Origin of the sequence: Magnetospirillum fulvum (assembly GCF_900108475.1) — a bacterium.
Lineage (GTDB): Bacteria > Pseudomonadota > Alphaproteobacteria > Rhodospirillales > Magnetospirillaceae > Phaeospirillum > Phaeospirillum fulvum_A.
In genome coordinates, this window is record NZ_FNWO01000004.1 from 1 (window position 1) to 228792 (window position 228792).

A 228792-nucleotide genomic window follows, 5' to 3' on the forward strand; every position below is an offset into this window, starting at 1 on the left:
CTGCACCGGTGTCGAAATGTTCCGCAAGCTGCTCGATCAGGGTGAGGCTGGCGACAACATCGGCGCTCTGCTGCGTGGCACCAAGCGTGAAGACGTCGAGCGTGGCCAGGTTCTGGCGGCGCCGGGCTCGATCACGCCCCACACCAAGTTCGAAGCCGAAGCCTACATCCTGACCAAGGAAGAAGGCGGACGTCACACCCCGTTCTTCACCAATTATCGTCCGCAGTTCTACTTCCGCACCACCGACGTCACCGGCGTCGTGTCGCTGCCGGAAGGCACCGAAATGGTGATGCCGGGCGACAACGTGAAGATGAGTGTCGTGCTGATCGCTCCGATCGCGATGGATCAGGGCCTGCGTTTCGCTATCCGTGAAGGCGGTCGTACCGTCGGCGCCGGCGTGGTGGCCAAGGTCCTCGAGTAGTCTCGACGGTCCTATAATACGCGACGATGCGCCCGGAGCTTACCGCTCCGGGCGTTTTCGTTGGTGGGAACCCGGCGGACGTGTCCGCCCCCACCGATCCAAAGGCGATAGCCCGCCCTCATGCGCCATGCCATCTTGCCTCGCGCTCGCAGGGTGTCTAATATTCCCAGCCTAACGATCGAGGGGACAGCGATGGCCAAGGTGGTAAGCGGACTCGCGCAGGGGACCAAGCTTGTGGCGAAAGGAACTCGCCTTGTGGCGCTGTTCCTGATCAAGCTGTCGAGCCTCCTGGTGCGAATGACCGGGCGCTTCGGATTGGCCTTTGCCCATTCCTCCAACGAGACCAAGACCACGACCCTGACCGCGTTGCTCTGTGCCGTCGGCGGCATCGTGCTGTCGCCGTTCGTCGAGATCACCGTGATGGGCAGCAGCGTTTCCAGCGTGCTGATCCTGGCCCTGTTGGGGCTGGTGATCGGCGCACTGATCGGCTACAGCGCCGTCAAGAAGGTCCGGGACGGGGTCAAGTCCGGATCGTAAGGACTTTTCCGGCCCCGGCCCGGTTCGGGCGGGGATCGGCTGATCGATCGTCCGGGGGGAATCGGTCGCGCCGCTTGCCGGTTACGGAACTGGAGCGGCATACTCTCTTCGGATCTTGACACCATAGGTTTCGAGGGACGGATATGACGGAGAACGGTGGGCGAGAGCTGCAAAGCGTCGAGCCGGTTGCGACGACGGTTCCGGCGGAGCGGGCGTTGAGCCTGACCCAGACCGATTCGCTTGATCTGAGCGGCCTGTCGGATGAACAGGTCTCGTTGATCAAACGGCAACATGCCGACGGGATGGTTTCGATCCAGGTCAAGGCGGCCGAGATGAAGTTGGACGTGTCGGCGCTTGATGCGGCGCTGACCTCGTTCACCGACCAGACCGCCAAAGCGAGTCAGGCCGGGGCGCACGCCACCATCCAGCACTCGCAGACCAGCGCGATCGGCAAGACCGAAGTGGTGATCGGCAATACCGAGCGCGCCGCCGCCGGGCGTTTCGCCGGGTTTTCCGAGGCGGTGCAGAAGTACATTTTGTGGATCGTCGGGGCCGTCGCGGTTCTGGTGATCCTGGGCAGTACGGTGATGGGCCGCTAGCCGATGTTCAGACGCGACATCATTCTTCGGCAACCCCAGGACGCGGTCCGTGAATTGGCGCGGTTTCGCGCCGGTCTCGACCGTTCCGGGCTGCCGGACGTGACCGCCGCTCTGCTCGCCGAGCAGGTCGAAAGCACCTTGCTGCAATTTCAATCCCAGATGTCGATCCCCCACGTCAAAAAGATCGTTGCCGATCGCGTGCTGGAGGGGGACGGGTATCGGGTGTCGATCGAGATCAGGCTTGGTCGTGAAAGTCTTTTGGCGAAAGTGATGCGCCTGTTTCGGGGGGGGTAATGGGACTGGCCCGTCGCCATATCCAGGAAGCCCAGGAGTTCTCTCGCGAGGTCGGGGGCCTTGATGCCGAGGTCAAGGCCTACTTTTTCTCGCTCGATCGCGAGCAGCTTGACCTCCTGTTGAAGGAATACGGCAAGAAGTACAGTCCGCAGGCGGCCAGCTATGCCCGCCAGGCGATTCCGAAGTGGCGGGCGGGTTCGACCAAGATGTCGGGCACCGTGATGAAGCGGCTGTTCGACCTGTTGCCGCCGTTGATGCCGCTTCATATGAAGTTCGATCTGGCCGAGCGGGTCTGGCTCCATTTCGGCCCGGCGTCCCGCCACGAATATGTGATCGGCCCCAATGCCGATGTCGCCGAGTTGATCGCCTTGGTGTGCGGCAAGCTCGACGAGGTGGTGATCCCCTACGAACTGGAAGAGGCGGTGCCGCACCGCTTCCACTGGCTGTCGGCGGGTGACGTCAAGGTCAAGGAAAAGCTGCTGAACCATTCCCGTCAGGTTCAGAAGACGCTGGCGGCGGAAAAGCTGTCGCTGGAAATCCCGGTGTTGCAGCGTCAGGTCCGCGATCACGCCGACATCACCCGGCTGGCCCGCATCGAGCTGAAAATCCACAAACACAGCGTCATCGTCTCGGTCGAAAAGGCGATGAACCGCAAGGTGATGGAAAAGGCCCCGGACGCGATCATCAGCCCCGATAGCCAGCGCAATTGGCTGCGCCTGCTGATTGGCACCGTGCTGGTCTCCTTCATTCTGTCCCGTCAGGTGGTATGGTCCACCCTGTTCGAAATCGTTGCGCGGCTGGAGTTTCTTCTGCCGTTCTGACCGTCCCGCCTTTGTCCCTCCGGACCGGCCGCCGGGGCAATGGGACGGCGGCGAATTGTCTCGCTCTGGCGGCGGGCCGACTTGTCTGAGGGAGTCCGCCACGGCATAATCGCCGCCGGCTGAAACATTGGTTCGGGGGTCATTGTATGTCTGAGGCAACGGGGCGGGAATTGCAGAGCGTCGAGCCGGTCGTGGCGAATGTCCCGGCCGAGCGGGCGATCAATCTCGCACAGAGTGACGTGCTTAATCTGAGCGGGCTGAACGACAGCCAGATCGCCGAGATCAAACGGCAACATGCCGACGGCATGGTTTCGGTTCAGGTCAAGGCCGCCGAGATGAAGTTGGACGTCACCGCGCTGGATGCGGCGCTGACCTCGTTCACCGACCAGACCGCCAAGGCGAGTCAGGCCGGAGCCCATGCCACCATCCAGCATTCGCAGACCAGTTCGATCGGCAAGACCGAAGTGGTGATCGGCAACACCGACCGCGCCGCCGCCGGAAAGATCAATTCCGGCTCGAACGCCCATCTTCGCACCCTGCTGGTCGTCGCCGTCGTCGCGATCGCCGTCGTGGTGCTGGCCGGGCTGTTCCGCGGCCATCCGTGACGTCTTGACTTGGGCGGCGTTGGACCAAACGGTCCCGCCGCCGTCTCGAAAGTCCCGGCGTGCGCCCGCCCGCGCGCCCTTTGCCGCCCTTTCCCGGGATTTGCGTCGGTTTTGGACGTCGTTTTCGGGGATCGCGGCTTTCTCCGGCGCGATCTTCAATGATACACTGCGCCACGTTTCAGTCCGGGGGAGCCTATGCCTTATACCGCCGATATCAGTCGTTCGACGCCGACCTGTTTTCTGTTCGTGATCGATCAGTCGGGGTCAATGGACGAGATTCTGGATTCGGGCGAATCCAAGGCTGAGTTCGTCGCCAATGTTTTGAACAAGACGCTCTATCAGTTGGTGATTCGCAGCACCCGCGCCGATGGTGTCCGCAATTACTTCGATGTCGGCGTCATCGCCTATGGCGGGGCCGGGGTCGGCTCGGGCTTTCGCGGCGCGCTCAGCAGCGGCATCATCCACCCGCTGTCGGAGATCGAGGCCAACGTGCTGCGGGTCGATGAGAAGCACAAGAAGGTCAGCGACGGCGCCGGTGGTCTGGTCGAGGTCTCGGTCAAGTTCCCGGTCTGGTTCGAAGCGGTCAACGAAGGCGGCACCCCGATGTGCGAGGCGATGCACAAGGTCGCCGAAGTGCTGGTCGAATGGTGCGATGCCCATCCCGGCAGCTATCCGCCCACCATCATCCATGTCACCGACGGGCAATCGACCGATGGCGACCCGTCGCGGATCGCCGACGGCTTGAAGCAGATCGCCACCCAGGACGGCACCTGCCTGCTGTTCAACCTGCATATCGACCGCACCGGCGGATCGGCGGTGTTGTTCCCGGCGACCGAGCGCGGCTTGCCGGATTCCTATTCGAAGATGCTGTACCGGATGTCGAGCGTGTTTCCGCCGCATCTGGTCGCGGCGGCGCAGGCCAAGGGCCATGAGGTCGAAGAGGATTCCCGCTTCTTCGGCTACAAGGCCAATATCGAGGAGATCGTCGACTTCTTCGAGATCGGCACCCAGGCGGCCAATCTGCGGTAGGGCGAAGAGGAGGGCAGGCCATGCGCCCGCTGTTCGAAGCCCAGGTGCCCAAGCTGGAGGCGGCTCCGCACGAGATCGAGGATGCCGCCTGCTCCTGGCCGCAGCGTGGGCTGTACGCGGTCAGCGATGGGGCCAGCGAATCCTATCATTCCGCCTCGTGGGCGCGGGTGCTGGTGCGGCGCTTTATCGCCCATCCCGCGCTGGGGGCGGAGTGGCTGGCCGAGGCGATCACCGAGTACAATACCGGCTTCGACCGCGCGGCGATGTCGTGGAGCGCCCAGGCGGCGTTCGATCGTGGCTCGTTCGCGACTCTCTTGGGCCTGTCGGTGTCGCGGCCCGAAGAACGGGTGCGGCTGCTGGCGGTGGGAGACTCGCTGGCGGTGCTGGTGTCGGGCGGGCATCTGGTCGCCTCGTTTCCCTATGAGCGGCCCGAGCAATTCGACGCCCGGCCGATGCTGCTCTCGACCGTGTCCGAGCGCAACGAGGCGCTGCTGCGTCCGGCCAATCTTCAGGCGATGACCGCCGAATGGGGCCTGAAAGGGATCGTCAATCCCCGTATCATGCTGATGACCGATGCTTTGGGAGCCTGGTTGCTGGCCGAGGCCGACGCGCGGATCGAAGAATTGCTGACCCTGCCCTCGGCCGCCGCCTTCTCGCGGCTGGTGATCGAGGAACGCGCCGCCGGGCGGATGCGCCGCGACGATTGCACCCTCGTGGTGCTGGGGTAGCGCCGATGGCCTACCCGTCGCCCGATCAGTACAACGACGCGCTCCAGGCCCCGCACCTTGCCTTTGACGATCCGGTGTTGCGGGCGGGCAAGGTCGTCCTGAACGATAAGGGGCTGCCCCAGGCCTATGGCGGCGGCTTTGCCGTCACCTACGCCGTTTCCCACGCGCGGCGCAAATATGCCGTCCGCTGTTTCCACAAGGAAGCCCGCGACCTGCAAGACCGCTATGCCCGGATCGGCGAGGCGCTGTCGGGCGGCGGCGGCGGTGGGCATTTCGTCGGCTTCGATTATCAGCCGAATGGGGTGCGGGTGATGGGCAAGGCCTATCCCCTGGTCAAGATGGATTGGGTCAACGGCATTCCGCTCGGGATTTGGCTGGAGCGCAACCACCGCCGTAAATCGGCGCTGACCCCGCTGATCGCCCGCCTGCGCGAGTTGGAACGCCACTTGCGGACGCGCGGGCTGGCCCATGGCGATCTTCAGAACGGCAATATCCTGGTCCAGGATGGCGGGCTGAAGCTGATTGATTACGACGGGATGTTCGCCCCTGGCCTCGCCGTCGGCGACGGGAACGAGGTCGGCCACCGCCACTTCCAGCACCCCACCCGCAAGGGCGAGCATTTCGGTCCCGAGATGGACCGCTTTTCCTTCATCGTGCTCGATCTCAGCCTGCGCGCCCTGGTCAAGGAACCCGGCCTGTTCCGCCGCCACGCCAACGGCGAGAACATCCTGTTTTCCGCCGCCGATTATCTCGACCCCGCCCAGTCCAAGGTGTTTTCCGATCTGCGCGCGATCCGCTCGCTGGCCAAGGATGTCGAGAAATTCGCCGCTTTGTGCACCGGGCCGCTGGCCGAGATTCCGACGCTCGAGGATTTCGTCGGCGTCCCTCCGCCCCCGCCGCCCAGGCCGCAGCCGGTGGTGCCGAAGAAAAGCCCCAACCAGATGCTGCTCGAAGACTTGCAGCGGACCCCGGGCGAGGCCCTGCCGCCCGATCTGCTGCTCGCCGATGGCGAGCCGCAGGGGCCGATCTATCAGCCGCCGGGAACGGTGGTCGGAGCCGCGCCGCAATGGCTGGTCGTCGCCGGTGTCGCCGCTCAATTGCTGTGGCTGGGGGCGAAGATGGGCGGGCAGGCCGCCATCGACGTCGCCGCTCGCCAGATCGAAACCCTGGCCCACGACCACCTTCCCGATACGCCGCCGACTCCCGCCGCTTTGGCCGGAAAGGCGCTGTCCTCGCTGAAACAGGCGGCGGGACGCTGGTTCGGGTCGAAGCGAGGTTAGGGGATTTGGGGCCTATTGGGGGCTTGACCCCCAAGCCCCGCTGTCGCGGCTGGGCTACCGCCCAGACCCGTTCGGAGGCGCAGCCTCCAAACCTCCCGTTTCAATAATAGGGAGAGTTCGGGAGGAAGCATAAAAATGGATGCGGGGAAGGCACGCCTCCCCGCCCCGTGACGGCATGCACTAAGGCGAGGCCGAGATATCTGCGAACTTCTTGCCGGTTTTGATTTCAGCTATCCGACCTGGGTTCACATCATAGTCCGCTGCAATGCGGTTGAGAAAATCACCCTCACGGATGCGTTTCTTAATATTCGGCACATCTGTCGGACGGATTTTATAGCTCGGCTTGCGTTTGCTCGACATATAAAGATCTCCTTATGTCGATAGCGAAACCGTCTTGAACAAGGAGTTCAATCCGTGTAGCGTGAAAGCACGAACGCGGGGGTAGATCTCCTTGCAGTCCGCGCCAGTTTCAGCGAACACGCGGACTGTGCCCCGTAAACGCCCCGGTGTTGGCTCACCGGGGCGTAAACGTGTTGTTGGACACTCACTGATATGGATTCCACGTTCCGTGGTAGGAGTCGAGTCCAATTTCACTATATATTGATGAAATCCTCGTAATCCTCTCTATCTCGGCTGCTTGAAGTGGGCGTGAGGCGCTTCGGCCTCTCTGTCCGACACGCCGCTGTTCCCTACCGCCCAGACCCGTTCGGAGGCGCAGCCTCCAAGCCTCCTTTTTCTTATGAATCAATAGAATAGAGGGTTCGGGAGGCTTGCCTCCCGATGCGGGGATTGGGGGCGCAAAGCCCCCAAGGGACGCCGAATAGCTTTGTTCCTCTTGTCGCCGACGGGCAAAGGCGGTCACACTCAAATCCGCCTTTGTCAGAGCGGAGACGACGCGATGAAAGCCGTGGCCTACACCCGTTCCCTGCCGATAAGCGATCCCGCCAGTCTGGTCGATGTCGATTTGCCCGATCCCCCGGCTCCGACCGGACGGGATCTGCTGGTCCGGGTCGAGGCGGTTTCGGTCAATCCGGTCGATACCAAGATTCGCCAGCGGGTCGATCCCCAGGGCCAGCCCAAGGTGCTGGGGTGGGATGCGGTCGGGACTGTGATTGCCGTCGGTCCCGAGGCCCGGCTGTTCGCCCCCGGTGATGCGGTCTATTACGCGGGCGCGATCGACCGTCCCGGCAGCAATGCCGAATTGCAGTTGGTTGACGAGCGGATCGTCGGCCACAAGCCCGCCAGCCTGACGATTGAGGCGGCGGCGGCGCTGCCGCTGACGGCGATCACCGCCTATGAATTGATGTTCGAGCGGATCGGGATCGTGCCGGGAGCGAGCGGAACCTTGCTCGTCGTCGGCGCGGCGGGCGGCGTCGGCTCGATTGCGGTGCAACTGGCCCGGGCCTTGACCGGGCTGACCGTGATCGGCACCACCTCGCGTCCGGAAACCCGCGATTGGGTGCTGTCGCTGGGGGCGCACCACGTTATCGACCATTCCGGCGATCTGGCGGCGCAGGCGAAGGCGATCGCTCCGGCCGGGATCGATTATGTGTTGAGCCTGACCGCGACGACCCAGCATTTCGATGCCCTGGTCGAGGCGATGGCGCCCCAGGCCCGGCTCGGCCTGATCGACGATCCCGACCAGCCGCTCGACATCACCAAGTTGAAGCGGAAAAGCATCTCGCTGCATTGGGAGTTCATGTACACCCGCTCGCTGTTCGGCACCCCCGACATCGCCGAGCAGCACCTTATCCTCGACGAGGTGACGGCGCTGGTCGATGCCGGGCGGCTGCGCAGTACTCTCTCCCAGGTGATCGGGCCGATCGACGCGGCCCATCTGCGCCGGGCCCACGAAATTCTGGAAAGCGGCCGGGCGTTGGGCAAGCTGGTGCTGTCGGGGTTTATACCAAATCCCCGTGAGTGAAACTCATGGGGATTTGGGTCTAGGCCCAAGGGGCCGCGCGGCTTATGCCGCGGAAGGCAAGGGTTTCTTCGATCCCCGCCCGCCGTTTGAGGGCCTCGGTGATCGGTTCCGATCACCGAGGCATGGTATTAGCCCAGCGTGATGAAGCCCGGGGTGGCGAGGCGGTCGAGCAGCCCCTGAAGGATATAGGCGGCGGCCATCTTATCGACGACTTCGGCGCGGCGCTTACGCGACGAATCCGCTTCAAGCAGGGTGCGGGTGACGGCGGCGGTCGAAAGCCGCTCGTCCCAGAAGGCGATCGGCAGGTCGTGCCGCTTCAGCAGATTGGAAGCGAAGGCGCGGGTGGACTGGCACCGCGCCCCCTCGGCCCCGTCCATCTCGACCGGTAGGCCGAGCACCAGTCCGCCGACATCGTGGCGGGCGATCACCGCCAGCAGCGCGTCGGCATCGGCGGTGAATTTAGTCCGGCGCAGGGTGTCGAACGGGGTGGCGACGGTGCGGCTGATATCCGACAGCGCCAGCCCGATCGTCTTGGTGCCGAGATCGAGACCGAGCAGACGCTGATCGCGGCCGAGTTGGGCCAGCAGGTCCGGGGGGGCGACGATGCTCATCGGCGGCTCACAGACCGTAGGCTTCGGCCATCGCCGGGTCGCGGGCGGCGACGGCGCGGGCGAGGTCGGCGATCACCTTGGCCTGTTTCCAGGTGGCGTCGTCCTGCATCTTGCCGTCGATCATCACCGCGCCGGTACCGTCGGGCATCGCCGCCAGGATCTTGAGGGCGAAGCGGACTTCGGCCGGGTCGGGGCTGAACACCGCCTTGGCGATCTCGATCTGCTTGGGGTGGAGGCTCCAGCCGCCGACGCAGCCGAGCAGGAAGGCGTTGCGGAACTGCGCTTCGCAGGCGGCATCGTCGGAAAAGTCGCCGAACGGGCCATAGAACGCCTTGATCCCCGCCGATTGACAGGCATCGACCATCTTGGCGACGGTGTAATGCCAGGGGTCTTGCTGGAACAAGGTGCGGTGGGGGCGGTCGGGGGCGGCATCTTCCAGCACGCCATAGAAGGGGTGGCCGCCGCCGACCCGGGTGGTCTTCATCCCGCGCGACGCCGCGAGGTCGGCCGGCCCCAGGCTCATCCCATGCATCCGCGGGCTGGCCTGGGCAATCGCGGCGACGTTGTCGACGCCCAGCGCGGTTTCCAGGATCGCGTGGATCAGGATCGGGCGGCGCACCTGATGCTTTGCCTCTAGCTGGGCCAGCAACTGGTCGAGATAATGAATGTCCCACGGTCCTTCGACCTTGGGCAGCATCACCACATCGACCTTGTCGCCCGCCGCCGCGACAATCTCGGTGAGGTCGTCAAGGAACCAGGGGGAATTGAGGCAATTGACCCGCGTCCACAACCCGGTGGTGGGATTGTCCCAGGCCCGCGCCACCTCGATGAACCCGGCCCGCGCCGCGTCCTTGGCCTCGGCCGGGATCGCGTCTTCGAGATTGCCGAGCAGCACATCGACCTGACGGCCGATCTCGGCGGCCTTGGCCCGCATCTTCTCGATGTGGGGCGGGAAGAAATGGATCATCCGCTCCAGCCGGACCGGCAGGTCGCGATACGGCATCGGAGCGCCGATGGCCAGCGGCTCGAAGAACTTGCGCGGGGGCTTGCTGCTCATGACGGGCATCCTGCGATCAGGGGGGAAGCTCCGTCAGATGTACCCTTGGGGGGAAGGACTGACAAGTCCCTCCCGCTCCGGGCGATTGGGGCGGACGTTCCGCTTGCCCCGGACCACGTCCAGGGGGAGGGGAACGCCGCGTGCCGTGCCGTTACGTCTTAGCCCGAAATGTCGAGCACCTGACCGACGCTGCCCTTGCCGGTCTGGCTCTGGGTCTGGGACAAGGGGGCAACCTGCTGCGCCTGGGCCTGCTGGGCCTGCTGAAGCTGCTGGGCCGGACTTTGGGTCAGAACCTGAGCCGTGGTCTCCTGCTGCTTGGCCGCAGCATAGGGGCCTTCGAGGGCGGCCTGGGCGCGGGGGAGATAGACGGCGGTATTCTTGCTGCCGACGGGGGAGATATCCATGGCCTTGTGCCTTTCTGGCGAGGTATTTCAACCTTCACTATAGCACGAGTGCCCCGCCGGGTCACGGTTTGTTTGCGGGCCGCCTTTTGGTGGCGGTCAGGCCGCCGGAGCGGCCCCGATCCGGGCGGCGAAGAGCGCGGTGCCGTCGCTGTCCCGCTTGCCCTGGAAATGGAGCCGAACCGGCGCGGTGGGGGAGGGCGGCAGGTCGTCGCGCTCCAACGCCACACTATCGCCCAGGCGGCTTTCGCCCAGGAAGTTGATCTCGTACTCGCTCACGCGATAGGCGGAATGGTCGTCGAGCGGCAGGCTGTCCAGAATCCACTGGGCATAGCAGACATTGTTGACGTGGCCGTTGACGTCGAGATCGCTGATCCGGGCCGGGATCGTCGCCGTGACAGTGAGGTCGGGCCGCATCGCGATCTTTTCCGGGGTCGTCGCCAAGGTGCCGTCGCCCCGGCAGATCGTGTCGCTTTCGGTCAAAGACAGCTTCATCGGCCGCCGCGTGGTCTGGTCCAGCGTCAGCCAACTGGCGGTGCCTTCGCCCAGCTTGCGCTCGCCGCAGAAGATTTCGTAATCGCGCTGGGCCAGCGGGCCGGTGATCGGACGGACCCAGGTGCGGATATCGACGATGTCGCCCCAGCCCGGCCAATCGCTCATCGCCAGCCGCTGCCGGGTCAGCACCCAGATCGTGTTGCGGCTGAGCATGTCGTCAAAGCCGTGGCCGAGATGGTTGGCGTGGGTCCAGGCGGTGTCTTGCAGGATTTTCAGCAGGCCGACCAGCCCCAGCCGCTTGCGGTGGTTGAGGACGATCGAATTGATGTCATAGCGCTGCGTCCAGATCGTCTGCTTCATCGGCTCCCGCTCCCTCGTGCCGCATCTGGCGGCCAGACCAGCGTAAACGCGAAGTGGCGGCGGCTCCAGAGCCTTGGGGCGAATTACCGCCTTCGTCGAGGGGGCGGACCAAGCGGGTTATACGGCCAGATCCAGCGGCAGGTCGGAAATGTCTTTCAGCCGTTTCCCTCCGACCATCACCGCCAGCATCTCTGCCGCATCCTCCATCCTCAGGGCCATCAATGTGGCCTGCAACTCGTGCAGGGCGAAGTGATAGACGCAATCGATGTCACCGGTTCCCAGAGCGATCGAGGCAAGACGGCTGGGCATCGGTTCGGCGGTGACGACCATGATGTGGGGAAGATGGCCCTTGCGGTTTCGCATGAGGTTCAAGGCCTCGGAGCGGGCGTTTTGAGCGCGGTCGCTCCGAATCGTCCATTTGCATGAAATGCTGGCGTGAAGAAGCGGCAGTCCGCCATTTATTTTGCGAAGGCTGGCCAGTGTGCACACGCTGCCATCGACCAGATGGGCCTGGGTATTAATCACCGTGTCGCCCTCGGTTTCGCGCGAGACGACGATATCCGGGGTGATGGTGTAGTCGCTGCCCAGCGCGGCGGCCAATTCGCTGTCGGCCTTCGCAGCCCGGTCAAGGGCGACAAGGTGGGCATATTGTTCGTAACGGGCAATTTCCAGGCGGTTGCGGCCGGTGACCTGATGGACGTCCCACAAGCCGGGGCGCAGATGCCCGAGTTTCAAGAAGGTTTCGCGAACGAAGTCGGCGCAGACGCCTTCAAACTGGTTGCCCGATGTCTGGCCCGCGATCCGTTCGCCGATGGTCTCGGCCTTGAGCCGGTCGGCGATTCCTCTGGCAATCGCGACGCTGGCCTTGCTGTCCTTGTCGGCGTTGCTGGGAACGCCAGAGGTATTGATCGTCAGTGTCGCTTTCAGGAGAGCGGCGTGGAATGCCCTGCGGGCCTCCGCGAACTCGGCCGAACTGCTCATCAGGCCACCTTATAGATACGTTTGGCGGACAGTGCCGCGAAGATTTGCCGGGCCACGGCGGTTGCCACCGGCGGCGGGAAGGCGTTTCCGATCTGACGATAGGCCGCCGTCTTGCGTCCCGAGAATTGCCATTCGTCGGGGAAGCCCTGGATCCGGGCGGTCATCCGTGGTGTCAGGCGCGGCATCCCGACAAAGTCGCGGGCGGGTGCCTCGTCCCACAGCCCCATGCCATCGACACCCAGGGTAGCCCAGGCTCGTTTGGCGCGGGTTGGGCCAAGGTCCGGTCCGCCATGCTTCTTCGAGCCGCCGACCAGCGTCGGAGCAATCGCATTGGCCTGCTCGCGCCAGCGGTCGGCCCCAAGCCAGCCGTTGACCTTCATCAGGTCGTGCAGCACTTCGCCGACGGTGGGCGGTTCGGTCGCCAGCGGTTCGGGCCAGGAGAACCCGGCGGCAATCTCTTTGCGGATGCCGACGAACACGACGCGCGGCCGCAATTGCGGCACACCATAATCAGACGCGTTGAGCAATCGCCAGCCGGGCACATAGCCCAGCTTCTTCAGCTGTTTTTCGACCTTGTTTCGATAGTCGTCAAAGATGGCGTCGAGCAGGCCGCGCACGTTTTCCAGCATGACTGCCTGGGGGCGGCATTCTTCGACCAGACGGATTGCCGTGGGGAACAGGTCGCGCTCATCTTGTCCGCCAAGCTGCTTTCCGGCCTTGGAGAAGGGCGGGCACGGCACGCCGCCGGCCAAAAGGTCGATGCCTTGATAAGGACGGCCATCGAAGGGGCGCAAATCGCCCTCGATGACGTTCCAGGCCGGGCGGTTTTGCCGCAACGTCGCGCACGCTGCCGGTTCCAGTTCGATCAGGGCGGCATGGTCGAAGCCCGCCATTTCCAGACCGAGCGCTTGGCCTCCGGCTCCAGCACACATTTCCAATGAGGCGAATTGGTTCATGGCTTGTTCTTTTTTGTATTGCGGTGCGCGAGGGTTTGAGACGCAAGAGCCTCGCGACGGGCGAATTTCAGCAAGGATATAGAGAACCAACCACCTCGCCCGACACCGAGCAGGGTATCGTATGGGGCGACAGTCGTGCATCCACAATCTGCACAAGCTCCAGAGCCTTGGGGCGATGGCAGGCCCGCAAAAGGTAAAGGCCAGTCAACCCGTTGGATTGACTGGCCTTTATTGGTCGGAGTGAGAGGATTCGAACCTCCGGCCCCTGCCTCCCGAAGACAGTGCTCTACCAGGCTGAGCTACACTCCGTCGCCTGCGAGGCGCTCCTTATAGCGTCATCATCGTCGGCTGGCAAAGGGTATTTCGCACTTTTTTACGAAGAGGGCGAAGTCCCCCTTCGGGCCGGGTTTGACTTCGCGCCGCCCGGGGTGTTAGCCATCGCTTATGGCACCACCCCCTCTTCTCAGCTTGCGCGACGTGCGCCTGACCTTCGGCGGCAAACCGCTGTTCGAAGGAGTCACCGCCTGGATCGGCCGTGGCGACAAGACCTGTCTGGTCGGTCGCAATGGCTCGGGCAAATCCACCCTGCTCAAAGTGCTGGCCGGCGAGATTTTGCCGGATTCGGGCGAACGCTTCGTCCAGCCGGGAACCCGGATCGCGGTGCTGCCGCAAGACCCGGTGATCGGAGAAGCCACCGTCGCCGCCTATGTCGCCGCCGGGCTGCCCGCCGACGAGCGCGACCAGATGTTCCGGGTCGAGACCGTGCTGGACGCGCTGCAAATCGGCGGCGGGCGTGAGTCGGCCATCCTGTCCGGCGGCGAGGCCCGCCGTGCCGCGCTGGCCCGCGCCCTGGTGTCCGAGCCCGACGTGCTGCTGCTCGACGAGCCGACCAACCATCTCGATCTGCCGACCATTCTCTGGTTGGAGCAATGGCTGGCGGCCTATGGCGGGGCGATGGTGGCGATCAGCCACGACCGCCGCTTCCTCGAAACCGTATCGAAGCAGACTCTGTGGCTGGAACGCGGCGTGGTGCGCCGGGCCGAGGTCGGCTTTGCCCGCTTCACCGACTGGCAGGAAGAGGTGCTGGCCGCCGAGGAAGCCTCGTTGGCGCGGATGGACAACCGCCTGCGTCAGGAATTGCACTGGATGGCGCGCGGCGTCACCGCCCGGCGCAAGCGCAATATGGGCCGTCTGCGCGCGGTTCATGCCCTGCGGGCCGAGCGGAGCGAGCGGACATCGGCCTTTCTTGCCGCCGGGCGTCAGGCCCAATTGGCCGCCGAATCCGGCGAGGTCTCGGGACGGCTGGTGATCGAGGCCGAGGGGCTGACCAAGCGCTTTGGCGAGCGGGTGATCTGCGAGAATTTCGCCACCCGCATCCTGCGCGGCGACCGGGTCGGGCTGATCGGCCCCAACGGCGCGGGCAAGAGTACCCTGCTCAAGATGCTGACCGGACAATTGGCTCCCGATGCCGGCACGGTGCGGCTGGGCACCAATCTCGAAATCGCCGCCTTTGACCAGCACCGCACCATCCTCGATCCCGAGCGCAGTGTCTGGGACACCCTGACCGACGGGCGCGGCGACGAAGTGTGGGTGCGCGGTCAGCCCCGCCACGTCGTCGGCTATATGAAGGACTTCCTGTTCACCGAGGCCCAGGCCCGCACCCCGGTCCGGGCGCTGTCGGGCGGCGAGCGCAACCGGCTGCTGCTGGCCAAGCTGCTGGCCAAGCCCTCGAACCTGCTGATCCTCGACGAACCGACCAACGATCTCGACATCGACACCCTCGATCTGCTCGAAGAGGTCTTAGCCGAGTATGACGGCACCCTGCTGCTGGTCAGCCACGACCGCGACTTCCTCGACCGGCTGGTGACCAGCGTGATTGCCGTCGAGGGCCAAGGCGACGTCACCGAATATGATGGCGGCTTCACCGATTATCTGCGCCAGCGTCCGCCTCGGCCCGAAGCTCTCGCCAAGGCGGCGAAGGCCGCCGCCGCTCCGGCTCCGGCCAAGCCCGCCCCGCCCCGGACCCGGATGTCGTACAACGAGACCCGCGAGTTGGAGCGTCTGCCCGGCAAGATCGCCGATCTGGAGATCGAGATCGCTCGGCTGGAATCCGAAGTCTCCGATCCCGGTCTGTACGCCCGCGATGCCGCCCGCTTCAACGCGGCGGTGGCCCGGGCCGAGGCTGCCCGTGCCGAGTTGGCCACGGCCGAGGATCGTTGGCTGGAGTTGGAAGCAAAACGCGAGGAGGCCTCGGCGAAGTGACCGCGCCGCGGATGTCTCCGGCGGATTGGGCGGGTGCCCTCGCGGTGGCGATATTGTGGGGCGGTAATGTGATCGCGGTCAAGGTGGCGGTCGAGACCCTGCCGCCCTTTCTGCTGATGGGGATTCGCTTTTCCATCGTCGCCTTGCTGCTGGCCCCGTTCTTCCGGCCGCGCCGTGCCCAGGTGCCGGGTCTGCTTGCCCTCGCGATGGTGCTGGGCGTCGGCCATTTCGGTCTGATGTTCCTGGCCATCAGCGGGATGGACGCCGCCACCGCCGCCGTCGCCGTCCAGATGACGATTCCGTTCAGCGCGTTGCTGGCCTGGCTGGTCTATCGCGAGGCGCTGGGCTGGGCGCGCACCCTGGGGGTCGGGCTGGCCTTTGCCGGAATCCTCCTGCTGGCCGGGGAACCCCACGCCACCGGGCTGTGGCCGCTGGCGGTGATGGCGGTCAGCACCCTGTGCTGGGCAGTTTCCAATGTGATGATTAAACGGGTCGGCCTGATTGATCCGCTGACGATCAATGGCTGGGTCGCTCTGTTCGCGGCTCCGGTTCTGTTCGTCTGTTCGGCTTTGTTCGAACAGGGACAAGCCGAGGCAATCGCGGCGACCGGCCTCGTCGGCTGGGCCGGATTGGCCTATACCGTGATCGGTGCCTCGCTGGTCGCCTATACCTTGTGGTATTGGCTGGTGCGCCGCCATTCCCTGAACCGGATCGTGCCGTTCACCCTGCTCGGACCGGCGGTCGGCATTACCGGCGGCGTGCTGCTGCTGGGCGAGCCGCTGACGTGGCAAAAGCTGGTGGGCGGGCTGCTGACCGTCGGCGGGGTCGCGGCGGTGCAGATGTGGTCGGGAAAACGCAAAACAGGGGCCGAGTCATGATTTTACGACCCTCGCCCAATCACGAACCGCGCCGCAGCGCCATCGTCGATATGCTGGTGCTGCATTATACCGGGATGCTGGACGGTCCCGGCGCGCTGGAGCGGCTGTGCGATCCCGCCACCAAGGTCAGCGCCCATTACGTGATCGAGGAAGACGGACGCGTCTTCGCCCTGGTTGACGAATCCCGCCGCGCCTGGCACGCCGGGGCCGGATCGTGGCGGGGCGAGACCGACATCAATTCCCGCTCGATCGGAATCGAACTGGTCAATCCCGGCCACGAATTCGGCTATCGTCCGTTTCCCTATCCCCAGATCGACGCGCTGATCGAGTTGACGCGTGGCATCCTGGTCCGCCACCCGATCCCGCCCCGCAATGTCGTTGCCCATGCCGACATCGCGCCGACCCGCAAGGAAGATCCCGGCGAACTGTTTCCCTGGCAGAGTCTGGCTGAAATCCACGGGATCGGTTTATGGCCGTGCGGCGAGCCGGTCGAGCCGCCGCCTGTGCCGGTGATTCTGGCCGGACTGGCCCATTACGGTTACGACGTCGCCGATCCCACCGCTGCCCTGGTCGCGTTCCAGCGCCACTTCCGCCCCTGGTCGCTGACCGGCGAAGCCGATCCCGAAACCTGCGGACGGCTGCGGGCGCTGCTGCGGGTGATGCGGTAAGAGGCGGGATTACCCCGCCCTTTGCAGGCGGAAGGTAAAGGTTTCGCCCTCTTCACGGGAGTCGAGCAGGAGGTGGCCGGTCTGGCGGCACAGCGACTCGAAATCGCGAACGGTGCCGGGATCGGTGGCGATGACGGTGAGGGTCGCGCCGGGGGGAAGCGTGTCGAGTTTCTTCTTGGCGCGCAGCACCGGCAGCGGGCAGGACAGGCCGCGCACGTCCAGCACGGTATCGGTCATTCTCGACACTCCCTCGCTTTGCCGCGATCGCTGCGGTCATAAGGCGACTTAGTCTACGGGCTTGGTGTCCAAAGGACAATACGAAGGACAGACCGGGGCTGGGCTTGACAGCGCGGCGGAACCGGGCTGGGATGCCGGTCTGCCCGAGGAGGAGCCTTGATGACCGTCCGTGCCGTGCTTGATGCGAAAACCATGGGGGGGACGGAGGTCGTCACCATCGCGCCCGACGCCTTGGTGATCGAGGCCGCTCAATTGCTGGCCCGCCATCGGATCGGCGCGGTGCCGGTGATCGAAGCGGGGCGGCTGGTCGGTATTTTGTCCGAACGCGATATCGTCCGCGCTCTGGCCCGCTCGGCGGCGGCGCTGGGGACGGCGCGGGTGCGCGGGTTGATGACGGCGGACGTGTTCGTCGCCCGCGAGACGGATTCGCTGGACGACGTGCTGGAGCTGATGAGCACCAAGCGAATCCGCCATCTTCCCGTCATTGGCAGCGACGGTGCGGTGATCGGAATCGTCACGCTGGGCGATGTCGCCTGGGCGCGCGAGGCAGCCTTGGAAGGGTAGGGCGTCGGTCGTGAAAAAGTCCTTCGGCCTTTGGCCTCAGTGTACTTTTCCCCGGTTCAAAAAGAATCCCCGTGCTCAATCAAGCTTTCCGCGCGGGGATGGATTTGGTTCCCTCCGAGGCCGATGGGCGACGCCCACGGCTTCGGAGGCTGGTGAAACAGACAACACGAAAAATGGGCGCTGGGCCGCCCCTAGCCCATTTTTCTCCTTTTAATCTAACGGGAAAAAGTACACCTCGCGACAGCGAGGGACTTTTTCACGGGAGACTAGGGCGGGTCAGCGATCCGGCGGCATCGGGATCGGCAGGGAATCGAGACGGCCGAGCAAACGGGATTTCAGCCGGTTGCCGGGCGGCAGCCCCTCGGCGCAATGTGCGGCTTCGCGGGCACATTCGGTGCTGTGGTCGCAGGTCCGGTCGATCGGACAGTAGGCGATGTCGCCGAGGATGACCAAGGCATCAACCACGACGCCGCACTTAAGGCAGTTGGTGGTTGCCGCGAACTTCTGCTGGCACGTTGATGGCAGATCCAATACTGACATGGGTGCCATGATACGGACAGTTTCGTCGAATAACAACCCCACTAAAAGTACGGAATCCCGAGAATAATCCCCTTCTGTTCGGGGTTATTCCTCGGTCCGGCCGCGAAAACCGGTAGCGACAACATAGGTTTCGGCCGAACCGGCCCGGCTGGCCGAGGGCTTGGCATGGCGGACGGTGGTGAAGTTCTTTTTCAACTGGTCGAGCAGCGTTCTCTCGGTGCCGCCCTGGAAGACCTTGGCGACAAAGGCACCGCCCGGAGAGAGAACCTCCATCGCGAAATGCAGCGCGACCTCGACCAAGGCGATGATGCGAAGATGGTCGGTCGAGGGATGGCCGGTGGTCGGGGCCGCCATGTCCGACAACACCACGTCGGCGGGGCCGCCCAGCGCGTCTTTCAGCCGGTCGGGGGCGTCGTCGGCGAGAAAGTCGCCCTGAAGCACGGTCGCCCCGGCGATCGGATCCCATTCCAGGATATCCATCCCGACGACGGTGCCGCCCTTGGGCTGACCGGCCTTGACCCGCTGGACAGCGACCTGGGTCCAGCCGCCAGGAGCGGCGCCGAGATCGACGACGCGCAGACCGGGGCGGAGCAGGTGAAAGCGGTCGTCGAGCTGAATGATCTTGAAGGCGGCGCGCGAACGATAGCCCAGCCGCTTCGCTTCGTAGACATAGGGGTCGTTGAGCTGGCGTTGCAGCCACAAGGTCGAGGACAGCTTGCGCCGCTTCGCCGTCTTGACCGTCACGGTCATCTGGCGCGAACCGCCGCCGGGTCCGGCCCCGGTGCTCTTGCCGCTGCCGCCGCTTTTGCTTTTGCCTTTGGTGCCGGCCATTACGTCCTCTTTCTTTGGCTTCCATGCGCATCTTCGCGCATCATGCCGAGCAATACGCCTTCACGGACGCCGCGATCGGCCACCTTCAACCGTCCCAGCGGCCACAGCCGACAGACGGCGTCAAGGATGGCGCAACCCGCGACCACCAGATCGGCCCGTTCCGGCCCGATGCAGGGGTGGGCGGCGCGATCGTCCGAACTCATCTCCGCCAGCATCCGGGATACGGCGGCGATATCGGCGAAATTCAGATTCAATCCGTCGATCTGGGCGCGGTCATAGCGCTCCAGCCCGAGATGGAGCGCCCCCAGCGTCGTTACGGTGCCCGACGTGCCCAGCATCTGGGCTGGCTCGTGGATCATCCGGGTGGCGATGCCGTGTTCGTGCTCGAAGGGCGCGAAGGATTCGGCTAGCCGGGCCACCACCGCTTCGTACCCGGCGGCGGTGGACATCTCGGCCCCGCTCTGTTCGGCCAGGGTCACCACCCCGGTCGGGACCGAGCGGACGCCCTTGACCGATTGGCCGTCGGAATCCGTCCGCACCCAGACCAGTTCGGTCGAACCGCCGCCGATATCGAACACCAGCGCCCACGGCACCTGGGGGTCGAGCAGCGACGCGCAACCCGCCAGCGCCAGCCCGGCCTCTTCCTGCGCCGAAATGATATCGGGGGCAAGGCCGGTGCGTTCGGCGATCCGGGCGGTGAATTCGGCTCCGTTGACGGCGCGGCGGCAGGCCTCGGTGGCGACCAGCCGGGCGCGGCCGGCGCGGTTGCGCCGCATCTTGTCGGCGCAGGCGTCGAGCGCGTCGAGGGTGCGGGCCATCGCCGCCTCGGACAGGCGGCCGGTGCGGCCCAGCCCTTCGCCCAGACGGGTCACGCGCGAGAAGGCGTCGATCACCCTGAAGCCGTGCCCGGTGGGACGGGCAACGAGCATGCGGCAGTTATTGGTGCCGAGATCAAGGGCGGCGTAGACGGCGTCGCTGGGCATGGTGCCTGGGAACTGGTCCGGCCAACGCGGCGGGACGGGAATTAAGGGGCAGCAATGTTAGCCCGGAAGGCGCGGCAAAAGAAAGCCCCGCGCAACCGAACGCTCGGATTGCGCGGGTTTTCTCTCAGTTCGGCGAGACGGGCCGCTTTAACAGCCGCCGAAGCCGAAGGTGGTTTCGGTGCCGTCGTCCCAGCCATCCCACAGATAATCGGCCTCGATTCCGTCGGCGATCAGGCGGAAGGCGTACTTGGCCTGGTCGAGATAGGCGTCGCAATAGGCGCCGATCTTGTCCATGCCGCCATTGGCCTCGAACGCTTCGGCCGGACAGGGCGAACCGCAGAAGTGACGCACCGGGCAGACCGCGCATTCGGCGATGTCCTCGACCTTGCGGCCGGTGACCAGCTTGAATGGCGGGGTTTCCAGCACGTCCTCGATCTTGTCGATGAACAGGTTGCCACCGGCGAAATCGGGCAGGCCGATGAACTCGCTGCACGGGTACAACGTGCCGTCGGGGGCCAGGGCGAAGAAGCTGCGCCCGCCGCCGCAGGGCGAGATGTCGCACATCAGACGCCGCGCCGTCGGCGCCAGGATCGAGATCAGGATGTTGGCGAAGTTCGCCACCACCAGCTTGCGCCCGGTCGCGCGGAACAATTCGTGGGTGCGGTCGAGCGCGGCGAGGTAAGCCTTGGAAACCACCGCGTCCTCGACCCAGGACTCACGGCCGCCCGGCTGGGTACAGCGGACGAAGTTCAGCATGCAGGCCGGGACTTCGCGTTCGTGGAGGAATTCGACCATCGGCACCAGCTGGTCGATATTCTCGCGGTTCATCGTGCAGATGACGTTGAACCCGGCATAGCCCTTCAGCCGGTCGATCGCGGTCAGGGTCGAGGCGAACACGCTGTCGCCGTTCCAGCGCTTGCGCGAGCGGTCGGCCACCGCTTCGACCGGGGCGTCGAGCGACAGGCCGATGCCGCAGCCATGGCCGGTCAGGAAGGCGATCGCCTCTTCGTCGAGCAAGGTGGCGTTGGTCTGCACCCCAAAGCGGAAACGGTCGCCGTATTGGGCAATCGCCTCGAACATCGCGTCGCGGTTCAGCATCGGCTCGGCGCCGTGGAAGATGATCTGCGGCTTGCGGTCGGGCGGCATGATCGACGAGAAATAAGCGTGCAGCCGCTCCATCGCGTCCAGCAGCGTCTCGCGGCTCATATGCTCGCCGTTCTTGCGCATGTCGCGCGGAATGTAGCAATAGGCGCAATCGAGGTTGCAGCGTTCGGTCGGATTGAAATAGACCGCCGACGGCTTCAGATTGAAGCGCAGCAACTCCATTTCCTCGGCGAACGAGGCCCGCTTGTCCTGCCACTGCCGCACCAGCGCGCCGTCCTCGATGACGCGGGCGGCTTCGTCGGTCCGCACCAGCGACCAGAAGGCGGTGTCGGCGTCGATCAAGGCGGTGTAGTCGGAATGGCCGATGTCGAACCATTCCAGCCCATCGGGAAGACGGCCCCCGACGGGGGCCGCTCCCTTCGCGTCAGCGAGCAAGCTCAACGCTTCACCTGCTTGTCCATCAGCACGTAATGGGACAGGCCGGTGCCTTCGGCGTCGCAGCTCTTGCGGCTGGCGATCACCGCCGGACGGGTGGTTTTGGTTTCGGTTCTGCTCATGGTCGTTCGGACTCCACGGTTGCCGGGGCGGCGGCGCGGGCACGATGGTGCCTTTGCCGAAACCCTTTTCCATCGGATTCCGCCCCGAGACTCGGATGAGGCCCAACAGGTCTTCTGGCTCTCGGATCGACCACGCGACCACACCTTCCCGGCGGTTGGCCGCCAGTGGCCGGGCGTTTTCCGCCCCAGTGGTCCGTGTCCCCGATTACAGCGGCGGGACCGCTACGGATTTGCACCGTATTCCGGGATGCTGGACAGAGCCGCTTTACGCCAAGGCGGGGAGGTCCGTCAAGCATCGGCTTTGCGGGCAAGGGGCAAGGGGCCACCTCGCCCCTTGCCCTGGACCGGGGTTCCGAGGCACAGTCCCGCTTTCTTTCATCCCTCGACCTGACAGGAACTCATTATGGCCCGGCGTTTCGCGGTCTTCATCGTCGATTGGTGCTGGCGTCACGCCATCGCGGTGGTGGGGATTGCTCTGGTCGCGACGGTGGGATTGGGGCTTTACGCCGCCACCCATCTGTCGCTCGACACCGACGAATCCAAGCTGATTTCCTCGGACCTTCCCTTCCGCCACGCCGAGCAGGCGATTGATGCGGCCTTTCCCCATACGCTTGACCGGCTGGTCGTCGTGCTCGACGCCCCCAGCCCCGAACTGGCCGAAGAGGGGGTCGAGCGGCTGCGTGCCGCCCTGGCCGCCGTCGGCGGGCCGATCCGCTCGGTCGAACGCCCCAGCGAGGAACTGTATTTCCGCCGCCACGGCCTGTTGTTCCTGTCGCCCGCCGATTTGACCACCCTGTCCGACCGGCTGGTCGCGGCCCAGCCGCTGCTGGGGACGGTGGCGCACGATCCGTCGCTGCGCGGCCTGTTGTCGGCGGTGGGGATGATCGTCGATGGCATCTCCCACGGTCAGGCCGGAGCCGCCGATATCGAGCCGCTGGTCGCCCGCATCGACCATGTCGCCGCCGCCCTGGCCGAGGGCCGCTCGGCCGAAGCGGCCGACTGGCAGGGGATGGTTGCCGCCGGGCCGATGCGCGATACGCCCCGCCGCTTCCTGCTGGCCCAGGCGCGGGTCGATCATGGCGAACTGGAAGCCGGGGCCGAGGCCGACCGCGCCATCCGTGCCGCCGCCTCGTCGCTGGGGCTGGTGCCCGAGCATGGCTACCGGGTCCGGCTGACCGGTTCGGTCGCGCTGTCCGATGCCAATTTCGCCACCGTCACCGAGGGAGTCGAGATCACCGCGCCGCTCTCGCTGCTGGCGGTGCTGGGCCTGCTGTTCCTGGCGGTCCGCTCGCTCCGCGTCGTCGTCGCGATCATGATCAGTCTGGTGATCGGGCTGGTCGCCACCGCCGCCTTTGCCGCGCTGACCGTCGGCAGTCTTAACCCGATCTCGGTTGCCTTCGCGGTGATGTTCGTCGGCATCGCCGTCGATTTCGCGATCCAGTTCGTCACCTCCTATCGCAACGAGCGCCATCGGTTGGGCGACTCGGCTCCGGCGGCGCTGGCTTCGGCCGGGGCGATGGCCGGGCCGCTGTCGCTGGCGGCCTTGGCCACGGCGGTCGGCTTCCTGTCGTTCCTGCCCACCGCTTATACCGGGGTGTCGCAATTGGGGCTGATCGCGGGCGGCGGGATGGTGATCGCGCTGGTCGTCGATTTCACCGTGCTGCCCGCGCTGCTGGCGCTGTTGAAGCCGCCGCCCGAGCCCGAACCGGTGGGGCTGCGTCTGGCCGGTCCCGACCGCTTCCTGGCCCGCCATGCCCGCCCGGTGGTGTGGGGGGCGGGGCTGGTCGCCCTGGCCGGTCTGGCCCTGTTGCCGTTCCTGCCGCTCGATTTCGATCCGCTCCATCTGCAAGACCCCAAGGCCGAAGCGGTTTCGACCTTTCACGAAATGGCGCGCGATCCCGAGGCCGGGGTCTATGCGGTCGAGGCGCTGGCTCCGTCGCGGGCCGAGGCCCGCGAGCTGGCCAAGCGGCTGGATGCCCTGCCCGGCGTGCGGCGGACGATGACGATCGACAGCTTCATTCCCGACGATCTCGACGAGACCCTGCCGATCGTCGCCGATCTGGCCCAGGTGCTGGGGCCGACCCTGAACGTCGCCGCCCCGCTGCCGCCGCCTTCGCCCGAACAGACCGCCGCCGCCCTGACCGGACTGGCCGGGCGGCTGGAAGCCGAATTGCCCGGGCACGAGCCGTCGCGGCTGCTGGCCAGCCATCTTCGCGCCATCGCCGCCGCCGGGCCGGACCGGGTCGGCCAGTTGGAAACCGCGCTGGCCTCGGGGCTGTCCGGACTGATTTCGAGCCTGCGCCAAAGCCTCGATTTCACCGCTCCGCTGACGGTCGAGACCCTGCCTGCCGCCCTGTTGCGCGACTGGATCGCCGCCGATGGCCGTGTCCGCGTCAAGGTGCTGCCGCGCGAGAATATGGAGGATGCCCGCGCCCGCGCCCGCTTTGTCGATGCCGTCGCCGCGGTCACGCCCGATGCCGCCGGGGCGCCGATCTCGATGGAGATGTCCGGCCGGGTGGTGGTCCACGCCTTTGCCCTGGCCGCGATCGGGGCGCTGCTGGCAATCGGGTTGATGCTGGGGCTGATGCTGCGCCGGGTGCTCGACAGCGCCCTGGTGCTGGCTCCGCTGCTGCTGGGGGCGCTGGCGACGGTGATCGCCGCCTGGGCTGGCGGTCTGGCGATCAATTTCGCCAACATCATCGCCTTGCCCCTGTTGCTGGGGATCGGAGTCGCCTTTAACATCTACTTCGTGGTCAATTGGCGCAACGGCGTGACCACCCCGCTCCAGCACCCGACGACGCGGGCGGTTCTGTTCAGCGCCCTGACCACCGGCTCCGCGTTCGGCAGTCTGGCGGTGTCGCCGCATCTTGGCACCGCGTCGATGGGGTTGCTGCTGTTCGTTTCGCTTGGTTTGTCGGTGGCGGCGACCTTCGTGGTGCTGCCGGCTCTGTTTCACCTTCTGGGAAGACCCAACCATGACTAAAAGGCTGATCGTGACCGCCGATGATTTCGGCCGGTCGGTTCCGGTCAACGAAGCGGTCGAAGACGCGCACGTCAACGGCATCCTGACCTCGGCCAGCCTGATGATGACCGAGGCCGCCGTCGATGACGCGGTGGCACGGGCGCGTCGCTTGCCCGAACTGGGCGTGGGGCTGCACGTCACCCTGGTCGATGGCATTCCGGCGCTGCCGCCCGCCCAGGTGTCGGCCCTGATCGGTCCCGACGGCCGCTTTGGTCGCGATCTGGTTCGGCTGGGGGCGCGGATCTATCTCGACCGCTCCGTTCAGGATCAGGTTCGCGCCGAGATGCGGGCGCAGTTCGAATTGTACGCCGCGACCGGCCTGCCGCTGGCTCATGTCGATTTCCATCACCATTACCACCAGCATCCGACCGTGTTCGATCTGGTACTCGAACTTGCGGTCGAATATGGCGCGACCGGGATCCGGGTGCCGTGGGAGCCGCCGCTGCGCTCGTTCGCGGCGCGGGGCGACCGGCTGGGGGTGCGGCTGTGGAACGGCCTGTTCCACTGGCGGCGCTGCGCCCGGATGCGGGCCAAGGCCCGCGCCGCCGGTCTGACCGTCAACGACCGTTCGTTCGGGGTCAATGACAGCGGCGCGATGGATTACGCCAAGGTGGCGTCGTTTCTCGACCACCTGCCCGACGGTCTGTCGGAGATCTACAGCCATCCCGCCACCCGTCATTGGGAGGTGCGGCCGATGCCGCCGCATTACCATGTCGCCGAGGAATACCGTGCCCTGGTCGAACCGGCCAACGTGACCCGGGTCAAGGATCGCGGCATTCAGCTGGTCAATTTCTCCCAGGCGGCGGAACAGGCATGAACGCAGGGATTCTGCGGCTGTGCCTCATTGCCGTCGTTCTGGGGATTGCCTGGTGGCTGCGGGACGGATTTGGCGATGTCGGTGGCGCGCTTGACCGCGCCGGATGGAGCGGGGTGGCGATCCTGACCGCCTATCACCTGCTGCCGATGGCGTTGTGCGGGCTCAGTTGGGCGACGTTGCAGCCGCAGGAACCGGTGCGCCCGGCCTGGGTGTTCGTGATGGGGCGATGGATTCGCGACGGCGTCGGCGAGTTGGCGGGCTTTTTGCCGCTTTCGGGCGAAGTGGCCGGTATCCGCCACCTGACCCGCTTTGGCATCCGCCCGGCGGTGGCGGGGGCGACGGTGGTCGCCGACATCACCGCCGAGGCGATGGCCCAGTTCCTGTTCAGCCTGATCGGCGTCGGAATGTGGGCGTGGCTGTACCCTGAATCCGAGGTGACCCGCTGGGGCGTGATCGCTTTGGCGGTGTCGGTGCCGGTGCTGATCGCCTTCGTGATCGTTCAGCGCTCGTGGTTCATGCATTTCCTCGAATCCCTGCCGTCGCGGCTGATGCCGAAAAGCTGGGACGCCCCCGACGTCGAACAGGGGATCGTCGCCTCGATCAACGACATCTACCGGCGGCGGTCGCGGATGGTGCGGTCGGTGGCGTGGCATCTGGTCGCCTGGATCGCCGGAGCCGCCGAAGCCTGGGTGGCGCTGTATCTTCTGGGCTATCCGCTCGATTTCGCCCAGGTCCTGGCGATGGAAAGCATCATTTTTGCGATCCGCAGCGTTGCCTTTGTCATTCCCGGCGCGATCGGCATCCAGGAAGGCGGCTATATGCTGTTCGGGGCGATGCTGGGCCTGCCGACCGAGGTCGCGCTGGCTCTGTCGCTGTTGAAGCGAGGCCGCGAGCTGATCTTGGGGCTGTCGGCGCTGCTGGCGTGGCATTTCATCGAGGGGGCGACCGCCCGTCGGCGGTGACAAGTGCCTGCCGACATGCTTCACTGTCTCCTCCACCGCGGCGGGAATGGGGGCAGGGGGCATGTCGGAGGGGCAACGCGATTCCGGGCCGGTGGTGCAAACCGAGGATTATTTTGCCGGATTGGCGGAATACCAGCATGCGCTGAGCGGCCATATGGATTGGCTGCGCGGCTGGTACAGCGAAGTGCTCAACTGGGAATCCGGTTCCCGCGCTCCCCTGCCGATCTGTCCGTTCGAGGCGTGGTTCGACCAAGCGGGTGATGCGATTCTGGGCGGCTTTCCCGGCTTTGTCGCCCTGGGGGGGCTGCACCGCGAAATACACGACCGCGCCGACCGGATCACCGCCCGCGCCGAGTCGGGTCAGACCGTCACCACCTCGGATTACGAGGCGATGATGGCGCTGGTGCTGGCGTTTGGCACCGCCGCCCAGACGCTGGAGCGCGACGTCTGGCGCACGCTGGCCACGGTCGATCCGCTGACCGGTCTCGGCAATCGCCAGACGATGATGACGCAATTGATCGGCGAGCGCGACCGGGTGATCCGGTTGGGCCAGCCCTGTTGTATCGGTCTGGCCGATATCGACCTGTTCAAGCGGATCAACGACACCTTTGGTCACGCCACCGGTGACCGGGTGCTGCGCGAGGTCGCGGAGTGCCTGCGCAACGCGGTGCGTCCCTACGACATTCTTTATCGTTATGGCGGCGAGGAATTCCTCGTCTGCCTGCCTGCCGCGACATTGGAGGCGGGGGCGCTGGTGCTGGACCGGATGCGTGTGGCGATCGCAGCGCTTCAGATCGCCGATTCCCACGGGACGCCGATCCCGGTCACGGTGACGTTCGGGCTGGCCCCGTTGTCGGGCGATGTCTCGGTCGAGGAATCGTTCGAATACGCCGATATCGCCCTTTATAAGGGCAAGCTGGCCGGGCGCAATCGGGTGGTGATCCACATTCCGGAAACCGAGGGCTGATCCGTCGGTCTCGGTCGGGGAGAGACCCGCCCCCTCTCCAACGGAGAACGGGGCGGGGGAAAGATCAGACCTCGTCGTAGCCGACGCTGCGGTTCGGGGCGGGCTCGGCGGCGGGTGCAACCGGGCGGGCTCGGCCGGACAGGGCCACCGCCTTTTCCAGGTCGTTTTCGGTGCACATGCCAAGCGTCACCGGATTGCGCGGCTTGATGTTGGTGGCGTTCCAGTGGGTCTTGTCGCGAACCGCCAGAATCGTCTGCTTGGTGGTGCCGATCAGCTTCGAGATCGTCGCGTCGGACAATTCCGGGTGATGCTTGATGATCCAGGCGATCGCGTCGGGGCGATCCTGGCGCTTCGACACCGGGGTATAGCGGGCTCCCTTCGGCTTCGAACGCGGCTGCGGAATGTCGGTGACGGTCAGCTTGAGGCGGCCGTCGGGGTTGATTTCGCAGCGTTCGATTTCGCTGCGGGTGACCTGACCGTTGGCGACGGGATCGAGACCGACGATGCCGGCAGCAACCTCGCCATCGGCGATGGCCTGGACCTCAAGCGGATGAAGGCCGCAGAAATCGGCGATCTGCTCGAAGGTGAGGGCGGTGTTCTCGACGAGCCATACGGCGGTCGCCTTGGGCATCAGCGGCAGGGCCATGAATCCTCCTGAATGTCGACTGGTCCCGTTCGACCGGCTGTTTCACAGCCAGCTTCGGCGGGAAGGCATCCCTTCGCCCCGTTGGGCAAAACGGATCGTTCCCGCATGGATCGTTCAAATTCCGGCCGCGCGGGTACACCCGCAATACCGACCGGCGACGATCCGTGGAAATCACATCCTCTTATATGGGTGTTCTCAGCCCGGGTCAAACCGTCAACACGATCTTTCCGATATGTGTGTTGGCCTCCATCAGCCGATGCGCCCCGGCGGCGTCGGCCAAAGGGAAGGTGGCGTGGATCGGCGGCGCGATCCGGCCCTGGTCGAGCAGCGGCCACACCGTCCGGCGCAACGCCTCGGCCATCGCCGCCTTGCGGTCGTTCGATTGCGGCCGGAGCGTCGATCCGGTCAGGGTCAGACGCTTCAACATCACCGGCATCAAATTGACCTCGACGGTCGAGCCTTGCAGGAAGGCGATCGACACCAGCCGCCCGTCCGGTGCCAGCGCCTTGATGTTGCGGGCGACATAGCTGCCGCCGACCATGTCGAGAATCACATCGACGCCGCGTCCGCCGGTCGAACTCTTGATCACCTCGACGAAATCCTCGGTTTGGTAGTCGATGGCGCGGTCGGCTCCCAATTCGGCGCAGGCACGGGCCTTGTCCGGGCCGCCCGCGGTGGCGAACACGGTGGCGCCCAGCGCCTTGGCCAACTGAATCGCGGTGGTGCCGATCCCGCCGGCGCCGCCATGGACCAGCAGGCTCTCGCCGGCGACGAGGCGGCCGCGCTCGAACACATTGTGCCAGACGGTGAACAGCGTTTCGGGCAGGGCGCTCGCGCGGATGAAGTCAAAGCCCTCGGGCAGTCTCAGGCACAGCCGGGCATCGACGGCGCAATATTCGGCATAGCCGCCGCCGGGGACCAGGGCGCAGACCGCGCTGCCGATCGCAGGCTCGGTGACGCCGTCGCCCAAAGCGGCGACGGTGCCCGCGACTTCGAGGCCGGGCAGGTCCGACGCGCCGGGCGGGGGCGGATAAACGCCCTGGCGCTGGAGGACGTCGGGGCGGTTGATCCCGGCGGCGGCGACCCGGATCACCACTTCGCCCGGTCCGGGGATCGGCGTCGGCCGGGTGGCCAGCGTCAACACCTCGGGGGCTCCGGGGCGGGCGATCTCGATACAGGCCATGGTGTCGGGGGTCATCGTCGGTCCCTTTGCTGTTGTGGCGGCGACCAATCTGGTATGGTCAGGCCAGCATGGCAAGAGAGGATGAGCGGCGGATGGACCAAGACGAGCTTGACCCCCGCGCTCCCGCCCCGACCGCGCCAAGGCCGCTTGACCCGCTGTCGGTCGAGGAACTGACCGCCTATATCGCCCGGCTTGAGGCCGAAATCCTGCGTGCCCGGCAGGCGATCGCCGCCAAGGAAAAGGTCCGCGCCGGGGCCGAGGCTTTGTTCAGAAAATAATCTGGGGATCGTCCGGGGGCGGGCGCAGTCGGACGGTGAAGCACGAGCCTTCGCCCTGACGGCTATCGACGCTGACGGTGCCGCCATGCATCTCGACGATCTGACGGACCATGTGCAGCCCGATCCCCGAACCAGAGACGCCGCGGGCATTCGACGCGCGGTGAAAGCGTTCGAAGATGCCCGACAAATCGTCCTCGGGGATGCCGATGCCGTGATCGGCGACGGCGATAACGATCTCGCCCGCGTCGTGCTGGTGGGCCGAGACGAGGATGTCGGTCCCTTCGGGTGAATATTTGACCGCGTTGCCGATCAGATTGTTGAGTGCCAGGGCGATCAGGCCGGGATCGCCCCAGACCGACAGATTCGACTCGCCCTCGGTGCGGAAGCGGTGGGAGGGGGCGGCGATGCGGTGCTGGGTCAGGGTGACCTCGATCAGCGCCATCGGGTCGAACGATTGCTCGTGGATCACCATCGTGCCGCTGTCGAGCTGTTCGTCGGCGAGGCAGGTGTCGATCAGGCCGAGCAGGCGCTGGACCCCGCCCCGGATCGTCGCCAGCCGGGGCAGGCTGCCGGGATCGGCCTTGGCCGCCCGCATCTCCAGCATCTGGGCGGCGGAATCGATGATCGCCAGCGGGGTGCGGAACTCGTGCGAGACCATCGACAGGAACTGGCGCAACTGGCGCTTGGCTTCGCTTTCGCGGGCCAGCGCGGTTTCGGCCCGCTGCTTCGAGCGGCCCAGCGCCTCGACCATGTCCTCAAGCTGCCGGGTCCGCTCGACCACCCGCTGTTCCAGACTGGCATTGAGCGAGGACAATTCGGTGTTGAGCCGGGCGATGGTGGCGATGTCGCGCCACGCCCGCAACGCGCCGACCAGGGCGGTATAGAGCTTCTGCGCGGTCAGCTCGGTCTTGCTTTTGTAATCGTTGATGTCATAGCCGACGACGACGTCGCGCTCGGGGGCGTCGCCGGGCTGGCCGGTGCGCAGGATGATCCGGATCTGGCCGTTTTTCATCTCGTCGCGGATGCGGCGGACCAGGCGCAGACCGGCGTCGGGCGTCTCCATCACCACGTCGAGCAGCATGACCGGAATATCGGGCGATTGGTCGAGCTGGGCCGCCGCTTCGGCGGCCGAGGCGGCGGCAACGCAACGGAAGCGCCGTCCCTCGAATTCCATGTCGCGCAGGATGATCTGGGTCATCTCCAACACCTGGGAATCGTCATCGACGACCAGGATCGTCCACGGCTCGGAAACAGCGGAGACGGCGGCGCGGGATTTGAGGCGAAGGCGGCGGGGCGGGATTTCCATCGGCATCAGGCGGGGACGATTGCGGCGGCGAAGGCATAGCCGATGCCGTGAACGGATTCGATCGGCAGCGGCAGGCCGACCGCCTCGGCCCCCTTGGCGCGCAGGCGGCGGACCATCGAATCGACCGAGCGGTCGGCCGGATCCCAGCCACGTTTGCCCAGCGCGCGGAAGATTTCGTCGCGCGACACCGGCTCGCCGGGCCGCGACACCAGCAGCGAGATGAACACCCGTTCGTTGCCGGTCAGCTTCACCGCCCGTCCCTCGGGCGAGATCAGGGTCCAGGACAATTGGTCGAAGGTCCAGTCGATCGCGTTGGCGGCGGCGGGGAAGGAGGCGGGGGCGGGGCTGGACTTGCTCCGCTCGGTCTGCGTGGTCAGCTTCAGGCGGCGGGCGAGGCTGCGGACCTGCGCCTCCAATTCGCGCAATTCGATCGGCTTGACCAGATAGACGTCGGCCCCGATCTCCAGCCCGACCACCCGATCGACGTTCAACCCGCGCGCCGTCAGCATGATGATGCCGACGTCGGACTTGGCCCGCAATCGTCCGGCAATCGAAAACCCGCCTTCGCCCGGCAGGTTGATGTCGAGGATCAGGATATCGACCGGACCCCGTTCCAGCACAGAGTCGAGCGCGACGCCGTCGGCACAGCCTTCGACGTCGTGACCGCAGGCGCTGAGATATTCGACCAAATCCCCCAGAAGGTGAGATTCGTCTTCCACGATCGCGATGCGGGCCATGAGGTTTCGCTTCCCGTTTTTTGGCGTTGTCCCGAGGCCAGCCTTATTTCGTCACATCATAGCAATCAAAATCGGTATGTGACGAGTGGCTATCGGGAAAGTCGTATTGCGCCGAAAGCATAGGCCCCTCTGCGCTGCCCCTGGACAGATGGCGGCGGTGGAGTCACGCTGATTTCGGCCAATCAGCTTCGGAGGCCGCCGATGGACCGCCTTGACCTTTGCCTGTCCGTCTCTGCCCCCGATCGACTGGGCGAGCGCGAATGGATGATCGCCAACGGATTGGCCGGGTACGCGTCGGGGCGGCTTGACGGTACCGTCTCTCGCCGCCACGACGGGCTTCTCGTTGCGGCCTTGCCGGTCTCGGGGCGGACGATCCTGCTCGACCGGGTCGAGGAAACCGTGATCCCCGCCGATGGCGCGCCGCCCTTCGCCCTGTTCGATGCCCTGGTCGAGGTGCGGTTGGAGCGGGGGCTGCCGGTGTGGCGCTTTGCCCGCGATGGACTCGAACTGGAACGCCGGGTGGTGATGCCGTGGCGGCAGAACACGACGTTGCTGTCCCATCGTCTGCTTGCAGGCGGGGCGGACATCGGCCTCGATATCCGGCCCTGGATGCATTTTCGCGGCAATGACGGTCCCGCCGACCAGCCCTTATACCCGTCGGTGCTGTCCTGGCAGCAGGGCGGCCGGATCGAGGTGACCCAGGGGACGTTCCCGCCGCTGCGTCTGGCGGTGCGAGCGGCGGCGTGCTCGCTGATCCTGGGCGACGAGCGGACCGAGAGCGCGTTCTATCCGATCGAGGCCGAGCGCGATTACACCGCGCACGGGCCGGTCTGGAGTCCGGGGCGCTTCGCGCTGCGACTGGGGGCGGAGGGGGCGGAGCTGATCGCCTCGGCCGAACCGTGGGGGGCGGCGCTGGCCCAGAATGCCGACGCGGCGTGGGCGGCAGAGACGGGGCGGCGTGACCGGCTGATCGCCCATGCCGTCCCCGCCGTTCGCGATCCGGTCGGGCGGCAATTGGTGGTGGCCGCCGATGCGTTTCTGTTCGAGCCGCGCGGCCGCTTTGACCTTGCCGCCCGCTCGCTGGCCCAGGGCAACGAGGTCCGTAGCGTCATCGCCGGGTATCCCTGGTTCAACGATTGGGGCCGCGACACGATGATCGCGCTGGAAGGGCTGACCCTGGTGACCGGCCGCCCCGACGAGGCGCGGCGCATCCTGCTGACCTTTGCCGCCTACGAGCGCGACGGGCTGATTCCCAACAACATCCCCGATGGCGGCACCGAGGGGGTCTATCACGCCGCCGATGCCAGTTTGTGGTTCTTTCATGCCCTCGACCGCTATCTGGTCGCGACCGGCGACGACGAGACGCTGGACCTGATCCTGCCGGTGGTGCGCCGGAGTCTCGATGCTCACCGCGCCGGAACCCGGTTCGGCATCGGCGTTGATCCCGCCGACGGCTTGCTGCGCCAAGGTGCCGAAGGCTACATGCTGACCTGGATGGATTCGGCGACGCCGCGTAGGGGCAAGGCGGTCGAGATCAACGCGCTGTGGTACAACGCGCTGACGGTGATGGCGGGGTGGCTTGACACGGTCGGTGACGGGGACGGAGCCGCCCAGGCGCAAGTCGAGGCGGCGCGGCTGCGCGAGTCCTTCAACCGCCGTTTCTGGAATCCCCACACCGGCTTTCTGTTCGATCTGATCGATGGCGAGGCGGGCGACGATCCGGCCTGCCGCTGCAACCAGCTTCTGGCGCTGTCGCTGCCCCATCCGGTGCTGGAGCCCGCGCATTGGGCCGCAGTGCTCGACGTGGTCGAACGCCGCTTGCTGACTCCGTTCGGGCTGCGCTCGCTCGATCCCGCCGCCCCGGATTACCGCCCGTCTTATGCCGGAGACCTTCACGCCCGCGATTTTGCCTATCATCGCGGCACGGTGTGGGCGTGGTTGATCGGCCCGTTCGTCGATGCCTGGCTGAAAGTCCATCCCGGCGACCGCGCCGGGGCGCGGCGGGTGCTGTCCGGTCTGGCCGGTCATCTGGATGATTTTTGTGTCGGCACCATCGCCGAAGTGTTCGACGGCGATTCGCCGCACCGGCCGCGCGGCTGTACCGCCCAGGCCTGGAGCGTTGCGGAGACTCTGCGCGCCTGGGCCAACAGCGCTCCTTAAGTGCGATGCGGCCTTGATCTCGGTGACGGGCTCTCATAACCTATGGTATAGTCCAATGGGCATGGGCGGCGGGGGCGGGTCCGTGTGGCTTCGCCCCCCGACCGGGAAACAGTGCGGAGGGATCGTTCGGTGAGCGCCAAGGCATCGCCAACTGGGCCGGTCGCTCCGCCCGGATTGCGGGGACAATCGGGGCTACGGCGTCTGGGCATGATGCGGCTGCTCGACACCTGCCCGCTGGGCATCGTGATCTGCGACCGCGACAACCGCATCCTTTATGCCAATCAGGCGATCGGGACGCTGGTCGGGCTCGACCGGGTGACGCTGACCGGGGGCATGCTGCGCAACCTGTTCAAGCGCGTCGATCTCCATGACCGGTTGTTCAGCGCTGCTTTGCGGCTCGACCCGGTGCGCGACTGCCTTGCCGAGATGCGCAGTCTGCACCGCCCGATCCTGTGGGCCGAGATCACCATCGAATCGACAACCTTCAACGATACCGACGCCGAACTGGTGTGGGTAAAGGACGTGACCGCCCAGCGGATGGCCGAAGACGGGCTGGAGCGGGTGTTTAACGCGGTGCCCCAGCCCTTCTTCCTGATCAATGGCGAAAGCGGCAACATCATTCGCGCCAGCCGCCGCGCCAACGAATTGTTCACGGTCGGCCGCTCGAGCGAGGGGCTGGGGATGGACAGCATCGTCGGCGCCAAGGAGTGGAAGTCCTTCCTGCGCCATTTGGGCGAGGGCGGGTATGTCGAGCAGTTCGAACTCGACCTCAGCACCGCCTATGGCGAAGTCCTGCCCGCCGCCTTGTCCGGCCAGACGGTGACCTGGGAAGAGGAGCGCTGCGTGCTGGTCGGCATCTCCGACCTGACGGAACGGCGCAAGGCCGACGAGACGCTCCGTCGCTTCTTCGACGCCGCGCCGCTGGCGATGATCCTGGCCCGCCTGCCGGGCGGCGAGATGATCCGCGCCAACCGCCGGGCTTCGGAATTGTTTGAATCCGGCAGCACCGGGGCGGTGACGCTGGAAGGTTTCATGGGGGCGGAGGCCAGCGCCGCCTTTATCGACAATCTGTGCAATGGCGGCTTCGTCGAGGGATATGTGACGATGCTCGACACCGGCTATGGCGAGCGCTTCTGGGCGCTGGTGTCGGGGCAGGTGCTGGAGATCGACGACCAGCGCTGCGTGCTGATCGGGGTGGTCGATATCACCGACCGCAAGCGCGCCGAGGCGAATCTGCTCGCCGCCAAGGACGTCGCCGAAAAGGCCACCCAGGCCAAGTCGATGTTCCTTGCCGTGATGAGCCACGAAATCCGCACCCCGATGAACGGCATCCAGGGCATGCTGGAGATGCTGTCTTTGACCGCGCTCAACGAGGATCAGGCCGACATGGTCAAGATCGTCCGCGAATCGTCATCGACCCTGCTGACGATCATCAACGATATCCTTGATTTTTCGAAGATCGAGTCCGGCCAGATGACCCTGGAGCGGGTCGAGGTCGATATCCGCGATCTGGTCGAAAGCGCGGTCGAGATCGTCGCCCCTCGGGCCAAGGAGACCGGGATCGAACTGGCGTGGTGTGCCGCTCCCGGCGTTCCCTTGCTGTGGATCGGCGATCCGGTGCGGCTGCGCCAGATATTGCTCAATTTGCTGGGTAATGCCGTCAAATTCACCTCGCAAGGTGCGGTGGTAATCCGCATCTCGGCCGATGGGTGCGGCGGCGGCGGCGACCGAAGAGTCGCCCGCTTCGAGGTCACCGATACCGGGATCGGCCTCACCGACGAGCAGATGACGCGGCTGTTTCAGCCGTTCAGTCAGGCCGACGCCTCGACCACCCGCCAGTTCGGCGGGACCGGCCTGGGGCTGTCGATCTGCCACCGTCTGGTCAATCTGATGGGCGGGGCGATCGGGGTGACCAGTGTCCATGGCAAGGGCTCGACGTTCTGGTTCGACCTGCCGCTCGATCAGTGCGCCCTTCCCGCCCCGCCGCCGCAAAGCCTGCGCGGGCAGCGGATTCTGGTGCTGGACGATCTGGCCGAAAGCCGCGAGCATATCGCGGGTATTTTGACCAGTCACGGGGCCGAGGTGGTCGCCGCCGCCGATGGCGACGCCGCGTTGGCCGCGATCGAGGCGGGGCCGGTCGCGCTGGCGATCATTGATGCGCCGCTGCTGACACCCGCGCTGGTCGGACGGGTGGGCGGAAGCCGTGTGCTGGTTGCCGCGCTGACCGAGCCGCCCAGCGGCGACGAGTGGGACGGTCTGACCCTGATCAAGCCCGCGCGCGAATTCGTTATGCTGCGTCAGGTCCGCCGGGTGCTCAATCTCGAAAATCCGGTCGAACCCGAAACCGCGCCGCCGCCGACCCAGGCGACCCCGCAATTGACCCGCGACGAGGCGCTGGCCTGTGGCCGCCTGATCCTGGTCGCCGAGGACAATCCAACCAACCGTCTGGTGATCGGTCGCCAGTTGACCCGTCTCGGCCATGCCTTCGAGATGGCCGAGGACGGCGAGGCCGCCTGGGAGGCGCTGGCCGCCACCCGGTTCGGTCTGCTGCTGTCCGATTGCTCGATGCCGCGCCTCGACGGCTACGATCTGACCCGGCGTATTCGCGCCGCCGAGACCGGAACGGCGGCTCACCTTCCGATTATCGCCCTGACCGCCAACGCGATGGAGGAAGACGCGATGCGCTGCCGCGAGGCCGGGATGGACGATTATCTGTCCAAGCCGGTGTCGCTCGACCGGCTGGCCGCGCTGCTCGAATCCTATCTGCCTGCGGTGGGGACGGTCGCAGAAGAAGAACCTGCCGCCGCTCCTCCCGTGCCCGAGGCCGAGACGGCGGCGGCGGAGGAGGATACCCCCGCTCCGGTCAATCTCGCCGGTCTGACCGAGATTCTGGGCGATGCCGATGCCGAAGTGTTCGCCGAGATTCTGGCCTTCTTCGTCGAAGCTTTCGGCGAATTGAACGAACGGCTCGATCAGGCGGTCGCCGGGCGCGACCGGGCCGCCTTGCGTGCCACCGCCCACGCCGCCAAGGGGGCCGCGCGCAACGCCGCGTGTCCCCGTCTGGGCGATATCCTTGCCGAAATTGAGATGCGGGCGGACAAGGAAAAATGGCCCGCCCTTGGCGCGCGGGTGACGGCGGCCGGGGCGGCGTTCGCCGAGGTGCAACGCTTTGTCGCCGCCGGAAATTTCACGTCTAGTCCTCGAGGGGGCCAATGATTACTGACGCCGAAATCCTGGCCCGCTTCAAGGGGAAGCAGTTCCTGGTGGTCGATGACGAGAAGTTCCTGCGCTCGATCGTCACCCGTCTGATCCTGCCGTTCGATGCGATCGAGGCGGGCGACGGCAGCTATGGTCTGTTCCAACTGGCGGCAAATCCCGAGATCGGTCTGGTTCTGTGCGACTTCAACATGCCGCGAATGGACGGGCTGACCTTCCTGAAGGAAATCCGCCGGGGGGCGGCCAAGGTTCCCAACGACATGCCGGTGCTGATGCTGACCGGTCATTCCGACGTGGCACTGGTCCAGGCCGCCCTGTCGCTCGATGTCGATGGCTTTATCGTCAAGCCGGTTTCGATCGTGACGCTGGCGACCCGGCTCAAGCATCTGGCCGGGAAACGCAGTCCGGTGAAAAAGCCCTCTTATTACGAGGGGATCGACCTGTCGCGCGTCTGCTCGACCCTGCTAAGCCCCTCCGCGACCGAGGGGGAGTGCCCCGGACGTCGGGTCAAGCTGGCCGACGCCCAGCCGAAGGATGTGCTGGCCGCCGATTTCACCGCCAAAACCGGCGAGGTGCTGGTCGGAAAGGACATCCCGCTCACCGAGCGGCTGATCGCCCGTTTGATCGAACTCGAATCGATCGGCATCGCCCCGGCGGAGATTTGTCTGGTCTAGAGCCTTTTCCAAATGAGGGCCGGCACGGACCGGTTCCGATCCGTGCCGCTTGGTAATAAGACAGCCGGGATCAGAACGGGAAGACGATGTCGAAGATCTCCTGGCCCCAGCGCGGCTGGGTGATGTCGCTGACCATGCCGCGGCCGCCGTAATAGACCCGGGCCTCGGCAATTTTTTCCGAGGAGATGCTGTTCGACGAACTGATGTCCTCGGGCCGGATGATCCCCTGGATCGACAATTCGCGCATTTCGTAATTGACCCGGAATTCCTGGCGTCCCGAGATCACCAGATTGCCGTTGGGCAGCACCTGGGTAATCACCGCCGCCATCGTGACGTTGATCGTTTCCGAGCGTTCGGTCTTGCCGTTGTTGAGGGCGACCGAGGTGGCCCCCAGGTCGGCGAGGCTGGCGAGGTTGGCCCCGCTGGGCAGCAGCTTGGCCAGACTGGTCTCGAACCCGGCCAGATTGTTCAACTGGGCGCTTTCCGAACTGGTGCGGTTGTTGTTGAGCACGCTGCTAAGCGAGGCGTTGTCGGCGATCGTGACCGCGACGGTGAGGATGTCGCCGACATCCTTGGCCCGCTGATCCTTGAAGAAGGCCCGCGCGCCTGGCCGCCACAGTGAGTTGGCGTTCTGGGGCGGCGCGACCGGCTGGGGCATCGGCATGCTGATCGGCTGATAGCCTTGCTTCTGGGTCGGGTTCTCGATCCGCGAGATTTCCGGCCCCGAGCCGACTTCGGACATCCGGGTCAGGGTGTTGCAGGCCGACATGCTGCCGATCGTCGCCAGGCTGAGGCCGAGGCGGGCCAGACGGGATAGGGTGATGTGGCGGGTCATGATCAATTACCTCCGCGACGGTCGTCGGATCAATAGGCCTGGGCGCGCTGGCCCGCCGTGATCACCGATACCTGCCCCGGTCCTTCGACCCGGGCGTCCACGATCTGCTTGCTTTGACTGTTGGTCACCCGGATCACGTCGCCGACGCTGCCGTCCTCGGAGGCGCGGCCTTGCGCGCTCAGCACCATGAAGGGGGTGCGGACGATGATGGTGACGGCGCTGTTTCTGGCAACGGAGATGGGCTTTTGGATTTCGGCGGTGCGGATCGGGGCACCGGCGCGCAAGGGATAGCGCGGCTCTTGCCCGATCACCTGGCGCAGATTGGTGACGATGTCGCGGCGGACCGTTTCCTCGCGGACATCGACCCATTCGATGTCGTTTTCCGAGATCACCTCGCCGCGCCCCATCGCATGGGCCAGCACCGGAATCCGGGTCGAGGCGAACACCGACCCGTTGATCTTGAAGCGGGAGGCGTTGGCGGCCCCGGCCGGAACCTCGACCACCGCCGAGAAGCGGTTCATCCGCGGGTCGTAATTGAGGTCGCGGATACCGATCGTCTGGTCGGCATTGGCCGGGACGAGAATTTTAAGCGAGCCGCGATTGGCCAGTTCGACCGTGGCGCCTTTGGGCGCGCCCTCAAGGGCCAGCGCCTCGCGCAGTTCGGTTTCGACGGCGCGGATGTCGATGGCGCGCCCGGCGCGTTCGACGGTGGAGCGGTCGAACGGGGTGGCGGGACGCCAGTCGAGGGCGTAGGCATTGGCGACGGCGGCCAGCCAGCGGGCTTCGAGGGTGATGTGCTTGCCCGGCTCGGGAGCCCGTGCCAGCGGAACCTCGGCCTTGTCCCCGGCATTCTCCCACAGATCGCCGAGGCGGATCACGTCGCCTTCCAGGGTCACCGAGGGGCGAAGCTGGGGCGGCAGCGCCGGTACGGCCGGTTCGGCGGCGGCGGCAGGCAGGCCGCAAACGAGGGCGGCGAACAGGGCCAGAGCGGCGAGACGGCGGACGGGGCGAAGGCTGGTCATGACGGGCCTCGCTTATTTCATCTGGTTGATGGTGCTCAGCATCTCGTCGGATGCCTGAATCACCTTGGAGTTCATTTCATAGGCGCGCTGGGCACTGATCAGGTTGGTGACCTCGGAGACGACGTTGACGTTCGAGGTCTCCAGATAGCCCTGAAGCACGCTGCCAAAGCCCGGCTTGCCCGGGGTCTGGACGATCGGCTGGCCCGAGGCGGGGGTTTCCATGAACAGATTGTCGCCGCGCGCTTCCAGACCGGCATCGTTGGCGAAATTGGCCAGGGTCAACTGGCCCTTGACCGTGCTGGAGACCTGGCCGTCCTGCTTGATGATGACCTGACCGGTCGAATCGACGGTGACGCTGACCGCGTCCGAGGGGACGGTGATCTGCGGCTGGACGGTATAGCCCTCGTGGGTGACGATGATGCCGTCGGGGGAAAGCTGGAACGAACCGTCGCGGGTATAGGCGGTTTCGCCCGACGGCAGCTTGATCTGGAAATAGCCCTTACCCTGAATGGCGAGGTCGAGACTGTTGTCGGTGCTCTGGACGCTGCCCTGCTCGGTGATGCGATAGACGGCGGTGGTCTTGACGCCGAGGCCAAGCTGGACGCCGGTCGGCACGATCGTACCGGTATCCGACGATTGCGAGCCGACCCGGCGCAGGTTCTGGTACAGCAGGTCCGAGAATTCCGGCCGCCGTCGGGTATAGGCGGTCGTGTTCATGTTGGCGATGTTGTTCGAGATTACTTCGACGTTGGTTTGCTGGGCCAGCATTCCGGTGGCGGCGATGTTCAGAGAGCGCATGGTGGAAACCCTTCCCCTCAGTTCGGTCCGGTCAAGCCGACTTGGCGTTTGACAGGGTCGAGATCGCCTTCAACTGGCGCTCGTGTTCGTTGTCCAACATCTTCTGCACACCCTGATAGTCGCGCAGGATCTGAGTCATTTTGGTCATCTCGACCACCGGCTGGACGTTGGATTCCTCCATCATCCCCTGGACGATCACCGGGCGTTCGACCGTCTCGGGAGTCTGGGTGGTGTCGTAGAGCGAATCGCCGACGTTGCGCATGTCCTGGTCGTTGGCGAACTTGACCACCTTCAGCTTGGTCACCCGGCCGTTCTCGGTGGAGATGGTGCCGTCGCTGGCGACTTCGATCCGGGTTTCGTTGGGGGCGAAGATGATCGGCTGGTCGCGCTCGTCCATCACCGCGAAGCCTTGCGAATTGACCAGCATGCCGGTCTGGTCGAGGCGGAAATGGCCGTTGCGGCCATAGCGCATCCCGGCTTCGGTCTCGATCTCGAAGAAACCGTCGCCGTGCAGCGCGAAATCAAGCGGATTGTCGGTCTTGGTCAGCGGTCCTTCGCGGGTGTCGCGCAGCACCGAGACGTCCTGGACGAACGACAACTTGCCGCCCAAAGCCCGCTCGCTCGACCGGGTCGGGATCAGATATTCGCGGAACATCATTTCCTCGCCCTTGAAGGCGGGGGTATTGGCGTTCGCCATGTTGTTGGCGACGACGTCGAGCTGACGCCACAGGGCGGCTTGGCGGGACAGGGCAATGTACGATGTGTTCTGCATGGTCTGATACCCGGTGGCGGAACGCTACGTCGCCTTCCATGCAGAAGCCATGCCAGACGTGAAATTGGGCGGAAAGGGCTGAAATCGCCGGAAAAAAGCCGGGATCGGGGCAGGGCTTGCCGGGCAGTTATTGCCGGGCACCGCCTCGGTTGCTATCGTGGCGGACCCCGCGACTTTGCGCGGGGTCCGCAACCTTATCTTAACCGCCGCGGGGCTAGCCTTTCGCCACGAACACGCGAAGGCCGTTTCCCGCCAGCCCCGTCCTGCCGACGTCGGAAGAGAGCGATGACCGAAGATCTGGAAGAAGATTTCGACGACAATGACGGTGCCGATGGCGGTGCGGACTCATCCCAGGGCAAAGGCGGGATGAAAAAGATCCTGCTGATCGTCCTGCCGCTGCTGCTGCTGATCGGCGGCGGGGCTGGTGTGTATTTCTCGGGGCTGCTCGACGGATTGCTGGGCGGCCACAAGGAAGAGCCGGTGGCCGAATCCTCGGCGCCGCCGCCACCGGTCGCCAAGGCGGTACAGGCCGCCGCCTTCATGGATCTGCCCGAGATGCTGGTCAATCTCCAGACCTCGGGGCGCAAGCAGGCGTTCTTGAAGCTGCGGGTCGCGCTCGAGCTTGAATCCGTCGCCGACCAGCCCCGGGTCGAACAGATGATGCCGCGTATCGTCGATTATTTTCAGGTCTATTTGCGAGAATTGCGGATCGAAGACCTTCAGGGCGCGTCGGGGATGAACCTGCTGCGCGAGGAATTGCTGACCCGGGTCAATGCCGCGGTCAAGCCGGTCAAGGTCAGCGACGTCCTGTTCAAGGAAATGCTGGTCCAGTGATCGGCGGCCGGTCTTTCCGGCGGGAAACGGGTCCACGAGCGGTCGGCGGGATATTCCTCACATGACAAATCAGGATGAAGGCGGCCAGGGCCGCAGCGCCGAAGAAGAAGAGGCCCTGATGAAGGAATGGGCCGCCATGGCCGAGGAGGAGGCGGCGGGCGGTGCCGCTCCTGCTGCGGCCGATGCTGCGGCCGAGGGCGGCGGCGGCGACGCGATGGCCGACGAGTGGGAGGCGATGCTGGGAGCCGGCGGCGGCGAGGGCGAGGGCGAGGCCACCGCTGCGGTGGCCCGCGACGGCACCCGGGTGCTGAACCAGGACGAAATCGACTCGCTGCTGGGCTTTGACGAGGATGGCGCCGGGGGCGGCGACAAGTCGGGTATCCAGGCGATCCTCAACAGCGCCCTGGTGTCCTATGAACGCCTGCCGATGCTCGAAGTCGTCTTCGACCGGCTGGTGCGCATGATGTCGACCTCGATGCGTAACTTCACCTCGGACAACGTCGAAGTCTCGCTCGACAACATCTTGTCGCTGCGCTTCGGCGATTACCTCAACTCGATCCCGCTCCCGGCGATGCTGGCGGTGTTCAAGGCCGAGGAATGGGACAATTTCGGCCTGCTGACCGTCGATTCCTCGCTGATCTACTCGATCGTCGATGTGTTGCTGGGCGGACGGCGCGGCACCGCCGCGATGCGAATCGAAGGTCGCCCCTACACCACGATCGAACGCAATCTGGTCGAGCGGATGGTTCATGTCGTGCTGTCCGACCTGTCGGCGGCGTTCGACCCGCTATCGCCGGTGACGTTCCGCTTCGACCGGCTGGAGACCAATCCGCGCTTCGCCACCATCTCGCGTCCCAGCAATGCCGCGATCGTCGCCAAGCTGCGGATCGACATGGAGGATCGCGGTGGGCGGCTTGAATTGCTGCTGCCCTACGCCACCCTCGAACCGGTGCGCGAGTTGCTGCTCCAGATGTTCATGGGCGAAAAGTTCGGCCGCGATTCGATCTGGGAAACCCACTTGGCCGAAGAATTGTGGATGACCGAGGTCGAGTTGGAGGCGGTGCTGGACCAGCAGGTGATGAATTTGCGCGACGTCCTGGCCTGGAAGCCCGGCTCGAAGCACATGCTGAACGCTACCCCGGATTCGCAGGTCGAAATGCGCTGCGGTCAGGTCGGGATGTTCCGGGGACGGATGGGACGCAAGGGGCAGCACATCGCGATCCGGGTCGATGAAACCAGCCGGCGTGACAAGGGGTAATCGGTCGTGGACTGGAAAGTGCTTCTCGATATTGTCGTTTCGGTGCTGATGGTGGCCACCATCGCCTATGCCACCCGACTCAATTCGCGGCTGGCGGCCTTACGCAAAAACCGCGACGATCTGGCCCGAACCATCATCGGCTTTAACGAAGCCACCTTGCGCGCGGAATCCTCAATCCCCAAATTGCGCAAAGCGGCCGATGAAGCGGGGCACTCGCTTCAGGAGCGGGTGGAGAAGGCCCAGTCCTTGCGCGACGATCTCGCCTTTATGATTGAGCGGGCCGATACGATGGCCAACCGGCTGGAAAACGCCGTCCGGTCGGCCCGGGCCGAGGGTACGACGCGAAGCGGGGCCAGCGGAGCCGAAGCGGCTGCCGCGTCCCGCGCTCCGGCCTCCGGCCCGGCGATGGCCTCCGGGCGCCCGGCGGCGCCGGGTCGGTCGGCGCAACAGGCTGCGGTAGCCCAGGCCTCTGCCACGGCGGAATACGGGCTTGACGATGAACGGTCGGAAGCCGAGCGTGAATTGTTGCGCGCGCTTCAGGCGATGAGGTGAAAACAGCGTCATGGCACTGAAAGCCAATTCAAAGGGGATGCCGCGCGGGGCCGGGCCCGGTGTCGATGCGGGCGGGGGACGTGCTCCGATCGTGCGGGTTCTGCCCGTCCTGATCTTCTTTGGCGTCCTGATGCTGTCGGTACGGGTCACCGACCTGTTCATGGGCCTGACCGGCCTGGGATTAGGCGCGGTGTCGGTCGCCGAGTTGCAGGCGCAGCAGCCGCCCCGGCCCGCCGCGCCCGCCGCCGCGACTCCGGCTTCGGCTCCGGCCGCAACCCCCGCTCCCGCGCCCGCCGCTGGAGGCGATGCCGCGGCCGAGGGGCGGACCCAGACCGAGATGGATGTGCTGGAAAAGTTGCGGGAACGCCGGGCGGTGATCGATTCTCGCGAGCGCGACGTCGAGCGGCGCGAGGAAATGCTGCGCGCCGCCGAAAGTCAGATCGACCGCAAGGTCGCCGAAATGAAGACCCTTCAGAGCACGATCGAGGGGCTTTTGCGCCAATATAATGACCAGGAAGACAACAAGATGCGGTCTCTGGTCAAAATATATGAGAATATGAAGCCGAAGGAAGCCGCCAAGATCTTCGAGCAGCTCGATATGAGCATCCTGCTTGAAGTGGTCGAGCGGATGAAGGAGCAGAAGGTCGCTCCGATCATGGCCGAGATGGACCCGATGAAGGCAAAAGGTGTGACCTCCGAACTGGCGCAACGTCGCCAGATGCCAGCGCCGAAGGGGGCTTCGGGGGGGTAAGTGGATGCGGATAGCGCAAAAATGGCTTGCGCAGGTGTATGGGCCTATCTTAACTAAGTATATTCGCTAGTGTCCCGGTTGCTCGGTTTCTGGCGAGTGTGTCTCGAAGGAGCGGATGGATGGCTGTCGATAAGAATATGAACGTCCTCATCGTGGACGATTACAAGACGATGTTGCGGATCATTCGGAACCTGCTCAAGCAGCTTGGTTTCAACAACGTCGATGAAGCCACCGATGGCGCGATGGCGCTCCAGATGCTCCGGGTCGGGACTTATGGTCTGGTCATTTCCGACTGGAACATGGAGCCGATGACCGGATTGCAGCTTCTGCGTGAAGTTCGCGCCGATCCCAAGCTGAAGCCGGTTCCTTTCATCATGGTCACCGCCGAATCCAAGTCGGAAAACGTGATCGCCGCCAAGGAAGCCGGTGTCTCCAACTACATCGTCAAGCCGTTCAACGCGGAAACGCTGAAGAACAAGATGACCAGCGTTCTGGGTGATTTCTGACGATAGCAGGAGGTCGCGTCATGTCAGGCAAGGGCGTCGACCGCGACCTTGAGTTGCGTCTAGAGGTGATCCGCCGCGAACACGGCGACACCGTCCATATCGACCAGATCGGCGAGGTTGTTCGCTCTCTGCTCGATTCGATCGCTGGCGACATCAGCGCTGGCGACCTCCGCCTCTATCGCGAGGTTGAGTCGCTGGCCCAGTACATCCACGCCGCGCGCGAGGAAATCGCAGCACTTCGCCCCGGCGACATCAAGCACCGCTTCATCGCGTCGGCCACCGACGAACTCGACGCCATCGTGGGCGCGACCGAGGCCGCCACCAACGAAATCATGGATGCCGCCGAAAGTCTGGAAACGGTGACGGCTTCGCTCGATTCCGAGGCGGCCGAGAAACTGGCCGACATCACCACCCGGATCTACGAGGCCTGTACCTTCCAGGACATCACCGGCCAGCGGATCACCAAGGTCGTCAAGGCCTTGAAGGATATCGAGGACCGGGTCGAGGGGCTGGTGAAGATGTTCGGTGCCGAATACGAAAAAGAAGGCGTCGCCAAGGACAAGTCCGAGACGCCGCCCAGCGATCAGGATCTCCTCAACGGCCCGCAGCTTCCCGCCGCTGCCGCCAATCAGGCCGATATCGACGCGCTGCTGGCCAGTTTCGACTAGCCTCTCATGGCGGATTCGCCCCGATCGAACCAGACCCTGCGGTCATTCCGGATGCGGTGGGGGGTGTTGGCGCTTCTGATCGCGTGCGCGGCGGTATCGCCCGCTTTTGCCCAGGGCGCGTCCACTCCCCGCGCCGCCGCCCATGACGGCTATGGCCGGATGGTGTTCGATTGGGACGGTCCGGTCGGCTTCACCGCCGAGCAGGTCGATGGCCGATTGGTGGTCCGCTTCGACAAGCCGATCGCGGGCGATCCCAAGGCGGTGGTCAAACCGCTGTCGCGCTATCTGAAGGGGGCGACGCTCAGCCCCGATCGCACCACCGCGACCTTTCCCCTGACCGGTCCGGTCCAGATCAAGACGCTGCGCAGCGGCAATGCGGTGGTGATCGACCTGAGCGAGGACAAGTCGCCGCCGCCGACCCCGGTTGCGCCTGCTCCCACCGCCGCTCCTCCCCCCGCCCGGCCGCTGGCCGCGACCGCGACGGTCGCGCCGCCCGCGCCTGTTGCCCCGGCTCCGGCTCCGGCCGCAAGTCCCTCCGTTCCCGCCACCGAACTGATGGTGCGCGGCGGCGAACATACCGGCTTTAACCGGCTGGTGTTCGACTGGCCCAAGACGGTTGGCTATACGGTCGAGGAAGCGGGCGACAAGGTGACGGTTGCCTTCGACCGTCCGGCCAACCTCAATGTCACCTCGCTCCGGGCCGCGCTGCCACCCGATGTCGGCTTTCTCGAAACCCGTCCGGCGGGGAAGGGAACTGCGGTGGTGCTGTCGTTGCCGCCGGGAATGCGGGTCCGCCATTTCGCCAGCGGTCCCCGCGTCGCGCTCGATCTGGTCCGTCCCGCCGGGACGCCGCCGCCGCCCCGCGTCAATGGCGCTCCGCCGCCGCCGCTGGCTCCCGCGCCGGGCAGCGCCGACCAGCCTCCGGCGCTAAAGCCGCTCGTTCCCGCCGCCGCCCCGCCGCCGCCGTCGGCTCCGCAGGCACCGCCGCCGCTGGCCAACCTCGACGAAACGATCGCGCCGCAACCGCCCGCTCCGGCGGGCAAGATGGTCAGTCTCGGTTTCTCGTTCGACAAGCCGACCGGGGCCGCCGTGTTCCGCCGTGGCGGGTGGTTGTGGGCGGTGTTCGACCTCAAGGCCGAGATTGATACCAAGCTGCTGAAGCGCACCGGCGGTGACGTCGTCTTGCATGTCGAGCAGATTCAAGGGGTGAAGGGAACGGCGGTGCGGATGCTGACCCTGCCGGGCTTCAACCCCTCGGTCCGCAAGGAAGGGCAATTGTGGGTGCTCGACATCCACGAACAGCCGCTGCTGCCTAAGCTTGCCGCCGCCGTGTCGGCGCAGATGGATTTCCAGGATCGCGGCCGCCTGACCATCGCCGCCGCCGATGGGTCGCAGCCGCTGCTGCTGCGCGATCCCGAGGTCGGCGACACCATCCAGGTGGTGACGGTGCCGACGATCGGGCTGGGCGTCCGCGCCGGGCGCGATTATCCCGGCGTCGAATTGCTGCCCACCGCCCAGGGTGTCGCCGCAGTGGGCCATGCCGACGGGGTCCGGCTCGACCCGATGAAGGCCCAGGTCGAGGTGGCGATGCCGGGCGGGCTGTATCTGACCCCGCCGCCGCCGTCCGAACCCGAACCCACCGGGGCCGAGAGTCCGGTCGTCGATGCCGATGCCCCCCAGGTGACCGGCCCGCTCGACATCACCAAATGGATGCGGGGCGGCAATGACAGTTTCGTCGCCGACCGGCGCAAGCTGTTGCGGCGGATGACGATGCTGCGGCCCAACGACCGCAATCTGCAACGGTTGGAAATCGCCCGTCATTACCTCGCCAACGGCTTCGCGCCCGAGGCGTTGGGCGAACTGCGCCTGCTTGCCGCCGCCGATCCGGCGATGGTCGAGACTCCGGCGTTTCGGGCGGCGCGCGGTGCGGCCAATTTCCTGGCTCGTCACGATGCCGAGGCGATTGCCGATCTGTCGATCCCCGCCTTGAAGGACGATCCCCGCGTCCAGTTGTTCCTGGCGGCGGCGAATGCCCGCTCTCAGCCCGACCCGGCCCGTCAGGCCCTGACGCTGCGGCTTGCCCCCGAGGAGATCAAGGGCTGGCCGCGCACGCTGCGGATGGAATTGGGCGAGGTCGCCGCCCGCACCGTGGCCGGGGCGGGCGACGGGCGAGGCGCCAACCGGATCATTGATGCGATGATGGGGCCGGGCCTGCAACGCCGCGATATCGGGCGGCTGTCTTATCTGGGCGGTCTGGCCTCGGTCGCCGGGAAGCAATACGAGCAGGCGATCACCCGCTTCCGCGATGCCGAGGCCAGCGACAGCCGCCCCGACCGCGCCTATGCCACCCGCGACCGGGTCGAGCTGATGCTGAAGCTGGGCAAGATCACCCCGCTTGAGGCGATCGCCGAACTGGAAAAGATGCGCTTCGCCTGGCGCGGCGAGGATTTCGAGTTCCAGTTGATGAAGCGGATCAGCCAGTTGCAGGTCGAGGCCAAGCGCTATGGCGAGGGGCTGCGCAGCATGCATCTGCTCGCCTCGAACTATCCCGACCATCCCGACATCCCCAAGGTGATGGAGATGATGAGCGAGGCGTTCGCCCGTCTGTTCCTCGACGGCGAGGCCGACAAGCTGCCCCCGGTCACCGCGATCGGCCTTTACGACGAGTTCCAGGAACTGACCCCCTCGGGGGCTAAGGGCGACGAGATGATCCGCCGTCTGGCCGACCGGCTCGCCTCGGTCGATCTGCTGGAGCGGGCGGGCGACCTGCTGCGCCATCAGGTCGAGTTCCGCCTGTCCGGGCTGGACAAGGTCCGGGTGGGGACACGGCTGGCCTTCCTCAACCTGTCCGACCGCAAGCCCGGTCTGGCGCTTGAGGCGCTCGACCTCAGCGAAGGCCCCGACATCCCGACCGATCTGGCCTCGCAGCGGCGCTATCTGCGGGTTCAGTCCCTGGACGATCTCGGCCGCTCCGCCGAGGCGCTGGCCCTCATCATCAACGATCAGAGCGAAGAGGCCCGCCGTCTGCGCGGCGAGATCAATTGGCGCCTGAAGAAATGGCCCGAGGCCGTCGCGGCGATGGAAAGCACGATCGAGAAGCCGCTGGGGAACCGTCCGCTCGACCCCAAGATGGCGCGCCGGGTGCTCGATACCGCGACCGCGATGACGCTGGGCCATGACGAGCGCGGGCTGGCCCGGTTGCGCCGCACCTTCGGCGATCTGATGGCCAAGACCGACCTGCGCGAGGCGTTCGACCTGCTGACCAGCGAGCCAGAACGCGGCATTGCCGATTATCGTCGGATCGGCGACAAGGTGAAGCAGGTCGAGGAATTCCAGACCTTCATGGGCGATTGGAAGAACCGGGTGAAGGCCGAGGGCCTGTCCTCGATGAATTAGTCGGTCGTGAAAAAGTCCTTCGGCCTTTGGCCTCAGTGTACTTTTCCCCGGTTCAAAAAGAATCCCCGTGCTCAATCAAGCTTCCCGCGCGGGGATGGATTTGGTTCCCTCCGAGGCCGATGGGCGACGCCCACGGCTTCGGAGGCTGGTGAAACAGACAACACGAAAAATGGGCGCTGGGCCGCCCCTAGCCCATTTTTCTCCTTTTAATCCAACGGGAAAAAGTACACCTCGCGACAGCGAGGGACTTTTTCACGGGAGACGAATTAGAGAGGAGGGGGGAACCGATGTTCCGATATGCTGGACTCATCGCCTTGGGCTTGCTGCTGTCCGGCTGCGGCCCTGCCTTGCCGCCGCCCGAAGCGGTCCGGCTCGCCCCGGTGCCCGGTGTTTCGCCGCCGCTTGCGGCGCGGGTGATGATTTTCGCCGGTCAGGGCGACCTCGACCGCAAATTGACGGTGCAGGCCACCCGGTTGCAGACCGAGGAGGGAACGGTCAAGGACGGAACCGCGCTGGCCCAGGCGGCGCGGGCGGTGCTGTCGAAGGCGTTTGCGCGGGTCGAACTCAACGATGCCTCGCTCCGGCCCCAGATCGTCGTTCGTCTGTATGGCCAGGGCCTGTGGTCGAAGCCGAATTCCCGCCTTCAGGTTGGCTGTGGCATCGACGCCTTTACCGCCGATGGCTTTCCGATCGGCAATTTCGGCGGCCGCTACGACATCAATACCGGCGATTACGAAAGCACCCTGGCACCAAGCTACGCCCAGTGCCTGAAGGTGCCGGTCGAGCAATTGCTGGCCTCTCCGGCGCTGGCCCGGCTGGCTGCCGCCGGATTTCGCGATCCGCCCGCCGTCGCGGTCGAGCGCTGGATGCAGAGCCTGGGGCCGATTCCCGCGACGCGGCCCTGAGCGCCGCGATGGCCGCCCGGACCCGGATCCTGGTCGTCGATGATAACGAGGTCAACCGGACCGTCGCCGCCGATCTGCTCGACCGCAGCGGGTACAGCGTCGTCACCGCCGAGGACGGGCTGGCGGCGCTCGCCGCCGTCCGCGCCGCTTGCTTCGACCTGATCCTGCTCGACATGCGGATGCCGGGGATGGACGGGATCGAAACCGCCGCCGCGATCCATGCCGCGCTCGGATCGCCGCCGCCGATGCTGCTGCTCACCGCGACCCTGATCCCCGAGGACGAACCGCGTTGGCGCCGGGCCGGACTCCGGGGCTGTCTGGTCAAGCCGTTCCGGGTCGAGCAGATCGCCCCGTTCCTGACCGTCGCTCCGCCGTCCGGATTGTCCGGTCTGGTGGCGCGATCCGACCTCGACCTCGATCTGACCCTTCTCGGGCGCGAGCGGATGATCGCTCTGGCTGACCTGTTCCGCCGGTCGTCCGGGGCTGATCTCGACCGGTTGCTCGCCCTGGCCGCCGCAGGCAAGACGAGCGAGGTGGCCGCGACGGCGCATCGGATGGCCGGAGCCGCCGCCAGTCTCCATCTTCATCCACTGTCGGCGCTGTGCCGCGAAATCGAGAGTACGGCGCGGAGGCAGGATGCTGCCGTTCTGGCCGCTCTGGTCGAACGGGTGCCTGCGCTGTGGGAGGTCTCGCTTGCCACGTTGGTCGAGGCTTTGGAGGCGGCCGAGCCAGGTGGCGGTCCCCCCGATCCGGCATGAAAAAGGCGGTGAAGCATATCGGCTTCACCGCCTTTTTTTTGGAAAAACAGCCTGGGATCAGCGCGCCCGGGCGTGGGCGAGAACGCGGGCGGTGGCCCGGTCGTCCTTAAGCTGCTCGGCGATCAGGAAAGCCAGCTCCAGCGCCTGGGTGGCGTTGAGGCGGGGGTCGCAGTGGGTGTGATAACGGTCGCCCAACCGCGCCTCGGTAATCGCGGTCATGCCGCCGACGCATTCGGTGACATCCTGGCCGGTCATCTCGAAATGGACGCCGCCCGCGTGCGAGCCTTCGGATTTGTGGACGGCGAAGAAGGCGCGGACCTCGGCCAGAATCGAATCGAACAGCCGGGTCTTGAAGCCGGTCGCCGCCTTGACCGTGTTGGCGTGCATCGGGTCGCACGACCACACCACCTTGCGGCCTTCGCGCTGGACGGCGCGGATCAAGGCGGGCAGCTTGGCTTCGACCTGGGCCGCACCCATCCGGACGATCAGGGTCAGACGGCCCGGTTCGTTGGCGGGGTCAAGCCGCTCGATCAGGGCGAGCAGATCGTCGGGAGCGATGCCGGGGCCGATCTTGAAGCCGATCGGGTTGCGCACGCCGCGCAGGAACTCGACATGGGCGGCGTCAAGCTGGCGGGTCCGCTCGCCGATCCACAGCATGTGAGCCGAACAATCGTACCATTCGCCCGAGGTCGAATCGATCCGGGTCAGCGCCTCTTCATAGGGCAGCAGCAGCGCTTCGTGCGAGGTGAAGAAGTCGGTCTCGCGAATCTGCGGAGCCGAGTCCGAGGTCAGCCCACAGGCTTCCATGAACGCGAGCGTCTCACCCAGGCGGGCGCACAAATCCTGATACCGCGCCGCCTGCAAGGTTCCGGCGACGCAATCCAAGGTCCATTGATGCACCGTGTGCAGGTCGGCATAGCCGCCCTGGGCAAAGGCGCGCAGCAGGTTCAGCGTCGCGGCCGACTGGTTGTAGGCCCGCACCATCCGCTGCGGATCGGGAATCCGCGATTCGGGCGTGAAGTCGATGCCGTTGATGTTGTCGCCGCGATAGCTGGGCAGGGTGATTCCGTCGATCGTCTCGGTGTCGGCCGAACGCGGCTTGGCGAACTGCCCGGCCATCCGCCCCACCTTGACCACCGGCATCGCCGCGCCATAGGTCAGCACCACCGCCATCTGCAACAGCACCCGGAAGGTGTCGCGGATGGTGTTGGCGCGGAACTCGACAAAGCTTTCGGCGCAATCGCCGCCCTGGAGCAGAAAACCCCGCCCTTCGGCGACCTGGGCCAGCGTCGCTTTCAGCCGCCGCGCCTCACCGGCAAACACCAGCGGCGGATAATCGGCCAGCGTCCGTTCGACCTCGGCCAGAGCGGCCGCGTCGGGATAGGTGGGAACCTGATGGATCGGCTTTGCCCGCCAACTGCCGGGCGACCAACGTTCGGCCATGGAAGCTTTGTCTCCTGGTTTTCGCGACCGCGAAACGGAAAGCGTTCTCTATACGACGTGAGGGACAACTTTTCCAGTCTGCCGTCTTCTGTTCCGGTCAACGCGGGGGAGAGTCTGTCTCCGCCCGGCGCTCGCCCACCCGGTCCCCCGCGCAGGTGACGCCCATCGTGAAGACGGTTTCGTCGCCGATCTCGCAGCGATCGTCGAGGCGGAAGCCGGGAATCTCCCGCTCGGCCATCGGAATCGCCATATAGGGTTGGCTGCCGCGAAATACCAGACAGGGATAGGCGGCGGTCTCGGTCGCGATGTCGAGGCGGCGGGTCCAATGCATGAAACCGTGCGACCACCAGGTGTGGTCGTTGACGAACCAGGCGTAGGTGTCGGCGGGCATCAGCCGGGCCAGATGCGGCGAATAGCGCCCCTGGGCGTTGAGATCGCCCCGCAGCAGGGCATAGGGCAGCGACGAGGCGGTGTCGTAATCGATCTTGGCACAGGCGGCAAAGCGGCTGGTGTCGAAGGATTGCGCCGCGCGGGTCCAGCGCGCCAACTCGGCGGTCTGGGTGCGCAGCGCCGGGATGGTCAGCGCCACCAGCGCCAGACCCAGCGCCGCCCAGCCGCGCCGGTGCCACAGCGGCCGCGCCGTCTCGGCCGAGATCAGGAACAGCAGCCCCAGCGCCGGGCCGGTCAGCATCAGCGCGGGCAGCATGTAATGCGCCGCCGATTGCTTGGCGACGATCAGTACGGTGAAAAGCTGGGCCAGCACCAGTCCGGCCAGCAGGCGGGAGCGGGGATCGAAGCGGCGGCGGCGCAGCGCGGCGATCAGCGCCGCCAGCGAGGCGACGAACACGGCGGTAAAGATCAGCTTCGAGCCGAACAGGGCGACGATGGCGCGGGGATAGCGGGCGGGGTCGATCACGGTGGCGGCACCGCCGCCATAGGCTCCGCTATGCAGCACCATCTTGCTGACCCAGCCGATCCAGATGTCGGCCGAAGGCCAGGCGGGCAGGGTAAACAGCAGGAAGGCGGCGGGGACGGCCAGCGCCAGCAGAACCAGACGGCGGCGGTCGAGCAGGAACAGCGGCACCAGCCCCAGGGTCAGCGCCTGAAGCTTGCAGGCGATCGCGAACCCGATCGCCAACCCCAGCCACAGCGCCTGACGGTCGCGCCTCGGCTCGGGTCGCAGCAGGGGCAGGGTGGCGATCAGCACCAGAGCGGCGGCGATGATCAGGAACGCCTCGGGCTTGGGGTGCAGGGCGAATTTGGGCACGATCATCGACAGGAACGGCGCGCTTTGGGCCAGCAGCCCGGCCGAAAGCGATCCGGTAGCGCGGCGAAAGGCCAACCCCAGCCCGGCCAGGGCCAGCCCGACCAGCGGATAGAGAAAAGTGGTGATCGTCAGCAGATGGCCTTCGGGGTCGGCCAGAACCGCGGCCACCACCGCCAGGGCCGGATCGGTCGGATGCATCAGCCGCAGCACCAGGGCGACGAACACCTGGATCGGGGTGCCGGGATGGCTGACATCGGTGGGCGCCAGCCCCTCGACCAGCCGCAGCCCGTTCAGCAGGTAATAATAATCGGGGTCGAGGTTGAATTGCTGCCACAGCGGCAGGCTGACCGTCCGCATCGCAAACAGCACGGCGACGAACAGAATCGGCAGGATCAGCAGCACCAGCGTATCGCGGGAGAACCGGCGGGGGATCATCGGCGGGGCTCCGTCCGGGGGGTCAGGATGGCGTAAAGATTGGCGCTCCATACCTCGGGCGGCGTCAGCACAGCCCAGGCCAGGACTCGGTTCACCACGGCGTCGGTAAAGCGGCGGCGGCGCGACCCTTGCCGCTGGGGCCGGATTACGGCGGAAAACCCAGCCGAATCGGCTAATTGGCGCAAGGATTGGGCCGAGAAGGGAGTGCGGTGGGTCAGATCGCCGAACTGATAGCTCAATCCCCACGGGCTGGCGGCGTTGGGCACCTTCAGCACGATCTTTCCGGCGGTGGTGAGACGGGGGCGGATCGTCTCCAGCAGGGTCCGGGCCTCGTCGGGGCTGAAATGCTCCAGCACGTCGAGCAGGACCACCCGGTCGAACGGTCCTTCGGCCGACCCGTTCAGCAGCGCCAGCGCGTCGCCATGGCGAAAATCGGCGCGGACCGCGGCAGGCACGATGTCGGCCAGGGCGGGGTCGTGGTCGATGCCGATCCGGCGCGCGACGCCCTTGGCCTCGAGGTAACCGAGAAACTCCCCGGTGCCGCAGCCGATTTCGAGGAACGACATGTCCGCCGCGCATTGGGCCGGATGCCAGATGTCGGCATCGAAGCGGCGGATCAACTTGGCGTCGATATTCGGCGTCCGATAGCCCTTGTAGCTCGCGTAAGTGTCGTAGAACCCCGGTGCGCGCTCGTCCACCCTGTCCGTCCCCCTCTCCAGCCATGGTCCCGGCCTCTCGGGTGTAGCGGAGAGCGCGGCGGAGGGCAAGGCCGGGCGGGGGTGCGGGGGGACAAGTCCCGAAAGTAACTTGATCCGCCGCCTGCTACCCCTGTTGCTCGATCCGGGCGCGGGTGAAGTCGGCGATCTTGATGTCTTCGCGGGTGGTGTGGTTGGAGAACCAATGGACCAGGAAGCCGATCAGATCGTTCTGCCGGATCAGGTCGATCGACATCGACAGAATGAAGCGGCTCAGTTCCTCAAGCAGGGCGGTGTGAATTTTCCGGTGTTCCTCGATCCCCGGAAAAGACAGGTCGATCATGATGCTTTCTTCACTGTAGAAGTGAAAGTCGGCATATTTGTAAAGTTCGGTCAGCCTGCGGCCGATCTTTTCGATCGGGGCGTCGGCGGTCAGCTCCGCCTCGATCTGGATGATCAGATCGAGAAAGATGCGGTGCTCGAAATCGATTCTCTGATGCCCGGTTTCATAAGCCGGTTTCCATTCCGCGCGAAACATTGCTCCGCTCCCTGACCGGTCTTTCCTCGATCTGGGAAGTTTGGTCCGAATCGGCGTGTCTGACCAGGGGTCACGTCGCCTTTGACGCGGACTCGCGGACATAAACCGCCAGTCGAATATCTTCGCCTGCGGTATGGAAGGAAAACCACTCGATCAGGAACCCGACGATATCTTTTTTCCGCAGGGTCTCGATCGAGAGCGGCCCGGTAAAGCTGCGCAATTCCCCCAGCAGCAATTCGTGATTGCGCCGGTGGGCGTCGAGGTCAGGGAAGGCGACATCAATCATGATGCTTTCTTCGCTGAAAAAATGAAAGTCGGTGTATTTGTACAATTCGACAATGCGTCGTTCGATCTGATCTGGCGGAGCGTTTTCAGAAAGATCGGTTTCGATCTGAAGAATCAGATCCAGGAAAATGCGGTGCTCGAAATCGATCCGGGGGTGCCCGGTTTCATACGCCGATTTCCACACTGAACGAAACATGGTCCGCCTCTACCCCTTGGGTCTTGGGCGTACTGTGATCGCAATCGCCGTGACTGACTACCCCTGCCCTATGGGTAGGGCAACGAAACAGGGGAAGCGGTTGCCCGCTTCCCCTGCATCAATCGTCAGACTTTGTCTTGAACCGGGAGGCTAGCCGCGATGGCCGCCACCGGCACGAGCCGCAGCGGGCTTGCCGCTGTTGCCGTGACCGCTACCGCTGCCGGTGCGGGCGGCGGGACGGCCCTGGCCCTGGCTGGGGCGACGGCCCGGAGCCTGCTGGGGACGGCCGCGTCCGCCACCACCCGCGCCGCGCTGGGCGATGTGGGCGGCGTGGTAGGCGTGGGCCTCATCGACCGGCACCGACTGGCGGATCGTCTTTTCGATCGCGCGCAGATAGGCGACTTCGTCGGCGTCGCACAGCGACACGGCGATGCCGCTGGCTCCGGCGCGGGCGGTGCGGCCGATGCGGTGGACATAGCTTTCCGGTTCGTTCGGAAGCTCGTAATTCAGCACATGGGTGATGCCATCGACATCAATGCCGCGCGCGGCGATGTCGGTGGCGACCAGCGCCTTGATCTTGCCGTCGCGGAAGTCGGCCAGGGCCTTCTGACGGGCTCCCTGCGACTTGTTGCCATGGATCGCGTCGGCGCTGATCCCGGCCTTGTCCAGCATTTCGGCGACGCGGTTGGCGCCGTGCTTGGTGCGGGTGAAGACCAGGGCGCGACCGACATCGTTGCCGGCCAGGATCTCGGTGAGCAGGGTGCGCTTGTTCTCGCGATCGACGAACATCACCTTCTGGTCGATCTTGTCGGCGGTCGAGGAGACCGGGGCGACTTCGACCCGGATCGGGCGGTGCAGCACGCTTTCGGCCAGACCGACGATGCTGTCGGGCATGGTGGCCGAGAACAAGACGGTCTGGCGCGATTTCGGCATCGCGGCGACGATCTTGCGGATCGGCTGGATGAAGCCCATGTCGAGCATCCGGTCGGCTTCGTCGAGCACCAGGGCTTCGACCGAATCGAGGCGGATGGCGTCCTGGCTCATCAGATCGAGCAGGCGGCCGGGGGTGGCGACCAGGATATCGACGCCGCCCGCCATCGTCTTGATCTGCGGGATCATGCCGACGCCGCCGAACACCAAAGCGTGGCGCAGCCGATACTGGCTGCCATAGGTGCGGAAGCTTTGTCCAACCTGAACCGCCAGTTCGCGGGTGGGGGTCAGCACCAGCACCCGGGTGCTCTTCGGCATCGCGCGCTTCTTGAACTGCTCAAGGCGCTGCAACAGCGGAAGGGCAAAGGATGCGGTCTTGCCGGTGCCGGTCTGGGCCAGACCCAGAACGTCGTGCCCGGCCAGCAGGTGGGGGATCGACTGTTCCTGGATCGGGGTGGGCGTGGTGTATCCCTCGGTCGCCAGAGCCTTAAGCAGGGGTTCGGCGAGACCGAGATCGGAAAAAAGGGTCATGAACTCTCTTTCTTTGCAGACGAACCGTCGGCTTCGCCCAGGAGCCTGAACGGCCCGGCGAAAGACGGCGAGATAGGCCACGCAGAACAGCGAGGCCCGATCGGGGCACCTTCCGGACGCGCGACCGGACGGTCATCATGGCAAGGGAAAAATGGCTCGGGACGATTGGGTTGACCGGATCAGGCCATAACCGTAGCGCGCTGTCGCGAGCGGACTGAACGCGGATCGTCCAGGCAGCCCGCACCGTGCGCCATTCCCGGTCCGATGTCAATAAAAGCCTGACAATCGACGGCGCGGCCGCCGACATGCGGTTTTCCCAACCCAGGCTCGCGGTCGGGCCGAATGCTCCGGGCTTGGAAAAGCGCGGCGGGCCGCGTTAGATGGATGGCAGAGAAAGGCCCCCCGCAATGACCCATCCCCCCGAACCGGTTTTCCCCGCCGCCGCCGGTGCGTCGCCGCCGCGCGGCATTCGTTTGGGCAGCCCGGACTACCGCCGGGTCACCATCGCTTTGTTTCTGGCCGGGTTCGCCACCTTTTCGCTGCTGTATTGCGTCCAGCCGATGCTGCCCGAGTTTGCCGCCGAGTTCGGGGTCAGTCCGGCGCACAGTTCGCTGGCGCTGTCGCTCTCGACCAGTCTGCTGGCGCTGGCGATCCTGTGCGCCGCCGCCTTGTCCGAGGGGTTGGGCGCGCGGCGCGGGCTGATGTTCGGCTCGCTGGTGGTGGCGTCGGCCCTCAACATCGCCGTCGCCCTGGTGCAGGACTGGACCGTGTTGCTGGTGCTGCGCGCCCTCGAAGGGCTGGCGCTGGGGGGCGTTCCGGCGGTGGCGATGGCTTATCTTGCCGAAGAGATCGAATCGCGCGGGCTGGGGCGGGCGATGGGACTCTATATCGCCGGGACGGCGTTAGGCGGGATGCTGGGCCGCGTCATCACCGGCCATCTGGTCGAAGCGTTTTCCTGGCGGATCGCCCTGGGCGGGATCGGGCTGACCGGTCTGGCCGCCGCGATCGGCTTTTTGGTGCTGCTGCCGCGCTCGCGCAATTTCTCGCCCCATCCCGGCTTCGACCTGCGCTACCACCTGTCGGCCTGGATCGGCCATCTGGCCGTGCCGTCGATGCGCTGGCTGTTCGCGATGAGCTTCCTGTCGATGGGCTGTTTCGTCGCGGTGTTCAATTACATCGGCTTCCGCCTCACCGCGCCGCCTTACGAGATGGGGCAGGGCACGCTGGGGATGATCTTCTTTGTTTATATCTTCGGGATTTTCAGTTCCTCGGCCGCCGGAGGGCTGACCGAGCGCTTTGGCCGCCGCGCCGTGTTGCCCGCCGGGGTGCTGATCACCGTTGCCGGAATCGCCCTCACCCTGCCCGAGGGATTGGTGACGATGGTTGCCGGTCTGATCTTGCTGACAATCGGGTTCTTCCTGACCCATGCCGTCGCCAGCGGCTGGGTCGGTCGTATCGCGGTGGGGGCCAAGGGGCACGCCTCGTCGCTCTATCTGCTGGCCTATTATGTCGGCTCCAGCGTCGTCGGCTCGGCGGGTGGCTGGTTCTGGGCCGCTGGCGGGTGGAGCTGGGTGGCGCTGTTCCTGCTGGTCCTGCACGGGCTGGCCCTGGTGGCGGCGTTGCGGCTGCGGGTGCTGTCGCGGGGTTAAAGCAATGTGCGTTTGATCCGGCGCACATTGCTTAGGCGAGCATTGAGCGAGCGGCCAAGAAAACCGGAGGTTTTCGCCCGGCGAGGGGCATGCAATTTTTAAAACACAATCGGTTCGAACGGGGTGCGGTCGGGGCGTCCGGGGGCGAAACGCCACACCGGGTCGGCCTCGGCTCCGGGGGCGGGCAGGGCGATCAGCGAACTCGACACGGTGCCGAACCCGTCGGGGCGGGCAAAGCACATCGCGGCTTCGTCACCGCTCTCGCTCAACACTCTTGTCCAACCCTCCCAATCGCCCGTGTCCGGGTCGGGCGTCGGTGCGGCGCGGAAGCGGTCAAGATGGGCGGCGATGCGCGGGCTGGCCGGGTCGTCGAGATCGCGTTCGGTCAGCATATGCAGACCGGGCGGAATCCGATGCGACACCACCCGGCTTCCATCGTTGCGCAGCCAGAATGCGGTGCAATTGTCGGCGATCACCAGATTGAACGGCCGGTACGATCCGGCGGCGAGCCCGGACAGCGCCTGCGCCGCCTGATCGGCGTCGGCATGGTCGAGCGCTTCGAGCACCAGTTCCCCGCGTGAGCGTTTCGAGGCCAACGGCCCCAGCGTTCCGGCGCGGTTCAGAACCGCCGCCATCACCCCGAAATCGTTGATCCCCAGCCACGAGCCCTCGGCCAGGATATCCTGCCCGGCGATGGTTTCGGGGCGGTCGTCCCACCACCGTCCCGGCCCGCGCCAGGGGCGATCTTGCATCTCATCGCGGTTCGCGGCGGCGATCAAAGGCCACGTCTGACCGGGGCGATGGAGCAAGACCAAGGTACACATGCGAAAAATCCGTTTCTGGAGAGGCGATAGACGATTATAACACGCCCGCCGGGGGCGTTGCCGGATGGGCTTGGCATCGCGCGTGTTCCGGTCTTCGAACGACAGATTTCAGGGAGCCGCCGTCCGTCATGACCACTTTCGATGACCGTGAGAAAGCCTTCGAGGCCAAGTATCGCCTGGACCAGGACATGGACTTCAAGACCCAGATGCGGCGCGACAAGCTGGTCGGGCTGTGGGCGGCGGGCCTGATGGGGCTGACCGACGATGCGGCGAAGGCCTATGCTCTGTCGGTGATCGAGGCCGCGATCGACACCCCCGAGCAGGATATTGCCGACAAGATCGCCAACGATCTCGCCGCCCGCAGCGTCGCGGTTTCCGCCGCCGAGGTTCGCACCCAGGTGGCGTTGCTGCAAGACAAGGCCCGCGCCGAACTGAATGAAGAGCTGTCGCGTTAATCCGATCCGAACCGGGGGGGCCGCTTAGGGAAACTCGATTTCCTCGAGCGGCACGTCCTCGGAATAAAAGCAAAATCCGTTGCGGCCGGTGTTTTTGACCCGGTACATCGCGATGTCGGCCGCCTTGCAGACGTCTTCCATATTGGTTCCGTCAAGGGGGTAGACGGCGATGCCGATCGACGCCCCCACCTGACAGCAATGACCCTGATGGACGATCGGGGGCGCCAGCACGTCGAGAATTTTGCGCGCCACCATCGCAGCCTCGCCGGGGCGGGCGATTTCCTCGACCACGATGACGAATTCGTCGCCGCCGATCCGCGCCACGGTGTCCGAACTGCGAATGCACAGCGACAGACGTTCGGCCACTTCGCACAGCACGGCATCGCCCGCTTCGTGGCCCAGATTGTCGTTGATCGGCTTGAAGCGGTCGAGATCGACATACAGCACCGCGATCTGCCCGCCATTGCGGCGCATCCGGGCCAGGGCGTGATTGATCCGGTCCTTGAGCAGGTTGCGGTTGGGCAGCCCGGTCAGGGTGTCGTGGTGGGCCAGCCGGTTGATCCGGTCCTCGTTTTCCTTGCGCTCCGAAATGTCGCGGACGATGCCGGTGAACAGCCGTCCCTTGCCGTGGCGCAGTTCGCTCAATGACAATTCCAGCGGAAACAGGCTGCCGTCGGCGCGGCGGCCCAGCGCCTCGGCGGTGCGGCCGTTCGGGGCCAGCGGCAGACCGGTGGGCCGCGTCCCCGCCGCGCCGATCGCCCGCTCGTCGATCTCGGACTCGGGGTCGATCAGCAGGTGACCGAGCGGGCGGCCGATCAGATTGGCCGTGGTGGCGCGGAAGATGCTGGCGAAGGCGGGGTTGGCGGCTTCGATCACGCCCTGGTCGTCAACGGTGACGATACCCTCGGCGACCGAATGCAGCACGCCCTGCAAGCGCTCCTCGCGCTCGCGCAACGCCTCGGCCGAGCGGACGAAGCGCGAGATGTCGCGCGCCTCGATCAGAAAGCCCTCGGCTTCGTCGGGCAGGTGGCGGACCCGCATTTCCGCTTCGAACAGGCCGGTACCGGCCCGCTTCATCCGCAGCGGCAGGAAATCCTCCTCGGCCAGCAGCGCCCAGCCCGAGCCTTCGATCAGCTCGCGGTAATCGTCTTCGAGGAAATCGACAAAGGGCGCGTCGGTTGCCGCGTCGGCCGAGTCTAGCCCCAGCATCCCAACCCCAGCGCGGTTGAGAAACCTGACCCTGCCGCCCCGGATGATGCAGACCAGCACCGAAACAAGATCGAGCAGATCGGTCTGGGCGCGGGGCGACGGACAGGGGGGGGCGGGGGTGGGACGCAAAGGCTTCACCAGGATAACCGGGAAGAGGAACGGCCGGGCCGATCCCGCCGTAACGGGCAGAGGAGAGGCGTTAGGTCCGCGCCGGGCCTGGTGGCGCATCGGAACTGGTCGGGGAGACAAGATTCGAACTTGCGGCCCTGGCGTCCCAAACGCCATGCTCTACCAGGCTGAGCTACTCCCCGATCCAGTGTGGTTCTAAGGCGTTTGGCCGCCGATGGCAAGGGCTCCGCCATGGGATCGCGGTGGAAGGAGACGGAACGTCACGATGCGGACACTCGATCCCGAGGCACTGAGACGGGCCGAGGCGGCGCTCGCCGCGTTGGAGCACAGATATATAGAGTGGGCCGAAGCCGATTGTGCCCGGCTTGAAGCCGCTTGGACCGCCTGGGCGGCCGACCCGGAGCGCGAGGCGGCGGGGCTGCGGCCCGTCTTCTCGGTCGCTCACGACATGAAGGGGCAGGCGGCGACGTTCGGCTATCCGCTGGTTGGCTCCTTGGCCAACCGCCTGTGCCGCGCGATCGATTCCGCCGGGGCGGACCAACCCGACCCGAAACGCCAAGCCCGGCTGGCCGCGCTGGTCGCGGCGATCGGCCAAGCGATCCGCGAGCGGCTGTCGGGTGATGGCGGCGCGGCGGGAGCGGCGCTGCTGGCCGGGCTCGACGATCCGGACTGACGGCGACGCGCTCAAGGGTTCGGATCGAGCTTCTTGCCGTCCAGTCGTTCCGTCTCGCGCTCGCGCTCGCGCCGGACCGCTTGCTTCTCGGCCTTGGGCAGACCGAACGCGATCCGGTTGGCGTCGGCCTTGGCCTCCTTCTCGGCGCGGGCCTTGGCCTTGCGCGCCCGGTTCAGATTGACGATCTCGCCCATGGCGTTCCTCTGTCCGAGTCCCGATGACGGCGATCTTACACTTTTTTTGGATCGGGATCAGATTCAGGCTTGCGCCCGGCCGATCCCATGGGTATACACACCCACCTCGCGCGGGTGTAGCTCAGTTGGTCAGAGCGCCGGCCTGTCACGCCGGAGGTCGCGGGTTCGAGCCCCGTCACTCGCGCCATTTACTTTCTATCTCGGTCACATGCCGGACCGCCTCTCCCTCCGGGGAACAGGCGGTCCGGCTTGTCCCGTTTTGGGGCCGGGCGATCCGGCCTCGCTGCCCCTGAAGGGGACAGAGATCAGGGCCTTGTCGCGCCCGCCCCTTGCCCGTCAAATGGGCATCTGCCTCCCCCGTTTTGCTCAAACCGACATCATTTAGCCTCTGCCTGTTTTGCGGGCATAGGCTAATCATCTGATAAAGATAGGTAATTTCCACAGGGGGGAATGGCGCGGGGATTGCTTGCCCGGCGGCAACGCCGACGCGGCGGGTGGATCATGGAACGAGGAAGATGATGGAGACGGCGAAAACGGGTGTCGATGTCTTGTTTGTCCTGCTGGGGGCAGTGATGGTTTTGGCGATGCATGCGGGCTTCGCCTTTTTGGAAGTGGGGACGGTACGACGGAAGAATCAGGTCAACGCCCTGGTGAAGATTCTGTCCGATTTCGCGGTTTCGACCTTGGCCTATTTCTTTGTCGGCTATGCGGTGGCTTATGGCACCACCTTCATGGTCGGGGCCGAGACTCTGGTGGGCAAAAGCGGGGGAGCCTTTGCCGCCCAGGGGTTCGATCTGGTCAAGTTCTTCTTCCTCGCCACTTTCGCCGCGGCGATTCCGGCGATCGTCTCGGGCGGCATCGCCGAGCGGGCCAAGTTCAACACCCAATTGATCGCGACCGCGATTCTGGTCGGGCTGGTCTATCCCTTGTTCGAGGGGATGGTGTGGGGAACCCGCTTCGGCTTTCAGGATCTGATGCAGGGCCTGTTCGGCGCTCCGTTCCACGATTTCGCCGGGTCGGTGGTGGTCCATGCCGTCGGTGGCTGGATCGGTCTGGCGGCGGTGCTGCTGCTGGGGGCGCGTCTGGGCCGCTATCGCCCCGATGGGCGGCTGGTCGCGGTGCCGCCGTCGAACATCCCCTTCCTTGCCTTGGGAGCGTGGATTTTGTCGGTCGGCTGGTTCGGCTTCAATGTGATGAGCGCCCAGACCATCGCCCAGATTTCCGGGTTGGTGGCGCTGAACTCGCTGCTGGCGATGGTCGGTGGCATTCTGGCCGCGCTGCTGGTCGGCCGCAACGATCCCGGCTTCGTCCATAACGGCGCGCTGGCCGGTTTGGTCGCCGTCTGCGCCGGGTCCGACGTGATGCATCCGGTGGGCGCGCTGATCACCGGAGCCATTGCCGGAGCGGGCTTCGTCTGGCTGTTCACCCTCTGTCAGGTCAAGTGGAAGATCGACGACGTCCTCGGCGTCTGGGCGCTGCACGGAATGTGCGGGGCGATGGGCGGCATCGCCTGCGGCGTGTTCGGGTCCGAGATGCTGGGCGGCATGGGTGGGGTCAGCCTGCTGGCGCAGATCGTCGGCACCGTTACCGGGATTTCCGTCGGTCTGCTCGGCGGTCTGGCCGTCTATGGCGGGCTGAAAGCGGCGTTCGGCATCCGACTCGATCCCGAGCAGGAATTCTCTGGGGCCGATCTCGCCATCCACCAGATCGGGGCCTATCCCGAGGAAGCGATGTCGGTTCACGACGACGCCCTGGCGATGTCGGTTCATGCCGGCAATGCCGGGCGGCGGTAGGTTTTTCTCGGCGGCCAGGGGCGCATCGTCGCCTCTGGCGTTTCCCGTGCGGGGCTGCCGCCCCACGCCCTGCCTGGAGGCGTGGCCTCCAGACCTCCCCTTTGTCAGAGCCTGGACGCACTGGGGCGGTCAGGGATGGATTTCCCTCTCGTCAACTCTTCTTTTGGATGTTAGTGAGTAGGACGGGCTAAGGGGGAGACTTATTCGATGGTAAGGGGAATGGCGGTTCTGATCGTCGTGGCATTGACGGCGGGGTGTAGCAGTAAGTACCGCGTTGATTCATATGAAGGGCCGCAAGGGAAGTTGCCAACATCGGCATCGTTTTACGTTTCTATGCCGCAAGATGGGTCATATGGATCGGAATACTATTCCGGCTCGGGCTTGATGACTGCCAACGAGGCTGTGACGGCTTTGTCCCATCATGTCGCTAAGGTGCGGCGAGCCAATGTGGTGGAGGATACCGAAGTTGCCTTGGCCAAGGCGAAAAGCAACGACTGTCGGTATCTGTTCGAGCCACGTATCCTGCATTGGGAAGAGCGAGCAACCGAATGGTCAGGAAAGCCGGACCGTATTACTCTTAAGATGACGGTGTACGAGATCCCCGAGGGTACTGTGGTGGCGAGCACGGTGACACGGGCCAGCAGCAAATGGGCGACGTTCGGTGGGGATCATCCCCAGGACTTGTTGCCGGTGCCGATGGCCAACTTCGTTGATGGCTTGTTCCGTGCCGGTGATCCGAAAACGCCGGTGATCAGCGACTGATACCTTCCGAAGCAGGTCCAGGAGCCGCTGGCTCCTGGCGGGTGCGGGCAGAGCCCGCCGCTTTGTTTCGCTATTGCGGCAAGCCTGCGGCGTGGCGGATCATCTCGGCGACCAGATCGGGCCGTTCCTCATGGGCGAGGTGGCCTAAGCCCTCGAACGTCACGACTTCGGAGCCGGGAACCAGGGCGTTGACCTTCTTTGCCATCGTGGGTGGGATGGTGTGGTCGTTCGAGCCGGTGGCGAGGATCAGATGCGGCCGCAGGTGGGGCAGGTCGCGCCGCAGCGGCTTTAGATCCCAATTGGCCATCATCGCGATCGCGGCGCCGACATGGCCGGGCGACATGCCGAGGCGGCGATAGAGTTCGATGGTTTCCGGCTTCAGGACCGAACCGGTGCCCTTCATCAGATCATCGACCATCGAGGTATAGCGGGCGCGCAGCGCGAACAGATAAGGCGGATGGGGCAGGGCGGCCATCATCTTGGCTAGCGGCGAGAAAATCCGTGCCGGGAGCCCGTCGAGCGGCAACAGGGCACCGCCCAGGCTGATCAGGGTCTTGGGCGCGATCAGCCCGTCCAGACACATCCGGGCCAGGATCGCCGCCCCGGCCGAATGGCCGACCACCAGGGACGGCACGATTCCCAGCGCCCGCAGCAAAGCGTGATGCGACCGCGCCATCCCGGGCAGCGACATGTGCGAGGGCGCCGGTCGGGTGGTGAAGCCATGACCGGGCATGTCGGCGGCGATGACGGTGAAATTTTCGGCCAGCAGCGGGAACAGACCGGCCCAGGAATGGGTGGTGGCCCCGGTGCCGTGGATCAGGAACAGCACCGGGCCGTTTCCGGCTTGCTGGACATGCCAGACCATGCCGCCCGCGGGGACGAACCGGCTGTCCTGGCGGTTGGGCCAATCCCGCCCGTCCGTATCCCAGATCAGCCGGCTTCGCATGCTTATCCCCTTATTCTGCCCTCGGCGGCGACCGAATCGGCGGCGGTGGCCTTCACCGCCTTCGACATCGCGTTGGCGTCGGCATAGGGGAGCAGCAGGTATTTCGCTCCCATTTCCGCCGCCAGCTTCTGCGCCATCGGCTGCGGCCGCCGGGCCGTGTCGATCAGCATCGCCGAGAAGCCGGAAACCCGCAAGGCCTGAGCCGAGGCAATCGCATCGGCTTCGGCCATCGGGCGGCCCGGCGTGCCGTCGCGGGCGATGTTGCCCTGGCCATCGGTGAGGAACACCAACACCGGAGTCTGCCCCTTGTCGCGGCAAGCGGTGGCCACCATCCAGGCGGTGTCGATCGCCGAGGCAAGCGGGGTGCCGCCGCCGCCGGGCAGCCCGGCCAGCGAGCGCTTGGCCCGGACCAGCGAGCGGGTCGGCGGCAGCAGAACCTCGGCGGCCTTGCCCCGGAAGGCGATCAGGGCGACGTTGTCGCGGCGGACATAGCAATCGGCGAGCAGCAGTTCGACCGCTCCCTTGGCTTCGGCCAGACGCTGCAACGCCGACGATCCCGAGGCATCGACGATGAAGATGGTGGTGGTTTCGGACCGCTGCTTGAAGTGGGTGCAGCGGAAATCGCTGCGCCGGACTTCGACCAGGGTGGCGGTACGGCCTTCCTTGGCCGCTTCCTGACGGCGGAGCGGCTGCCAGGGCGCGGCGGCGCGCAGGGTCTCGATCAGATTGAGCCGGGTGTTGGGGGTGGGCTCGCCCGCCCGCACCGCCGAGGGACGGCCGCGCCGACCCTTTTTCTTCGCGGCTCCGGCCCGGCTGCCGCCCGAGGATTGGGCGCGCGACCGCACGTCCTTGCCCTCGCGCAATTGCGCCAGCAGCTTGTCGGGAATCGCCGCCTGCGCGACGGCGATCATCATGTCTTCGAGTTCCTGCGGGTCGAGGGTGTCGCTGTCGTCCTCGTCCTGCGGTTCCTCCGGCTGGTCGGGGTCCGACGGTTCTTCCGGCGGCGGCGGCTCTTCGGGCGGCGGCTCGTCTTCCTGCGGCTCTCCGCTCGGAATGATCGTGGCGCGCGGCGCAAACACCAACGAGGCGGCGGTGGCGGCGTCTTCCTGGGTTACCGCGTCATGTCCGGCCAGGGCGGCGGCGGCACGGGCGACCTTGACCGCCAGCAGCGAGGCGCGGACCGAGGCGATGCCGAGCGCGACCGAGGCCGAACACAGCGCCACCATGATATCGTCGGGGAAGGTAACCGACTCCAGCCGGGCACGGGCCTCGGCAACCTGAGACGGCGGGATCACCGGGGCGGACAGATCGCTTTCGACGACGTTGTCGAGATTGAGCAAAAAGGCCAGCCGTTCGATCAGCACCGTCGGCGGGCGTTCGTCGTCGGCCAGACCCTCGTCGAGGGCGACGACGCCGATCCGGGCAATCGAGCGCAGGCCGAGGCCGTCACGCTCCAACTGGACCTCGCCGCGATCGAGCACGCCGCCGATCCGGCCGGCGGTTCCGGCCGACAGCCGTTCCGCCATCGCCAGCACGACGATGCCGCCATCGGCTTCGACCAGCACGCCGCGTTCGGCGATCGGCTTGCCCATCCGCAGCGTCGAGGCGAGATCGAGCCCGCCCAGCAGGCGGCTGTCGGTGATATGGGTCGGGATGCGCCGCATCGGCGCGTCCTCGGGCAGATACTCCCTCAGCAGGCCAAGCCAGCGATCGCGGGCCGGTCCGGCCAGCGACCGCACGGAAGCGCCGCGGATCCCGACCGGATCGACCGCAAGCAGGGCGGCGGCCAGCGCCGCCGAGGCCCAGGGCGAGGACGCCCCGGGACCCGCGTCGGGCTCACTCATTTGCCGAACACCTCTTCCATCGCGCGTTCGATGCGGACGGTCGAGCCAGCGTCGTCGAGGACGTTGCGGCGCAGACGGTGACGCAGCGACGAGGGCGCGACCCGGCGCAGATGATCCGACAGCACTTCGTCGGCTCCGTCCAGGGCGGCAACGGCGCGGGCGGTCCGCAGCAGGGTCAGCTCGCCGCGCAGACCGTCGGTGCCGAGGATCATGCACAGCTTCGACGCCTGTTCCAGCACCGCGTCCGACACGCTGATGTTGGGCAGGCGGTCGCGGGCGGCGACGATCAGCGCGCCGATCTTGGCATCTTCCTCGGCCCACTGGGCGACGAACGCCTCGGGGTCGCGGTCGAAGGCATCGCGGCGACGGACCACTTCGATCCGGGCGGCCAGATCGGTGGGGGTGCGGATTTCGACCGACAGACCGAACCGGTCGAGCAGCTGCGGGCGCAACTCGCCTTCTTCCGGGTTGCCCGAGCCGACCAGAACGAAGCGGGCGGGGTGGCGGATCGAGATGCCTTCGCGTTCGACGACGTTCTCGCCCGAAGCGGCGACGTCGAGCAGCACGTCGATCAGGTGATCCTCAAGCAGGTTCACTTCGTCGATATAAAGGAAGCCGCGATTGGCGCGGGCGAGCAGGCCGGGCTCGAACGCCTTGACGCCCTGGGTCAGGGCGCGTTCGAGATCGAGCGCGCCGACGACGCGGTCTTCGGTCGCGCCGAGCGGCAGATCAACCACCGGCACCGGCACATACGAGACTTCGGGCTTTTGCCCATTGACGCCGTGATGGCCGTTGCAGCCATCGACGCACTTCTTATCGTCCGTGGCGGGGTCGCTGCTGTACCGACAGCCCGTTACCACCGCCATCTTCGGCAACAGCGTCGCCAGGGCGCGCACGGCGGTGGACTTACCGGTGCCGCGATCCCCCAGAACCAGAACACCGCCGATGGTCGGGGATACCGCCGCCACCAGCAGGGCCTGCTTCATCTCGTCCTGACCGACGATCGCCGAAAAAGGAAAAACAACGCGCATGGTCATACCGCTCCGAACTGGATGATGTGTCGCGCAACGGCACCGATCGGGTCTCCCCCCCGTCCCGTCCGGCAAGGGCGGGCATGATCCCGGGCATCAGCCACGGGACGGCCGTTTCGTCGAAGAAGGTCTAGGTGAAAAATCCGCCTGCTCCCCCCGAAGTGCGAGGCGCGGATGATATTTCATAAGGACCAGCCGCCGCAATTGGTTCCTGGACTCTTTGACACGTCATCTCGGTCGGTTGGTGTATGGCCCCTCAGTCGCCGGGCGCTCAGTCCCCTCGCTTGGCTCTCGCTCGCATGGGCTCGCGGGCGCTGTTCGCGCCAGTCGCTTGCGCTCCGATGTTTGACACGTCTTCTCGGTCGGTTATGGTTCCGTTCCGGTCATTCCAACCACCGCTGCCAACCCGACCCGACCCAAGGAGCCGCAGGCCATGACGTCCCACCCCGATTCTTCCGGTCCCGCGCGCATCGGGCCGAATTCGATCATCCGCATGGCCGAGGCGCTGCGGGAGCAGCAGGGCGAGGCCCGGACCGCCGAACTGTTCGCCGCTGCCGGGTTGTCGGATTATCTGACTGTTCCGCCCGCGACGATGGTCGAGGAAACCGAGGTGATCCGCCTGCATCACGCGGTCCGCGCCGGGATCGGGCTCGACGCCGCCGCCCGCGCCTCGTGGGATGCCGGGCTGCGCACCGGCGATTATCTGCTCGCCAACCGGATTCCGCGCCCGGCCCAGCGGGTGTTGAAGGTGTTGCCCGCCGGTCTGGCCGCCAAGACGCTGCTTCAGGCGATCGGCAAGCATGCCTGGACCTTCGCGGGCAGCGGGCGTTTTTCCTACGAAGCCGGGCATCCGGTGCGGATCACCATCGCCGATTGTCCCACCGCGCGCGGCACGACGGCCGACCGTCCGCTGTGTGACTTCTACAGCGCGACCTTTGAGCGTATTTTCTCAACCCTGGTCAACCCTGCCGCCAAGGTTACCGAAATCGCCTGCTCGGCGGCCGGTGCTCCCGCCTGTGTTTTCGATATTCGCTGGAAGTAGGGTGGGTGCGTGACCCTTTTAGAAGGGTATAGGCGTTTAGAACGTGTCGCATTGTCTTCCCTTTTGCCCAACCTCTTGCAATAATCGGGTTCGTCCTCCGGCTCGACCTTAGAGTCCGGAGGGTCTTCCCATTCCGGGCTAACAAAGCCGCTTCGCCGTTTTCGCGGCGGACGTAGTCGCCCATCGGGGATGTGCCAGATGTACAGTGTTGAAACGTGCGGCGTCAGCGAAGGCGACCGCTTCGTCAAATCGATCAATCCGCGCGGCCGGGCCTGGAAGGTGGTCGCGATCCGGATCACCGTCGACGGCATTCCCCATGCCCGCCTCGCCTCATGCGACAATCGCAGCAGCGAACAGACGATCTCGACTCTGACCCTGCGGGACCGCGATTACTGGTTGCCCGCCGCCGTCAGCCCGTCGGGCAACGGCCGCTGATTAGTCGCCCGTGAAAAAGTCCCTCGCTGTCGCTCGGTGTACTTTTTCCCGTTGGATTAAAAGGGGAAAAATGGGCTAGGGGCGGCCCGGCGTCCATTTTTCGTGTTATTCGTTTCACCAGCTTTGCGTCGCTTATGCGCGCAAATCTGGTGAAAACCCGCCTCCGATGCCGTGGGCAAAGCCCATCGGCTTCGGAGGAAACCAAATCCATCCCCGCGCAGAAAGCTTGATCGAGCACGGGGATTCTTTTTGAACCGGGGAAAAGTACACTGAGGCCAAAGGCCGAAGGACTTTTTCACGACTGACTGATTACGTCTCGGCCCGATCCCACGGTGGGTTCGGGCCGAACCGTTCGACCAGGAAATCGATAAAGGCCCGGACCTTGGGCGACAGATGGCGGGCGTGGGGATAGACCGCGAACACTCCGCCCGACTGATGCGCTGCTCCTTCCAGCACCGGGATCAGGGTGCCCGCCCGCAGATCCTCCCCGACGATGAAGGTCGGCAGACACGCCAGCCCCAGCCCCTCCAGCGCCGCGATCCGCAGCGCGTCGCCGTTGTTGACGCGCAGGCGGCCCTTGACCTCGGCCGACCGCGCTCGGCCGTCGGGAGCGGTGAAGGTCCATTCGTCGCCGACCGGGATGTTGCTGTAGCGCAGGCATTCGTGCCCGATGAGGTCGTCCGGCGTGGTCGGGACGCCCCGTGCCGCCAGATAGGCCGGGCTGGCGCAGACGACCCGGCGTAGCGGGGCCAGACGACGGGCCACCAGGCTGGACTCGATCAGGTGCCCGATCCGAACCGCCATGTCGTATCCTTCATCGATCAGATCGACGAAACGGTCGTTGAGGGTCAGGTCGATTTCGACTTCGGGACAGCGGGCGAGGAAGTCCGGAATCGCCGGGGCGAGATGGCGGATTCCGAAACTCATCGCTGCATTGACCCGCAACCGGCCGCGCGGGGCGACCTGAAGATGGCTGACCGACAGGTTGGCTTCGTCGATGTCGGCCAGGATGCGGACAAGCTGGTCGAAATAGCTGCGACCGGCCTCGGTCAGGGTCAGGGCGCGGGTGCTGCGATGGAGCAGACGCACCCCCAATTCGCTTTCCAGCGCGGCGATCTGGCGGCTGACCACCGATTTCGAACTGCGCAGCCGCCGCGCCGCTTCCGAGAAGGAGCCGGTTTCGGCGACGCGGGTAAAGGCGGTCATCGCGGCAAGACGGTCGATGATTGTTGCTCCATCAGCAACAGTAAGTCACGATATCGCCAGATTGTCTCTTCTTCCGATCAGGCGCAAGCTTCGTCTCACGGTATTTTGCCGGTTTCGGAGATGGATCATGAGCCTTGTTCTGCGCCCCGCCGCTGCGCGCGGCCACGCCAACCACGGTTGGCTGGACAGCCGTCACACCTTTTCCTTCGCCGATTATTTCGATCCGGCCCAGATGGGGTTCCGGGCGTTGCGGGTCATTAACGACGATATCGTCCGCCCCGGGACCGGCTTTGGCATGCACGGTCATCGCGACATGGAGATCGTCAGCTATGTCGTCGCCGGGGAACTGACCCACACGGACACCACCGGATCGACGGGCGTTCTGCGCCGGGGCGATGTTCAGTACATGAACGCCGGAACCGGCATTCGTCATAGCGAGGTCAACGCGTCGGTCAGCGAGGATGTTCGCCTCCTCCAGATTTGGATCCTGCCGCCGCGTCCGGGATTGCCGCCCTCCTACCGGCAAGAGACGGTTTCCGATGCGGATAAGCACAATGGTCTGGCCCTGATCGCCGGTCCCGAAGGGTCGGGGGCGGCGCTGGTCACCTACCGCGATGTCCGGGTCTATGCCGCGTTGCTGGAGGCGGGGCGGGCGCTGACCCATCCGCTCAATCCCGGACGGGGGGTCTGGATTCAGGTCGTCGATGGACACCTCGCGGTCAACGGCGTTGCGCTGGAATCCGGCGACGGGGCCGCGATCGAAAGCGAGGAGACGATCCGGATCACCGCCCCAGACCGGGCCGAATTCCTGCTGTTCGACCTCGATTGAGGTTCTCCTCTACACAATAAGGACGATTGCGATGAAGATACTGCATATCGATTCCAGCCCGCTGGCCGACGCCTCGGTTTCGCGCCTGCTGACGAAATCAATCGTTACCGCCCTGACGGCGGCTCATCCCGGCCAGGAGGTCACTTACCTCGATCTGGCCGAAACCCCGCCGCCCCACCTGACCGGCGAACTGATGCAGGTGGTGAAGTTCCGCAACCTCGACGCTCTCAACCCGTCGCAACGCGAGGAACTGGCCCGCACCGACGCGCTGGTCGATCAATTCCTCGCCGCCGATATCGTCGTGATCGGCGCGCCGATGTACAATTTCTCGCTCCCCACTCAGTTGAAGGCGTGGATCGACCGCGTCTCCCAGGCGGGGCGGACCTTCCGCTATACCGAAACCGGGCCGGTCGGTCTGGCCGGCGGGCGCAAGGTGATTATCGCCTCGGCGCGGGGCGGTCTTTATGCCGGAATGCCGTATGAAGCCGCGCTCGATCACCAGGAAGCCTATCTGCGCGCCGTGCTGGGGTTTTGGGGCGTCACCGACATCGCGGTTATTCGCGCCGAAGGCGTCGCAATGGGGCCGGAGGCCCGCGCCAAGGCGCTGGCGGCGGCCGAGCGCGAGATCGCCACTCTGGTTGCCACTCTGGGCTGATCGTACCGGTTCAGCGCTGTTTGGTGACGACGCTCTGGGGCGGGTCGGGGTCGATCATCGGCACCGACACCGCAAAGACCGATCCCCGCCCGGGGGTCGAACGCAGGCTGATCCGGTGGCGCAGCAATCGGGCCAGCCGGATCACGATCGCCAATCCCAGTCCCAGCCCCTTGGCGCGGTCGCGTTCGGGGTTGCCGACCTGGAAGAATTCCTCGAACACCCGTTCCTGTTTGTCGCTGGGGATGCCGATGCCGGTATCGACGACGCAGATCTGCCACATTGCCCCCTGGCGGCGGCAGCCGAGCAGAATCCCGCCCTGCTCGGTATAGCGGATCGCGTTGGTGAGCAGATTGCGGATGATCGTCGTCAGCAGAGAGGGATCGCTGAGGGTCACCGCGCTGGTGACGACGTGGCGCAGTCGCAGTCCCTTGGCCTCGGCCTGGACCTCCATTTCCCGGACCAGATGTTCGAGCAGCGGATCAATCGCGACCCGATCCTTGCTTTCCTCGATGGCGCCGACATCAATGCGGGCGATCGCGATGATCTCGTCGAGCAAGGTGCCGAGCCGGATCAGCGATTCGTTCAACATATCGGCGGCCCGGCGCGGCATGGGGGCAAGATCGGAGGCACTGATCACCGAGGCGAACAGCGACAGCGATTGCAGCGGCTGGCGCAGATCGTGCCCGACCGCCGACAGCAGCAGGCTTTTGCTGTCGTCGGCGGCTTTTAATTCGGCGATAGCCCGGCGCAAGGTACCCAGCGGCCAGGCCCGCATCGCCAGGAACAACCCAAGCCCGAGGAACAGCCCGAGCCCGAGCGCGATCGCTTCGCCGACGATCAGATCGCGCGTGTCCTGACGGACGACCAGATAGGCGGCCAGATCGCCCGAGGCGTGGATCGGAATGCGGATTTCAAGCGCGGGAGACAGAACCCGCGTCTGGTTGGCCGCGACCGTTCGTCCCTCAGGATCAAGCAGTTCAAGCGACTCCCCCGGCTGGGCCAGTCGCCGCAGCAGATCGTCGAACCGCTCTTCTTCGAACGTCCACAGGCGGGGGCGGGCGGCGATCGACTGGCCGATGGTCTGGGCGCGGATACGTCCGGCGACCTCCATTTCGGTCTGGAGCGATCCGGTCGCGATCACCCCGAAACCAAGCGGCGGCAGTAGGGCGACGACGATGGAAATGGCGAGCCCGATCCGGGCCAGTCCGCGTATCCGCAACTCCAGAGGGTCGCGTCCAACGATCATGGCGGCGGGATCATCCCGAAGGAATCAAGCAGCCGGAACGCCTGGGGCGAGGTGAGATAGGCGAGAAAGGCCTGCGCTTCGGCCGAGGGGGCGGGGCCGACGACGATCCAGTAGGTCTTGGAGAGCGGATAGAGTCCGGCGGCGAGGGCGGCTGCGTCGGGGGTGCGGCCATCGAGTGTCAGCGGCTTGACCGTCAGCCCCTCGGCGATCTTCTGGACCAGGGTCAGGGTGCCGATCGCGCCATGGGCGGTCGAGATCATCGCGGCGGCGTCCTGGTCGGTCACCGCGATCAGCATCCCCGGCCGGGCATGGGCCGTATCGAGCGCGGCGGCCAGTGCCGGAGAGGCTGCCGCCAGAATCGTCGAATCCGAATCCGACGGTGGCCGCAACACCGGGGTGATCGGATCGCCGTTGCTCCAATGGCTCTGGCGTCCGGTCAGGATATCGGCCAGTCCATCCAGAGTGATCGCGCTTTCTCCGACCTTGGGCGACACCACCACCATGAAGGGCGTCCGTCCCCAGGCGACGGCGTGCAACCCCGCCGCATTTTCGGCGGCGGTCAGCGGCCGGGCCGAGACGCTGAGATCGATCGCTTTGGCAGTGACGGCGCGAATGCCGCCATTGGTGCCCAGGCTGGAGGGAACATCGACCAGGATGCCGGGGTGGTCGGCCTGAAAGCGGTCGGCCAGGGCGCGCAGAGCGGGCAGAGCCGACCCCGTCCCGCCAATCGCAATGGTTGTTGAGGCTGCGGCGGGGGCGACCGCCCCTCCGGCCAGCAGGACAAGGGCGGCAATCCGGCACAAGCGGGCGAAGAAATCGGTAGCCATCGGCTCACCCTCCTTCAGAGACAGGTAAAGGGGGCGGAGCCGGATGGTTCGACGCCGTCTGGCAAATGGTTTGATCCCACCCTCTCAACTCGATGGAGCATAGCGTAACCGGAGGCGCACAAGAAGAGGGGGCACGCTGTTTCGAATCCCGGTTCGGTCCCGACCGGCTCTGCCGCTGCGGGAAGACGGGGCGGAGTCCCCTCGGTTGAACGCGATTGAGCACATTCCACATCAATGGCGGGGTTGAATCTTAACCTTTCTTCCCCAAATCTTGTCGAAGCTGCATCGGCTAAGTCGTGCCCGTGATCTCCGGGCGCGGGGGCGTAGCACAAAGCAATCCGACCTTTTTTACGTTTGGCACCCATTACGATGACTCACACCGAAACCACCCTGCTCGATATCGACCGCGACGACGTATATTTTTGTCCTCATTGCGGCCGTCTGACCCGCCATTCCGTGACGCGGGAGCGGGTGTTGGTGCCGGTGCTGTGGTGCCTGTCCTGCTTCCACACCCATATGGGCGAGAATGAGTCCGATCCGTCGGTGTCGGTTGCCGATTCCTCTCCCGTTTCCCAGGCCGTCCGCTAATTCGACCGCGTTTCGATCAGACTGCGGCCGCCGCCTTGTTTGGTGACGCGGACCTGGATTCCGATGCGGTCGATCATCGGCTGAACGTGCGAGATCACCCCGACCTTGCGGCCCGAGGCGTGGAGGCTTTCCAGCGCCGACAAAGCAAGGTCGAGGCTGGCGGCGTCGAGCGCACCGAACCCCTCGTCGATGAACAGGCTTTCCGCCAGGGTGCGGCGTCCGGTCATGCTGGCCAACCCCAAGGCCAGCGCCAGCGACACCAGGAAGCGTTCGCCGCCCGACAGGTTGGCAACGCCGCGGATTTCGTCGGCCATGTCACGGTCGATCACCTGAAGATCAAGATCACCGCCGGGGGCGCGTTGCAGCAGATAGCGCGGTGTCAGTTCGGCCAGATGGGCGTTGGCCAGCCCCAGCAGGCGGTCAAGCGTCAGCCCTTGGGCGAACAGACGGAATTTCTTGCCGTCGGCGGCCCCGATCAGATCGGCGATGCCTTTCCACAGATCGAAGCTCTGGCGTTGGCTGGCGATCCTCTCGCGGGTGCCTTGGGCGGCATCGCGGTTGCGGTCGTCGTCGGCCAGCCGCTGGCGCAGTCCACTCAGCCGTTCGCGCAACGCGTCGCGGGCTGCGGCGCGCTCGGGCAGCAGAAGATCAAGCGCTTCGGCGCTGCGCTCGGGCTGACCGGTCGCCTCGTGTTCGCGCCGCAGCCGTTGCCGCTCGCCCCACACCGCTTCAGCGCTCGCCACCGCCTGAAGCAAGGCGGCTTGTCGGCGTTCTTCGCTCTCAGCCCAGGCTTCGCCAAGCTCCATCGCGGCGCGGATGGCGGCAAGGTCGAGACCGATCTCGGCCAGCTTCGCCTCGCGCGCGGCCAGGGCCGTCGCCAGGGCTTCGGCGGTCTGGCTCCGGCTGACTCCTAAGGCGCGGACTCGCTCCAGGGCGATGGCGCGGTCGCGGTCGGCGGCAGCCCAGGACTCCTGAGCCGCTTGGTGGCGGGCTACCGCCGCCTTGCGGGCCGCCTCGAACCCGTCGCGAATCTCGGCGGTGGCGCGTCCCTCGAAGAGGGTCGCCCGCTCGGCCGCCAAAAGGTCGAGCCCCGCTTGCTCCTCACGCGTGCGCTCGGCGGCGCGAGTGGCATTGTGCCGGGCATTATCCTCGGCGCTGCGGGCGCTGTCGGCCTGGGCGGCGAGGCGACGTTCGTGCCCGCGCTCCTCCTCCAGCGTCTGCGTCGTTTTTCCCCATGTTTCGGCCAACTTGCGGCAGGCGGCGATCAGGTCGGCCGGGTCGCCGTCCAGCCGCCGTTCGGCATCGGGCAGCACCGCCAGCGGTTGGGCCAGACTGGCGGCCAGACGGGCCTGGTCCGCACGGGCGCGCCCGGCCTCGGCACTCGCTCGGCTCCGCTCCGCCGTCGCGGTGGCGTGACGGGCGGCCAACCCGGCCCGGATCGTCGCCCGCTGTTCGACATCGCGCCGCAGCCGGTCGCGGGTTTCTGATCGGGTTCGGCGGTCCAGTTCGGCCTGCCGGTACGTGCGCAGGCGCTCACCGATTGAGCCGCGTTCGGCCTGGGTTTGCTGACGCGCCGTCTCCAGCGGGGCGAGGTCGGTAACCGCGAACGGATCGGCGGGGAGGGGGAGCGGACAGGCGGCCGCATCGGTGCTCCATCGCGCCGTCACGGTTGCGCGGTCACGGGCCAGCGCCGTTTCGTCGCGTTCGGCCTGGGTCAGCGCTTCGACGGCGGCGCGGCGGCTGGCGGCGGCCTCGCCCGCGCGGCGGAGCAGATCGTCGCGCTCGGCTTCGATCTGTGCGACCCGCTGCCGATGGCTCGCCAGCAATCCGGTCAGGGCCGAGGCGATCGCCTCCAACGGATGCTGACGCGAGCCGCAGACCGGGCACGGTTCGTCCACGACCAGGGTCTGGCGCAGCACCAGCGCCTGTTCGCCCTCGGCGGCCTCGGCCAGGGTCAGCGCGGCCTTGGCCTCGGTCAGGCTGGCGGCGACGATGCCTTGGCGGGTTTCGACCGCCATCCTCTCCTGGTCGGCCTGATCGCGGCGGGCGGTGGCGGCGGTGCGGCGGGCCGCGATCTCGGCGGCACGGGCGGTTATTGCGGCGGCCTGGGCGGCGGTGTCGAGCAGACGGGCCAGTGCTGCCTCTTGCCCGTCCAGAATCTCGCGCTGCTGCTCCAACGCGGCGGGATCGAGTGTAGCGAGCGTCGAATCGAGGGCGGCAATCTCCTCGTCCAGTTTGGCCAACTGGGTCCGTTGCGTCGCGTCGGCGGCGTCGATCTGGCCGGTTTCCGCCGCGATCGCGTCGAGGGTGGCGGCGGCCTGTCGGTCGGACTGGGCGGCGTCGCGGGCCTGGGCGGCGGCGGTGCCGTGGGCGGCAATCGCGTCGAGCCAGCGGTCAAGCTGCTCGACCAGCGGCTTGCGGGCCTGATTGGCCTCCAGCCAGTGTTCCAGCCGGGCAATCTTGTCCAGGCTGGCTGTGTGGGTCTGCTCGGCCTCGGCGCGCAACGCGGTGGTCCGGGTTCCCTCGGTTTCGGCTTCGGTTTGGGCGATCCGTGCCTGTTCCAGCCGGGTGCGGCCTTCGGATATCCGGGTGTCGAGTTCGGCGGCGCGGTCAAGCAGCGGCCCCGCCGCCTTGAACGCCGCGTCGGCCTGATCGGCGGCCAAGCGGGCGGTGTCGCGGGCCTCTTGCGCCTGGGTGCAGGCGGTGTGGTGGGCCTTGGCCTCCTGATGCGCCGTGGTTTCCTCGGCCTCCAGCCGGGCCGCGTCCGCCGTCAGCCTTTCGGCCTCGGCCACCTGGGGCCGGGCGGTCAGCGCACGGCGGATTTCGGCAAGGCGAACCCGCTCGGGTTCGGCATCGGCCAGCGCCGTCTTGGCCTCGGCGATTCCGGCTTCGGCGGCGGTGACCTGCTCGACCAGGGTTCGCGCCGTGCGGTGCCACTGCACCTCGGCGGTCAGATGCTCGATCTCCGCCTCCAGCGCCAGCCGTTCGGCCTCGGCGGCGGCACTGTTGGCCTCGATCACGGCGCGGGCTTCGTCGTCCAGCACATTGACCCGGCGCAATTCGTCGTCGAGTGCGTCGAGGATCGCCTTTTCCCGTCGCCCTCGCTCGAACGCCGCCATCGACAGCGCGCCATAGATCGCGGTGCCGGTCATCAGTTCCAGCAATTCGGCCCGCTCGGCCGGGCGGGCGCGGAGAAAGGCATCGAACTCGTTCTGGGCCAGCAGCACCGAGCGGCGGAACTGGTCGAAATCCAGCCCGACCCGGTCGCGGATTTCCTTTAACACCTCGGTCTTGGTGTGGCCCAATTGGCTGTTATCGGCGAGATCGGTCAGCGACATCGCCTGAGGCTGAAGCCGTTCGGCCACCCGGTTGCGGGCGCGGCGGACCTCCCAGCGGGCGCGATAGCGTCTGCCGTCGTGGCCCTGGAAATCGACCTCAGCAAAGCCGGTGGCGGTGCCGTGACGCAAGATCAGCCGGACATCGGTTCCCGCCAGCCGTTCCGTCTCGCCGCCAACTTCGGTCTTCGACGCCTGTTCCAGCCGGGGCAGCCGGTCATAGAGCGCCAGACACAGCGCGTCGAGCAGGGTGCTTTTGCCCGCTCCGGTCGGGCCGGTGATCGCGAACAGCCCGGTCCCGGCCAGCGGTGCCGCCTCGAAATCAATCTCGAACTCCCCGGCCAGACTGGCGAGGTTGCGTCCGCGCAAAGCGAGAATCCTCATGCCGACTCTCCGCTTTCCAGATGTTCCAGCAATTCGCGGAAGGCATCCAGGGTCGCCTCGGGCGGGGCATCGCGATAGGTGCGCTGCCAGCAGCGGACGAACACTTCTTCCGGCACCATCGTTTCAAGGTCGGGCGGCGGGGCCGCGCTGTCTGCGGCGGCGGCCTCGGTCTCGACCTTCAGCCGGGCCAGCCGCAGCCCTTTGCCCGCGATGGCCTCGTCAACGTCGCGGCGCAACGACGGCAGCGGCCCGTCGGCGGCAATCACGATGTCGAGATAGGGCCACAGCTCGCGCGGCCGGGCCGGATCGGCGGAGAGCGCGCGGAGCGCGGCCAGCGCGTCTTCGATCAAGGCGGCCCCACGGGTCGGTACCCGGACGATCTCGACCGTGCGCGGCACGATCAGCGGCGTCACCTGCGCCATGCCGTCCTTCAGATCGACCATGACGACCTGATGGCGGTACTCGCGCTCGACCACCGACAAAGGCAGCGGCGAGCCGGAATAGCGCACTTCGGCGCGACCGCCGACGCATTGCGCCTTGTGCAGATGGCCAAGCGCGACATAAGCGAGATCGGCGGGGAACAGATCGACCGGCAAGGCATGTTGATTGCCGCCCAGAATCCGCCGCTCCGACAAGTCCGATAATTCGCTGCCGGTCATGTAGCAATGGCCGGTGGCGATCAGCGCCTGTCCCGGTTCCAGCCGCGCCGCAACCCCCGCCAGCGCCTCGCGGTAGATCTGGCCTACCCCCCAGATCAGCGGGTCGTCGCAATCGTCCGGGGCAGGGGGCAGATCGGGCAGGCGCAGGAACGGCACCGCCGCGACCAGGGCGGCGACCGTGCCGTCGCTGTCATGGAGCGGCACGGTCAGCCGGTCGAAATCAAGACCGCCCCCGGCGGTGCGGGGCAGTGACCCGATCACTCGGACGCCAAAGGGATCGAGCAGCGGACCGGGGGCTTCCAGCCGGCCGGCGGAATCGTGATTGCCGCCGATCAGGACGATATCGAGATTGGGCTTGCGCCGCCGCACCTCGGCGATGAAGCGGTACAATTGCCGCTGCGCCCCGATCGGCGGGTTCTGGCTGTCATAGATATCGCCGGTGACCAGCAAGGCGTCGGCACCCTGCGCGACCAATTGGTCGGCCAGCCAGTCGAGGAAGGCCTGATGCTCGGCCTCGCGCGGGATGTCGTGGAAATCCTGCCCGAGATGCCAGTCGGCGGTGTGGAGGAAACGCATAAGGAAACCGCCCGCGTAAAAGCGCGAGCCTCGCCGTCGTACCCTGCGATGTCAAGCGGCCCCTTGCGGCTATTGCGGCAGGATCGCGTCAACCACCGCCGCATAATGGCACGCTGCCGCGACCAGGACGAAGCAATGCCAGATTGCGTTCTGGAACGGCAGCCTTGTCCACAGATGGAAGATCACCCCGGTGGTATAGAAGATGCCGCCGACCAGTAGCAGCACCAGCGCCGCGACCGGCAGGGCCTGGATGATCGAGCCGATTACGAACAACCCGACCCAGCCGAGTGCGAGATAGAGAGCGACCGACAGGCGCTCGAACCGGTGCGGCCAGCCCAGCTTCAACACCAGACCGAGACCGGCGATGCTCCACACCAGGGCGAGCAGACTATAGCCGACGGTGCCGCCGATACTGATCATCGCCAGCGGGGTATAGGTCCCAGCGATCATTACATAGATCGCGGCATGGTCGAACCGGCGCAGCAAGGTCTTGCGGTGCGGAACCACGGTCAGGTTATAGGCGGCGGAAAACCAGAAGGTCGCGATCAGTCCCAGGGAATAGATTGCCGCCGCAGTGAACAGCAAAATGTCGCCGGCAGCTCCGGTCAGGCCAAGCAGGGTCAGCGCGCCCAGCCCCGACAGAACCATCCCGAGGATGTGAACGACACCGTCAAAGCGGCGTTCGGCGGGTGTGTATTGATGGTGCATGTTCGCCGATGCTCCTGAATCTGACCGATGGCGGACTGTCGCCACAAGAGATCAACCGAAATCCAGCATAACCTGGGATGGGTCTGGTTTGAACCGGGCCGAAATGGGTAGAATCCGGGGGATGGCCTCGCCGATCAGGAGGGATAGGCTGCATTGGTCGCCAGAATTTTCAACAGGGCGTGCCCGGCGCTGTAATCCCAGTTGAACGCGTTTTGCAATATGACGACAGCGGTATGGTGGGCGGTGTCGATGCCGAGATAGCTAGTATAGCCCGCGACGATGCCGACCTGATAGGTGATGTGGAGTCCGAGGACGTCATCGGCAATCCAGGCCACCGCCGCCGCCTGTCGTGGGCGCGGAGTGCGGACCCGCACAGCGTCGGCCAGACTGCGCCCGAGCGGGGTGTCGTCGTCTCGCAAGTGCGCCGCGGCGAAGGAGAGTAAGTCTCGGGCGCTGGAATATAGCGCCGCCGAGCCGCGCAGGATGTCGGTGAAGCGCCAGTCCGGCACCGTATCGCCGCGCAAGATGAATTTGGGCTGGTCACCGGCATGGCCGATGGCGCGGACGTCATAGCCGGGCAGGCGTTCAGCGACATAGCCGGTGCGGGTCAGTCCCAGCGGACCGGTAATCCGCTCGGCCAGCAGATCATCGACCGAGCGACCCGACCGCACCGAGGCGACATGGGACAGCAGCCCATAGCCAATGTTGGAATAGCGCGGCACCACCTCGCCCGGGGCGGTGAAATCGGCGAGATAGGCCAGCACCGCGTCGCGGTCGAGATGCTGGTAGAAATTCTCGCCGGTGAACAGGTACGAGACGAACCCGGTCAGAACGGTCGTATCGAGCGGCTGGCGCGGCAGGCCCGACGTGTGGGTGGCAAGCTGTTCGACGGTGATCCGGGCGGCATCGGGACTAAGCTTGGTGCCGGGCGGCAGCAGCGTGGCCAGCGGGTCGGCCCAGGACAGGCTCCCGTCCTGCACCATCGTCGCGACGATCGCGCCCATGAAGCCCTTGCTGAGCGATCCGATCGCGAACAGCGTGTCGGGGCCGGGCGGCACTCCGTCAGGTTGGCCGGTGGTGCCATAGCCGAAGAAGCGGGTGGTGCCGTCGGGTAGCAGAATCCCAACGATCAGACCCGGCGTCTCGCCTTGGGTGACCAGCGGCGCGGCGATTTTGTCCACTTGCTCGGTCAGATCGGATGGCCCGGCGGGCAGGCTGGCCGGGTCGATTTCCCAAGTGGTCAGGGTGCCACAGGCCGACAACAAGGCCAGACCGGCAACAGCGGCGAGACATCGGCACAGCCGTTTCCCCCGCGTCTCTCCCCGCAGCGTTTCCCCCACCCCCTCAAGACCCCGCATCCCCCTCGATCCCCACCCATAGGTTACGGATCGCACCCTCTTATATCGTCTGGAATTATGCAAGACCAACCGAAGGGAATAGGAGCGGCGGGGGCCTGTTCCCATACGAAAAACCCCCGCGCCGGGGGGATTGGGGCGCGGGGCTTTCCGGAGGAGGTCTTTTGAGTGGCTGAGGCTCAGAAGCTTATGAAGAGAGATTGCCATCTTTCGGATTACCGCATCGTGGCCGCAACATGATCGTTTTGTCATGATTGGCCGCGAGTCGGGGCGGGCTTGACCAGGATCAAGGCGGCGGAAAAGGGGACCGGGCAGGGTGGGGGAACCCGCCAGCAGGAGGTCCGGCCGTGCCCCGTTCCCTTTTCCCCGCTCTTCCCGAGACGATTTCGGCCGATGCGCCGGTCGCGCTCGATGTCCGTCCCTTGTTGGCCCAAGGAATCGATCCCTATGACACGGTGATCGCCGCCGCTGCCCGGATCGCGCCGGGTGAGTTGCTGACGATCGACGCCCCGTTCAACCCGACCCCGTTGCGCCGTGCGCTGGCGGCGCGGGGCTTTTCCTCGCGGGCGCGCAAGCTGGAGGAGGGGCGCTGGCGGGTGGTCTTTCTCCATGACGGTGCCAAGGGCTGGGAAAGCCGGGCCGAGGCCGAAATTCTGCCCGAGGGGGCGATGCAATGGACCGAGGCGGACGGCATCCATCTCGACGTCCGCCGTCTGCCCCCGCCCGAGCCGTTGCGGGCGATTCTGCGCCTGGTCGAAAGCCTGGGCGGCAGCGGGACCATCGTGGTCCATCACGAGCGCGACCCGGTGTTCCTTGCCCTCGAACTGGCCGAACGCGGCTGGCGGATCGTCCGCACCGAAGCGGCCCCGGCCGATCTCCGGCTGTGGCTCGCGCCGGAGCCCTGCTGATGCTGCCCGGTCTGCCCGCCGACGCCGCCGACCGGCTGTTGCCGCCGTCGTTGCCCGGCCGATTCTTCGCCGTCGCCGTGCTGTATCACCTTGCCGGATGGGCTCTGCTGGCCTGGGCCGGGCCAAGCGCGATCCAGGGCTTCGTCGGCGGCTTGGGGCCGGTGGTGGCGGCGCTCCACCTCATCACCCTGGGCACGCTGGCGATGACCGCCCTGGGGGCGGCGATCCAGATGCTGCCAATCGCCACCTGCCGCCCGCTGGGGCCGCTGTGGGCCTGTCGGCTGATGTTCTGGCTGTATGCCCCCGGCATCGGCGCTCTGTCGGCCGGTCTGGCGTTGGCCGATCCCACCCTGCGCTCGGTCGGCGCGGGATTGACGCTCGCCGGTCTGGCGCTGTTCGGGCTGCTGGTCGGGCTGCATCTGCGCCGGGTCGATGACATGCCCGGTCTGGTCCGCCACCTTGGTCTGTCGTTGGCGTCTTTGCTCGGTCTCGGCCTGCTCGGGCTGGCTTTGGTCGCCGATTTCTCGACCGGATGGCTGGGCAACCACGCCGCCACAGCCGCCGCCCATGCCGTGCTGGGCGGCTATGGCTTCATGGGCTCGCTGGCGTTCGGGTTCTCGTATGTGCTGATCCCGATGTTCGTGTTGGGTCCGTCGATCCCCGACCCCCCCCGTCGTCGCGGTGCCATCCTGGTCGGGCTGGCCCTGGTGACCGGGGCAAGCGGGGCCGCGCTGGGTCTGGGCGGTTTGGCTGCCGTGGGCGCGGGGCTGGGGCTGGTCGCGCTCGGGCACCATCTCCGTACCCTTGCCGTCAGCGTGCGGCGGCGGATGCGACGCCGCTTCGAGCCGTTCTTCCGGCTGGTCGTGCTGTCCTGGGCGATGCTGGCGGCCAGTCTGCTGGTCGGGTTGGCCCTGGCGCTGGGTGCGCCCGCCGATCCGTGGGCGGCGCTGTGGGGCTTTTTGCTGGTGTTCGGCTGGCTGCTCGGCTTCGTGCTGGCGATCTTGCAGCGCATCATGCCGTTTCTCGCCGCGATGCATTCGTCCGGCGCGGGGCGGCCCCCGGCGTTGCCGTCACGGCTCGCTCCGGCCTGGGCCTCCCACCTTCACTTCGTCTGTCACTGTGCCGCGCTGGTCCTGATCGCGACCGGCCTGATCGGCGGCTGGTCCTGGCCGCTGGGCCTGGGGATCGGGGCCGGTCTGCTCGGCGCGCTGTTCTTTGCGATCTATGCCGCCGCGGTGCCGTGGCGGCTGTCCCGTCACCGTGCGGCCTCGGTCGCCTCTCTCTAAAAGGATTTCCGATGTTCCCCACCACCCAGATCGGCTCCCTGCTCCACCGCGACCATATGGCGACGATCGAAGCGTTAGAGGCGCTGGAGCGGCTGTTGTCGAAGAACCGCAAGACCCCGCCGCTCGATGCCGCGCTGAAAGAATGGCTGGGCTGGCTGGCCGGTGTGCTGCGTGCCGAGGTCGAGACTCATTTCGGCTTCGAGGAAGGCCGGGTGTTCCCGCTGTTCCTGGCTCAGGGCCAGACCGGGATCGTCGAGATCCTGACCCAGGAGCACGAAACGATCCTCCCCATGGCCCGCAATTTGGCCGAGATGGCCGAGGCGGCGATCGCCGCCGGGGGCTTTGCCGATTCCGATTGGGCGACCTTCCGGATGAAGGGCGGCGAGCTGATCGAACGCGAGCTGTTCCACATTCAGAAGGAAGAGATGGGGCTGCTGGCCGGGATCGCCGCCCTGATCGACCCCGCCACCGACGCGGCGCTGGCCGAAGCGTTCGCCGCGCTGGGGCGCTAGGGGGGACTCTGACCGCCCCCCGATTGGGCTATCGCCCAAGCCCATTTGGGGCAAGCCCCAAACCCCCTTTGACTTTATTCATAAAAGGGAAGGTTGGAGGCAATTGCCGCCTTTAATGATCGTGGCGGTGATGGGCGTCGGGATAATGCGGGTGGGAATGGAGCAGCGGGCGGTGCCGGTGCGGATGGGCGTGCGGCTCGTCCGGTTCGGCTCCGTCGTGATGGCGGTGATGCTCGTCGTGGGTGTGGCGGTGGTCGTGCTCAATCGCCTCGTGCCGGTGGCGGTGGTCGTGCCGCTCGGTCAGGTGGAGCCACACCCCCAGCCCCATCAGCAGCCCAGCGGCGATCAGGCGCAGCGTCAGCGGTTCCGAGAACCACAGCACCGCGACCAGCGCTCCGATGAACGGCGCGGTCGAGAAATAGGCCCCGGTGCGGGCCGTGCCCAACTCGCGCAGGGCGACGACGAAGGCGGCGAGGCTGAGGCCATAGCCGACGAAACCCAGTCCCGCCGCCAGCGCCAGCGACCCGACCCCCGGCACCGTCGCCCCCGCCACGAGGGCAAGCAGGACATTGATGCTTCCCGCCGCCAGCCCCTTGATCGCGGCGATCGTCAACGGATCGGCCAGCGACACCTTGCGGGTCAGGTTGTTGTCGATGCCCCAGCACAAACAGGCGGCGAGAATGGCCAGCGCCGGTCCCGACGCTTCGAGCGGGGCTTGGGGACCGGGCCAGGACAGCGCGACCGCTCCGGCGACGATCGCCCCCATCCCGGCGACGATGCGGCGGTCGGCATTCTCGCGAAATACGATCCAGGCCAGCAGGGCGGTGAACACCGCCTCGGCATTCAGCAGCAGCGAAGCGGTTCCGGCACTGCTTCCGGCCAGCCCGATCATCAGCAGCACCGGCGCGACGATGCCGCCCGAGACGATCGCTCCGGCCAGCCAGGGGAGATCGCTCCGGGCCAGACGAACCCCGCTGCCGGGGGTGAGCAGGCGCAGCGCGGCAAGGCCGAGACCCGAGCCGAGATACAGGCTTCCCGCCAGCAGCCAGGGATCGAGCGTGCCCAGCAATGCCTTCGCCAGTGGGGTGCTGATTCCGAACAACATCGCGGCGGCCAGGGCGGCGGCAACCCCTTTATGGGTCATCAACGGTCTCCCTTCACGCTCATTCGGAATAGCTGTTGTCTGCGATCCATTGGCGCAACTCGTCTTCGGATCGCTGCCCGGCGGCGACGGACAGGATCATATCGGCGGCGTCCCGTTCGCTGACATCGAGAAACAGGCCATTCATCCCCAGCATGATGCCGAGTGCGGCGAACCCGGCCCGTTTGTTGCCATCGACAAAGGGGTGGTTTCGCAGAATGGAGGCGCACAGGGCGGCGGCAAGGTCGAAGACCGTAACGTGACCATCGGCATAGGCGATGATCTGTTTCGGTCGCGCGAACGACATCTCAAGGGCGCCCCGATCCCTGAGACCAGAGGCACCCCCGTGTTCGGCAATCAATTCCGCGTGCAGGTCTAACAGCGCCTCGACAGGCGGGAAGACAGGCTCTTTCACTTCGCCAGGGCAGCCATGGTGCGCCGATAGCGGGCCGCGAACGAGCGTCCGATGTCCATCGCCTTGTTGTAGGAATCGTCTGCCCGGGCGATTTCAATGCGACCGTCGCAGACATTGACCGTCACCTCATCGCCACGGTCGAGGTTGGCGGCGGCCAGCACATCGCGCGACAGCGTCAAGCCGGTCGAGTTTCCGACCCGGGTGAGCTTCGTCGTCCGCATCGCAACTTCCTCCGTGTGTCGAGGTGTATTGTAATTACGCGCGTGATAACTATCAACGGCATTCGCAGGCGATGACGGAGATATTTAAGTTGGGATAATCTCTGACCGGACACGCCGCAAGGCGAGGGGCATTTTCTTTGCACGAAAGTACGGCTTAGCCGTATACTGCGGTAGTGATGGAGTACGAATTCGATCCGGCCAAGGACGCGAGGAACATCGCTGAGCGCGGTCTTTCCCTGGCTCTTGCGCCCTATGTGTTCGAGGGGCTGGTGCATGTCGTCGATGACGACCGTAAGGATTACGGCGAGCGACGGCAGGTGGCCTTTGGCCTGATCCGCGGTCGGCTGTTTGTCTGCGTCTTCACCGACCGAGGAAAAGTTCGCCGAGTCATTTCGCTTCGCAAGGCAAACTCAAGGGAGATCGCAGCCTATGCGCCGAAAGATCACGTCTGAAATGAGCAAGGCCGCGCTGGACACGCTCGATTGGGCTGCCGTGGACGCGGTGACCGACGCCGAAATCGCGCGCCAGATCGCTGCCGATGCCGACGTCGCGCCCGAGATTCTGCCGGTGGACGTCAAGGCGATCCGTCGCGTCACCGGTCTGTCGCAGACTGTGTTCGCGGCCCGCTACCGTATCCCTGTGGGCACTCTGCGGGACTGGGAGCAGGGACGCAAGCAGCCAGACTCGACGGCGCGGGCCTATCTTCATGTCATCGCCCGCAGCCCCGATATGGTGGCTATAGCCCTGGAAGCCTGACATCGGGGCGACCGTTAAGGCGGCAGAATGGAGAGCCTCTTCAGACCTAAACTTAGGTGGCGCGTCAATTTGTGCGCAGACGCCGCAACAACGGTGTGAAATAAAATGACAAAGCGTAGTCGAGAGACTCTCTTCAACCCCACTTGGGAAGAAATGGTAGAGAGCGATCCGTTGTTAGCGTTCTCATTCTATCTATCCGGGCGCGTGAACGTCCTTCTCGATCTTGGCGACGATATTGTTGCCCTCCTTGATGAGGGTTTCGCTGCTGATTGCGCGTATGCTGACAAAATCGAACGCGCAAGTACCATAATGTGGCTCTGGACCCTTGGGGCCTTCGAAGTCGTGCGGACGATCTGCCAAGCGTCCTCGTGCTTTTCGCCATCGGCGCAGACGAAGTTTAAGTCGCTCAAAAAGAGTCTCTCTATGGCTCGAATGCCGGCTGCTAAAATGGAGATTCCGGGAAAGAAAGCGCCTGTTTCAAGCGACCGTAGCCCGGATGGATGGGATGTCGATGGCAAGGATTTGCTCGTCGGCGATCCGATGGCTTTGCCGCATATATCTGCCCGCACTTTACTAAAGGAGTTTGGCGACGTGTTCGCCTCACTTTCCAAAGCCGACGTACTAGGCCGACATGAAAATTCCTATTCGGGTAGTCATTCGTAGCTGAACGCACCGTGAAGCGGCTGCAAACAACACGGAAGACTGGCGGAAGGGGTGGGATTCGAACCCACGGTGCGTTGCCGCACGGCGGTTTTCAAGACCGCTGCAATCGACCACTCTGCCACCCTTCCCCGGTCGGCATGGGCGGACGCAAGGGTCCAGCCCGGCGCACGACGCCAAATCGACAGATACCCCGACGACGGTCGCGGCGCAAGCCCTCTGACCGGCGGCGGGGGTCTGGCGGGCTCAGGCGGCGGATATGGACGTCGATGCTGCGCGGCTCGACATAGATGTTCGTTCGTCTACCGGCGGGTACGAATTCCGGCAACGGCTCTTCCCGTTTCACCACGGCGTCGGGTTCCGTTTCCAGCCGCGCCCGCAGAGCGGCAAGGATCTGTTCGCGGATGCTTTCGTTGAATTGTTCCCCGAATGAGGCACATAATGGAGGCCGCCAAGGAGCCCGCTATGTCCAAGACCGAATCGATTCGCGCCCGCGTCGAACCCGACCTGAAGGCTCAGGCCGAGGCTGTTTTCGGTGCCCTCGGTCTGACGCCGACGGAGGCGATCACCCTGTTCTACCGGCAGGTGACGCTGCATCACGGGCTGCCGTTTCCTGTCCGCCTTCCCAATGAGGCCACACAGGTGGCTCTCCGCGAAGCCATGGACGCTGAGAATTTGACCGAATGGTCGAGCCTTGACGCGCTGAAGGCTGCCCACCGTTGAGTCTGCGCCTTCGCACCACGAAGCAGTTTGAGCGCGATCTCAAAACGGCGACCAAGCGAGGCAAGAACCTCGACACGGTGTGGGTCGTGGTCGAGTGCCTCCTAAATGGGGAGCCATTGGCCATCCGGCACCGCCCCATCGCCTGTCCGGCAATTGGAGCCCCTGCTGGGAGTGCCATATTGAACCGGACTGGCTGCTGATTTGGTACCAAACCGAAGAGGAACTGGTGCTGGCGGCCTCCGGCACCCATTCCGATCTGTTCGGCTGATCGGGCTTATTCCCGCCATTCCCCCACAATCAGCCCCGGCTGCGCCATAGCTCACCGCTCGGCGGCGGCGTTCACGTCCAGGCGCTTTTAGCAACGATTCCGGCGTCGCCGAAGGGACTGATTGTCTGCGCTCATCCTCGTGGGGGTCTGGCGGGCTTCAGGCGGCGGATTCGGCGTCCAGGGCGTAGCCTGCGGCGCGGACGGTGCGGATGATGTCGCTTTCGGTGTCGCAGTTCAGCGCCTTGCGCAGGCGGCGGATATGGACATCGACGGTGCGCGGCTCGACATAGATGTCCGGCCCCCACACCGCATCAAGCAATTCCTCGCGCGAGAACACCGTGCCGGGATGCTGAAGAAAGAACTGCAACAGCCGGAACTCGGTCGGGCCGAGATGGATCGGCCGCGAAGCGCGGGTGACGCGGTGGGCGGCCAGATCCATGCTGATGTCGCCCCAGCTCAACTGGCCCTTCTGCGGCACCGGCTGGGCGCGGCGGAGCAGGGCGCGGGCGCGGGCCATCAGTTCGGGCAGCGAGAACGGCTTGGTCAGGTAATCGTCGGCTCCGGTGTTGAGGCCGCGGATCTTGTCGCTTTCCTCGCCCCGGGCCGTCAGCATGATGATCGGCAGGTCGCGGGTGGCGGGCTTGCGCCGCAACTGGCGGCAGACCTCGATCCCCGACAGCGAAGGCAGCATCCAATCGAGCAGGACCAGATCGGGACGGCGTTCGGCAACCAGGGTCAGAGCCTCTTCGCCATCGCCCGCCTCGCAGACGCGAAAGCCTTCTTTCTCAAGGTTGTAGCGCAGCATGGTGGCCAGCGACGCTTCGTCCTCGACGAGGAGGATCAGCGGCCGGGTCTGGCCTGCGGGGGTGGCGTCGCGCTGGCTCATTCCGGTCCTCCGACAGTGTTGCCCTTGGGCCGCAAGCCAGCGGGCGAGGTGCCGAGAATCTGATAATGCAGAGCCTCGGCGATGTTGGTGGCGTGGTCGCCGATCCGCTCGATGTTCTTGGCGATGAACAGCAAATGGGTGGCGGCGGTAATCGTTCCGGGATCCTCGGTCATCAGGGCGATCAAATCCTGCATCACCCCAGTATACATCGCATCGACTTCTTCGTCGCGGCTCCAGACGCCCAGCGCCTTGGCGACATCCTTTTCCAGATAGGCGTCGAGCACGTCCTTAAGCAGGCCGCGCACCAGATCGCCCAGCCGCACCACCCCGGCCACCGGGACGGCGACCCCGACATGGTGCAGCACCAGCGAGCGTTTGGCCAGATTGGCGGCGTAATCGCCGACCCGTTCGATCTCGCCCGAGATGTTGAGCGCGCCGACGATCTGGCGCAGATCGACCGCCATCGGCTGGCGCAACGCCAGCAGGCGGACGGCGAAGCTTTGCACTTCCTTGTCCAGTTCGTCGATGCGGGCGTCGCCTTCGATCACCCGCTGGGCCAGCGCTTCATCGCGCCGGGCGAGGGCGTGCAGCCCCGACGCGAACTGAGCCTCGGCCATCCCGCCCATTCGGGCGATGATGCCGGTCAGGTGGTCCAGCTCTTCGTCGTAGGACTTTACCGTGTGGACCTGGTCTTCCATGCGAACCCCCTCAGCCGAATCGGCCGGTGATATAGCCCTGTGTCAGTGGCTGCTGCGGGTTGGTGAAGATCTGTTCGGTGTCGCCGACCTCGATCAGCTTGCCCAGATGGAAGAACGCGGTGCGCTGTGACACGCGGGCGGCCTGCTGCATCGAGTGGGTGACGATCACGATGGTGTAATTGTCGCGCAGATCGTCGATCAGCTCCTCGACCTTGGCGGTAGCGATCGGGTCGAGCGCGGAACAGGGCTCGTCCATCAAGATCACCTCGGGACCGACCGCGATGGCGCGGGCGATGCACAGACGCTGCTGCTGCCCGCCCGACAGGCCGGTGCCGGATTCGGTCAGCCGGTCCTTGACCTCGGCCAGCAGACCGGCCCGTTCCAGGCTGGTCATCACGATCTCGTCCAACTCGTCCTGGTTGCGGGCCATGCCGTGGATGCGCGGGCCATAGGCGATGTTGTCGTAGATCGATTTGGGGAACGGGTTGGGCTTTTGGAACACCATGCCGACCCGGGCCCGCAACTGGACGACGTCGAGCGAGCGGTCATAGATGTCCGAGCCGTCCAGGGTCAGGCTGCCGCTGACCCGGGCGCCATCGACCATGTCGTTCATCCGGTTGATGCAGCGCAGGAAGGTCGATTTGCCGCAGCCCGACGGGCCGATCAACGCGGTGACCTCGCCCGCGCGGATGTCAAGATCGACCGCCTGCAACGCGTGCTTCTCGCCGTAATGGACGCTTAAGGACCGGGCGGCGACCTTGGCGGTGCCCTGGGGAAGATGAGCGGTAACCGGACTGTTCATGATGGGTCTACCATCTCCGTTCGAATTTCTTGCGCAGCAGGATCGCCGAAAGGTTCATCAGCGCCAGGAACATCAGCAGCACCATGATGGCGGCCGAGGTCCGTTCGACGAAGGCGCGTTCGGGGCTGTCGGCCCACAGATAGACCTGAACCGGCAGCACCGCCGACGGGTCGAGCGGGGTGGCCGGGATATCGACGATGAAGGCGACCATCCCGATCATCAGCAACGGCGCGGTCTCGCCCAGGGCGTGGGCCATGCCGAGGATAGTTCCGGTCAGGATGCCGGGCATCGACAGCGGCAGAACATGGTCGGTGACGACCTGGAGCTTCGAGGCGCCAAGACCGGCGGCGGCTTCGCGGATCGAGGGCGGCACCGCCTTCATCGCGGCGCGGGCGGCGATGATGATGGTGGGCAGACAGATCAGCGCCAGCACCAAACCGCCAACCAGCGGAGCCGAGCGCGGCATCCCAAAGATGTTGAGGAATACCGCAAGGCCAAGCAGACCGAACACCACCGAGGGCACCGCCGCCAGATTGTTGATGTTGACCTCGATCAGATCGGTCCAGCGGTTCTTGGGCGCGAATTCCTCGAGATAGACCGAGGTGGCGACGCCGAGCGGGAAGCTGACCAGCAGGGTGATCACCAGCGAGTAGATCGAGCCGACCACCGCGCCCCACAGACCGGCCAGTTCGGGTTCGCGCGAATCGCCCGAAGTCCACAGCAGGGTGTTGAAGCGGGTCTTGATCGCGCCACGCGATTCCAGCTCGCTCAGCCAGTGAAGTTCGTTGTCGGACAGCCGGTTGCCAGATACCCCCGGTTTGCGCGGGATGTGGCCTTTGACCGCCATGTCGATGTCGTCGTCGGCCAGCAGCCACAGGCTGCGGGTCTGGCCCAGCAGCGAGGGATCGGCGACCAGCATTTTACGCAGGTCGATATCGGCACCCGACGAGACCATCGCCCCCAACTGGCGCTGCTCGCCGCGGCTTTTCACCTCGGGGAAGGCGCGATAGAGCGACTGCTTGATCACCGCCGGATAATTGGCGGAGGCCAGCACGTCGGGATTGGTGTCACCCTCGATCCCCAGCAGGGTCGCATCGAAGGTGACATCGACCCGGACATAGGTCTGGACGAAGGCGGTGATGCCGTTCCCGACGATGGTGAACAGCAGCACGCCCAGGAAACCGAGAGCCAGCAGAACCGCGCCCAGACCGACGGCGCGGAAGCGGCGTTCGGCATTGTGGCGGCGCTTCAGCCGCGCGGCGACGATCTCGGCAGTGGGTCGGACGGCACCAAGCCTGGCCATTTGCGTGGTCTCAGTCATATTTTTCCCGGTACTTGTTGACGATGTGCAGGGCGACTGCATTCAACGCCAGGGTGATGGTGAACAGCGCCAGTCCCAGGGCAAAGGCGGCCAGGGTCTTCGGGCTGTCGAATTCCTGATCGCCGACCAGGAGGGTGACAATCTGGGTGGTGACGGTGGTGACGGCTTCGAGCGGGTTGGCGGTGAGGTTGGCGGCCAGACCGGCGGCCATCACCACGATCATCGTCTCGCCGATCGCGCGCGAGGCGGCCAGCAGCACGCCGCCGACAATGCCGGGCAGCGCCGCCGGGATCACCACCTGTTTGATCGTTTCCGACTTGGTCGCGCCCAGGCCGTAGGCCCCTTCGCGCAGCGACTGCGGAACGGCCGAGATCACGTCGTCGGACAGCGACGAGACGAAGGGGATGATCATAATCCCCATCACCAGTCCGGCGGCCAGCGCGCTTTCCGAGGCGACGGTCAGCCCGAGCGAGGTGCCGAGGTCGCGGATGAAGGGCGCGACGGTAAGAGCGGCGAAGAAGCCGTAGACGACGGTGGGGATGCCCGCCAGGATTTCCAGCAGCGGCTTGACCACCGAGCGGAAGCGGGGCAGGGCGTATTCCGACATGTAGATCGCCGAGAGCAGGCCAAGCGGAACCGCGACCAGCAGGGCGATCCCGGCGATCAGCATCGTTCCGGCGAACAGCGGCACCGCGCCGAACGCGCCCGAACTGCCGACCTGATCGGACCGGATCGCCATCTGCGGGCTCCAGGCGGTGCCGAACAGGAACTCGGTGACCGGGACGAAGTGGAAGAAGCGCAGCGATTCGAACAGCAGCGACAGCACGATCCCGATCGTGGTGAAGATCGCGACGGTCGAGGCCATCACCAGGAAAATCGTGACAATCTGTTCGACCCGGTTGCGGGCGCGCAGATCGCGGTGGATGCGCGCGCGCGCCCAGGCGAGACCGGCGACGGCGAGGACCAGGGCGGCGACGGCGGTGGCACCGAACAGGGTCTGGCGCAGCGACAGGTAATGGCGGGACGCTTCGGCCACCGCGTCGGAACTGGCGGTCTGGCCGTTGAGCGCGACGTTGCGGACCTCGTTATAGACCAGCGAAAGGCGCTCGTCGGACATTTCCGCCAGTTCGGGCGGCAGCGCCGAGATCACCAGGGCGTGGAGCAGCGACGGCTCGAACGCCAGCCAGCCGATGACGATCAGCAGGGCCGGAATGCCGCACCACAGGGCAACGAGATAGCCGTGATGATTGGGCAGCGAATGCAGCAGACGGGGGTTGCCCTCCACGACCGATAGGGCTCGACGACGCCCCGAACTGAAGCCGAAGGCGGTGAGGGCGAGAAGCACGATGGTCAGGATGAGGAGCTGCATGGGGATCGTCTGACTGGTGAGCGGGGGCGGCGTTTTGCCGGGCGGGACTGTAGCAGACCGGCAAAAGAAAGATAGCAGCCGCCCCGGGGGGACTGGGGCGGCTGCCGGACGATCTTACTTCTTCAGGGTTTCAAGCGAGGTGGCCTTGGTGGCCCATTCCTTGCGCTCGCCATCGGCAAGCGGGATCAGGCCCTTGTCGGCGAGATAGCCGGTCTTGCCCCAGGACTTTTCCGAGCTGTATTCGACCAGGAATTCCTTGATACCGGGGATCTGGCCGACATGCGCCTTCTTGACGTAGATGTAGAGCGGACGCGACACCGGATACTTGCCACCGGCGATGTCGTCGAAGGTGGGGGCGACGCCGTCAACCTTCGAGCCCTGCAACTTGTCTTCGTTCTGCTCGAGGAAGCTGTAGCCGAAGATGCCGAAGGCGTTCGGGTTGGCGTCGAGCTTCTGGACGATCAAATTGTCGTTTTCGCCCGCTTCGATATAGGCGCCGTCTTCGCGGATCGAGGAATAGGCCTTCTTGAACGCCTTTTCGTCGGTCTTCTTCAGTTCCTTCAACTCGGGGAAGGATTCGGCGGCGTGTTCGAGCACCAGTTCGATGAAGGCGTCGCGGGTTCCCGAGGTCGGCGGCGGGCCGAGCACTTCGATCTTGTTCGCGGGCAGCTTGGGATCGATCTGGTTCCAGGTCACATAGGGATTCTCGACCAGCTTGCCATCGACCGGCACTTCCTTGGCCAGGGCCAGGAACAATTGCTTGCGGGTGACGTCGATATGGGAGGCGCGCTTGGCGGCGGCGAGAACGATGCCGTCATAGCCGATCTTGACTTCGACGATGTCGGACACGCCGTTCTTGGCGCAGGTCTCGATTTCCGAGGCCTTGATCGCGCGGGAGGCGTCGCTGACATCGGGATGGTCGGGGCCGACACCGGCGCAGAACAGTTTGAACCCGCCGCCGGTCCCGGTGCTCTCGACCACCGGGGTCTTGAACTTGCCGGTCTTGCCGAACTGTTCGGCTACCGCGGTGGTGAAGGGATACACGGTCGACGAGCCGACGACGCGAATCTGATCGCGGGCGTGGGCGGTGCCGACGATGGCGATCGACGCAACCGCAAGGGCGGCCACGGCCATGGTCTTCCTCAACATGAGACCTCCGATGGAGCGAAAAGAACGGTGCCGGGGGGATTTCCCCGGCGTCGCCACCATATCGACGGGGAGTTACGTCTCTTTGACAGAAATGTGAAGGTTCCATGACGCTGGCCCCAAAGCGCGGGGTTCCGCCAAAGCTTCTCGAACCGGATCGGCTGGGGTATGGTACCTGTGCCCTGGTCCGGGCGAATCGGTCGCCGTCGGATGGTGGGAACAGAAGGCGTTGTCATGAATATCGAGCCCGGTCAGCAGATGGCCTCTCCCCTCGCCGAAGACGAGGCCAGCCGCGCCGACCGTCCCCCGGCCGGTTGGCGGCTGTGGTGGCTGGCGATCCGTCCCCGCACCCTGACGATGGCGGTTGCCCCGGTTTTGGCCGGAACCGCGCTGGGCTGGGCCGAAGCCGGTCATTTCGATCCGCGCCCGTTCCTGGCCGCGTTGGGTGGGGCCTTGCTGATCCAGGCCGGGACCAACCTGCATAACGATGTTGCCGACGCGTTGAAGGGCGGTGACCAGCCGATGCGCCAGGGTCCGCCCCGCGTCACCGCGCTGGGCTGGGCTACGCCCGAGCGGGTTCGGGCCGGAGCCCTGGTCTGTTTCGGTCTGGCCTGTCTGTTCGGCCTTTATCTGATCAGCCTGGGCGGGCTGCCGATTCTGGCGCTGGGTCTGGCCTCGCTGGCGGGCGGCTGGTGCTATTCCGGCGGGCCGCGTCCGATCGCCTATGGTCCCTATGGCGAATTGTTTGTGATCGCCTTCTTCGGCCTGGGCGCGGTGGGCGGCAGTTATTATCTCCAGACCCACGCTCTAAGCCTGTCCGCCCTGGTCGCCGGTCTGGCGGTCGGTTCGGTGGCGGCGGCGGTGCTGATGGCCAACAATTACCGCGACATGGAGGCCGACCGGCTGATCGGGCGGCGCACCCTGGCCATTCGCGCCGGAGTGCGGACCAGTCAGGCGCTGTATGCCGTGATGGTGCTGGCGCCGTTCGTCCTGCTGGTCGGCCCATCCGGCCCCGCGGGCGGCTGGCTGGTGTTGGGCGCGGTGCCGATGGCGGTCGGGCTGATCCGCCGCTTCGCCACCGAGGCGCGGGGACCGGCCTTTAATATCATTCTCGGCACCACCGCCCGGCTACAACTTCTGATTGCCGGATTGCTGGCGCTCGGGCTGATTTTCTAGAAAAGGCACGCCCGTTGAAATCTCCGTCCTTGGACTATCCGTTTAGCCATCCGCCCGAGTCGGGGCGGTTGGCCCAAGTCGCTCCCGGCATTTCCTGGTTGCGGATGCCGCTGCCCTTCGCGCTCGACCACATCAATTTGTGGGTGTTGGACGACGGGACCGACGGGATGGTCCTGGTCGATTGCGGAGTGTCCGACGACATCACCCGCGCGCTGTGGTGCGATGTGCTCGACGGGCCGCTGGCCGGGCGGCGGGCGACCCGGCTGATTGCGACCCATTTCCACCCCGATCATATCGGGCTGGCGGGCTGGCTGGCCGAGCGGCTTAAGGTCGAGTTGACCGCGACCCCCAGCGAATGGCTGTTCGGGCGGATGTTGTGGTTGGAAACCGGCCCGGATTACGCCGTCAACCAGGGCGATTTTTATCGCCGCCTCGGTCTCGACGCCGCCTTGTGCGACGAGATCGAGCAGCGCGGCAATACCTATCGCACCCGCATTGACGCGATTCCGCCCCGGTTCGAGGCGATCGGCGAAGGCGATGTCCTCACCATCGGCGGGCAGGATTGGCACGCGATCATCGGCGGCGGCCATTCGCCCGAGCATCTGTGCCTGTATTGCGCCAAGGCGGGGGTGCTGATCTCGGGCGATCAGGTGCTGCCCCGGATCAGTCCGATCGTCGGAATCTGGCCGCAACAGCCCGACGAAGATCCGCTGGCCGCTTTTCTCGACTCGCTGGGGCGGCTGCGTGCCTTGCCCGAGGATACTCTGGTGCTGCCGTCGCATGGGCTGCCGTTCCGGGGGCTGCACGCCCGCATCGACGATCTGGCGGCGCACCATGCCGAACGGCTGGACCGCACCCGCGACAGCGTCGTGGCCCCGGCGACGGTGGCCGAGGTGATGCGGGTGCTGTTCACTCGTCCGATGGATTCCAATCAGGTGGTGTTCGCCGCAGGCGAGACGATGGCTCATCTGGCCCATCTGGCCTACCAGGGCGAGATCGTCCGCGAGACCGGCGCTGACGGGGTGTGGGCTTACCAGTTACCAACCGGCCAATGACTTGGCCGGTTGTATTGTCCCTCGCCGGGCGGGCGCATCCGCGCCCTTGGCCGCCGCCGCAATGGCGGCAAGATACCGGCCAACGGGGTAAGGCGGGGGTTGGCCGGTATTACCGCGCCTGAGCGATCGCCTCGGCGACCAGGGCCAGGACGATTTCGGCCAATTGGACCGGGTCGGTCGGCGGCGCGGCCAGGACCACCCGGTTCTCGCCATCCGGCCGGGCCTTGAACAAAGCGGGCAGGTCGGTGCGGACGTGGCCGCCTTGCGACAGCAGCAGCGGCACCGCGACGGCGGAGCGGTTGCCCACCCGCTCTGGCCAGTCGGCGGCGAACGGTTCCTGTTCGAGAAACAACGCGGCGACGTCGGCAAAGCGGCCGTGCGCCTTGAGGTGCGCCGCGATCGCCTGGGCGGTGCCCGCAGCACCTTCGGGCCGCGTCGCGCCGTGGCCGATCAGCAGCAGAACCGAGGCGGCGGGGTCGAGCCCGGCGGCACTGGCGGTTTGCTCCGCCAGCCGTTCCACCAAAGCGGCAAAGCCGGGATGGGCTCCGACCGGGGGCGTCAGCAGGATGCGGCCGCTCGGACCCAGGGTCTGCGGCCCATCCAATCCAGCCTGCTCGGCCAGCCGGGTTTCGGCGAAGGCTCCGCCGCCGGTCAGCACCGGCACGATCACCGTCAGAGGCGCGGGGGCGGGTGGCCCCAGGCGCGGCTCTTGTTTGAGGAATCGGGCTTCGACCGAGGCGAAGGCTGCGCTGAGACGGACCGTCTCGGCCAACGCCAGCAGGGGGGCTCCGGCCTCGGGATGGCGGGCCGAGCCGTGACCGACCAGCACCAGAGCGGGCCGGTCGGGACTCATGACGCGGCGGGGCCGATCTTGGCGTCGAACCAGTCCAGTTCGTCAGACAGCGACACCACCTTGCCGATCACGATCAGCGTCGGCGGATGCAGTTCGGCGGCGTGGGCGCGGTCGTACAGCGTCTCCAGCGTCGCGATCACCCGGCGCTGACGCGGCGTGGTGCCGTTCTCGATCGCGGCGGCGGGGGTGTCGGGCGAAAGGCCAGCGGCGATCAACTCGGCCGAGGTCTCTTTCAGCGATTGCAGCCCCATATAGATCACCAACGTGGTGTCGGGATCGCCCAGTTTGTCCCAATGCAGGTCGAGCGGCTTGCCGTCCCGCAGATGGCCGGTGACGAAGCGGGTTCCGGTGGCGAGTCCACGATGGGTCAGCGGAATCCCGGCATAGGTCGAGACCCCGGCGGCGGCGCTGATCCCCGGTACCACTTCGAAAGTGATGCCGTTGCGGGCGAGGAACAGGGCCTCTTCGCTGCCGCGTCCGAACACGAACGGATCGCCGCCCTTCAACCGCACCACGTCGCGGCCGGAGCGGGCCAGCCGCAGCAGCAAATCGTTGGTCTCGCTCTGGGTCAGGTAATGGCGGCCGCATTCCTTGCCCGCGAAGACCTGCTCGGCCTCGGGCGGGATCAGGGCCAGAATCTCGGCGCTAACCAGCCGGTCATAGACCACCAGCCGGGCCGACCCGATCAGCCGCGCCGCCTTGACGGTCAGGAGATCGGGATCGCCGGGACCGGCTCCCACCAGGGTAACCTTGCCGGGCTGTGTGACCGGATCGTTCGCCGTTGTCATGAAACCTCACGCTTTGGCCCCGGACGGGGCGCGAGCGGCACTCCTAGCACAGGCCGGGGCGCAAGAGCCACCGAATCGCCACGGAAGGGATTGCGGCGGGGCCTGGGTTCGAGTGAGGATGCCCGGCTTGGAGCAACCGGGGGGATTGACGCGACGATGGATGCGGCGAAGATGGCGGAAATCGAGCGGCTGGCCGCTCAGTCCGAGGCGCTCTACCGCGCCGGACGCTTAAACGAGGCCGAGGCGGCCTGCCGCCGTCTGGCCGGTTGGCTGCCCGACCATCCGATGATCCATTACAATCTCGCCCGCGTGCAAAAGGATCGCGGCAAACTGGCGCCCGCCGCCGCCTCGTTGCGCCGCGCCGTCGCCCTGGCTCCCGAGATGGCCGAGGCCTGGCTCAATCTGGGGATGCTGCTGACCGAAAGCGGTCGTCTCGACGAGGCCGAGGCGGCGTTCACCTCTGGTCTGGCTGTCCGGCTCGAGATGTGGACCTTGTGGTCGGGGCTGGCCCGGATCCAGCTTGCCCGGGGACAGCGCGCCGCCGCCGCACTGACATTGCTCCGCGCCCTCGAGATCGCCCCCAATACTCCGGCGCTGCTGGTCAATCTCGGCAATCTGCGGCTGGAAGAGGGTCAGGTCGGCGAAGCGGCGGCGCTGTTCGAACAGGCGGTGGCGCTGGCCCCGTTGATGCCCGAAGCGCTGTTGGGAGCCGCCAACGCGGTGCGCCGCACGGGTGATCCGCTGGTCGCGCTGGACTATTACCGCCGCGCCGTCGCCGCCCGTCCCGGCGATCTTGCCCTGGCCGGACGGCTGGCCGAGGCGCGGCTCAGTCTGTGCGAGTGGGAGGGAGTCGAGCGTCTGCGCCCCGATCTGGTCGCCCCGGCGCTGGCTCAACCCGGATCGGTGATCGGGCCGATGCAGGCCCTGGCCTTGCCGCTGAGCCTCAGTCCGGCGGAGGGGCTGACGATCGCTCGCCGCCGTGCCGAACAGGTCGCTGCCGAGGCCAAGGCGCAGGGAGCGTCGCCCCGGATCAATCGGCCAGGGCCGCGCGACCGCCTCACCATCGGCTATCTGTCGGCCGACTTCCACGACCACCCGACCAGCCATCTGATGCGCGGCCTGTTTGCCGCCCATGACCGGGCGGCGGTGCGGGTGGCGGCGCTGTCGCTCGGTCCCGACGATAACAGCGCCTATCGCCGCGCCGTGCGCGAGGGCTCGGACCTGTTCCTCGATCTCGCCGCCCTGGACAATGGGGCCGCCGCCGCCGCGATTGCCGAGGCGGGAATCGACATCCTGGTCGATATCAACGTCCACACCCGGGGCAACCGGTTGGCGCTCACCGCCCTGCGCCCCGCGCCGCTGGCGGTCAATTGGCTGGGTCTGCCGGGGACCAGCGGCGCGTCCTTCATTGATTGGGCCATCGTCGATCGAATCGTCGCCCCGCCCGGAGCCGAGGCCGGGTTCTCGGAAAGCCTGCTGGTGTTGCCCCAGTGCTATCAGCCCAACGACCGCCTCCAGCCGATTGCCCCCGACGCGCCCGACCGCGCCGAATGCGGTCTGCCCGAAGGCGCCTTCGTGTTCTGCTGCTTCAATCAGGCTTACAAGATCGAGCCGGTGATGTTTAGCCGCTGGATGCGGATTCTCGACCGGGTGCCGGGATCGGTGCTGTGGCTGCTGGGCGAATCGGGCGCGGTCGAAGACAATCTGCGGCGCGAGGCGCAGGCTCGCGGGATCGACCCCGCCCGGCTGGTGTTTGCCACTCGCCAGCCCAAGCCCCGCCATCTGGCCCGGCATTGTCACGCCGATCTGGGGCTCGATACTTTGTTCTATAACGCCCACACCACCGCCAGCGACGCGCTGTGGGCCGGGCTGCCGCTGGTGACCGCGCCGGGAGCGACCTTTGCCGCTCGGGTCGGGGCCAGCGTGTTGACCGCGCTGGGCCTTACCGATCTGATTTGCCCCGACCTCGATGCCTATGAGGAAAAAGCGGTGGCGCTGGCAAGCGATCCGGCGGCGCTGGCCGCTGTGCGGGAGCGGCTGGCGGCGGCGCGTCTGACCCAGCCGCTGTTCGACACCGACCGCTTTGCCCGCGATCTCGAGCGCGGCTTCGCCCTGATCTGGGAGGCGGCGCGCACTGGACACCGTCCGCGCCGGCTGGAGGTTCCGGCCGGGTGAGAGCCTGACGCTATCCCCGCGCGACCGGCGAGCCCTCGCGGCTGCCCCATTCCGCCCACGAGCCGTCATAGACGGCGACTTCGTTGGCTCCGATCAGGTGCAGGCCGAGGGCGACGATACAGGCGGTGACGCCCGATCCGCAGCCGACCACGATCGGCCGCTTGGGGTCGATCCCGGCGGCGGCGAAACGGGCGCGCAGGGGGTCGAGCGGCAACAGGGTGTGGTTGACCTCGTCGATCAGGTCGGATGACGGGATATTGACCGCGCCGGGGATATGGCCCTGAAGCGGACAGGGGCGCGGCTCGGGCACTTCGCCCCGAAAGCGGGGAGCGGGGCGGGCGTCGATCACTTGCTCGTGCTGGCTCTCGACATTGGCCAGGACATGGTCGTAATCGCGCAGCAGCAGCCGGTTGAAGCGGGCGACGAAGTGGCGGGTGCGCGGCACCGGCGGCAGATCCTCGACCGGCCGCCCCTCGCGCCGCCATTTCGGCAGGCCACCGTCCAGCACCGAAATGTCGGTGTGGCCGAAGGTGCGGAACATCCACCACACCCGCGCCGAGGCGGCGAAATTGTTGGAATCGTAGACGACGACCCGGTTGCCGTTGCCCAGGCCCAGCTTGCGCACCTTGCTGGAGAATTTCTCGGGCGCGGGCAGCATGTGGGGCAGGCCCGACTCGGTGTCGGCGATGTCGTCGATATCGAAGAACACCGCGCCGGGAATGTGCTCGGCGTCGTATTCCTCGCGGGCGTTGCGGTTCTGCTTGGGGAGGAACCAACTGGCATCGACAACCCGAACATCGGGAGCGGCAAGGTGGTCGGCCAGCCAGTCGGTGCTGACCAGGGCGTCCGGGTTGGCGATGCTCATCGTCACGGTCTCCCCATGTCACTCGATCGGAGTTCGTTCCAGCCAGTCGGGGACGCGCAGGCCGCGTTCGCGCAAGAAGGCCGGGTTGAACAACTTGCTCTGGTAACGGGTACCATGATCGCACAGCACTGTCACTATCGTGTGGCCCGGCCCCAGCTTGCGGGCAACCCGGATCGCCGCCGCGACGTTGATTCCGGACGAGCCGCCGACCAGCAATCCTTCGTGTTCAGCCAGATCGAACACAGCGTCGAGCGCCTCGGCATCGCCGATCTGAAACTGATCGTCGATCGGGGCGTTGTCGAGATTGCGGGTGATGCGGCCCTGGCCGATTCCTTCGGTGATCGAGCTGCCCTCGGCACGAAGATGGCCGTGGGCGTAATATTCGTACAGCGCCGAGCCCATCGGGTCGGCCAGCACGATCTGCACCTCGGGCCGGTGTGCCTTCAGCGCCAGCCCGACCCCGGCCAGGGTGCCGCCGGTGCCGACCGCGCAGGTAAAGGCATCGACCCGGCCGCCGGTCTGGCGCCAGATTTCCTGCCCGGTGGTGGTGCGGTGGGCCTCGCGGTTGGCGGTGTTGTCGAACTGGTTGGCCCACACCGCGCCGTTCGGCTCGGTCGCGGCCAGTTCCCCCGCCAATCGCTCCGACACCCGGACGTAATTGCCCGGATTGAGGAAGGGCCGGGCCGGAACCAGCTTCAGTTCGGCCCCGGCCAGCCGCAGCATGTCGCGCTTTTCCTGGCTTTGGGTCTCGGGCATCACGATCAGGGTGCGATAGCCCAAGGCCCGCCCGATCAGGGCCAGCCCGATCCCGGTATTGCCGGCGGTGCCTTCGACGATGGTGCCACCCGGCTTCAGCCAGCCGCGCTTTTCGGCGTCGCGGATAATGCCGAGCGCGGCGCGGTCCTTGATCGAACCGCCGGGATTGAGGAATTCGGCCTTGGCCAGGATGTCGCAGCCGGTCGCTGCGGAGGCCCGCCGCAGCCGGATCAGCGGAGTCTCGCCGATGGCCCCGGCCAGCCCGTCACGAATTTCCGTCATGATTGTGTTGTTTCCTGAATTTTACGCACGAGCCAGTGTAGCTTTCGCGGCGGCGCGGTTCAAGCGCGAGAGAGGGTGGAGAAATTGTCTCGGTCCGCACCGGATTCGCCTGGTACGTGAAAAATGGATGCGGTGCGGTATAAGCATGGACATATCCTTTTGGAAAGGATAAAGCGGCTAGTCCGATAGTGCTGGAAATGTTTATATTGTATTTAAGAAGAGCCAGTCGAGCAGGAGAGGGTCAAGGTTTGGCGGATTCATCTGTCACGGCGCATCTTTATCCAAAATGGAATAGATCAATTTCAGTAGGTGACGCCAAGATCGACCGTGAACATGAAGAAATTTTTGACCAGATCGTCACGGTGGCCGGTTTTGTCGATAGCCACGACAATGCGTCCGTGCTGAGCGCGATCGACCGATTGCTGCTGCTGCTGGAACGGCATTTCCAGGACGAAGAACGCTTTTTCGCCGTCACCAGCTATCCCCACGCTCCCGCGCACAAGATCGAACACCGTGTCCTGCGCCACATGGCCCGCCATATTCGTGGCGCGGTCGAACTGTCGCGCGACGGGTCGTTCGTCGGCCTGTCCTTGCGTCATTTCGTTCAGGCGATGGTCGAGCACATCATCGAGATCGACCTTGGCTACCGCCCCTATCTCCACGAAGCGGAGTAAGAGATCAACGCGCTCTAGCTGAAGGCGGCTTCGGCCTCGGCTTCGCGGACGATGTCGATCAAGCGGAGCAGGATGTCGGGTTCCTGGGCTCCGGCCAGGGCGTATTGGCCGTCGAGGATCAGGCAGGGCACCCCATTCACGCCCAGACGGTGGGCGCGGGCATTGTCGGCCAGCACCGCCGCGCAGTCGGCCTCCGAGGCGAGGTACTCGAACGTCGCCTTGCGGTTCAGCCCGATCCTGGCCCCGATCTCGGCCAGCAGGCGGATGTCGCCGATATCCTGTCCCTCGCAGAAATAGGCGGCATAGATTGTCTCGACCGCCTCGGCCTCACGCCCGATCGACCCGGCATAGCGGATCAGCCGGTGCGAATCGAGGGCGTTGGGAGTGCGCCCGATCCGGTCAAAGGCAAAGGCGATCCCTTCGACCTCTCCGGCGGTGGCGACGGCGGCGTGCACCCGCTGCGCCCGGGCCGGGCCGCCGAACTTGCGGTCGAGATAGGAGCGGCGATCGACGCCTTCGGGCGGCAGGTCGGGATTGAGCAGAAACGGTCGCCACAGAATCGTCACCCGGCTGTCGGCCCGTTCCGCCAAGGCGCGTTCCAGTCGGCGTTTGCCGACATAGCACCAGGGACAGACGGTGTCGAAGACGTATTCGAGTCTCATGGCACCTGGAGTTCCTCGTCCAGCGCGGCCCCGGCGCGGGCGAACAGGCTGGCGCAATCGTCGTCGGAACGGGCGTTGGTACAGCCGACCTGAACCCAGATCCGCACCGGCTGATAGACGTCGGGAACGGCGAAGTCGGTATTCGACAATACCCCGGCGATGCGGTGCATCACCACTTCGGCCTCGGCCAGCGGGGTGTCGGGCAGCACCACGCAAAAGCGGTTGGTGGCGAACAAAGCGGTGGGGTCTTCGGCCCGCACCAGCCCGGTGATCCACTGACCAAGCTGACGGATCAGGTGGGCGGCGGCCTCGTCGCCGAAATGGTGGCGGACACCCTCGATGTTGGGGATGGAGAAGAACACCACCGCCAACGGGCGGCTCTGCGACCGCGCGATCTCCAGCCGTGTCCCCAGATAGGATTCGAGGAACGCCCGGTCATAGGTTCCGGTCAGCGGGTCGGCGGTGCGTTCGCCCAGGCTTTGGCCCAGGATGCCGCGAATACCCCAGCGTACTTTCTGGCGGCGGACCAGGGTCAGCACCGCCGCGCGCAGATGATCGGAATCGAGCGGCCGCTCCAGCACCCGGCTGGCACCGCGGCGATAGGCCCGCGCCGCAACCGAGGCATCCCCCGCGATCATCACGATCGGCAGATTGAACAGACGCGGATTGTGGCGGACCTGCGAGGCGAAGGCCAGTTCGGCTTCGCCCGACGCGGTCAGGATTGCTGCGTCGAACGGACGCTGTTCCAGCAGGCGTTCCGCTTCGTACAGGTCGGGGATCGCGGTGATGTCGGCGTCGGCGGACAACAGGGCGACGGCGTTGGCGGGATCGGCCCCGATTGCCAGCACGGTGGGGCGGATCGGGTCGATCGGCGGGATGAAGCGATCTACGGCGGTTCGTCCCCGCGTGGCGGCGGCGGCGGCGCGCAGCCGCAATTCGGCATGCATCGTCGCCAGCCGGATCAGCGGTTTCAGGCGGGCGAACAATTCGGGGTCGTCGGCATCGGGCGACAGGACTTCGTCCAGCCCTGCCGCCAGCGCCCGGAGCGCCAGTCCGGGATCGTTGGCGGAGGACAGCACCACCACCGGAATGTCGGCGCAGCCGGGATCGGCGCGGAAATCGGCCCCCACCGTCACCGGATCGCCATCGGCTTCGCCGACCAGGATCAGGTCGGGGCGGAGATGGCGGGCCAGATCGACCGGCCGGTCGCCGCCGTCGGCAAGGAAATATCCCGCCGCTTCCAGTCTGGACAGGACGGGGGCCAGGACAGTCCGGTCGGCATTCGCGACAAGAAGGGTGGCTAGGCGGTTCATTGGTCGCGGCCCCCGCAAGTTGACTGAAGGCACAGCATAATATGCTTTGGGTCCAACCCAAAGGATAAGTCCGCAGGCGTCCTCTCGCTTGGCCCGGTGCAGTCCCTGGACCCGGAAGAACGGTGGAGACGGAGCGTCAGTGGATCGGGTCGTCGCCGTCGGGTCGGCGGGCCACCACGCCCGACCAGCCCAAGCCGGGACAGTCCGGGCGGTCGGTCGAGCGGGCATAGCCGAACAAAATGCCATGCCGGTCGGCGAACCATCCGGCGGGTGCAAGCGGGGTGGGTAGCGCAAAGGTCTCGCCCGCGTCTTCGGACGGCCCCGAGGCGGCGATCACCCGGTCGGCCCGGTCGAGCAGCAGACATCGCACGCCGATTTCGCCGCCGCGCTGGCGGGCCCGGCGCAGGAGCTGGGCGGATTGTCCGTCCCAATCGAAGAACAGGACGAGGAGCCCGAGTGGGGGAGCGGTCGGGTCGGCCGACGGGATCGCGGCGGCGAACGGCAGCGCCGTCGCTCCGCCCAACCGTGGCTCGGCGGCGATCTCGGCGGTGGCAACGACGCCGGGGCCACTCGCCAGCGCGGCGCGGAACCAGGGTTGGGTCGCGACGTCGATCCCGGTCAGTCCGGGATGGCGGTCGGGGCGGCCGGTGGCGACGACGATGCCGTCGGCATTGGCGATCCACAAATCGAGATAGAGGGGGCGGTCGGCGATCAACCGCGTCAGCCGTGTCGTCGCAGCGGCGGCGACCGTCGCCGGACCGGTCAGACATGCGGCGACCACCGGTTCGGCTGCCCAGCGGCGGGCATCGTCGATCCGGTCGGCCACCGCGCGGTCGAGCAGATCGACCATGCCCTGAGCCAGCCCCGACAGCCGGGTGCCGAGCATCTGCCGCTCGATCGACTGACCCAGCCGCAGGGCGATGTCGGACGTGCCGGACGGGGCGGGGCGGTTCGGCAGCGAAGCGGGAGTATCGGTCGGGCCGATCGCGGGTGGATCGGTCGAGTGGTCCTGGTTCGCCATGGCGTCGCGCCCCCTGCTTATTTTTTTAGCCGTATTTATATAAAGATCAATGTATGGGCAGAAGGGCTGTTCCCGCAAGAGGCTCATTAGGTCAATGGTTGCGCGCGTTCGCCGCGAGAGGGGGCGGAGTCTGGCGGCATCGAGGCGGCGGGGAGGGCCTTCTCGGCGGCGCGTTTCTTATCCAGAATGGCGCGGATATGGCCCAGTTCGCGCCCCATCCGGCGGATGTCGTGCAACAGGGTCTCCATCACCAGGATCACCAGTTCGGGCGTCTTGCCCAACTGGGCTTGCAGCGCCGCCATCGGGATCACCAGACAGACGGTGTCTTCGATCGCGCGGGCGGCGGCCATCCGCGGCTCGCCGTCGATCAGGGCCATCTCGCCGAACACCCCGCTCGCGCCGATCCGGCCCAGTTCGACCTCGTGCTCGCCCACCTGCTTGAAGATTGATACCGCGCCGGATTCGACGACATAGGCGACGTCGCCCGGATCGCCCTCGGCGAAGATCAGGTCGCCCGGGACAAAGCGGCGGCGGCCGTTCCGGTCGGGCGGCGGCGCGGCGGCGCGGCGTGGGGCCGCCGAAGGGGTGGTGAGCATCCGGATCGGCCCACCAGCGGGTTGAACCAGCGGAGCCGGGCGGGGCAGGGGCGGCGCAACCCGGCGGTCGGTCTGGCCGGGCGGCGGCAGAGCCAGCGAGCGGCGGTCGGGTCCGGTGTAATCGGGGGTCTGGACGAAGGCGCGGGGATTGACCAGCACGTTGCGGACCCGGCGGAACAGCGATTCGGTCGAAAGCGGCTTGACCAGGAATTCGGTGACCCCGGCATTGCGGGACAGAACCACCGTCTCGCGCGAGGATTCGGCCGAGACCATGATGATCGCGACGTCGATGCAACCGACGGATTCGCCGCCCCGCACCGCGCGGGTAAAGTCGATTCCGTTCATCGGGCTGAGATTGTGGGCGACGATCACCAGATGAACCGTTTCGCGTCCGAGCAGGTCGAGGGCGGCCGGGCCGTCGTTGGCTTCGTGGATCGTGCGGACGCCAAAGGAATGCAACGCCGTCTTGATGAAGGACCGGGCATAGCGGTTGTCATCAATCACCAGCGCGACGATCGGACCAAGGTCGACGTCGATATCAATGTCCAAGGAGCGGGTCCTCCGGCCGTGGGCGGGCGGGTTTTCAGCGTACCTCCGCTACCGTTCCGTGCCAAGGCCCGAAAAAGTCGTGGGGCTATCGGGGCGGCAAGGTTGCCCGAGCGGTACCGGGGCGGATATGAATGCCCCCACAGAAAAGACAGGAGCCCGGTGATGGACGACGTTTCCCGCTTGCCGATCGGTATTTTCGATTCCGGCGTCGGCGGTCTGACCGTGCTCAAGGCGGTGCGCGAGCGCCTGCCCGACGAATCCTTGATCTATCTGGGCGACACCGCCCGGCTGCCCTATGGCACCAAAAGCGCCCAGACCGTCGCCGCCTATGCACTGGAGGCGTCGCGGCGGCTGGTTTCGTTTGGGATCAAACTGTTGCTGGTGGCCGATAACACCTCGTCGGCCCACGCGCTTGATGCGTTGCGGGCCGAATTCCCCGGTCTGCCGGTGATCGGGGTGGTCGAGCCGGGAGCCGCCGCTGCCGCCGCCGCCTCGGCGCGGGGACGGATCGTCGTTGCCGCGACCGAAAGTACCATCCAGGCCGGAATCTATCCCCGCGCCATTCTCCATTCCCGCCCCAACGCGCTGGTGACGGCGCTGCCCTGTCCGCTGTTCGTCCCGATGGTCGAAGAAGGGCTGACCGACGGGCCGATTGCCGAGCAGATCGCCCGCCATTATCTCGACCCGCTGTTTTCCGGTCCCGATGCCGCCGATTGCCTGCTGTCGGGCTGCACCCATTTCCCGGCGCTGGCCGGGCTGTTCAGCCGTCTGCTCGGACCCGAGGTCGCGGTGGTCGATTCCGCCTCGACCACCGCGATGGTGGTCGAGGATTTGCTGGCACTCAGGCGGCTGGCCAATCATTCCGGCCGTCCCGGCACGATCCGTACCCTGGTGACCGACGCACCCGAGCGCTTTGCCCGGGTGGCGCGGGTGTTCGTGCCGTGGGAGATCGACGCTGCCGAGGTCGAGACGATCGACCTCGTTTAGGGTCTTCAGGCCGTCTTCGGCCGCACCCCCAGAATGTGGCAGATCGCATAGACCAGATCGGCGCGGTTCAGGGTGTAGAAGTGGAACAGATCGACGCCTGCCGCCGACAGGATGCGGCATTGCTGGGCGGCGACGGTGGCGGCGACGAGACGGCGGGTTTCGGGATCGTCGTCGAGACCGGCGAACAGGTCGGCCAGCCAATCCGGCACCCCGGCCCCGCAGGCGGCGGAGAAGCGCTGCACCTGGGCGAAATTGGTCACCGGCAGGATGCCGGGGGCGACCGGAACCGTGATCCCGGCGGCGGCGCAACGGTCGCGGAAGCGCAGGAACACGGCGGGATCGAAGAAATACTGGCTGATGGCGCGGGTCGCCCCGGCATCAACCTTGCGCTTCAGATTGTCGAGGTCGAAATCGGCCGAAGGCGCGTCGGGGTGGGTCTCGGGATAGGCCGCGACCGAAATCTCGAAATCGGCGATCCGCTTCAGTCCGGCGACCATATCGACGGCATAGGCATAGCCCTGGGGATGCGGCTGGTAGGGCTGGCCGTCGGGCATGTCGCCGCGCAGGGCGACGATGTGGCGAATCCCCTCGTCCCAATAGCGCCGGGCGATATCATCGACCTCGCCCCGCGAATGGCCGACGCAGGTCAGGTGCGCGGCGGGCTTCAGGCTGGTCTCGTGGGCAATGCGCGAGACGATCTCGTGAGTCCGGTCGCGGGTGCCGCCGCCGGCGCCATAGGTCACCGAGACGAAGTCGGGCGACAGCGGTACGAGCCGCTGCACCGCTTCCCACAGCGAGTCCAGCATCTTGTCGGTCTTGGGCGGAAAGAACTCGAACGAAACGCTGACCGGGCGGTGCGCGGCGGCGGCGATCGGCAGTTCGACAGAGGATACGGGATTCACGCGGAGACTCCTCGCTGTTGTTTGCCGGCGGTCCAGACCATGACCGTCAGCGACTGGCCGGGCAGGCGGGTGATCGGGCCGGGTTCCAGTCCGGCGGCGGCGAACCACCCCGCGACTTCGGCGTCGGAAAAGCCAAGCCGACGGTGAGCATGGCGGTCGCGCAGAACTTCCAGTTCATGCGGGGCGAAATCGACGATTGCCATCAATCCGCCGGGGGCAAGGATGCGGGCCGCCTCGGCCACGACACGGGCCGGTTCGGCGGCGTAATGCAGCACCTGATGGATGGTGACGGCGTCGGCGGACAGATCGGGCAGGGGAAGCTGGGTGATGTCGCCCTGGCGGACCATGCAATGGCTGAGACCGGCGCGGTCGAGATTGGCGCGAGCCACCGCCAGCATCTCGCGCGACAGGTCGATGCCGACGGCGTGATCGACCCGAGAGGCGAGCAATTCCAGCACCCGCCCGGTTCCTGTGCCGAGATCGACCAGTTCATGGCGGCGGCGGTCGCCAAAGGCAGCCAGCAGCGCCGCCTCGACCTCGGCCTCATCGACGTGAAGGGAGCGCATCCGGTCCCAGCGCGAGGCGTTGGCGCTGAAATAGCTTTGTGCCTTTTCCGCCCGCGCGGTGCGGGTTTCGGCCAGACGCTGGCGGTCGAGCGCCAGGGTCGGATCGTCGGCGGGGAGCAGGTCGAGCAGGTGATGGGCCAGCGCCGCGCCGATTCCCCGTGCCGCCAGCCGGTGGAACACCCAGGCACCTTCGGGGAAACGGTCGACCAGACCGGCATCGCACATCAGTTTCAGGTGACGCGACACCCGCGGCTGGCTCTGGCCGAGAATGCGGGTCAGTTCGGTGACGGTGAGGTCGCCTTCGGCCAGGACGTGCAGCAACCGCAACCGGGTCGGTTCGGCGGCGGCGCGTAATCCGGTCAGCAACGTGTCCACCCGCCCTCCCTTTCACTCAGAAACATATAAACATATCTTTATACGATGTGAGCGACGGCGTCCAGGTTTATGCAAGGGGTGGTGGGGGAGCGGAAAAAGAAAAGCCGCATCGCTCCGTTGGCGGAGAACGATGCGGCTTGGGGCGATCGGTTGCGCTTACGCGGCGGCGCGGCGGATCGTATCGACGATGTCGGCGGTGATGGTGTCGATCAAGGCCGGGTCTTCGCCCTCGGCCATCACCCGGATCAAGGGCTCGGTGCCCGACTTGCGGATCAGCAGGCGGCCCTGGCCGACCAGCTTCGCCTCGCCCGCCGCGATCGCCGACTTGACCGACGTTTCGGCCAGGATGTCGGCGGCAACCCGTCCTTCGACCCGGACGTTGCGGAGCAATTGCGGCAGCGGTTCGAACAGCCGCAGCATCTCGCTGGCCTGACGACCCGAGCGGACCAGCGCCGCCAGCACCTGCAACGCCGCGACCAGCCCGTCGCCGGTGGTGGAATGGTCGGACAAGATGATGTGGCCGGATTGTTCGCCGCCGACATTGAAGCCGTCGCGGCGCATCTGTTCGAGCACATAGCGGTCGCCGACCTGGGTCCGGGCTAGGGTCAGCCCGCGCGAGGTCAGGAAGCGTTCCAGCCCCAGATTCGACATCACGGTGGCGACGACGCCGCCGCCCTGCAACTGACCGGATTGCTGCCAAAGATCACCGATCAGAGCCATCAACTGGTCGCCATCGACTTCGCGGCCAGTCTCGTCGCACAGCACGACCCGGTCGGCGTCGCCGTCGAGCGCGATGCCCAGATCGGCCCCGTGAGTGACGACCTGTTCGCCGAGCGCGGTGGTGTGGAGTGAGCCGCACTCACGATTGATGTTGAAGCCATCAGGCGTCACCGCCATCGGCACCACTTCGGCGCCCAATTCCCACAGCACGGTGGGGGCGACCTTGTAGGCGGCTCCGTTGGCGCAATCGACGACGATCTTCAGGCCGTCCAGACGCAGCCCGCGCGGGAAGGTGGTCTTGGCATATTCGATATAGCGCCCGGCGGCATCGTCGAGACGCCGGGCGCGGCCGAGCAGATCGGGAGCGACGCGGAATTCCTCGGACCCGTTCGACATCCGCGCCTCGATGGTGCGCTCGTCCTCGTCGGACAGCTTGAAGCCATCGGGGCCGAACAACTTGATCCCGTTATCCTGATAGGGATTGTGCGAGGCCGAGATCATCACGCCCAGATCGGCGCGCAAGCTGCGGGCCAGCATCGCCACCGCCGGAGTCGGCAGCGGCCCGAGCAGGACGACGTCCATCCCCACCGAGACAAAGCCCGCCGTCAGCGCCGGTTCAAGCAGATAGCCCGACAGGCGGGTATCCTTGCCGATCACGACGATATGGCGGTGGTCGCCGCGGGTGAAATGGCTTCCGGCGGCCATGCCCAGCCGCAACGCGGTCTCGGCGGTCATCGGTTCGGTATTGGCGGTTCCCCGCACCCCGTCGGTGCCGAACAGCTTGCGCGTCATGGGGCTGCCTTCCTTCGTAATTATAAAGCCGTATTGATTAGCGCGCGGGACGGCGGAAGGGAAGCGGGGAGTGTGATACTTCCTCCCTGGGGTAGAAAATAAGTCTATAACTATCAACCTATGACCACCCGGTTACCCTCGGTCACCTCTCCGGTATCACCCTGTTACAGAACAGGCGCAGGATCCGGCCCGTCCCCCCCCCGACCCCACACCATTTCATCTGGAGTTGTCCTCATGACCTTGTCCCCACCACCCCCGACCGGTTTCGATGGCTGGCTGCGCCGGTACGCCACCCAAAGCACCGCCGCGATCGGTCTGGTCGTCGGTATTTCCGGGATCATCCTGTTCTTTCATCTGGCGCGCGGTCCGGTCGAATCGGCGCATGAATGGCTGGGGCTGTTGTTCGTCGCCATCGCCCTGATGCATGTGGTCCGCCATCGCCGGGGCTTTGTCACGATGATCCGCGAGCGCCGTCAGCAGGTTCTGTTCGCCGCAGCCGCGCTGGGCTTCGCCGCGTTCCTGCTGGCTCCGTCGGACGGACCCGACCCGCGCCACCGCCTGATCGGTCTGGCGATGGAGGCCCCGCTGGCCCGTCTTGCCCCGCTGGCCGGGATCGTCCCTGAAGAGGCGCAGCGTCGCCTCGTCGCTGCCGGGATCGTGGTGACCCATTCCGGCCAGTCGCTGGCCGGGATCGCCGCGATCAACCATGTCGATCCGGGGCAATTGCTGGCTCTGGTGCTGGGCGAGCCGTCCGAGCCGCGCTCCGCTCCCGCCGAGGAATAGGGCCCCCACCCTCTTTCCCGTCATGCGCGGGCCTGACCCGCGCATCAACCGATTGCGGTTTAAGTCGTTGCCATAGAACGATTCCCATACCGACGCAGATGGCCGTGTCAAGCACGGCCATGACGTATTGGACCAGACGCTACGGCAAGAGGGTCAGCCGTTGACGTCGCAGGGCTGGCGGTACAGCCGCAACGTCTTGCACAGCTTGCGGGCTTCGTCGCGGCTTTTGATCGGCCCGGCGACGACCTGCCAGCGGGTGCCCTTCTTTGGCAGTTCGACCTGGAAGATGCTGGCTTCCATCCCGCCCAGTTCCTCGGGGAACTTGGCCTTGATCCTGGCCCAGCCGGTGCGGGCGGCGTCCTCGCTTTTCAAGGTGGCGAGGATCACCCCGATCCCGGCGGGCGAGGCGCTCGCAGCCTTGGCCCGGCCACTACCCTGGGTCTGACGCAGCGCCGAGGCCGGGGCCGAGCCGCCCAGTCCGTCCAACTGGCGTTCGATCGCGGCCCGTTCGCCGCGGGCTTCGTCGGCCGAGATCAGTCCGGAGGCGCGCAGCCGTTCGGCGCGGCCGACGGCGGCGGCTCCCTCCATCACGCCCTTGACCGGCAGCGGCGGCAGATCGAGTTGGCGCGGCGTCGCGGGCAGCAGGGCGTCCAGGATCGTCGTCCGCTCGGCGGCATGTTCGGCCGGACTGATGGCGCGGGTTTCCAGCGATTGGGTCAGCGCCTTCAGCCGGTCAAGCACCTGGGAATCGCCGGGGGCGGGACGGTCCAGCCCCAACGCCGGGGGGGTGGTGGTGCCATAGGGCAGCAACGCCCCCAGATTGGCGGCACGGCGGCGGGAATATTCATCGGGAGTGATCAGCCCCTCGTCGAGCAGCCGCTTCAGCAGGCGGAAGCGGCTGACGATATTGGCTTCGCCGCCGGTCGGGCCGACGGCGGGGCCGGGAAGCCCGCTGGCGTCGAGTTGCTGGGCCTGGACCGGGCCGCGACTGCCGACAGCCGGGGACTGCGGTTCTCCGGCCAGGGTGTCGAGATCGGGCATCCGCCCCGATTGCGCGGCGGAGCGGGGGATATAGCGTCCGCTGAGGCGATCGACGACGACCAGATTGGCCTGGGCGATGTCGATCAGACTGCGGATCTGGGGCATCCCCTGGACGGTGGTGGTCAGGGTGGCCTGGGGCCGGTTGGCGATCAGCGCCTCGTAATATTGGCGGGCGAGGTCGAAGCGGCCGGTCGATTGATAGACCATGCCCGCGACATACAGGGCGTAGGGGTCGCGCGGATTGATCCGGAGCGCCAACAGGGCGTGGCGCTCGGCCTCGGTCATTTCGCTGCGGGTCAGGGCGTTCAGCGCCTGCGATGTCTGGCTGCCGTTATCGACAAGAAGGCGGATGTCGTCGGCGACCTCGTGCGGCTGGGTGAAAGCGCCACAGGCCGCCAGCGTTCCGGTCGCCAGCGCGGCCAGGACGATGGGGGCGAAGCGTCCCGTTTTCATTGTTCCCGACCTCGCAAGTCAAGCATCCGGCCATCGTCATCAATGGCGGGACCAATCCTCCCATACATCGCGGGGTCACTCAAGTCCCTGGCTGACTTAGCTAATCCGGGTGTCAGGGAAAGTTCATGCGTCGAAGGAGCGACCGGGCGTTGGCGCGGGGGGTGGGGGCTGTTATCATCGCTCCTGACCAGTCAACGGGATATCCGATGGACGGACGCGAGATCGAATTGAAGCTGGGAATGTCTCCCGATGACATCGCCCTGTTGTCGTTGAGCCCGCCTTGGTCGTCGGAGGGCGAGGCTCCCCCCCCGCCGCGCCGGTTGGCCTCGATCTATTTTGACACGCCGGATTTCACCCTGGCCGCCTCGGGCGTTTCGGTGCGGGTGCGCTGGACCGGCGACGGGCTGGTCCAGACCGTCAAGGTTTCGGGAAACGGCGGGGCCGGTCTGTTCGACCGTCCCGAATGGGAACAGCAACTCGAACGCCCGGTGCCCGATCCCGGCCATCTGCGTGCGACCGGCTTGGCCGTGTTCGCCGATGACAGGCTGATCGGGCAATTGGAGCCGGTTTTTTCGACTCAGGTTAACCGCACGATCTTTCGTCTGGGCGGGATTGAGCACGGGTGGGAGGTCGAAGCGGCGCTCGACCAGGGCGAAGTGGTTGCCGGGTCGTTGTCCGAGCCGATCTGCGAGGTCGAACTGGAACTGGTCCGGGGCTCGCCCGACCGGCTGTTTCGGCTGGCCCGGCAAGTGCTGGACACCGTTCCGGCCCGGCCGCTGTCGATCAGCAAGTCGGAAAGGGGGGTCAAATTGGCGACCGGAGATACCAACCGCCCCGTCAAGGCGCGGGTTCCCCTGATCCGACCGGACCTGACGGCGGCGGCGGCGTTCCAGACCATCGCCCGGTCCTGCCTCGATCACCTGCTGGTCAACGAACGCTGCCTGCTGGCGACCGGCGATGCCGAGGCGATTCACCAGATGCGGGTGGCGCTCCGTCGGCTGCGTTCGGCGGTGCGGGTGTTCCGCACGCTGGTCGCTTCGCCCCGCTTGGCCGAGGTCAAGAACGACCTGCGCTGGTTGCTGGAGCGGTTGGGACCGGCCCGCGATGCCGAAGTCTTTTTGTCCGACATCATCGACCCGGTCGTTCAGGATTATCCGGACGATCCCGGTTTGACCGCCCTGCGCGATTATTGGCGCAGCGACCGCGACGCCCGGCTCGACGCCGCCGTGAGCGCGGTGCGTGACCGCCGTTTCGCCGCGTTGGTGCTTGATCTCACCGCCTGGGTCGAGGCGGGCGACTGGCTGGGCGCGCCGGGCGAGCCGCTGCGGCGCAAGCTGGAGGCGCCGATTGGGCCGTTCGCGCTGCGGCGGCTGGGCAAGACCACCCGGCGGATGCTGCGCCAGGGCGGCGACAGCCTCAGCCGTCTGACCCCCGAGGAGCGTCACGCCGTCCGGATCCTGTGCAAGCAGACCCGCTATACCGCCGAATTCTTTGCCGCCCTGGTGCCGCGCAAGCAGATGAAGGTGTTCCTGGGCGAACTGGCCGAGGTGCAGGACGCGCTGGGCCATCTCAACGACATCGCCGTTGCCGCCCCCAAGCTGGCCGCCGGTTCCAATGGCAGCGGCCGCCATGCCCGCGCCGCCGGGCTGGTCTCCGGATGGCACACCGCCCGACAGGCGGGGATGCTGGCCGAGGCCGAACGCGCCTGGAAGCGGGTGCGCGCCCGCGATCTGCCGTGGAGCGAGGAGTGAGCGGGGCGGTGGTGCCGCTGCGGGTCGAAATCGCGTCGCGCGCCGAGGGGTATGCCGCACTGGCGACGGCGCAGATGCTGGATCGGCCGCTTTGTCTGGAAAGTCCCGCCGCCGCCGCCGGATGGTACGGGATCGGCTGGTGGCAGGCTTTGGCCGAGGATATCGCCGCCGAAGCGGGCGGAGTTCCGGTCGAGGCGGTGCTTGATTGCGGCAGTGCCCCCGGTCTGGCCCTCGCCGCCTTGCGGGCGGGATGCCGTTTTGTCCGGCTTGATGCCGGACCGGCGGCTCTGGCGGCGGTAACCGCCATCGCCGCCGCGTTGGGGGGCAAGGTGCTGCCCCCCTGGCCGGAGCGCGATCAGTTCGCGGCGGGAGCCGGAGCGGTCGGCGTGGCCGGAGCGGCCGGAGAGGTCGGAGCAATGGTCTCGACCTTGGGCTGAGGCTTGGCGGCGGCTTCGCCCGCCTTGCCGTCCTCGTGACCCTTCTTGTCGGTCTTGTGGGCCTTGGCCTTGGCGTGCTCGTCCTTGGCGGCGTTGATCTTGCCTTTTTCCTTGGTCGCAGGGTCGGACTTCATGGCGTCGGCCTTGCCGGGCTGCATCGTCGCCGGGACGTCGGTGGCCGGGGCGGGCTGGGCCATCGCCGCGACCGGCAGCAGCGAGGCGGCGATGAAAGCGGCGGCGACGAAACGGGTGGCATTCATGACGGAAAGTCCTTCGTCCTTGGTGTTTCGAACCGGTGGCCGGGTTGGCCGTTCGGTGAGAAGGACTGTCGCTCTTGCGTATGGCAACAAAAGGGACGAATTGTGCTCGTTTCAGGGCGGCGGGTTGCCACGACGCCGCCATCCGTGCTTCAACTTGTCTCTCCCCCTCCCGAACCCCCACGAGGTCCGCCATTCCTCCCCGCCAAAGCCGCCTCTATCTGATCACCCCCCCGGTCATCGAAGCTCCGAAACAATGGGTTGCCACCCTGGAACAGACGCTCGATGCCGGTGACGTCGCCTGTCTTCAGATCCGCGCCAAGGGTCTCGACGACGATTCCCTGGCCCGGCTGGTCGATGTGCTGCGCCCGCCTGCACAGCGGCGCGGTGTCGCTGTCCTGCTCAACGACCGTCCCGATCTCGCCTTTGAAACCGGCTGCGACGGCGTCCATATCGGTCAGGGCGACATGCCCTATGCCCAGGCGCGCGCGGCGGTGGGGCCGGACGGCATCATCGGTGTCACCTGTCACGATTCCCGCCATCTGGCGATGGAAGCGGGCGAGGCCGGGGCCGATTACGTCGCGTTCGGTGCGTTCTTCCCGACCGAGACCAAGGAAGCGCCGACGCGGGCCGACGTCGATCTGCTGTATTGGTGGAGCGAATTGTTCACCGTTCCCTGTGTTGCGATCGGCGGCATCACCGTCGAGAATTGCCGCCCGCTGGTCGAGGCCGGAACCGACTTCCTCGCGGTCTCGGGTGGGGTCTGGAACCACCCCGACGGCCCGGCGGCGGCCGTCGCCGCCTTTAACCGGATTCTGACGGAGAAATGAGGATGCGGCGGGTCTGCGTGTTCTGCGGCTCCAGCTTCGGTGCCCGCCCGGCCTATGCCGAGGCGGCGCGCGCGCTGGGTCGCCTGCTGGCCGAGCGGGAGCTTGAGCTGGTCTATGGCGGTGGCAATGTCGGGCTGATGGGTGCGGTCGCCGATGCGGTGCTCGATGCCGGGGGTCGGGCGATCGGGGTGATCCCCGATGCGATGGTGACCCACGAGGTCGCCCATACCGGCCTGAGCGAACTCCATGTCGTCGATACGATGCATGCGCGCAAGGCGATGATGGCCGATCTGGCCGACGGCTTTGTCGCGATGCCGGGCGGGATCGGCACCCTGGACGAATTGTTCGAGATCTGGAGCTGGAGCCAGTTGGGCATCCATGCCAAGCCGCTCGGCTTCCTTGATGTCGAGGGCTATTACAGCCATCTCCAGGTGTTTCTCGACCATGTCGCCGCCGAGGGATTCATGCGCGAACGCCATCGGGCGATGGTCGCGGTCGAGGCCGATCCGGTCGGGCTGCTGGCGGCGATGGGAGGCTTCGAAGCGCCCGAAACGATCTGGGATCACGAGGTCGGCAAGCGGTAGAGCAACGCGGCCCACCGCCTCGATCGGAATAATTTTAATTAAAATCAACGCACTGCGCTCGATGTGATTCATTTGTTACTAACAGCGGTTGCGGTACCATCGTCTGTCGGGGCCGCTATAATGCCGACCGCCTGACCGGACGGACCGGGCATTTTTCGCGCCGGGTCCGGCGGGCCTTTCCGGCGGACGGCTGATTGCTTGGCAGATGGTCACCTTTTCCGATCTCGACGTCGCGTTCCAGGCGATCGTCAACATTCACTCGGGTCAATGCTTTGGCCACGAAGTGCTGGTGCGCGGGTGGGAGCGCCTGGGCTTCGCGTCGGCCCAGGATCTGTTGTCGGCGGCGGCGGCGGCCGGGCGGTTGCCTGAACTCGAGATAGCGATCCGAACCCTGGTCGCCGAACGGGCCGCCGGTCATCCGGTGTTGACCGGGGCGGCGCTGTTCCTCAATTTCGATCCCCGCGCCGCCGCCGCGCTCGACAAGGTGATGGAGGCGACCCGGACCTTGTTGCAGCCCGGCTTCGCCCACATCGTCACCGAGATTTCCGGCCTGCCCGAAGGCGGCAGCGGACCGGCTCTCTATCCCCCCGCCAAGATGCGCCGCGAGGGCGGGATGGTTGCGGTCGATCGCTTTGGCGGTTCGGCGGATTCGTTCAACCTGCTGATCAGTTGCGATCCCGATTTCATCAAGATCGACCGTGCCTTCATTCGCGGTATCGAGTCCGAGGCGCGCAAGCGGGTGGTGCTGGCCCAGTTGATCGGGATGGCCCATACCCTGGGTATCGAGGTGATCGCGGTCGGGGTCGAGACCGGGCGCGAACTGACCGTCTGCCGCGAATTGGGGCTCGATCTGGTCCAGGGCTTTTACATCGCCCCGCCCGAGACCGATCCGGCGGCGCTGTCGGGGCTGTATTCCCGGCTCGAAGGGCTGGCCCAGCAAGACCGCAGGCGGCGTCAGATCGACCAGCGCTGGGTGACGCAGCAGATGGATCAGGTGCCCGCGATCATCAACGACGCCCCGATCCGCGACATGTTCGACCGCTTTGCCCGCGACCGCAACACCACCTATGTCCCGGTGGTCGATCGTTCCGGGCGGCCGCTGGGCATCGTGCGGGAAGGCGACCTCAAGAACTACGCTTATTCGGCGTTCGGCAAGGATCTGATCGCCAACAAGGCGCTGGGGCGCAAATTGCAGGATTTCGTCGTCCGCTGCCCGATTGCCGACATCGCAACGCCGCTCGATCAGATGCTGGCGATCTATGCCGCGATCGAGGATGCCGAGGGCATTCTGATCACCGAGCACATGATCTATCACGGCTTTCTCACCGCCCGGTCGCTGATCCGGGCGATGCACGAAAAGACGTTGGCCCGCGCCCGCGACGAAAACCCGCTGACCAAGCTGCCCGGCAATGTCGTGATCGAGGAATATGTCGCCGACTGCACCGCCTCGGGCGAGGGCGCGGTGCTGGCCTATATTGATTTCGATAATTTCAAGCCGTTCAACGACACCTACGGCTTTCGCCAGGGCGACCGCGCCATTTTGTTGTTCGCCGAACTGTGCCGCAAGACCGCCGTGCCGGGCCGCTGGTTCGTCGGCCATATCGGCGGCGACGATTTCTTTGTCGCGATCCAGGGGGCCGACAAAGCCGAAGCCTATGAGGCGATCGGCGGGCTGATCGCCCGCTTTGCCTCGGACGCCGAGAGCTTCTACGACCACGACGCCCGCGCCCGGCGCTGCATCATCGCCCAGGACCGCGACGGCAACACCAAACGCTTCCCGCTGCTGTCGGCCAGCGCGGTGCTGGCGGTGCTGCCGCCCGGATGCCGCACCGTCAGCACCGACGAACTATCCTCGGCGATCGCGCTGTACAAAAAGGCGGCGAAAAGCGCTCCGGACAAGCTGGTGTCGGTGCTGCTGCCCCATGTTCCCGCGATGGAGCCGGCATGATCGCGGCGACGGGACGAACCTGGGCGGGATGGCGGCGGGCGCTGTGCGCGCTGTTGATTTCGCTGTGCGGGCTGCCTGCGGCGGCGGCTGAGCCGGTCGGCTTTGCCTTGCTGTCGTCCCGGCCCCAGGCCGAGAGCGAGGCGGCGTGGCAGCCGCTGCTCGACCGGCTGTCCCAGCGGCTGGGAAGCCCGGTCGTGGTCCATTGGTATCCCGATTATGCCGGGGCGATCTGGGGTATCCGCAGCGGCCGCGACAAGCTCGGCTATTTCGGCAACAAATCGGCGATCGAGGCGGTCGATAAGGCCGGGGCCGAAGTCTTCGCCGCCCAGACCGGCCCGAGCGGGCTTGGCTATTACCATTCCCTGTTGATCGTCGCCCGGACCGCCCCGTTCGACAGCGCCGAGGCGGTAATCGCTGGGGCAGCGGCGCTGACGCTGGGAATCGGCGATCCCAACTCGACCTCGGGCACCGTGGTGCCGTTCCATTACCTGTTCCGCACCCGCGGGCTCGATCCCCGCGCTTTGTTCCGGCGGGTGGTGGCGGGGCATCACCCCGACAACATCGCCGGGGTGGCCGCCGGGCGGTTGGACGCCGCGACGGTGTCGAGCGAGATTCTCGACCATGTCGCCGCGACCCGGCCCGACCTTGCCGGACGGGTCCGCGAAGTGTGGCGCTCGCCGCCGATTCCGGCCAACCCGTTGATCTGGCGCAAGGATTTGCCGGACTCCGACAAAAACGCGATCCGGGGCTTCTTTCTTCAGTTGGGCTCTGCCGCTCCGGCCAAATCCGCCGTCGATCTGGCGGCGGAGCGGCGCGCGCTCGACCGGCTGGAACTGGGCGGCTTTGCCGCTACCGACGACAATCATCTGGTCCCGGTGCGGCGACTTGATCTGCTCGAAAGCCGCTGGCGGCTGGAGCATGAGGGAGGTCCCGGCGCCTCGGTGCATCGGGCGGCGCGACTGGCCGAAATCGAGCGCCGTCTGATCGACCTGGACCGCCACCGCGATATCGCCACCGACACCAACCCCCTTCGGACCGAATAAGGAGAAGCGCCGGTGACCATCTCCTTCCCCCGCGGCATCGGAACGAAATTGCTGCTGATCGTGCTGCCCGGCATGCTGGTCGGCACCGTGGCGATGTTTCTCGCCTTCGAGCGGATCGACGAGCGCGGGCGGATGGCCGCGCTGCAATTGCGACTGGACAATTTCGCGATCACCCTGGCGGCGGCGCTGGTCAAGCCGATGTGGGAGTTCGACGATACGACGGTCGAGCGGCTGTTCGCCGCGACGGCGGACGTGCCCGAATTGCTCGAAGCCCGGCTGGTCTATGCCGACGAGACCGTACTGGCCATCGCGCGCGGCCACCGGGCCGATCCCGGCTTTGTCACCACCCTGCACAAGTCGATGGATCTGGTCCAGAAAAGTCCGACGGGCGACGTCACCGTCGGTCGGCTGGAGGTCGCCTTTCACGACGGGCTGGTTCAGGAGGAAATCCACAGTCAGCGCGCCGGGGGCCTGCTGGTGCTGGTCGGCAGCTTTCTTCTGCTGGGGGGCGCGACCCTGATCGCGGTGCGGCGGATCGTTGCCCAGCCGCTCAGCCGTCTGCGCGACTCGCTCTACCGCAACGCCTCGACCCTGACCCGCGAACCGCTGGTCTGGCAGGCCCGCGACGAATTGGGCGAGGTGGTCGGCGCCTATAACCAGTTGCTGGCCGAGATCGACCAGCACAATCGCGACATCCATCACCTCGCCTATCACGATCCGCTGACCAATCTGCCTAACCGCCAGTTGCTCGAAGACCGGCTGGGCCACGCCATCGCCGTCGCCGAGCGCCACCAGCGCCAGATCGCGGTTTTGTTCGCCGACATCGACAATTTCAAGGTCGTCAACGATACGCTGGGGCACAAGCAAGGCGACCGCCTGCTCAACACCGTCGCCGAGCGGATCGCCGCGACGGTGCGCGGGATGGACACCGTTGCCCGTTGGGGCGGCGACGAGTTCGTTCTGGTGCTCGAGACGATTTCCTCGCCCGGCGAGGCCGCCAGCGTCGCCGAGAAGCTGATCGAGGCGGTCGGCGTTCCGGTCGCGCTCAACACCACCTTGATCCGGATCGGGGTGTCGATCGGGATCAGCCTCTATCCCCAGGACGGGCGCGACGTCACCACCCTCATCAAGAACGCCGACATGGCGCTGTTCGAGGCGAAGGGGCGCGGCCGCAACACCTTCCACTTCTTCGATCAGGCGATGAACAACCGGGCGCTGCGGCGGCTCGACATCGCGGTGGCGCTGCGCCACGCCATCGCCCAGGACCAGCTTGAACTCTATTACCAGCCCAAGGTCGATACCCGCAGCGGCGCGATTGTCGGAGCCGAGGCGCTGGTCCGCTGGCGGCGTCCGGGCGAGGGGATCATTCCCCCCGGCGACTTCATTCCCCAGGCCGAGGAAAGCGACCTGATCGTCGCCGTCGGCGAATGGGTGATGCGCCGCGCCTGCGCCCAGGTGTTGTCATGGCGGCAGCAGGGATTCGGCGACATTCCGGTCGCGGTCAATCTGTCGCCGCGCCATTTCCAGCGCGAGCGCGATATCGACCGGATCATTGCCCTGGTCGAGGAAGCGGGCATCCCGCCGTCTCTGATCGAGATCGAGGTGACCGAATCGACGGTGATGCGCGACCCCGATCTGGCCATCGCGCTGTTGTGGCGACTGCGCGACCATGGTTTTGGCATCGCCATCGACGATTTCGGCAGCGGCTATTCCAACCTGTCCTATCTGCGCCGTCTGCCGATCCGGACCTTGAAGATCGACCGCGCCTTCGTCGCCGACATCGACCAGGGCAAGGACGGGGCCGAGATCGTCCGGGCGATCATCGCGATGGCCAATGCGTTGGGGCTGGGTCTGGTCGCCGAGGGGGTCGAGACCGAGGCCCAGCTTCGCTTCCTGCGCGATGCCGATTGCGCCGTGGCCCAGGGCTATTATTTCTCGCGTCCGCTGCCGGTTGCCGAGTTCGAGCCGCTGCTGCGTCCCAGCGAGCCGCCCGTTTTCGCCGCCCGTCCGATCCTGGCCCGTCCCCTTGCCGCGCTGACATAAGCAACCGCCCGTCGGCGACGGATGACGCGGGCGGGCCGGGCCGCTATCTTGCGATCATCATCGTGACCGCAAGGGAGTGCCAAGATGGGTTTGAGGTTCCGTAAAATTCTGAAGATCGCTCCCGGCCTGTGGATCAATCTCAGCAAGAGCGGCGGCAGCCTGTCGGTTGGTGGCAAGGGCGCGACCCTGAATATCGGCCGCGACGGTGTCCGCAGCACGCTGGGCGTACCCGGCAGCGGATTGTCCTATTCCGACCGGATTTCGCTGCGGCGGGGGGCGGCGCGGCCGTCGGCGATCTCGATCGCGATCTTCGTTCTTGCCCTCGGACTGGCCGCGGCGACGCTGTTCTTCAAATAGAGCCGACCCGGAATGATCCGGTTCCGGATCGTTCCGGGTCGGTATCATTTCGCCTGGGATTCAGGCCAGCAGGTCCAGCCGCGACGACGCGGTTTCCGCCGCCGCCGCCTGTCGCGCTGCTTCGGTGCGGCGGGCCTCACGGGCGCGCTCCAACGCCTGTTCCAGCCAGTCGCGGACCGAATCGCGGGACGAGGTCCGGGCGCTTCCCGACCCGCTGGTGGTGGTGGTGAAGCCGACGCTGGTGGCACTTCCGGCATAGGGGATGCCATCGACGGACGGGTTCTTGTCGCTGAGCGAGAACACCATTCCGGTCATCTGAATCTGGGTTGTCCCGGTGCCGTCGGGCGAGCGGATCTGGACGGTCGGGCTTTCCAGTTCGCGACGCATCAGCCCCATCACCTTGGCGCGATAGGTCGGGTCCGAAGCCATCTTCGCCAGGTTGTTGTCGTCGATGTAGAGCAGCGACTTGCCCTTGACCACATCGGACGGTTCGCTGGAAACCAGGGTGTAAGCGGGAAACTCTTCCTTCAACATCGCGACCATCTGATCGGTCGTCAGTGTCTTGGATTCGTCGGCGGCGAAGCGGGCGGCATAGGATTCGGTGTAACGCTGCCCGGCCTGGACGATCGCCTGGGTCATCTGGTCGATCGAGCCATAGATCGTTCCGGACAGGCTCTGCTGAGCGGCGGAGGCGCTGCGACCGGACAGGGCGGTGGAGGAAAAGGGGGATGAGGCAATTTGCATCGGAATCTCCCGTCTTCAATTCTGAAGGGATGGGGTGTCCTCGGTCTTGACGCACTCAGGCCCGGACCATTCAAGTCCGTTCCCGAGGGTCGTGATGCAAACATATCACATTGGTGGTGTCAAAGTGTCCAAATTCGCGCGTAGCGCACCCGCGTCGATCCGGTTCGGACGAGCCCTCAATCGACCAGCAAGATGACGTGGCTGGCCTTGATCAGCGCCCAGGCGGGCTGGCCCGGAGCCAGGGCCAGTTCCTCGGCGCCGTCGCGGGTGATCACCGCCGTCAGCGAGCGTCCGCCGCCGACCTCCAGGGTGATTTCGGTGCTGACCGGCCCGTCCTCGCGGCTGACGACGGTGCCCTTGATCCGGTTGCGGGCCGACACCGATGGGCAGGTTTCGCCTGCGGCCAGGATTACGAACGATGCCTTGATCAGCGCCATCACCTCGCGACCGACCGCCAGCCCGAGATCCTCGACGCTTTCGCGCGTCACCACGGCGGTCAGCGGAGTCGAATCGGTCAGGGCCAATACGATCTCGGTGCTGACCGTTCCGGGACGGATCTCCTCGACCCGGCAGCGATAGGCATTGCGGGCACTGGTCTTCATGCCAAGACTCCACAGCAGGGTGAAGGGATCGGTCAGTCCGCCGACCGCGCCGGTCGCCAGCATCTCGGCCGCCAGCGACAATTTGTCTTCGAGCAGGCGGAAGGCGACGATCAGCGCCTCGCCATCCTCGGTCAGGGTGGCGCCCCCGCCCTTGCGGCCGCCGGTGCGCCCGACCACCGCCGGACGCGGCATCAGATTGTTGACGGCGTCCAGCGCATCCCAGGCCGCCTTGTAGCTGAGCCCGACCGCCTGCGCCGCCTTGGTGATGCTGCCATGGGTGCCGACCGCTTGCAGCAGGGCGATGCGGTCGCGCCCAACCAGCGAGCGGCGTCCGCCCCCCAGGGACAGCAGGGCTTCGACTTTGCCTTCGCTCACCGGACCCCCTCCGTTCGTCATGGGCTCCGACTATATGACGGCGGGGCGGCGAATGCATCCGTCAATCGCGGCGGCCCGTCTTGGCCTGCGAATGCAGTTCGCAAACGATGCGAGTCCGGATCGTTCCGAAAGCGATATGAAACTTACCGCTCGATCCGGCCATCGACCAGATGAATCCGGCGGTCGGCGGTGTGGGCCAGCGCGCTGTCGTGGGTTACCACCACCACGCTGCGGCCCTGGGTGTGGGCGAGATCGCGAAAGATGTCGAACACCAGGGCGGCGGTGCGCGAATCCAGGTTGCCGGTCGGCTCGTCGGCGAGGATCAGCGGGGGATCGTTGGCCAGCGCACGGGCGATGGCGACCCGCTGGCGCTGACCGCCCGAGAGCTGCTCGGGCAGCTTGTCGCGATGGTCGCCCAGCTCCAACTGCTCCAGCAGTTCAGAGGCGCGGCGGCGGGCGGCGGCGCGGCCAAGCCGACCCAGCTTGCGGATTGGAATCTCGACATTGGCGAGGCAGGAAAATTCCGGCAACAGGAAGTGGAACTGGAACACAAAGCCGATCCGGGCCAGCCGCAGGTCGGCCAGCCGGTCGGGGCTGGACCCGGCGGTGTCCTCCCCCGCCAGCAACACCGTCCCGGCGGTGGGGCGGTCGAGCAGCCCCAGCAGATAGAGCAGCGAGGATTTGCCCGATCCCGACGGGCCGGTGACGGCAACGAATTCGCCCGGCGCAATCGTGAGGTCGATGTCGCGGACCAGGGTCACCGGCACCGGTCCGGGCAACTCACGGGTCAGGGCGCGCGCCTCCAGCGCCAGAGCGGGGGAGGGGTCGCTCATCATCCAGCCCCCCGGACGATATCGACCGGGTTCAGGCGGCTGGCGCGGCGGGCGGGCAGCCATGCCGCCAGTGCCGCCGACAGCACCGCCATCCCGCCGCTGATCAGATAATGGCGGGGCGAGCGGAACAGCACGAAGCCCTGGGCCTTGACGAAGCCCTCCATCTCGAATTTCAGCGAGGCCATGAACTCGATCAGCATCCAGCCGATCAGCCAGCCGATCAGGGTGCCGACCACGCCGACGATCAGCCCCTCCATCACGAACACCAGCCGGACGTCGCTGTCGCGAAAGCCCATCGACTTCATGATGCCGATGTCGCGGGTCTTTTCGAACACGACGGTCGAGATCACGTTGAAGATGCCAAAGCAGGCGACGATCAGGATCGCGCTGACGGTCGGATACATGATCGCGTTCTGAATCACGTAGATGCTGAGCACGTTGCGCGACTGCTCCTGCCACGGTTCGGCGCGATAGCCGAACTGCCGCTCGATCCGGCCAGCCAGCGGCCCGGCCTGTTCGACGTCGTCCAAGCGGATTTTCAGCCGGTTGATGACGTTGGGGCGGTTTTGCAGCACCTGCGCCTTTTTCAGCAGGACATAGGTGTCGAAATTGTCGAGCACGGTGATGCCGCTCGAAAACAGCGCGACCACCTTCATCTTCATCATCACCCCGGCGGGCGAGACGACATTGATCAGATCGTCCTTGCGGATGCCCGCCTTCTTCGCCACCCCTTCGCCCAGGATGATCGCGTTCGAGGTGGTGTAGAGCGAATCGAGCGTCCCCGACAGCAAGTCCTTCTCGATATGAGTGACCTTGCGTTCCTGGTCGGGGGTGATCCCGATGATGTTGACCGAAATGTCCTTGCCGCCGAAATGGATCAGCCCGTTGCCCGATAAAGCCGGGGCCACATGCAGGCCGGGGGTCTCCTCCAGCGTCGCCAGCATGTTGCGGGCTCCGCGCAGGCCTCTTGTCTCCTCGCGCGGCTTCAGGCTGTGCAGCAGCACCGCGCCGTCGGGATAGGCCCGTTCGACCGGCTGGCGCGGCGGCTGGCGCACATCGTCCATCACGATGATATGGGGCTGGATGTCGATGATCCGCGAGATGAAATCGCGCTGGAAGCCCTGGAGCATCGCCGAGATCGCGATAAAGAACGCGACGCCCAGCGTCACCCCCAGCAGCGACACCAGGGTCTGGCGGCGGCGGTGGAGCAGGTGCCGAAGCGCGATGTCGAGCGCGAGCGGCAGTGCCATCCTATTTGGCCCGGACCCGGTCGCCCGCTTTCAGTCCGGGCGGCGGCGCGGCGACGACGACATCGTCGGGGCCAAGCCCGCTTGCGATCTCGACGACGGTGCGGCCGCGAATGCCCAGCGTGACCGGGCGCAGCCGGGCCTCGCCATTCTCGATCGTCATCACCTTGCCGTCGAGCAGGGCGGTGGCGGGCAGCAATTGGGCGCCGGTCCTTTCGGCGACGATGATGTTGATCTCGGTGGTCATCCCGATCAGCAACGGGCTGTCATCGGGCAGGATCACCCGGACGCGAAAGGTCTTGTTGATCGGATCGCCCTTCGGCGTGATGCGATCGACCCGCGCTTCCAGCACCCGGTCGATGAAGGCGTCGGCCTTGATCAGCACCTTCTGCCCGACATGGACGCGGGCGATGTCTTCCTCATCGACCTCGGCGGTGATCCGGAGCGGTTTGGGCGCGCCGACCCAGAACAGCGCATCCTTGATTTCGGCCAGTTCGCCGATTTCGCCGTCGCGGCGCAGCACGATGCCGTCGATCGGCGCGGTGACCATCAGGTCGGAGCGGCGCTGGCGGGCGGCGTTGATCGTTGCCACCACCTGTTCGTACTCGCTGCGCGATTTCTGGGCGGATTCACGCGGGCGGATGCCGCTGTTGGCCAGACTGGCGGCGCGCTCCATCTCTTCGCGCCAATAGGCGGCCTTGGCCTCCAGTTCGGCGATCTTGGCCCGCGCCTCGCGGTCGTCGAGCCGGGCCAGCGGCTGGCCCTCGCGCACCCGGTCGCCCTCGCGCACCAGGATTTCGGCGATCCGTCCCGGCATCACCGGGGCGATCCGCGCCCACTTTTCCGGCTCGACCGTGCCGGTGGCATAGATCGCCTCGACCGCCGGTCCCTGGCGCAAGCGGACGGTTTCGACCTCGGTGCCGCCGCCCTGCTGCCATGCCCAGGCCCCGCCGCCCGCCAGGGCAAGCAGCAGCAGAAGCGCGGGCAGGCGTGACAGGATGCGGCGCGACATCAGGACTCCAATTGTATCGCTGGGCCAAATTGGCCCCGCTATTGCCCCTCGCCGGGCGCCCGCCTCCGCGGGCTTGGCCGCCGCCGCAATGGCGGCTTGAGACCGGCGAAAGGGATCGCCGGTCTCATAGAAACGCGACCCTATCCGGCCAGTTCGGCGAGGATCTGGCCGATCCCGTCCCAGGCCCGGTGCAACTCTTCGTCGCTGAGGCAGTAAGGGGGCAGAAGGTAAAGCACATTGCCCAGCGGCCGCAACAGAAGCCCACGATCGAATGCGGCGGCCTTTAGGCGCGGGCCGATTGCCGCGCCATAGCCGCTGCCGCCGCTGCCCCCGACATCGAACGCGGCGATGGTGCCGCACAGCCGGGTCCGGGAGATATCGGCGCGGGTGGCGAGATCGTCAAGCCGGGCGCGGTGTATTGCCTCGATCGCGGCCCGCCGCGCGCTGCACGCGTCGCTTAACAGCAGGTCGAGCGAGGCCAGACCGGCGGCGCAGCCCAGCGGGTTGGCGGTGTAGGAATGGCCGTGCAGGAAGGCGCGGTCGAGATCGGGGCCGAGAAACTCGCGATAGATTTCTTCGCGCGCCACCGTCAGCGCCATCGCCAGGAACCCGCCGGTCAGCCCCTTCGACAGGCAGACCAGATCGGGGACGATCCCGGCTTTCTGACAGGCGAAGATCGGTCCGGTGCGGCCAAAGCCGGTCATTACTTCGTCGAAGATCAGCAACGCGCCCTCGGCCCGGACCCGTTCGGCCAGCGCGGCCAGGAAGGCGGGGCGGCACATCCGCATCCCGCCCGCGCCCTGGATCAACGGTTCGATCAGCACCGCCGCGACCCGGCCGGGCTTGGCCGCGAACAGCCGGTCGAGCGCGTCCAGCGATGCGGCTTCCTTGGCCGCGACGGCGTCATCGCCGTCCCAGGTGGCGGGAAACGGCACCGTCTCGACCGGGAACAGCATTCCCTTCCAGGCGGAGAAGAAGCCCGACGAATGCCCGGCCGACATCGCGCCGACGGTGTCGCCGTGATAGCCGCCCTCGAAGCCGACGAACAGGTCGCGACCGGCAATGCCGCGATTGCTCCAGAATTGCAGCGACAGCTTCATCGCCACCTCGACGGCGGTCGAGCCGTCATCGGAATAGAACACCCGGTCGAGATCGCCGGGCAGCAAGGCCGCGACGCGGGCCGCCAGCTCCGCCGCCGGGGCGTGGGTGAAATCGGCGAAGATCACCTGTTCCATCGTCGCCGCCTGCTGCGCGATCGCGGCGGCGATGGCGGGATGGCCGTGGCCGTGCAGATTGACCCACCACGACGACACCAGATCGAGATAGGTCCGTCCGTCGGCGGCGGTGATCGAAGCACCCTTGGCCGACGCGGCCAGGATCGGCGGGCGGGCGGCGGCGGCCTGGGTGAAGGGATGCCAGACGTGACGGGCGTCAAGCGCCAGAAGCTGTTCGGGACTCATCGGCTGCACCTCGGGGGGACGGGATCAGGATGGACAGGCAAAGGCGGGCGGCGGCAGGCTTTCCAGCATCGCCCGGGTCACGGCGGGCAGCGGCTGAATCTCGGCCAGCACCGGGACGCCGCCGAAATGCTCGATCGCCTGACGGTTGGCCGGGTTGCGCTGGCCGTTCATCACGACGCCGAGCAGCGGAATCCGCCGCCGCCGCAACACTTCGAGCGTCAGCAAGGTGTGGTTGATCGTGCCCAGGCCAGAGCGGGCCACCACCAGCACCGGCAGGCCGAGCCGGGCGATCAGATCGGCCATCAGCGCGGTTTCGTTGATCGGCACCATCGCGCCGCCAGCCCCTTCAATCACCAGCGGCTTGTCGGTTTCGGGCAGAACCAGCGCCGACAGATCGATCCGGCGCCGTTCCCGCCGTGCCGCCTCGTGCGGCGATAGCGGAGCCTGCAACTCGATCGCCGAGGGGATGATCTCGACCGAAGGCGCCATCCGCGCCACCCAGGCGGGGTCGGTGCCCTCGGTCATCCCGGACTGGATCGGCTTCCAATAGGCGGCCTGCCAGCCCCGCGCCAGCCAGGCCGAGACCAGGGTCTTGCCGATGCCGGTATCGGTGCCGGTGACGAACACGCCGCGTGTCATGATGGAATCCCGTTTCTGGTAAAGCTCACAGTATGAATCGTCCAACTGATCGGGCAGGGGGCACCCAGCCGGGCGATCACCCGGCGCAATTGTCCGGGCGACAGCGGCCGGTGGCCGGGACGCGGCACCGCCGCCCCCAACGTCGCCAGGGTGCGGGCAAAGCTCAGCCCGTCGGGGTGGGTCTCGATCACTGTCTCGCTGTCGATCCTCCCCACCCCGCCCGACGGCAGGATCGCCCGCAACGTCTCGGCATCGGGGAAGGCGGGGGTTCCCGGCTCCAACCCCAGGGCGCGGTGGGCGTCTTGCCATTCGACAAAGCTGCCCGCGCCGGGCAGGGTCAGCACCAAGCGCCCGCCCGGAGCCAGAAGCCGGGCCAGACCGGCCAGGGCGTGGGGCAGATCGGAAAACCATTGTGCCGCCAGCGACGAGACGATCAACCCGACCGAACCCTCGGCCAGGGTCGGCGCTTCGGCGTCCATCGCGGCGAAGTCGAGGCGGGGATCGGCCCCCAACGCGGCCTGGGCGCGGGCGACCATCGCCGGGCTGAGATCGGTGGCAAGAATCTCGGCCTCGTCCCCCAGAACCGCCCGCAGATGGCGAGTCAGCAGGCCGGTGCCGCAGCCGACTTCCAGCACGCTGGCGCCTTTGGGCAGCGGGGGCAGGGCGGCCAGCCGGGCCGCCAGCCGTTCGGCAATTCGCTCCTGGAATCCGGCGGCGGTGTCGTAGCCAGAGGCAGCGGCGGAAAAAGCCTGTAAAATCCGCTGTTTGCGGGAGGTCATTGCAAGCGGGCCGCAAACTGCCTGAGATGGGTGGCGACCCAATCGGGATGGGTCAGCGGCAACAGATGCCCGCCGCGTTCGGCCAGGATCAGCTCGTGGGCGGCAAAGACGGCGCGGCTCATCGATTCCGGCACGATCACATCGGCGGTTCCGGCCAGCGCCATCACCGGGCAATCGAGCGCGGCCAGCGCCGGGCGCTCGTCGCAGGTGGCCAGCCAGTCCAGCGCCTCGCCCAGCGGCCCCGGCTGCAATCCCGACAGATCGGCGTCGGCGATGCCGCAGCGATTGAGGAATTCGGCGGTGACGGCGTGGGGTTCCTCGCCAAAGCGGGTCTGCATCCGCCCGACCATCCGGGGCGACACGCCGTCGACAAAGGCGGCGGAGCGGGTGAAGCAGGGAAAGGCATTGACCGCCAGCACTCCGGCCCACGGGCGCGGCACGTTGGCCAAGGCCCAGGCCAGCCCCATCGAATGGGCCACCACCAGCGGGCGGCGCAGCGAGGGACGATCGGGACGGCCGCTGAAGCCGAGATCGACGCTGCGCACCGGGAAATCGGTCAGACGGTCGCGCAGAGGTTCCCAGAACCCGGCATCGAAGGCCCAGCCATGAACGAACAGCAGGGGAATCAAATCGTCTCCTCCACGGCCTGGGGCACCAGCGCGATCAAGCGGTCGATATCGGCGTCGGAATGAACCGCCGACAAGGCGAAACGGATCCGGCTGGTCCCCGGCGGTACCGTTGGCGGCCGGATCGCGATGCCCAGCACGCCGTTTTCTTCCAGCCGGGCGGCGACCCGCAAGGTGCGGTGCTCGTCGCCGAGAATCACCGGAACGATCTGGCTGGCCGAGGGTCCGGTGTCAAGCCCGGCCTCGGCGAACCCGGCGCGCAGGCGGGCGGCGTTGCGGGCCAGCCGCGCCCGTGCCTCGCCCATCGTCGGCACCAAATCAAGGGCGGCGTCGATCGCGCCCAGCACCGGCGGCGGCAGCGCGGTGGCATAGATCAGCCCCGAGGCGCGGTTGACCAGATAGTCGCGCAGCACCGCCGAACAGCCGACATAGGCTCCGAACGATCCCATCCCCTTCGAGAAGGTGCCCATCGCCAAATCAATCCCAAGGCCGGGGGTGAGGCCAAAACCGGTCTCGCCCATCACGCCGGTGGCGTGGGCCTCGTCGAGATAAAGCAAGGCGTTCCACTTGCGCGCCAGGGCGGCCAGCGCGGCGGCGTCGATCACGTCGCCATCCATGCTGAACACGGTTTCCGAGACGATTACCTTTGGCCCCGGCCGGTCGGCCGACTTCTCCAGCAATTCTTCGAGATGGCCGAGATCGTCATGGCGATAACGCTGGGCTCGTCCGCCCGCTAGGGTCAGCCCGGCATGCAGGCTGGCATGGATCAGTCGGTCGGCGAACACCACCGGCTCGGCCCCCCACAGGCTGCGGTCGAGCAGGGCCGGCAGCACCGAGGCGTTGGTCTGCCAGCCGCTGACCAGCACCATCGCCGCTTCGGAGCCCTTGGCCCGCGCGATCTTGGCCTCGACCGCCTCGTAGGCGGCGAGATGGCCGGTGACCAGCCGCGAGGCTCCCGACCCGGTGCCGTATTCGGCGGCCCACTGCCGGGATCGTTCGATCAAGACCGGGTGGCGCGACAGGCCCAGATAATCGTTCGAGGAGAAATCGATCAGCTCGCGGCCGCGCCGCCGGATTCGGCCGTTCTCCAGCCGTTCGACCGGGTTGAGGGTGCGTTTGCGCCCGGCGGACTGAAGCCCGGCCAATGCGCCCGCGAGAATGTCGTCCAATTCCTGCATCGCCGGTGGTCATAGAGGGTTTTCTCGCCTGTTGCAAAGCCCTCATGCGCCGCTCTACAGTTCGCCCCCCGTGAGACATGGAATAAGGTGATCGTCGTGACCCTCCAAGCAATGCAAACGGCACCGGCGGCGACGGGCGGCGATACGGTCCGCCACGACTGGACGGTCGAAGAGGTCGAGGCCCTGTTCGCGCTTCCCTTCAACGATCTGCTGTTCCAGGCGCAGACCGTCCACCGCGCTCATTTCGACCCGAACCGGATTCAGATCAGCAGCCTGCTGTCGATCAAGACCGGGGCCTGTCCCGAGGATTGCACCTATTGCGCCCAAAGCGCCCACCACAACACCGACCTTGAGCGCGAAAAGCTGCTGGCGGTCGAAGAGGTGATCGCGGCGGCGGCGAAGGCCAAGGCCGATGGAGCCTCGCGCTTCTGTATGGGCGCGGCGTGGCGCGGCCCGCACGGCGACGATTTCAAGGTCGCGCTGACGATGATCGAAGGGGTCAAGGCGCTGGGGCTCGAAACCTGCGCCAGCTTTGGCGTGCTGTCGCGCGAGCAGGCCCGCCAGTTGAAGGAGTCCGGTCTCGATTATTACAACCACAATATCGACACCAGCCCCGAGCATTATAAAGAGATCGTCACCACCCGGACCTTCGAGGACCGGCTGGAGACGCTGGAACATGTTCACGATGCCGGGCTGCATGTCTGTTCCGGCGGTATCGTCGGATTGGGCGAAAGCCAGACCGACCGCGCCAGCATGCTGGTGACGCTGGCCAACCTGCCGCACCAGCCCGACAGCGTGCCGATCAATTTGTTGATTCCGATCCCCGGCACCCCGCTGGCCGACAAGGCGGTCGAACGGCCCGATCCGTTCGATTTCATCCGGGTGATCGCGGTCGCCCGCCTGATGATGCCGAAATCCTATGTCCGCCTCTCGGCGGGCCGCGAGGGGATGAGCCCCGAGATGCAGGCGCTGTGCTTCTTCGCCGGTGCCAATTCGGTGTTCTGCGGGTATAAATTGCTGACCGCGAAGAACGCCGCGCCCGGCCAGGATCGCGGCCTGTTCGACCGTCTTGGCCTGTCGCCGATGTAGGCCAAAAAGACCGGCCTGTCCCTGTTGACAGGCCGGGTCGCTTTCCGTATTGTCCCGACCCTCCGGTCGCGCACCCCGGTGACGCCGTTTCGGGCGACCATTCGTTGTTTAGGAAATCTGAGCCATGAAGATCCGCAACTCGCTGAAGTCGGCCAAGCTGCGCGACAAGAACTGCCGTGTCGTTCGTCGCAAGGGCCGCGTCTATATCATCAACAAGACCAACCCGCGCTTCAAGGCTCGCCAGGGCTAAGGTCTTCGCGCCTGCCGGCTTCGCGCCGGCCGACAGCCGCCGCGCTTCCCATGGAAGCGCGGTTTTTGTCGTTTATGACCTTTGTTCGTTCCGCCGAATCGTCCGCTCTGGACGCACATGCCCCCTGTCATGTATACGGAATAGATGAATATGTGTGCAGTCCGGCGACAAGATCGGACGCACCCGGTCGCGGGCAGAACTCGCGGCCAACCAACAGGGAAGCGTACAGGATGAGCGAGTCCAAACGACCGGCGACGCGGGCGGAGGAAATCCGTCAGGCGATCGAGGGGGATATCTTTCAAGGTCGGCTGCGTCCCGGCTCGCGGCTGGACGAAGAGGGGCTGGCCGCCCGCTTCGGCCTGTCGCGAACACCGGTGCGCGAGGCGATCTTGCAACTGGTTCATTCCGGGCTGGTTGAAAAAAAGCCGCATCAAGGCGCGGTGGTCGCGCCGCTCGACCTGCACCGAATGGTGCAGATGTTCGAGGTGATGAGCGAGATCGAGGGATTGTGCGCCCGCTTCGCCGCCCGGCGGATGTCGGCCGAGGAAAAAGACCATCTGGCCGCGCTGCACGCCCAGGCCCAGGCCCTGGCCGCGGCGGGTGATCTCGACAGCTATTACGCGGTCAACCGCGTCTTTCATGACGCGATCCACGATGGCAGCCACAACGAAATCCTGCGCGAGATGACCCATTCTCTGTTCGCGCGGCTGGCGCCTTATCGCCGCTATCAACTGAACCATCCCGGCCGGGTCGCGGCCAGCATGACCGAGCACAAGGCGATCCTGGCCGCGATCACCTCGTCCGATCCCGATGCCGCCCAGGCGGCGATGCGCCGTCACGTCACCATCCAGGCCGATATCTTTGCCGAGTTCGTCTCGATCATGACTTAAAAAACTGTGTGTCCAGATACCCCAATATCGGATACAGCCCCATCCAGAGCGACGACAGGGAGACCCGTTCCGTGACTGAAACCACGCTTCGCTTCGAACGTCTGGGCCGGATTGGCCGCATTGTTCTCGACCGGCCCAAGGCGTTGAACGCCCTGACCCTGGAACAGGTCCACGCGATGCATCCGCACCTGGACCTTTGGGCCGCCGATCCGGACGTCGCCCTGGTGGTGATCGAGGGCGCGGGCGAGCGGGCGTTCTGCGCCGGGGGCGACATCAAGCGGTTGTATAGCGCCGCTATCGGGGGCGAGTCCGATTATCTCACCGCCTTTTACCGCGACGAATACCGTTTCAACCGCCGCATCAAGACCCTGCCCAAGCCCTATGTCGCCCTGATCGACGGGATCACGATGGGCGGCGGGGTCGGGGTCTCGGTCCATGGCCGCTACCGTGTCGCCACCGAACGCACCCTGTTCGCGATGCCGGAAACCGGGATCGGCTTTTATCCCGATGTCGGGGCCAGCTTCATGCTGTCCCGCCTGCCCGGCGCGATCGGGCGCTATCTCGGCATGACCGGGGCCAGGCTGGGTCCGGCCGATACCCTGCATGTCGGGATCGCCACCCATTACGTTGACAGCGGCAAGATCGAATCGTTGCGCGCCGCGCTGGCCGGGGCCGAGAGTGACGCGGACGTCGCCGCGATCCTGGCCCGCTTTTCCAGCGATCCCGGCCCGACCGCGCTGGATGGCGAGCGCGCCCTGATCGACCGCTGCTTTGCTCATGACCGTCTCGACGACGTGCTGGCGGCGCTGGACGCCGAGACCGACCCGTTCGCCGCCGAGACCCTGGCGGTTCTGCGGCGGCACTCGCCGCTGCTGGTGGCGATCACCTTCGAGATGATCCGCCGCGCCGCGTCGTTGTCGTTCGATGAGTGCCTGCGGATGGAATACCGCTTGTCCCAGGTGGTGGCGCGCGCGCCCGATTTCGCCGAAGGCGTCCGCGCCTTGCTGATCGACCGCGATAATCGCCCGGCCTGGAATCCGGCGACGCTGGCCGACGTCACGCCCTCCCAAGTTCTCGCCCCGTTCGAGACGGTTCCGGCGGCGGGCGATCTGACATTTTAGGGCTTTTGTCTTCGGGTGGGGCCGTCCTGTGCAAACGCGACGGTCCCATGTCGAGAGAGTGGTTTCCCGCAGGGCCCCGCTGGCCGCAGTATAAAGCGTCCACCGGGGTCGCGAGAGAAACCGGATATGTCCCTTGTCCTTCCCATCCTGTTTGCCCTGATCGCGGCGATCGGCAACGCCGTGTTCGCATTTGCCCAGAAGCAGGCCTCTGGCCCCACCAACGGGTTGCTGTTCGTCGGGTTGAGTGCCTTCGTCGCGGTGGTGTTATCGCTGATCGGCGCGCCGCTTCTCGGTCGTTTTGATCTCGCTTCGATGATCAAAACCGACCTGCGCCCGATTGTGATCGGTGGAATCGGGCTGTTTCTGACCTATCTCGGCTTCAATCTGCTTTATACCCGGTTCGGCGCCTCGGCCTATGTGCTGTATGCCGCTTTATCGATTTTAACGACCACTCTGGTCGTTGGCGGGTTGATCTTGAAGGAACCGATGAATATTTACCACGGTGCGGCAATCGTTCTGGCCGTGGCGGCGGTGGTGTTGTTCTCGTTGGGGCAGGCGCGGTCCTAACCCCACAAGAGGATGGTGTTGCCAACAAAATCAGTTGACCCTGTTGAGAATGCGGAGCAGAAGCCTTCTCGCGGCAGTGGAGCATCGAGTATCATGCGGACGGAAACAGAGATGGCGATGAGTGCGGGGGTGTCTCTCGGCGCGCTGCGCAAAGGCGCACAGGCGGAGATCATTGCACTCGATGAATCCGCCGCGGTCACCACCCTCGATGTCGGCGAACTGGAACGTCGCCTGATCGAAATGGGACTGGTCGAGGGTGCCCGGATCGAGATCCTTCACGAAGGCTTTCCCCGCCGCGATCCGATCGCGGTCCTGGTCGGCGACAGCACCATCGCGCTGCGCCGGGCCGAGGCCAATGCGGTGATGGTGCGGCGGTTGAAGGATTAAGGGGGATGCCCAAAGACGACGGTATTTCCATCCGCCCGGCCGGGCCGCCCCGCATCGCCCTGGTCGGCAATCCCAATTGTGGCAAAACCGCTCTGTTCAACGCCCTGACCGGGGCGCGGCAGAAGGTCGCTAATTACGCCGGGGTCACCGTCGAGCGCAAGGAGGGGCTGTTCGTCAGTCCCGGCGGCACCCGCGTGAAAGTGATCGACCTGCCCGGCACCTATAGTCTGCGTGCCCGCTCGCCCGACGAGGAGGTAACCCGCGACGTCGTCTTGGGGCGGCGCGCCGATGAAGAGGTGCCCGAGGCGATTGTCTGCGTCGTCGATGCCACCCGGCTGCGGCTCAATCTGCGGCTGGTGCTGGAGATGAAGAAGCTGGGCCGCCCGGTGATCCTCGCCCTTAACATGATGGACGAGGCGGAAAGCCAGGGTATCGCCGTCGATGCTGCCGAATTGTCGGCGGCGCTGGGGATGCCGGTGGTGCCGACGGTGGCGATCCGCAAGGACGGCATTCAGCCGCTGCTCGACCAGATCGACCGCACCCTTCAGGTTGCCAAAAGCGAAGGGTTGGCTCCGAAAAGCGCGCCGTGCGGCTGGTCCGAGCCCAGTGCCCGCGATCTGCGCGATTACCATGTCGAGGTCGAGACGATTCTGGCCCAGGCGGTTGGGCGTCCCTCGCGGCCCCACCTCGCCACCCGCCGCATCGACCGCGTGTTGCTCCAGCCCGCCGCCGGTCTGGCGATTCTGCTGATGCTGCTGTTCCTGATGTTCCAGGCGGTGTTTTCGTGGGCGCGGCTGCCGATGGAACTGATCGACGGCGGCCTGTCGGCGGTCAAGGCCGCGATTGATGCCGGGATGGCCGACGGCCCGCTGAAAAGCCTGATCACCGACGGTATTATCGGCGGCGTCGGCAGCGTGGTGATCTTCCTGCCCCAGATTCTGGTGCTGTTCCTGTTCATCCAGATTCTCGAGGATTCGGGCTATATGGCCCGCGCCGCCTTCCTGCTCGACAAGATGATGGGGGGCGTCGGCCTGCATGGGCGTGCCTTCATCCCGCTGCTGTCCAGCTTTGCCTGCGCCGTGCCGGGGATCATGGCGGCCCGCACGATCGAAAACCGCACCGACCGCATTGCCACCATCATGATCGCGCCGCTGATGACCTGTTCGGCCCGGTTGCCGGTCTATACCCTGATTATCGCCGCCTTTATCCCGCAGCGGCAGGTGCTGGGCGGCTGGGTCGGTCTGCCCGGTCTGGTGCTGTTCGCGCTGTATGCCGCCGGAATCCTGTCCGGGCTGTTGATCGCCTTCATCTTGAAGCGGACGGTGCTGACCGGCGCGCGCGAGCCGTTGCTGATGGAGCTTCCGGCCTATCGCCTGCCGCGTCCGCGCAATGTGCTGCTGGGCCTGTACGAACGGGCGCGGGCGTTCCTGGTCCGCGCCGGTACGACGATCTTTGCCCTGATGGTGGTGATTTGGGCGCTGGCCAGCTTCCCCGCCGCACCCGAAGGCGCGACCCTGCCCGCGATTGATTATTCTGTTGCCGGAATGATCGGCCATTTCCTCGAACCGCTGCTGGCCCCGATCGGTTTTAATTGGGAGATCGCGGTGGCGCTGGTGCCCGGCATGGCGGCGCGCGAAGTCGCGGTCGGCGTGCTAGGCACCGTCTATGCGCTGAGCGACAGCGGCGACGCGATGCGTCATTCGCTGGCCGGGCTGCTGGCCCATTCCTGGAGCCTGCCGACCGCCTTGTCCTTCCTGACCTGGTATGTCTTCGCGCCCCAATGCATCGCCACCTTGAGCGTGGTGCGGCGCGAGTTGAATTCCTATTGGTGGCCGACGGCGATGTTCTTCGGCCTGACCAGTCTGGCCTATGGGGCGTCGTTCGCCACCTTCCGTGTCGCCACCGCGTTGATCGGGGAGTAGGCGCGATGGAACAGACGATTCTGGTCGGTCTTGTCGTCGCCGCCGCCGCCGGTTGGATCGGCTGGCGGATATGCCGCTGGGCCTCGGCCCTGCTCGGGCGCAAGCGCGCGGGCGGCTGTCCCGGCTGCGGTGGTTGTGGCGGCGGTTCCTCCGTGCCCGAGAAACGGCATACGTCTTAAATCAGGTTAGGGAATGCCGCCCGCCGTTGGGATCGGTGACGGTGTTGCTGTCTTCGTCCCAATAATCCGGGCCGACCGGCACCTTGCCGAAACCACCGGGGATATCCAACACATAGGTCGGCAGGGCGATGCCGCTGAGACGGCCGCGCAGGCTCCGCATCAAGGCGCGGCCCTCGGCCAGGGTGGGGCGGAAATGGCTGGTGCCGGGGGCAAGGTCGGGGTGGTGCAGGTAATAGGGCCGCACCCGCCGCCGCACCAGGGCGCGAAACAGCGCCTCCAGCGTTGCGGCCTCGTCGTTGACTCCCTTCAACAGCACTGTCTGGGCCAGCAACGGCAGTCCGGCATCGGCCAGCCGGGCCAGGGCGGCATCCGTCGCGGCGGCCAGTTCGCGGGCGTGGTTGACCTGAATTGCCAGCCATACCGAAAAATTGGCCCCGGGTGGCGGTGTCAGTGCTGCGACCATCGCCGCATCAATCCGGGCGGGCTCGACCACCGGCAGGCGGGTGTGAACGCGCACCACGTCGAGATGGGCAATCTGGCTCAGCGCCGCCAGCAAGTCCCCGATCCGGCGCGGCCCCAGCATCAGCGGATCACCGCCGGTGATCACCACCTCGCGCAGTTCGGGCCGGGCGGCGACATAGGCCAAAGCGGATTCGATCTCGGCCGGGCTCATCGCGGCGGCTCCGTCGCCGACCCGGGTGCGGCGGAAGCAGAAGCGGCAATGGGCGGCGCAGGTCAGGATCGGGGTCAACAGCACCCGGTCGGGGTAGCGGTGGACGATCCCGGTCTGCGGGCTGTAGGTTTGGTCGCCGATCGGATCGGCGCGATCTTCGGGGCGGATGTCCAGTTCCTCGGCCCCGGGGATGAACTGACGGGCGATCGGGTCGGCGGGATCGGTGGGATCGATCAGCGCCGCCAGCCCGCGCGGCAGCAGCAGCGGAAACGAAGCCGCCGCCGCTTCGATCGCGGCCAGGGCGGCGGACTCGATCAGACCGGCTGCGACCAGGTCGGCCGGGCGGCGATAGGGGGGATGGAACTGGGACATCGGGACGGGATAGGGGAAAAGATGAGCGCAGGCAAGATCGGGGTGGGGGAACAATGGTGGCGGCCCGAGCGGTTTGCAGTCCGCCGCGAGCGGCTGGAGACCCGGGCCAGGATCGTCGCGGCGGTACGGGCCTTCTTCGCCGTGCGCGGTTTTGCCGAGGTCGAAACCCCCTGTCTTCAAGCCTCGCCGGGGATGGAACCGCATCTGAAATGGTTCTCCACCGCTCTGACCGATCCCTATGGTGGCCCGGACCGGACGATGAGCCTGCACACCAGCCCCGAATTCGCGATGAAAAAGCTGCTGGTGGCGGGGATGCCGAAAATCTACCAATTGGCGCGGGTGTTCCGCAATGCCGAGCGGTCGGACACCCATCATCCCGAATTCACCATGCTGGAATGGTATCGAACCGACGTGCCGCTGGAGGCGCTGATGGACGATACCGAAACGCTGGTCGCCTCCTGCGCCGAGGCGGCGGGGGTGACCCGTCTGTCGCGCCGGGGGCGCTCGTGCGATCCGTTCCAGCCGTGGCGGCGGCTGTCGGTGGCCCAGGCGTTCCGCGATTATGCCGGGATCGACCTGCTGGCCACCGCGCCCGATCCGTTGCAGCCGCAGCGCGAGCTGATCGCCGCCGAAGCGGCGCGGATCGGGGTGTCGGTCAGCCCGTCCGACCGCTGGGACGATATCGTCTTTCGGATCATGATGGACCGGATCGAGCCGCATCTGGGCTTTGACGCCCCGGTGTTCCTCCATTCCTGGCCGCTGTCGATGGCGGCGCTGGCGCGGCCCTTAGGTGCCGATAACCGCGTCGCCGAGCGGTTCGAGGCTTATGCGCTGGGGGTCGAACTGGCCAACGCGTTTGGCGAACTGACCGACGCCGCCGAACAGCGCCGCCGCTTTGCCGAGGATCAGGCGTTGGCGCAAGCGCTCTATGGGGCCGCTCCGCCCGCCGACGAAGATTTCCTTGCCGCGCTGGAGTTCGGAATGCCGGACTCGGCGGGGATTGCGCTTGGCTTCGACCGGCTGGTGATGCTGCTGACCGGAGCGGAGCGGATCGACGACGTGTTGTGGGCCCCGGTCGGGTAAGAAGCGCAGCGAAAGCCAAGCGACCGGAGGTCGCGCCGGCGATTGAGGCTGTGAAGACCCGCGGAGCGGATCGACGACGTGTTGTGGGCCCCGGTCGGGTAAGAAGCGCAGCGACTGGCGCATTGAGCGCCCGGCGAAGGGGGGCAGCCGTTTGTACCGGCCCGATCGACATCTTTTCTTGACAGGGGAGGGGGCGATCCCGTTCCTTCGCGGTTCCTAAGGAATCCGAGGGGAGTTAGCAGATTATGACTCGTGCGTTCGTCTTTCCCGGCCAGGGCTCGCAGGCCGTCGGCATGGGCCGTGAGTTGGCCGAAGCCTTTCCGGTGGCCCGTCAGGTGTTCGAGGAAGTTGACGACGCCTTGTCACAAAAGCTGTCGGTGTTGATGGCCGAGGGGCCGGAAGCCGATCTGACTCTGACCGAAAACGCCCAGCCCGCTCTGATGGCGGTGTCGCTGGCGGTGGTCCGCGTGCTGGAAAGCGAAGGCGGGCTGGATCTGGCCCAGGCCGCCGCGTTCGTCGCCGGTCATTCGCTGGGTGAATATTCGGCGCTGGCCGCCGCCGGAACCTTCTCGATCGCCGATACCGCCCGTCTGCTGAAGATTCGCGGTCAGGCGATGCAGAAAGCGGTGCCGGTCGGTGTCGGCGCGATGGCCGCCCTGCTGGGGGCCGAACTGGAGCTGGCGCACGAGATCGCCGCCGCCGCCGCCGAGGGCGAAGTGTGCGAGGCCGCCAACGATAATGGCGGGGCTCAGGTGGTGGTGTCCGGTCACAAGGGCGCGGTCGAGCGGGCGATGAAGATCGCGGGCGAGCGCGGGGTGAAGCGGGCGGTGCTGCTGCCGGTATCGGCTCCGTTCCATTGTTCGCTGATGCAGCCCGCCGCCGATGCGATGGAAGAGGCGCTGGCGAATGTCGCGATGGCCGCCCCCAAGGTGCCGCTGGTCGCCAACGTCACCGCAGGGAAGGTCACCGCGCCCGACGAAATCCGCGATCTGCTGGTCCGTCAGGTCACCGGAACGGTGCGCTGGCGCGAAAGCGTGCTGTTCATGAAGGCCCAGGGGGTGACCGCGCTGGTCGAACTGGGCTCGGGCAAGGTGCTGGGCGGACTGGCCCGGCGCATTGACAAGGAACTGACCGGCAGCTCGGTGGGGACTCCCGCCGACGTCGAAGCGTTCCTGAAGTCTCTGTAAACCGATCGGAAGAAGAGGGGGGAGTCCGATGTTCGATCTTTCCGGAAAGACCGCGCTGGTGACCGGCGCGTCGGGCGGTATCGGCGGCGCGATCGCCCGCGCCCTGCATGCCCAGGGCGCGGTGGTCGGCCTGCATGGCACTCGGCGCGAGGCGCTCGACACGCTGGCGGCGGAGTTGGGCGAGCGGGTGCACGTCCTGCCCGCCAACCTGTCGGATTCGGCGGCGGTCGAGCAATTGGCCAAGGATGCCGAGGCGGCGCTGGGCGCGATCGACATCCTGGTCAACAATGCCGGTCTGACCCGCGACGGTCTGGTGCTGCGGATGAAGGACGAGGATTGGCAGACGGTGCTGGACGTCAACCTTACCGCCGCCTTCCGCCTGTGCCGCGCCGCGATCAAGGGGCAGATGAAGCGTCGTTCCGGCCGGATCATCAACATAACCTCGATCGTCGGCGTCACCGGCAATCCGGGGCAGGTGAACTATGCCGCCTCGAAGGCCGGTCTGATCGGGATGAGCAAGTCGCTGGCCCAGGAAGTCGCCAGCCGGGGCATCACCGTCAATTGCGTCGCTCCGGGCTTCATTACCTCGGCGATGACCGACGCGCTGAACGACGATCAGAAGGGCAAGCTGTTGACCGGCATTCCGGCCGGGCGGATGGGCAGCGTCGAGGAAATCGCCGCCGCCGTGGTCTATCTCGCCTCGGCCGAAGCCGCCTATGTCACCGGTCAGACCCTTCACGTCAACGGCGGGATGGCGATGATCTGATCTAGGCCACGATAGAGGGGCGCCGAGGCTGGTCAAGGGTGGAAAAGTGTGCTAGGAACGGGCACTTTTCGCCTGACAGGGGGATGCGCCTCCTCGGCGCATAAGCCGGTTTTCCAACGGACAAGACTTTTGAGGGATCACACATGAGTGACGTGGCCGAACGGGTTAAGAAGATTGTCGTCGAGCATCTGGGCGTCGAAGAGTCCAAGGTGACCGAGAACGCCAGCTTCATCGACGACCTGGGCGCCGACAGCCTCGACACCGTCGAGCTGGTGATGGCTTTCGAGGAGGAATTCTCGGTCGAGATTCCGGACGATGCGGCTGAGAAGATTCTGACGGTGAAGGACGCGATCGACTTCATCAGCAAGAATTCCTGATCCGGACTCCGGGCGCCGACCGCCGCTCTTTCGGGGGCGGCGCCCTTATCCTTTTTCCGTGACTTCCGAAAGCCAGGGTTTCATGAGACGTGTCGTCGTCACCGGCCTCGGCCTCGTCACTCCGCTGGGCAGCGGAGTGAAGACCAACTGGGAACGGCTCCTTGCCTCCCAGTCCGGTATCCGCCGTGTCGAGAGCTTTGATGTCTCCGATCTGCCCGCTCAGATCGCCGGGGTCGTGCCGAGAGGCACCAATCCAGGCGAACTCGACCTCGATTCCGTGGCTTCGGCCAAGGATCGTCGGCGCATGGACGATTTCATCGTCTATGGCCTCGCCGCCGCGACCGAGGCGGTTCTCGATTCGGGCTGGTTGCCCGAAGACGAAGAATCGCGCGAACGCACCGGCGTGATGATCGGTTCCGGTATTGGCGGTCTGCCCAATATCGCCGATGGCGCCCTGACGCTTGAAAAGTCCGGCCCGCGCCGGATCAGCCCGTTCTTCATTCCCGCCGCCCTGATCAATCTGGTCTCGGGCCATGTCTCGATCCGCTACGGCTTCAAAGGGCCGAACCATGCGGTTGTGACGGCCTGTGCCACCGGCGCGCACGCCATCGGCGACGCCGCCCGGATGATCATGTTCGACGACGCCGACGTGATGGTCGCGGGTGGCGCAGAAGCGGCGGTGCATCGTCTGGGGCTGGCTGGCTTCGCCGCCGCCAAGGCGCTGTGCACCTCCTACAACGACCGCCCGACCGAGGCCTCCCGTCCGTGGGATCGCGATCGTGACGGCTTCGTGATGGGCGAAGGCGCCGGCGTCGTCGTGCTGGAGGAACTGGAGCACGCCAGAAAGCGCGGCGCCAAGATCTACGGCGAAATCATCGGCTACGGCATGTCGGGTGATGCCTATCACATCACCGCCCCGGCCGACGACGGCAACGGCGCCGTGCGCGCGATGAAGGCCGCGCTGAAGCGCACCGGTCTGCCGCTCGAGGAGATCGACTACATCAACGCCCACGGCACCGCGACGATGGGCGACACCATCGAACTCGGAGCGGTCAAGCGGGTGTTCGGCGATCACGCCTACAAGCTCAGCATGTCCTCGACCAAATCGGCGGTCGGGCATCTGCTGGGCGCGGCCGGTGCGGTCGAAGCGATCTTCTCGCTGCTGGCGATCCGCGATCAGATCGTGCCGCCGACGCTGAACCTGCATAACCCGTCCGATGGCTGCGACATCGATCTGGTGCCGCTGAAGGCCAAGGAACGCAAGGTTGACGTCGTTCTGTCGAATTCGTTCGGCTTTGGCGGCACCAACGCCTCGCTGGTGTTCCGCAAGGCTCCGTGACCGGGGCTGCGGGGTCGCTGATCGAGACTTAAAGACAAGGCCTCCGCATCGTCGCGGGGGCCTTCGTCGCTTTTGGGGGTCGGAATGAAGGCCAAAGCGTTTGCGGTTCTGCTGGTGCTGGGGTTGCTTGGCGGCGTGCTGGCGTGGCAGGGGCATGTCGCCTTCACCGGCCCTGGTCCGTCTTCGTCTCCGGTGACGATGATCGTTCCCAAGGGGGCCGGGACCGAGGCGACCGCCGCCTTGCTTGAACAGGCCGGGGTGATCTCGGACCGCTATGTCTTCATCATCGGTTCCAAGTTGCGCCGGGTCACCTTGAAGGCGGGCGAATACGCCTTTCCCGCCCGGGTGTCGGCCGAGGAGGCGATGCGGATCATCGCCGATGGGCGGGTGGTGATCCACAAACTGACGGTGGCCGAGGGGCTGACGGTGCGTCAGGTCGCCGCTTTGGTCGAACAGGCCGATTTCCTGTCCGGGCCGATTACCCGGTCGCTGGCCGAGGGCTGGCTGCTGCCCGAGACGTGGCACGCCGTCCGCGACGAACCGCGTGACGAGGTGTTGGCGCGGATGGAAAAGGCGATGCGGCGCAATCTCGACACGCTGTGGGCCGGGCGCGATCTCCGCGTCGCCCTGCGCGGGCCGGACGAGGCATTGATCCTGGCCTCGGTCGTCGAGCGCGAGACCGCGATTGCGGCGGAACGGCCCCGGATCGCCGCCGTGTTCTATAACCGGATGGCGCGGGGGATGCGGCTGCAATCCGATCCCACCGTGATCTATGGCGTCTCGGACGGGTTGGGCGTGCTTGATCGCCCGTTGACCCGCGCCGATCTCAACACACCGCATCCGTGGAACACCTATGCGATCGACGGATTGCCGCGCACCCCGATTGCCAATCCGGGACGAGCCTCGCTGGAAGCGGTGTTGCACCCCGCCCGCACCGACGAACTGTACTTCGTTGCCGATGGCAGCGGCGGCCATGCCTTCGCCGCGACGCTGGACGAGCACAATGCCAACGTCGCCCGCTGGCGTCAGATCGAACGCAGCCGAAACGCAGCAGCACCATGATTTTTGTCATATATTCTATGTGGAACATTGTGACGGAAATATCCTGAATAGTCTTTTGCGATCACGGCCCCTGCGGGGGCCGTTTTGTTTTTTTGTGTATCCTATTATTATTGCTGAGGTGATCGTCAATTCGATCCTGTAATTTAATTATTATTGACGCGTTATCGTCTCCACAACCATTAATACTTGTAGGGTCAACGCTGTATATTGACGGGTTGAGAAGGCCAGAGGTACTATCCACCGCGATAAGACAGGGTCGTCATAGGTTGGCGTTCGCCTGATCTTGAGAGAGTCAGAGGTCGGCATGGCACCCAGGGATGAGACGTCTTCCGACCGTGCGGGCGATGGGGCGGCGATCGGCACCGTCCAGACCCTGACCGGCGGCGCGGTTGCCCGTCATGCCGACGGAGGTCAGGTCGCGCTGCACAAAGGCGACCGCGTGTTCGAGGGCGACGTTCTGATCACCGATCAGGGCGCGTCCGTCGGCGTGGTGCTGTCCGACGGCACCTCGCTGTCGCTGGGGGAAAAGGCGCGTCTGGCCCTCGACGATTATGCCTATGATGCGACCAGCCACAGCGGCGACGCCCATCTGTCGCTGCAATCGGGCTCGTTCGCCCTGGTCACCGGTCAGATTTCCAAGACCGCGCCCGACGCTTTCGCGCTGAAGACCCCGACGATGACCGTCGGCGTGCGCGGGACCGGCATCGCTGGCAACACCAATGCCATCGCCCTGATGGCGGAACGGGGCGGCGTCTCGGGCGAGGTGGTGCTGACCACGCCGTCCGGTCAGACCGCGACCCTGAACACCCCCGGTTCGGCCGCGTCGTTGGGCAGCGGCGGGCTGGTTCAGCAGCAATTGTCGCCGTTTCAGGTGATGCAGTTGGCCGGTGGGGCCGGGGCGGCGCTGCCCAACGGCGCGGCGTTGCTGTCGCCCGCTTTCAACGCGGCGGCGCAGGCGGTCCAGCAACAACAACAGCAACAGCAAGAACAGACTCCGCCGCCGCCGCCATCTCCCAGCGGCGACGGCGCGCAGGGACAGGGCTCGGGGACGCTGGAGGCGCTGGCGGCGCTGCAAAGCGCGGTCGAGGCTCAGATTCAGGCGATCCAGCAGGGAATCGCCCAGGATGCCGCCGGTCGGGCCGAACAGGCGCGGACGGCAATCGACAAGGCCAAGGCCGACATTCTCACCAACCAGGAAGCAACGCGGGCGGCGGCCGAACAGGCGGCGCGGGCTGCGGCCGAGTTGGCGCATCGCCAGTTCGAGGCGGCGCGGGAAGCCGACGCGGCGGCGGCGGCTCTGATCCGTTCGATCCTCGAACAGGCGCGACTGACCCTGGTCCAGATCCAACTGGACAAGACCTCGGTCGATCTGGCGATTGCCGAGATGTGGGACTCGCTGGTGATCCTGGCCAGCCCCGACGCGGCGGGCAAGGAGGCGGCCGAGGCGGCTCTTCAGACCCTGAGCGCCGCCGCCTGGAGCGCCAACGATCTGATTGTCCTGTCCCAGGCCGATCTGGCGGCGGCGGCGACGATGGCACTGTCGCTCGCCGCCGGTCACGGTGCCACGGCGACCGGTCTGGCCCTGGCCGTCCAGGGCGTGACGAACGAGGGGCAGGCGCTGGCGGCGGCCACCGCCGCCGAACTGGGACAGGTCGCCGATTTCATCACCAATCCCAGCCACTTCCTCGACGCGGTCACCCGGTGGTCGACTCCCTACGATTCCGATACCTCGCTGGCCGAACATGCCGCCGAGGAAGCCCGTGCCGCCGCTGACGACACTCAGGCGCGGGCGACCCAGGCTCAAACCGAGGCCCAGGCCGCGTCGGATGCGGTGGTCGCCGCCCGCAACGCCGAAGAAGCGCCGATGGTCGCCTTGGGCGAGGCCGAGGCGCGGCTGGGGGTCTATGTCGGTGCGGAAAACGCGGCCCGGGCCGACCGCGACGAGGCGATGTTGCTCTGGACCGGCCATGCCGCCGACGCCCAGGCGCTGGCGGCGATGTCGGCGACGGTTCAGGCTGCCTATTCCGCCGTCCTGCTCCATCAGTCGGTCGGGGTGGTCGATGGCGACCTTGCCACGGCCCGTGCCGCTCTCGCCGCGCAGGCGGGGCTGCATCCCGACAATGCGGTGGTCGATGCGCTGGCCCATGTCGAGGCGGCGTGGGTTCAGCTTGCCGCCGATGCGGTGGCGACCGCGCTATCCGATCCGCTCAACCTGACCAAGGTCACCACCGCCTGCGACGTGCTGACCCATCTGAAGGCCGGTCTGGACGGCGATTCCCGTGAGACCGCGCTTCAGGCGGCGCTCGATCTGGTCGCTTCGGCCCAGGCCTCATTCGACTCGACCACCCGGACCACCACCACCGATACCCAGACCTTGCTGGCCGGTGCCGCCGACATCCTGAGCGGCGACGGGCTCGCCTCCGGGGCCGACGTCGCCACCCATCTGTCCGCCGCCGCCACCTTGTCCGGTCAGATTGCGACCGACGCCGCGACCCTGGCCAGCTATGACCAGACCCTGTTCCTGACCTATTTCACCGCCTGGCACGATGCCGTCGTCGCCCGTCAGGCGATTGCCGCCAGCGACGACGATTTTGTGCTGACCCCGGAAACGGTGGGGGGGAACTATACCGGACGGCTGCTCGGGTCCGATGGTTCGGTCGTGACGATGAGCCTGGGCCAGGACGAGAGCGGGGCCTATGACGGCACCGTCGTCTTTACCGATTCCCACGGCGATCCGGTCGATGTGCCGCTGGCCTATTCCGGCCTGACCCTGAAGCACGATTCCTCGGGCCATCTGATCCTCGATTCCGACGGCGATCCGGTGTTCGTCACCGACGACGGCACCACCGTTTCGGTCCGCGCCGATGCGTCGGGCTATTCGCTGGTGTCGGACAGCGGAATCGTCGCTGCCGATACCGCCGTCGCCGTCGCGATTGAGGTGCATGACGACGGTACCGTCGGTCTGCTGGTCGGCGGGGTTGCCGTCACGATCGACGGCGGGGCCTATCTGACCGCCGAAACCGCCTTTCTGGCCGCGCTCGACATCTATGACGCCGCCGTCGCCGCTCTGGGCGATGGGGTGATCGAGTACAATGCCGACCATACCCCGATCCTGATTGGGGCGCTCGACCGGGCGGTGTACTGGTCGCAGCAGGCCGGGCTTGATCTCCAGGCCGCCGCCCAGGCCGAGGCCGAGGCGAGCACCGCCCAGATGGCGGCGCGGACGCTGGAGACCTACATCCTCGACACCGCGACCGATCAGGTCGGCCATGCCCTCGACACGATCGAGGCGAAGCTGGACGCGGCGCGGGCTCTGAAAGAGGCGGGGGGGACGCTTGATCCCGCCGAAACCCAGGCCCTGCTCGACGCGGCCCAGGCGGCGCTGACCTCGCTGGCCAACTATGCCGCCAAGGCCGATGACGCTGCCGCCAACATGGTCGCCTGGCGGGTGTTCGCCGCCGATGCCGGGGGACAGGCCGCGCTGGATGCCGCCACCGCCAAGAACGAGTCGGTCCAGGCCACGCTGACCCAGGCCACGACGATGCTGTCCGAGATCGTCCAGATCGACCTCTATGCCGACGCCGCCGACGATACCTCCCGCGCCGCCGCCGATCTGGCGATTGCCGCCCGCAAACTGGCCGGGGTGGGGGACGACGCCCTCGCTCAGGACGGGCTGGCCGCCGCCGCCGCCCGCAAGGCAGCCGCGGCGCTGGCCGACGCTGTCCGCGCCAACGATGCCGATTCCGCCGCCGCCGCCAAGCTTGCGCAGGCCCTGGCGGCGAAGACCGAGGCCGACCGGCTGGCCGGCGAAGCCACTGCCGCCAAGCTTGCCACCCTGAACGCCATCGCCGCCAACGATGTCGAGACCGCTTTGGCCCAGGACGCGATTGCCGGGCAGAAAGCGGCGCTGGCGGCGGCTCAGGCCGAGCTGGCCCGCACCGCCGCCGACGAGGCGGTCGGGCTGGCCTCGGACCATCTGCTGGCCCAGGCGCGGGCCGCGCTGACGGCGGCACAAGAGGCGGCGATCCGGGCGGCGGACGATAGCGCCGCCGCCTCGGCCCCTAATGTTTCCGTCGCGGTCGCCCAGGCCAAGGCCACCGACGCCGTCCAGCAAGCCGCCCTGGTCGAGACGAACCGACTCGCGATCGAACTGTGCCTGAGCAAGCTTCAGGCGATCGGCGGGGCCGATGCCGCCCAATCCGAGGCGCTGACGCTCAACGGTCTGTCGGCCTATGTCGCCTCGGTCGCCGCCGCCGCCGCCCAGACTGCGACCGCCTCCGCCGCCGCAATCACCGCCGCCGCCGCCGCGACCCAGGCCGCGCTTGACGCCGCCGCCGCCGCCGAAGCGGCGCGGGAAGCGTCCGATCAGGCCCGGCTTGACGCGATCGAGGCCACCGCGGAATCGCTGCTCGACGCCGCCCAGTCCCGCAGCGCCGCCGACAGCGCTGCCGCGGCGCGGACCCAGGCCCAGTTGGACCTCGCCCAATCCTGCGCCACTCAGGCCGAGGCCGAATCCGTCGCCGCCCAGGCGGCCACCGCCGCCGCCGACAGCGCCGCCGCGCAGGCCCACAGTGCGCTGGCCCAGACCTATGCGGCCCAGGCTCAGGCGGCGTTCGCCGCCGCCGCGACCCTGGCCGCCGGTCATGGCTCGGCCGCCGCCGCTCTGGTCGGTCAGGCGGCCACCGCCGCCGCCTCGGCCGCCGCCTCGGCCGCCGCCGCCAAGGCCCAGGCCGGGATCGCGACCAACCTATCCGGCTCGGCGGCGGATTGGCTGGATGGCAGCGCGATCGCCGAATGTGTCGCGGCCAAGGCCTCCTATGACAATGCCGCCAGCGCGGTCGCCGAGGCCGAGCGGGCGGCGATGACGGCATCTGCGGAGTACGCGGCCAAGATGGCCCTGCTGGCTCCGTTGCAGATGGAGGAGGCCGGAGCGCTGGCGGTGCGCGACGCTCAGATGAGCGCGTTGCGGAGCGCGGCTCAGGCGTTCCTGACCGCCACCGGCACCGTGGCCGATATCAATGAGGCCAGTGCTGCGGCGATCCACGCCATTGTCGATGGCATCGTCGCGGTCAATCCGGTCCAGGCCGCGCTGAAATCGGCCTACCAATCCGCCTATTCCAGCTATGGCAATGCCGCCAGCGCCTATGACATGGCTCATGCCGCGACGGTTTCGGCCCAGTCGATCGCCGATCTTGCCGCCGCCCAGGCCGCCGCCGCTGCCACTGCCGCTCAGATGGCCGAAGCGAACATGGCCCAGGCCGCATCGGCCTATGCCTTTGCCGCTTCCTATGAAATGGGCGCGCAGGCGGCGGCGGCGATGCTGTCCTCCGCCACGACCGCGATGGCGGAATCGTTGAGCGCGGCCGAAGCGGCTTTGGCCGCCGCCCGTGCCGCGCGCACCACCGCCAGCACTGCCGCGACCGAGGCGACCAACGCGGCCGACGCGGCCGATCTGGCCGGGCAAAGCGACGATCCCGCCGCCGCCCTGCTGGCCCAGCAGGCCGCCGCGTCCGCTGTGTCGGCGCTCGACGGTGTTACCGCCGCCAATGCCGCCGCTTTGTCCGCCGCTACCGCCGCTCTGTCCGCCGCGACGGCGGCGCTCGACGGTCTGATCGCCCAGCATCCCGCCAATTACGCCCAGGCGTTGCCCGAGGTGCGGGCGGCACAAGCCGACGCCGAGGCCGCCTTGGCGGCGGTCAAGGCTCAGATTGCCGCTCTGGCCGGTGAAGTCGGTTCTCTGGTCGCCGAATCCGACGGCTTTTCCGCCACGGTCGGGCAGATGGCGAATCATGTCGATCTGGTTGCCAGCGGGATTTCGCTGCTGGCGATGGGAACAATCGAGGCGTTGCAGGTCGCCGTTAACGATAGCGAGACCGGGTTCAAGGCCGAGACCGCCGCTGCGGCAGCGGCGGCAGCAGCAGCGGCGGTCTCTGCGCAGGATTCCTCGGCCCAGGTCGCCAGCACGGGCGGCGGCAACGCGGTCCGGTCCGCTCTTGATGCGGTGCTGGCCGAGGGGCATGGCAAGGTCGATGACGCGCCGCTGGCGTCGGACGATGGAAGCCTGACCCAGGCGCTGGATACCCTGGTGGCGTTGCGCGGTACTCTGGTCGCCGCTGATGCCGCTGCGGGACGGATCGCGGCGGTCGATGCCGCCATCGCTCAATCTCGCGCTGCTCTCGACGCGGCGCGCGATGCGCTGGACGAGTCCCTGGCCGCTGCGGATTCCGCCGGCAGTGCGGCCGCGCTCAAAGCCGGTGTGGCCGAGGCCGCGAAAAATGCCGCTTCGGACGATGCCACCGCCATCGCCGCGATCTGGACGAGCGATCCGGCCGATTTCGCCACCGCTCTGGCCGCCGCTCGCAGCGCCGCCCAATTGGCCGGAACGGCGACGGCCTCTGCGGCCTCCGCCCAGGCGGCGGCTGCTGCCGCCGCCGCTTTGGTGTCCGATGTCGCGGCGTTGAAAAGCGATGTACTGACGGCGGTATCGGCGGCCGAAACGACGGTGACCCGCTCGGCCGATCTGGGGTCGGCGATTGGGGCCGCCCACACCGCCCGCACCATCGTTGCCGGGTTCGCCGATCTGGTTGACGCCGCCGCTCTCTCGTTCGACAGCGCGCAGAGCGCCAACGATGCCGCCCAGGCCGACCTGTCCACGGCGTCGGGTCTTTACGCCCAACTGGCGTCCGGGTCGTCGGTCGATGCCGCCGCCGTCAAAAGCGCTGCGGCGGCGCTGGCCGTCGCGACCGCTGCGGCGGATTCGGCGCAAAGCTTCCTGACCGCGACCGAAACGGCGTGGGTCGCCGCCAAGGCCCAGGCCGCGAAAGCGGAGGCGGCGCTGGCCGCCGCCGACAATGCGGTCGATGCGATGTTGACCGCGCTGGCGGCACCGGGAGGGGAGACGATGTCGCTCGCCTCCTATCTCGCCTCGGCCACCGCCCAGGCCGATATCGCCCTTCAGGCCCAGATCGAGGCCACCCGCCAGGTCAATGCGGCGGCGGCGTCCTATGACAGCGCGACGACCGACACCAACGATCTGGTGGGGCAGGCCGGGATCGTCGCCGACCAGTTGGCGCTGATCGAGGGTTATCGGAGCGATGTCGCGGCGGCGGAGACGGTCCACGCCATTGCGGAATCCGTCGCCGATCTGGCCGCCTCTGCTGCCGATCTGGCCGCCTCTGCCGCCGATTTCGCCCTGCTGGCCAATGCGGCCGCCCTGGCCGCCGCCAATGCCGCGATTAGCGGCGGCGCCGTCGCGATCACCTTGTCCAAGACCGTGACCGTGGATGGCGTCGCCCATCACAGCGGTGAGGTTCTGACCCTGGCCGAGGCGACTGCGCTGGCGAGCGCCGCTTCTGCCGCCGCCTCTGCCGCCGCCACCGAGGCGGCCGCGACGCGAGGAGAGGCAGCGCTGGCCGCGTCGTCCGCCACCGCCGCCGCCGGGGGACATTCCGGCGCTTTGGCCTGGGCCGCCACCGCCGCCACCTCTGCCGCCGCCGCCGTGACCTCGGCCGATGCCGCCGCGATCTCGGCCGCAATCGCCGCCGATGCCGAAACGATGGCCGGGGACGCCGCCGCCGCTCCCTCTGTCGATGCCGCCAAGACGGTCGCGCTGGCACAGGCGCGTCAGGCCGCCGCCGCGTCCGCCGCCGCCGCCGTTGCCGCCGCGACCGAGGCCGATGCCAGCGTCCAGTCGGTCCTGGCGGTGCTGACCCACTATCAGGACCGCTTGAACGCCGTCGTCGCCGCCGATTCGGCGACGGTGGCGATGCGCAACTCGGCTACCGCCTTGTTGCAGCAGGTCGAGACGCTGCGGATCGCCTTGACCGACGCGAAGAACGCGGCCATGACCGACGCCCAGGGCGGCATCGCCGATGCCCAGTCCGATGGCAGCGATTCCGGCGCGATCGATTCCAGCGCGCGGACCCAGGTGTTGGATTCCGCGCATTATGCCGAGGCCCAGATCGCCGCCGCCAATGCCGCCACCAAGGCCGCCGCCGCTGCCGCCCAGATCCAGACCATCCGATCCCTGACCGAGACGGTGTCGCACCTGACCGCGCCGGTTGACGCCCTCGATTCCGCGCTGGATCAGACGCAATCGTTGGCCGTCGCCACCAGCCTTGCCGCCGCGACGGCGGTCGCCATCGCCGACACCGCGACAATCGCCCAATATTCCGGGGCGCTGACCTACAATGTCCTCGCCAACGACACGTCGCTGAGCGGCGCGGTGCTCCGTTCCTATGAAACCGTCACCAACTTCACCAGCGGCAGCGACCATCTTCATTTCTCCGGGATCGCCGGGATCGGTTACGCCGGACTCGAAACCGTGCTGGCCGGGACCGGTCTGGCCGACAAGATCGCGGCGATTCGCGCCAATGCCGCTTTGTCCGACACCATCGTGTTCTTCACCCAAGGCGGCGACGGCTGGCTGTATGTCAAGGGCGCGGGGACGGGAACCAGTTTCGACGGCACCTTGATCCGGCTGGCGGGAACGACCCAGGCCCCGACCCAGGCCGACCTGTCCGGATTGGGCGGCGACAACACCCTGACCGCCGGGGATGGGCGCGATTATCTGGCCGGAACCGATGGCGCCGATCTGTTCGATCTTTCGCCCGTCGCCGACGGCGTCAGCGGGGTCCGGGTGGTTGCGATCGGCCGCCCCGCCAACGGCATCGCGGTGCTCAATGCCGATGGCAGCATCACCTATAAGCCCAACACCACCTTCCATGGCGATGATGTCATCGCCTACACCCTGGAAAGTACGGTCGAGGTGACGATCGACGGGGTGACCCAGACCCAGGTCAGCTATTCCAGCGGGACGCTGACCGTCCATGTCACTCCGGTCAATTCGGCCCCGGTCGCGGTCAACGATTACGCCACCGTCTTGTCCGCCGGGGCGGTGACGATCCGTCCATTGGGCAATGACAGCGATATCGACGGCGATATCCTGACGGTGAGCGCGATTGGCGGCACCGCCGTGTCGGGGACCACTCCGATCGCGGTCGCGGGGGGAAGCGTCGTGGTCAATCCCGACCAGACGGTGACCTTTACCCCCGATCCCGCCTATTACCGGTCGCTCGGGGCCAACGTCCACGGCCAGCGAAGCTTCACCTACACCGTTGCGGACCCCGATGGCGCGACGACGACGGCAACCATTATCGTCGATCTGGTCGGACAGAACGATGCTCCCACCGTCAGTGCGGCGAGTCTCGCGGCGAGCGAGGACACCGCCCTGATCCTGACCCTCGACAGCTTCGCCGCCGCGTTCTCCGACGTCGATGGCGATAGCCTGCGCGCGATCAAGATCACCTCTTTACCCGTCAACGGCACTTTGGTCCTGGTCGGAGACGGCGTGGTTCATCCGGTGACCCTGTTGTCGAGCATCAGCCTGGACCGGATCGCGGATGGCTCGTTGCGCTTCATTCCGGCGACGAACTTCATCGGAAGCGTCAGCTTCGACTGGAAGGGATCGGACGGGACGGTCTATGCGTCCAGTGCGGCGACGATGACAATCGAGGTCGCCCCGGCGTCGGACCCGCCCAGTCTGCACCCGGTCGCCGTCAGCGGCGAGGAAGGCAGCCGGATCGCGCTCGATCTCGGCGTTGCCCTGACCGATCCGACGGAAACGCTGACGGTGACGCTGTCGGACATCCCGGTCGGAGCGGTGCTGCGCGCGGGCGAGACGGTTCTGCTGACCGCCTGCGACGGCAATACCAGCGTCACCGTGACCGCCGCCGACATCGCCGCCGGTCTGACGATCGAATCGCCCGCTCAGTCCGACCAGAGCTTTACTCTGACCGTGGTCGCCCATTCCCAGGCCGACGGCGTGGCCGTGGCCGACAGCCCGGCGATGTCCGAAACGGTGACGGTGATCGGTCGCAACGATGCCCCGGTGGTGGTCGAAGCCGATACCGAATTGACCGTCGGCGATGGCGGAAGCGTCGGCGGAACCCTCGTTGTCGCCGACGTCGATGAGACCGACACGATCAGCTACCGACTGCTCGATGCGGCGAACCAGCCCGTCGATTCCGTGACCACCGCGAACGGGACGGTGACGATCGACCAGAACGGGCATTACGTCTACACGCCGAAGGCGGAATTGCTTGGGATGCGCACGGGCGAGACGCTGAGCGACAGCTTCCGCGTCATCGCCAGCGACGGCACCGTCGAAACCGCTCCCGTCACCGTTACGGTGACGATCGAAGGCGACAATGACGCACCGGTCGTCAGCGACAGTCATATCCTGTCGGCGAACCGGTGGCCGCTTTATTTCTCTTTGTCCGATTTCACCGCGTCGGCCCTCGATCCCGAGGGGGATGCGCTGGCGGCGATCAGAGTCGTCACCCTGCCGGAGAGCGGATCTCTCTACCTTAACGGAGAGGCGGTCGCGGTCGGGGCCGACATCGCCGTCGCCGATATCGAGTCGCTGGTCTATTACCCCGAGGGCATGGAAGGCGGTTGGGGCGAGGGAGGCTCGGTCAGCTTCCAGTGGGTTGGGTCCGACGGAACCGATTTTTCGTCGCTCCCGGCGACCCTGACCTTGGGGCCGGTGCAGATTGACGTCGATGGAACCTATGACGGGAGCGGCGAAACTCGCCCGGTCGAGGTCACTGGCGGCGCAGGCGGCGACACCCTGATCGGCGGATCGGGCTATTCCGTGTTGTCCGGGGGCGAGGGCGACGATGTGATCGTCAGCGGAACCGGCGGCGGCGCGATCGACGGCGGGGCGGGACAAGACATCGTCAGCTTTGCCCAAATCGAGTCCGGATCGCGGACCCTGACCGTCGATCTGATGGAGGGCCGCGCCTTCCTCTACCGGTCGGGGGACGAAATGTCGATTTTCGTCGCCCAGACCCGGGCGGTCGAGTCGGTGATCGGCAGTGCGTCGGGCGATTCGATCATCGGTGACGACGGGGCCAACACCCTGATCGGCGGGGGGGGAGGCGACGTCCTCAGCGGTGGTCAGGGCGACGACGTGTTCGGCTATGTCTCGAACGCGGATTCGACCCTCGATCACACCGACAGCATCGCCGATTTTTCCGATGGCGACCGGATTGTGTTCAGCGGAATCGACGGCATCGCCTACGATTCCGCCTTTTCGCCCCAACGTGGCCAAACGGTGGCCGACACCGTTGCCGCGATTGTCGGCAATGCCGATATCGTCGATCAGGCGGTGTTCTTCGTTCAAGACGAGTCGAGCTGGCTGTACATCAAGGGGGCGGGAAGCGGGACCAGCTATGACGGCACCCTGATCAATCTTCAGGGGCTGTCCGCGCCGTTGACACTGGAGGCGCTGCCGGGACTGAGCGAGGTCAGCGACACCACAGCAGGCGTCACCGTGCCGACCCTGGTGTTGGCGTGCGACGGCAGCGGCGCGGCGGCGACGGCGGCGTTCGATCCCAGTCTGTTTTCCGACAACCGGCTGAGTCTTGCCTTCGACGTCTGCCTGCTGGGATCGGAAACCACCAGCGGGGGATCGCTGCTGTCTCTGGTCGGGGCGGACGGCAAGCCCTGGGTCGATATCCGGGTCGAGAGCGGGGTCCTGTCCCTGACGGTTGCCGGGTCGAGCGACGAGCCCAGCGTGACGACACTGCCGGTCGGCGAATGGCACCGTATTGCGCTGACGATCGACGGCACGATGGGCAGCGATTCCTCTGCCACGGTCTATCTCGACGGCAATCCGGCCTGCTCGGTGGCGTTTTATGCTTCCGGGGCGGAGTTGAGCGACACTTTGCGGGCGCTGGCGGTCGGTGGCACCGGCAACACGGGCGGTACCGCCGCGCTTTACGACAATGTCAGCCTGTGGAATGTCGTCCGCAGTCCGTTTGCCATCGAATCCGCCCTGGCGGACGGCTTCGATACGGGACTCATCGCTCATTGGGCGTTCGAGTCGGTGGGAGAGGGTGTCTGCGTCTCCCGCTATGGCAGCGGGTCCGATCTGACGATCGGGGCGGCGGCCGAGGTGATCGCCTATGAGCCGCTGACGCTCCGCGCGGCGACGGCAATCGGCGCGACCGGGACCGAGGCTCCCGCCGCGTTGGGAGGATCGGGCGCGGTCCATCTCGACGGCAATGGCAGCGCGATCCGCTCGGCCACATTGTTCGAGCCGGGCCAGAGCGACTTCACCATCGAATTGTGGGCCAAGCCGGACACGCTGAGCGGGACGCAATATCTGTTCGCCAAGGAGCAATCGAGCAATCCGGGCGGGTGGAGTCTGTATCTCGAGGACGACATCCTGAAGGTCAGCATGCCGGGACTCTCCGCCGAGAGCCTGACCTTCGGCCTTGCCGACACCGAATGGCACCATGTCGCGGTGACGCGGTCGGGCCAGACCATCACCCTTTATGTCGATGGGGCCGCGGTCGGCACCGCGCAGACCGATCAGGTCTATGACATGAGCAACGGCATCCCGACCCTGATCGGAGCGCGGTTCAGCGATATCTTCGGCGACGATCAGAGCATGGTGACTCCCCTCGCCTCGGAAAGCCTGACCGGCTCGGTCTCCGATGTCCGGGTCTGGTCGAGCGCGCTTGACGACGCCGAGATCGCGGCGGGGATGGGGCATCGCCTGAGCGGAGCCGAACCCGATCTGGTCGAGTACCTTCCGCTCAGCGACGCGGAGATCAACGCGGCGGTCACCGCGTTGCGCGATCTGGTCGATGTCGCGGTGCGGGCCGAGGGCGCCAGCGCGATCACCGTTGCCGGTCTGCCCGTCGGAAATCGGGCGATCGACCTCAGTGGAACGGCCAGCGGGATCATCTCCCCCACTTTGTTCGAGCCCGGCAGCGGAGCCTTCACCGTCGAATTGTGGGCCCGCGCCGACAGCCTGACCCATGCCTCGGTGCTGTTCGCCAAGGAGCAGAGCGACGACAATACCGGTTGGTCGCTGTGCGTGCTGGCCGATGGCCATCTTGTCTTCAATGGTCCGAACGGGCTGGTCCTGCAAAGTACGATAACCGTGACGGAGGGGAGCTGGCATCATTACGCCATGAGCCGCTCGGACGACGGCGACCTCACCCTTTATATCGACGGAGCGGTCGCGGGGGCGTTCGAGGGGGTTACCGCCGACTTGTCCAACGGCATTCCCTCGATGGTCGGAGCCCGACTGGGCAACAATTCCAGCCTGGAATTCAGCCTGGACGGAGCGGTCAGCGAGGTCCGGCTGTGGTCGGTCGAGCGCAGTGCCGAGCAAATTCGCGACGGCAAGGATACTCATCTCGGCGGAACCGAGCCCGGTCTGGTCGATTACCTGCCGCTCGACGGCAGCTTGAGCGAGATCGTTCCCGCCGACGCCCCCGATCCCGCGCTCGACCATGCCGATCTGGTCGTTTCCGGCGGGGTTCAGACTCAGTCGCTTTGCTTCGCCGATGGCAGCACCGCCAGCGCGGGCGACATTTTCAGCGTCGGGACCGACGATTTCACCATCGAAATGTGGATCAATCCGACCGCATCCGGCACCGTGCTGTCGAAGGGCAATGCCCTCTCTCTGACCCTGGTCGATGGCAAGCCGACCCTGACACTTGGCGGCACGCTGGTGCTGCAAGGCGATGCCCTCAGTCTGGAGGGGTGGAGCCATCTGTCGCTGTCGCGCGAGGACAACACCTATCGGCTTTATATCGACGGCGTGCTGAACCGGGTGGTCGTGGCGGAAGCCTTCGCGATCGATTCGACCGATCCGTTGCTGTTCGGTGGCGGCTCTTTCAGCGGCCTGATGGCGGGGTTGCGGTTATGGAGTGTCGCCCGCTCGGAAAGCGAGGTGATCGACGCCCTTCATTCCTCCTATTGCGGCGGCGACGGATTGGTCGCGGCGTGGCCGGGGCTTGCCGACGAGGTCGATGGGGTCAGTTTCCTCGACGACCGCTCCGGCAACAGCCACACCCTGACCTTCGAGACCGGGACGGTCCTGTCCGAAGCGGTCGAGACCCCGCTGCTGGTCAATCCGGTCCGGGTCACCAGCGGCGAGACCTATCAGGGCGCGGTGGTGACCGCCGCCGCCGACGGCGTTACCGCCAGCTTCACGATGACGACCGGACCGGAGCATGGCAGCGTCTTTCTGAACGGCGACGGCAGTTACGTCTATACCCCCGCTTACGGCTATAGCGGCATCGACAGCTTTGACATCACCGTCGCGGTGGACGGAACCGAGTATATCCAGTCGATTGCGCTGCTGATCCAGCCCACCCTTCGGATCGTCGGAGCCTCGCAGACCGTTTCCGCCCGCTCGTTCGATGGCGACGATTACGCCACCATCGCGACCGCGTCCGATCTGACCGGACTGGACGACGGGACGTTCACCCTGGAAGCCTGGATCAAGCCCGACAGCGCTTGCCTGTCCACTGTGGGCGAGCATGTGATCCTGTCCAAGCAGATCGGCTCCACCAGCTATTATCTCAAGATCTATGACGGCCAGTTGGTCTTTCATACCGACGACGTCGTCCTCGCCGCGCCAACCAGCCTGACCGCCGACCAATGGGCTCATGTCGCGGTGACCCGCTCCGGCGATGCGGTCGCGTTGTATATCGACGGACAAAGAGTTGCCCTGACCGAAATCGCTGCGTCGGGCGGGCTGTCCGATGGTGGCAGTCTGACGGTGGGGGCGCGGCCGGTCGATGGCGACATCGTCGGCCAGTTCTTTACCGGCGACATCGCGACGGTGCGGGTGTGGGATCAGGCCTTGACCGCCGCCCAACTCGCCGCAGGGTATGACGTCGTCGCCAACAGCGACGAAGACGGGCTGATCGGGGTGTGGTCGGGCGACACGATCACACCGGCCGAGGGCAACCAGCAGCCCGACGAACTCCCCTCCGTTGCGGTGCCGCTCTATGGCGATGAGGTCGTCTGCGCCTATAGCGGCAGGTGCTCGGGCACGCTTGCCGTTTCCGAGGTGGCGGGGGGCGACGGCCCCCTGAGCCCGGCGACGGCGGTGAGCTATCAGTGGAGCCGGGTCGGCAGCGGCCTAACCGGGCATGGCGGCACGGTGACGGTCGCGGCCGATGGCAGTTTCGTCTATGTCCCGGCCAACGATTGGTCCGGCCAGGACAGCTTCGTCGTCCAGGTGAGCGGCAGCGATGGCACGGTGGCGACCCGGGCGATTGTCGTCGAGGTCAAGCCGATCCAGGCCGCGCCCGAGATCACCGCGCAGGGCTCCTACGACCTGATGGCCGACGGGAAGATCTATCTTGGCCTCGACATCGCCGATCCGATCGCCGCCGACGCTTTCCAGACGATTTCGGTGACTCTGACGATTGAGCACGCCGAAATCTGGCTGACCGGGACCCAGGGGGTTGCCGTCACCGGCAATGGCTGCGATTCGGTCGTCGTCACCGGGACGTTCGACCGGATCCACGCGATCTTGTCGGCGGCGACGCTAAAGCCGCTCGACGGCTGGAGCGGGGCCGAAACGCTGGTGGTGACGACGCAGAATCTTACGGTCGATCCCGAGGGCATCGCGATCCCCTCGTCCACCACCCTGACGATCCAATGCTCGCTGTCGCCGCAGATTTCGCTGTCGCAGGATGTCTTGTTCGCGATCGGCGACACCCCGACCGACCCGATCGAGGTGACGGTTCAGTCGCTTCAGATCAATACGGACTGCTCTGTCTCTATCGCCGCCATCTCCGGCGGCTCTGCCAGCCTTGACAATATGTCGCTGAGCTTTACCGCCGATCCCCTCGTTTCCGGCGCCAAGTCGGTCTCTCTCTTTACCAGCAACGGGCTGAACGGAATCTACCGACAGATCAATGTCCTGGCCTTCTCGGCGCAGGTCGACAATACGCTTGACGCCGATTCCACCACGCTGGCGGTGATCGACACGCCGGTGTCTCTGGCCGACGCCGTCCAGCTTACCATCGGCGGACTGAGGCTTCTCGCGGGTGGCGATGTCACCGTCGCCGATGCCGGGACCAGCCTGACCCTGTCCGTCGGCGGGCAGGTCGAATCCGCGGCGACGATCCGCGTCGATGGCGGCGAATTGCTGCTGGCGTCGGGGGCAAAGCTCTATGTCAATGGAAGCGTCGTCGTCAGCAACGGCAGACTGACCGGGGTGGACGGCGCCAGCGGACCGGGGAGCGTGGCCCTCGGTTCCAACGGTTCGCTGGTCCTGCGTTTCGCCGCAGAGATCACCACCGCCCTGATCACCGCCGCCGCCGCGCATATTCTGGTCGATGCCGGGGCGGCCTCGGCTTCGGTCAATTTCAGCCACAGCCTCGAAAACGATGGCAGCCTGATCGTCGATGCCGGGGCGGAGCATCAGGCCGATCTCGTCATCGCCGAATCCCTGGTCAACGACGGCACGTTCATCCTGTCCGGCGATGGGTCCTCGACGCTTGCCACCGGCTGGGTCAGCAATACCGGCGAGATGATCGTGGGCAACGACCTGACCTTGACCGCGGCATCATTCGACAATCTGGCGTCGCTCCGGATCGACGCCACCCTGACCCTGCGCGACGATGTCGCCGCCGCGTCGGACACTCACCTTGCCTTCGTCAATCGCGGACTGGTGTTCGGATCCGGCATCCTCGATCTCCACGACGCCAGCTTCGACAATCAGAGCTTTCTCAGCCCCGGTGGCCTGGACAGCGCGGGCGTGTTGACGGTGCGGGGCGATCTCACCTTGGGGACGGACTCCGTCCTGGCGCTCGACGTCTGCGGGGCCGACAGCAGCGACCGCCTGACCGTCGAGGACGGCACCCTGAGCTATGGCGGCACCCTGCTGTTCAACATCATCGGCCTGCCCAGCCTCAACACCCCGATCAGCGTCATCTCGCAGATGGGCGCGGAAGCGATCGACGGCTATTTCACCGCCTTGCGCGGGATGGATAACGGTGCGGTGGTGATCGACCCGCTGTTCGACAGCCAGAACCACAGCCTGTCGATTTCGCTCCACACCGCCAACCTTCTCGGCTCGAACGCCAGCTACGTCTCGCAGAACCAGATGGATCAGGATTATCTGATCGGTGCCGGAATCAACCAATCCGTTACGCTGAAAGGCGGGGCCGACGTCTATGTCGGCCATGGCGGCAACAATCACATCGGCGTGTCGGGGCTCGATTTCCATTTCATCGACGGCGGTGCGGGCGGCGGCAATGAATTGCGCTGGGATGGCGGCAGCGGCAATGTCTTTGATTCGACGCTTATCCGCCCCGAAGCCTTGCAGCATTTCGATCTGCTCAACCTTGGCGGCGGCGGCGACGCCGTGCTCGATTTCGCCCATGTGCTGGCGATGACCGGGGCGACCAACGCCTATACCGGCACCGACCATACCCTGGTGGTGATCGGCGGGTCCGACAACACCGTTCATCTGGCCGGATCGGGCTGGCAGAGCGCGGGCGAGGTCGATCTGACCGTCAACGGGCAGCAGGACAGCTATACCCAATATTTCAATGGGGACGTGCGGGTTCTGGTCGATACCGACTCCCACACTGTCTGATTCCGCGGCACCCGGACCGTTGCCAATTAGCAACGGTCTTGGGCATTCCGCCCGAGTCGCCTTGCATTTAGGCGATTCCGGATTGCCTGCTTAACAATCCGCCATGTATGAATCCCCCTGCACATCAAAGCGGCAGGGGACGTCACCATGCCGTCACAGTCGGGGAAGAACGGCGACACCCGGATGGCATGTGCCTTGCAAAGCGCCGGAACAGTCTTGGCAGATTTAGTAGGGGGTATCTTATGGTTCGACACGATCTCCGCAGCCGCGGTCTGATCACGGGGGCGATTATGTCGGTCGTTCTCGGCTGTAGCGCTGTCCCGGCGGTTGCCGATGTTTCGCTGTACGAGCAGGGCGGTCTGAAGGTCGACGGCGCGTTCACCGGCGGCCTGTCGCTGTTCACCTCCCCCGGTGCTCAGTTCGGCGCTGGCTCGAACACTGCCGGATCGGGTACGGCCCGTCGTATCAGCGGTCGCCCGTCGTGGAGCGAACTGTTCCTCCACCCCGAATTGAAGGCCTCGCTCACGACCGAAACCGCGGGCACCTTCTACGGTGACGTCAGCGGCCAGTTGACCGCCACCGGCGGCGACGGCGACGCCAGCCTGTACTCGACCACCTACGGTCACCCGGTGCTGCTCGACATCGAAAACGCCTATGCCGGTTGGCGCTCGGGCAAGACCCTGACCAGCCTCGGCCTCGAAGAAGACGCGCTCGACCTCTCCGGCGGTCGTCAGAGCTTCCGCGTCGGCGACGGCTTCCTGATCAGCAACGGCGTCAACAACGCCGGTAAGCGTGGTGGCTGGTGGAACCAGTCGCGCTCCGCCTTTGCCCAGACCGGCATCGTCAAGGCTTCGCACGGCCCGGTTCGCGGCGACATCTTCTACCTGCAAAACGATTCGTCGCAGCAGAAGGTCCAGGTCAACCTCGATCAGGCCAAGGCGAAGATCGTCGGTGCCAACATCGAAGTGTTCGGCAATGCCGATCAGGTCGAAGGCGGCCCGGCCCGCAACGGCGCCACCACCTATGGCGACCGCAAGTGGTATGCCGGTCTGACCTACTTCAACGTCGTCAATGCCTCCAACGACGGCCCCTTCAGCTTCGGCAGCACGTCCGTTCGTAGCGGCGGCACCAGCAACTATACCGTCACCAACACCGTGACGTCGAACCGCGAAGGCATGAACGTTCTCTCCCTGCATCTGGGCGGCAACTTCATTCCGGCCGTTCCCGATTTCTCGCTGTATGGCAATTACGTCTACGAAAGCAACAGCCGGTCCAACAGCAAGGTCGATGCCAGCGCCTGGTACATCGAGCCGGGCTATCAATTGTCCGACGTGCTGTGGACCCCGAAGCTGTCCTATCGCTACGCTCACTTCAGCGGTGATAGCAACCCGGACGACGACAAGAAGACCGCCTACGATCCGTTCTTCTACAACTCGGTCAGCCGTGGCTACGGCACCTGGTTCATGGGCGAGATCGTCGGCAATTACATTATCTCGAACAGCAACGTCAACGTGCACATGCTGAACTTCTCGGTCAATCCGCGCGATGATCTGAAGCTGTCGGTGCTTGGCTATCTGTACAATTACGATAAGAAAAACCAGTACAGCAACGGCACCGCCACCATGACCTCCGACAGTCTGGCGCGCGAAATCGACTTCGTCGCCGAATGGACGATCACCGAGAATGTTTCTCTGTCTGGTGCGTTTGCGGCCGCTCAGTCGGGTGGCGGCTATCGCCAGTACCAGAAGACTCAGGGCTTCTCTGGCAACGACGACAAGACTTGGCTCCTCGGCGAGACCTCGGTCATCGTGAAGTTCTAAGATTGCCGTTTGGCAAACGGGACCGGCCGGGAGGAGCAATCCTCCCGGCCGGTTTTGTTTGGGCGGGGCTTTCGCGAGGGCAGGCCGGGGACCGGGGATTGGGCGGGACGATCAGGGCGTCTGCTTCTTGACGACTTCCTCGCCCCATTCCTCGATCAGCTTTGCCTGGGCGGCTTTCAGATTGGTGATCCGGCGCTGGCTGCTTCCGGCGAGATAGCTGGCCACCAGCGGCGGCATCATCCCATACAGCCCCCAGCCGATCCCGGCGCAGCCATAGGCAACCGACAGCATCACCGGGTCGGTGATCATCCGGAAGGATTCGTCCAGGGTGTGGACGCCGAACCACAGAGAGAACAGATAGGGGAACACACCGGCGAAATTCAGCCCGCCGACGCAGAGAAAGGCATAGCGGTTCGGGCCTTTCTCGATCACCCAGGCGACCAGGGTCGGCAGCATGGTGAAGAACACCAGCACCACCGTCGGCAGCGAGAACGGCACCAGCGCGGCCAGGATCACCAGGACCACGCCCTTGTTGATGCCCTTGGACTTGCCGCCTTTTTTCGCGGCGGCAGCCGCTTTGGCCTGTTCGACGGCGGAAAGTTTCTTCTTTGCCATCAAGAATAAATGGCACCGAGACGGCCCGAAGGCAATCCTCGTCCCGACCGGATGCAGAAAAAAGCATGCCGCCGCCAAGACAATTCCCGCGCGCCGTCTTCGCCGCGCCCGGCCGTTACGCCGCCGTGTCGGGCCGCCCGGCCCGGATCGCGCCGACGAACGTCGTTACCAGCGTCGTGATCGCCGAATCGAGATCGTCCCACGCCGTGTCGGGCAGGGTCTTGCGGCACAGAACGGCATAGCCGACCGCGCCATGCAGGCTGGCGGCAAGGTCGATGTCGCGCGGCGAGATCGCGCCGCCGCCATCCCACTCTCGCCGCGCCTCGCGGCACAGCGGCACGAACAGCGTTGTCCGCAAATGCGACAGATGGCGGGCGGCCAGGACCGGATCGCGCAGGGTGGCGAACAGGAACAGCCGCGCCCGTTCGTGGCTGTAGGTGGTGCGGACATAGGCACGGTAAAGCCCGATGATCCGCTCTTCCAAAGGGCGGCAGCGGTCGTTTAAAAGCCCGTCCCAATCCGCGTGCCACATCTCGAAAATCTCAAGGCAGACCCGCTCGATCAGTGCGCTCTTGTCGGGGAAATAGCGGTAGAGCAGCGGCTGGGTGACGCCCAGACGCTCGGCCAAAAGCCGGGTCTGCCCCTCGAACCCGACCTCGGAGAAGAAGCGGATCGCCTCGGCGACGATCATCTGTTCTCGCTCGTTGTGGGGAAGCCGGTTCCGGTCCCGTTTCGTCGGGATCGCGCCGGGGGGACGTGCCGCCTCGCTCGGTGGGGAGCCTTCGAGCGGCTCTGTCATCCCCAATTCCTTCCATCTCAGATCGAAGCACTTAATGATCGCAGAATTATCAAATCGAGTCAATTTGGGGTAATGATACAATACGTGAACATTTGTCATTGCCCTCTGGAACGCATCGGGTACAATGATCGGCGTTGCACGAAGGCCCGGTTCGGGATACAGGAGGAGGACGGCCATGTCGCAGGCTGCGTTGCGTCTCGTGGACAAGGATACGATGGACAGACAAAAGGCGCTTGAAGCTGCTGTCAGCCAGATCGAACGGGCCTTCGGCAAGGGTTCGATCATGAGATTGGGCCAAAAAGATCAGGTGGTTGAGACCGAAGTGGTCTCCACCGGCTCGCTCGGGCTGGACGTGGCGCTCGGGATCGGCGGCGTGCCGCGCGGTCGCATCATTGAAATTTATGGGCCGGAAAGCTCGGGGAAGACCACCCTGGCCCTTCACATCATCGCCGAGGCGCAAAAGAAAGGTGGCGCCTGCGCCTTCATCGACGCCGAACACGCGCTTGATCCCGGTTACGCCCGCAAGCTGGGCGTCGTGCTCGACGAATTGCTGATCAGCCAGCCCGACGCCGGTGAACAGGCGCTGGAAATCGCCGATACGCTGGTCCGCTCCGGCGCGGTCGACGTGCTGGTGGTCGATTCGGTCGCGGCACTGGTGCCCCGCGCCGAACTGGAAGGCGAGATGGGGGATTCCCATGTCGGTCTTCATGCCCGGTTGATGAGCCAAGCGCTCCGCAAGCTGACCGGTTCGGTGTCGAAATCGAAGACGATCGTCATCTTCATCAACCAGATCCGGATGAAGATCGGCGTGATGTTCGGCAATCCCGAAACCACCACCGGCGGCAACGCGCTGAAATTCTATGCCTCGGTCCGGCTTGAAATCCGCCGCGTCGGCGCGATCAAGGATCGGGACGAGGTGGTCGGCAATCAGACCCGCGTCAAGGTGGTCAAGAACAAGCTGGCTCCGCCGTTCAAGGTGGTCGATTTCGACATCATGTATGGCGAAGGCGTCTCGAAGATGGGCGAACTGGTCGATCTGGGCGTCAAGGCCGGGGTCGTCGAAAAATCCGGCGCGTGGTTCTCGTACAATTCCACCCGGATCGGGCAGGGCCGCGAGAATGCGAAGACGTGGCTGCGCGAGCATCCCGACGTCGCCGCCGAAATCGAAGGGGCGATCCGCCAGAATGCCGGGCTGATCTCCGAAGCGATGGTCGCAGCACCCGGCGATCTCGACGGCACCCCGACCGAAGAGTAACGGTGGGCAGGCCGTGCGGGACCAGGATCGGTTCCGCGCGGCCTGTGTCCTGTGCGGATGTCACGAAAGGCGCCAATGCCCGATTTCGCTCTCGAAGCCGCGCTGGGCGGTTGCGTTGTCGGTATCGACGAGGTGGGGCGCGGCCCGCTCGCCGGTCCGGTGATCGCGGCGGCGGTTTGCCTCGATCCGACGCTCTGCTATGACGGATTGGACGATTCCAAGCGGCTCTCCGCGAAACGGCGCGAGGCGCTGGCCGCCCGACTGCACGAGACCGCTTTGATCGGGATCGGCCGGGCCGAGGTCGCCGAGATCGACCGCATCAATATCCTTCAGGCGACCTTTCTGGCGATGCAACGCGCCTTTGACGCCTTGGCGCTTCGTCTCGACACTCCGATCGACCATGCCCTGATCGACGGGCCGCATTGTCCCAAGCTGCCCTGTCCGGCTCATCCGGTGGTCGGTGGCGACGGGCGCTCACTTTCGATTGCCGCGGCTTCAGTGGTGGCCAAGGTTCAACGCGACGCCTTGATGGCCGCGCTGGCGATCGAGTATCCTGGCTTTGGCTGGGAGCGCAACGCCGGGTACGGCACCGCCGTCCATCTCGACGCTCTCAACCGGCAGGGTCCGACGCCCCACCACCGCCGCTCCTTCGCGCCGGTGGCCCGCCTGTGCGGGGATGAGTCGAGATAAGGGTAATTCTTATGGGCTCCGCCCATACCCGCCAGGGACCAGCGGCCCCTGGACCGGCATCGGATGGAATGGGGTCCAGGGGCGTGTCGCCCCTGGCGGGTGTGGGCGGAGCCCACATTCCCTTCCCCTGTTTACCTTCGGTCAGTGAGCGAATTCGGCGAAGAAATCGTTGCCCTTGTCATCGACGACGATGAAAGCAGGGAAATCGACGACGTCGATCCGCCAGATCGCTTCCATGCCGAGTTCGGGATATTCGAGCACCTCGACCTTCTTGATGCAATCGCGGGCGAGGCGGGCGGCGGCACCGCCGACCGAGCCGAGATAGAAGCCACCATGGGCCTTGCAGGCGTCGGTGACGGCTTTCGAGCGGTTGCCCTTGGCGATCATCACCATCGAGCCGCCTGCGGCCTGGAACTGATCGACATAGGAATCCATCCGCCCCGCCGTGGTCGGTCCGAACGAGCCCGAGGCGTAATTGGCCGGGGTCTTGGCCGGTCCGGCGTAATAGACGCCCATCTGCTTGAAATAGTCCGGCAGGCTTTCGCCGCGATCGAGCCGTTCCTTCAGCTTGGCGTGGGCGATGTCGCGGGCGACCACCATCGGCCCGGTCAGCGAAACCCGGGTGCGGACCGGGTATTGCGACAGGGTGCGGCGGATTTCGTCCATCGGCCGGGTCAGGTCGATCTTGACCACCTCGCCGCCCAGGGTCGATTCGTCGATATCGGGGAGGAAACGGGCGGGATCGGCCTCCATCGCCTCGAGGAAGACGCCGTCCTTGGTGATCTTGCCGAGAATCTGGCGGTCGGCCGAGCACGACACCCCGATCGCGACCGGACAGGACGCGCCATGGCGGGGCAGGCGGATCACCCGGACGTCGTGACAGAAATACTTGCCGCCGAACTGGGCGCCGATGCCCATGTCGCGGGTCATCTGCAACACCACCTGCTCTAACTCGCGGTCGCGGAAGGCACTGCCGTAGCGGGTGCCGCGCGAGGGCAGCGAATCGAGATATTTGGCCGAGGCCAGCTTGACCGTCTTTAGCGTCATCTCGGCGGACAGGCCGCCGATGACGATGGCGAGATGGTAGGGCGGACAGGCCGAGGTGCCCAGGGTGCGGATCTGGGCATCGAGGAATTTCAACAGAGAGGTCGGGTTCAGCAGCGCCTTGGTCTGCTGATAGAGGAAGGTCTTGTTGGCCGAGCCGCCGCCCTTCGCCATCACCATGAACTTATAGGCCGCGCCTTCAGTGGCGTAGAGGTCGATCTGGGCGGGCAGGTTGGTGCCGGTGTTGACCTCGTCATACATCGACAGCGGCGCGGTCTGCGAATAGCGCAGGTTCAACTCGGTATAGGCTTCCTGAACGCCCTGCGAGATCGCCGCCTCGTCATTGCCGCCGGTCCAGACCTGCTGGCCCTTCTTGCCCATCACGATCGCGGTGCCGGTATCCTGGCACATCGGCAGCACGCCGCCAGCGGCGATGCAGGCGTTCTTCAGCAGATCATAGGCGACGAAACGGTCGTTGTCGGACGCCTCGGGATCGTCGAGGATCGTCCGCAACTGGCCGAGATGGGCCGGGCGCAGCAAATGCGAGGTGTCGCGGATCGCCGCCTTGATCAGCCGGGTGATCGCGGCGGGCTCAACGGTCAGGATCGACTGACCGTTCAGGGTCGCGGTTCCGATTCCATCGGTGCCGAGCGGGCGATAGGGGGTGTCGTCGGCCCCCAGCGGGAAAATCTCGTGGAAAGAGAAATCGGACATGATCGGCGGCCTCGGCTGCGAAGGGTGGGGTGTCACCGCCCCGAACGGGGCGGGTGGCGCGCATGCCACGGTCAAAACACCTTTTTCACCGCAACGTCAAGAGGCACGGCCCCCGACCGCCGGTTGGGTGGGGACGGGACCGGGCCGAGCCGGGAAACGCGGCCCCGGAGGCCTATTTCTTGCGGAAGCGGTCTAGGGTCACCACTTTGCCGTCGCCATCGTCGCCGCTGGCGGGGGAGGCAGGGGCCGGGGGTGCCCCGGCTTCGGGCGCGGCCTTGGGTCCGTCCGACTCGTCGTCGTCGAAATCCTCGTCCTCGTCGTCCTGGCCGGGAATGCCCTGGAATTGCAGGCCGAACTTGGCCGACGGGTCGGCGAAGCCGGTGATCGCGCTAAACGGGATCACCAGACGCTCGGACTTGCCGGAGAAGGAGAGGGTGACGGCAAAGCCGGTCTCGTCAACGTCCAGATCCCAATATTGATGCTGGAGGACGATGGTCATTTCATCGGGATGGCGGGCGCGGGCATAATCGGGGACGGCGACGCCGGGAAGGTGGGTGCGGAAGGTGATGTAGAAGTGATGATCGCCGGGCAGACCGTGTTCGGCGGCAAAGGCCAGCGACTCGCGCACAACACCCCGCAACGCTTCTTCCACCATCTTGTCGTAGCGTAATTCTTCCAAACCCATCCGTTCCAGTCCCTATCGGTCGAGCCGGAATCCGGCCGGCAGGTCGGCTTCCGGTAAAGAAGGAAGTGGGGGGACTTCTGTTGCCCGGTGTCCCCCCGAACCGCGCTTACGGGTTAAGCCGCAGCGGCAAGAGCAACGTTGTCGTTGGCACTTGTTAGGATTGACCCGATGACGGTGGTATCATGCCGAACGCAAACTTTGCCTTTACTGCGCGCGTCGATCCTGTTTCGCCCCCGAGATGCCCAACCGATCCGGCCGGGTCGAAATGGTGGAGGCGCCGGGTACCGCCCCCGGGTCCGCAACGTCTATTCCGCAAAGCGTTTAGCGTCATAGTCGGTTTCCCGACTCGATCACTATAATCCACGCCAAATCATTTCGCTAGCCCGCTTCGACGTCGCAGTCGCAATAACCCGCCGCGCCTGCTGGTGACAGACGGGGCGATTCGGGCTAAGACCGGGGACAGAGATCGTCCGCCGCATCCGAAAGGTCCGCGCCCGTGTCCGTGCCGCTGCTTCGCCCCTTCCCTGGTTTGCGCCCCGCCGCCGCTTATGCCGCCGAGATGGCCGCCCCGCCTTACGACGTGTTGTCCTCGGACGAGGCGCGCGTGCTGGCCGATGGGCATCCGCACAGCTTCCTTCACGTCTCGAAGGCCGAGATTGATCTGCCGCCCGGCACCGATCCGCACGATCCGGCGGTTTATGAACGCGCCGGGGCCAATCTGCGGGCGTTGATCGAGTCCGGCGCGCTGATCCAGGATCCCGGCCCGCGATATTATGTCTATCGGCTGCGGATGGGCGAGCATGTCCAGACCGGGATCGTCGGTGGCGGCTCGGTCGAGGATTACCGCGCCAACCGGATCCGCCGTCATGAATTCACCCGTCCCGACAAAGAGGACGACCGCGTCCGCCAGATCGAGGCGTGCTCGGCCCAGACCGGACCGGTGTTGCTGGCCCATCCCGATCATTCCGCCGTCGCCGCCGCGATTGCCGCGACGGTCCGCCAGACGCCGGATGCCGAGGCGACCACTCCGGACGGGGTCGAGCATACCGTGTGGGTGATGAGCGATCCGGGCCGGATCGCAGCGGTGACGCGGGCGTTCCAGACGATGCGGGCGGTCTATATCGCCGACGGCCATCACCGCTCTGCCGCCGCTGCCCGGATCGCCGCCGCGCGTCCCGACAGCGATGCGGCGCAATCCTTCCTGGTGGTCAGTTTCCCCATCGGCGAGATGCGGATTCTCGATTACAACCGGGTGGTGACCGACCTCAACGGGCTGGACCCGGACGGCTTCCTGGCCGCGATCGCCGATGCGTTCGAGGTCGAGGCGACCGAGGGGCAGGCCCGTCCCGAGGCTGCGCGCCAGTTCGGTCTGTATCTGGCCGGGCAATGGTATCGGCTGAGTCCCAAGGCGGCTCCGCCCGACGATCCGGTGGCGCAGCTGGACGTCAGCCTGCTGTCCGACCGCCTGCTGGCCCCGGTGCTGGGCATTCACGATCTGCGCAAGGACAAGCGGATCGACTTCGTCGGCGGGCGGCGCGGCCTGGGCGAACTCGAACGCCGGGTCGATAGCGGCGAGATGGCGGCGGCCTTCGCTTTGTTCCCGACCGCGATGGCCGATCTGATCGCGGTGGCCGATGCGGGTCAGGTGATGCCGCCGAAATCGACTTGGTTCGAGCCGAAGCTGGCCGACGGTCTGGTCAGCTATCCCCTGGACCAGCGATGAGCGCGGGTTCGGCGGTGAGCCAGCGCAAAAAGGTCGGTGTTTTGGTCTCGGGGCGGGGGAGCAATCTTCAGGCCCTGCTCGATGCCTGCGCCGATCCGACCTTTCCGGCGGAAATCGCCCTGGTGATTTCGAACGTCCCCGGCGTGCTGGCGCTGGAACGGGCGCAAAAAGCCGGGGTGGCGACCGCCGTTATTCCCCATCGCGACTATCCGAGTCGCGAGGCATTCGACGCCGCGATGGACCTCGTTCTGCGCGCCGCCGGGATCGACATCGTCTGTCTCGCCGGGTTCATGCGGCTGTTGTCGTCCGAGTTCGTTGCCGGGTGGCAGGGCGCGATGCTGAACATCCATCCCTCGCTGTTGCCCTCGTTCAAGGGGCTGCATACCCATCGCCAAGCCCTGGAGGCCGGGGTCAAGCTGCATGGCTGCACAATCCATCTGGTGACGCCCGATCTCGATGACGGGCCGATCCTGGTCCAGGCGGCGGTGCCGGTCCAAGACGATGACGACGAAGATAGTCTGGCCGCCCGCGTGCTGGAGCAGGAGCACCGGGCCTATCCTCTGGCGTTGCGGCTGCTGGCCGAGGGGCGGGTGACGGTTGACGGGAACCGTACCCTGATCCGCAGATGATCGCTTCGATCCTGGTCTATGTCGGCACCGACGCGGTCGGCGACGGCCTGATCAAGCTGCCCTTCGTCCGTGCCCTGCGCGCCGCCTTTCCCACCGCGCGCATCACCTGGGTCGCGGGCAAGGGGCCGACCGTCTATGCCGGTATCCTGGCCCCGCTGGTGGCCGGGCTGATCGACGAGGTGATCGACGATGCCGGGATCGGTAGCCGTCCGCTCGAATTGCTGCGCCGACCGCTGGCGGGGCGCGAGTTCGACCTGATCCTCGATACCCAGCGCCGCCTGCTGACCAGCCTGATTCTAAAGCAGGTTCGTCACCGCCGCTTCATTTCCGCCGCCGCGGGCTATCTGTTGTCCGACGCTCGTCCGGCGCGGAAAGCCAAGCCGTCGTCGATGGCGGCGCAGCTGGCCGGGCTGGTCGAGCTGGCCTCGGGCCGCCCGCTCGGACCGGCCGCGCCGCTGCCCCGCGATCCCGCGATCGAGGCCGAAGCCGACCGGCTGTTGCCGCCGGGGCCGCGCTATGTCGGCTTCGCCCCCGGTGCCGGGGGACGCTACAAATGCTGGCCGCTCGACCGCTATCTGGCCCTGGCCGCCGAAATGGCGGGGGAGGGGCTGGTTCCGGTGTTCCTGCTCGGGCCCGCCGAGGCCGAGGATTGGGCCGGGGCAATTCGCGCCGCGCTTCCCTCCGCCCGTCTGCCGGTGCAGGAGGCCGCCCGCCCGACTCCGCTGCTGACGATTGCCCTGGGGAGGCGGCTGTCGGCGGCGGTGGCCAATGACAGCGGTACCGGCCATATGCTCGCAGCCGCCGATATCCCGCTTGTGTCGCTGTTCGGGCCGACTCCGGCGGAGAAATTCGCTCCCGTCACCGCCCGGCCGACCCTGCTGCGGGCCCAGGATTTCGGGGGCACGGCGATGGAGGCGATTCCGCTTGCCGCCGTCGAACAAGCCCTGCGCCGGACGCTGGCTGGCGATGCCCCGGTTTGCTTTTGACCCAACGAGGGGCTGCCGTTACGATGGCCGCCCCATATCTCACTTCCGAGCGCGGACATGAACATCAAGGACCACATTCGCGGCGTTCCCGATTTCCCAAAGCCGGGTATCCTGTTCTACGATATCTCCACCCTGCTGGCTCATGCCGATGCTTGGCAGGTCGCGATGGGGCGTTTGGCCCGCGATGTCCGGCGCTATCAGCCCGACGTGCTGGCCGGGATCGAATCCCGCGGATTTCTGGTTGCCGCTCCGCTGGCTCTGAAGCTGGGCTGTGGCTTCGTGATGCTGCGCAAGAAGGGCAAGCTGCCCGGCAAGACGATCCGTCACGATTACGATCTTGAATACGGGACGGATTCGATCGAAATCCAGCAGGACGCCATCGCCGAAGGCCAGCGAGTGGTCGTGCTCGACGATCTGCTCGCCACCGGCGGCACGATGACGGCCGGGATCGAGTTGCTCCGTAAGATCGGGGCCGAGGTCACCGGGGCCGCCAGCATCATCGAACTGGGCTTCCTGCCCGGACGTCAGCGTTTGAAAGAACTGGGTGTTCCCTTTACCTCTTTGGCGTCTTACGACGAGTAAGCGGGCCGGTCGGCCCGAGCGCCTTCCCCAAGGACTGGTGTGATGGACTTCGCGCTTGTGACGGCGATCGCGGCGGGGTTGGGGGGCGTGGCGGCTGGGGTCGGGGTTAGCCTGGCCTGGGGGACGATGCGGTGTCGCATCGCCTCCCGCCAGATGCTCGACAAGATGGCTGCCACGATCGATAACCGCGCCGATGGTGTGGCGCTGTTCGACGGGCAGTCGCGCCTGGTCCTGTGCAATCAAGCCTATCGGGCTTTTTTCCGGCCGATTGCCGAGGAAATCCGCCCCGGCATCCGTTTCGACGATCTGATGGCGGTGATGGCCGGCGGGCTTGGCCGCGACGAGGCGTGGCTGCGCGCCAAGCGCGAGAGTTGGCCGACCTGTGTCAGCGGCGAGGAAGATGAGGTCGCCGACGGCCATTGGGTCGGGGTCTATAGCTATCCCTTGTTGAACGGCGCGCAATTGCGGGTGCTGCGCGACATCACCCAGCGGCGACAGGTTCAGGATTCGCTGGAAAGCACCGTCGCCTGGCTGAAAGGGGTGATGGACACCGTTGGCGACGGTATCATCGCCATCGACGAATCCGGAACCGTGCTGTCGTTCAATTCCGCCGCCGAACGGATTTTCGGCTTCAATGCCGACGAGGTGGTCGGGCGCGGCCTGTCGATGCTGATGCCGCCGCCGTTCAACGCCACCCATCAGAACCACGTCGCCACCTATATGCGGACCGGGGTGCGTCGGATCATCGGGGCCGGGCGCGAGGTCCGGGGGATGCGTCGCGACGGATCGATCTTCCCGCTTGATATCAGCGTCACCGAAATGCGCCAGGGCGACATGGTGACCTTCATCGGCGTGCTGCGCGACATCACCCAGCGCAAGCGGTTCGAGACCGCGCTGATCGACGGCGAGGCCCGTTTCCGCGCCCAGGCCACCCGTCTTCAGGCGATTATCGACAACATGGCCCAGGGCGTCGCGGTGTTCGCCGCCGACGATACCCTGATTGCGCTGAACGAGGCGGCGCGGCGGATGCTGGCCTTGCCCACCGCCGGGATCACGCCCGGCAGCATTGATATCTCGCTGTTCCTGACGCTGCTGGCGGTGCCCAACCCTTCGGGCGGGGTCGAAGACGGTGTCCGCCTCACCACCGACTTAGCCGACAGCATCCGCCAGCGCCCCGACATGGTGCTCGAACATGTCGGCGAGCAAGGCACAGTGATGGAGGTCCGCTCGTCGCCGATGCCGGGCGGCGGCCTGATCCTCAGCTTTACCGATGTCACCGACCGCAAGCGGACCGAGCAGACCCTGCGCGAGGCCAAGGAGGCGGCCGAGCGCGGCAATCGGGCCAAGAACACCTTCCTCGCCAACATCAGTCACGAATTGCGCACGCCGCTGAACGCGATCATCGGCTTTTCCGAGATGATGAAGCACGAGATTTTCGGCCCGCTGGAACCGGCCAGCTATCGCCCCTATCTCGACGACATCCACGATAGCGGGATGCATCTGCTCGAGCTGATCAACGACATTCTCGATTTGTCGAAGGCTGAGGCCGGGATGACCGATCTGGCCGAAACCCTGGTCGATGTCAGCGGCATCGTCTATGGCTCGGTGCGGATGCTGGCGCGGCGGGCGTCGAATGCCGGGCTGATGATCACCCCCGATCTGCCCGACCGCTTGCCGCTGTTGCTGGCCGACGAGCGGCGGATGCGCCAGATCGTGCTGAACCTGCTGTCCAACGCCGTTAAATTCACCGATGAAGGTGGCCGGATCGTCATTTCGGCGCGGGCCGAGGCGGACGGTTTTGTCATTGCGGTAACCGATTCCGGGATCGGAATGACGCCGGACGAGCTGGAGCGGGTGATGGAGCCGTTCGTTCAGGCCGACGCCCGCCTGTCGCGCAAATACGAAGGCAGCGGCCTCGGCCTGCCTCTGACCAAGGCCCTGGTCGAAGCCCATGGCGGGGTGTTGCGCCTCGACAGCGAATCCGGCCGCGGCACCGTTGCTACCGTGACCTTCCCCGTTACCCGGATCATCACCCCGGACAGCGCCGTTCTCTAAAGCGCCCTCTCGGACGGGCGGGAATCCTCCCGTCTTGTCATGATGTTTTACACAAGTTCCAGATCGGCGATCAAAAGCGTCGTGTTTTCAATACGATTCTCTGTCGGCACGCTGTTTGCTTTGAGTCTAAGTCAGCGACGATTCGATCGGGAGTCACCATCTTGCGCCTTAACCAACGTACTGTATTTGCCGCTGCCGCTCTCTGCTGGTTGGCATCGACCGCGTTCTCTGCGGCTGATGCGGCGACCCTTTCCGTCACGAATTTCGGCACGGTTTCGGGACCGTCCGACACCCTGTTTAACGGCGTGACGGTGGTGGGGGCCGACAATGCCCAGACCGTGCGGGGGGGAACAACCAACAACGGCACCATCCTCACCCCCTCCTATACCAACACCAACGCGCAGGGATCGAGCGGGTGGAATCCCTATGGGTCGGGTGGGACGTGGCTCAGCATCGGCGGTTCGGGTGGCACCGATACGGCTGGTAACGGTTCCTCGATTACCTTCAGCCTGAACAACACGGGACTTCAATTCGTCTGGGGGTCGCCCTCATCGACGAATAAAGTGACCCTGCTCGGAGACAATGGAACCACCCTCGGCACCGTTTTCTGGTCTGGCACGTCCTCGATTTCCTGGACCGATTCCAGCGGGACGCGGTCGATTTCCAACGCCAACCTCGCCAATTCCTCGTCGGCCGGGGCTTTGATCGGTATCGTCTCGGACGCGCTCATCAAGCAGGCGGTGTTTTCGACCGCAGCCGGTAGCGGTGGGTTCGAGGTCGCCCAGGTTTCGGCGGTGCCGCTGCCCGCGACGTTGCCGCTGTTGGGGGGCGCGCTGCTTGGGCTCGGGGTGTTGGGACGCAGGCGGGCGCGGGCGGAGAAAGCCTGACAGGTGGGGAGCGACGCGCTTATTGCGACCGATACCGCTTGCGGTCCGGGGTCGCGACCAGCGTGGAATTGACCACCACCCGGCATTCCTCGTTCAGGGTGGTGGCGGCCATGTCCTTGAACCGGACCAGGTCGGTCTTGTCCGCCACCGCCCCCGACACGATGACGTAGCAAACCGGGCGAGTGTTGCGCGTCAGGTCGCGGTCGATCGTGGTGGCGCTGTAGAGATTGGCAAAAGCAGGAGTCTCGCGAATCTGGCGGTTGACCATGGTTCCGAGCTCCTGGGCCCGGTCGGCCAGATCGTCTTGGTCGCTCTGGATGGCGTAAGACACCAACGGATCGACCGCGCTGACCACTGGAACCTGACATCCGCCCAGAAGCGGGAGGGCCAGGATCCAGGCGAATTCACCGCCCCTCATCGTGTGTCTCCAGCGTGATCGACACGATCTCGTCATAGGCATTGTCCTTGCCGGACGTGGCGCTGATCAGTCCTCCCATCGGCAGAGCCAAGTTTTTCATCGTGAAACTGTGCGTAATCGGGCGCAGGACAAAGATCGAATCTTTGTAGCCGTCTTTGGCGCAGACGAACACCGTACTCTGCCGACTGCCATCGAGTCGGACCTTGCCGGGGGAATCGAAACCCTGGAGGTTGAGGTTGCCGCGGATCAACTCGCAATGCGCCCCCGGTGGGTCGGTTGTCACCTGGATCGCGGTCCAGTTGCGATGCGGCGTGTCGCACCCCGCCACCAGCAGGACCAGACCGCACAGACCGACGCGGGCGGCCCGGTGTCTTGTCGAACCAGATCGCATCGACTGCATTTTGGTTCAGCTGCCGGTATTGGGGCGGTTAGCGTGGCACTGTAACCTCACTTAGCGCCAACTGAGCTTCAAGCGCCTCGCGCAGGCGCTCCAGCCCGGCCTCGTCCGCCGCCTCGCAGCGGGCGACCAGGACGGCCTGGGTGTTCGAGGCGCGCAGCAGCCACCAGCCGTCGGGCGTATCGACCCGGACCCCGTCGATGGCCGAAAAGCGGGCACCAGCCTCAGTGAGCCGGGCGCGGACCTCTTCGACCACGCTGAACTTTCGCTCCTCCGGGCAGGGGAAACGGATCTCAGGGGTGTTGATTAAGGCCGGAAGCTGGTCGCGACGGGTGGCTAAGGTCTGGCCGTCGTCCCAGTTGGCGACGATGCCAAGCAGGCGGATTGCTGCGTACAGCGCGTCGTCAAAGCCGTAATAGCGGTCGGCAAAGAAGATGTGGCCGCTCATTTCGCCGGCCAGCGGCGCCCCAATTTCGGCCATCATCGTTTTGATCAGCGAATGGCCGGTCCGCCCCATCACCGCCTCACCGCCGAGGCGATTGATCTCGTCGAAGAACACCCGCGATGCCTTGACGTCGGCGATGATCTTGGCACCGGGCCGACGTTTCAACACTTCCTCGGCGAGGACCACCAGGATCTGGTCACCCCACAAAATCCGACCCTTGCCGTCGATCACGCCGATCCGGTCGCCGTCGCCATCAAAGGCGATTCCGATATCGGCTCCGTCTGCTCGAACCCGCTCGATCAGCGCCTCCAGCGTGTGCGGCTCGGTCGGGTCTGGATGGTGGTTGGGAAAGGTGCCGTCGATCTCGGGGAACAGCACCGTGTGACGGCCGGGTAAATCGCGAACCAGGGCTTCGACCACCTCGCCGGTGGCACCGTTGCCGCAATCCCAGACCACATGCAGCGGTCGTCCCCCGTCATAGTCGGCGAGCAGGCGGGAGACATAGGACGTGAACACCGGCTTGCTGGTCACCGCCCCCTTGCCATCGATCCAACTGCCGCTCGACGCGATTACGCCAAGGTCGCGGATGTCGGCGCCAAAGAACGGTCTGCCGTCCAGCACCATCTTAAAGCCATTGTGGTCCGGCGGGTTGTGGCTGCCGGTCACCATGATGCCGCCATCGGCGTCGAGGCTCTTCGTCGCGTAATACAGCATCGGGGTTGGGCCTCGTCCGATGTCTCGCACCGCGCAACCGGTTGAGGCAAGGCCATCGATCAGGGCGGCGGCAAGGTCGGGCGAACTCAAACGGCCATCGCGGCCGACACAGACAATCCGTCCACCATTCCGGCGGACCCGGGTTCCGAACGCTTTGCCGATGGCAAAGGCGTCGGCCGCAAACAGGGTTTCGCCGACGATACCGCGGATGTCGTATTCCCGCAGGGTGGTGGAATGAAACTGGTGACTCATAAGTTTATCCCCGACCGTAAGTATCGACGAAGCGGACGATGTCATCCTCACCGAGATAGCTACCCGACTGGACCTCGATCACGTTGAGCGGGATCTTGCCAGGGTTCTCGAGCCGATGCACTTCCCCAAGCGGGATATAAATCGATTCGTTCTCGCGCACGATCCGTGTCTCCTCGCCGCATGTGACCTGGGCGGTGCCGTTAACCACAACCCAATGTTCGGCGCGGTGGAAATGTTTTTGCAGAGAGATTTTCGCTCCCGGTTTGAGTGTCAGCCGCTTGACCTGGAACCGTTCGCCGGAATGCAGAGTCTGAAAGAACCCCCACGGCCGGTGGACCTGGACGTGCGAGACCTGTTCGCTTCGTCCGGCGGCGCGTAGATGTTCAACCACCAGCTTGACGTCCTGAGCGCGGTCGCGTGACACCACCAGCACGGCATCATCGGTGACGACGACGGCAAGGTTTTCAACCCCAACGGCGGCAATCAGTCCGGTTTCGCTCCGCAGGTAGCAGTCGCGAGAGTCGAGTGCGACAACGTCGCCCTGGCACACATTGCCCGCCTCATCCCTGGTGCCGATACTCCACAACTCGTTCCAGTTGCCGACGTCGGTCCAGCCGATGCTGCCACGGACTGTGGCCGCACGGTCGGTCCGCTCCATGACCGCGTAATCGATCGAGATTGAGGGGGCGGCTGCGAATGCTTCGGCATCCAGGCGGATGAAATCGAGATCGACCATGGCCCGCGCTACCGCAGAGGTGGCCGCAGCCCCGACTTCGGGAGCGTGGCGGTAAATCTCGTCGAGGAAGGTGCGGGCAGAAAACAGGAACATGCCGCTGTTCCAAAAATGGTCGCCACGAGCGACGAAGTCCTGAGCGCGGGCGGCGTCGGGCTTTTCGACGAAGGCGGCAACGGCATGAACCGCGCCCCCTTCGGTCAAGGGGGGGCCAAGACGGATGTAGCCATAGCCGGTTTCTGGGCGGGTGGGTGCCATGGCGAACGTAACAAGCTGGCCCTGCCGTGCGGCCGTCTCGGCCGCCTCGACGAGGGCATGGAAGGCGGCCAGATTGCCGATCACATGATCAGACGGCATCACGAGAAGCAAGGTCTCGGGGTCGTCGGCGTGAGCGAGTGCCGCAGCGGCAGTGATGGCCGGAGCCGTGTTCCGCGCGCAGGGCTCAAGGACGATACGAGTCGAACGACCGCCGATGCGTGCCTCTTCCGCTACCGCAAAACGCAACGCCTCGTTGGTGACAATGATTGGGGGTAGATAACGATCCGCCTGACTTACCCGGTCAAGAGTGGCACGGATCATCGAAACCGGACCGTGCAGAGGGAGAAGCTGCTTGGGGTGAAGTTCTCGCGACATCGGCCAAAGTCGGGATCCCGACCCTCCCGACAGGATGACGGGCTGGATGGGACGAAGGGAGGACATCGTCATCGGTCTCCTGAAAGGCTGTTATCGTTTGGCCCAGCATCGGCGGGAGAAGCGCCGGGCGCGAGACGACGGTCGAAAGGTCAGGGGTAAAGAGACATGTCGATCGGCGGGTAGGCGGCGGAAAGGAACGCCGTGATCCGGGCGTCGGCCTGGTCCAGCGTTTCTTGTGCGCTATTAGTTGTGAAAAAGCGTCGTGCATTCTTATTTAAAGCAATGTTTGTCGGGAGCGCTGGAAAGCGACCGCCGCAAGGCCGGGCCAGACGGCCGGAGAGGGAGGGTGGTGGTCGCGGGTCATGGGCGGTTCATCCGGGGCAACGCTGGAGGCAGTAATCACGCTGGTAACCGGTCTGGACGCATGAACTGACGCATTTGACGGTCGTGCCTGTTGCCTTGCTAATTCCGGCCGCCGAGGGATAAGCCGCCCCGGCACCGGGGCCGTCCTTGCTGGGGATGAGGGCGTCCGAGGCCATCGGTCTGGGGGCCGAAAACTGGCGGGCGGACAAGGCGGACGGAGCTGTCGGTGCACGCTGATAGCTGCATTGGGGCAGGCAAGAGGAGGATGCCGTCCCAGCACTCAAGCAGTGCTTCAGACACAGATAATCTGTTTCCGCATGGGCGTTTGCCAAGGCCAAAAGAATAAAAATAGCGGCAACGACAAAGCGTTCCATCAGCCTCAGCCTGAAATCAACCATTCGGAGCAAGACCCCCCTGACCATCCAGGACACGATTGCTGTGCGCCGAGCCTCAAGCTTCAGCGAATTTCAATATCCAAATGTCCGAGGCAGAGATGGCTTCCCAATCAAATAAGGGTAAGGCTGCCGAGCTTGCATATTCTTTGAACAATATCACGGGATTTAAGGGGGGCAATAATCCACCTTGATTAGGTGCGGCACCTTTCCCGCACCTCGCGGGATATGATAAGAAAAGCAGACTTGATCGCGCGTATGGTTCGCGAAGATGGGATCTGAGGCTCCATCTTCGCGTTAACCATTGCGTTAAAAGTGGTTTGTCAAGAGTCGCGGTGTCTGGGGGATTGATGAGAATGCTTCGGAAAAATGCCGTCGTCGGATTCCGTGCGAGACGCTCTGGGGTCTCTCGCCTTGCGTCGGCGTTCTTTGCCGCCGCATGCGTGTTCGGTGCGGCCCAGGCGGCGGACACCGACTACACCGTCAATCCCGGCGACGTCCTTCAGATCACGGTGTGGAAGGAAGACGGCCTCGACCGCGAAGTGCTGGTTCTCCCCGACGGTAAAATTTCCTTTCCGCTGGTCGGCGATATCAACGCCCGGGGCTGCACCGCCCTGCAAATCCGGGACGAGGTCAAGGCGAAGCTCTCATCGATGATCCGCGACCCTTACGTCACGGTGTCGGTGAAGGCGGCGCTCGGCAACGTCGTCAATGTGATCGGTCAGGTCGCCAAGCCGGGCGAGCAGATCGTGGGGCGGCGGGTGACCGTGATGCAGGCGTTGAGCCAGGCGGGCGGTTTGACCCCCTATGCTTCCGAGAGCCGGATCATTGTGATCCGTCGCGACGGCGACCGGCAGGTCGCGATTCCCTTCCCCTATGACGATGTGGTGCGAGGGGAATCGCTTGACCAGGATATCGTTCTCGCTCCGGGCGACGTGGTGGTGGTTCCCACGGCCAGCCTCTTCTAGGACATGCACCGGGCGCTCTCCTTCGCGCGACTGGGACCGATGCACAGGCCGCGCGCCGCCCCTCTTCTTTTAGCTGTATTTGCTATTGTTGTTGTCGCGGTTTCGGAGGGGCGGGCCGATCCCTTGCGGGTGCAGGGAAAGCTGTCGCAGACCTTCGAGTACGACGACAACCCGCTCCTCTCCACCCGCGAGCACGAGGCGGCGACCGGCTCGATCACCTCGCCGGAACTGTTGCTCAACGCCGACTTTCCGGGGCTCACCAACCAGCTCGATTTGCGGGCCGACGTTAACCGCTATGATATCAAGGGCTTCGATTCCGACGATTTCTTTGGCGCTCTGCGCTCGCGGTGGGTGGGAACAGTGTGGAGTGCGTCCCTGAACGCCTCGTTCGACTATGACACCACCCGCACCAGCGAGCTGGAGACGAGCGGGATCAACATCGCCGGAATCCGTCATACCACGGTGTCGTTGGGGCCGGAGATCGGGGTGGCGCTGACTCCGCAGGACATGGTGAATCTGGGCGGATCGTATGTCCGCTCGACCTACGGCGAGACCATGCGGCACACCAATTACGAGGTGTTGGGGATTTCGCCCCGGTTTGCCCATGCTCTCGATGAGCGCAATTCCGCTCTCGCCACGGTGCGGCTGTCGCGCTTTCAGACCCGGAGCGGGCCGACGACCACCGTCGATACCATCGCGCCGATGGCGGGGTGGGAACGCAAGATCTCGGAAACCCTGACGGTCAGTGCCATGTTCGGCATCCAACAGATGAGATCGACCGTCGGCACCACGCAGAGCGTCGGGCAGGGCGACAGTTCATCGACCGATCTGGTGTTCGATTCCAGCCTGACCTATCGGGACCAGCAGGACAGGATCGTCTTGGCCCTGAACCGTCAGCCATCGCCGTCGGGCGACGGGACGATGAACCAGGCGACCGGCGTGTCCCTCTCTTTGATCCATACCTTGTCGCCGCAGGTGAGCTTGAAGCTCGATGCCAGTTACAAGGTCACCGAATCGTCGGGAAATGGCGGCGTGAGCAACGAAAAAGCCTATCTGACGGCATCGCCACGATTGTCCTATCGTATTTTCGATGAACTTGATGTTGGATTGAGTTATCGCTATCGACAGCAGAAAGACATCATGGGAGAAATATCAGAGTCGCAATCTTTTTTATTGAATTTTGTGTATGCGCCTGTTGCTGCTGACCTTGGTCTGTAGGCATCCTTGTTGTTTCGGCACTGTCTGGGGTGTGACTGATGGAAAATTATAATCTTTACGATTATATCTCGATCCTGAAGCGGCGGAAGGTCGAGTTCCTCGTCACATTCGGCATCCTCCTCTTGGTCGCTGTGATATTTTCGGCGACGTGGTCGATCTACCGCACCTCGGCGACGATCCAGATCCAGGCCCCCGACATCCCCGAAGGCGTCACCGCCCCGATGGGAGCGAGTGCGGCGAGTTTCATGGAGGCGCTGGCCGACCAGCGCATCCAGCAAATTCAGCAGAAGGTCACCGCCACCTCGACCCTGGTCGAGATCATCACCAAGTTTAACCTCTACCAGAAACAGCGCGAGGTCTCCCCGATCACCGATGTGGTCGAGGCGATGCGCAAAAAGATCAAGCTAAATCTAGTCAGCACTGAATTGTCGAATCCGGCCTCGGCACAGCGGATGTCGGCGGGGCAGTTGGCGGCAATTGCCTTTACCATCACCTTCAAGTACAGCGATCCGCTGATCACCCAGCAGGTCACCGACGAGTTGGTGTCGCGTTTCCTCGACGAGGATCTCAAGCAGCGGCGGACCAAGGCGCGCGAGACCGCAGCCTTCCTTGCCGCGCAGGTCGAAACGCTTGAACACTCGATGGCGGAACAGGAAAGCAAGGTCGCCGACTTTAGGCGCCAGCACGCCCACAGTCGGCCCGAAGCCCTCGCCTTCAACCAGCAGATGGCGGCAACCACCGGGATCAATCTCCAGGACATCGACCGCCAGCTCAACGCGTTGGAACAATCGCGCGGGGCTCTACGGGCTCAGCTTGCCTCGGTCGATCCCTATTCCCGGGTGATCGCCGACGGCCAAGTTCTGACCACGCCAGCGATCCAGTTGAAGGCGTTGCAGTCGCGCTATTCGACCCTGCTGGGGCAATACGGGGCGAACCATCCCGACGTGGTCAAGCTGGGCCGACAGATCGATTCCCTGCGCATCGAAGCGGGCGAGTCCAGTGATGGCGACACTCTGTCGGCCCAAATCGCCGACATGCGGGCCAACCTTGCCGCCGCTGAACGGACCTACGGTGCCGATCATCCCGACGTCGGCTCGCTCCGCTCTCAGCTTCGCTCGCTCGAGCGGCAGGCGGCGTCGGCCAGCCGGGTGGCGGGCAAGCACGGGACGGTCAAGAAGGACGCCGACAACCCGGCCTATCTGATGCTGGTGTCGCAATTGCAGGCGGCGGACAGCCAGTATCAGGCGCTCTCGTCGCAACGCGAGGTTCTCCGCAGGCAACGCGAGCAGTATGAGCGTCTGGTCGCCGAAACCCCGATGGTCGAACAGGAATATGCCGCGCTGGCGCGCGATTACGACAATGCTCAGATTCGCTATCGGGAAATGAAGGAAAAGAAGCAAGCGGCCGATATGAACGAACAGATGGAGCAGAGCCGCAAGGCCGAACGTCTGGTCGTGATCGAATCGGCGGAATTGCCGACCCGGACCAATCCGCCGCGTCCCTTGCTGCTTGCCGCCGGTCTGGTGCTGTCGGTGATGGGGGGCTTTGGTGCCGTCGCGGCGGCCGAGATGATGAGCCGCTCGATTCACGGGACCTATCACCTCGCCAGTCTGGTTGGCGTACCGCCACTGGTCGCGGTGCCGTTCATCTTCACCCAGGAAGAACGTGTCCGGTCCCGGCGATTGTGGCAGCGGGCGGTGGTCTCGGGCGCGGTGCTGGTGCTGGTCATCCTCGTTGTGGTCGATCGGGCGGTGATGCCGCTTGACGTCATCTGGAGCGTGATCGCCAACCGCCTGGGTCTTTCCTAACCCCTTGCCGACCGGAGCTTGATGATGGACAGACTTGAAAAAGCGCTCCAGAAGGCGAGATCGCAGCGCGAGGCGGCCTTGCAGGAGAGCAATGCGGCGGCGGCGCGGGAACTGCCGGTCTCCCCGGACGCGTCCGCTCCGGCGACGCTTGAAATCCGCCCGAAACGGTCGGCCGACGTTCTGCTCTCGGACGAGGTGCTGGAGCGCAACCGGATCGTTGCCCGGATGGCCCGCAGTGCCGAAGCCGACATCTTCCGCCTGCTGCGCACCAAATTATTGCAGGCGATGAACCGGTCCAATCTGCGCACGATCGCGATCACCAGCCCGACCTATGGCGACGGCAAGACCACCATTGCCGTCAATCTGGCGATGAGTCTCGCGCTTGACGTCAAGCAGACGGTGCTGCTGGTCGATCTCGACCTGCGTAAGCCGATGGTCCACCGCTTCCTCGGTTTCGAACCGAAGGTCGGTCTCGGCGATTATGTCCAGAATGACGCGCCGGTTCACGATTGCATGGTCAAGTTGCCGATCGACCGTCTGGTCGTGCTGCCGATCAGCGCTCCGATCGAGAATTCGTCGGAATTGCTTGGCACTCCGAAGATGATCGCCTTGGCCAACGAATTGAAGACCCGCTACGCCGACCGCATCGTGATCTACGACATGCCGCCGTTGCTGGCGCAGGACGACGTCATCACCTTCCTGCCCAACGTCGATGGCGTTCTCCTGGTGGCGCGTGACGGGGTCACTCGGACCGACGATTTGAAGAACTGCCTGCATTCCCTGGGCGACAGCAACGTGATCGGAACCGTGCTCAACGGGTCGAACGAACGACAGTTCAACCGGGCCTGAGCGGGAATTGTCCCCTCGACCCGGAGAAAGGCACCAGGATGTACGAGAGCCATTTCGGTCTGAGCGGCAAGCCCTTCTCGCTGCTACCGGATTCCGAGTTCCTGTTTCCAAGCAAGCGGCACCGCCTTGCGGTCAACCTGCTGGAATACGCGTTGGCGAGCCAGGCTGGCTTCATCGTCATCAGTGGAGAGGTCGGCACCGGCAAAACGACGGTGATCCGCCGCTTCATCCGTCAGGCTGGGCCGGAGACCGCCGTAGGGGTGATCAGCAATTCCAGCTCTACCCTCGGCGAGTTGATGGGGTGGGTCGCGATGGCGTTCGAAATCGACCATCGCGGCAAAGAGACAGCCGAACTGTACCATCTGTTTATCGACTTCCTGATCGCCCGCTACGCCGAGGGCAAGCGGACGATGTTGATTATCGACGAAGCGCAAAACCTCACTCCGGCGATGCTGGAAGATCTGCGGATGCTGTCGAACGTCAATAACGAGAAGGATCTGATGTTGCAGATCGTGTTGGTCGGCCAGCCCGAATTGCTGGAAACGCTGAAGCGTCCCGATCTGCGCCAGTTCGTTCAACGCATCGCGCTTCATTGCAATCTCGACCCGCTGGGTGCGGCGGAAACGGCGCAGTACATCCGTCACCGCCTGTCGGTGGTGGGGGGCGCGCCTCATCTATTCGACGACCTCGCCTGTGCGGCGGTGCACTACTTCTCGCGCGGGATACCCCGTCTCATCAACCTGCTGTGCGATGTCGCGATGCTCTACACCTTTTCCGAAGATTTGGAGCGGGTGGGCTTCGACACGGTGGTCGATGCCGCCATCGACCGAGGGCAGGGTGGGCTTAGTCCGTTCCAGCCCTTGCCCGACGAGGGGGGGAGAGAGGAATTGATCGGCACGCTTCAAGAATGCCTGAATTCAGAGCGCTAAATTTGAAATGGTTGATTGGTTTGATTCGGTTGTGAATTTTGATTGCACGCTAGTGTCGGGGCGGATCGATAGTCTAAAAAAATACTTAAGTAAAAAATTAAGTATTGAGTAGAATGCCCCCCTTCAGGGGAAGAGTCTCTCTCCATCGAATCTGTGAGGGTTTGATTCTCACGGCATCGAAGTATTATATTTTGCAATAATGTCCTAGAAAGTTGATTAAACTACCTGTATAATACAATCTAATATAGATGGCGGTGTAGAAGTTTTACATATATTAGATCTGTCGCTTCGCCAAATCGTTTATCAAAAATACGTACACAGTTTTCGGCGATGTTGTTGCAGCATTAAGGTGGGTGCCGCTGATGAATGCTTATTTCCGATAATTTTAGATAGATTTCTTAAAAAATTAAGAGCGCGGGGGTGGGGGATGGAATCGAAAATTACGTGTAGACTTTGTGGGGGGGATTCGCATCTCTCATTTGAAGAGAATTACATGAAAATTAGGAGAGTTGGATTATATACTTGCGACGTGTGCGGTTGTTTGCAAACGACATTTCCGGACTGGCTGGGGGATGCATACGCAGACACGAGGCCTGTCCGCGATGTTTGGATGGTAAGACGTTCACAGCAAATGTGTGTTCTTACAATATCGGTAATGAAGTTATTGGGGTTATTCAGCGGAAAGTTATTTGACTGGGGCGGTGGAAACGGTCTCCTTGTAAGGATGCTCCGCGATAATGGGATCAATGCATTCCGATGTGACAAGTATGTTCAGAATTATTATGCAGTTGGGTTCGACGTTGAAACTGAAGAAAAGGCGGATATTGTAACTGCATTCGAGGTTTTTGAGCATGCAGATAACCCTAGTGAACTAATGAGAGAAATTAGCGTTCATTCTCCTTCGTATATTTTGTTATCAACAGAACTGTATGATGGCCAGGGAGCGGATTGGAATTATATTCACGCAGAATCTGGAAAGCATGTTTTCTTTTATTCATTAAATGGGATGCGTATTCTAGCAAAGAATTATGGATATGATGTTATTGTTGGGAAGAAGTTTAGCGTTATGTATAGGCCATCAAAAATTTCAAAAATTAAGTTATTTTTGGTGTCCAGCTACATAAAAAATTTCTATTTTTACTATAAATTTTCAAGCGCAAGAATGTTATTTTCTGGCAACAAAAAATCAATGATAGATAGTGATTTTATTTCACTTAAGGATCGCGGGTATTTGTAGTTAACTGATGTAAATAAATCTTGAGCCGCGATATAATGTGATTTTTTATTGATTTATGTGCGGAAGTGTTTGCTCTGCAAATGCGTCGGGGATGATAGATTGGGTATCTGGGCTGCATTTGGCATTCGCGGCGCAGGCGACAAACTCGGAGCTATGTTTGTCGATCGCCAAGCTGGAATGCCTAGAGAAGATGGTCGCGGATATTCGGTGCGAAGAAAATGTTGCCGCAATCGATAGCGTATCGCATTTCGTGCAGGACCGAGGGCGAGGCAGACCTGATGGGTCTTCCGCTGTCCGGTGTAGCGCGCGGATTCCCTTATTCCAGGGAAGTGCTCGCGCAACTCTGTTTGGGCGACTCTCTTGTCCTAGTGAGGAGCAAAATCGTGCAGTCTCGCCCGATACGAGACAAACACACGCTACCAGTGAATGATGTCACAGACTTAGGTGTTGTTTTCTTCCGGGACGATCTGCTGGCGGAAAAAGTCCGTTTGAAAAAATCAGGGATGAGAGATGATTCGGACGATGCGAGTGCACATGACGAGGAAGGTTATGGCCTTGGACGCGTCGGTCAGTTCACTCGGATGTTGTTTCGTCTTCTTTATCAATGGCCCGCATCCGGCGACGCGTTGATCCGTTCTGCATCAAAAGCTTGAAACGCGACCTCCACTTGGAATCGTGTGTTATTCAATCAGTCTTTCAGCAATTTGGCATCAATGACTCCGCTAGCCAACAGAAATAAGTGGCGACGGTGTCTTCCCGTCCAGCGAATATGAGTGTTTGAGGTAACATCTACGCACTAAAAGGAGGGCGGAATTGTTTAAACTAGGTTCTCCACAGCTAGCTTTGTTCGTTAGGGTTGTGTCGTCATTGGCGTGCGCATCTCTATGTTTTTTTATATTAAGAGATGAAATTAATCAACTATTTTCCGTCTGGAGCAAAGAGGAGTACGGCCATGCATTTATTGTTGTGCCGTTAGGTTTTACCTGGATCGCCGTGTCCATATTAAATGAAGAATCTGAGAGACGGCCTTCTCTTTTTCTGGGGTCGTTTGTTTTGGCGGTTGGGCTTGTCATAAATGTGTTGGGTGGAGTGGTTTTTAGCGCATGGGTTTCTAGCTTTTCAATTGTAATAATTATTTCTGGACTCATCGCAACTCTATTTGGATCGAAATCACTGTTCTCTTCCTGGAAGGGGCTGCTATTGATTGCTCTTGTTATTCCGCTGCCTCCGCAGTTTATGGCGCTGGCAACATCTCAGCTTCAGCTAGCATCTTCTGTACTCGGAACCGCAATTCTTCAATTCGTTCAAATTCCAGTTTATAGAGAAGGAAATATTATTGATCTTGGATTGCTTAAGCTTCAAGTCGTCGAAGCATGTAGTGGTCTTAATTATGTGATGCCGTTATTTTGTTTTTCATTTCTTGTTGCGTTTTCATTAAAATTAAAAGCAATGGTTAGAATCGGTGTGCTGATTTTTACGATTCCTATCGCTATATTTGCAAACGCATTGCGTATATCTTTGATTGGCGTGACGGCCACAGTGTGGGGAAAAGAAGCTGCCGAGGGATTGCTCCATGACCTTGAGGGTTATGCCTTCTTTATACTCTGTCTTATGATGTTGGCTGGGTGTCTTTGGTGCCTTCTTCGATTAAGCGGCGATCACTTTTCTGCTGAATGGTCTCGGGAGTGGCGGGGTGGACGATATTCTTTTCGAAATACGACCCCTTCGGTAAGGGCGTTGATTGCTATTCTGTTAATTTTGTCGGGAACTTATTATGTGAAAATTTGGCTTTTTGAGCAGAGATATTCCGTAGAAACCTCATATGACGTTTCCTTTTTCCCCTTATCTATAGAATCGTGGCGTGGTATTCAGCGCGCCCTGTCCCCAGAAGAATTGAATGCTCTGAAACCAAGCAACTATTTTATGGCGGATTATTCCTATGGTTCTAATGGTGAAAATTCGATCATAAATTATTATGTAGCGTATTATTCGAACACGCAGCAATATAATGTTCCGCATTCTCCGCTTGTTTGCCTTCCTGGGAGTGGGTGGGGGGTGGATTCGATGGAAAGTTATTCATTCACACCGAAGGATGCAATGTTTCGATTTACCGTAAATCGCATCATCATCGAAAAAAATAATACAACACTCCTTGTATATTATTGGTGGAAGGTCGGCGGGCGTGATGTTGCGTCAACGGCCGGTGTGAAGGGGCGTCTGTTGCTGGATTCAATAAAATCTGGCCGAAGCGATGTGGCTTTGGTCAGGGTATTCATCAACGTCCCTAACATTCAAGCGGTCTCTGATCAGGATGCTGTATTGGAAAGATTTATTTCCGATATCATTCAGCCTTTAAATAAATTGATCCCGCTGAGTGGTGTTGATTCGAATTAATTGTCTTTATTAGAAGGGGGCAAAAGTGAGAAATCCAGAAACTGGAGTTGAGGCTGAATTATTGATTCGATTTTTTATGTTCGAGTGTTTTTTGCAGGGACCCCTCTCCCTATTTTCACCTCATAGCGCCGATTTCCGATGATCATCAGACCGGGGATGAGGCCCCCCTCTTTGACCGCTATTCGGGCTTTGCATACCCCTTGATCCCGTCATACGTACCTAGAATGAGAAATCTACATCCACGCACTTCGGGATCCCAGAATAAGGAAATATTAATGTTAGTAAAAATAAGAAAATTAATTCTCGATGCATTTCCTGTATTGCGCGAGATAAAGCGGCAGCTGGTGTGGCAACCATTCCTCCGTGACTGGGCGCGAACTGCCGCCCGTCTAGATCAGATGCCGCGGGTAAACAGGGTGGGGCCAACCCGTCACTTGCTGATCGTGCCGAGTGATCCGTATTTTTTAGTGGGCTCTTGTGGCGATCAAGCGATGATTGGGGCCCTCGTCTCTGTCGTACGCAAGATCAATCCGGATATACTTATCTCAATCGTTACAGCGACCGAGATCGCGGATGGAAAGGCCAAGGAAATCGGTCTCATGCCGGTGCGCATCTGGCACAAGGCGATGAATCCAGATGCTGTCTCTGCGGCTCTGGAGGAAATCTCGCCGGACTCTTTGGCGGCGATCGGTGCCGATGTGATGGACGGTTACTACAATTCGCTCCAGCCGATGCAGATGACTATGTTTGCTGATCTTGCGGTCCGCCGTGGAGCCCGGGCAGCAATACTGGGCTTCAGCTTCAACACCTCTCCACCCCCGTCGCTGCGGCAGGCCTTTAAACAAGCGCATCCAGACGTCTCGTTCTTTGTCCGGGAGCAGGATTCTCTGGAACGGTTCACCAGATTCATTGATGTGAAGGCCGAACTTGTCGCTGATCTCGCCTTCCTCCTGAAACCGGCCGAAGGAACGGCCGACGAAGAGGCGGTCCGCACTTGGGTCGACGATCGGCACGCAAAAGGAGATACGGTTCTTGCCTTCAACATCCATCCGATGTTGATCAAAGACGCAACGCAGGGACAGATTGATAGGCTAATTCATGCGGGTGAGCGGGTGGTCCGCCGCATATCCGCCTGCCGTAAAGTTTCCTGGCTGATTCTGTGCCATGACTTCCGCGAGGGGGTGGGTGATGACCTCTGCCTCGTGCCCCTCGCCGAACGCCTGCGTAACGGGGGCATGGATAATCTCTTCCTGCCCCCGGGCGAGCACACTGCGGCCGAGATTAAGGGCATGGTGCGCCATGCCGACGCCGTGGTGACGGGGCGCATGCACCTCGCTATCGGAAGCCTCAGTATGGGGTTGCCGATTTTGGCGATCACCTACCAGAGTAAGTTCGCGGGACTGTTTGCGCATTTCGGATTGCCCGAGTGGGCGATGGTTCCGCCGGAGGGGCTGGAAGACACCGACGCCATGACGGATTTGGTGGTCCGCTTTGTCGAGAATCTCGACGACCTGCGATCCCGTGTGGCCGAGAACTTGCCGCAGGTTCTTGCCTTCTCGAACAAAAACTTCACTTTTCTGCAGTGATCTCCATGGACACGACCTCTCCGATCAGGGTTATTTTTCTTATCACGACACAGCCTGGTACAGCGTGCGGCGTTGGTGACTATACCCATCAATTGGCGAATAGCCTGCGGCAGGCGGAGATAGAAGTCGAGGTGGTTGAACTACCCGCCTGGACCCTGCGGACGCTGGCCTTGCTGGTCAGGGTGTATCGCAGCAACTCGGACACCATCCTACACTGGCAGTATCCCACTCTTGGCATGGGGAAATCTCCCGCCCCAGCCTTCTTGCCGGTTTTTTTCCCTCGCAGGAGGGTGTTCCTCACCCTGCACGAGTTCGAGCAGTTCAACGCTTTGCGTAAGATTTACATTCTCCTGTTCAAGCTGTTCACCAATTCGGTGGTCTTCACCAACGAGCACGAGCGGAAGGTATTCCACCGCTTCTTCCCCTGGCGAGGCGGAGACGGTCATATAATCCCTATAGGGAACAACATCGACGTTGCCGCTTTCGGCGGAGTGGTAAGGCGGCAACGGCTCATCTATTTCGGGCAAATCATCGACGGAAAGGGGCTTGAGGCCTTTATCGACGTCGTTGAGCGTCTGCGGGGCCGCGGCAACTCCGTTCCTTGCGCTATCATCGGCACCGTGCCCGATGCTGAGAGCGCCATTGCCCGGGTGGTACGAAGTGCGGCGGAAGCATTCGACATCACTCTATTCGAGGGGCTGCCCGCCGATGCGGTATCCCGCGAGTTGCAAGCCTCCTCGGTGGCATTTCTTCCTTTTCCGGACGGCATCAGTGATCGGCGCGGTTCGGCGCTTGCTTGTCTTAAGCACGGGCTTGCTGTGGTCACGTGCCATAGCCACCTGACCCCGGATTGGCTGCGCCGGACGACTTACGGCGTGACAGACCCGGATGGAGCTCTGGCGTGTATTGAGCACCTGCTGGCCGAGGATTGGCCGTTGATACCGGAGCCAGAGGCACTTGCCGAAGGTCTGGCTCAACGGGAATGGTCAGAAATCGCCGCGGCCCATCTGCGACTTTATCATGGGTGATCTGCCCCGGCTCTTACGGCTTGCCAGTGGCGCACGAAGGTAAATATCTGCCGCAGTTCGTCGCGCATCAAAAGTACGCAAGTCAGGCTATACACTGCCCAGCCCGCCGCCAGGGATAGAAACAAGCGCAACCAAGGGTTTGCTCCGGCGCAGGGGCCGACGGCGGTAAAGTGCGTGACTAAGGCGAGCAAGATTGTCCCGGCCAGAGGGGTGAGCAGCTTGGTTAACTGTCGCCAGAGGCCAACGCCCTCCCATTTATCCAACAGCACGAAATAGATGGGCAAAACGGCGATCCCAATGCCCAGAGTGCCGTATCCTACGGCCAGCAGGCCGTGTGGCAGAAGGATAAGGGTCGCTATCAGCAGCACGGCGACATAGGCCACCTGCAGCCGCAGATACGCCTCAATGTGGTTGTGAGCGCGCAGCATCTCCCGCACTAGAACCTGAAAAGGCAGTGTGGCCCCGCAGATGATGAACAGTTGCAGTAGGGTAATGGCTTCGTTCCACTTGTCCCCAAACAGCAGCGGCATATAGAGCGGCGCAGTGATGGCGGCGCTGCCGATAACAGGAAATATAACGACCCCGATTGCAATTATGAAAACCTCGAGGATCGTTCGCTGCTTATCCTTTTGGTCGTTGAGGCGGGCGAGTGCTGGGTAGAGAACGGCAAGCGGCGGGTTAACGCAAATGTCCTGCACTGCGTGGCGGACCCTTACGACGAAAGAATAATAACCCAGCATCACCGGATTCATCAGAAGGAGTATAAGGATGCGCGGAACCTCCTTCTCAGAAAAGGAGACCAGCATCGAGGCCACCATTTTTAGGCCGGGAGAGATCGTCGCTAACAGCTTGTCGCCGCAGAAGCGTAGGCGCGGTCTCCAGTGTGCGAAAGGCCAAACAACGAGGTTTACAACGACGAACAACACCACTTGCTGCGCGATAAGGGCATGTGCGCCCCCCCCCTTGAGGGCGAGGGCGATGCCGACAGCGCCGCCGATGAGAGATGCGGCAAGGGAACGCAGGGCAAAAATTCGGAAATCCAAATTTTTCATCAGGATCATATTGGGGACAGAGGAGGTTGCGAGCAGGATCGGAACAACTGCAAATTCCTGCAGGAGTTGGACTAGTCGTGGTTCCTCCAAAGCGGCAGCGAGGGGAGCTGCGCCGAAATAGCACGCAGCCGAGAATACGAAACCCATGCCGACAACCGTCCAGAACAGGGTGGAGAGCCGGTCGTCGTCATCGATTTGGAGATTCACTATTCCATCGACAATGGTGAGAATGGTCAGGTTAGCAATAGTGAATACGACGAAGCAGACGTTGGCGAGGCCGTATTCGGCAGGTCCAACCAGTCGCGCCACCACCATGAACACGATGAAGGAGACGCCTTGCTGTCCGCCCTTTTCTATCAGCGACCAGAGGGCGCCTCTGGCCATTTTGCGGTGCAGACTCATCGCGTTCTGTTTCCGGCTGCAAATGCAGCGCAATAGATATCATGCATGGTGCGCGCCACCTGCGGCCAAGCATAGGCCTGTGCCGAGGCGATACAGCGTGCTCGGGCTGTGGCAAACGTCTGCGGGTCTTCGGTGTGTGCGGTCTCGATTGTATCCGCCGAAGCGGCGAGATCCTCCGCCGAGATGCGGCTGCCGAGGCCAAGAGAATCGAGCAAGTTAATGAAAGGCGGAATTTCCGAGACCAAAGGCACAAGCCCTGCCGACATGCCTTCAACTATAGTAAGACCGAATCCCTCGTAGTCTGAGGCCGAGGCGATGTATCCTGCTGTTCCGATCAGCCCGGCGAGGGCTGATGCGTCAGGGCGAATGTAAAAGCTTACAGCCTCCGCCACGCCCACTTCACGGGCCTTGGCGGCGAGGCTTTCTGGTGTATCGGTTTCAGGCACGCCAGCGACGATGAGGCGCCAAGCGGGATTGCAGCGGCGCAGTTCGGCGAGGAGGCGGATCAACACACCAATTCTTTTATTGGTTGACCATCGTCCGATGAAGAGGATCGTCCGGACGGGAACCCGGCTGCCAGTGTCGTGCCACTTCTTGATGTTAACGCCGTTCTCTACGGTGATCACCCGCTTCCCCGCAATGCGGCTGAAGGTGGCCGCATCGTTCGCGCTGGAGGCGCAAATGCTATGATACGCAGTGGAAGAGGCGCGGGTAACCGACTGGAAGTAGACTTTTTTGAGGCGTGCCGCGAACCCAGTGTGGAAGAAGCCACCGTGTGTCGAGGCAACCAGGGGCTTGCGGTGAAGCGGGCGGGTAAACGCCAGAAAATCGTAGAAGAAGTCTACGGCATGGACATGGACGACGTCGGCCTTGCCGAGGATCGCGAGGACCTGGGGGGCGAACGGGTATCTTCGCGATCCGCAGAAGGGAATGCGGTCTACCGGGATGCCGTCCAAAATCTCGTGCCGGGGCAGGAATGTCCCTGGGTCGGAGAAGAGACGATTGAGCGTCACCACCCGCACATGCACGTCGGGCAACTCGGCGAGATGGCGGCACAGATTCCCCACGGCGTCTTCGAGTCCGCCGATGGACGGGGTATATTGCCGCACTACATGCACGATTTCCGTTTTAGTCTCCTTTCCTCAACGGTCCATGAAACACCCTGAACCACAGGGCTCGCCAGACGAAGGCTACACCGCCGAGCAGGTAGCGTTGCCACATCCGTGAGGGTTCTTGCAGCAGCCGGAATAGCCATTCCAGGTGCAGGCGGCGCAAAGCGTGCGGCGCGCGCGGGAAACGCAGCGCCATGAAGTCGAGGATCGCCCCGCCGTTGAGAATCACAGCCGGACCCGAAAGGCGAACCGCAAGCTGCGCGGCCAGTGCCTCCTGGTGTGGCATTCCCATGGCGAGGATGAATATCGCGGCATGACTGTGCGCGAGGGCTTCGAGGCTTTCGGTGCGATCCTGAAAGCCGTCGAGGCGGAGCACCACCGGGTTGCCTGCCGCCTCAATAACCTCCGCCGCGCGTGAAAGCCAGGGTTCGCGCGTGCCGCAGAGGGCCACCGGCTGCCCAGGTAGGGCGCGCAGGATCTCGGGGATGAGATCGGTTCCGTTGAGATTGATCCCGGCATTTTCCCCCTGAAGTTTTAGTAACAGGGCGGAGCCGATGCCGTCGCGGAAGAGGATGTCGGCATGCATCAGATGTGTTCGGAATACTGCATCCCTGGCTGCAAGGTTGAAGGCATGTGCATTAAGGAAGGAGATCACGACGGGCCGATCAAGCTCGCGCAGACCTTCGAGGAATACGGTTTTTTCAGATTCTGAGTGGAGAATGCTAAGGTGATTTAATAGGTTAAATAAAGAATTGGACATGGCGTTCCTCCGGTTACGTCCGATTGAGTCGCACCGGCAGCATGGCGCGGGCAAGCCGGGGGAAGCGGTTTTGCAGTCGTGTTCCGGCGGGGAGCAGGGCAAGTGGTGCGGCAACGCCGACAACCGTGCCCAGCAGGATATGCGCCGTAGCATCGTCGATGCCGAACTGCAGCAGTGTGCTGCGAAATCCGGCGGCAAAAATCACATGCGCAAGATAGATGATCATGCTGTTCATGCCTATGAACGCGGCGATCCGGGAAAAACGCGTCCATCCGGTTCGGGTGATGCACTCCGCCCAGGCGAGGCAGCAGCCATGTATCGCGAGCACGGCACAGATCGCAAGCAACGGCCGGACCATAGCGGTGGGCGGCAGCAACGATGCGGTGGCGATGGCGGCGGCGAACCCGGCGAACCAGAGAGAGGCGGGGCTGTGCAATCCCCGTGGCGAGACAGAGCCGACGCAGATCCCGAGCAGGAAAAAAGGAAGATTCACTGCGAACTGTGCGGCTAAGAAGGTGTAACTCGTTTCAATCAGGGCCGTCTTGATCTGGTCATGGGCGGCGATGGCGAAGGCGAGAGAAGCGGCACACATGGCACGGAAGAGCCATTTCCTTCTCCCCGCTGCGGCCGGAATTCCCACGACGGTCATGACGAGAAAAAGAACCCCAAGAAACCAGAATTGCTGCTGCGGCGGAAAAGGCGCAGTTAAAAAATCGTACAATGAAATCTGACGATTGGCTCCACCGGGAAAGGCATATTGCAGACCAGTCTGCAGATAGGACCATATGGCCAGCGGTGCAAGAATTGTCAGAGTCGATCGTCTTAGCATACCGAAGTAGCCGATCTTGTCGAAAGTGATTAGGAAGAATAAACCAGACAGATAGAAAAAAAGAGGCATATGAAAAAGGTATATTGCCGAATCGACTTCGTTCAAAATATTTCCAGCGGGCAGGATTCCTGCCTTTTGAAGTCCGCGCAGCACGTGCCCAAGCACGACGAGAACGATGCCGAAACTCTTTGCAAAATCGGAGGCGAGGGAATCCTTGCCAGTATCAGTCATGCTGGCTTTTCCGGGTCGATTCACGCGCGGCAAGGCATCCGGCGATCATCCAGAGCGGTGCGTTCACTTTGATCGAGAATATCGCCGCACCGACCAGCAAGTTGATTGAAATGTAGAAGAGGAGAGCATATGAGAAGCGGCGAGCCTCTGCTCCAGCGCTTGGAAGTACCGTAGAAAGAAAAATCCAGAAATATAGGAGTCCGAATATAGTTGAGGCATATACAATAAACGCATATCCCGAGTCCCCTGTTTTGGCTATGCGCGGTATATTCCCTATCACGAAGTCACTCAGGTCCATATTGAGCAATAAATTTATAGTATGGCCGATGCGTCCCGACATGTCGTCGGTGAGGTGACTTCCGCTGCCGCCTTGCGCGATGAACATGATCGTGGCGGCTGCCAGAACCAAGGGCATCACCAGCATGTAGCCGCTGCGGGGCAGGCGGGGAAAGGCTGTGTAGCCAAGTACCATCAGAAGGCAAAGGGCTATACTGGTGCGACTGCTGTTGCTGACCACCATGAACAGCACGGTTCCGGCAAAAATTATTCGCCTCCTCGAATTGATGTCGTTCCACCAGGTGATCGCGAGAATACACAAAACCATCGAGAAGTTGGCGAGCGAGACCTGTTCCATGAAAACCGATGACAATCGGCGTTGGTCGAATAACCCGAAGGAGAATCGCCCTGCGAATCCCAGGGAATTGCGGAAGAGACCCGAGGAATCGGTGGCGAGGGCTTCGATGCCTCGCGTATTGGAGAAATACTCGGCGGGCTGGAACAGCCAGACGTAAACTTGCGGGAGAAACCCCTCCACCAACATCACGGAAACGGTAGCTGCCGCGACCACGGAAAAAGTCCGGATCATCTGCGCTGGAGATGACTGAGTGCCGACGAGGAAGAACAGGCTGATGATCGCGAAGTTGCGGGCCGTATGCAGGAATACCGTGCCGTTGGCGAGGGAGACCCACAGGCCGAGTGCCAGGTAAAACGCGAATGAAGCCACGATAAGGTGCTTTTTCGCGGGCATTCGGTGGAAACGGGAAATTACGAATCCCGTTGCAGCGAGCAGGATGAGTGCCTCGCATACTGCCACATGGACCATGCCGAAGACGAGTCCGTGGGCGTTGATGAAGGCGAGGCACGCATTGTAGAAGACCGCGGCGGCGAGGAGAAAGGGAGGGATTAGCGAGTCCTTCCGTTCCGCCGTTTCGGGGGCGGGAAGCGTATGTTCCCGGGAGAGAGAATGCTGCGCGGTCATCCCGCCGGTTCCTCCGTCTGGTGGCGGAAGGCGCGAGTCAGGCGTCCGGCGAGGCTGCGCAAGGCGAACTGGCATGGCTTTTCGATGAGAGAATACGACGCGAAAGAAATGGCCAGTACGACGACGACGCTGCCCGCTATCGCCGCGATTTGGCTGAGTTCTCCTTCATGCACCAAACGCTCGGCGGCCTGCAACACCGGCGCGTGCAGCAGGTAGAGGGAGAAGCTCCAGGTTCCAAGGGTACGCATCATCGGATTGCCGAGGAGAATGTCTCCGAGGCCGCCCCCGTAGGAGAGTAGCAACACCGTTACCGCGCTAAGTAAAATGTAGAGAGGTGATGCGAACATCGCCTCGTGATTGAACAGCCTGTATCCGAAGACGATGAGGAGGACGAGGGCCGCGAATTGCAGTCCGCCAAGGACGACGGGGGAGAGGTGCAGGTACGGGTGGCGGGAACGGATCAGCCCGACGAGGGTGCCGAGCAGGAAGAAGCTCAACTTGGAGGGTAGCGTGGTGCCAGGAACCTGCTGAGACACCGTGAGCATCAGAACGGTGAGCCCGGCGACGAAGGCAGCGGGCCAGAATACCCGCTGTGCCAACTGTGTCGTTGCCCACCAAAGGAGGAGGAAAAAGACGTAGAACTGCACCTCTGGTGGGATGCTCCACAGTACGCTGACGTTGCCGAGGAAGAGGAGGTGGCGGAGGAGATTGTGGTTGTCGATGGCATAGATGAATTGTGGGTCGAAAGTGGCGCAGATCGCATAGGAAGCGCACACCACGAAGAGGTAGACCGGGGCAATACGGGCGAAGCGGCTAACCGCATAAGAGCAGGCCGAGGAGAAGGAGAATGTCCGGCTCAGGTAGAGGTAGGACATTAGGAACCCGCTCAAGGTGAAGAACACGGCGACACCGGTGCCGCCGAGGAAGGCTCCGTCGCGATTCTGCATCAGGCCGAAGAGCTGAAAATGCGAGAAGAACACCACGCAGGCGGCGGCACCACGCAACCCGTCGAGAGGGGCGATGTGACTCCGCTCGTCGGACGTGCTCACCGCATCTTCTCCCTATCCCGCATCGCTCCCATCAAGACGGGAACCTGGGGATATCGTACCGGGTCGGGGGGGTAGATGTTGAACATGTAGTCGCCAAACCATGGCGCAGCGGCCCAGTATGTCCATCCTCGCCAAACGTCGCCATTATCGCGCAGAAAGGCGAGGGTGCGGCTCAATGCCTCCAAGCACAGAGGATCTTTGGAGGCCCCAAATTCTCCGAGAAACGCCTGTTTTCCATTCTGTCTTAGCCATTCAGTGAAAGCCGAGAGGCGCTTCACCCCGATATCCTCGCTGACGCAACTAGGTTGGGTTCCAGACGAGTTGGAATCGAAATACTGGTGTGCTTCGAAAATGAAGTTGTTCGCCGGGTCTTCAATGTTCGCCAGAGCCTCGCCATTGGAGAGATCGCCGTCTTTATTGAGCCAAGAGTAAGCACTCGACCAACGCGTCCCCGGTACCAGAATGAGCTGCCGCGCACCAGATTTGCGGATAGCGAGGATCGCCTCTTGGGCGATCGGTGCCCACTCCGCCGCTTTGTGCTTAAAGGGTTCGTTCATCAAGCCGAAGGCGACGTTGGGGGCGTTGCGGTAATGGGAGGCGAGGCGACTCCAGAGGTCGGAGAAGGCGGCGCTCGGCACGTTGCCGGTTCCGATCGCAATCTTGTTGAAGGAACCGTAGTTGTGGACGTCGAGCAGAATCGTTACGTGCCGGGTTGCGCCGCGTGCGACCAAAGCGTCCAGCCGTTCCAACTCGTCTTTGGCGAGAGGGCCGGAGAGGACCGGTTGCATCCGTTCCCACAGGAAGGCGATGCGCAGGACGTTGGCGCCAATGTCGGCGTACATGTCCACGTCCTGCGGGGTCGGCCACAGGTAGTTGGTCCCATGCTTGCCAGGGACAACCTTATGACCGAAGCCGGCATTCGGCAGATTGACCCCGGTGAGGTGTTGAGATACCGCACTGTCGGCGGCGAGCGCCGACACGCATAGGCAGGAGGAGAGCAACGCGGCGATACAAAGGCGAAGTATGCAATATCGAGCCGTCCGCATTGTAATATCCTTTCCGTGCGGTAGCGGTGCAGTATGCGGACCATCGAATCTATCACGCCCTCCGTTTGATCCGGAGTGCCTTCATCAGGGCGTAGAGGGTCGGGCGACTGACGCCGAGGATTTTCGACGCCTCCTGGATGTTGTTGTCGGTCAGGGCCAGGGTCCGGCTCAACATGCGGCGTTCCGCTTCCTCGCGCACCTGACGCAGGGTGGGGAGCACGTCGCGTGTCTCGCCCTGTTCCGGCAAGTCGAGATCCTCGGGGGTGATATAGCCTTGATCGGCTAGGACGAGGCCGCGCTTGATCCGGTTCTCCAGTTCGCGGACGTTGCCCGGCCAGGAATAGGAGGAGATGCGGGCCAAGGCGTCTCGGGTGAAGCCTTTCGGCGGTGCCTCGAAAGCGGCACTCAGTTTCTTGAGCAGATAAATGGCGATCAGCACCGCATCGCCGGGCCGTTCTCGTAACGGCGGAACGATGAGGCCCATCTCGTTGAGCCGGTAATAAAGATCCTCGCGGAATCCGCCCTCGCGCATCATTGTGACGAGGTCTTTGTTGGTTGCGGCGATGATCCGGACGTTGACGGAAAGCAATTTGCGCCCGCCGATCCGTTCGACCACTTTGTCCTGGAGAAAGCGCAGCAGCTTGGCCTGAAGGGGCAGCGGCATGTCGCCGATTTCGTCGAGAAATAAGGTACCGCCATCGGCCAGTTCGATCTTGCCGTGCACCCGGGCGACCGCTCCGGTGAAGGCCCCCTTCTCGTGGCCGAACAACTCGCTTTCCAGCAAGGTTTCGGGGATTGCCGCGCAATTGAGCGCGACAAACGGCTTGTCGTTCCGGGCGCTCCAACTGTGGATGGCGCGGGCGAGCACGTCCTTGCCGGTACCGCTCTCGCCGGTAATCAGGACGCCGACGTCGGAGCGGGCGACCCGCTGGGCGAGGTTCACCACCTTTAACATCTCGGGTGCGGCGGTGACGAGGCCGACGAATTCCTTGCCTCCCTGCAACCCGTCGCGCAGATGGGTGATCTCTTCCTCGAGTTGATAACTGTTCCAGGCCCGCTCAATGATCACTTTGATCACGTCGGGTTCGACTGGCTTGGAATAGAAATCGTAGGCACCGATGCTGATCGCTTCGAGGGCGTTCTTGCGCTCCTGGTTCCCGGTGGCAACGATCACTTTCGTGATGGGGTGCAGGGCGCGAATCTCGCGCAAGGTCGCCAGTCCCTCGCTGGCATTGTCGCGGTCGGGCGGCAAGCCGAGGTCAAGGATCACCAGCGGCGGTTCTTCGCGCCGGAACAGGGTGATCGCCGAGGCGCGGTCCTCGGCAAGCAGAAGATCGTAATCGGCCAATGTCCAGCGCAATTGCGTGCGTAGACCAGGGTCGTCCTCGACGATGAGGATCCTAGGCCTACGCGGAGAATCTTCGGCCATTCCGGTCCTCTTGATTGGGCGAAGCGGGAACCTCGCAGCACTTCAGGCGAATACGCATCGTTGTCCCGGCCCCGGGTCGGCTCTCGACGTCGAGACGCCCCCCCATGTCGTTCATCATCCGCAACGCCTGGAACGCGCCAATGCCGGAACCGTTGAGTTTTCTGGTTTCGAACGGACGGAATAAATGGTTGCGAACGAAATCCTGGCTCATGCCCGGTCCGTCATCGACGATCTCGATGATTCCGTCGCTGTGGCCGGGGCGGATGACGATCGACACCGAGCCATCCGGTCCGGCGGCGTCGATGGCATTCTGTACGAGGTGGTCCATCACCGAGGACAGCTTTTCGCGCCAAGCATCGACCAGGACCGGTTCGGCCGAATCGATCAGTTGGAGGCGGGGGTAGGACTTCCGCCAGCGCTCCACCACCTGCGCGGCGAACGAGCCGAGAAAGGTTGGCTGCAAGACGGGCTCGGGGCGTCGAGATCCTTCCTGCCCGAGTTGGGCCAGCATGCCACGCAACCGATCGACCGAGCTTGCCGCGGTCAGCAACATGTCGCTCTGGAACGCCGGGTCGTGGCCGAAGGAGTGGGAATTTTCCAGCATCAGAGACATCTGACTGACGACGTTCTTGATATCATGAACGACGAACGTGAAGCGGCGGTTGAACTCGGCCAGGCGTCGGGCATCGTTCAGCGCTCGCGATGCCCGCTCTTCGGCAAGGTAGCCAGCGGCCTGAGCGCCGACGGTCTTCAGCAGATCGAAATCTTCCCAGCCGAGGGCCGACGGGGCGGTGGGGGGATGACCGGCAACGATCAGCCCTTCCAACACCCTGTTATGGATCAGCGGCACGATGATCCATTGGTCGCGCTGGGTAGCGAACCAGGGGGGAAGGGGCAGTCCGTCATAAATCTCGGGATAGCGCAGGCATTCGTCGATATCGATGATCCAGCCGGTGCGGACGATGAAGCCCATCAGCGGATCGTCGGCCGGAATGACCGGCAGGTCGCCCTCAATGTTCCAGCGGACGACCGGAGTGAAGGCATCGATCGCATCCTGGTAACTCCACAAAACGCCCGAGCGGCACGCGACCGATTCCGCCACCGCCCGCAATGTCCGTTCGTGCAGGTTTTGGCTTTCGTCGGGGCCGGCCATCTTGCGGATGAAAGCCAACCAGACCTCGCGATAATCGTACTTCAGCCGGAAAAAATGCTTCGAGATGAACACCATCATCTGAGCGCGAAACGAAGCCGACTGAATGAGGATCATCAGCACGATTGTCGCGGTGGTGATGAAGGCAATTTCGAGAGTCAGTCCCCAATTGCCGGTCTGGTTGCGCAGCACCTCGCCCGCCACCGAGGTGCTGATCAGATAGAAGCCGCCGCCAACCAGAGCGGTTGAATGGAACACCGCGTACCGAGACATCTGAAAATTGCTGCCCCAACCGCGGACCAACAGGGTGGCGAAGGCGAGCGGCAGACCGAGCGTGAACAGGATGTATCCCCTGGCGATAACGAACAGGGACGGGACATTGCCGTAGGTCAGGCCGGAAACGCAGAACATCAGGTCAAATACCGCGAGCCCCCCAATCCCCAGCATCACCAGACGTTGGCCGCGAGTTGGCGCCGGCTTGGTGTTCCGCAGCAGGTTTTCCAGCATCAGCAGAATCAGAATATCGACCGCGACCTGCCAAAGATTGAACAAAATCAGGGTGGTTGTTGTGTCCGCGAACGACATCAAGACCCCGACCATCGCGGCCGGGATAATGGCGAGCGGAAATCCCAGCACGGGGGATATCTGTCGGGCGAGGTGTGACGGCAGCAACCGTTCGATCGGCACTTGGCTGGCGAAGAACAGAAGGAACGCCCAATTGCGTGCGGTTTCCAGCGGCAGGGCGAAGGCAAAATCGAGGTGTGTCGTCGTGCCGGTGGCAGAGACGGCGGTGCAGGCGCAGCCGAAGGCGAGAAAGAAGCGGCCGCGTCCCATCGAGGCGCTCAACGCGGCGGCGGCGGCAATGCACAAAAACAACGCCGCGCACAGGGCGTTGCCAAACAACTCGATCTTGTCGATCGGCAGGCCGATCGTAACGCTCCAGTCCATCGCCGCTCCCCTTCACGTCACAAAGTGGGCGGGGATCGACACGGCAAAAATTCGTCGCTCAATCGCTAATCGGCGGTTTAGGGGTGTCGGAGCCATGCTCCGATTTGGACCGTCCCGCAGACCCTGACCATTCTGGTTTCCTGATTTTGGCGGCAACGATCAAAACTCCCTGGGAAGGTGTTCGCTCCCTCCACCGAAGGCGACCGAGAAAGGGTACAATTCGCGATAAATTGCGAATATAGCCTTGATGGATTAGGCATGCGAAGGCATTCACCTCCTGCGCCGCTCTGTGTCAGAGTGTTTAAATCTTAAGTAGCGCTACATCATAAATTGTTACATTTTATAATCCGGCAGATACGTATTATCTGTCTCTGACTATAATGCGTGCGATATTTTACGTTTCACTAGAGCATGTTGTGTGGCGCTAGTGCTTGATAGCGAGACGCGATGCCGAGTTTCTTGAAGATGATTGTCATATGGACCTTGACCGTATTTGGCGACAGGCCGAGGCGCCGGGCAATCTCCTTGTTGGGAAGGCCCTTCAGCATCAATTGATGCACCTCTCGCTGTCGTTCGGTCAGGCCGACCTGGGCGTCGCCATCGATGACGGGGTCGCGCCGCGAAAGCGGTTGCCCCGCGTCGGAGGGGCCGAGCACATTCTCTACCGCCATTCGCACGGTCTGGGCCTGTTCGACGCGGGAGAAGAGCGCCACGGCGCCAAACACCTGATCCAGACTCTTGAGCGCGCGATTGGGGGAGTCGCCAAAGGCGATCACCGGAGGGGTGCCAGAGGCATCAAGACTATCGCGCAGTCGCTCCGGCTCGGCTTGAGCAAAGCTGAGGTCAAGCAGGACGAGATCGAACGATTCCTGCCGCAATGCCAACAATGCGGCCCCGGACGAATCCGCCTCGCGCACATATGGCGTCGGGGCGAAGGTCCGCAGCATCGCACGCAGCCCCATCCGAAAGAACGGGTGCGGATCGGCGATCAGCACCGTGTTGCCCTTGATTCGGATGCGTTGTTGTCCCGCCACCATTCTGTCTCCCCCTTGCGTTCGCAGACCCGATGAAGGGTGCGGAGCGCTCCCCAAGAGCGGTCCCCTCCGCATTCTTTTTGGCACACACACAAGTATAGTGCGGAGGCGCCGTTTTCTCAGCGGTAATTTCGTCTTAAGGTTTAAAAATGATGCTAAGTAGGCGTATATGTATAAGTTGAAATACATCTTTTCGGTAATAGCAAAAGGCGCCTGAGAGCGCCAGGCGCCTTCACGCGATCCCCAAGGGTCAACTCAGCCGACCTTCTTGGCGCGGTTGAACCGACCATAAGCACCGAGCCCGAGCAGGGCGGAGCCGAACAGGACGACGGCACCGGGAATCGGAACCGGCGACACCGCGGCGCTGACCTGCACGTTGCGGATGAGGGTGTTGTTGGCCGCCGTCACAACCAGATCGTACAGGGTGTTGGCGACCAGATTGGAAAAGCTGACGACCAGGGTGTTGTTGGGATTGGGGCTAGAAAGGATCGTGCCCGCGATGCCGTTCAGCAGAATCGTGTCGTAAATCAGCCCATTGGTGACACTGCCCGAGATGTTGTCGGTCAGGGTCACCACCAGATTGGACGTCTGCGCCAGCTTGAACTTCAGGTCGAAGCTCGTGGTGCTGCCGCCGGTGCTCTTCGTGACCGTCCCCTGCTTGGTGGAGGTGAAGATATCGGAGACATAACGGCCCGATATCGAACTCGCGTTGGGGCCGACGGTCCCTGCGAACTTCAGCAGGGTGGTCGAGTCGGGAAGCGTGTTCCCCTGGTTCAGGATGAGGACATCGCTAAAGCTTGCCGCCTTGGCCGAAGCCGACAAGCCGATCATCAGAACGATGGCGAGAACGCCGAGACCGCCGACGCGGGCAGCCCCTCGGGCGATATTGCGCTGACGGCGCCGACCGATGAAGCCGAGGCCGAGCAGCGACGAGCCGAACAAGAGCGCCGCACCGGGCAAAGGCACCGCCGACACTGTGCCGGAGAAGCTCGCCCCGTCCGCGCCGTTAAAGCCGGGACCGGCCGTCACGGTGTAATACAGGCTGTAGGTTCCCCCCAACAGGTTGGCGGCGGCCAAGGTGATGTCGCCGGTGCCGCTGGAGTTGCTCAGGCCGATGCTGGTGGTGCCCGACTTCAGGGATACGTTGGTGATCTGGAGTTCATTGGTGTTGAACTGGATCGCCACGCTGGTATTGGCGCTGAAGGGGAGGGTGAAAGTGTAGACGGCGTCAAATGTGTTGACCGCCCCCAGGTTGTAGGGCAGGGCGCCATCCACGGCCGGGAAACTCACCCCCAAATCGTCCACAAAGACGTTTGAGCTGGTCAGCAAATAAATGCCCGCAGAGGTGGACAGCGAGCCGTCGAAGGTCGATTGGAAGCCGTCGCCGCCAAGGCTTAACTCGGCGAAGTTAATCGTGACCGCCTGCGCGGTTCCGCTCAAGGCCGTTACCATCGCGACAACCAGCGCGGCGGCGGACAGCCTTAAGCAAGAAAACGGGTTTCTCATATGCCCCTCCATATTGTGACGTATCGTGGTTGAAAAATCCGCGGCGGGCGGAGTTTCGGTGTCCTCTCCCTCCCATCACACGCAAGTATGATGCCAGACGCCATCATTCCGGGATTTCCGCCCTTCCGCCTCATCGGGGAAACCCGTGATGTAAATATCCCTGACAAATTGCACCATTCGCGCCCTGAAAAATGTTCTACTGTCAGGGATCTTTACACCTTTGGGTGAGGGAGTGGCGGTGGGTGAAGCAAATCCGGCAGAAGGCGGTCTGTGGTCTGATTCTTGCTTAAAGGGAAGGTCGAGATCATTGCAATGGTCGCGTGTTATCGATGGAGGGGGCTCCGATGGGGACGGCCTATGAGACAGTGCGGCTGGTGGTATGCGATGACCCGAGCCAGACTCTTTCTCTTAAAGAGGCTCTCCGGGCATTCGGGATCGGCAACGTCCGGTCATGCAACGATGTCGCGACGATGATGCGCTTTCTCGACGATAGCCTGATCGACCTGCTGCTCTACGACGTCGATACGGCGGGTGACGCCCTGCTCGACGTGACGAGCGGAATTCGGCGCGACCGCCAGGGACGTAATCCCTTTGTGATTGTGATTGCCGCGATTGCCGACGCGACCCGTGACACGGTCAGCCGTCTGATTGATGTCGGCATCGACGATCTGCTGCGTAAGCCGGTGTCGCAGGACCGTCTGCTCGGCAGCATCGAGCGCTTTGTTCGGTCGCGCAAGCCGTTCGCCACCAGCATCGATTTCGTCGGGCCGAGCCGACGGTCGGCCGAGCGCGATGCCGCCGATCCATCCGGTCTGATCCAGGTCCCCAACACACTGCATTGCAAGGTTGCGCGACGGATGGACGATTCGGCGGTGCAGCGGCTGGTCGATGTGGCGAGCTTCGATTTGGAAGACCGTCAGGTCGAGGCCCATGCCCGTACCCTCGAACGGCTCTCGGGCGCGGCCCACGCCGCCTTCCAGGGACGGGGAAACGACGGGGCTTTCGGAGATCAGCTCAATCTTCTCGCGCACACCGCCAGCGGCTTTCGTGCCCGGATACCCGCCACCGCGTCGCCGCAATTGGGCGAGCTCGCCAACATCTTGGTGTCGCTGAGCGACCGTCTGGTGCGGTCGGGCGGCAGCACGTCGGGCGCAGCCACCGACGTCGAACTGCTCTCCAAGGTGTCGCAGGCGATCCGCCGGGCCGTTACCGTCGAGCGTTCGGCGGTTCAATTGATGCAAGACATTGTCGATACGGTCTCTGGACCGGGAGCGTTGTCCGACGACACTCGATGTCATCAGCCCGATGGCTCCGCCTCCAAGCCGATTTGACCCCCGATCTCGTATCTCCGCCCAATCCTCGTAACCTCGTAATCGATGGGATTTCCCACCATGACGAAGATCAGAGCGACGCAGCTTGCCGCCGCCTTCCTGCTGTTCTGCGTTCCTCTTGCGGCGTGCGACGATGCTGCGGATCGGGAAGCGAAGTATCTGCGGCGGGGCACCGACCTGTTCGCCCGGGGGGAGTTCGACAAGGCGCGGATCGAGTTCAAGAACGCGGCGCGGATCAAACCGACCGATCCCGACGTGCGCTATCGCCTGGGTCTGATCGACGAGGCCCAGGGCGATCTGCGCAACGCCTTTGCCGCTTTTGCCTCCGCCGAAAGTCAGGACGCGTCCTTTGGTCCGGCCCGTCTCAAGCTGGCGCAGTATTATATTGCCGCCGAGCAGTATGGCGAGGCGGAAACCCGCATCAACGATGTTCAGGCCAAGGATCCGGACAATGTCGAGGCGCACGCCTTGCGGGCAGCTCTTTTGCTTCGCTACAAAGAGTCCGAGCGCTGCGAAGCCGAAGCGCGCGCCGCTTTGGCCAAAGACCCAGGCAACATCACGGCCATCTCGGTTCTGACCGGTCTTTACGCCGCTCAAGGGGATGGGGCGAAGGCAGGGGCGATTCTGGAGGAGGGGATCGGTAGACATCCGAACGACCCCTCGTTGCAACAACTGAAAATTGCCTTGTTCCTGCGGCTCGACGAGTTTCCTAAAGTCGAGGAAGCCTATCGCACGCTGTTTCAGTTGCGGCCCGCTGAGGTCCGCTATCGGCTCGATCTCGTCGATCTCTATTTGAAGAAGGGGCAGATCGATGCGGCGGAGGGAGCCTTACGGAGCGGGATCACCGATCCCGAAGGCGATTGGCCTCTGAAGCAGCGGCTGGTCGTTTTTCTCAGCGAAAATCGCGGTCTCGATATCGCCGAGAAAGAGGTGCGCCAGTATCTCGCTCAGGCCCCGAAGAAGGACGAACTGTATTTCTGGTTGGCCGATCTCTATATCAAGCACGGAGCGATCGACCGAGGCGTCGATCTGTTGCAGCAGATCGTGGCGCGTAACGAGTTCCAGACCCCGGGTTTGACCGCGCGCGCGTCGCTCGCCCGGATCAGCTTTGCCCGCGGCGACCGTGCCCTGGCCGAACGTCTCGTCGCGGCCGTGCTCGACAAGGCGCCGACCAACCGCCAGGCCCTGCTGTTGCGGGCCGGGATGGCGTTCGACAAGGGGCAGTACCAGAGCGCGGTGTCGGATTTGCGCGCCATTTTGCGCGAGCAGGCCAAGGACAGGGACGCGCTGAACCTGCTGTCGGAAGCATTGCTGATGCAGGGGCGGATCGACCTGGCGATCGACACCCTGGCCCATCTGGTCGAGACCGCGCCGCTCGACCCGACGCCACGGGTCCGCCTCGCCCAACTCTACAACGTCAATGCCGATTCCGCTCGGGCCCTCGACATCCTGGGCCAAGTCACCCGGGCGCATCCGACCTTCGCCGTCGCCTGGGAAAGTCTGGCGCGGGTCAAACTGTCGCAGAAGGATATCGCTGGCGCCATCGCGGCGATCGACCGGCTTGAAGCGCTCGACGGCCAGCGGCTGACCGCCCAGTATCTGCGCGGCGAGGCTCTGGCCGCCCAAGACCGCCTCGACGATGCCATTCGCCAGTTCTCCGGCGTGGTGAGCGCCGATCCCGACACGCCGTTGGCGGAACATGCGTTGACCGCGCTGGTCGGGGTCTATGCCCGCCAGAACCGGCTGGAGGCCGCATCGCACTTCATCGATACGCTTCGGACCGAAAGCCCGTTCGTCGCCACCGTTCTGGGCGAGATTTACCTTCAGCGCGGTCTGCGCGACAAGGCGGCGACCGAGTTCGATCGGGCCCTGGCCCAGAATCCGGTGCGGGCCGAGCCCTATATCGACCGTGCCCGCCTCTATCTGCTTGATCGCAAGGTCGAGGCCGCGATCGAGATCGCCCGGCGCGGAACCGTGGCCGTGCCGTCCTCCGTGCCGTTGTCGATCTTGCTCGCCGATATCTACAGCGTCGAAGGGCGGCACCAGGAAGCTCTTGCGATTTACGAGGATCTTCTGGCGCGCAACCCCGGGCTTGACCTTGCCGCCAACAATGCGGCCGAACTGATCGCCGATTACAAGTCCAACGACCCGGCGGCGATGGAGCGGGCGCGCCAACTCGCCGAGCGGTTCCAGGGATCGTCCAATCCCATGCAGCTCGATACGCTGGCCTGGGTCTATTTCCGCAAAGGCGATCAGGGCAAGGCGCTGGTTCTGGCGAATCGGTTGATGAGTGCCGAAGCGCTGCCGCCGCAGGTTCATTACCACCTCGCGATGATCCTGCTCGGGGCCGATCGCAAGGCCGAGGCGAAGACTCATCTCAGCAAGGCTTTGGAGGGGAACGGCCCCTATCCCGGAATCGAAAATGCCAAACAGCTAATCAAGACTCTCTGAGCGGGGAAGAGATCCGGTGAACGTGAGAGAGCAGATAAGCGTGGATAGCCCTCCCGTCATCGCCACCTACCGGGGGGCGTCGTTTACCAGCGTGTCGATCGTCGTCATCACGGCGCTGGCCGACATCGTGCTGATGGCGGTGTTCTTCCACCTGTCGTACCAGCAGGCATCCGACTATCCGGGGATGCCTGCCAAGGTCTGGAAGCTCACCGACGCGGTTTTTGTCGTCAGCACGCTCTATTTGATGGTCGCGTCGGGGGGCTATAGCCGCCAGCAGATCGGCAACCCCGTGTCGCAGATCAGTCGTCTGTTGTTCAACAGCAGCGCCGTTGCCCTGCTGGAATGGATCGGCCTTTGGGCGGCCGACCTGACCGAGGATTTCTGGTGGCCGTTCGAGGCGCCGCTCAACACCGTGGCCTGGGGCATCTTGCTGATGTGCGGCATCCGGGTGGTGCTGTACAAGGTGCTGGTGGAGGGGGCGCGCCGGGGGATGATCGCCCGGACGGTGGCGATCATCGGGGCTGGCGAGCCCGGCAGCCGCCTGATTTCGGCATTGGAGCGGCGCAAGGAGCCCTGGGTTCACATTATCGGGGTGTTCGACGACCGGGTCGGCCGCGCGCCGGAACTGCCGTTTGCTCCCGGAATCCTGGGCACCGTCGATGACCTTGTCGCTTATTCCCGCCAGAACCGGGTCGATGAGATATTGATCGCGCTTCCCTGGGGGGCCGAGACCCGGCTTCTGGATATCCTCAGTCAGTTGCGGTCGATTCCGGCCAACATTCGGCTGGCTCCCGACGTGATCGGGCATCATTTCCTTGATCGCGGCTTCGGTCGTCTGGGCGGCGTTCCCGTGTTCGACGTCTATTCCAAGCCGATCAGCGGTTGGGGGGCGTTGTTGAAACGGGTCGAGGATCTGGTTTTCGGCAGCTTGGCCCTGGTGATCGCGTCTCCGCTGATGCTGCTGTGCGCGATCGCGATCAAGCTCGATAGTCGCGGACCGATTCTGTTTCGCCAGAATCGCTTCGGCTACAACAATAACCTGATCGGAATCTTCAAGTTCCGCTCGATGTATCACGAGGCCAGCGACGCCAACTGCGACACGCAAACCACCCGTCGCGATCCGCGGATTACCCGGGTCGGCGCGGTGTTGCGGCGGACCAGCCTCGACGAACTGCCGCAATTACTGAATGTTCTGAGCGGCGACATGTCGCTGGTCGGTCCCCGTCCGCACGCCACCAACACCAAAGCCGCCGGTCGCCTGTTCGAGGAGGTGGTGCGCGAATATGCGGCGCGGCATAAAGTCAAACCGGGCATCACCGGCTGGGCTCAGGTCCGGGGCTGGCGCGGAGAGACCGACACCGAAGAAAAGATATTGCGTCGGGTCGAATGCGACCTCTTCTACATGGAGAATTGGTCGATATTCTTCGATGTAGAGATATTGTTTAGGACAATTATGGTTGTTGCTGGAAAGAACGTATATTAGGCAACTCTTTTAAAGCGGGGGCGGATACGATCCGCGCCCCGTTCAATCCGATGGGCGAGAATCACCCCCGGGTGGCGATGACCTGGACGATCTTGTCCTTGAGGGCGGGGGCGAGTACCGGCTTGGCCAGAAAGGCATCAACGCCGATGTCTTCGGCGAGGGCCAGGGTAGCTTCGTCGGTGTGGGCGGTCAGCAGGATCACCGGAATCGCCGCATTGTCGGGATGGGCGCGCAACGACCGGACGAAGCCGAAACCGTCAAGCGGGCGCATCCGGACGTCGCAAATCACCAGATCGGGGCGTTCACGCTCGGTGACGTCGAGGCCAGAGGATCCGTCACGGGCCTCGACCACGCTGGCGATCCCGATCTGACCCAACATCTTGCGGATGATGGCGCGGACGAAATCCTGATCGTCGATGATCAGGACTTTCAATCGGTCGAGGGCGGCGGTCATCTCGGCATCCTCGCGGCCAGAAACGGGCGATCGCAAGAGCCTAGAGCCTTTTCCATTAAAATGGAATCGGCTCTAGGATTTTGCTCAAGCCACACCGGGCGATCAGGAATTGACCGCCCGCGCCGACACGTCGGCATTGCCACGCTGCGACGCCTGTCGCCCCGCCTCGAACGCGCGCTGGTTGACCTCGACCATCGCGGGCTTGCGCTCGCGGAAGCGGCCGACGATCTGTTCCTCCAACTCGGTGGCGGGGAAGGGCAGGTGGTCGGCGATCGCGCCCAGCATGATCGTGTTGACCAGACGCAGATTGCCAAGTTCGCGGGCGATGGTTCCGGCATCGACCTCGATCACCGGCACGCCAGCGGCGCGCATCTGCGCCACCGGGTCGGCCGGATATTTGTACAGCCCGGACGAAACGATCGGCGGGGCAAGCCGGATGGTGTTGACCATCGCGGTGCCGCCGGGGCGAAGATGGTCGGCCCAGCGCGAGCCTTCGGCCACCTCGAACGCCACCAGCAGATCGGCGGTGCCGGGGGTGATGACCGGCGACCACACCTTGCGGCCAAAGCGGACATGGCTGGTGACGACGCCGCCACGCTGAGCCATTCCGGCGATTTCGGATTTCTTGCAGTCGAATCCCTGGGCCATCGCCGCCTGAGCCAAAATCTCGGCGGCGGTCATCACGCCCTGGCCGCCGATGCCGCAGATCAGGATATTGGTGATCACGTCATTCATGCCTGAAGCGCCCTTTATTGCTGCGCGACCGCGGTCGGTTGGGCCGGGACGATCGCCTTGGGCCCGCACGATTCAACGCACATCCGGCAGCCGGTGCACATCGCGGTGTCGATGGTGGTGAATTTGAGGTCGTGGGTCGAGCCGTCGGCGCGGGTCCGGGTTTCGGTGCGCTTGACCGTGATCGCCGGACAGCCGACCTTGATGCAATTGCCGCAGCCGGTACAGCTCTCGTCGATCACCTTCAGCGGCGGCTGGCGGTCGAAGAATTCCGACAGCACGCAGGGGCGGGTGGTGATGATTACCGACGGGGCCGGGACCGCGATCTCTTCCTTGATGGTCTTGTAGACCACCGGCAGCAGATAGGGATCGACGGTGCGGATGCGTTCGGGAGCGACGCCCAGCGCCTCGACCAGCTTGGCGAAATCGATCCGGGGGGCCTCGTCGCCGGTCAGGCTTTTGCCGGTGCCGGGATGGTTCTGGCCGCCGGTCATTCCGGTGGTGCGGTTGTCGAGGATGATCGCGGTGACGTTGCCACGGTTATAGACGATGTCGAGCAGACCCTGCATTCCCATGTGCAGGAAGGTCGAATCGCCGATCACGGCGACGACGCTTTTGTCCTTGGTCTCTGCCGAGCGGGCCTTGTCCATACCGAGCGCGATGCCCATCGAGGCACCCATCGAGATGGTGGTGTCGAGCGCGTTCCACGGATGGCCGGCGCCCAGGGTGTAGCAGCCGATATCGCCGGAAATCTGCACCTGCTTGCGCAGCCGGGACAGCGAGTAATAGACCCCCATGTGCGGACAGGCCGGGCACATCGTCGGCGGGCGGGGGAACGGGTCGATCTTGGGATAGACGCTGCCCTTGGGCAGCGGCTCGCCGACCAGCCCGTGGATCGCCGGGATCAGCACGTTGGGGGTCAGTTCGCCCAGGCGCGGCAACAGATCCTTGCCGTGGATGCGCGACAGACCGGCGGCCTTTAGTTCGTTTTCCATCAGCGGCTCGGTCTCTTCGACCACCACCAGATGGGCGACGCGGGACGCCATCTTTTCGACCAGTCCGACCGGGACCGGATAGGTGAAGCCAAGCTTCAGCACCGGCGAATCCGGGAAACACTCGCGCACATGCATATAGGCCGGGCCGGAGGTGACAAAGCCGATGCGGCGGTCCTTGCCGTCTTCCATCCGGTTCAACGGCGAGGATTCGGCCAGGGCCAGCAGCTTGGTTTCGCGGGCGATCTGGGCCGGGATCTGGCCCTTGGCGTTGGCCGGGGTCATCACCCAGCGGCGCGGATCAGAGGCAAAGCCGGTGATGTCGTGGACGACCCGCTCGCCGACCTCGACCACCGCCTTGACGTGGCAGACGCGGGTGGTCAGACGGAGCAGGACCGGAGTGTTGCACGCCTCGGACAGCTCGAAGGCGTACTTGACCATCTCATAGGCTTCCTGGGAATCCGCGGGCTCCAGGATCGGCAGATGGGCGAAGCGGCCCCAATAGCGGGAATCCTGCTCGTTCTGCGACGAGCTCATCCCGACATCGTCGGCGACGGCGATCACCAGTCCGCCGACGACGCCAGCGACGGTGATCGTCATCAGCGCGTCCGAGGCGACGTTGAGCCCGACATGCTTCATCGCGCAGAACGACCGCGCTCCGGACATCGAGCCGCCGATGGCGACTTCCAGCGCGACTTTCTCGTTGACCGACCATTCGGCGTAGAGGTCGGGATAAAGCGCCAGACTTTCAAGAATCTCGGTCGAGGGGGTACCGGGATAAGCGGAAGCGATACGCGCTCCGGCTTCCCAGACGCCCCGAGCGATGGCGTCGTTCCCCGACAGAAGAAGGCGGGCGTGCGGCTGTGCCTGGACGGCGGCGGACATGCAAAAAGCTCCTTCGAGACGTCCCCTGAAGTCCGGATCGGGCCGAAGGCCGGAGCCGGAAGGGCCGGAGCCTACCATTGCCGCCCTTCCAACCGGAAGCGGAATGAGCGCAGGGCGGCGTCGCGGTTACGACGCTTCGGGCGGGCCGGTCTGAAGGTCGAGCACTAACTCGATCACCTCATGCTCTCCGGACGGGTGAGGCCGGAATCCGGCGCGGCGGGCCAGTTTCAGCATCGCCATGTTTTCGCTCATGATCTGGGCGAAAATCTGGCCGGTGCCCCGTGTCCGCTGGTGGCGGATGATCTTGTCGAGCAGGGTGTGGCCGAGCCCGGTCCCCTTCAGGTCCGAGCGGACCAGGATGCCCAGTTCGGCCCGCTGATTGTCGGGATCGGCGACGGTGCGGACGACGCCCAGGGTTTCCTGATGACCATCGGCGTCGGTCCGGGTGGCGATAAAGGCCATTTCGCGCTCGTAATCAATCTGGGTCATCCGGGCCAATTGGAAATGCTGGACCTCCCGCACCAGCCCGAAGAAGCGCATCCGCAAATCCTGCGGTGTCATCTTTGCGATCAACTCGGCGTGGGCGGGTTCGTCCTCGGGGCGGATCGGCCGCAGCAGGATCGGGGTGCCGTCCTTCATCACCGCGTTTTCTTCCAACTCGGCCGGGTAGGGCAGAATGGCGAAGCGGCGCAGGTCGCTATCCTCCCACGGCCGCACCCGGACCCGGGCATCAAGCGCCACCACCCCCTCGTTGTCGGCGAACAGCGGGTTGATGTCGCAGGCGACGATCTCGGGATTGTCGGCCAGCATCCGCGACAGCCGGACTAGAACCTCGGCAACGGCGTCGCGGTCGGCGGCGGGGCGGGTGTCGCTCGCCTTCAGCAGCCGGGCGATCCGGGTCCGTCCGATCATGCTGCGCGCCAGCGGCAGGTTCAGCGGCGGCAGGCCGACGGTATGGTCGCGCGGCACTTCGACGGCGCGGCCGCCCTCGCCGAACACGATCACTGGCCCGAACAGCGGGTCACAGGCGATTCCGGCGATCAGCAACCGGGCCTCGGGCCGGTAGAGCGAGCGCTGGACGGTAAAGCCCGCGCTTTCGGCCTCGGGATTGTCGGCGGCGACGCGGCGGCGGATCGCCAAGGCGGCGGTCCGCACCGCCTCGGCGGTGTCGAGCCCGAGCGCGATCGCGCCCGCCTCGGTCTTGCGGGCCAGATCGGGCCGGTCGAGGGTCAAGGACACCGGAAAGCCCAACCGTTCGGCGGCGGCGGCGGCGTCTTCGGGGGTGGCGGCGCGTTCGGCCGCCTGGATCGGGATGCCATAGGCGGCGAGCAGGGCGCGGGCTTCGGAATCGATCAGCATCCCCTCAGGCGCCGACAGGCCGCGTTCGACGATGGGGCGGGCGGCGATCCGCGCCTCGGCAAAGCCCTCCCATTGCGACGGCGGCGTCTCCATCAGCATCGTCTGATTGCGGCGGTAATGGACCAGATGGCGGAAAGCTCGCACCGCCTGGCCGGGGGTGGCATAGGTCGGCAACCCGGCCTCGGCGAACAATCGCCGGGCCGGAGCCACCGCCTCCTCGCCGACCCAGGCGGTCAGCACCGCGCCGTGCTGGCGCTTCTGCGCCTCGATTACCGCCTGGGCGGGGGCGACCGGCTCGGTCATCGCGTTGGGGGCGTGGACCGCCAGCACCGCATTGACCTCTTCGGATTCGATCAGGGTGCGGACCGCCTCGCCATAGCGCTTGCCGTCGGCATCAAGGCCAAGGTCGAGCGGATTGCCGATCGCGGTTCCCTTCGGCAGCAGCGCCGCCAGCTTGGCCCGGGTCGCCTCGGACAACTCGGCCAGCCGGGGGCCGCCGGGCTCGTCCATCTCGGCCTGGGCCATCCGCGCCATGCCGCCGCCGTTCGACACCACCGCCAGCCGGTGGCCCGGCACCGTTCGTGCCCGCGCCAGCGTCTCGACCGCGCCGAACAATTCATCGACATCGCCGACCCTGAGCGCGCCCGAACGGCGGACGGCGGCGTCGAAACATTCCTCGGGGCTGGCCAGCGCCTCGGACAGGAACGCGCCGGGACGGCGGATGTCGAGATGCCCCGGCACCCGCACCAGCAGCAGCGGCTTGTTGCGGGCGGCGGCGCGGGCGGCGGCGACCAGATCGCCGCGGCGGCGGATCTGTTCGATATAAAGCAGGATCGCCCGGGTCTGGTCGTCGTTGGCGAGATAATCGAGCACGTCGGCGAAATCAATGTCGTCGCCGTCGCCCAGGCTGATGAAATGGGAAAAGCCGATCCCGTGTGGCCGCGCCCAATCTAGCACCGCGCCGCACAATTCGCCCGATTGCGACACCAGCGCCACTTTGCCCGGCAGGGCCTGAAGGTGCGAGAAGCTGGCCATCAGCCCGATTCGGGGCACCAGAATGCCGAGACTGCCGGTGCCGAGAACCCGCACCCCGAAATGGCGGGCGGCGGCCAGCATCGCCGGGCGATCGACATCGGTGGCGATGACGATCGCGGCGCGGGTACCGATCCGCCCCAGATGTTCGATCAGGTCCGGCACGCCCGCGCCCGGGGTGCACAGCACCGCAAGATCGGGCACCAGCGGCAGGGATTCGACATCGGGATAGGCCAGCACTCCGGCCACCGCCCTCTGATGGGAATTGACCGGCATGATCGGGCCTTTGAACCCGCCGGTCAGCAGATTGTGCATCACCACCGCCCCGGCCGAGAGCGGGCGGTCGGACGCTCCGATCACCGCGACCGATGCGGGGGCGAACAGGTGGGACAGATTGCGGAGGCTCATGTCCTAAAACCCTTTCCTTCCGGCCTTCACGCCCGTGCCGCCATCGTTTATGGTGCTGATCCGGCCGTTCGTCTCAGTCTGCTAGATGGTGTCCCAATGCGCAATGTGGCTGTCCTCGTTCTGGCCTTCTCCGTCCTTTCCTTCGCCGCATTGGCGGAAGAGGGAGGGGGACCGGTGCTGTCGCAGCCGCTGACCGCGCCCCTTGCCGCGCCGTCCTCCGAGGATAGCGCCGCCCCAACCGCGCCGCCGCGTTCCGTCCCGGCGGTTGCCCCCGCCGCCGCCGAACCGGCGGCTCCGTCTTTGCAGGCGGCCAAGCCGTCGTCCCCCCCCCTGGCCGTCCCGGTTGCTCCGCCGACCGAGCCGGTCGCGTCCGCGTCAGCCTCCGCCTCGTCCTCCGACTCCCTGCCGTCACTGGCGGCGTGGCTCCAGGGGCTGATGCTTCTGGTCGGCGCGCTGATCGCCGGTCTGATCGGGATGGCGGTCGCGGTGACGCTTCAGGGCCGCGATCTGTCCCGCCGCCGCCGCGCTATCGCCGCGACACTGGCGATCGAACTGGAGGCGCGGCGTCAGGCCTTCGCGGCGGTGCCGTCGCCGCCCAACGCCGAAGCCGGGGTGTCGTTCGTCTCGGCAGTCGCGGCCTTGGCCGATTTCGATTGCGGCTGGCGCGCGGCGCAAGGCTCGCTCTATCTGCTGCCCGACAAACTGGCCGGTCATCTGTCGGTCCATTACGGCGCGGTCCATCACGTCGCCGCCTTCGTCAAGGGACAGTCGTTTGCCGCCGCGCTCCGGATGCTTCAGGCCAACCGGATCGGTGGCCATCCCTGCCCCGACGCGGTGGCGATGCGCGAGGCCCATGTCGAGCTTGCCGCCGCCTTCCGGGGCGTCGATAAGCTGCTGCTGGGGCTGAAGGCGCTGGGGTGAGGGGACCGGAACCTCTCCGCGCTTATTTGCAGACGAAGAAGCTGTCGTTCCGGTGGTTCTTGCGCTGGGCGGCCTGTTTATCGACCAGGCCGAGCTCGGCATCGGCTTTGGCATAGCCGTTCGGGCAGACCCGCATCGCGGCGGTCCGGCAGCTTTCGAACCAATTCAGCCCGTCCCGGCAATTGATGTAATAGAGGCTGGTGCCGTCGCTGCGCTCGAAGCGGGTGACCTCGGCGCAGGCGGACAATCCGGCGAGGGCGGTCAGGGCCAGCAAAGCGGCGGCCCAGCGGCGGGGCAGGGCATATCCGGCACGAATCATCGAAGAGGTCTCCGCCAAGGTCGGGCGCGCGTCGTCGTCTTGCGCGCCAGCCTGTTTAGCATGCGGGCGGCGGGTCTGAAAGATCATCAAGACACCGCCGCTCGGTGCCGCTTCTACACCCGGACCAGATGGACCTCGGTGATCGGCTTCTTGCCGTGGCTGTCGCGCAACGAGCGGCGCACCCCCAGCCGCGCCGCCTCGCGCACCACCGCATCGTCGCGGCGGGCCTTGGTTGGCAGGGCCTCGATCGCGGCAACCACCGCCTCGATCACGGTGGCGTGTTCCTCGGCCTCGTGGGCGGCGTCGAGCAGGCCGAGCGCGGTCAATTGGGGATCGCCCAACAGGCGGCCGGTCTTGTCGATCACCACCGTCACCACCGCCGAGCCGTTGAACACCATCCGGCGGCGGTTGCGCAGGATTTCCGAATCGAGCGAGACCAGACGCGGCCCGTCCAGGCACAGGCGGCCGGTGGGGATGTGGTCGATCACCTCGGCCGGGCCGGGGGCCAGCCGCAACAGCGCGCCGTCGGACAGTTCGACCGTCTGCTCCGCCCCCATCTCGGCGGCGAGGCGGGCATGCTCCTGCTGGTGGCGGGCTTCGCCATGGACCGGCACGGCGATGCGCGGACGCACCAGCCGGTACATCTCCTCGACCTCTTCGCGGCCGGGATGGCCCGAAACGTGGACAAAGGCTTCCTTGTCGGTCACCACTTCGACGCCGAGGCGGATCAGGTCGTTCTGAAGCCGGAAGATGCCCTTTTCGTTGCCGGGGATGATCCGCGACGAGAAGATCGCGACGTCACCCTTGCCCAGCACGACATGGGGATGGTCCCCGGCGGCGATCCGGGCCAGCGCGGCGCGGGGCTCGCCCTGGCTGCCGGTGCAGAGATAGAGCACCTTGTCCTTGGGCAGATATCCGGCATCGTGCTCGGTCAGGAATGGCGGCAGATCGGTCAGGTGGCCGGTCTCGCGCGCGGCCCGTTCGATCCGCCACAACGAGCGCCCGACCAGGGCGACATGGCGGTCGTTGGCGGCAGCGGCGATCGCGATGCTTTCCAGCCGGGCGACGTTGGTGGCAAAGCACGACACCGCGATCCGCCCGCGATAGCGGCCGAACAGCTCGATCAGGCTGCCGCGCACCTCGGATTCCGAACCGGAATGGCCCTTGGTGAAGACGTTGGTCGAATCGCCGACCATCGCCAGGACTCCCTCGCGCCCGATCCGGCGCAGCGCGTCGAAATCGGTCGGCAGGCCGACCTGGGGATCGGGATCGAACTTCCAATCGCCGGTATGGACCACGGTGCCTGCCGGGGTGCGGATCGCCAGCGATTGCGCTTCGGGAATCGAGTGGGTGACCGGGATCATCTCGACCGCGAACGGCCCGGCGGTGAAGCGACCCCCCGGCGCAATCACGGTAATCGGCACGATGTCCTGCAAGCCGACTTCGTGCAGCTTGGCCTTCAGGATCGCGGCGGCGAACGGGGTGGCATAGACCGGACAGCGCAGGCGCGGCCACAGATACTGGATCGCGCCCAGATGATCCTCGTGGCCATGGGTCAGCACCAACCCGACCAGATGGTCGCGTCGTTCCTCGATCCAGGCCGGATCGGGCATCACCACATCGACCATCGGCATCGAATCGTCGCCGAAGGTGACGCCAAGATCGACCATCAGCCACTGTCCGTCATAGCCGTACAGCGACAGGTTCATCCCGATTTCGCCCGCCCCGCCCAGCGGCAGGTAATACAGCTCGTTGCCCTCGGGGAAATAGGTCATCGGGCAACCGGTGCGGCATTGCGGCGGTGGATTTCCAACAGCCCCCGCAGGGTCAGATCGGCGTCCAGCGCCCCGATCACCGGGGTGGCGTCGGCGAACAGCGGGGCGAGGCCGCCGGTCGCCACCACCATCATCTCGGTTCCAAACTCGTCCTTAATTCTCCGCACCAATCCCTCTATCAGGCTGACATAGCCCCAAAAAATTCCAGATTGCATCGCTGGCACCGTCGCCTTGCCGATCACATGGCGCGGCCGTCCGATAGCGACGCGCGGCAGCTTGGCCGCAGCCATGTGCAGCGCTTCCAGCGACAGGTTGATTCCCGGCGCGATCGCGCCGCCGCAATAATTGCCGACGGCATCGATCACGTCGAAGGTGGTGGCGGTGCCGAAATCGATCACGATCAGCGGCCCCTCATAGCGGCGATGGGCGGCGACGGCGTTGACCAGCCGGTCGGCCCCGACTTCCTCGGGCCGGTCGAGCAGGATCGCCAGACCGAGATCGACCCCTTCGTCGCCAACCACCAGCGGCTCGCAATTGAAATAGCGCCGGCACAGAGTCTTCAGATGGAACACCATCGCCGGAACCACGCTGGCGATGATCGCCGCGCCGATATCCTGGCGTCGCAAGCCCTCGATCGTCAGCAACTGGGTCAGCCACACCCCCAATTCGTCGGCGGTGCGCTCGGTATTGGTCGAGGTGCGCCACTCGCCGCGCAAACGGTCGCCTTCGAACACCGCGAATACGATGTTGGTGTTGCCCGAATCGATGGCCAACAGCATGATAACAGTCTCCTGGGATCACGAAGCAGGGAAGAACACATCTCCCGCCAGAATACGGCGACGTCCGGCTGGTCCTTGGTCCAGCACCAGCGCGCCGTCGTCGTCAAGGGCGGCGAAACGACCGGTCAGGGTCTCGGTTTCCAACCGGACCATTGCCGTTTCGCCTAGGCCCAATGCCCGCTCCAGCCAGGCCCGGCGCAGCGGGGCGAACCCTTCGGCCCGCCAGGCCGCCAGCAACGGCCCGAAATGGCGGCAGAATTCGGCCAGCACCACCTCTGGACCGCCGCTCCAGCCGAGAGCGGCCAGCGCGGTCGCGGGCTGCATCACTTGGTCCGGCGGCGGCGCGGCGGCGACGTTGACGCCCAATCCCAGCACCAGCCAGCCGTCGCCCGCGCCGTCGAGCAGCATTCCGGCGATCTTGGCGTTGGGGTTGCCCGCGCCTCCTGCGACCATCACGTCGTTCGGCCATTTGCAGCGAAAATCGGCGGCGGGGACCAGTTCGGCCAGCGCGGCGGCCAAAGCGGCGGCGGCGGCAAAGCCCAGTTCAGCCGACCGCGCCAACGGCCCGGATTGGCGGATCAGCAGCGAGGCGTGCAGATTGCCCGCCGGGCTGACCCAGGTCCGGCCCCGGCGACCGCGCCCGGCGGTCTGGGTTTTGGCGGTGACGACGAGAAGATCGCGGGCTTGGCCACGATCGACCAATCGGCGCGCCTCGTCATTGGTGCTTCCGGCCTGCTCCAGCGCCAACAGATCGAACGGGTCCGGCAGATCGGGGAAAGGGCTCATCCGGTGGGGAACAGCGCCGCCGCCGCCGCCTTGGCCCCGGTGACCAGGGGAGCGGGCAGGAAGGTGAAGCCCAGCACGACCAGGGTTCCGACGCTCATCGCCACCACCGGGGCCGTGCCGACCGGACGGTCGAACGATTCGACCGGCTCGTCGAAATACATCAACTTGACGATCCGCAGGTAGTAATAGGCGGCCACCACGCTGGTGATCAGGCCGATCACCGCCAGCGGGTACAGCCCGGCCTCGATCGCCGCCATGAAGACGTAGAACTTGCCCCAGAACCCGGCCAGCGGCGGGATGCCCGCCATCGAGAACATCAACACCGCCATCACGAAGGCCATCGCCGGATTGGTCTTCGACAGACCGGCCAGATCGGCAATCGCCTCGACATGGCGTCCCATCCGCCGCATCGACAAAATCACCGCGAACACCGCGATGTTCATGAACAGATAGATCGTCATGTAGATCAGGACGGACTGCACGCCCAGCACCGAACCGGCGGCGAGACCAACCAGGACGTATCCGGCATGGCCGATCGAGCTATAGGCCATCAGCCGCTTGATGTTGGCCTGGGTCAGGGCGGCGAAGGCTCCGACCAGCATCGAGATCAGCGCCAGCGCCACCACCACTTGGCGCCATTGGTCGGTCATCGCCGCGAACGGCTCGACCATCACCCGGGTCAGCAGACAGAGCGCGGCGATCTTGGGCGCGACCGAGAAGAAGGCGGTGACCGGGGTCGGCGCGCCTTCATAGACGTCGGGGGTCCACATATGGAACGGGGCCGCCGACACTTTGAAGGCGAGACCGGCGACGACGAACACCAGCCCGACGACGATGCCGATCGCGGGCGGACCGGAGACGTCCTCGAACGAGCGCGACAGTCCCAGGAACGAGGTGGTGCCGGAGAAGCCGTACAGCAGCGACACGCCATAGAGCAGCAGGCCCGAGGCCAGCGCGCCCAGCACGAAATACTTCACCCCGGCCTCGGCGGCACGGGGATTGTCGCGGTGATAGGCGGCCAGCACATAGAGCGGCAAGCTCGACAGTTCGAGGCCCATATAGAGCGACATGAAGTCGTTGGCCGAGACCATCACCATCATGCCGAGCGTCGAGAACAGCACCAGCACCGGATATTCGAACCGGGCGGTCTTCTCGCGCTCAAGGTACGGAATCGCCAGCGCGATCGACAGGACCGAACCGATCAGGATCAGTTGCTTGGAAAAAGCGGCGAAGCGGTCGGCGACGAACAGGCCGCCGAACCCGGTCTGACGGTCGGGGCCGAGCGCCCAGATCAGCAGCATCGCCGTCACCATCGTCATGATGCAGAGCGTCGCGATTGGGCGGGTGGCGTCGCCGGAGCGAAACACGCCGACCAGCACCAGGATCAGACCGCACAACGCCACGAACAGTTCGGGCAGCACGGGAAGAAGGTCGAGAGTCACGGTCACGTCGCCATCCCCCTAGCGTGTCGCCGCCGCCAAACCGGCCTGAGCCGCCTTGGCGAGTTCGAAATTGTCGATCAGCTTGGCCACGGAGGCATGCATCGGGTCGAGGAAGGTTGCCGGATGCACGCCCATCCACACCACCAGCACCGCCAGCGGCAGGAAAACCAGAATTTCGCGGGCAGAGAGGTCGGGCAGCATCTTCAAATCCTCGTGCACCAACCGGCCAAAGAACACCCGGCGGTACAGATACAGCATGTATGCGGCTCCCAGGATCACTCCGGTCGAGGCCAGAGTGGCCACCAGCCGGTCAACCTGGAACACGCCGATCAGAACCAGGAACTCACCGACGAAGCCGGAGGTTCCAGGCAGCCCGATCGACGCCAGGGTGAACAGCATGAACAGGGCGGCATAGACCGGCATCCGGCTCGCCAGACCGCCGAACCGCGCGATCTCGCGCGTATGCAAGCGATCATAGATGACTCCGACGCCCAGGAACAGGGCCGCTGCGACGATTCCGTGTGACAACATCTGGATCAGCGCGCCCTCGACACCTTGCGGCGTCATCGCGAACAGACCCAGCGTCACATAGCCCATATGAGCGACCGAGCTATAGGCGATCAGCTTCTTGATGTCGTCTTGGACCAGCGCCACCAACGAGGTGTAGATCACCGCCACCACCGACAGCACCTGGATCAGCGGGGTGAAGAACACCGAGGCGTCGGGCAGCATCGGCAGCGAGAAGCGCAGGAAGCCATAGGCGCCCATCTTCAGCAGCACACCGGCCAGGATCACCGATCCGGCGGTGGGGGCCTCGACGTGGGCATCGGGCAGCCAGGTATGGACCGGCCACATCGGCACCTTGACCGCGAACGAGGCGAAGAAGGCCATCCACAGCCATTTCTGCATCTCAAGCGGGAAGGAATGGGCCATCAGCGAGGGGATGTCGGTGGTCTGCGCCTCGAAATACATCGCCAGCATCGCCACCAGCATCAGCACCGAGCCGAGCAGGGTGTAGAGGAAGAACTTGAAGGCGGCATAGACCCGGCGCTGGCCGCCCCACACCCCGATGATGATGAACATCGGGATCAGCACGCCTTCGAAGAACAGATAGAACAGCACCAGATCAAGGGCGCAGAACATCCCCACCATCATGGTCTCGAGGACCAGGAAGCAGACCATGTACTCTTTGACCCGCTCGCGCACCGCGTTGAAGGTCGACAGGATGCACAAGGGCGTGAGGAAGGTCGATAGCAGCACGAACCACAGCGACACCCCGTCCACCCCCAGCGAGTAGGCGATGGTGGTGCCGGGGAACCACGCGGCGGTTTCCTTCAACTGGAACTCGGGCGAGGCGGCGTCAAAGCGGCCCAGGATGAACAGCGACACCACAAAGGTGGCCAATGCCGTCAGCAGCGCGACGTTGCGGGCATTGCGCGCCACCACCTCGGTCTCACCCCGGATGGTCAGAATGAACAACGCGCCCAGCAGCGGCAGAAACGTCGTCAGCGTGAGAAGCGGCCAGTCGGTCATGGGTCGTCTTCCCCGTCCTTAATTCTTGAAAGCCATGTACCAGGTGACGAGAGCCGCCACCCCGATCAGCATGGCGAACGCGTAGTGGAACAGGTAGCCGGTCTCGGCTGCCGCCACTTTGCGCCCCATCCGGATGCTGGTCGCCGCCACCCCGTCGGGCCCAAGCCCGTCGATCAGGGCTCCGTCGCCACCCTTCCACAATCCGCGTCCCAGCCGGAAGGCGGGGCGGACCAGGATGGCATCGTACAATTCGTCGAAATACCACTTGTTGAGCAGGAAGCGGTGCAGCCCAGGGAACGCCCCGGCCAGCATTCCCGGCAGGCTGGGGGCGAACACATAAAGCAGGTAGGCCGTCGCGATCCCGCCCGCCGCCGCGATCGTCGGCATCAGCGCCACCCACTCGGGGACGTGATGGGCGTTGTCGAGCGCGGGATGGATGTCGGCGACGGTCAGGGCGTGGCCCCAGAAATCGTGGCTGGCCGGACCGACGAACAAATCATAGCCGATCCAACCGGCGAACATCGCGCCCGCGCCCAGGAACAGCAGCGGCACGATCATCACCGCCGGGCTTTCGTGGACATGGGCCATCACCTGCTCGTCGGCGCGGGGGCGGCCGTGGAAGGTCAGCAGCAGCAGACGCCAGGAATAGAACGCGGTCAGCACGGCGGCCAGGAGTCCGACCCAATAAGCGATCTGGCCGACTGGCGTGCCCGCCGCCCATGCCGCTTCGAGGATGATGTCCTTCGAATAATAGCCGGCGAAGAAGGGAATCCCGGCCAGCGCCAGCGAGCCGACCCACATCAGCGCCCAGGTGACCTTGACGTGCTTCCAGATGCCGCCCATCCGGCGGATATCCTGCTCGTCGCTCATCGCGTGGATCACCGATCCGGCGGCGAGGAACAGCAGCGCCTTGAAGAAGGCGTGGGTCATCAGATGGAAGATCGCCGCCTGATAGGCCGACACGCCGAGCGCGAAGAACATGTAGCCAAGCTGCGAGCAGGTCGAATAGGCGATGATCCGCTTGATGTCGTTTTGAACGCAGCCGATCGTCGCGGCAAAAATCGCGGTTGCCGCGCCGACCACCGTCACCACCGCCAGCGCGGCGT

General features: G+C 65.0%; 205 protein-coding genes, 4 tRNA genes, 1 other RNA gene and 1 riboswitch (1 of these 211 only partly in view). Of the genes, 103 read left to right on the forward strand and 107 right to left on the reverse strand.

The window, feature by feature from the left end:
* The 9 genes from BLW40_RS05540 to BLW40_RS05580 form a co-directional block, all read left to right on the forward strand.
* A partial coding sequence (locus tag BLW40_RS05540; protein ID WP_342027654.1) for an EF-Tu C-terminal domain-related protein occupies positions 1 to 421 on the forward strand: 421 nt, incomplete at its 5' end.
* Between the two features lie 234 nt (positions 422 to 655).
* Positions 656 to 958, forward strand: coding sequence for a hypothetical protein (locus tag BLW40_RS05545; RefSeq protein WP_139305507.1), 303 nt, complete (start codon positions 656 to 658; stop codon positions 956 to 958).
* Positions 959 to 1101: 143 nt separating this feature from the next.
* The gene (locus BLW40_RS05550; protein ID WP_074766397.1) at positions 1102 to 1557 is read left to right on the forward strand and encodes a hypothetical protein; all 456 of its coding nucleotides are present in this window, start codon (positions 1102 to 1104) and stop codon (positions 1555 to 1557) included.
* Between the two features lie 3 nt (positions 1558 to 1560).
* The gene (locus tag BLW40_RS05555) at positions 1561 to 1851 is read left to right on the forward strand and encodes a hypothetical protein (RefSeq protein WP_074766399.1); all 291 of its coding nucleotides are present in this window, start codon (positions 1561 to 1563) and stop codon (positions 1849 to 1851) included.
* Positions 1851 to 2672: a hypothetical protein gene (locus tag BLW40_RS05560; RefSeq protein ID WP_074766400.1), complete on the forward strand. Its 822-nt coding sequence runs from the start codon at positions 1851 to 1853 to the stop codon at positions 2670 to 2672. The genes BLW40_RS05555 and BLW40_RS05560 overlap by 1 nt, the downstream gene beginning before the upstream one ends.
* A gap of 146 nt (positions 2673 to 2818) precedes the next feature.
* Positions 2819 to 3277 (forward strand): hypothetical protein, encoded by a 459-nt coding sequence (locus BLW40_RS05565; RefSeq protein WP_074766402.1) that lies wholly within the window; start codon positions 2819 to 2821, stop codon positions 3275 to 3277.
* Between the two features lie 267 nt (positions 3278 to 3544).
* On the forward strand, positions 3545 to 4306 hold the full coding sequence (locus BLW40_RS05570; protein ID WP_244511068.1) for a vWA domain-containing protein: 762 nt from the start codon (positions 3545 to 3547) through the stop codon (positions 4304 to 4306).
* Positions 4307 to 4326: 20 nt separating this feature from the next.
* Positions 4327 to 5034, forward strand: a complete 708-nt coding sequence (locus tag BLW40_RS05575; RefSeq protein WP_074766406.1) for a hypothetical protein — start codon at positions 4327 to 4329, stop codon at positions 5032 to 5034.
* Positions 5035 to 5039: 5 nt separating this feature from the next.
* Positions 5040 to 6314 (forward strand): hypothetical protein, encoded by a 1275-nt coding sequence (locus BLW40_RS05580; RefSeq protein WP_074766408.1) that lies wholly within the window; start codon positions 5040 to 5042, stop codon positions 6312 to 6314.
* A gap of 180 nt (positions 6315 to 6494) precedes the next feature.
* Here the strand turns inward: BLW40_RS05580 and BLW40_RS17350 are convergent, their stop codons facing one another.
* Positions 6495 to 6674 (reverse strand): hypothetical protein, encoded by a 180-nt coding sequence (locus BLW40_RS17350; RefSeq protein WP_139305508.1) that lies wholly within the window; start codon positions 6672 to 6674, stop codon positions 6495 to 6497.
* A 538-nt stretch (positions 6675 to 7212) separates the two neighbouring features.
* Here BLW40_RS17350 and BLW40_RS05585 point away from each other — a divergent pair.
* Positions 7213 to 8238, forward strand: coding sequence for a zinc-binding alcohol dehydrogenase family protein (locus BLW40_RS05585; RefSeq protein ID WP_074766410.1), 1026 nt, complete (start codon positions 7213 to 7215; stop codon positions 8236 to 8238).
* Positions 8239 to 8366: 128 nt separating this feature from the next.
* Here BLW40_RS05585 and ruvX read toward each other — a convergent pair whose 3' ends face one another.
* The 7 genes from ruvX to BLW40_RS05620 all read right to left on the reverse strand — a co-directional run bounded on the left by ruvX (position 8367) and on the right by BLW40_RS05620 (position 13408).
* On the reverse strand, positions 8367 to 8849 hold the full coding sequence (ruvX, locus tag BLW40_RS05590) for a Holliday junction resolvase RuvX (protein WP_074766412.1): 483 nt from the start codon (positions 8847 to 8849) through the stop codon (positions 8367 to 8369).
* Positions 8850 to 8856: 7 nt separating this feature from the next.
* Positions 8857 to 9906 (reverse strand): HpcH/HpaI aldolase/citrate lyase family protein, encoded by a 1050-nt coding sequence (locus BLW40_RS05595; protein ID WP_074766414.1) that lies wholly within the window; start codon positions 9904 to 9906, stop codon positions 8857 to 8859.
* Between the two features lie 158 nt (positions 9907 to 10064).
* Positions 10065 to 10310, reverse strand: a complete 246-nt coding sequence (locus tag BLW40_RS05600; RefSeq protein WP_074766416.1) for a hypothetical protein — start codon at positions 10308 to 10310, stop codon at positions 10065 to 10067.
* A gap of 96 nt (positions 10311 to 10406) precedes the next feature.
* Positions 10407 to 11162, reverse strand: coding sequence for an acyl-[acyl-carrier-protein] thioesterase (locus BLW40_RS05605; protein ID WP_074766418.1), 756 nt, complete (start codon positions 11160 to 11162; stop codon positions 10407 to 10409).
* 117 nt (positions 11163 to 11279) lie between these two features.
* On the reverse strand, positions 11280 to 12143 hold the full coding sequence (locus BLW40_RS05610; protein ID WP_074766419.1) for an NgoMIV family type II restriction endonuclease: 864 nt from the start codon (positions 12141 to 12143) through the stop codon (positions 11280 to 11282).
* A complete protein-coding gene (locus BLW40_RS05615) occupies positions 12143 to 13099 on the reverse strand; it encodes a DNA cytosine methyltransferase (RefSeq protein ID WP_074766421.1) in 957 nt (318 codons plus the stop codon). Before BLW40_RS05615 ends, BLW40_RS05610 begins: the two co-directional genes overlap by 1 nt.
* Before the next feature lie 232 nt (positions 13100 to 13331).
* Positions 13332 to 13408 (reverse strand) — tRNA-Pro (locus BLW40_RS05620).
* Positions 13409 to 13543: 135 nt separating this feature from the next.
* Here BLW40_RS05620 and BLW40_RS05625 point away from each other — a divergent pair.
* From BLW40_RS05625 to BLW40_RS05635, 3 genes are read left to right on the forward strand one after another with little or no spacing between them, the layout of a single operon-like run.
* Positions 13544 to 15361: an ABC-F family ATP-binding cassette domain-containing protein gene (locus BLW40_RS05625; RefSeq protein ID WP_074766423.1), complete on the forward strand. Its 1818-nt coding sequence runs from the start codon at positions 13544 to 13546 to the stop codon at positions 15359 to 15361.
* Entirely contained in the window at positions 15358 to 16239 is an 882-nt protein-coding gene (locus BLW40_RS05630; protein ID WP_083386642.1) for a DMT family transporter, read from the forward strand. The genes BLW40_RS05625 and BLW40_RS05630 overlap by 4 nt, the downstream gene beginning before the upstream one ends.
* Positions 16236 to 16907, forward strand: a complete 672-nt coding sequence (locus tag BLW40_RS05635) for an N-acetylmuramoyl-L-alanine amidase (RefSeq protein ID WP_074766424.1) — start codon at positions 16236 to 16238, stop codon at positions 16905 to 16907. The genes BLW40_RS05630 and BLW40_RS05635 overlap by 4 nt, the downstream gene beginning before the upstream one ends.
* Before the next feature lie 9 nt (positions 16908 to 16916).
* Here the strand turns inward: BLW40_RS05635 and BLW40_RS05640 are convergent, their stop codons facing one another.
* Positions 16917 to 17144 (reverse strand): sulfurtransferase TusA family protein, encoded by a 228-nt coding sequence (locus tag BLW40_RS05640; protein ID WP_074766426.1) that lies wholly within the window; start codon positions 17142 to 17144, stop codon positions 16917 to 16919.
* Between the two features lie 159 nt (positions 17145 to 17303).
* On the opposite strand from BLW40_RS05640, the gene BLW40_RS05645 reads away from it, so the two are divergent.
* Positions 17304 to 17708, forward strand: a complete 405-nt coding sequence (locus BLW40_RS05645; RefSeq protein WP_074766428.1) for a CBS domain-containing protein — start codon at positions 17304 to 17306, stop codon at positions 17706 to 17708.
* 276 nt (positions 17709 to 17984) lie between these two features.
* Here the strand turns inward: BLW40_RS05645 and BLW40_RS05650 are convergent, their stop codons facing one another.
* The 5 genes from BLW40_RS05650 to cbpA all read right to left on the reverse strand — a co-directional run bounded on the left by BLW40_RS05650 (position 17985) and on the right by cbpA (position 21723).
* On the reverse strand, positions 17985 to 18173 hold the full coding sequence (locus BLW40_RS05650) for a hypothetical protein (RefSeq protein WP_139305509.1): 189 nt from the start codon (positions 18171 to 18173) through the stop codon (positions 17985 to 17987).
* Between the two features lie 159 nt (positions 18174 to 18332).
* The gene (locus BLW40_RS05655; protein ID WP_074766432.1) at positions 18333 to 19079 is read right to left on the reverse strand and encodes an RlmE family RNA methyltransferase; all 747 of its coding nucleotides are present in this window, start codon (positions 19077 to 19079) and stop codon (positions 18333 to 18335) included.
* Positions 19079 to 20062: a Ppx/GppA phosphatase family protein gene (locus BLW40_RS05660; RefSeq protein WP_074766434.1), complete on the reverse strand. Its 984-nt coding sequence runs from the start codon at positions 20060 to 20062 to the stop codon at positions 19079 to 19081. The genes BLW40_RS05655 and BLW40_RS05660 overlap by 1 nt, the downstream gene beginning before the upstream one ends.
* Before the next feature lie 147 nt (positions 20063 to 20209).
* Positions 20210 to 21607, reverse strand: coding sequence for a peptide-modifying radical SAM enzyme CbpB (gene cbpB / locus BLW40_RS05665; protein WP_083386643.1), 1398 nt, complete (start codon positions 21605 to 21607; stop codon positions 20210 to 20212).
* Positions 21604 to 21723: a modified peptide precursor CbpA gene (gene cbpA / locus BLW40_RS05670; protein WP_002727267.1), complete on the reverse strand. Its 120-nt coding sequence runs from the start codon at positions 21721 to 21723 to the stop codon at positions 21604 to 21606. The genes cbpB and cbpA overlap by 4 nt, the downstream gene beginning before the upstream one ends.
* 109 nt (positions 21724 to 21832) lie before the next feature.
* Positions 21833 to 21967, reverse strand: a riboswitch (cobalamin riboswitch).
* Between the two features lie 159 nt (positions 21968 to 22126).
* Between cbpA and BLW40_RS05675 the strand changes: the two genes are divergently transcribed.
* The 4 genes from BLW40_RS05675 to BLW40_RS05690 all read left to right on the forward strand — a co-directional run bounded on the left by BLW40_RS05675 (position 22127) and on the right by BLW40_RS05690 (position 27491).
* Positions 22127 to 24706 carry an MMPL family transporter gene (locus BLW40_RS05675; protein WP_074766438.1) on the forward strand — a complete coding sequence of 860 codons (2580 nt, stop codon included), beginning with the start codon at positions 22127 to 22129 and terminating at the stop codon, positions 24704 to 24706.
* Positions 24699 to 25562 carry a hopanoid biosynthesis-associated protein HpnK gene (gene hpnK, locus BLW40_RS05680; protein ID WP_074766440.1) on the forward strand — a complete coding sequence of 288 codons (864 nt, stop codon included), beginning with the start codon at positions 24699 to 24701 and terminating at the stop codon, positions 25560 to 25562. The genes BLW40_RS05675 and hpnK overlap by 8 nt, the downstream gene beginning before the upstream one ends.
* Positions 25559 to 26524, forward strand: coding sequence for a lysylphosphatidylglycerol synthase domain-containing protein (locus BLW40_RS05685; RefSeq protein WP_074766443.1), 966 nt, complete (start codon positions 25559 to 25561; stop codon positions 26522 to 26524). Before hpnK ends, BLW40_RS05685 begins: the two co-directional genes overlap by 4 nt.
* Positions 26525 to 26585: 61 nt before the next feature.
* Positions 26586 to 27491 carry a diguanylate cyclase gene (locus tag BLW40_RS05690; protein WP_074766445.1) on the forward strand — a complete coding sequence of 302 codons (906 nt, stop codon included), beginning with the start codon at positions 26586 to 26588 and terminating at the stop codon, positions 27489 to 27491.
* 64 nt (positions 27492 to 27555) lie between these two features.
* Here BLW40_RS05690 and BLW40_RS05695 read toward each other — a convergent pair whose 3' ends face one another.
* Both BLW40_RS05695 and BLW40_RS05700 read right to left on the reverse strand, forming a co-directional pair.
* Positions 27556 to 28137, reverse strand: a complete 582-nt coding sequence (locus tag BLW40_RS05695) for a DUF1013 domain-containing protein (protein ID WP_074766446.1) — start codon at positions 28135 to 28137, stop codon at positions 27556 to 27558.
* A gap of 205 nt (positions 28138 to 28342) precedes the next feature.
* Positions 28343 to 29335, reverse strand: coding sequence for an NAD(P)H-quinone oxidoreductase (locus BLW40_RS05700; RefSeq protein WP_074766448.1), 993 nt, complete (start codon positions 29333 to 29335; stop codon positions 28343 to 28345).
* A 77-nt stretch (positions 29336 to 29412) separates the two neighbouring features.
* Here BLW40_RS05700 and BLW40_RS05705 point away from each other — a divergent pair, with 77 nt between their 5' ends.
* Positions 29413 to 29598, forward strand: a complete 186-nt coding sequence (locus tag BLW40_RS05705) for a DUF1192 domain-containing protein (protein WP_074766451.1) — start codon at positions 29413 to 29415, stop codon at positions 29596 to 29598.
* Here BLW40_RS05705 and BLW40_RS05710 read toward each other — a convergent pair.
* Complete coding sequence (locus BLW40_RS05710) at positions 29588 to 30904, reverse strand: ATP-binding response regulator (RefSeq protein ID WP_083386672.1); 1317 nt, start codon at positions 30902 to 30904, stop codon at positions 29588 to 29590. The two genes, BLW40_RS05705 and BLW40_RS05710, sit on opposite strands and share 11 nt — an antisense overlap.
* 5 nt (positions 30905 to 30909) lie before the next feature.
* On the reverse strand, positions 30910 to 31641 hold the full coding sequence (locus tag BLW40_RS05715; protein ID WP_074766454.1) for a response regulator transcription factor: 732 nt from the start codon (positions 31639 to 31641) through the stop codon (positions 30910 to 30912).
* 201 nt (positions 31642 to 31842) lie between these two features.
* Between BLW40_RS05715 and BLW40_RS05720 the strand changes: the two genes are divergently transcribed.
* The 3 genes from BLW40_RS05720 to BLW40_RS05730 all read left to right on the forward strand — a co-directional run bounded on the left by BLW40_RS05720 (position 31843) and on the right by BLW40_RS05730 (position 37691).
* Entirely contained in the window at positions 31843 to 33801 is a 1959-nt protein-coding gene (locus BLW40_RS05720; RefSeq protein ID WP_074766457.1) for an amylo-alpha-1,6-glucosidase, read from the forward strand.
* Between the two features lie 129 nt (positions 33802 to 33930).
* Complete coding sequence (locus BLW40_RS05725; RefSeq protein WP_139305510.1) at positions 33931 to 37017, forward strand: response regulator; 3087 nt, start codon at positions 33931 to 33933, stop codon at positions 37015 to 37017.
* The gene (locus tag BLW40_RS05730) at positions 37014 to 37691 is read left to right on the forward strand and encodes a response regulator (RefSeq protein WP_074766461.1); all 678 of its coding nucleotides are present in this window, start codon (positions 37014 to 37016) and stop codon (positions 37689 to 37691) included. The genes BLW40_RS05725 and BLW40_RS05730 overlap by 4 nt, the downstream gene beginning before the upstream one ends.
* 70 nt (positions 37692 to 37761) lie before the next feature.
* Here the strand turns inward: BLW40_RS05730 and flgH are convergent, their stop codons facing one another.
* Genes flgH through flgF form a run of 4 tightly spaced genes read right to left on the reverse strand, consistent with a single transcriptional unit; the run spans position 37762 to position 41118 of the window.
* Positions 37762 to 38526 (reverse strand): flagellar basal body L-ring protein FlgH, encoded by a 765-nt coding sequence (gene flgH, locus BLW40_RS05735; protein ID WP_074766463.1) that lies wholly within the window; start codon positions 38524 to 38526, stop codon positions 37762 to 37764.
* Between the two features lie 29 nt (positions 38527 to 38555).
* On the reverse strand, positions 38556 to 39548 hold the full coding sequence (gene flgA, locus BLW40_RS05740; protein WP_074766465.1) for a flagellar basal body P-ring formation chaperone FlgA: 993 nt from the start codon (positions 39546 to 39548) through the stop codon (positions 38556 to 38558).
* Positions 39549 to 39560: 12 nt separating this feature from the next.
* On the reverse strand, positions 39561 to 40346 hold the full coding sequence (flgG, locus tag BLW40_RS05745; protein WP_074766467.1) for a flagellar basal-body rod protein FlgG: 786 nt from the start codon (positions 40344 to 40346) through the stop codon (positions 39561 to 39563).
* 31 nt (positions 40347 to 40377) lie between these two features.
* Positions 40378 to 41118: a flagellar basal-body rod protein FlgF gene (flgF, locus tag BLW40_RS05750; protein ID WP_074766469.1), complete on the reverse strand. Its 741-nt coding sequence runs from the start codon at positions 41116 to 41118 to the stop codon at positions 40378 to 40380.
* 285 nt (positions 41119 to 41403) lie between these two features.
* Between flgF and BLW40_RS05755 the strand changes: the two genes are divergently transcribed.
* The 9 genes from BLW40_RS05755 (at position 41404) to BLW40_RS05795 (ending at position 50746) form a co-directional block, all read left to right on the forward strand.
* Positions 41404 to 41952, forward strand: coding sequence for a flagellar basal body-associated FliL family protein (locus BLW40_RS05755; RefSeq protein WP_074766471.1), 549 nt, complete (start codon positions 41404 to 41406; stop codon positions 41950 to 41952).
* Between the two features lie 61 nt (positions 41953 to 42013).
* Complete coding sequence (fliM, locus tag BLW40_RS05760) at positions 42014 to 43210, forward strand: flagellar motor switch protein FliM (RefSeq protein ID WP_074766473.1); 1197 nt, start codon at positions 42014 to 42016, stop codon at positions 43208 to 43210.
* Positions 43211 to 43216: 6 nt separating this feature from the next.
* On the forward strand, positions 43217 to 43762 hold the full coding sequence (locus BLW40_RS05765) for a DUF6468 domain-containing protein (RefSeq protein WP_083386644.1): 546 nt from the start codon (positions 43217 to 43219) through the stop codon (positions 43760 to 43762).
* A 10-nt stretch (positions 43763 to 43772) separates the two neighbouring features.
* Positions 43773 to 44513 (forward strand): MotE family protein, encoded by a 741-nt coding sequence (locus tag BLW40_RS05770; protein WP_083386645.1) that lies wholly within the window; start codon positions 43773 to 43775, stop codon positions 44511 to 44513.
* A gap of 119 nt (positions 44514 to 44632) precedes the next feature.
* Positions 44633 to 45019 (forward strand): response regulator, encoded by a 387-nt coding sequence (locus BLW40_RS05775; protein ID WP_002726590.1) that lies wholly within the window; start codon positions 44633 to 44635, stop codon positions 45017 to 45019.
* 20 nt (positions 45020 to 45039) lie between these two features.
* On the forward strand, positions 45040 to 45687 hold the full coding sequence (locus BLW40_RS05780; protein WP_074766475.1) for a protein phosphatase CheZ: 648 nt from the start codon (positions 45040 to 45042) through the stop codon (positions 45685 to 45687).
* 66 nt (positions 45688 to 45753) lie between these two features.
* Positions 45754 to 49083 carry a hypothetical protein gene (locus BLW40_RS05785; RefSeq protein ID WP_139305511.1) on the forward strand — a complete coding sequence of 1110 codons (3330 nt, stop codon included), beginning with the start codon at positions 45754 to 45756 and terminating at the stop codon, positions 49081 to 49083.
* Between the two features lie 287 nt (positions 49084 to 49370).
* The gene (locus tag BLW40_RS05790; RefSeq protein WP_074766479.1) at positions 49371 to 49988 is read left to right on the forward strand and encodes a hypothetical protein; all 618 of its coding nucleotides are present in this window, start codon (positions 49371 to 49373) and stop codon (positions 49986 to 49988) included.
* A gap of 8 nt (positions 49989 to 49996) precedes the next feature.
* Entirely contained in the window at positions 49997 to 50746 is a 750-nt protein-coding gene (locus BLW40_RS05795) for a response regulator (protein ID WP_074766482.1), read from the forward strand.
* Positions 50747 to 50803: 57 nt separating this feature from the next.
* Here the strand turns inward: BLW40_RS05795 and BLW40_RS05800 are convergent, their stop codons facing one another.
* The 6 genes from BLW40_RS05800 to BLW40_RS05825 form a co-directional block, all read right to left on the reverse strand.
* Positions 50804 to 52189: a class II 3-deoxy-7-phosphoheptulonate synthase gene (locus tag BLW40_RS05800; RefSeq protein ID WP_074766484.1), complete on the reverse strand. Its 1386-nt coding sequence runs from the start codon at positions 52187 to 52189 to the stop codon at positions 50804 to 50806.
* A 97-nt stretch (positions 52190 to 52286) separates the two neighbouring features.
* Positions 52287 to 53891 carry a hypothetical protein gene (locus BLW40_RS05805; RefSeq protein WP_074766487.1) on the reverse strand — a complete coding sequence of 535 codons (1605 nt, stop codon included), beginning with the start codon at positions 53889 to 53891 and terminating at the stop codon, positions 52287 to 52289.
* Positions 53888 to 54589, reverse strand: coding sequence for a class I SAM-dependent methyltransferase (locus BLW40_RS05810; RefSeq protein WP_074766489.1), 702 nt, complete (start codon positions 54587 to 54589; stop codon positions 53888 to 53890). Before BLW40_RS05810 ends, BLW40_RS05805 begins: the two co-directional genes overlap by 4 nt.
* A gap of 124 nt (positions 54590 to 54713) precedes the next feature.
* The gene (locus BLW40_RS05815) at positions 54714 to 55124 is read right to left on the reverse strand and encodes a bacteriohemerythrin (RefSeq protein ID WP_074766491.1); all 411 of its coding nucleotides are present in this window, start codon (positions 55122 to 55124) and stop codon (positions 54714 to 54716) included.
* 70 nt (positions 55125 to 55194) lie between these two features.
* Positions 55195 to 55605 (reverse strand): bacteriohemerythrin, encoded by a 411-nt coding sequence (locus BLW40_RS05820; RefSeq protein ID WP_074766494.1) that lies wholly within the window; start codon positions 55603 to 55605, stop codon positions 55195 to 55197.
* 150 nt (positions 55606 to 55755) lie between these two features.
* A complete protein-coding gene (locus BLW40_RS05825; RefSeq protein WP_074766496.1) occupies positions 55756 to 57066 on the reverse strand; it encodes a DEAD/DEAH box helicase in 1311 nt (436 codons plus the stop codon).
* Between the two features lie 407 nt (positions 57067 to 57473).
* Here BLW40_RS05825 and BLW40_RS05830 point away from each other — a divergent pair, with 407 nt between their 5' ends.
* A complete protein-coding gene (locus tag BLW40_RS05830; RefSeq protein ID WP_074766498.1) occupies positions 57474 to 58715 on the forward strand; it encodes an MFS transporter in 1242 nt (413 codons plus the stop codon).
* Positions 58716 to 58813: 98 nt separating this feature from the next.
* Here BLW40_RS05830 and BLW40_RS05835 read toward each other — a convergent pair whose 3' ends face one another.
* A complete protein-coding gene (locus BLW40_RS05835; protein ID WP_074766500.1) occupies positions 58814 to 59539 on the reverse strand; it encodes an NRDE family protein in 726 nt (241 codons plus the stop codon).
* Positions 59540 to 59667: 128 nt separating this feature from the next.
* Between BLW40_RS05835 and BLW40_RS05840 the strand changes: the two genes are divergently transcribed.
* Positions 59668 to 59994: a DUF1476 domain-containing protein gene (locus tag BLW40_RS05840; RefSeq protein WP_074766502.1), complete on the forward strand. Its 327-nt coding sequence runs from the start codon at positions 59668 to 59670 to the stop codon at positions 59992 to 59994.
* 24 nt (positions 59995 to 60018) lie between these two features.
* On the opposite strand, the gene BLW40_RS05845 is transcribed toward BLW40_RS05840, so the two are convergent.
* On the reverse strand, positions 60019 to 61341 hold the full coding sequence (locus BLW40_RS05845) for a sensor domain-containing diguanylate cyclase (RefSeq protein ID WP_244511069.1): 1323 nt from the start codon (positions 61339 to 61341) through the stop codon (positions 60019 to 60021).
* A gap of 96 nt (positions 61342 to 61437) precedes the next feature.
* Positions 61438 to 61514, reverse strand: a tRNA-Pro gene (locus BLW40_RS05850).
* A gap of 83 nt (positions 61515 to 61597) precedes the next feature.
* On the opposite strand from BLW40_RS05850, the gene BLW40_RS05855 reads away from it, so the two are divergent.
* Positions 61598 to 62005 (forward strand): Hpt domain-containing protein, encoded by a 408-nt coding sequence (locus BLW40_RS05855; protein ID WP_074766505.1) that lies wholly within the window; start codon positions 61598 to 61600, stop codon positions 62003 to 62005.
* An 11-nt stretch (positions 62006 to 62016) separates the two neighbouring features.
* On the opposite strand, the gene BLW40_RS05860 is transcribed toward BLW40_RS05855, so the two are convergent.
* Entirely contained in the window at positions 62017 to 62199 is a 183-nt protein-coding gene (locus tag BLW40_RS05860; RefSeq protein WP_074766507.1) for a DUF4169 family protein, read from the reverse strand.
* Positions 62200 to 62309: 110 nt separating this feature from the next.
* Between BLW40_RS05860 and BLW40_RS05865 the strand changes: the two genes are divergently transcribed.
* From BLW40_RS05865 to BLW40_RS05875, 3 genes are all read left to right on the forward strand, one after another.
* Positions 62310 to 62386, forward strand: a tRNA-Asp gene (locus tag BLW40_RS05865).
* Positions 62387 to 62717: 331 nt separating this feature from the next.
* On the forward strand, positions 62718 to 63992 hold the full coding sequence (locus BLW40_RS05870; protein WP_074766509.1) for an ammonium transporter: 1275 nt from the start codon (positions 62718 to 62720) through the stop codon (positions 63990 to 63992).
* 219 nt (positions 63993 to 64211) lie between these two features.
* Positions 64212 to 64754: a DUF4823 domain-containing protein gene (locus BLW40_RS05875; RefSeq protein ID WP_074766511.1), complete on the forward strand. Its 543-nt coding sequence runs from the start codon at positions 64212 to 64214 to the stop codon at positions 64752 to 64754.
* A 70-nt stretch (positions 64755 to 64824) separates the two neighbouring features.
* Here BLW40_RS05875 and bchO read toward each other — a convergent pair whose 3' ends face one another.
* From bchO to bchI, 3 genes are read right to left on the reverse strand one after another with little or no spacing between them, the layout of a single operon-like run.
* Positions 64825 to 65700: an alpha/beta fold hydrolase BchO gene (bchO, locus tag BLW40_RS05880; RefSeq protein WP_074766513.1), complete on the reverse strand. Its 876-nt coding sequence runs from the start codon at positions 65698 to 65700 to the stop codon at positions 64825 to 64827.
* Positions 65701 to 65702: 2 nt separating this feature from the next.
* On the reverse strand, positions 65703 to 67544 hold the full coding sequence (locus BLW40_RS05885; RefSeq protein WP_074766515.1) for a magnesium chelatase subunit D: 1842 nt from the start codon (positions 67542 to 67544) through the stop codon (positions 65703 to 65705).
* Positions 67541 to 68575, reverse strand: a complete 1035-nt coding sequence (bchI, locus tag BLW40_RS05890; RefSeq protein ID WP_074766833.1) for a magnesium chelatase ATPase subunit I — start codon at positions 68573 to 68575, stop codon at positions 67541 to 67543. Before bchI ends, BLW40_RS05885 begins: the two co-directional genes overlap by 4 nt.
* Positions 68576 to 69008: 433 nt before the next feature.
* Between bchI and bchJ the strand changes: the two genes are divergently transcribed.
* Both bchJ and BLW40_RS05900 read left to right on the forward strand, forming a co-directional pair.
* A complete protein-coding gene (bchJ, locus tag BLW40_RS05895; RefSeq protein WP_074766518.1) occupies positions 69009 to 69617 on the forward strand; it encodes a bacteriochlorophyll 4-vinyl reductase in 609 nt (202 codons plus the stop codon).
* Positions 69618 to 69815: 198 nt separating this feature from the next.
* Positions 69816 to 70052, forward strand: coding sequence for a hypothetical protein (locus BLW40_RS05900; RefSeq protein WP_139305512.1), 237 nt, complete (start codon positions 69816 to 69818; stop codon positions 70050 to 70052).
* Between the two features lie 309 nt (positions 70053 to 70361).
* Here the strand turns inward: BLW40_RS05900 and BLW40_RS05905 are convergent, their stop codons facing one another.
* Positions 70362 to 71258 (reverse strand): LysR family transcriptional regulator, encoded by an 897-nt coding sequence (locus tag BLW40_RS05905; RefSeq protein ID WP_074766522.1) that lies wholly within the window; start codon positions 71256 to 71258, stop codon positions 70362 to 70364.
* 127 nt (positions 71259 to 71385) lie between these two features.
* On the opposite strand from BLW40_RS05905, the gene BLW40_RS05910 reads away from it, so the two are divergent.
* Positions 71386 to 72087, forward strand: a complete 702-nt coding sequence (locus BLW40_RS05910) for a pirin family protein (RefSeq protein ID WP_074766524.1) — start codon at positions 71386 to 71388, stop codon at positions 72085 to 72087.
* Between the two features lie 31 nt (positions 72088 to 72118).
* Positions 72119 to 72742: an FMN-dependent NADH-azoreductase gene (locus BLW40_RS05915; RefSeq protein WP_074766527.1), complete on the forward strand. Its 624-nt coding sequence runs from the start codon at positions 72119 to 72121 to the stop codon at positions 72740 to 72742.
* Positions 72743 to 72752: 10 nt separating this feature from the next.
* Here BLW40_RS05915 and BLW40_RS05920 read toward each other — a convergent pair whose 3' ends face one another.
* Together BLW40_RS05920 and BLW40_RS05925 are read right to left on the reverse strand one after the other, a co-directional pair.
* Complete coding sequence (locus tag BLW40_RS05920) at positions 72753 to 73988, reverse strand: sensor histidine kinase (RefSeq protein WP_074766529.1); 1236 nt, start codon at positions 73986 to 73988, stop codon at positions 72753 to 72755.
* Entirely contained in the window at positions 73985 to 74815 is an 831-nt protein-coding gene (locus BLW40_RS05925) for a PstS family phosphate ABC transporter substrate-binding protein (RefSeq protein ID WP_074766531.1), read from the reverse strand. Before BLW40_RS05925 ends, BLW40_RS05920 begins: the two co-directional genes overlap by 4 nt.
* A 369-nt stretch (positions 74816 to 75184) precedes the next feature.
* On the opposite strand from BLW40_RS05925, the gene BLW40_RS05930 reads away from it, so the two are divergent.
* The gene (locus BLW40_RS05930; protein ID WP_074766533.1) at positions 75185 to 75403 is read left to right on the forward strand and encodes a hypothetical protein; all 219 of its coding nucleotides are present in this window, start codon (positions 75185 to 75187) and stop codon (positions 75401 to 75403) included.
* Here BLW40_RS05930 and BLW40_RS05935 read toward each other — a convergent pair.
* The 4 genes from BLW40_RS05935 to BLW40_RS05950 form a co-directional block, all read right to left on the reverse strand.
* Complete coding sequence (locus tag BLW40_RS05935) at positions 75400 to 79122, reverse strand: AAA family ATPase (protein ID WP_074766535.1); 3723 nt, start codon at positions 79120 to 79122, stop codon at positions 75400 to 75402. The genes BLW40_RS05930 and BLW40_RS05935 overlap by 4 nt on opposite strands.
* The gene (locus tag BLW40_RS05940) at positions 79119 to 80357 is read right to left on the reverse strand and encodes an exonuclease SbcCD subunit D (protein ID WP_074766537.1); all 1239 of its coding nucleotides are present in this window, start codon (positions 80355 to 80357) and stop codon (positions 79119 to 79121) included. Before BLW40_RS05940 ends, BLW40_RS05935 begins: the two co-directional genes overlap by 4 nt.
* Before the next feature lie 69 nt (positions 80358 to 80426).
* Entirely contained in the window at positions 80427 to 81065 is a 639-nt protein-coding gene (gene trhA / locus BLW40_RS05945; protein ID WP_074766539.1) for a PAQR family membrane homeostasis protein TrhA, read from the reverse strand.
* 134 nt (positions 81066 to 81199) lie between these two features.
* A complete protein-coding gene (locus tag BLW40_RS05950; RefSeq protein ID WP_074766541.1) occupies positions 81200 to 82423 on the reverse strand; it encodes a serine hydrolase domain-containing protein in 1224 nt (407 codons plus the stop codon).
* A 344-nt stretch (positions 82424 to 82767) separates the two neighbouring features.
* Between BLW40_RS05950 and BLW40_RS05955 the strand changes: the two genes are divergently transcribed.
* The 3 genes from BLW40_RS05955 to BLW40_RS05965 are packed head-to-tail and all read left to right on the forward strand — an operon-like array spanning position 82768 to position 85126.
* On the forward strand, positions 82768 to 83328 hold the full coding sequence (locus BLW40_RS05955) for a DUF2249 domain-containing protein (RefSeq protein WP_074766543.1): 561 nt from the start codon (positions 82768 to 82770) through the stop codon (positions 83326 to 83328).
* Positions 83304 to 84614: a hypothetical protein gene (locus tag BLW40_RS05960; protein ID WP_244511070.1), complete on the forward strand. Its 1311-nt coding sequence runs from the start codon at positions 83304 to 83306 to the stop codon at positions 84612 to 84614. The genes BLW40_RS05955 and BLW40_RS05960 overlap by 25 nt, the downstream gene beginning before the upstream one ends.
* Positions 84615 to 84625: 11 nt before the next feature.
* On the forward strand, positions 84626 to 85126 hold the full coding sequence (locus BLW40_RS05965; protein WP_074766545.1) for a hemerythrin domain-containing protein: 501 nt from the start codon (positions 84626 to 84628) through the stop codon (positions 85124 to 85126).
* Positions 85127 to 85238: 112 nt separating this feature from the next.
* Here BLW40_RS05965 and BLW40_RS05970 read toward each other — a convergent pair whose 3' ends face one another.
* From BLW40_RS05970 to BLW40_RS05980, 3 genes are read right to left on the reverse strand one after another with little or no spacing between them, the layout of a single operon-like run.
* On the reverse strand, positions 85239 to 86270 hold the full coding sequence (locus tag BLW40_RS05970; RefSeq protein WP_074766547.1) for a DMT family transporter: 1032 nt from the start codon (positions 86268 to 86270) through the stop codon (positions 85239 to 85241).
* 19 nt (positions 86271 to 86289) lie between these two features.
* Positions 86290 to 86682, reverse strand: a complete 393-nt coding sequence (locus tag BLW40_RS05975; RefSeq protein WP_074766550.1) for a type II toxin-antitoxin system death-on-curing family toxin — start codon at positions 86680 to 86682, stop codon at positions 86290 to 86292.
* On the reverse strand, positions 86679 to 86903 hold the full coding sequence (locus BLW40_RS05980) for an AbrB/MazE/SpoVT family DNA-binding domain-containing protein (protein ID WP_074766552.1): 225 nt from the start codon (positions 86901 to 86903) through the stop codon (positions 86679 to 86681). Before BLW40_RS05980 ends, BLW40_RS05975 begins: the two co-directional genes overlap by 4 nt.
* Before the next feature lie 176 nt (positions 86904 to 87079).
* Here BLW40_RS05980 and BLW40_RS05985 point away from each other — a divergent pair, with 176 nt between their 5' ends.
* The 3 genes from BLW40_RS05985 to BLW40_RS05995 all read left to right on the forward strand — a co-directional run bounded on the left by BLW40_RS05985 (position 87080) and on the right by BLW40_RS05995 (position 88322).
* Positions 87080 to 87355, forward strand: coding sequence for a BrnT family toxin (locus BLW40_RS05985; protein ID WP_074766837.1), 276 nt, complete (start codon positions 87080 to 87082; stop codon positions 87353 to 87355).
* A 1-nt stretch (position 87356) separates the two neighbouring features.
* Positions 87357 to 87659 carry a helix-turn-helix domain-containing protein gene (locus tag BLW40_RS05990; protein WP_074766554.1) on the forward strand — a complete coding sequence of 101 codons (303 nt, stop codon included), beginning with the start codon at positions 87357 to 87359 and terminating at the stop codon, positions 87657 to 87659.
* 105 nt (positions 87660 to 87764) lie between these two features.
* Positions 87765 to 88322 carry a hypothetical protein gene (locus BLW40_RS05995; RefSeq protein ID WP_074766556.1) on the forward strand — a complete coding sequence of 186 codons (558 nt, stop codon included), beginning with the start codon at positions 87765 to 87767 and terminating at the stop codon, positions 88320 to 88322.
* Between the two features lie 40 nt (positions 88323 to 88362).
* Here the strand turns inward: BLW40_RS05995 and BLW40_RS06000 are convergent.
* Positions 88363 to 88450: transfer RNA gene (locus tag BLW40_RS06000), tRNA-Ser, on the reverse strand.
* Positions 88451 to 88578: 128 nt separating this feature from the next.
* Between BLW40_RS06000 and BLW40_RS17605 the strand changes: the two genes are divergently transcribed.
* The 3 genes from BLW40_RS17605 (at position 88579) to BLW40_RS06015 (ending at position 89310) form a co-directional block, all read left to right on the forward strand.
* Entirely contained in the window at positions 88579 to 88752 is a 174-nt protein-coding gene (locus tag BLW40_RS17605; protein WP_170834534.1) for a hypothetical protein, read from the forward strand.
* 32 nt (positions 88753 to 88784) lie between these two features.
* Entirely contained in the window at positions 88785 to 89042 is a 258-nt protein-coding gene (locus BLW40_RS06010) for a type II toxin-antitoxin system RelB/DinJ family antitoxin (protein ID WP_074766839.1), read from the forward strand.
* 94 nt (positions 89043 to 89136) lie between these two features.
* A complete protein-coding gene (locus tag BLW40_RS06015) occupies positions 89137 to 89310 on the forward strand; it encodes a type II toxin-antitoxin system YafQ family toxin (RefSeq protein WP_211656730.1) in 174 nt (57 codons plus the stop codon).
* Between the two features lie 157 nt (positions 89311 to 89467).
* Here BLW40_RS06015 and phoB read toward each other — a convergent pair whose 3' ends face one another.
* From phoB to BLW40_RS06045, 6 genes are all read right to left on the reverse strand, one after another.
* A complete protein-coding gene (phoB, locus tag BLW40_RS06020) occupies positions 89468 to 90196 on the reverse strand; it encodes a phosphate regulon transcriptional regulator PhoB (RefSeq protein ID WP_074766558.1) in 729 nt (242 codons plus the stop codon).
* Entirely contained in the window at positions 90193 to 90894 is a 702-nt protein-coding gene (phoU, locus tag BLW40_RS06025) for a phosphate signaling complex protein PhoU (protein ID WP_074766559.1), read from the reverse strand. The genes phoB and phoU overlap by 4 nt, the downstream gene beginning before the upstream one ends.
* A 10-nt stretch (positions 90895 to 90904) precedes the next feature.
* Positions 90905 to 91696 carry a phosphate ABC transporter ATP-binding protein PstB gene (pstB, locus tag BLW40_RS06030; RefSeq protein WP_074766561.1) on the reverse strand — a complete coding sequence of 264 codons (792 nt, stop codon included), beginning with the start codon at positions 91694 to 91696 and terminating at the stop codon, positions 90905 to 90907.
* A gap of 7 nt (positions 91697 to 91703) precedes the next feature.
* Positions 91704 to 93017 carry a phosphate ABC transporter permease PstA gene (gene pstA / locus BLW40_RS06035; RefSeq protein WP_244511071.1) on the reverse strand — a complete coding sequence of 438 codons (1314 nt, stop codon included), beginning with the start codon at positions 93015 to 93017 and terminating at the stop codon, positions 91704 to 91706.
* The gene (pstC, locus tag BLW40_RS06040; RefSeq protein WP_074766565.1) at positions 93010 to 94386 is read right to left on the reverse strand and encodes a phosphate ABC transporter permease subunit PstC; all 1377 of its coding nucleotides are present in this window, start codon (positions 94384 to 94386) and stop codon (positions 93010 to 93012) included. Before pstC ends, pstA begins: the two co-directional genes overlap by 8 nt.
* A gap of 114 nt (positions 94387 to 94500) precedes the next feature.
* Entirely contained in the window at positions 94501 to 95535 is a 1035-nt protein-coding gene (locus tag BLW40_RS06045; RefSeq protein WP_074766567.1) for a PstS family phosphate ABC transporter substrate-binding protein, read from the reverse strand.
* 231 nt (positions 95536 to 95766) lie between these two features.
* Here BLW40_RS06045 and menA point away from each other — a divergent pair, with 231 nt between their 5' ends.
* Together menA and BLW40_RS06055 are read left to right on the forward strand one after the other, a co-directional pair.
* Entirely contained in the window at positions 95767 to 96708 is a 942-nt protein-coding gene (menA, locus tag BLW40_RS06050; protein WP_170834535.1) for a 1,4-dihydroxy-2-naphthoate octaprenyltransferase, read from the forward strand.
* Positions 96709 to 96737: 29 nt separating this feature from the next.
* Entirely contained in the window at positions 96738 to 97763 is a 1026-nt protein-coding gene (locus BLW40_RS06055; RefSeq protein WP_074766568.1) for an MBL fold metallo-hydrolase, read from the forward strand.
* Positions 97764 to 97872: 109 nt separating this feature from the next.
* Here the strand turns inward: BLW40_RS06055 and BLW40_RS06060 are convergent, their stop codons facing one another.
* Entirely contained in the window at positions 97873 to 98616 is a 744-nt protein-coding gene (locus BLW40_RS06060; protein ID WP_074766569.1) for a CbiX/SirB N-terminal domain-containing protein, read from the reverse strand.
* Positions 98613 to 99404 (reverse strand): uroporphyrinogen-III C-methyltransferase, encoded by a 792-nt coding sequence (cobA, locus tag BLW40_RS06065; RefSeq protein ID WP_074766570.1) that lies wholly within the window; start codon positions 99402 to 99404, stop codon positions 98613 to 98615. Before cobA ends, BLW40_RS06060 begins: the two co-directional genes overlap by 4 nt.
* Before the next feature lie 156 nt (positions 99405 to 99560).
* Between cobA and BLW40_RS06070 the strand changes: the two genes are divergently transcribed.
* Entirely contained in the window at positions 99561 to 101579 is a 2019-nt protein-coding gene (locus BLW40_RS06070) for an O-linked N-acetylglucosamine transferase, SPINDLY family protein (protein WP_083386651.1), read from the forward strand.
* 10 nt (positions 101580 to 101589) lie between these two features.
* On the opposite strand, the gene sseA is transcribed toward BLW40_RS06070, so the two are convergent.
* Both sseA and BLW40_RS06080 read right to left on the reverse strand, forming a co-directional pair.
* Complete coding sequence (sseA, locus tag BLW40_RS06075; RefSeq protein ID WP_074766572.1) at positions 101590 to 102444, reverse strand: 3-mercaptopyruvate sulfurtransferase; 855 nt, start codon at positions 102442 to 102444, stop codon at positions 101590 to 101592.
* 18 nt (positions 102445 to 102462) lie between these two features.
* Positions 102463 to 103482 (reverse strand): cysteine synthase A, encoded by a 1020-nt coding sequence (locus BLW40_RS06080; protein WP_074766573.1) that lies wholly within the window; start codon positions 103480 to 103482, stop codon positions 102463 to 102465.
* Between the two features lie 197 nt (positions 103483 to 103679).
* Here BLW40_RS06080 and BLW40_RS06085 point away from each other — a divergent pair, with 197 nt between their 5' ends.
* Complete coding sequence (locus BLW40_RS06085; protein ID WP_244511077.1) at positions 103680 to 104156, forward strand: bacteriohemerythrin; 477 nt, start codon at positions 103680 to 103682, stop codon at positions 104154 to 104156.
* Positions 104157 to 104170: 14 nt separating this feature from the next.
* On the opposite strand, the gene BLW40_RS06090 is transcribed toward BLW40_RS06085, so the two are convergent.
* From BLW40_RS06090 to BLW40_RS06105, 4 genes are all read right to left on the reverse strand, one after another.
* Entirely contained in the window at positions 104171 to 104818 is a 648-nt protein-coding gene (locus tag BLW40_RS06090; protein ID WP_074766575.1) for a DsbA family oxidoreductase, read from the reverse strand.
* Positions 104815 to 106131: a diguanylate cyclase domain-containing protein gene (locus BLW40_RS06095; protein WP_074766577.1), complete on the reverse strand. Its 1317-nt coding sequence runs from the start codon at positions 106129 to 106131 to the stop codon at positions 104815 to 104817. The genes BLW40_RS06090 and BLW40_RS06095 overlap by 4 nt, the downstream gene beginning before the upstream one ends.
* Before the next feature lie 136 nt (positions 106132 to 106267).
* The gene (locus BLW40_RS06100; RefSeq protein WP_074766579.1) at positions 106268 to 107152 is read right to left on the reverse strand and encodes a cache domain-containing protein; all 885 of its coding nucleotides are present in this window, start codon (positions 107150 to 107152) and stop codon (positions 106268 to 106270) included.
* An 86-nt stretch (positions 107153 to 107238) separates the two neighbouring features.
* The gene (locus BLW40_RS06105; protein WP_074766581.1) at positions 107239 to 108297 is read right to left on the reverse strand and encodes a cyclic nucleotide-binding domain-containing protein; all 1059 of its coding nucleotides are present in this window, start codon (positions 108295 to 108297) and stop codon (positions 107239 to 107241) included.
* 162 nt (positions 108298 to 108459) lie between these two features.
* Between BLW40_RS06105 and murI the strand changes: the two genes are divergently transcribed.
* Positions 108460 to 109284, forward strand: a complete 825-nt coding sequence (murI, locus tag BLW40_RS06110; protein WP_074766583.1) for a glutamate racemase — start codon at positions 108460 to 108462, stop codon at positions 109282 to 109284.
* A 5-nt stretch (positions 109285 to 109289) separates the two neighbouring features.
* Here the strand turns inward: murI and metF are convergent, their stop codons facing one another.
* From metF to glmM, 3 genes are all read right to left on the reverse strand, one after another.
* Entirely contained in the window at positions 109290 to 110186 is an 897-nt protein-coding gene (gene metF / locus BLW40_RS06115; protein ID WP_083386653.1) for a methylenetetrahydrofolate reductase, read from the reverse strand.
* Complete coding sequence (locus BLW40_RS06120) at positions 110183 to 111127, reverse strand: ArsR/SmtB family transcription factor (protein WP_074766584.1); 945 nt, start codon at positions 111125 to 111127, stop codon at positions 110183 to 110185. Before BLW40_RS06120 ends, metF begins: the two co-directional genes overlap by 4 nt.
* A 156-nt stretch (positions 111128 to 111283) precedes the next feature.
* Entirely contained in the window at positions 111284 to 112639 is a 1356-nt protein-coding gene (glmM, locus tag BLW40_RS06125; RefSeq protein WP_074766586.1) for a phosphoglucosamine mutase, read from the reverse strand.
* Between the two features lie 234 nt (positions 112640 to 112873).
* Here glmM and BLW40_RS06130 point away from each other — a divergent pair, with 234 nt between their 5' ends.
* Complete coding sequence (locus BLW40_RS06130; protein ID WP_074766588.1) at positions 112874 to 113422, forward strand: DUF4405 domain-containing protein; 549 nt, start codon at positions 112874 to 112876, stop codon at positions 113420 to 113422.
* A gap of 153 nt (positions 113423 to 113575) precedes the next feature.
* Here BLW40_RS06130 and BLW40_RS06135 read toward each other — a convergent pair whose 3' ends face one another.
* Positions 113576 to 114916, reverse strand: coding sequence for an SPOR domain-containing protein (locus tag BLW40_RS06135; RefSeq protein ID WP_074766591.1), 1341 nt, complete (start codon positions 114914 to 114916; stop codon positions 113576 to 113578).
* Positions 114917 to 115122: 206 nt separating this feature from the next.
* Between BLW40_RS06135 and BLW40_RS06140 the strand changes: the two genes are divergently transcribed.
* Positions 115123 to 116667 (forward strand): CYTH and CHAD domain-containing protein, encoded by a 1545-nt coding sequence (locus BLW40_RS06140; RefSeq protein ID WP_074766593.1) that lies wholly within the window; start codon positions 115123 to 115125, stop codon positions 116665 to 116667.
* On the forward strand, positions 116664 to 117104 hold the full coding sequence (locus BLW40_RS17355; protein WP_074766595.1) for a hypothetical protein: 441 nt from the start codon (positions 116664 to 116666) through the stop codon (positions 117102 to 117104). Before BLW40_RS06140 ends, BLW40_RS17355 begins: the two co-directional genes overlap by 4 nt.
* On the opposite strand, the gene BLW40_RS06150 is transcribed toward BLW40_RS17355, so the two are convergent.
* Positions 117023 to 117364: a hypothetical protein gene (locus BLW40_RS06150; protein WP_074766598.1), complete on the reverse strand. Its 342-nt coding sequence runs from the start codon at positions 117362 to 117364 to the stop codon at positions 117023 to 117025. The two genes, BLW40_RS17355 and BLW40_RS06150, sit on opposite strands and share 82 nt — an antisense overlap.
* Before the next feature lie 74 nt (positions 117365 to 117438).
* On the opposite strand from BLW40_RS06150, the gene thiE reads away from it, so the two are divergent.
* The 6 genes from thiE (at position 117439) to BLW40_RS06180 (ending at position 124166) form a co-directional block, all read left to right on the forward strand.
* Positions 117439 to 118191, forward strand: a complete 753-nt coding sequence (gene thiE / locus BLW40_RS06155) for a thiamine phosphate synthase (protein WP_244511072.1) — start codon at positions 117439 to 117441, stop codon at positions 118189 to 118191.
* A 2-nt stretch (positions 118192 to 118193) separates the two neighbouring features.
* Positions 118194 to 118775, forward strand: coding sequence for an LOG family protein (locus BLW40_RS06160; protein WP_074766600.1), 582 nt, complete (start codon positions 118194 to 118196; stop codon positions 118773 to 118775).
* A gap of 205 nt (positions 118776 to 118980) precedes the next feature.
* On the forward strand, positions 118981 to 120723 hold the full coding sequence (locus BLW40_RS06165) for a bifunctional diguanylate cyclase/phosphodiesterase (protein WP_074766602.1): 1743 nt from the start codon (positions 118981 to 118983) through the stop codon (positions 120721 to 120723).
* Positions 120720 to 121766 carry a phosphate/phosphite/phosphonate ABC transporter substrate-binding protein gene (gene phnD / locus BLW40_RS06170; protein WP_083386655.1) on the forward strand — a complete coding sequence of 349 codons (1047 nt, stop codon included), beginning with the start codon at positions 120720 to 120722 and terminating at the stop codon, positions 121764 to 121766. The genes BLW40_RS06165 and phnD overlap by 4 nt, the downstream gene beginning before the upstream one ends.
* Positions 121767 to 121778: 12 nt before the next feature.
* Positions 121779 to 123809, forward strand: coding sequence for a putative bifunctional diguanylate cyclase/phosphodiesterase (locus tag BLW40_RS06175; protein WP_074766604.1), 2031 nt, complete (start codon positions 121779 to 121781; stop codon positions 123807 to 123809).
* Positions 123810 to 123893: 84 nt separating this feature from the next.
* A complete protein-coding gene (locus tag BLW40_RS06180) occupies positions 123894 to 124166 on the forward strand; it encodes a DUF4236 domain-containing protein (protein ID WP_021130896.1) in 273 nt (90 codons plus the stop codon).
* A 60-nt stretch (positions 124167 to 124226) separates the two neighbouring features.
* Here BLW40_RS06180 and BLW40_RS17610 read toward each other — a convergent pair whose 3' ends face one another.
* The 10 genes from BLW40_RS17610 to BLW40_RS06230 form a co-directional block, all read right to left on the reverse strand.
* Positions 124227 to 124910, reverse strand: a complete 684-nt coding sequence (locus BLW40_RS17610) for a hypothetical protein (protein WP_074766605.1) — start codon at positions 124908 to 124910, stop codon at positions 124227 to 124229.
* Between the two features lie 176 nt (positions 124911 to 125086).
* Positions 125087 to 125887, reverse strand: coding sequence for a TOBE domain-containing protein (locus BLW40_RS06190; protein ID WP_083386674.1), 801 nt, complete (start codon positions 125885 to 125887; stop codon positions 125087 to 125089).
* Positions 125888 to 126030: 143 nt separating this feature from the next.
* Positions 126031 to 126720 (reverse strand): ABC transporter ATP-binding protein, encoded by a 690-nt coding sequence (locus BLW40_RS06195; protein WP_074766607.1) that lies wholly within the window; start codon positions 126718 to 126720, stop codon positions 126031 to 126033.
* A complete protein-coding gene (locus tag BLW40_RS06200; RefSeq protein WP_074766608.1) occupies positions 126720 to 127970 on the reverse strand; it encodes an ABC transporter permease in 1251 nt (416 codons plus the stop codon). The genes BLW40_RS06195 and BLW40_RS06200 overlap by 1 nt, the downstream gene beginning before the upstream one ends.
* 1 nt (position 127971) lies before the next feature.
* On the reverse strand, positions 127972 to 128979 hold the full coding sequence (locus BLW40_RS06205) for an efflux RND transporter periplasmic adaptor subunit (protein ID WP_074766609.1): 1008 nt from the start codon (positions 128977 to 128979) through the stop codon (positions 127972 to 127974).
* Positions 128980 to 129119: 140 nt separating this feature from the next.
* Positions 129120 to 130439: an adenosylmethionine--8-amino-7-oxononanoate transaminase gene (locus tag BLW40_RS06210; RefSeq protein ID WP_074766610.1), complete on the reverse strand. Its 1320-nt coding sequence runs from the start codon at positions 130437 to 130439 to the stop codon at positions 129120 to 129122.
* A gap of 24 nt (positions 130440 to 130463) precedes the next feature.
* The gene (gene bioD / locus BLW40_RS06215; RefSeq protein ID WP_074766611.1) at positions 130464 to 131078 is read right to left on the reverse strand and encodes a dethiobiotin synthase; all 615 of its coding nucleotides are present in this window, start codon (positions 131076 to 131078) and stop codon (positions 130464 to 130466) included.
* Positions 131075 to 131857: a methyltransferase domain-containing protein gene (locus BLW40_RS06220; protein WP_074766613.1), complete on the reverse strand. Its 783-nt coding sequence runs from the start codon at positions 131855 to 131857 to the stop codon at positions 131075 to 131077. Before BLW40_RS06220 ends, bioD begins: the two co-directional genes overlap by 4 nt.
* A complete protein-coding gene (locus BLW40_RS06225; RefSeq protein ID WP_021130905.1) occupies positions 131854 to 132486 on the reverse strand; it encodes an alpha/beta fold hydrolase in 633 nt (210 codons plus the stop codon). Before BLW40_RS06225 ends, BLW40_RS06220 begins: the two co-directional genes overlap by 4 nt.
* A complete protein-coding gene (locus BLW40_RS06230) occupies positions 132483 to 133661 on the reverse strand; it encodes an aminotransferase class I/II-fold pyridoxal phosphate-dependent enzyme (protein ID WP_074766614.1) in 1179 nt (392 codons plus the stop codon). The genes BLW40_RS06225 and BLW40_RS06230 overlap by 4 nt, the downstream gene beginning before the upstream one ends.
* A 96-nt stretch (positions 133662 to 133757) precedes the next feature.
* On the opposite strand from BLW40_RS06230, the gene bioB reads away from it, so the two are divergent.
* From bioB to BLW40_RS17615, 8 genes are all read left to right on the forward strand, one after another.
* Positions 133758 to 134750: a biotin synthase BioB gene (gene bioB / locus BLW40_RS06235; RefSeq protein ID WP_083386675.1), complete on the forward strand. Its 993-nt coding sequence runs from the start codon at positions 133758 to 133760 to the stop codon at positions 134748 to 134750.
* A gap of 124 nt (positions 134751 to 134874) precedes the next feature.
* A complete protein-coding gene (gene ykgO / locus BLW40_RS06240) occupies positions 134875 to 135000 on the forward strand; it encodes a type B 50S ribosomal protein L36 (RefSeq protein WP_021130908.1) in 126 nt (41 codons plus the stop codon).
* 230 nt (positions 135001 to 135230) lie between these two features.
* Positions 135231 to 135890: a GntR family transcriptional regulator gene (locus BLW40_RS06245; RefSeq protein WP_074766619.1), complete on the forward strand. Its 660-nt coding sequence runs from the start codon at positions 135231 to 135233 to the stop codon at positions 135888 to 135890.
* A 71-nt stretch (positions 135891 to 135961) separates the two neighbouring features.
* A complete protein-coding gene (locus BLW40_RS06250; protein ID WP_074766621.1) occupies positions 135962 to 137011 on the forward strand; it encodes an enoyl-CoA hydratase/isomerase family protein in 1050 nt (349 codons plus the stop codon).
* A gap of 126 nt (positions 137012 to 137137) precedes the next feature.
* The gene (locus BLW40_RS06255; protein ID WP_074766622.1) at positions 137138 to 137578 is read left to right on the forward strand and encodes an EamA family transporter; all 441 of its coding nucleotides are present in this window, start codon (positions 137138 to 137140) and stop codon (positions 137576 to 137578) included.
* Between the two features lie 93 nt (positions 137579 to 137671).
* A complete protein-coding gene (locus BLW40_RS06260) occupies positions 137672 to 137965 on the forward strand; it encodes a FeoA family protein (protein ID WP_074766624.1) in 294 nt (97 codons plus the stop codon).
* A 5-nt stretch (positions 137966 to 137970) separates the two neighbouring features.
* A complete protein-coding gene (gene feoB, locus BLW40_RS06265; RefSeq protein WP_074766626.1) occupies positions 137971 to 139887 on the forward strand; it encodes a ferrous iron transport protein B in 1917 nt (638 codons plus the stop codon).
* 5 nt (positions 139888 to 139892) lie between these two features.
* Positions 139893 to 140066, forward strand: a complete 174-nt coding sequence (locus BLW40_RS17615) for a hypothetical protein (protein WP_170834537.1) — start codon at positions 139893 to 139895, stop codon at positions 140064 to 140066.
* 1 nt (position 140067) lies between these two features.
* Here the strand turns inward: BLW40_RS17615 and BLW40_RS06270 are convergent, their stop codons facing one another.
* A complete protein-coding gene (locus BLW40_RS06270; protein ID WP_074766628.1) occupies positions 140068 to 141111 on the reverse strand; it encodes a lysine-2,3-aminomutase-like protein in 1044 nt (347 codons plus the stop codon).
* 21 nt (positions 141112 to 141132) lie between these two features.
* On the opposite strand from BLW40_RS06270, the gene epmA reads away from it, so the two are divergent.
* From epmA to BLW40_RS06310, 8 genes are all read left to right on the forward strand, one after another.
* On the forward strand, positions 141133 to 142194 hold the full coding sequence (gene epmA / locus BLW40_RS06275) for an EF-P lysine aminoacylase EpmA (protein ID WP_074766629.1): 1062 nt from the start codon (positions 141133 to 141135) through the stop codon (positions 142192 to 142194).
* Positions 142195 to 142439: 245 nt separating this feature from the next.
* Positions 142440 to 143381, forward strand: coding sequence for an ACP S-malonyltransferase (fabD, locus tag BLW40_RS06280; RefSeq protein WP_074766631.1), 942 nt, complete (start codon positions 142440 to 142442; stop codon positions 143379 to 143381).
* Between the two features lie 28 nt (positions 143382 to 143409).
* Positions 143410 to 144147: a 3-oxoacyl-[acyl-carrier-protein] reductase gene (gene fabG, locus BLW40_RS06285; RefSeq protein ID WP_074766633.1), complete on the forward strand. Its 738-nt coding sequence runs from the start codon at positions 143410 to 143412 to the stop codon at positions 144145 to 144147.
* A 143-nt stretch (positions 144148 to 144290) separates the two neighbouring features.
* Positions 144291 to 144524 (forward strand): acyl carrier protein, encoded by a 234-nt coding sequence (locus tag BLW40_RS06290; RefSeq protein ID WP_002728310.1) that lies wholly within the window; start codon positions 144291 to 144293, stop codon positions 144522 to 144524.
* A gap of 82 nt (positions 144525 to 144606) precedes the next feature.
* The gene (gene fabF, locus BLW40_RS06295) at positions 144607 to 145863 is read left to right on the forward strand and encodes a beta-ketoacyl-ACP synthase II (protein ID WP_074766635.1); all 1257 of its coding nucleotides are present in this window, start codon (positions 144607 to 144609) and stop codon (positions 145861 to 145863) included.
* An 84-nt stretch (positions 145864 to 145947) separates the two neighbouring features.
* The gene (gene mltG / locus BLW40_RS06300; protein ID WP_074766636.1) at positions 145948 to 146925 is read left to right on the forward strand and encodes an endolytic transglycosylase MltG; all 978 of its coding nucleotides are present in this window, start codon (positions 145948 to 145950) and stop codon (positions 146923 to 146925) included.
* A gap of 304 nt (positions 146926 to 147229) precedes the next feature.
* Positions 147230 to 164350: a LamG-like jellyroll fold domain-containing protein gene (locus tag BLW40_RS18050; protein ID WP_074766638.1), complete on the forward strand. Its 17121-nt coding sequence runs from the start codon at positions 147230 to 147232 to the stop codon at positions 164348 to 164350.
* A 290-nt stretch (positions 164351 to 164640) separates the two neighbouring features.
* Positions 164641 to 166170, forward strand: a complete 1530-nt coding sequence (locus tag BLW40_RS06310; RefSeq protein ID WP_244511073.1) for an alginate export family protein — start codon at positions 164641 to 164643, stop codon at positions 166168 to 166170.
* A 111-nt stretch (positions 166171 to 166281) separates the two neighbouring features.
* Here BLW40_RS06310 and BLW40_RS06315 read toward each other — a convergent pair whose 3' ends face one another.
* Positions 166282 to 166785, reverse strand: a complete 504-nt coding sequence (locus tag BLW40_RS06315) for an acyl-CoA synthetase (protein WP_074766642.1) — start codon at positions 166783 to 166785, stop codon at positions 166282 to 166284.
* 115 nt (positions 166786 to 166900) lie between these two features.
* A complete protein-coding gene (locus BLW40_RS06320; RefSeq protein WP_083386656.1) occupies positions 166901 to 167584 on the reverse strand; it encodes a TetR/AcrR family transcriptional regulator in 684 nt (227 codons plus the stop codon).
* A gap of 175 nt (positions 167585 to 167759) precedes the next feature.
* Here BLW40_RS06320 and recA point away from each other — a divergent pair, with 175 nt between their 5' ends.
* A complete protein-coding gene (gene recA / locus BLW40_RS06325; RefSeq protein WP_074766644.1) occupies positions 167760 to 168839 on the forward strand; it encodes a recombinase RecA in 1080 nt (359 codons plus the stop codon).
* A 75-nt stretch (positions 168840 to 168914) separates the two neighbouring features.
* Positions 168915 to 169529 (forward strand): ribonuclease HII, encoded by a 615-nt coding sequence (locus BLW40_RS06330; protein ID WP_074766646.1) that lies wholly within the window; start codon positions 168915 to 168917, stop codon positions 169527 to 169529.
* Positions 169530 to 169670: 141 nt separating this feature from the next.
* Here BLW40_RS06330 and BLW40_RS06335 read toward each other — a convergent pair whose 3' ends face one another.
* The 3 genes from BLW40_RS06335 to ssrA form a co-directional block, all read right to left on the reverse strand.
* A complete protein-coding gene (locus BLW40_RS06335; protein WP_021131467.1) occupies positions 169671 to 171287 on the reverse strand; it encodes a fumarate hydratase in 1617 nt (538 codons plus the stop codon).
* Positions 171288 to 171459: 172 nt separating this feature from the next.
* Positions 171460 to 171972 (reverse strand): SspB family protein, encoded by a 513-nt coding sequence (locus BLW40_RS06340; protein ID WP_074766649.1) that lies wholly within the window; start codon positions 171970 to 171972, stop codon positions 171460 to 171462.
* Between the two features lie 64 nt (positions 171973 to 172036).
* Positions 172037 to 172357, reverse strand: a transfer-messenger RNA (tmRNA) gene (gene ssrA / locus BLW40_RS06345).
* Positions 172358 to 172468: 111 nt separating this feature from the next.
* Between ssrA and BLW40_RS06350 the strand changes: the two genes are divergently transcribed.
* The 6 genes from BLW40_RS06350 to BLW40_RS06375 all read left to right on the forward strand — a co-directional run bounded on the left by BLW40_RS06350 (position 172469) and on the right by BLW40_RS06375 (position 178834).
* A complete protein-coding gene (locus tag BLW40_RS06350; RefSeq protein ID WP_074766651.1) occupies positions 172469 to 173695 on the forward strand; it encodes a DUF1015 domain-containing protein in 1227 nt (408 codons plus the stop codon).
* Entirely contained in the window at positions 173692 to 174324 is a 633-nt protein-coding gene (purN, locus tag BLW40_RS06355; protein WP_074766653.1) for a phosphoribosylglycinamide formyltransferase, read from the forward strand. Before BLW40_RS06350 ends, purN begins: the two co-directional genes overlap by 4 nt.
* Complete coding sequence (locus BLW40_RS06360; protein ID WP_074766655.1) at positions 174321 to 175310, forward strand: glycosyltransferase family 9 protein; 990 nt, start codon at positions 174321 to 174323, stop codon at positions 175308 to 175310. The genes purN and BLW40_RS06360 overlap by 4 nt, the downstream gene beginning before the upstream one ends.
* A gap of 57 nt (positions 175311 to 175367) precedes the next feature.
* Positions 175368 to 175892, forward strand: coding sequence for an adenine phosphoribosyltransferase (locus BLW40_RS06365; RefSeq protein WP_074766657.1), 525 nt, complete (start codon positions 175368 to 175370; stop codon positions 175890 to 175892).
* Positions 175893 to 175934: 42 nt separating this feature from the next.
* Positions 175935 to 177947 (forward strand): sensor histidine kinase, encoded by a 2013-nt coding sequence (locus tag BLW40_RS06370; protein WP_074766659.1) that lies wholly within the window; start codon positions 175935 to 175937, stop codon positions 177945 to 177947.
* Positions 177948 to 178108: 161 nt separating this feature from the next.
* Positions 178109 to 178834 carry a hypothetical protein gene (locus BLW40_RS06375; protein WP_139305515.1) on the forward strand — a complete coding sequence of 242 codons (726 nt, stop codon included), beginning with the start codon at positions 178109 to 178111 and terminating at the stop codon, positions 178832 to 178834.
* Between the two features lie 19 nt (positions 178835 to 178853).
* On the opposite strand, the gene BLW40_RS06380 is transcribed toward BLW40_RS06375, so the two are convergent.
* From BLW40_RS06380 to BLW40_RS06395, 4 genes are read right to left on the reverse strand one after another with little or no spacing between them, the layout of a single operon-like run.
* A complete protein-coding gene (locus BLW40_RS06380; protein WP_074766663.1) occupies positions 178854 to 179252 on the reverse strand; it encodes a hypothetical protein in 399 nt (132 codons plus the stop codon).
* Positions 179239 to 179643, reverse strand: a complete 405-nt coding sequence (locus BLW40_RS06385; protein ID WP_139305516.1) for a hypothetical protein — start codon at positions 179641 to 179643, stop codon at positions 179239 to 179241. Before BLW40_RS06385 ends, BLW40_RS06380 begins: the two co-directional genes overlap by 14 nt.
* Before the next feature lie 37 nt (positions 179644 to 179680).
* A complete protein-coding gene (gene pgmG / locus BLW40_RS06390; RefSeq protein ID WP_074766667.1) occupies positions 179681 to 181060 on the reverse strand; it encodes a phosphoglucomutase/phosphomannomutase PgmG in 1380 nt (459 codons plus the stop codon).
* Between the two features lie 4 nt (positions 181061 to 181064).
* Positions 181065 to 182498, reverse strand: a complete 1434-nt coding sequence (locus tag BLW40_RS06395; RefSeq protein ID WP_074766669.1) for a mannose-1-phosphate guanylyltransferase/mannose-6-phosphate isomerase — start codon at positions 182496 to 182498, stop codon at positions 181065 to 181067.
* A 1039-nt stretch (positions 182499 to 183537) separates the two neighbouring features.
* Here BLW40_RS06395 and BLW40_RS06400 point away from each other — a divergent pair.
* The 10 genes from BLW40_RS06400 (at position 183538) to BLW40_RS06440 (ending at position 195198) form a co-directional block, all read left to right on the forward strand.
* Entirely contained in the window at positions 183538 to 184149 is a 612-nt protein-coding gene (locus BLW40_RS06400) for a polysaccharide biosynthesis/export family protein (RefSeq protein WP_170834538.1), read from the forward strand.
* Positions 184150 to 184152: 3 nt separating this feature from the next.
* Positions 184153 to 185367, forward strand: coding sequence for a hypothetical protein (locus tag BLW40_RS06405; protein WP_139305517.1), 1215 nt, complete (start codon positions 184153 to 184155; stop codon positions 185365 to 185367).
* A gap of 38 nt (positions 185368 to 185405) precedes the next feature.
* The gene (locus tag BLW40_RS06410; RefSeq protein ID WP_074766675.1) at positions 185406 to 187175 is read left to right on the forward strand and encodes a GumC family protein; all 1770 of its coding nucleotides are present in this window, start codon (positions 185406 to 185408) and stop codon (positions 187173 to 187175) included.
* Between the two features lie 21 nt (positions 187176 to 187196).
* Positions 187197 to 188024: a CpsD/CapB family tyrosine-protein kinase gene (locus BLW40_RS06415; RefSeq protein ID WP_083386658.1), complete on the forward strand. Its 828-nt coding sequence runs from the start codon at positions 187197 to 187199 to the stop codon at positions 188022 to 188024.
* A 38-nt stretch (positions 188025 to 188062) separates the two neighbouring features.
* A complete protein-coding gene (locus BLW40_RS06420; protein ID WP_074766679.1) occupies positions 188063 to 188953 on the forward strand; it encodes an ExeA family protein in 891 nt (296 codons plus the stop codon).
* Positions 188954 to 189302: 349 nt separating this feature from the next.
* On the forward strand, positions 189303 to 190190 hold the full coding sequence (locus BLW40_RS06425) for a methyltransferase domain-containing protein (RefSeq protein ID WP_211656732.1): 888 nt from the start codon (positions 189303 to 189305) through the stop codon (positions 190188 to 190190).
* A gap of 278 nt (positions 190191 to 190468) precedes the next feature.
* Positions 190469 to 190843, forward strand: coding sequence for a hypothetical protein (locus BLW40_RS17365; RefSeq protein WP_139305518.1), 375 nt, complete (start codon positions 190469 to 190471; stop codon positions 190841 to 190843).
* A 214-nt stretch (positions 190844 to 191057) separates the two neighbouring features.
* Positions 191058 to 192584 carry an exosortase C-terminal domain/associated protein EpsI gene (locus BLW40_RS06430; protein WP_170834539.1) on the forward strand — a complete coding sequence of 509 codons (1527 nt, stop codon included), beginning with the start codon at positions 191058 to 191060 and terminating at the stop codon, positions 192582 to 192584.
* Positions 192585 to 192859: 275 nt separating this feature from the next.
* Positions 192860 to 194170 carry a polysaccharide pyruvyl transferase family protein gene (locus BLW40_RS06435; RefSeq protein ID WP_170834540.1) on the forward strand — a complete coding sequence of 437 codons (1311 nt, stop codon included), beginning with the start codon at positions 192860 to 192862 and terminating at the stop codon, positions 194168 to 194170.
* Positions 194171 to 194175: 5 nt separating this feature from the next.
* The gene (locus tag BLW40_RS06440) at positions 194176 to 195198 is read left to right on the forward strand and encodes a glycosyltransferase family protein (protein ID WP_139305519.1); all 1023 of its coding nucleotides are present in this window, start codon (positions 194176 to 194178) and stop codon (positions 195196 to 195198) included.
* Here the strand turns inward: BLW40_RS06440 and BLW40_RS06445 are convergent.
* From BLW40_RS06445 to BLW40_RS06495, 11 genes are all read right to left on the reverse strand, one after another.
* The gene (locus BLW40_RS06445; RefSeq protein ID WP_074766689.1) at positions 195189 to 196652 is read right to left on the reverse strand and encodes an oligosaccharide flippase family protein; all 1464 of its coding nucleotides are present in this window, start codon (positions 196650 to 196652) and stop codon (positions 195189 to 195191) included. The two genes, BLW40_RS06440 and BLW40_RS06445, sit on opposite strands and share 10 nt — an antisense overlap.
* Entirely contained in the window at positions 196649 to 197761 is a 1113-nt protein-coding gene (locus BLW40_RS06450; RefSeq protein ID WP_139305520.1) for a glycosyltransferase family 4 protein, read from the reverse strand. The genes BLW40_RS06445 and BLW40_RS06450 overlap by 4 nt, the downstream gene beginning before the upstream one ends.
* Before the next feature lie 19 nt (positions 197762 to 197780).
* Positions 197781 to 198524, reverse strand: a complete 744-nt coding sequence (locus BLW40_RS06455) for a WecB/TagA/CpsF family glycosyltransferase (protein ID WP_074766691.1) — start codon at positions 198522 to 198524, stop codon at positions 197781 to 197783.
* A gap of 13 nt (positions 198525 to 198537) precedes the next feature.
* Positions 198538 to 199584, reverse strand: a complete 1047-nt coding sequence (locus tag BLW40_RS06460; RefSeq protein WP_074766693.1) for an acyltransferase family protein — start codon at positions 199582 to 199584, stop codon at positions 198538 to 198540.
* Positions 199577 to 200842: a hypothetical protein gene (locus BLW40_RS06465; RefSeq protein ID WP_074766694.1), complete on the reverse strand. Its 1266-nt coding sequence runs from the start codon at positions 200840 to 200842 to the stop codon at positions 199577 to 199579. Before BLW40_RS06465 ends, BLW40_RS06460 begins: the two co-directional genes overlap by 8 nt.
* Complete coding sequence (locus tag BLW40_RS06470) at positions 200839 to 201891, reverse strand: acyltransferase family protein (protein ID WP_083386664.1); 1053 nt, start codon at positions 201889 to 201891, stop codon at positions 200839 to 200841. The genes BLW40_RS06465 and BLW40_RS06470 overlap by 4 nt, the downstream gene beginning before the upstream one ends.
* Positions 201888 to 202937: a glycoside hydrolase family 5 protein gene (locus tag BLW40_RS06475; protein WP_074766696.1), complete on the reverse strand. Its 1050-nt coding sequence runs from the start codon at positions 202935 to 202937 to the stop codon at positions 201888 to 201890. Before BLW40_RS06475 ends, BLW40_RS06470 begins: the two co-directional genes overlap by 4 nt.
* Before the next feature lie 52 nt (positions 202938 to 202989).
* The gene (gene prsR, locus BLW40_RS06480; RefSeq protein ID WP_074766698.1) at positions 202990 to 204366 is read right to left on the reverse strand and encodes a PEP-CTERM-box response regulator transcription factor; all 1377 of its coding nucleotides are present in this window, start codon (positions 204364 to 204366) and stop codon (positions 202990 to 202992) included.
* Positions 204344 to 206464: an XrtA/PEP-CTERM system histidine kinase PrsK gene (gene prsK / locus BLW40_RS06485; RefSeq protein ID WP_074766700.1), complete on the reverse strand. Its 2121-nt coding sequence runs from the start codon at positions 206462 to 206464 to the stop codon at positions 204344 to 204346. Before prsK ends, prsR begins: the two co-directional genes overlap by 23 nt.
* A gap of 404 nt (positions 206465 to 206868) precedes the next feature.
* Positions 206869 to 207501, reverse strand: coding sequence for a response regulator transcription factor (locus BLW40_RS06490; protein WP_074766702.1), 633 nt, complete (start codon positions 207499 to 207501; stop codon positions 206869 to 206871).
* Between the two features lie 252 nt (positions 207502 to 207753).
* Positions 207754 to 209004 (reverse strand): hypothetical protein, encoded by a 1251-nt coding sequence (locus BLW40_RS06495; RefSeq protein WP_074766704.1) that lies wholly within the window; start codon positions 209002 to 209004, stop codon positions 207754 to 207756.
* A 344-nt stretch (positions 209005 to 209348) separates the two neighbouring features.
* Between BLW40_RS06495 and BLW40_RS06500 the strand changes: the two genes are divergently transcribed.
* From BLW40_RS06500 to BLW40_RS06510, 3 genes are read left to right on the forward strand one after another with little or no spacing between them, the layout of a single operon-like run.
* The gene (locus tag BLW40_RS06500; RefSeq protein WP_074766706.1) at positions 209349 to 210335 is read left to right on the forward strand and encodes a response regulator; all 987 of its coding nucleotides are present in this window, start codon (positions 209349 to 209351) and stop codon (positions 210333 to 210335) included.
* Positions 210336 to 210395: 60 nt separating this feature from the next.
* A complete protein-coding gene (locus BLW40_RS06505; protein ID WP_074766708.1) occupies positions 210396 to 212786 on the forward strand; it encodes a tetratricopeptide repeat protein in 2391 nt (796 codons plus the stop codon).
* A 40-nt stretch (positions 212787 to 212826) separates the two neighbouring features.
* Complete coding sequence (locus BLW40_RS06510) at positions 212827 to 214269, forward strand: undecaprenyl-phosphate glucose phosphotransferase (RefSeq protein ID WP_139305521.1); 1443 nt, start codon at positions 212827 to 212829, stop codon at positions 214267 to 214269.
* 61 nt (positions 214270 to 214330) lie between these two features.
* On the opposite strand, the gene BLW40_RS06515 is transcribed toward BLW40_RS06510, so the two are convergent.
* The 4 genes from BLW40_RS06515 to BLW40_RS06530 form a co-directional block, all read right to left on the reverse strand.
* The gene (locus tag BLW40_RS06515; RefSeq protein ID WP_074766712.1) at positions 214331 to 214723 is read right to left on the reverse strand and encodes a response regulator; all 393 of its coding nucleotides are present in this window, start codon (positions 214721 to 214723) and stop codon (positions 214331 to 214333) included.
* Between the two features lie 102 nt (positions 214724 to 214825).
* On the reverse strand, positions 214826 to 215458 hold the full coding sequence (locus tag BLW40_RS06520; protein WP_074766714.1) for an indolepyruvate oxidoreductase subunit beta: 633 nt from the start codon (positions 215456 to 215458) through the stop codon (positions 214826 to 214828).
* Between the two features lie 14 nt (positions 215459 to 215472).
* Complete coding sequence (locus BLW40_RS06525; protein ID WP_074766716.1) at positions 215473 to 217332, reverse strand: thiamine pyrophosphate-dependent enzyme; 1860 nt, start codon at positions 217330 to 217332, stop codon at positions 215473 to 215475.
* 126 nt (positions 217333 to 217458) lie between these two features.
* Entirely contained in the window at positions 217459 to 220131 is a 2673-nt protein-coding gene (locus BLW40_RS06530) for a bifunctional acetate--CoA ligase family protein/GNAT family N-acetyltransferase (RefSeq protein WP_074766719.1), read from the reverse strand.
* Positions 220132 to 220227: 96 nt separating this feature from the next.
* Between BLW40_RS06530 and BLW40_RS06535 the strand changes: the two genes are divergently transcribed.
* Positions 220228 to 221052: a hypothetical protein gene (locus tag BLW40_RS06535; protein WP_074766722.1), complete on the forward strand. Its 825-nt coding sequence runs from the start codon at positions 220228 to 220230 to the stop codon at positions 221050 to 221052.
* Between the two features lie 22 nt (positions 221053 to 221074).
* On the opposite strand, the gene BLW40_RS06540 is transcribed toward BLW40_RS06535, so the two are convergent.
* The 7 genes from BLW40_RS06540 to nuoL all read right to left on the reverse strand — a co-directional run.
* Positions 221075 to 221371, reverse strand: coding sequence for a hypothetical protein (locus tag BLW40_RS06540; protein WP_139305522.1), 297 nt, complete (start codon positions 221369 to 221371; stop codon positions 221075 to 221077).
* A 113-nt stretch (positions 221372 to 221484) separates the two neighbouring features.
* Positions 221485 to 223146 carry a ribonuclease J gene (locus BLW40_RS06545; protein WP_074766727.1) on the reverse strand — a complete coding sequence of 554 codons (1662 nt, stop codon included), beginning with the start codon at positions 223144 to 223146 and terminating at the stop codon, positions 221485 to 221487.
* Complete coding sequence (locus BLW40_RS06550; RefSeq protein WP_074766729.1) at positions 223143 to 223925, reverse strand: type III pantothenate kinase; 783 nt, start codon at positions 223923 to 223925, stop codon at positions 223143 to 223145. The genes BLW40_RS06545 and BLW40_RS06550 overlap by 4 nt, the downstream gene beginning before the upstream one ends.
* Positions 223926 to 223943: 18 nt before the next feature.
* Positions 223944 to 224711 (reverse strand): biotin--[acetyl-CoA-carboxylase] ligase, encoded by a 768-nt coding sequence (locus tag BLW40_RS06555; protein ID WP_083386668.1) that lies wholly within the window; start codon positions 224709 to 224711, stop codon positions 223944 to 223946.
* Entirely contained in the window at positions 224708 to 226159 is a 1452-nt protein-coding gene (gene nuoN, locus BLW40_RS06560; protein WP_074766731.1) for an NADH-quinone oxidoreductase subunit NuoN, read from the reverse strand. Before nuoN ends, BLW40_RS06555 begins: the two co-directional genes overlap by 4 nt.
* Positions 226160 to 226171: 12 nt before the next feature.
* On the reverse strand, positions 226172 to 227686 hold the full coding sequence (locus BLW40_RS06565; protein ID WP_074766733.1) for an NADH-quinone oxidoreductase subunit M: 1515 nt from the start codon (positions 227684 to 227686) through the stop codon (positions 226172 to 226174).
* A gap of 18 nt (positions 227687 to 227704) precedes the next feature.
* On the reverse strand, positions 227705 to 228792 hold the 3' portion of the coding sequence (gene nuoL / locus BLW40_RS06570) for an NADH-quinone oxidoreductase subunit L (RefSeq protein WP_074766735.1). It continues 844 nt past the right edge of the window; 1088 of the gene's 1932 nt are visible here — the last part of the coding sequence; its start codon lies off the right edge, out of view — the gene reads right to left on this strand; the stop codon is at positions 227705 to 227707.

Excerpts from the sequence above, each read along its gene's own strand:
- BLW40_RS05550 (WP_074766397.1), top strand. The coding sequence starts at position 1,102 with ATGACGGAGAACGGTGGGCGAGAGCTGCAAAGCGTCGAGCCGGTTGCG.
- BLW40_RS05555 (WP_074766399.1), top strand. The coding sequence starts at position 1,561 with ATGTTCAGACGCGACATCATTCTTCGGCAACCCCAGGACGCGGTCCGT.
- BLW40_RS05560 (WP_074766400.1), top strand. The coding sequence starts at position 1,851 with ATGGGACTGGCCCGTCGCCATATCCAGGAAGCCCAGGAGTTCTCTCGC.
- BLW40_RS05565 (WP_074766402.1), top strand. The coding sequence starts at position 2,819 with ATGTCTGAGGCAACGGGGCGGGAATTGCAGAGCGTCGAGCCGGTCGTG.
- BLW40_RS05570 (WP_244511068.1), top strand. The coding sequence starts at position 3,545 with ATGGACGAGATTCTGGATTCGGGCGAATCCAAGGCTGAGTTCGTCGCC.
- BLW40_RS05575 (WP_074766406.1), top strand. The coding sequence starts at position 4,327 with ATGCGCCCGCTGTTCGAAGCCCAGGTGCCCAAGCTGGAGGCGGCTCCG.
- BLW40_RS05580 (WP_074766408.1), top strand. The coding sequence starts at position 5,040 with ATGGCCTACCCGTCGCCCGATCAGTACAACGACGCGCTCCAGGCCCCG.
- BLW40_RS17350 (WP_139305508.1), bottom strand. The coding sequence starts at position 6,674 with ATGTCGAGCAAACGCAAGCCGAGCTATAAAATCCGTCCGACAGATGTG.
- BLW40_RS05585 (WP_074766410.1), top strand. The coding sequence starts at position 7,213 with ATGAAAGCCGTGGCCTACACCCGTTCCCTGCCGATAAGCGATCCCGCC.
- ruvX (WP_074766412.1), bottom strand. The coding sequence starts at position 8,849 with ATGAGCATCGTCGCCCCCCCGGACCTGCTGGCCCAACTCGGCCGCGAT.
- BLW40_RS05595 (WP_074766414.1), bottom strand. The coding sequence starts at position 9,906 with ATGAGCAGCAAGCCCCCGCGCAAGTTCTTCGAGCCGCTGGCCATCGGC.
- BLW40_RS05600 (WP_074766416.1), bottom strand. The coding sequence starts at position 10,310 with ATGGATATCTCCCCCGTCGGCAGCAAGAATACCGCCGTCTATCTCCCC.
- BLW40_RS05605 (WP_074766418.1), bottom strand. The coding sequence starts at position 11,162 with ATGAAGCAGACGATCTGGACGCAGCGCTATGACATCAATTCGATCGTC.
- BLW40_RS05610 (WP_074766419.1), bottom strand. The coding sequence starts at position 12,143 with ATGAGCAGTTCGGCCGAGTTCGCGGAGGCCCGCAGGGCATTCCACGCC.
- BLW40_RS05615 (WP_074766421.1), bottom strand. The coding sequence starts at position 13,099 with ATGAACCAATTCGCCTCATTGGAAATGTGTGCTGGAGCCGGAGGCCAA.
- BLW40_RS05625 (WP_074766423.1), top strand. The coding sequence starts at position 13,544 with ATGGCACCACCCCCTCTTCTCAGCTTGCGCGACGTGCGCCTGACCTTC.
- BLW40_RS05635 (WP_074766424.1), top strand. The coding sequence starts at position 16,236 with ATGATTTTACGACCCTCGCCCAATCACGAACCGCGCCGCAGCGCCATC.
- BLW40_RS05640 (WP_074766426.1), bottom strand. The coding sequence starts at position 17,144 with ATGACCGATACCGTGCTGGACGTGCGCGGCCTGTCCTGCCCGCTGCCG.
- BLW40_RS05645 (WP_074766428.1), top strand. The coding sequence starts at position 17,304 with ATGACCGTCCGTGCCGTGCTTGATGCGAAAACCATGGGGGGGACGGAG.
- BLW40_RS05655 (WP_074766432.1), bottom strand. The coding sequence starts at position 19,079 with ATGGCCGGCACCAAAGGCAAAAGCAAAAGCGGCGGCAGCGGCAAGAGC.
- BLW40_RS05660 (WP_074766434.1), bottom strand. The coding sequence starts at position 20,062 with ATGCCCAGCGACGCCGTCTACGCCGCCCTTGATCTCGGCACCAATAAC.
- cbpA (WP_002727267.1), bottom strand. The coding sequence starts at position 21,723 with ATGAGCAGAACCGAAACCAAAACCACCCGTCCGGCGGTGATCGCCAGC.
- BLW40_RS05675 (WP_074766438.1), top strand. The coding sequence starts at position 22,127 with ATGGCCCGGCGTTTCGCGGTCTTCATCGTCGATTGGTGCTGGCGTCAC.
- hpnK (WP_074766440.1), top strand. The coding sequence starts at position 24,699 with ATGACTAAAAGGCTGATCGTGACCGCCGATGATTTCGGCCGGTCGGTT.
- BLW40_RS05685 (WP_074766443.1), top strand. The coding sequence starts at position 25,559 with ATGAACGCAGGGATTCTGCGGCTGTGCCTCATTGCCGTCGTTCTGGGG.
- BLW40_RS05690 (WP_074766445.1), top strand. The coding sequence starts at position 26,586 with ATGTCGGAGGGGCAACGCGATTCCGGGCCGGTGGTGCAAACCGAGGAT.
- BLW40_RS05695 (WP_074766446.1), bottom strand. The coding sequence starts at position 28,137 with ATGGCCCTGCCGCTGATGCCCAAGGCGACCGCCGTATGGCTCGTCGAG.
- BLW40_RS05700 (WP_074766448.1), bottom strand. The coding sequence starts at position 29,335 with ATGACCCCCGACACCATGGCCTGTATCGAGATCGCCCGCCCCGGAGCC.
- BLW40_RS05705 (WP_074766451.1), top strand. The coding sequence starts at position 29,413 with ATGGACCAAGACGAGCTTGACCCCCGCGCTCCCGCCCCGACCGCGCCA.
- BLW40_RS05710 (WP_083386672.1), bottom strand. The coding sequence starts at position 30,904 with ATGGAAATCCCGCCCCGCCGCCTTCGCCTCAAATCCCGCGCCGCCGTC.
- BLW40_RS05715 (WP_074766454.1), bottom strand. The coding sequence starts at position 31,641 with ATGGCCCGCATCGCGATCGTGGAAGACGAATCTCACCTTCTGGGGGAT.
- BLW40_RS05720 (WP_074766457.1), top strand. The coding sequence starts at position 31,843 with ATGGACCGCCTTGACCTTTGCCTGTCCGTCTCTGCCCCCGATCGACTG.
- BLW40_RS05730 (WP_074766461.1), top strand. The coding sequence starts at position 37,014 with ATGATTACTGACGCCGAAATCCTGGCCCGCTTCAAGGGGAAGCAGTTC.
- flgH (WP_074766463.1), bottom strand. The coding sequence starts at position 38,526 with ATGACCCGCCACATCACCCTATCCCGTCTGGCCCGCCTCGGCCTCAGC.
- flgA (WP_074766465.1), bottom strand. The coding sequence starts at position 39,548 with ATGACCAGCCTTCGCCCCGTCCGCCGTCTCGCCGCTCTGGCCCTGTTC.
- flgG (WP_074766467.1), bottom strand. The coding sequence starts at position 40,346 with ATGCGCTCTCTGAACATCGCCGCCACCGGAATGCTGGCCCAGCAAACC.
- flgF (WP_074766469.1), bottom strand. The coding sequence starts at position 41,118 with ATGCAGAACACATCGTACATTGCCCTGTCCCGCCAAGCCGCCCTGTGG.
- BLW40_RS05755 (WP_074766471.1), top strand. The coding sequence starts at position 41,404 with ATGACCGAAGATCTGGAAGAAGATTTCGACGACAATGACGGTGCCGAT.
- fliM (WP_074766473.1), top strand. The coding sequence starts at position 42,014 with ATGACAAATCAGGATGAAGGCGGCCAGGGCCGCAGCGCCGAAGAAGAA.
- BLW40_RS05770 (WP_083386645.1), top strand. The coding sequence starts at position 43,773 with ATGGCACTGAAAGCCAATTCAAAGGGGATGCCGCGCGGGGCCGGGCCC.
- BLW40_RS05775 (WP_002726590.1), top strand. The coding sequence starts at position 44,633 with ATGGCTGTCGATAAGAATATGAACGTCCTCATCGTGGACGATTACAAG.
- BLW40_RS05780 (WP_074766475.1), top strand. The coding sequence starts at position 45,040 with ATGTCAGGCAAGGGCGTCGACCGCGACCTTGAGTTGCGTCTAGAGGTG.
- BLW40_RS05790 (WP_074766479.1), top strand. The coding sequence starts at position 49,371 with ATGTTCCGATATGCTGGACTCATCGCCTTGGGCTTGCTGCTGTCCGGC.
- BLW40_RS05795 (WP_074766482.1), top strand. The coding sequence starts at position 49,997 with ATGGCCGCCCGGACCCGGATCCTGGTCGTCGATGATAACGAGGTCAAC.
- BLW40_RS05800 (WP_074766484.1), bottom strand. The coding sequence starts at position 52,189 with ATGGCCGAACGTTGGTCGCCCGGCAGTTGGCGGGCAAAGCCGATCCAT.
- BLW40_RS05805 (WP_074766487.1), bottom strand. The coding sequence starts at position 53,891 with ATGATCCCCCGCCGGTTCTCCCGCGATACGCTGGTGCTGCTGATCCTG.
- BLW40_RS05815 (WP_074766491.1), bottom strand. The coding sequence starts at position 55,124 with ATGTTTCGCGCGGAATGGAAACCGGCTTATGAAACCGGGCATCAGAGA.
- BLW40_RS05820 (WP_074766494.1), bottom strand. The coding sequence starts at position 55,605 with ATGTTTCGTTCAGTGTGGAAATCGGCGTATGAAACCGGGCACCCCCGG.
- BLW40_RS05825 (WP_074766496.1), bottom strand. The coding sequence starts at position 57,066 with ATGACCCTTTTTTCCGATCTCGGTCTCGCCGAACCCCTGCTTAAGGCT.
- BLW40_RS05830 (WP_074766498.1), top strand. The coding sequence starts at position 57,474 with ATGACCCATCCCCCCGAACCGGTTTTCCCCGCCGCCGCCGGTGCGTCG.
- BLW40_RS05835 (WP_074766500.1), bottom strand. The coding sequence starts at position 59,539 with ATGTGTACCTTGGTCTTGCTCCATCGCCCCGGTCAGACGTGGCCTTTG.
- BLW40_RS05840 (WP_074766502.1), top strand. The coding sequence starts at position 59,668 with ATGACCACTTTCGATGACCGTGAGAAAGCCTTCGAGGCCAAGTATCGC.
- BLW40_RS05855 (WP_074766505.1), top strand. The coding sequence starts at position 61,598 with ATGCGGACACTCGATCCCGAGGCACTGAGACGGGCCGAGGCGGCGCTC.
- BLW40_RS05860 (WP_074766507.1), bottom strand. The coding sequence starts at position 62,199 with ATGGGCGAGATCGTCAATCTGAACCGGGCGCGCAAGGCCAAGGCCCGC.
- BLW40_RS05870 (WP_074766509.1), top strand. The coding sequence starts at position 62,718 with ATGGAGACGGCGAAAACGGGTGTCGATGTCTTGTTTGTCCTGCTGGGG.
- BLW40_RS05875 (WP_074766511.1), top strand. The coding sequence starts at position 64,212 with ATGGCGGTTCTGATCGTCGTGGCATTGACGGCGGGGTGTAGCAGTAAG.
- bchO (WP_074766513.1), bottom strand. The coding sequence starts at position 65,700 with ATGCGAAGCCGGCTGATCTGGGATACGGACGGGCGGGATTGGCCCAAC.
- BLW40_RS05885 (WP_074766515.1), bottom strand. The coding sequence starts at position 67,544 with ATGAGTGAGCCCGACGCGGGTCCCGGGGCGTCCTCGCCCTGGGCCTCG.
- bchI (WP_074766833.1), bottom strand. The coding sequence starts at position 68,575 with ATGCGCGTTGTTTTTCCTTTTTCGGCGATCGTCGGTCAGGACGAGATG.
- bchJ (WP_074766518.1), top strand. The coding sequence starts at position 69,009 with ATGACGTCCCACCCCGATTCTTCCGGTCCCGCGCGCATCGGGCCGAAT.
- BLW40_RS05900 (WP_139305512.1), top strand. The coding sequence starts at position 69,816 with ATGTACAGTGTTGAAACGTGCGGCGTCAGCGAAGGCGACCGCTTCGTC.
- BLW40_RS05905 (WP_074766522.1), bottom strand. The coding sequence starts at position 71,258 with ATGACCGCCTTTACCCGCGTCGCCGAAACCGGCTCCTTCTCGGAAGCG.
- BLW40_RS05910 (WP_074766524.1), top strand. The coding sequence starts at position 71,386 with ATGAGCCTTGTTCTGCGCCCCGCCGCTGCGCGCGGCCACGCCAACCAC.
- BLW40_RS05915 (WP_074766527.1), top strand. The coding sequence starts at position 72,119 with ATGAAGATACTGCATATCGATTCCAGCCCGCTGGCCGACGCCTCGGTT.
- BLW40_RS05920 (WP_074766529.1), bottom strand. The coding sequence starts at position 73,988 with ATGATCGTTGGACGCGACCCTCTGGAGTTGCGGATACGCGGACTGGCC.
- BLW40_RS05925 (WP_074766531.1), bottom strand. The coding sequence starts at position 74,815 with ATGGCTACCGATTTCTTCGCCCGCTTGTGCCGGATTGCCGCCCTTGTC.
- BLW40_RS05930 (WP_074766533.1), top strand. The coding sequence starts at position 75,185 with ATGACTCACACCGAAACCACCCTGCTCGATATCGACCGCGACGACGTA.
- BLW40_RS05935 (WP_074766535.1), bottom strand. The coding sequence starts at position 79,122 with ATGAGGATTCTCGCTTTGCGCGGACGCAACCTCGCCAGTCTGGCCGGG.
- BLW40_RS05940 (WP_074766537.1), bottom strand. The coding sequence starts at position 80,357 with ATGCGTTTCCTCCACACCGCCGACTGGCATCTCGGGCAGGATTTCCAC.
- trhA (WP_074766539.1), bottom strand. The coding sequence starts at position 81,065 with ATGCACCATCAATACACACCCGCCGAACGCCGCTTTGACGGTGTCGTT.
- BLW40_RS05950 (WP_074766541.1), bottom strand. The coding sequence starts at position 82,423 with ATGCGGGGTCTTGAGGGGGTGGGGGAAACGCTGCGGGGAGAGACGCGG.
- BLW40_RS05965 (WP_074766545.1), top strand. The coding sequence starts at position 84,626 with ATGTTCCCCACCACCCAGATCGGCTCCCTGCTCCACCGCGACCATATG.
- BLW40_RS05970 (WP_074766547.1), bottom strand. The coding sequence starts at position 86,270 with ATGACCCATAAAGGGGTTGCCGCCGCCCTGGCCGCCGCGATGTTGTTC.
- BLW40_RS05980 (WP_074766552.1), bottom strand. The coding sequence starts at position 86,903 with ATGCGGACGACGAAGCTCACCCGGGTCGGAAACTCGACCGGCTTGACG.
- BLW40_RS05985 (WP_074766837.1), top strand. The coding sequence starts at position 87,080 with ATGGAGTACGAATTCGATCCGGCCAAGGACGCGAGGAACATCGCTGAG.
- BLW40_RS05990 (WP_074766554.1), top strand. The coding sequence starts at position 87,357 with ATGAGCAAGGCCGCGCTGGACACGCTCGATTGGGCTGCCGTGGACGCG.
- BLW40_RS05995 (WP_074766556.1), top strand. The coding sequence starts at position 87,765 with ATGACAAAGCGTAGTCGAGAGACTCTCTTCAACCCCACTTGGGAAGAA.
- BLW40_RS17605 (WP_170834534.1), top strand. The coding sequence starts at position 88,579 with ATGGACGTCGATGCTGCGCGGCTCGACATAGATGTTCGTTCGTCTACC.
- BLW40_RS06010 (WP_074766839.1), top strand. The coding sequence starts at position 88,785 with ATGTCCAAGACCGAATCGATTCGCGCCCGCGTCGAACCCGACCTGAAG.
- phoB (WP_074766558.1), bottom strand. The coding sequence starts at position 90,196 with ATGAGCCAGCGCGACGCCACCCCCGCAGGCCAGACCCGGCCGCTGATC.
- phoU (WP_074766559.1), bottom strand. The coding sequence starts at position 90,894 with ATGGAAGACCAGGTCCACACGGTAAAGTCCTACGACGAAGAGCTGGAC.
- pstB (WP_074766561.1), bottom strand. The coding sequence starts at position 91,696 with ATGAACAGTCCGGTTACCGCTCATCTTCCCCAGGGCACCGCCAAGGTC.
- pstA (WP_244511071.1), bottom strand. The coding sequence starts at position 93,017 with ATGACTGAGACCACGCAAATGGCCAGGCTTGGTGCCGTCCGACCCACT.
- pstC (WP_074766565.1), bottom strand. The coding sequence starts at position 94,386 with ATGCAGCTCCTCATCCTGACCATCGTGCTTCTCGCCCTCACCGCCTTC.
- BLW40_RS06045 (WP_074766567.1), bottom strand. The coding sequence starts at position 95,535 with ATGTTGAGGAAGACCATGGCCGTGGCCGCCCTTGCGGTTGCGTCGATC.
- menA (WP_170834535.1), top strand. The coding sequence starts at position 95,767 with ATGAATATCGAGCCCGGTCAGCAGATGGCCTCTCCCCTCGCCGAAGAC.
- BLW40_RS06060 (WP_074766569.1), bottom strand. The coding sequence starts at position 98,616 with ATGAGTCCCGACCGGCCCGCTCTGGTGCTGGTCGGTCACGGCTCGGCC.
- cobA (WP_074766570.1), bottom strand. The coding sequence starts at position 99,404 with ATGACAACGGCGAACGATCCGGTCACACAGCCCGGCAAGGTTACCCTG.
- BLW40_RS06070 (WP_083386651.1), top strand. The coding sequence starts at position 99,561 with ATGGATGCGGCGAAGATGGCGGAAATCGAGCGGCTGGCCGCTCAGTCC.
- sseA (WP_074766572.1), bottom strand. The coding sequence starts at position 102,444 with ATGAGCATCGCCAACCCGGACGCCCTGGTCAGCACCGACTGGCTGGCC.
- BLW40_RS06080 (WP_074766573.1), bottom strand. The coding sequence starts at position 103,482 with ATGACGGAAATTCGTGACGGGCTGGCCGGGGCCATCGGCGAGACTCCG.
- BLW40_RS06085 (WP_244511077.1), top strand. The coding sequence starts at position 103,680 with ATGTTTATATTGTATTTAAGAAGAGCCAGTCGAGCAGGAGAGGGTCAA.
- BLW40_RS06090 (WP_074766575.1), bottom strand. The coding sequence starts at position 104,818 with ATGAGACTCGAATACGTCTTCGACACCGTCTGTCCCTGGTGCTATGTC.
- BLW40_RS06095 (WP_074766577.1), bottom strand. The coding sequence starts at position 106,131 with ATGAACCGCCTAGCCACCCTTCTTGTCGCGAATGCCGACCGGACTGTC.
- BLW40_RS06100 (WP_074766579.1), bottom strand. The coding sequence starts at position 107,152 with ATGGCGAACCAGGACCACTCGACCGATCCACCCGCGATCGGCCCGACC.
- murI (WP_074766583.1), top strand. The coding sequence starts at position 108,460 with ATGGACGACGTTTCCCGCTTGCCGATCGGTATTTTCGATTCCGGCGTC.
- glmM (WP_074766586.1), bottom strand. The coding sequence starts at position 112,639 with ATGACGCGCAAGCTGTTCGGCACCGACGGGGTGCGGGGAACCGCCAAT.
- BLW40_RS06130 (WP_074766588.1), top strand. The coding sequence starts at position 112,874 with ATGACCTTGTCCCCACCACCCCCGACCGGTTTCGATGGCTGGCTGCGC.
- BLW40_RS06135 (WP_074766591.1), bottom strand. The coding sequence starts at position 114,916 with ATGAAAACGGGACGCTTCGCCCCCATCGTCCTGGCCGCGCTGGCGACC.
- BLW40_RS06140 (WP_074766593.1), top strand. The coding sequence starts at position 115,123 with ATGGACGGACGCGAGATCGAATTGAAGCTGGGAATGTCTCCCGATGAC.
- BLW40_RS06150 (WP_074766598.1), bottom strand. The coding sequence starts at position 117,364 with ATGAATGCCACCCGTTTCGTCGCCGCCGCTTTCATCGCCGCCTCGCTG.
- BLW40_RS06160 (WP_074766600.1), top strand. The coding sequence starts at position 118,194 with ATGCGGCGGGTCTGCGTGTTCTGCGGCTCCAGCTTCGGTGCCCGCCCG.
- BLW40_RS06165 (WP_074766602.1), top strand. The coding sequence starts at position 118,981 with ATGGTCACCTTTTCCGATCTCGACGTCGCGTTCCAGGCGATCGTCAAC.
- phnD (WP_083386655.1), top strand. The coding sequence starts at position 120,720 with ATGATCGCGGCGACGGGACGAACCTGGGCGGGATGGCGGCGGGCGCTG.
- BLW40_RS06180 (WP_021130896.1), top strand. The coding sequence starts at position 123,894 with ATGGGTTTGAGGTTCCGTAAAATTCTGAAGATCGCTCCCGGCCTGTGG.
- BLW40_RS17610 (WP_074766605.1), bottom strand. The coding sequence starts at position 124,910 with ATGCAAATTGCCTCATCCCCCTTTTCCTCCACCGCCCTGTCCGGTCGC.
- BLW40_RS06195 (WP_074766607.1), bottom strand. The coding sequence starts at position 126,720 with ATGAGCGACCCCTCCCCCGCTCTGGCGCTGGAGGCGCGCGCCCTGACC.
- BLW40_RS06200 (WP_074766608.1), bottom strand. The coding sequence starts at position 127,970 with ATGGCACTGCCGCTCGCGCTCGACATCGCGCTTCGGCACCTGCTCCAC.
- BLW40_RS06205 (WP_074766609.1), bottom strand. The coding sequence starts at position 128,979 with ATGTCGCGCCGCATCCTGTCACGCCTGCCCGCGCTTCTGCTGCTGCTT.
- BLW40_RS06210 (WP_074766610.1), bottom strand. The coding sequence starts at position 130,439 with ATGAGTCCCGAACAGCTTCTGGCGCTTGACGCCCGTCACGTCTGGCAT.
- bioD (WP_074766611.1), bottom strand. The coding sequence starts at position 131,078 with ATGACACGCGGCGTGTTCGTCACCGGCACCGATACCGGCATCGGCAAG.
- BLW40_RS06220 (WP_074766613.1), bottom strand. The coding sequence starts at position 131,857 with ATGACCTCCCGCAAACAGCGGATTTTACAGGCTTTTTCCGCCGCTGCC.
- BLW40_RS06230 (WP_074766614.1), bottom strand. The coding sequence starts at position 133,661 with ATGCAGGAATTGGACGACATTCTCGCGGGCGCATTGGCCGGGCTTCAG.
- ykgO (WP_021130908.1), top strand. The coding sequence starts at position 134,875 with ATGAAGATCCGCAACTCGCTGAAGTCGGCCAAGCTGCGCGACAAGAAC.
- BLW40_RS06245 (WP_074766619.1), top strand. The coding sequence starts at position 135,231 with ATGAGCGAGTCCAAACGACCGGCGACGCGGGCGGAGGAAATCCGTCAG.
- BLW40_RS06255 (WP_074766622.1), top strand. The coding sequence starts at position 137,138 with ATGTCCCTTGTCCTTCCCATCCTGTTTGCCCTGATCGCGGCGATCGGC.
- BLW40_RS06260 (WP_074766624.1), top strand. The coding sequence starts at position 137,672 with ATGCGGACGGAAACAGAGATGGCGATGAGTGCGGGGGTGTCTCTCGGC.
- feoB (WP_074766626.1), top strand. The coding sequence starts at position 137,971 with ATGCCCAAAGACGACGGTATTTCCATCCGCCCGGCCGGGCCGCCCCGC.
- BLW40_RS17615 (WP_170834537.1), top strand. The coding sequence starts at position 139,893 with ATGGAACAGACGATTCTGGTCGGTCTTGTCGTCGCCGCCGCCGCCGGT.
- BLW40_RS06270 (WP_074766628.1), bottom strand. The coding sequence starts at position 141,111 with ATGTCCCAGTTCCATCCCCCCTATCGCCGCCCGGCCGACCTGGTCGCA.
- epmA (WP_074766629.1), top strand. The coding sequence starts at position 141,133 with ATGAGCGCAGGCAAGATCGGGGTGGGGGAACAATGGTGGCGGCCCGAG.
- fabD (WP_074766631.1), top strand. The coding sequence starts at position 142,440 with ATGACTCGTGCGTTCGTCTTTCCCGGCCAGGGCTCGCAGGCCGTCGGC.
- fabG (WP_074766633.1), top strand. The coding sequence starts at position 143,410 with ATGTTCGATCTTTCCGGAAAGACCGCGCTGGTGACCGGCGCGTCGGGC.
- BLW40_RS06290 (WP_002728310.1), top strand. The coding sequence starts at position 144,291 with ATGAGTGACGTGGCCGAACGGGTTAAGAAGATTGTCGTCGAGCATCTG.
- fabF (WP_074766635.1), top strand. The coding sequence starts at position 144,607 with ATGAGACGTGTCGTCGTCACCGGCCTCGGCCTCGTCACTCCGCTGGGC.
- mltG (WP_074766636.1), top strand. The coding sequence starts at position 145,948 with ATGAAGGCCAAAGCGTTTGCGGTTCTGCTGGTGCTGGGGTTGCTTGGC.
- BLW40_RS18050 (WP_074766638.1), top strand. The coding sequence starts at position 147,230 with ATGGCACCCAGGGATGAGACGTCTTCCGACCGTGCGGGCGATGGGGCG.
- BLW40_RS06310 (WP_244511073.1), top strand. The coding sequence starts at position 164,641 with ATGTCGGTCGTTCTCGGCTGTAGCGCTGTCCCGGCGGTTGCCGATGTT.
- BLW40_RS06315 (WP_074766642.1), bottom strand. The coding sequence starts at position 166,785 with ATGGCAAAGAAGAAACTTTCCGCCGTCGAACAGGCCAAAGCGGCTGCC.
- BLW40_RS06320 (WP_083386656.1), bottom strand. The coding sequence starts at position 167,584 with ATGACAGAGCCGCTCGAAGGCTCCCCACCGAGCGAGGCGGCACGTCCC.
- recA (WP_074766644.1), top strand. The coding sequence starts at position 167,760 with ATGTCGCAGGCTGCGTTGCGTCTCGTGGACAAGGATACGATGGACAGA.
- BLW40_RS06330 (WP_074766646.1), top strand. The coding sequence starts at position 168,915 with ATGCCCGATTTCGCTCTCGAAGCCGCGCTGGGCGGTTGCGTTGTCGGT.
- BLW40_RS06335 (WP_021131467.1), bottom strand. The coding sequence starts at position 171,287 with ATGTCCGATTTCTCTTTCCACGAGATTTTCCCGCTGGGGGCCGACGAC.
- BLW40_RS06340 (WP_074766649.1), bottom strand. The coding sequence starts at position 171,972 with ATGGGTTTGGAAGAATTACGCTACGACAAGATGGTGGAAGAAGCGTTG.
- purN (WP_074766653.1), top strand. The coding sequence starts at position 173,692 with ATGAGCGCGGGTTCGGCGGTGAGCCAGCGCAAAAAGGTCGGTGTTTTG.
- BLW40_RS06360 (WP_074766655.1), top strand. The coding sequence starts at position 174,321 with ATGATCGCTTCGATCCTGGTCTATGTCGGCACCGACGCGGTCGGCGAC.
- BLW40_RS06365 (WP_074766657.1), top strand. The coding sequence starts at position 175,368 with ATGAACATCAAGGACCACATTCGCGGCGTTCCCGATTTCCCAAAGCCG.
- BLW40_RS06370 (WP_074766659.1), top strand. The coding sequence starts at position 175,935 with ATGGACTTCGCGCTTGTGACGGCGATCGCGGCGGGGTTGGGGGGCGTG.
- BLW40_RS06380 (WP_074766663.1), bottom strand. The coding sequence starts at position 179,252 with ATGAGGGGCGGTGAATTCGCCTGGATCCTGGCCCTCCCGCTTCTGGGC.
- BLW40_RS06385 (WP_139305516.1), bottom strand. The coding sequence starts at position 179,643 with ATGCGATCTGGTTCGACAAGACACCGGGCCGCCCGCGTCGGTCTGTGC.
- pgmG (WP_074766667.1), bottom strand. The coding sequence starts at position 181,060 with ATGAGTCACCAGTTTCATTCCACCACCCTGCGGGAATACGACATCCGC.
- BLW40_RS06395 (WP_074766669.1), bottom strand. The coding sequence starts at position 182,498 with ATGACGATGTCCTCCCTTCGTCCCATCCAGCCCGTCATCCTGTCGGGA.
- BLW40_RS06400 (WP_170834538.1), top strand. The coding sequence starts at position 183,538 with ATGCTTCGGAAAAATGCCGTCGTCGGATTCCGTGCGAGACGCTCTGGG.
- BLW40_RS06405 (WP_139305517.1), top strand. The coding sequence starts at position 184,153 with ATGCACCGGGCGCTCTCCTTCGCGCGACTGGGACCGATGCACAGGCCG.
- BLW40_RS06410 (WP_074766675.1), top strand. The coding sequence starts at position 185,406 with ATGGAAAATTATAATCTTTACGATTATATCTCGATCCTGAAGCGGCGG.
- BLW40_RS06415 (WP_083386658.1), top strand. The coding sequence starts at position 187,197 with ATGATGGACAGACTTGAAAAAGCGCTCCAGAAGGCGAGATCGCAGCGC.
- BLW40_RS06420 (WP_074766679.1), top strand. The coding sequence starts at position 188,063 with ATGTACGAGAGCCATTTCGGTCTGAGCGGCAAGCCCTTCTCGCTGCTA.
- BLW40_RS17365 (WP_139305518.1), top strand. The coding sequence starts at position 190,469 with ATGGGTCTTCCGCTGTCCGGTGTAGCGCGCGGATTCCCTTATTCCAGG.
- BLW40_RS06435 (WP_170834540.1), top strand. The coding sequence starts at position 192,860 with ATGTTAGTAAAAATAAGAAAATTAATTCTCGATGCATTTCCTGTATTG.
- BLW40_RS06440 (WP_139305519.1), top strand. The coding sequence starts at position 194,176 with ATGGACACGACCTCTCCGATCAGGGTTATTTTTCTTATCACGACACAG.
- BLW40_RS06445 (WP_074766689.1), bottom strand. The coding sequence starts at position 196,652 with ATGAGTCTGCACCGCAAAATGGCCAGAGGCGCCCTCTGGTCGCTGATA.
- BLW40_RS06455 (WP_074766691.1), bottom strand. The coding sequence starts at position 198,524 with ATGTCCAATTCTTTATTTAACCTATTAAATCACCTTAGCATTCTCCAC.
- BLW40_RS06460 (WP_074766693.1), bottom strand. The coding sequence starts at position 199,584 with ATGACTGATACTGGCAAGGATTCCCTCGCCTCCGATTTTGCAAAGAGT.
- BLW40_RS06465 (WP_074766694.1), bottom strand. The coding sequence starts at position 200,842 with ATGACCGCGCAGCATTCTCTCTCCCGGGAACATACGCTTCCCGCCCCC.
- BLW40_RS06475 (WP_074766696.1), bottom strand. The coding sequence starts at position 202,937 with ATGCGGACGGCTCGATATTGCATACTTCGCCTTTGTATCGCCGCGTTG.
- prsR (WP_074766698.1), bottom strand. The coding sequence starts at position 204,366 with ATGGCCGAAGATTCTCCGCGTAGGCCTAGGATCCTCATCGTCGAGGAC.
- prsK (WP_074766700.1), bottom strand. The coding sequence starts at position 206,464 with ATGGACTGGAGCGTTACGATCGGCCTGCCGATCGACAAGATCGAGTTG.
- BLW40_RS06490 (WP_074766702.1), bottom strand. The coding sequence starts at position 207,501 with ATGGTGGCGGGACAACAACGCATCCGAATCAAGGGCAACACGGTGCTG.
- BLW40_RS06495 (WP_074766704.1), bottom strand. The coding sequence starts at position 209,004 with ATGAGAAACCCGTTTTCTTGCTTAAGGCTGTCCGCCGCCGCGCTGGTT.
- BLW40_RS06500 (WP_074766706.1), top strand. The coding sequence starts at position 209,349 with ATGGGGACGGCCTATGAGACAGTGCGGCTGGTGGTATGCGATGACCCG.
- BLW40_RS06505 (WP_074766708.1), top strand. The coding sequence starts at position 210,396 with ATGACGAAGATCAGAGCGACGCAGCTTGCCGCCGCCTTCCTGCTGTTC.
- BLW40_RS06515 (WP_074766712.1), bottom strand. The coding sequence starts at position 214,723 with ATGACCGCCGCCCTCGACCGATTGAAAGTCCTGATCATCGACGATCAG.
- BLW40_RS06520 (WP_074766714.1), bottom strand. The coding sequence starts at position 215,458 with ATGAATGACGTGATCACCAATATCCTGATCTGCGGCATCGGCGGCCAG.
- BLW40_RS06525 (WP_074766716.1), bottom strand. The coding sequence starts at position 217,332 with ATGTCCGCCGCCGTCCAGGCACAGCCGCACGCCCGCCTTCTTCTGTCG.
- BLW40_RS06530 (WP_074766719.1), bottom strand. The coding sequence starts at position 220,131 with ATGAGCCTCCGCAATCTGTCCCACCTGTTCGCCCCCGCATCGGTCGCG.
- BLW40_RS06535 (WP_074766722.1), top strand. The coding sequence starts at position 220,228 with ATGCGCAATGTGGCTGTCCTCGTTCTGGCCTTCTCCGTCCTTTCCTTC.
- BLW40_RS06540 (WP_139305522.1), bottom strand. The coding sequence starts at position 221,371 with ATGATTCGTGCCGGATATGCCCTGCCCCGCCGCTGGGCCGCCGCTTTG.
- BLW40_RS06545 (WP_074766727.1), bottom strand. The coding sequence starts at position 223,146 with ATGACCTATTTCCCCGAGGGCAACGAGCTGTATTACCTGCCGCTGGGC.
- BLW40_RS06550 (WP_074766729.1), bottom strand. The coding sequence starts at position 223,925 with ATGCTGTTGGCCATCGATTCGGGCAACACCAACATCGTATTCGCGGTG.
- BLW40_RS06555 (WP_083386668.1), bottom strand. The coding sequence starts at position 224,711 with ATGAGCCCTTTCCCCGATCTGCCGGACCCGTTCGATCTGTTGGCGCTG.
- BLW40_RS06565 (WP_074766733.1), bottom strand. The coding sequence starts at position 227,686 with ATGACCGACTGGCCGCTTCTCACGCTGACGACGTTTCTGCCGCTGCTG.